Consider the following 223,055-nt stretch of genomic DNA (forward strand, 5'->3'; position numbering starts at 1 on the left):
CAATCCCGTGCATCTGCAAAACCTTAACAAAGGCCTCTTCCGTCGTCATTTTCATGTGAGTGTTTCCTTATCCTTTCAGGGCGCCGAAGCCCCTGTGAGTTACAGTATTTCGTCTTTGAGGTAGTAGCCGACATACGCCATGCGCTGTCCCAGTCGGCGGAAAGGCGTCAGAATGCCGTGGCTGGGCAGCGGGGACGTGAAGATCGGTAGTTCAAACGCCTTGTCTTTCTTACCCGCGATCAGCTGTGCCATACGACGCCCGGCCTGAGCCGAGTACATCACGCCGTTGCCACCGTATCCCATCGCGTAGAACACGCGCTGTTGCGGGTCCGGCTGGAAGATACGCGGCATCATATCATGGCTGACATCGACCCAGCCCCACCACGAGTAGTCGAGGTTGATATCCGTCAGCGCCGGGAACTTTCGGGCGAGACCCTTTTTCAGTAGCTCCAGATGTTTTTCGTTCTCGGCATCACGCCCTGTCACCGCGCTGCGGCTGCCGATCTGCATCCGATTGTCCGGCAGCAGGCGGTAATAGTGGCGCAGCGTACGCGTGTCGGTCAGGGGGGATTTGGTCTGAATGCCACACTCATCCAGTTCGGCCTGGGTAAGCGGCCGTGTCACCATCGAGTTGGACAGGATGGGCATAAGGCGGTGCTTTGTGCGCGTGTTCAGACCCGGCGGAGTATAGCCCGCGGTTGCCAAGGCCACCGTTTTGGCGCGGACGATGCCGCCCGGTGTGCGCAGGTGATGCACGCCGTTCTTCGTCTGCCATCCCATGACCGGGCTGCCGGTGTGAATTTTCACCCCCAGACGGCGCGCCATGTTGACGTAGCCGAAGGCCAGTTTACCCGCATGGATGCAGGTCCCGTCAGGTTCCCACATGGCACCTGCGGCCTCCATATCGCGCACGTGCTTTTCGTGAAGTTCTTCCCGAGAGAGAATCCGCGAACCATAGCCGAACACGTCGTTGAGCAGCTTGCTTTCTTTCTTGAGGGAGGGCATGACCTTGTCGCGATGCGCGATGTAGTAGTGGCCGCCTGGCTGCGGGTCGCAATCGATATCGTCCGACGCAATCAGATCGTTGAACAGCTGAAACGCTTCTGTGACCTCGGCATGCATGCGCTTGGCCACGTCCGTGCCCCAGCGCTGAATCCATTGCGACCGTTTCAGCCGTCCGGACGAGATCTGCGCCTGCCCGCCATTGCGGGTGGAGCAGCCCCAAGAGACTGTATTTGCTTCTAAAACAACGGCTTGAATGCCGTGTTCCTTGGCAAGATGAATGGCGGTGGACAGGCCGGTATACCCCGACCCGATCACCACCACATCCGCATCCATATCGCTGGACACAGGTCCATCATCGGCCGGAGGTGTTCCGGCCGTTCCAATCCAATATGTGGGCGCGTGGTCGCGATTGTGACCCGGACCCGCATCTATGATCGGGTCATATTTCGGGTCATAGCTGGCCTTGGGCCAGTGACGCGGGATGCTGTTATCCACCATTCTTGTTTTTCTCCGAGGCTGCGCGCAGGGCGGCGGATCAGGCTTTGAACATTGGACGCGTCTTTCGAAGCGCCTGTTTTACGACGATTTTACCGTCACGAACGGTGAACAGATCCGCACCTTCAGCTTCGATCCGCATACCGTTTGCGTCGGTTCCTGAGAAGGTCCACTCGGACACGGCACGATCACCGTGGACAAAATGGCTGTGATGGTCCCAATGGGCGTCTTTCATGCCTGCCCAGACGCCTGAAAACGCGGCGGCTATGGCTTCGGCACCTTCAACCTTGTTGCCGTATTTCTCGTCACCAGCCACGGTGTAGAACACGCAGTCGTCGGCGAAGTGGGTCATTACGCCGTCGATGTCATGGCGGTTGAACGCGTCAAACGTGTCCGCCAGGTCCTGCGCGGTCAGAGTTTTGCTCATTTTGTACTTCCTTGTCAGTGGGGTTGTTACGTTTCGTCCGGGTTCGGAACGATCAGTGTCGGTATCTTGGAGCGCCGCAAAACGCGTTTTGCGACGGTGCCCAGAAACGTATGCGAAAAGCCGTGATCATGCGCACCCAGCACGATCAGATCACAGCCCAGTTCGACCGAGCGGCGCAGGATCACTTCGGCCGGGTGACCATCGGTGACCTCGACCGAGGTGATCTGATCGCGAATTTTTCCATCGTCGCCGTCGAACTGCGCCCAGAATTTGGCTTGTCGTTCGGCCAGTACCTTGCGCACCATCTCGTGACGACGCTCGATCGCGGTCTTGCGGGTTTCTTCATTCAGGATGAAGATCTCCATCGTGATCTTGGCATCGTCCGACAGTGGCTCATTCACATGTAGCACGTGAATTTCGGCCCCCGTGGCCTGCGCGATGCTGGCGGCATGGCGCATGGCGTGACCCGAGTTTTCGGACAGGTCAGTGGCAAAGAGGATGTTTGTGACCATCTGTTTCATGTCGTCATCCTTTCAGATCAGTAGCCAAACAGCCGTGGGAGCCACAGCGACAGTTCAGGGAAGAAGGCGATGATGAAGATCGCAATCGTGTTGGCGGCCGCAAAAGGCAGCGCACGCAATGAGATCTGTTCGATCGTGATGTTCGAGATACCCGAGGCGATGAACAGGTTTTCGCCCAGTGGTGGAGTCTGGAAACCGATACCCAGCGTGCAGACCATCACCACGCCAAAGTGGATCGGATCGATACCCACCGAATAAGCCACCGGCAGCATCACCGGAACCAGGATCAGGATGGTGGCCAGCGTCTCCATGAACATGCCGACGAACAGCAGGAAAAAGATGATCAGCGTCCAGATGACATAGAGGTTGTCTGTGAAGCTGAGCATCGAATCCGCGATGATTGCCGGGATCTGGTTTTCCACCAGCAGTCGGCCAAACACGGTCGCGGTGAACAGGATCAGCAGAACACGCCCAGTCAGCCAGGTGGTGGCTTCAAGCGACTGGAACAGCGACTGCCAGGTCAGTTCGCGGTAGATAACCACGCCCACGAACAGGGTGTAGAAAATCGCCACGATTGCCGCCTCGGTCGGGGTGAAGAAGCCGGTATAAATACCGCCCAAGATCACCAGCGGCGCCATCAGCGACCAGAAACCGCGATACATTTCGCAGCCCACGTGACGGATCGACCAACCTTCGGAAACGCCCTTGTAGCCGCGCTTTTTCGACATGAAGAAGTTCAGGATCAGCAGGCTGGTGGCGATCAGGAAGGCCGGGACGAATCCGGCAATGAACAGTTTCGAGATCGAAACCGACTGAAAGGTTCCGAACTTTTCCACGGCTTCCGGCGGCGGCGCCATGCCGAGCGCGGCAATGCCGAAGATCACCATCGGGATGGAGGGAGGAATGATAATCCCGAGGCCGCCAGAGGACGCAGTGATCGCCGAGGCATAGCCGCGCTCATAGCCGCGGTCGATCATCGCAGGGATCATCAGCATCCCAACGGCCGCGGTTGTTGCCGGGCCCGAGCCCGAAATGGCGCCAAAGAACAGACAGGCCATAACCGTTGCAGCCGAAATACCGCCGGTGAATGGACCAGCCAGACTTTCAGCAACATTGATCAGGCGTTTCGAGATACCGGCGGCCTCCATCAGGGCCCCGGCAAGAATGAAGGCAGGCAACGCCATCAGGGGGAAAGCACCCACCGAGGTAAAGGCGATCTGCACGAATTTGATCGGGTTCTCGTCCAGGTAAAGGAATGAGACCAGCGATGCCACACCCAGCGCCACAGTGATCGGCGCGCCAATGAGCAGCAGAAACAGGAAAGACCCAAACAGGATTGTGACGATTTCGGATTCCATGGTTTATCCCCCTGCCCTTAGGATTTCTTTGCTGCTTCAGTCGCAGCTTTGATTTCGTCGAGGTCGATCTGATCGGGATCGTGAATATCCTCGCCCTTGATAAGGCGGCGGTAATTCACCTGAATGATGCGGACGGTCATCAGCGCAAACGCGATGGGCAGCACCATGTAGACGTACTTCATCTCGATACCCAGGGTCTGGGATTTCCAGAACTTGTTCATCTTGTTGAAGACAAAATCAGTCGCCAGATACAGGAAGTAGACATTGAAGAAGAGCCAGAAGAGATCGGCGAAGGCTTCGATGTATTTGATCGACCCATCGGGCAGGAACTTGAACTGGAATGTCACGCGGTTATGCGCACCTTTCAGAGCGGCGTAACTTGCGCCGAAATAGACGAACCAGACGAACATGTAGACCGAGAGTTCCTCGATCCAGCTGACCGAAAAGCCGAAGACCTCGCGCGCGATGATCTGCACGAACAAAAGGCAGACGAAGCCGGATAAGAGGATCCGGCAGATGACACTTTCTATGTTGTCCAGAAATTTCCAGAACATGTGGTTTCACTCCTCCCTGAAGTGAGAAGAGCGCCGCAGCGCTCTTCCCGGTATCGCCGTGCGACGATTATTGCTGGACCGGCTCGCGGCCGATGGCTTCAAGAACTGCATTCAGTTTCTCGACACCACCAATGGACTCGTAGAATTGCGGCCATACAGCTTCGGTCGCCAGTTGAATGAACTCGGCTTCGTCGTTCTCGGGGTCGATGATTTCCATCCCCTTGGCCGTCAGCTCTTCCTTGATGGCTGCTTCCGAGTCCCGCAGGAACTGGGCCGAGACCTGAGTGGCTTCCTGCCCTGCTTCCAGGATCATCTGCTGTTCCTCTTCGGACAGGTCCTGGAACACGGCTTCCGAGATGATCAGCGGTTCGATCGAGAAGATGTAACGCAGGTTGGTGACGTGGTTCTGAACCTCGTAGAACTTCATCGCATTGATCGTCAGGTAAGGGTTGTCCTGACCGTCAACCACTTTGGTCTGCAGGCCGGTGAAGGTTTCCGACCAGGCCATCGGGGTCGGGTTGATGCCCCATGCCTTGTAGGTTTCGATCATGATTTCGTTTTTGGGAACGCGAATGATCAGGTCCTGCAAATCCGCAACCGATTTGACCGGCTTCTTCGAGTTCGTCAGACGGCGGAAACCGGTATAGGTCCAGCCGATGATGCGCACACCGGCATCACGGATGGTGTTTTCGACCAGTTCCTGACCGATTGGACCCTGGGTCAGTTTTTCGGCATCTTCCAGGCTGAGGATCACGTAAGGCAGTGTGAAAACACCGACCGAAGGCGAGAACGGCGTGATGTTGTTGATCGCCAGCAGCGACATATCCAGCGTGCCGATCGCCGCCTCGTTCACAGTGTCCTGCTCGGAACCGAGCTGACCGTTGAGAAACAGTGTCGCGGTGTGCTCACCACCTGATTTTTCTTCGAGCGCTTTTACGAACGCGAGCCCCAGCGCCTCTTGTGCGCTGCCCGCGCTGTCGCCGACAGCGATCTTGAAGTTCTTCGCCTCGGCCGTGCCTGCAACCATCAGTGCGGCAACGGAAACGGCTGCGCTGAAAGTGCCAAGCTTTTTGATAAATGACATGGATTTCCTCCCATATGTCGTGTTTCGAGGTGCGCGCTGACCTGGGGAGAAGGTGGCCAGTCCGATTCTACCTCGGCGACACGAAGCTAACTTGCCAACTTGGTTTCGTCGTTGTTAATATTTGCGCGAAAGGTTTCATAAATTTCAAACATACGATATGAGACAGAACAAACTTGATACCCGGATCGGCGACACGGACATCCGTCTGCTGCGCGTGTTCAAAACCGTCGCGGAAAGTGGTGGCATCACGGCCGCCGAGATCGAGCTGAACATCGGCAAATCGACGATCTCGAAACACTTGTCTGACCTGGAACTGAGGCTTGGCCTAAAGCTGTGCAACCGGGGGCCGGCAGGGTTTTCACTGACGGAAGACGGCGAAAAGGTGCTGGCCGCGGCAGAAGACCTGCTTATTTCCGTGGCGCAGTTCAGAACCGAGGTCAACGAAGTCAAACAACAACTGGCCGGCAGCATTCGCGTGGCTCTGTTCGATCAATGTACGACCAACCCGGAAGCCCAACTTGCCCGCACCATTCACAAGTTCAATGAGGCCGCACCGGCGGTTCACATCGAACTGTCGCTGGAACCCCCCAACGTGATCGAAACAATGGTCATCAGCGGGCAAATGGATGTCGGTATCATCGCTTTGCACAGACCATCGGCAAGCCTGGAATACACGCCGCTCTACGGGGAAAACATGTATTTGTACTGTGGGCAGGAACACCCCCTGTTTGACCGCTCGGATCCAGAGTTGAAACTGAGTGTTCTTCGCAAGTTCAACTACGCCGGCCTGCACGTGAACTCTCCGAACCTCATCGTTGGTCAACAACTGGGGTTTCGACGTGCGGCCAAAGTGCAGAACGAACAAGCCCTTGTCATTCTGATACTTTCAGGTCGCTACCTTGGGTTTCTTCCCGATCATCTGGCGCAGGAATTTGTCGAACATGGGCTTATGAAAAAGGTTCTGCCCAAAGAGATCAAATACAGAACCCGTTTCGCGGCCGTGGCCAGAAAACAACCTGCGCCAACACGCGTGGCCAAGCTGTTTCTGGAAACTCTGGTAAAGGTACATTCTCAGGTACAGTAGGAACGCGGGCAGGACGTCTTGTTTCCCAGACCCAAACCCGCCCACGCCTGAAATCAGCACACGGCGCAAGGCCGGGCGGATCAATCGCAGGCTGCGGTAACGATCATCTCGACCTTCAGAACATCACGGGCCAGTTTCGCCTCGCCGCAGGCGCGGGCCGGGGCGTGGCCCTCTGGCACCCAGGCATCCCAGACCGCGTTCATTTCGGCAAAGTCGGCCATGTCCGACAGCCAGATCACGCATTGCAGGATACGCGTCTTGTCGCTGCCAGCCTTGGCCAGAAGGTCCTCGATCTTGGCAAGGATGTCACGGGTTTGATAGGCAACGGTTGCGGCATCGGAAACCTGACCGCACAGATAGGCGGTTCCGTTATGTTTGACGATGCGGCTCATGCGCTTGCCGGTCTCGATCCGAGCGATGGTCACGACTGCTGTCTCCTGTCACGAAAGGTATGTTCCAGTTGGGCGATAGAGCGAAACGACGCCAACCGCCAGCCCAGACCTTCAATCATCGAAAAATTGCCAGCCTGCCGCGCGGGAGTTTTCAGCCTAACAGCACGCTTATGTCCGGTGCGCGGCGACGGGATAAGCGGTTGCCAGCGCCTTGCGGACAGGTCGTTTTCACTGATGCCTTTTCCTTCCTGTCTTACCCACCTCGGCCAACGCATTCGGTAAAACATGACGGCCTTGGTTCACAAGGCGTTTGACGGAGGTTTCCCAGTCTGCTTTCAATCGGTCAAGAGCTTCTCCGCTCGCCCCAATATCGGAGCGCCATATGCCACCCGGCACTGCCGAAACACTGCTTTTTGCATGTCCGATGCAGGACAGCGAAGTTGGTCGACTGACGTCAATGGTTCCAACAAAGGACGGGTGGTCATGACCCGCGATGTGCTGCTGCAACCCTATCAGCTGAAGCATCTGACGCTGAAGAACAGGATCATGACGACCAGTCATGAACCCGCCTACCCCGAAGACGGTATGCCGAAAGAGCGTTACCGCGCCTATCATGAGATGCGCGCGAAAGCTGGGGTCGCGATGACCATGACGGCGGGTTCCGCCACCGTCAGTCGCGACAGCCCACCGGTGTTCAACAACATCCTTGCCTACAAGGACGAGGTGGTGCGCTGGATGGCTGAATTGACGGATGCCTGCCATGCTCATGGTTGCGCGGTCATGATCCAGTTGACCCATCTGGGGCGGCGCACGGGTTGGAACAAGGGCGATTGGCTGCCGTCGGTCTCTTCTTCGCATTATCGTGAACCGGCCCACCGGGCCTTTGCCAAGAAGATGGAAGACCATGATGTCGAACGGATCGTAAGCGACTACGCCGATGCAGCCGAGCGTATGAAGGCCGCGGGTCTCGACGGAATCGAATTGCAAGCCTATGGCCACCTGATCGATCAGTTCTGGTCACCACTCACCAATACGATGGACGCGCCCTATGGCGGCAGTTTCGACAATCGGTTGCGGTTCGGCTTCATGGTTCTGGATGCAATCCGCAACCGTGTCGGGCAGGATTTCATCGTTGGCGTCCGCTATACCGCGGATGAAGTCGAAAAAGGCGGCATCACCGAAGAAGACGGGCTGGAAATCGCCCGAAGGCTGCGCGACAGCGGTCAGGTCGATTTCCTGAACGTCATCCGCGGGCGCATTCATACGGATCCGGCCATGACGGATGTGATCCCGGTACAGGGCATGAAAAGTGCGCCTCATCTGGATTTTGCCGGGCGCGTACGAGCCGAAATCGGGATGCCGACCTTTCATGCATCGCGCATTCCCGATGTGGCAACCGCACGACATGCCGTGGCCTCGGGGTTGTTGGATATGGTCGGCATGACCCGCGCGCATATGGCCGACCCGATGATCGTGTCCAAGATCCGGGCCGGTCAGGAGGATGACATCCGCCCCTGCGTCGGTGCAACCTACTGCCTGGACCGAATTTATCAGGCGGGTGAAGCCCTTTGCATTCACAACCCCGCTACCGGGCGCGAATTGTCGATGCCGCATGTGATCCCCGCAGCCAAATCCCGCCGCCGGGCGGTCGTCGTCGGCGCAGGGCCCGGAGGGCTTGAAGCCGCGCGGGTCGCGGCAGAGCGCGGGCATGACGTTACCGTTCTGGAAGCGGCCCCTGAACCCGGAGGTCAGGTGCGTCTGGCCGCGCAATCCCGACGCCGGGCCGAGATGATCGGGATCATCGACTGGCGCATGGCGCAATGTGCTGCGCGCGACGTCAGGTTTCAGTTCAACACGTTTGCAGAGGCGGAGAACGTAACAACCTTTGCCCCGGATATGGTCGTGATTGCAACCGGAGGCTTGCCCGAGACGACAATATTGGAAACCGGCAACGATCTGGCGGTTTCGGCCTGGGACATCCTGTCGGCAGACGTGCAACCGGGCGAAAATGTCCTGATCTACGATGATGCGGGCGACCACCCGGCCCTGATGGCGGCCGAGGTCATCGCCGGGTCCGGTGCGCGGGTTGAGATCATGACCCGCGACCGCAGCTTTGCGCCCGAGATCATGGGCATGAATCTGGTGCCATATATGCGTGCGCTGCAAAAAACGGGGGCGGTGTTCACCGTTACCCGAACGCTGAAATCGCTGGTTCGCTCAGGCAATCAACTGGAAGCGGCGATTGGAACGGATTACTCGAAACTTGTTGAAAAGCGCGTGTATGATCAGGTCATTGTCAATCAGGGCACCTTGCCTCTGGATGATCTCTATTTCCAACTCAAGCCGCTTTCGCGAAATCGTGGCCGTGTGGATCACGACGCTCTTGTCGCCAATTCGGGTGACGTGTTTCCGCAGGTGAACCCGAATGCCGGTTTTGATCTTTACCGGATCGGAGACGCCGTTTCTTCGCGCAACATACACGCGGCAGTCTATGACGCGCTGCGCCTAGGCCTTCGGTGGTGACGCCATCTGAGAATGCGTTGAACACGTACAGCCGATTGCCCGCACGGCATGAAACCCCTTATGCGCCCGAACGAAAAGGACCGGACATGAGCAATATTGAGGTCATCGAGACTGTTTGGATACCGCTGCCTGACGGCACGAAACTTGCGGCGCGCCTGTGGCTGCCGGAAAGCGCGAAGAACGCCCCTGTGCCCTGTATCGTGGAATACATCCCCTATCGCCGCCGGGACAGGACACGCATGCGGGATGAAAGCATGCATCCGCAGTTTGCCGCCGCCGGTTACGCGTCGATCCGCGTTGATATCCGAGGCTATGGCGACAGTGATGGTGTTTCCGAAGATGAGTATTCGCATCAGGAGATTCAGGACGGTCACGACCTCATCCAGTGGATCGCCGATCAGGACTGGTGCGATGGAAATGTCGGAATGTTCGGCAAAAGCTGGGGCGCATATAACGCGTTCCAAGTGGCGGCGACGCGCCCTGCGGCGTTGAAGGCGATCGCACCGGTGATGGGCACAGACAACCGGTGGCGCGAGGACATCCACTTTTACGGCGGATGTCTGGCCAACGACAATTTCTGGTGGGGCTCGATCATGCAGCTGTACAACGCCATGCCACCAGACCCAGAGATTGTCGGCCCGGACCGCTGGCTTGACATGTGGCGCGAGCGGTTGGAAGGCGCCGCGTTCTGGCCGGCCATGTGGCTGGAACACCAGACCCATGACGAGATGTGGCGGCGCGGTTCGATCTGCGAGAACTATGCCGACGTGGATATACCGGTCTACTTTTTCGGCGGCTGGATGGATCTATACCGCGATACCCCATTCCGCATTGCCGAACACCTCAGCGGACCGGTCAAGATCCTGATGGGGCCCTGGGCGCATCTTTACCCGCATGAAGGGGTGCCCGGCCCCAAGGCTGATTTCGTCGGCGAGGTCATCCGGTTCTGGGATCACTGGCTGAAGGGAAAAGACACAGGGTTGATGGACGAACCACCCTTGCGTTTTTTCCTTCAAGACAGCGCAGCGCCGACCGGAACGCATCTGGAACGCACGGGGCGCTGGGTCGAAGAGCCGAGCTGGCCGTCACCGAATATCACCAACACGTCCCTGTGGCTGAATCATCTGACGCTTGAGGCAGACCCCGTTTCCGCGGCAGAGCTTGCGATTTGCTCGCCGCAAAGCTTTGGGGCGGCCGCAGGTGATATGTGCTCTTTCGCCATTCCCGGAGACATGGCGGCAGATTGCCGGATCGACGCCGCCGGCGCGTTGCAGTTCAAAGCGGCGCCACTTGAAGACGCACTTGATATCCTGGGGCAACCATTGGTCGATCTGAAGGTGTCAGCAGATCAGACTCAGGGCTTTGTCGTTGTATTGCTGGTGGACGAAGCCCCGAACGGTGCGCAGACGCTGATTGCCAGGGGATTCTGCAACCTCAACCACCGGATCAGCGATACAGAACCCACGCCGATCACACCCGGGGAAGAGATGGCTGTTACCGTCTCGATGTATGGAACAGGATATCGGGTTCCGTCAGGTCATCGCATCGTTTTGCAGATCGCTTCGGCTTACTGGCCGGTACTCTGGCCCGCCCCCGAACCTGTGACACTTACAATCCGCCCGGGTCAATCTCAGTTGCACTTGCCCATCCGCAACCCAGGCGTTGACACAACCGAACCCCGCCCGCTGCCGGAACCATCGGCGTCCGGTGAGGCCGCAAGAAAGACCAAGGTGCGCTCGGGCTCGATGGAACGCTCGGTCCACACGGACCTGACCAATGGCAAGGTGACACACAGGTTTTTTCTGGACGGGGGCGTCTTCGGGCCGGTGGGTGATTTCCGCCTGGACGATATTGGGACGGTGCTCAGCGACGTGTCGGATCGAAGATATTCAATCCATCCGGGTGACCCGCTTTCTGCTGTTGCCACGATGGAGCAGACCGCCGGTTTCGACCGTGAGGACTGGTCGGCCAGGATATGGACCTATTCCGAACAACGGGCAACGGCCACCGAGTTTCATTTGATCTCGCGCCTGAAGGCATGGTCAGGGGAGGAGCTGATCTTTGAGGAAGAGAAAGCGCATGTCATTCCGCGCAATGGAATGTAGTTGAAAACACGTTGGAAAAATTGCGTTGAGACCCGTGACGGGACTTGCCTTCGCAGTCCTGTCAACCCAACCGAATGGTCCAGACTTGCGCGGACATGTCTGGACGGTCCTGTCGTTGCACCATGTGCCGGTCAGAACCCCAAAGCACTGCCGGATTTGATGGTATCCATGGAAACGAAGGTTCTGAACTTTCTAATATTGCCGTTTTCAAAGAACATCCTGCGGGTGAAATCTTCGTAAACCGCCATGCTTTCGACGACCACGACAACCATGAAATCAACCTCTCCGGTCACGTAAAAGCATTGCTGGACTTCCGGAGCATTCAGCAGGGTTTTCTTGACGGCATCGATCTCGTCCGGGGTTTCACTGACCAGTTCAAGTTCAACGAAGATGGTAAGTTGAAGACCTACGGCCGCCGGGTCAACGACGGCCACATTGGCTCGTATCACGCCCTCGGCCTCCATCCGGCGGATACGGCGCTGCACCGAGGGTGCGGACAGATTTACGGCCTCGCCAATCTTGTGCTGCGTGGTTCTGTTGTCTTGTTGCAGAATCCGCAGGATCGCGCGGTCGAAGTCATCCAATTGCGTCATGTGAAAGAAACTTGCATGGCTTGCCAATAACTAGAGCCCTTTTTTCAGGTCACTTGCAATAAACTTGTTTCTCACATGTGAAGCAACACGTCGAAGGGGAAGTTTTGCCGTGACAGCATTGACAGAACGCCTGCGTGCGTTGCGCCATGAGTTTCATCGCAACCCCGAGCTTGGGTTTCAGGAAGTCTGGACCAAGAACCGGATTGCCGGGCATCTGCGCAACCTGGGCATCGAGGTGTTTGAAGGGGTCGGTGTCGTGGGCGTCTTGAAGGCGGGCAATGGCAATCGCGCCATTGGGCTGCGCGCGGATTTCGACGCGCTCCCGATTACTGAGGTCAATACGTTTGCGCACAAGTCGCAGAACGAAGGTGTCATGCATGCCTGTGGACATGATGGCCACACGGTGATGCTGCTTGGGGCCGCCGAATTGCTGGCCAAGGATCCGACGTTTGACGGCACGGTTGTCTTTCTGTTCCAGCCCAATGAAGAGCATGGGCTTGGGGCAAAAGCGATGATCGATGAGGGCGTTTTGCGGACCTTCCCGATTGATGAGGTTTACGGCGCGCACAATCTTCCGGGTGAGCCTGTCGGGCGGGTTTCCACCCGCGCCGGTGTCATCTGTTGCAGTGAAAGCCTGTTTGAAATCACGCTTTCCGGTCAAGGCGGTCATGCCTCGATGCCCCATGTCGGGCGCGAAACGATCACGCCTGCGGCGGAACTTGTATTGGCCCTGCAAACCATCGTTTCACGAAAGCTTGCACCTTCATCCGGCGCCGTGGTGTCGGTGACCGAGTTCACCACCGACGGGCAGCGCAATGTCCTTCCGGGGCGTACTGTTCTGAAAGGTGACGCGCGGGCCATGTCACCGGCAGACCGCAAGCTGATCAAACGCACCATGCGCCAGATCGCAGGCGGTGTGGCCGAAAGCCATGGCGTCGAGGTGAGTGTGGATTTCCGTACCGCATTCATCGAGGCAAACAATGATGCCGATGCCGCATCGCATGTCGTTGCAGCGGCTTCGGCCATGGGTCTTGAGGTGGACGGAGACCGCTCTGCCATGTCTTTCTCGGAAGATTTTGCTGAATTTGCCGCCGTTGTGCCCGGGTGTTTCCTGCTTATCGGCAACGGGACCGAAGGATCAAACGGCCGTCCGCTGCACTCGGCTGATTACGATTTCAACGACGCACTGCTCCCGCTGGGTGCAGAACTCTGGGCAGAGCTGGTACGGCAGCGCCTGCCGCTGACCCCCTGACAGGATACACGACCATGACAGAAATCATCGCCCATCAGGCAGGCAGGCCGAGCTTTGGCCCCGCTGCCGAAACCGTTTTGACACAACAGGATTTCGATCGCGCAGCAAGGGAAATCACCCAATGGGAGGGGTATGCCCCAACGCCTCTGCATTCTTTGCCATCGTTGGCAGCCGAGATCGGAGTCGCGGAAGTCCACTACAAGGATGAAGCTCCCCGGTTTGGTCTTGGAAGTTTCAAGGCCTTGGGGGGGGCCTTTGCCGCCTTGCGTGTTCTGCAACGCGAAATATCGCACCGGACCGGTCAGGACGTGTCATTGGAAGATATCCGTACTGGCCGCTGCGCCGACATGGTTGCCAGTATCACGCTTGTTTCGGCAACCGATGGCAACCACGGTCGGTCGCTCGCGTGGGGGTGCAAGCGGTTCGGCGCGCCGTGCCGGATCTACATTCACGCCGAAGTCAGTGAAGGCCGCGCGCAGGCCATGCGCGAACTCGGGGCCGACGTCGTGCGCATCTATGGAGACTATGACGCCTCGGTGGATCAGTGTCGGCGGGAAGCTGACAAGAACGGCTGGTTCGTGGTTTCGGACACATCCTGGCCAGGCTACACCGACCCGCCGCGCGACGTGATGTCGGGCTATGGTGTCATGGTCAAAGAAGTCGTGGATGTAATGGACGCGGCACCGACGCATGTCTTTCTGCAAGGTGGAGTTGGAGGGCTTGCCGCGGCAGTTGCGGCAGCATTGCGTCAGGCCTGGGGTGATGCCGCGCCGCGCGTCGTGGTCGTGGAACCGCATCTGGCGGCGTGTTTGTTCGAAAGCGCAAGGCAGGGGCAAGCCGCGTCCGTAGATATCGATGAAGAGACCATCATGGCGGGTTTGTCCTGCGGGGTGCCGTCACCGATGGCGTGGGAGGTTTTGCGCAGCGAAGCCTCGGACTTTCTGACAATCGACGATCAGCTGATACCGCCCACCGTCCGTCGCCTGGCGCGTCCGCATGGTAGTGATCCGGCGATCGAAGCCGGAGAGAGCGGCGTTGCCGGATTGGCCGCATTGATCGAAGCGGCCAATAACCCCGAGCTTTTCCAGAAGCTTGGATTGACGCCGCAGTCTCGGGTTTTGACGATCGGCTCTGAAGGCGTGACGGATCCCGATATCTATGCCCGGATCATGCAAGGCGACGTGTAACTCAGCCGCAATTCCTGCGGGCACAGAGGCCAATCCGTTTAGCCGAAAACCCAGTTGCAATGGGCCTTGGGACGGTTGAATCCGACATAGTGGCCCGCAACGGAGAAGTTCCATCAAACGACATCCCGATGTCGTAGGAGTTGTATACAGGCCCGCCCCGCATCAGTAGCGGTTCGCTATGATACGCGCGTTAAACGAAAACTGGGCACTGTTCCTTGGGATGTTCATGCTGATGGTTGCCAACGGTCTGTTGGCGACGTTGCTGACGATCCGGGGGGCCAGTCTGGGCTTTAGTGACTTCACGATTTCCGTCATGCAGGCAAGCTATCCCCTGGGTGCGCTTGCAGGGACGGCACTTGCCCCGAGGCTGGTCGAAAATGTCGGGCATATTCGGGCATTTTCGGCCCTCGCCTCGCTGGTTTCGATTGCGGCCATCGTGCATCTGCTGACCAGCGACGCGATCAGCTGGAGCGTGATGCGTCTGTTGGGCGGATTTTGTTACCCGGGGCTTTACGTCATCACCGAAAGCTGGCTGAACGCGAAGTCCGAGAACAACATGCGCGCTCAGGTCCTGTCGCTGTATTTCATTATCCAGCTTGCCGGCCCGGCGCTTGGCACCGCCATAGTAGGCTTTCCCGACCCCACTGGGAACCTGCTGTTCGGGCTTGTTTCCATCCTGATTTCGCTTTCGATCGTGCCGCTTCTTCTGTCGGGCAACAAGGCGCCGGAATATGCCGCTCCGGAACGCATGTCGGTTCCCGTGCTTTACAAGGTTTCGCCCATCGCAGTCATCGGTATCGTTCTGGTCAGCATCGGTGTCGCGGCGTCTTATATCTCGTTGCCGCTTTATGCGTTGCAAAACGGCTTTACGACGGCGCAGGCGTCAGGGGCGCTGGTGGCGGCGCTGATCGCCGGTGCGGTGGTGCAATACCCGATCGGCTGGCTGTCTGATCACACCGACAGACGCTATGTGGTAATCGGGCTGGGTGTCGTTACGACTCTGTCCAGTCTTTGGATGGCCATCGATACGTCGCCGTCTCATATCGTCTATGGTTTTGTTCTGATCGCAATCGGGCTGTATCCCGCGTATTCGATCCTGACGGCGCATGCCAATGATCAGCTCAAGCTGTCTCAGATCGTTCCCGCCAGTGGCACGATGGTGCTGCTGCTGAATGTCGGCCTGCTGGTGGGAACCATGCTGGGGCCGAACTCTATCTCATTGTTCGGCGGGCGCGGTCTTCCGTTTCTTCTGGCGGCTATCGGTATTGCGGTCGCCCTTTTCGCATTGATCCGGCGTGTTCAGGTGGCCGCTCCCACCGATACCGGCGATGTGCAGGTCGTGGGGATTATCGGCACCGGGCAACCCGGGGTCTTGCAGGCCGAAACCTGGGTTCAAGAGGAAGAAACCCGGACAAACCCGGACTCATCCCAAGGGTTCAAAGCATAGGCTGTTTCATTCGCGTCCGGCGCGACGGACGCCGTGCCGATGCGGCGGTCAAACCGAGATCGAAGCCGCCTTTGATGCACCGGACCATTCTGCACCGCAGGACCCCGTCAGAAATCCGTCGCTCAACCGAATATCAGGATCAGCGCCACGCAGGGCGCGCTCCACTTCTCCTTGGGGAAGATCACCGTCGATACGTTTTCGATACAGTTCGCACAGTTGACGGAATCCGCCAGATTGCGGCGACAGACGCAACGCCGAGATGCCAGCCTGTTTAAGCAGGTCGATCTGATGATCCGTACAGGCATGGCTGTCTGACAGGGTCTGCACACCGTTCATGGCCAAAAAAGGCTTGCCGTCGCCGGTCAGAACATCCAACCCGTCCGGATCGTCTTCGCAGGCAAACTGGCAATTGTCCTTGCTGCGCCCATGCAATCGCGCGTGGTAACAGCGCCCGGAAATGGCCAGCGGCAACCTGCCATGCCCCCATATTTCGATCGCGACGCCCAAGTCCGAGGCAGCTTGCGCCAGCGTTTTGACCGAAGCGATGGGCAATTCCGGCGGAAGACAAACCCGGCGCGCACCCCGAGCAGCCAACCATTTCAAAGTACCTTCGTTGTAGACATTTACCAGCGGGCCAACGGCAAACGTGCAGGTGCCGGGCAAATGTGCCAGCGCGGTCAGATCGTTGATCTCGACCATGACGCCCATTTCTGCAAGCTCAGCCGTGAGTTTGCGCTCGCGTTTCAGGGTCACAAGGGCCAGGCTTGTCAGCGCAACCTCTTTGCCCGCCTCCACCAGCCGGGAAATCGCCGCAGGGATACGATCCTGGTAAAACGGCAAGCGCTTGGAACAGACCAGTTCCCCAAGCACGACGCGGTCGACGGGCGATCGGGCCAGATCATCATAAAATGCAGCCCAGGTTTCGGAGGGCCAGAAGAACTGGTTCGGGCCTATTGTCAGTTCCATCGGATCACCTCCACGTCTTTTTGTAAGCGCCGGTCGTCATGGCCTGCCCTTCCGACAGTCGCGCAAGCATACCTTCGGGCATCGGCTGGCCTGACTCCAGCGCATCGACCGCGGCGCGAAAATTCCGAACGACCTGTGCGACATAAGATTTTGACCGCTGGCGCCCTTCGATCTTCAAGGCTGTCACACCTGCCTTTTGCAATTGCGGGATCAGCCGTTCTGCGTTCAAGCTAACGGGATCCTCGAACAGGTGCCCGGTTTTTTCACCTGCGGAAAAACACCCTTTGCACAAAGTCGGATACGGTGCGGGCTCATCCCGTTCGACCCGGTGGATCAGGTACCCGCCAAGGCGCGCGTTCAACGCGCCCTGTTCTTCTTGATACTGCACATGGCTGGCAGGGGAGCAGACACCATTCATGTTTGGAGACAACCCGGTGGCATAAGAGGACAGCGAGCATCGCCCCTCGGCCATGACGCAAAGACCGCCAAACACGAAGACTTCGGTTTCGACATCGGTTTCAGAGTTGATCGCGGCAATTTCCGGAACGGACAAAACGCGCGGCAAGACCACCCGCTTTACACCGAAAGTTTCGGCATAGAAATTGATCACGTCAGCATTGGCCGCCGCGGCCTGCACGGACAGATGTCTGCGCAGCTTGGGATGATGTCGCGCCGCGTAGTCCAGCAAGCCCAGATCGGCGAGAATGACAGCATCTGCACCGCAGGTTTCGGCATCCGCCACCGCTTGTTTCCAAATCCCTTCGTTGCCTGCCTGCGGGAAGGTATTGATTGCAATCAAGACCTTCGATCCGTGATCATGGGCAAAGGAAATTCCGGCCCGCATTTCAGCGCGGTCAAAGTTGAGCCCCGGAAAGTTCCGCGCATTGGTTTCGTCATTGAAGCCACAATAGACCGTGTGAGCCCCGGCCCTGACGGCTGCACGCAGGGCCGCGGGCGTTCCCGCCGGGCAAACGATTTCCATTACCATAGAATCGCGTCCTCGGGTCGGGTCAGGCACAGGCCGGTCCGACGCTCTGCAAAGGCGATGATCTGCTTCAGCTGGCGTTCAAGCGGGCCGGAAAGGGTTGCGGCCTCGTGCGCGAGGTCCAGCTCTGCGTCGTCAATTGCGTTGCGCAGCGCCAGTGCCGCGGCTGTGTCGCCCTCGATCACCAGATCGCGCGAAAAGAACAGGGCGTCACCGTCAAACGCTCCATGTACCAGCCCCAACAGCGCCGCCAGTGGGCCGGAAATTCGCGCGGCCCCGTCCACGCGCCCGCGGCTCAATCTTATACTCGGTGCGCCGTCATTCGGTTCGAGCAGAAGGACAACGGGCAGATCCGTTGGATCAAGCACAAAGGCTGCCCGGCTGTATTCCCCGAGCCGGTTGAGCAAATCGGGGTGTTTCTTGGTTATTTTGCGGGAAAACGCCGTCAGTGACAGCGACAAGGGTGCAAGCGGAACAAACCGCAGGGCTGCGGCCAAAGCGGTAGGGCATTGCGGTATCTGGTTTCGGGGATCGGACAAACAGACCTCCTGCTGTCTCAACAAAGTGAACCGGTGCGGCCTTCCTAAAGCCGCCCCGGCGCCCGGGACTTGACGGTTGTCAATTCGACCGGTCTCTTTCGCTGCTAGAGGGTGGGCACCATCGCCGGAGCAAACCCATTCGCACTCTGCCGCCATATCCCAGCCTTCGACATTTTCTGAAATGGTGTGAAGAAAAAGGGCAGTTCAGGCGCATCGCCGAACCGGTTTCCGTGCGCCATCAAATGACCGCTGTCCACCGCGCCGTGTTAGAGGCCAATGGGCCCGTGTTGCAATTCGACACGCCGACGGGCGTGCCCTCGGGGCAGTGCGACATGCCGGTTGTGGTCAACCTGTTCGGAACTTCGGAACGCGTCGCCGCCGGGCTGGGCGTTTCTTCCGATGGGCTGGATGATCTGGGCGCGTTTCTGGCCGCGCTTCGGGCCCCGACGCCGCCGGGCGGGTTGCGGGATGCGCTGTCCCGGTGGCCGATGCTGAAGGCCGCACTGTCCACACGACCGAAGCAGGTCAAAACCGCCGCTGTTCAGCAGGTTTGCCACAGCGGAGCCGATGTTGATCTTTCTGCGCTGCCGATCCAGACACACTGGCCCCGGGACGCGGGGCCCCTGATCACCTGGCCTGTGGTCATCACCCGCCCCCGTGGCAGCGAACCCGACGCGGTACAAACTTACAACGCCGGCGTTTATCGCGTTCAGGTGCTGGACCGGAACCGTCTGATTATGCGCTGGTTGCCACATCGCGGCGGGGCTGCCCATCATCGCAGTTGGGCGCAGCACGGCGAAAAGACGCCGGTCGCAATAGTTCTGGGCGCAAACCCCGCGACCTTGTTGTCGGCGGCTCTGCCCCTGCCCGAAATGGTGTCTGAGCTGACATTTGCTGGGGCTCTGAACCAGAACCGGCCACGATTGGTTCCGGCCAAATCCGTCCCTCTGCTTGTACCGGCAGATGCCGAGATCGTTCTGGAAGGCTGGGTGTCGCCAAGCGAGACAGCACCCGAAGGGCCGTTCGGGGATCATACCGGGTACTACAACCCCGCCGAGCCGTTTCCGGTGATGCATGTCACGGCCGTGACCCATCGCGAGGCACCACTGTATCTGTCAACCTATACCGGACGCCCGCCTGACGAACCTGCGATCATTGGCGAAGTGTTCAATCGATTGGCCTTGCCGACCATTCGCGCTCAGATCCCCGAAATACACGACCTTTGGCTGCCGCCTGCCGCCTGTTCCTATCGCATCGCCATTGTCGCTATCGACAAGCGATATCCGGGCCAGGCCCGGCGTGTGATGATGGCGCTTTGGGGGATGCTGCCGCAATTCAGCTATACAAAGATGATCGTTGCGGTAGATGCCGATATCGACCCCCGAAACTGGGACGATATCGCCTGGGCGCTTGCCACGCGAATGGACCCGGGCCGCGATGTGATGATCCTGGACAGGACACCCATGGATTATCTGGATTTCGCCTCGCCGGAACCCGGTCTGGCCGGAAAGCTGGGCATCGACGCCACGACAAAAACAGGCAGTGAAACACAGCGGGAATGGGGGACGGTCATGCGCACCGACAAGGTTGATCACGCATTTGCGGAAGACCTGATAGACAGATTGATGCCAGAGCTGAGAACATGACGAAAACCCGAGTAGTCTTAGGCGTGTCAGGCGCTTCCGGTGCGGTTTTGAGCCTTGCGGTCGCACGACATCTGACATCGGCGGATATCGAAATCGACCTGGTCGTCAGCCCCGCCGCCCGTCTGACGCTTGCGCAGGAATGCGGCCCGGATGCCCTGAAGGAACTGCGGCAGTCGGCAACCCGTCATCACGCGCCCGCCGATATCGGGGCCAGTATAGCGTCCGGTTCAGTGCCGGTATCCGGGATGATCGTCGCGCCCTGTTCCATGCGCTCATTGGGTGCGATCGCGCATGGACTGGACGACAACCTGCTGACACGAGCGGCGGGCGTTCAGCTCAAGGAACGACGCCCACTGGTACTGCTGACACGAGAAGCGCCGCTGACACTGGCGCATTTGCGCAATATGACGGCGGCCGCAGAAATGGGAGCCATCATCCTGCCCCCTGTGCCTGCCTTCTATTTAAACCCGGTCAACATAACCGAAATCGCGGATCAGATCGCAGCGCGCGCGGTTGATTGTCTGAAGGTTTGCGAACCAGCCGCGAAACAGTGGCATCCCGAAACCGAGGCGGACCCTGTCGAACGGTTCGAAAGCAAATTGCACATCCCATAGCCACAGATCGCGGATGAGATCTGTGGCTATGAGATGACCTTGATCCGGCGGGCCGGTTGTTTCAGTCGCGCAGCCTGCCGCCCAAAGGATCGAACGGCGCCTCTGCCAGCACCCGAGCCTTATGCGGTTTGCCAATCACCTGGATCACCACTTCATCCCCTGGCTGCGCCACCTCGGGGTTGCGGAAACCCAATGCCAGAGATTTCCCGACTGAATACCCGTACGCCCCCGATGTGACACGGCCGACAGGCGCACCATCAGGTGTAAAGATCGGCTCACTGCCGGTGGCGTCGGCATCCTCGGTCACGTCCAGTTCAAAGATGGACAGGACCTCGCGCGGAGCTCTATCCTTGATGGACAGATAGGCGTCTTTGTGCAGGAAATCCTTGTCCAGCTTGATCAGGCCCGTCAGCCCGACCTCTTGCGGCCAGTATTCCTGGGAATATTCCCGCCCCCAGGATCCATAACCCTTTTCGATGCGCAGCGACCCAAGCGCCCGTCCACCCACGGGGCCGCCACCGCAGTCTTTGGCGGCTTCGAGCAACGCAGAGTAAAGCGCGACCTGATCGGTTTCGGCGCAGTGCAGTTCCCAACCCAGATCGCCGGTAAAGCTGACCCGGATGGCCACGCAATCAACACCTGCTACGGTGATCTTTCGGGACCGCATGAAGCGGAACGCTTCGTTGGAAAGGTCTGCATTGGTCAGGCGCGCCAATGCCTCGCGTGATTTCGGGCCGGCGATGTTGAACCCGGCGATGCGGTCCGTTGCGACGTCAAGAGTTGTGCCCTGAGGCATTTCCACCATCTGAAAGAAGCGCTGATGATAGCGTTCAGCCATGCCGGAGCCAATCATCATATATTCGTCTTCCGCCAGCTTGGTGACGGTGAAATCCCCCGCCACGCCACCGCGGACCGAAATCAGCGGCGTCAGGCAGCTGCGCCCAATTTCGGTCGGCACGCGATTGGCCACCAGGCGGTCCAGCCAGTCGTAGGCACCAGGCCCCTTGATCACGTAATTGGCGAAGTTCGAGATATCGATCACGCCCACGCTGTCGCGCAGCATCTGAACCTCGCGCCCGACCGGATCAAACCAGTTCTGGCGGGTGAAACCAGTGGTCTCTTCGGTGCCGGGTACATCGGCAAACCACAAAGGGTGTTCCCAACCACAGTTGAGACCAAAGACACAGCCCATCTGTTTCTGCATCTCGTAGGCGGGGCGCACACGAGCCGGGCGGCCTGCACTGCGTTCTTCATTCGGGAAGTGAATTTTGAACCGATGGGTGTATGCGTCTTCGACCCGGGCCTTGGTGAACTTTTTGTCGGCCCAGTCGCCAAAGCGGGCAAGATCCCAGGCGAACATGTCATATTGCGGCTCACCCTCGATCATCCATTGCGCCGCCAGCAGCCCCAGCCCGCCGGATTGCGAGAAGCCGGGGATCAGACCGCCGCAGAGGAAATAGTTCTTCAGTTCGGGCACCGGCCCCCACAGCATGTTGGCATCGGGCGACCAGATCATCGGGCCGTTGATTACCCGTTTAACCCCGGCTGTGGCGGCAACGGGCACGCGTTCGGTGGCGCGGATCACGTTTTCCATGATCCGGTCCAGATCGTCGGGAAACAGATCATGCGCGAAGTCAAGCGGCGTACCGTCTTCGGCCCAGAACTTCATGTCTTTCTCATAGGCCCCGATCAGCAGGCCGTTGCCCTCTTGTCGGAAGTAATACTCGCCGTCCCGGTCGGCGATTGACGGCAGACGACGGCCTAGACTGGCCACTTCGTCGATACTTTCGGTCACGAAATACTGATGTTCGGTCGGTTGCAGCGGCAGGGTCAAGCCTGCCAGCGCCGCCACCTCGCGCCCCCAGAGGCCCGCCGCGTTGACCACCCATTGGGCATGAATGTCACCCTTGGGCGTACGAACGATCCAACTGCCATCGGGTTGCTGTTCCGTGGCGATCACCGGGCAGAACCGTTCGATGGTGGCCCCCATCGCACGGGCCCCGGCGGCATAGGCATGCGGTACGCCGGACGGGTCCACATTGCCGCCATCAGGTTCGTACATGATGCAGCGGATGTCATCAAACTGCGCCAGCGGGTGCAGCTCTTTGGCCTCTTCCCGGCTGACCTCGTGAAAATTCAGCCCATAAAACCGGGCCTTCGCCTCTTGCAGGCGCAACTGCTGTTCGCGCTCTTCGGTCTGGGCCAGATAGAGCGATCCGGGCTGGAACACACCACAGCTTTGGCCGGTTTCCTTCTCCAGCTCTTTGTACAGGTTCATCGTATAGTGCTGGATGCGGGTGATGTTGTTGTTGTCATGCAGACCGTGGATGTTGGCCGCCGCGTGCCAGGTCGATCCGCTGGTCAGCTCATCGCGTTCCAGCAGGATCGAGTCCGTCCAGCCGAGTTTGGCAAGGTGATACAGGATCGACGTACCGGCAAGGCCACCGCCGATGACAACAGCTTGTGCATGGGTTTTCATGAGGGAATGTCCTTGGATATGGCGCGGCTCAAGCGGCGATTTCTTTCATGACGGCAAGGAATTTGGCGACTTCGCCGATCGAGTTGTAGTGACACATCGAGACCCGTACACAGGCATCATAGCCAAGCGGTGTCAGGATATTGCCGGAATAGTGGTCCGCCTTGCGCAGATGCGTGCGGATACCGTGTTCGTTCAGCCGTTTGACGACCTCGGACGAGGCCACGCCTTCGACACGCAGCGATACCAGACCTTCTCGTGCCGGGTTGTCGGCCCCGCCCAGAATGGTGACTTTTTCCATCTCGGCCAGGCCGCTCAGGTTGCCGGTGCCGTGGATCATCGCATCGGTCAGTGCCTTTTCCTGCGCATGGATCGCATCACCCGCCGCCAGAAACTTGCCGCGCCGGTCTTCGGCATCGCTGACCTGACTGCCCAGCCATTCGAAATAGGATACGACGTCGGACATCGTGGCATAAGCTCCGGTGTCGCGCGTGCCCATTTCCCAATTGTCCGCGGGGCCATTCAGCAAGGCGTTGTGCTCCAGCGCGGTCAAGCGATCAGAGATCCAGGCCACGCCGTAGCCATGACGCGAAAACACCTTGTAGGGCGAAATCACATAACCATCGACGTCATAGGCGGTCAGATCGATCCGGCCATGCGCTGCGTGCTGGATGCCATCGACGATGATGAAACAATCCGGAGCCACGGTGCGGATGGCCTGAGAAACGGCAGCGACATCAACGCCCATTCCCGTCACCGGAGAGGTATGCAGGATCGTCGCCACTTTGGTATCCGGTGTCACGGCCGCGGCATAGGCTTCGGCCGAGACGGTGCCGGTGGCGTCATCATGGGGTACCAAAACGTGGGTTTGCCCGGAAATGCGGGCCCAACGATCACAGGCCGAACGCGTCGCCGGGTGTTCCAATGTGGATCCCAGCACAACGCCCGGACCCGTTCCCAGACATGCGTTCATGATCAGCCGGAACAACAGTTCTGTACCGCTTTCACCCACAAAGAACTGCCCGCCGGGTGCGTTCATGAAATCCCGCATATCCGCCTTGGCCGCGTTGATCGTGGCGACCAGCGCATGGGATCCCGGATTGTCGCGCCCCTGGTTGTCCGGGATGGCGGCGTAACGAACCGAGCTTTCCAAAACTGAATTCAATGTCAGTGCGCCTCCGGCATTCTCGAAAAAGATCCGCTCACCCTGTTCGGGGCAATGATCGATCTGGGCAAATCGGCTGCGGATTTGGTTCAGCAGGCTCTCTGATATTTGGCTCATGGTCAGTGGTTCTTGTTTCGTTGTGTGTGCAAAGCTGTGCTTTGCCGACCCTAGGACGGTTCTTGCCGCAAGACATGCAAAAAAAACTGTGGCAAAGCGGTTGAATATTCTGTGCAAGTCGCGCGGGTGCCAGTCCAAAGCTTGTCACGACAGATATTGCCCATCGCCAGGCCCGGGAGCCCGTGCCTGCGGCGGCGGATGGCATATCTTCTTGATTTCCGAACCGTCTGTGGCTGGTCGGCTACTCGGGCAAGTACTTTTCCGACCAGCTTTCGGCGGCAGATCCAGCAGAGATCATCGCGTCGATATCCTCATCTGCATAACCGACGTTTCGCAGAATGCTGCGTGTATCCGCGCCGTATTTCGGCATCGGTCCGGGAATGACGATCCGGGCGCGTTCGGGTCGCACGGCATTTGGGGCAACCAGATCGCACCACCGGCCCATGGGATGCATGTCATGCCGAATGACGTTGAACGTTCCCCGCGTCAGGTCGATATTCCCGGCGCTTTCCGGCTGCAACACGGCGTCGCGCGTGTCATGCAACGATCCAAGAGGCATGACAGTGCTGGCGGAACCGGAAAACGCCTTTTGCCAGTATTCAACAGGTTGCCTTGCAAAATGATCCGCAAGCGCATCCGGCAATTCCTTTTCCGGCATATCGGCCACGCTGGCGAGGTCCGAGACACGGCGCAGGGCTTTGCGTTGTTCGGTGGGTGCGGCAAAGAACATCCACCCGTCCGCCGCGCGGTAACAATGGTAGAATGGTCCCCAGCCCATAGCTGCGCTCCCGGCCGGTTCGTCAAAGGGCGCGCGGCCTTCGAAATCATACATCAATTGCGCCTGAATGAGGTTGCCGGCCGCCGCCAACGCAGCCCGCGCAATCCCGCCTTTGCCGGTTTTCTGCAATCTCAGCAGGGCCGCACCAAGCGCAACACATGCGCAATAGCCGGTCAGAACGTCAATGGTACCGAAATGCGCATGCTCTTCGGGCGTGGCCATGCCACCGCCAAAACGCACCATGACCCCTGTCGCCGCCTGCGCCAGGTCGTCATACCCCAGATGGTCCGATTTGGGTCCGCGCGCAGGACCGCCAAAGGCATCGAGTTGCACCAGTATGAGACGGGGGTTGATCGCCGCCAGCTCTTCCGCGCTCAACCCCAGGGCATCGCGCTGCTCATCCGTGCCGTTTATGGTGATGACATCCGAGGAGTCGATGAGCCGCCGTAACGCCCGCTTCCCGTCATCCGAGCTCAGGTTCAGCAAAACGCTTTGTTTTCCACGATGTGCGTGCAGGCCGAAAACCACGGTGTTCCACGGATCAACTGATGGCTCTGCCGGCTGAACGGAAGTCACCTGAGCGCCAAATCGTGCCAGCGTGGACCCGACCGTCGGACCGGCGATCACGTTGGTCAGGTCCAGCACCTTCAACCCCTCCAGCCAGCCCTGGCCGCTTGCGGCTGGTGGTCCGCTGCGCGGCGGTTCGGCAAGGATCGTTGAAACGGGTGCGTCATCGGAATCGGGGCCCGGTTTTTTGACCAGCGCAGCGCCATCATCCGCAAGCCACGCAACATTTCCCATCTGCTGCATCTTCCCATGACGCGGGTCCTCTACCTCCGACACCAGGCCCGAGGCCAAAGCGTGCGGATCGGCCAGCCATTCCTTGCTGAACCGTTGCGCCGTTCCGGGCGCCTTGGCAGACCCGAAAAGGGCTTCCCACTCATGAGAGGGCCTTGTCAGAAAGGCCTTTTTCATTGCGTCGGATACACGCGCGCGATCCCTTGCTCCGACAGGGTAGTTGCGCAGCGACCATTCATCCGGCCAGTCTGCGGTATCGAGATAGGCGTCGAAGTCCGGCAATTGATCGGCAAGGTGTTTGAGGCCAAGCGTCTCCAACACCCGCCGGGGATGTGTTTTCACACTGCCCGCCACCACATAGAACCCACGCCCGTCGGCGCAGGTATAAGTTCGATAGAAAGGGTCCAGGAACTCTTCCAGTTCCGCAAAGCTCAGATCCATTGGCAAGCCTTCGGCTGCGCGCCTGTCAAGTTCCACTTCGCGAGGGGACTTGTAACGTTCGGGATAGTCTTCAATCTGCTCACAGTTATACACCAACCCTTCCAGCAAGGCCGAAGCCAGAGGCACCTCGATGTGGTCGCCTCCGTTCCGGTCACGTGCAGCCAAGGCGAACTGCACGGCCATCGCGCCGAACGAAGCGCCATAGGCGGATGCCAGCGTCAAAGGTGAAAAGGATGGGTTGATGCCCATCAGGCGCCGGTTCAGCCCCATATCCGTGAATTGCCCAGTGCGGGCCGCGATCACGGCTTCCCACGCCGGAAGATCGGCCAGCGCGGGATCGGTTGAGGCAAACCCCGGCAATGACAATGACACGATGCGCGGATTTATTTCGCGCAGAGCTTTCGGACCCAGGCCCAGCCTCTCCATCACGCCGGGCCGGAAGTTCTCGATCACCACGTCAGCCCGCGCCACAAGTTCGCGCGCGACCTGCAAACCCCCTTCGGATTTGAGGTCGATCGTCACGGCGATTTTGCCACGTGACAGCATGTCTGTGGCCGGTTCTTTCAATCGCGGGCCACAGGGCGGGTCGATGCGGATCACCTCTGCCCCCAAATCAGCAAGCATCATGCCAACCAGTGGACCAGCCAGGTATTGGCCAAAATCGAGGACACGAATATGATCGAGTGGCCTTGCAGTCATTCGTTGTGACCCTCCCAGGGTGTTTGGTGAGTTTGTTGCGAATCGGCGTGCAGGCAAGAGGTCACAACGCCCTTCTCGGAACAGGCTGAGTTTTCGGGCTTGGGACATAACGCGATCAATGCAACACCTGCCCTTGTTCAACACGCGACAAGGCGGCCACGGCCGAGCTTCACAGCCTTCTCCGGCGACCGCTGGACGTACCATGCAGCCGAGCAATGCCAAGAAGTTGTTCGATTTGACCAAACCATGTCGCAAACGAGAAACACCGCTCAAAAATCCGCGTGTGACGCGAACTTGGAAGCGCTTCGAGGCTTGGATGGAAGCGGATCAGTCGGCTTGAAAGATCACCGGACCGTTGCGCCCGGCAGTCAGAAAACAAGTTATTGGAATCGCTCAAGAACGTGACGCTTCTCAAGTGTCAGGCAACACAAGACAAAAGGTCACGGCGCAATCGGGCCAAGGGCCACGTTGGCACGTGGCAGGACCTGTCGCGACACATGGCCGGCAATTGCGCTTCCGATAATTTATCCCTTTTTCCGACAATTTGACAACCATCTACATCAATTCGTCAAATTGGCACCTATGAATTGTCGTGGCCGCGCGTCACGCTTGCGACAGGATGGGAAACAGCGGAGATCTTTATGTCCTGGAATGTGTGCGTTGTCGGCGCTGGAAAGATCGGACAGATGATTGCAACCCTGTTGAAAGGGTCGCCGAATTACTCTGTGACGGTCGCTGATCATGATCTAAAAGCGCTTGGTGATATCTCGAAGATGGGCATTGGAACCAGACAGATCGATGCCAATGACGCGGACGGGCTGGCCCGGGAACTGACCGGTTTCGACGCAGTCATCTCGGCAGCGCCGTTCTTCTTGACCCCTTCCATCGCCAAAGCGTCCAAAGCGGCGGGGGCGCATTACTTCGACCTGACCGAAGATGTTGCGGCCACGAATGCGGTACGTGAACTGGCCGGGGACAGCGCAACTGCGTTTATGCCGCAATGCGGTCTGGCGCCAGGTTTTGTCGGCATCGCCGGAGCTTCGCTGGCGGCGGAGTTTGACCAGATTGACAGCCTGCACATGCGGGTGGGGGCATTGCCGCTTTATCCGACGAATGCGCTGAAATACAACCTGACCTGGTCCACCGACGGGTTGATCAACGAATATTGCAACCCATGCGATGCCATCGTGAACGGCAAGCTGGTCAAGACCGCGCCGTTGGAGAACTACGAGATTCTGGGCCATGACGGCGTGGAATACGAATGCTTCAATACCTCGGGCGGTCTGGGCACGTTGCCGGAAACGCTGGAAGGCAAGGCGCGGGATGTGTCCTATCGCTCGATCCGCTATCCGGGTCATTGCGATATCCTGAAGCTGCTTTTGAACGATCTGGGACTGGAACGCCGCCGCGACCTGCTGAAAGAGATATTCGAGGCCGCTCTGCCCCGCACCGATCAGGACGTGGTGCTGGTATATTGCACCGCAAAAGGCGTCATTGATGGCGTGCTGCGCGAAAAGTCCCTGATCAACAAATCCTTTGCCCGCACCATCAATGGACAGGTCTGGAGCGCTATTCAGGTCACGACCGCCGCAGGCGTGCTGGGGGTGGTCGATCTGATGCGGATCGGAGCTCTGCCCTCGAAAGGCTTTGTCCGGCAGGAACAGGTCAAGCTGGACGATTTCCTCAACACTGAATTTGGCCAGCTGTATCGCGCTGGCGACGTCACCGAACAGAACAAGGCGGCCTGAGATATGAAAGACATCGTAATGACAGCCCAAACCACGCTTGCAAACCTGGATCTGACCGAGGCCCAACTAAAAGGCGGCACGCTCAGGGTCACGTCGCCGATTGACGGAAGCCTGCTGGCCGAAGTGCACGAGACGCCGATCTCGGACATGGACGCCATCTTTTCCCGAGCCAAGGCTGCGTTCAGGGAATGGCGCGTTGTCCCCGCCCCGCGCCGGGGTGAACTGATCCGCCTGTTGGGTGAAGAGCTGCGCGCAGCCAAGGACGACCTGGGTGCTCTGGTCAGTTGGGAAGCGGGCAAGATCACCTCGGAAGGTCTGGGCGAAGTGCAGGAGATGATCGACATCTGTGACTTTGCCGTCGGCCTGTCGCGTCAGCTTTATGGCCTGACCATCGCGTCCGAACGTCCCGGCCACCGGATGATGGAAACCTGGCATCCTGCTGGCCCGGTTGGTGTGATTTCCGCGTTCAATTTCCCGGTTGCGGTTTGGTCGTGGAATGCTGCTCTGGCCATCGTATGCGGTGATCCGGTGATCTGGAAACCGTCCGAAAAAACCCCGCTGACGGCGCTGGCCTGTCAAAAGATTTTCGAACGCGCCCTGGCCCGATTTGGCGATGCGCCGGACGGTCTTCTGCAAACGCTTATCGGTGGCGCCGATCTGGGAAAAACACTGGTGGCCAGTGAAGATGTTCCGGTGATCTCGGCCACGGGATCGACCCGCATGGGCCGCGCTGTCGCCCCCATCGTCGCACAGCGCTTTGGCAAGTGCATTCTGGAACTAGGTGGCAACAACGCAATGATCATCGGCCCTTCGGCTGATTTGGAGATGGCCGTGCGCGCGATTGTCTTTTCGGCAGTTGGTACCGCCGGTCAACGCTGCACCACGTTGCGTCGCCTGATCGTGCACAACTCGATCCGCGAAGAACTGGTGAGCCGTCTGAAAAAAGCCTATTCGGGTCTGCCCATCGGCAATCCACTGACAGACGGCACGTTGGTTGGGCCGCTTGTGGACGAAGCCGCGGGCGCGGCGATGACCGCCGCTTTGAAAGCGGCCGAAGCGGAAGGCGGTTCGGTGTTCGGCGGCAACCGCGTTACCGAAGGTGTTCCGGCAGGTGTATACATGGAACCTGCGATCGTCGAAATGCCGGGTCAGACCGCGACCGTGAAAACCGAAACCTTTGCGCCGATCCTCTACGTCATGGGCTATGACGATTTCGACGACGCGGTAGAGCTTCAGAATGACGTACCACAAGGCCTTTCATCCTGCGTGTTTACCCTGAACATGCGCGAGGCCGAGCAGTTTCTGTCTGCGGCCGGATCCGATTGCGGAATTGCCAACGTCAATATCGGGCCCTCAGGGGCAGAGATCGGTGGCGCCTTTGGCGGAGAGAAGGAAACCGGCGGCGGGCGCGAAAGCGGTTCGGACGCGTGGAAAGCCTATATGCGCCGTCAGACCAACACCGTGAATTACTCGGCCGAACTTCCACTGGCCCAGGGCGTCAAATTCGACATCTGAGTATCACTGGATAGTCGTCGGGCAAAAACTTGAAAGGCCAGCAAAAAACACCACCCGGGACGCCCAGTCCCGGGTACTTTGTTCTGCATGTTGAGGCGGTCTTTTGGCCAAGGGTTCCGATGCCGGCGCGACGACGGCCATTCCGGTGCTGATGGATTGTCTTGTGTTTCGGCAAGAGGCCTTCCGAGGCTTTGCGGCATCCTCGATACAACTGCCACGAACGGCCGTCGGCCTGATTATTGCCGGTTATCCCGTTGCGCCATTTACTCGCCCAACAGCTGCGACAGTTTTTCCGCCCCCCGGCGCAAGGTGTCGAGAAATGACTTCAGACTGCCGACATCATGCCGTTGCGTCGGGGCATGAACTGAAAGCGTGGCAACCAGCCTGCCCTGCGCGTCCTGCACCGGCACGGCGATCGCCACCATGCCCGCCATGAATTCTTCGTCGTCGGTGGAAAATCCCCGCTCGGCCGTGATCTTGATTTCACTCAGCAGGGCCTTCGGCTCTGTCAATGAACGGGCAGTCTGCTCTTTTAGCTTTCCGGCTGACAGAAACCCGTTCAGAGTTTTGGGGCGCAAGGTGGAAAGGTACATCTTGCCACTGGCCGTGCAGTGGAACGGCACCTGGGTTCCGATCGGCAATTGAATTCGCAACGGCCATTTGGTTTCTACCCGGTCAAGATAGATCATGCCTTCGCGATCCGGGATGGCCAGATTGCATGTTTCGCCCACTTCGTCGGCCACGCCGCGCAGGATGGCGAGACGCGCGGTCCGCAGATGCTCGGCGGACATGGTATTCACGGACAACAGCCGCAGTCTTCTGCCCGGACCATAGGACCGTCCGTCAAGATCGCGTTGCAGGAACCCTTCTGCCTCTGCCGTTTGCAGCAAACGATGGATTGTGGGTTTGGCCAATCCCAATGCATCGATCAGATCCGAAGGTTTGACCGCAACGCCGCGCCGTGCCACCTCTTCAAGGATCAGCAACAGGCGCAGGTTGGTGGGAATCTGAGTTTCTCTGTCTTTAGTATCAGTCTCGGCCATCCTTCAACATTCTAGTTATTTGGCAGAAGGATCAAGGCCAGTTCGGGCACCAGCGACACCAATATCCAGACCGATAGCAGGGCCACCAAATAAGGCACCGTATAGCGCAGCAACCGGAAGTACGGCACGCCCGTCACGCCTGAAGCGACATACAGGTTAAGCCCGTATGGTGGTGTGATAAACCCGATGGATGCACCGACCAGGAAGATGACTGAGAAATGAATTGGATCAATTCCAACCGAGGCTGCGATTGGCGCAAGGATCGGGGCCAGGATGATGGTGACCGGAAGGCTTTCCAGCACCATACCTGAAAAGAAGACGATCACCATCGATGTAAACAGAACCGCATGGTACCCCCCCATGGAGGTCACGAAGTTTCCGATTGTTTCCTGTGCGCCAAGTAGGGACAGGATCTGCTGCATCACAACCGAAATTGCGATCAACGGGGCCAGGATACCCGTAATCTGGGCAGACCTGATAACGATTGAGGGGATCTCTGGGATCGTGAACCCCTCGACCACGAACATTTCAGCGAAGCTCTTTTCGGTTGGCGGTATATCGTTCCGGGCCCCCATGATGCGGTTGATCGGGTAGCTGACCAGCCCCGCAATGACACAAAAGCCCACGGTCACGCCAGCGGCCTCTGTCGGAGAGAACTTGCCGGTATATATGCCCCAAAGCACAAGCCCGATGGCGAAAAAGCCGAGCCAGGCCCCGAAGGCGGTTTTCAGCACCCGGTTCAATTGCAGTGGGATCAGATAGCCCCACCCGTTCATGCGGCAGATGATCCAGCACGCCAGCTGCATCCCGATGACCATCAGCGCACCGGGCAGAATACCGGCCACGAACAATTCGGAAATCGGCAGGTTCATCAGAAAGCCATAGACGATGAAGATGATCGAAGGGGGGATGATGATACCGACAGTACCGCCCGCAGCAGCGGTCGCGGCGCTGAACCGTTCGTCATAGCCGCCCTTTACCATCTCGGGGTGCAGCATCGACCCGATGGTCGCCGTCGTGGCCGAGTTCGACCCCGAAATCGCCGCAAACAGCCCGCAGGCCCCCAGCGACGCCATTGCAAGTCCGCCGCGTATCCAGCCCAGGCAGGCATAGGCAAAATCACTGAGTCGTCGCGCGATGCCGGATTTGTTGATCAGGTCACCGGTCAGGATGAACAACGGCATCGCCAACAGGGCGAAGCCCTTGTTGAAGACGTTCAGAAGTTCGGCCCCCATATTGTCCAGCGTCAGACCAAGGACAAAGGAACATCCAATGACCCAGTAACCGATGACCAGCAGCACCGGCACGCCCAGCATGAACAGAAAGGTGACCCCCAGCGAGATCAGTGTAACAAGTGTTCCGTCTGTCATCAGTCTGCCCCGATCACGGCCTGCTTGATCAGCGGCTCGCCTGTTTTCCAGTTGTGCAAATCATCGGCGAGGTTCTGAAACACGCGACCGACCATCAATAAGAATGACAATGGTGCAGCCAGCAGGAACCACCACTGCATGATATTGTCCGTGCCCAGTACGATCTGAAAGTTCGAGGCCGAAAGCGCCACCAGTCGCGAGGTGGTCACGATGACGATCACCGCGAAGATGAACCACAGCACCGCGTCAAGAAACAGGCAGGCCAATTGCCCGCCGCGGGGCATGGCGGTGCGGAATTCACTGAAACTCAGATGCGTGCGCAAGCGTACGTTGTAGGACGCACCAAACCAGGCCATCACCATGAAAAGAAGCGGAGGAATGGTTGTGGACCAGGGTTCCTGATCATTGAAGACAAACCGGTCGATCACGCCCCAGAAGATGATCAGTGCGATGGCAAGATAAGAATACACCATGACCGACCGTTCCAGATGACGTTCGATCAACGGCACCATGCGATAGATCAGCATGACCAGCAAACCCCCGATCGCGGCAACGATCGCACCAACGATCCAAGCCGCGTCGGATTCCAGAGCAAGTTGAATCTCGAAAGAATCCTGGCTGAGAAAAGCGCTGAATATTGCGCCAATGTCTGCCCAAAGTGACATGAAGCCCGTCCTCCCAGTGGGTATTGATTGAACCGGCCCGTTCGGGCCGGTTCTGGCAGTCTAATCAGGCCTCGCCCTTCCACCAGCGGCGCGGCTCGACATTTTCCGGCAGCGTGTCCGCTGGGATCTCGCGCGCGATGTCGTAGATCTCCTGGTAAGTATCGATGCCACCGGCCCATTTGTTCAGCCGCTCGCGCCACTGCGCCCACGGCTCGGGGTTGTAGTTCGGAGCACACATTTCTTCGGCCAGCTTGATCTGGTCCTCCGGCAGAAAGGCCGGGCGCACGCCGTTTTCCGCAAAAATGGTTTGCGGCAATTGCGGATCCGAGAATCCGACCGTGTTCAGCAGTGCCGCCTCATTCGCGCCTTGGATCAGGGCCTGGGTGAAATAGGACGATTCCATCACGGCATCCTGCAATTCACCGCCCAGGCCATCGAATACTTTGGCAGACATCGAAGTGTGTTCGGTACCGCAGAAGAACTTCAGGTTCACCGATTGCGAAACCACAGGCGCCATGTTCGCATATGCCACCGCCGAGGCCCAGGTTTCCGCACCATCGATCAGACCGGTCTTGAGCGCATCCAGCGTTTCTTCCCATGCCACCGGAACAGGGTTCAGGTTCAGCAGTTGCATCGCGATCCGACCCAGCTGCGTACCGGTCACGCGGTTCTTGGTGCCGAACAGCTCTTCCAGCTTGGTGACGGTCGGCTTGTCGGCAAAGGTCGAGCCCATTTGCAGACCGCGCAGTTCACAATGGGTGAACAGGAATTTCAGCCCGTGACGCTTTTCAAGCGGGTCGCGCAGGATGCGCTGGCTGGCGGGGCTGTAGAAGAAATGATACTGCGCCGCCCGGCTGGGGAACATGTAGGCATAGTCCAGGACGTTCAGATAAGGCGCACCGCCGGCCGAATTCTGGGTCGAAGCTGCGTAGATATCGACGATTCCCTGCTGGGTTTTTTCAACACAGCTGAGTTGTCCGCAGATCTGGTTGTCGCCGATGAACTCGATGCGAATCTCGCCATCGGTGCGTTCTTCGAGGTCGCGTGCAAATTCGATGGCGCCGGCGCGCTCGATCAGCAGGTTGCGGGTGTTGAAGCCCGACGCACCAAATTTCAACGTGTGCTTCGGTTCTTTCGAAAAGCGTTTTTCATACGTGGATTCCGCCGCCTGCGCCAGATTGGCCAGGCTCATCGCACCGCCAAACCCTCCTGCTGCAAGCAACGTCGAGCTCATGCCATAGCGCCCCGCTACCCGGAAGAAATCCCGCCGCGAAATACCACTCAGTTTCCGACCAATCTCCATTGCTTACCTCCCTGTTCGCAATTATTGAGACGTTTTGTATCAAAAAAGGCTAGTATATTTCTTGCATCTTGCATAGAGTTTTTTTCAACGACGTTGGAAGGAGGCGGTCATGGAAGTGGATTATGCGGTAGTTGGCGCGGGGTCTTCGGGCTGTGTCATCGCCAATCGGCTCAGCGCCGATCCCAACACGACCGTCGCGCTGTTAGAGGCCGGCGGCCGCGACACCAACCCCTGGATCCACATCCCGGTTGGCTATTTCAAAACCATGCACAACCCTTCGGTGGACTGGTGTTACAGGACCGAGCCCGATCCGGGCCTGAACGGGCGCTCGATCGACTGGCCACGCGGCAAAGTGCTGGGCGGCTCATCCTCTCTGAACGGTCTGCTCTATGTGCGCGGCCAAAAGGAAGATTATGACCGCTGGCGCCAGATGGGGAATGTCGGCTGGGGCTGGGACGACGTGCTGCCGCTGTTCATACGCAGCGAAGATCAAGAACGCGGCGAAGACCCGTATCACGGTGTCGGTGGGCCGCTGTCGGTGTCGAACATGCGCATTCAGCGACCGATCTGCGACGCTTGGGTCGCGGCAGCGCAAGCCGCCGGATACCCGTTCAATCCGGATTACAACGGCGCAGATCAGGAAGGCGTAGGGTATTTTCAGCTGACCACCCGCAATGGGCGCAGGTGCAGCTCGGCTGTGGCGTATCTGAAACCCATTCGAAACCGACAAAACCTGAACATCATCACCAACGCATTGGTGACACGCATAACGCTGGATGGGAAACAGGCGACCGGACTTGTCTATCGGGATCGCGCAGGCAATGAGAAAACCTTGAACGTTCGGCGCGAAATCATCCTGTCCGGCGGTGCAATCAACTCTCCTCAAATTCTGATGCTGTCGGGTATCGGCGACCCGGACCACCTGAAGAAAAACGGCATCGATCCGGTCCATGCCTTGCCCAATGTCGGCAAAAGACTACAGGATCACTTGCAGGCCCGTCTCGTTTTCAAATGCAATGAGCCCACATTGAATGACGAGGTGCGCAGCCTGATCAATCAGGCCCGTATCGCGCTCAAATACGCTTTGTTCCGCGCCGGTCCGATGACCATGGCGGCCAGCCTTGCGACCGGATTCATGAAAACGCGCCCGGACGTAGAAACACCCGACATTCAATTCCATGTACAGCCGTGGTCCGCCGACAGCCCCGGCGAAGGCGTACACCCGTTTTCCGCCTTTACCATGTCCGTGTGCCAGCTGCGGCCGGAAAGCAGGGGTGAACTGCATCTGAACGGCCCGGACCCATCACAGCATGTAAAGATCATTCCGAACTATCTGTCGACGGAAACGGATTGCCGAACCATCGTTGACGGCGTGAACATCGCCCGCAGAATCGCACAGCACAATCCGCTGGCATCGAAGATTTCCGAAGAGTTCCGCCCGACATCCCAACTCTCGACCGACGATTACGAGGGCACGCTGGACTGGGTCAGATCGAATTCCGTTTCGATCTATCACCCAACGGGGACCTGCGCGATGGGTACGAACGAAACCGCAGTCGTAGACCCCGCGCTAAAGGTGCACGGCATCGGAAACCTCCGGGTCGCGGATTGTTCGATCATGCCGGAAATCGTCAGCGGCAACACAAACGCCCCCGCGATCATGATCGGAGAAAAGGCGAGCGATTTGCTTGCCGTCGGAACATAGCATAGCGCGGCAGGCCGCGTATCCGAAAGCCAGGAAAACTGGGCAACTCGGCTTGCGTATCTTAGGGATATTCCGGTGATGCCATCCCTTCCCAGACCTAGCGCAGAGGCGGTGTCAGCCACTGCGCCGACATCCCATAGTTGGAATTCTTCAACTCCTGTTTGGCAATGGCCTGAAGATGCACCTCATCCGGTCCATCCGCATAGCGCAACGCCCTAGCCCAAGTGTAACTGTCGGCCAATGGCGTGTCGGGTGTCATGCCCATTGCGCCAAAGACCTGCATTGCACGATCCGTAACCTTTGCATGTACCTGGGGCGCCACGACCTTGATCAGGGATATTTCGCGGAAGGCCTTTTTCGCCCCCACCTGATCTATTTTCCAGGCCGCCTTCAGGGTCAACAGCCGCGCCTGTTCAATCTCCAACCGGGATTTGGCGATCCATTCACGGATCACGCCTTGTTCCGAGAGTTGCTTGCCAAAGGTCTTCCGTTCCTGAGCACGTTCCACCATCAGGTTCAGTGCCATTTCCGCCGCCCCGATCGAGCGCATGCAATGATGAATTCGCCCGGGCCCAAGCCGCGCCTGAGCCAGTGCAAAACCGCTGCCATCTTCGCCCAGCAGATTGCCGACCGGGACGCGCACGTCCTTGAACACCAGTTCAGCATGGCCTTCGGGATCGTGCATGTTCAGGATCGTCGGATTGCGCACGATCTCCAAACCGGGCGTATTCTTTGGAACGATGATCATGCTTTGCTGTTTATGGCGATCGGCGTTCGGGTCGGTTTTGCCCATGACGATGAAAAGTCTGGTGTTGGGGTGGCACGCATTGGTGATGAACCACTTGCGGCCATTGATGACGTATTTATCACCCTCGCGCCGGATGGATGTCGTTATGTTGGTCGCGTCCGAACTGGCCACGTCGGGTTCGGTCATGGCAAAGGCCGAACGGATCTTGCCGTTCAACAGCGGCACCAACCAGTCTTCGCGCTGCTCGGGTGTGGCGAACATGTGCAGCAATTCCATGTTCCCGGTATCCGGCGCGTTGCAGTTGAAGACTTCCGAAGACCAGCTCACCTGGCCCATCAGCTCGGCCAGGGGCGCGTAATCAAGATTGCTGAGCCGCGTTCCGGGCTCATCATCCCGCAAGGAGGGCAGGAACATGTTCCAAAGCCCTTCGGCGCGGGCCAGCGACTTGAGGTCTTCCATGAACGAAACGGGGAAATTGCCGGCTTCTATTTCCTCTTTGTGGTCGCGAATGCGCGGATAGATATGCGCCTGCATGAAGGCTTTCAGCCGGTCATGCATTTCCGTGGCGCGTGGCGATGGAGCAAAATCCATTGTGATCCTCTTCAGTGCGTTGCAGCAGCGATTTCGTCGAGCGCCATTTGCGCCAGAGGGGCCACCAGCCCCTTGAACGCCATTGCGTTCTCGTTCGATGCGTTTCCCGCCAGCGCACGGCTGTAAACACCCTGTGCAATCGCAGCCATCCGGAAAAAGGAAAACGCCAGATAGAAAGTCCAGTTTTCAATCTCTGGCAGGTCACGCAGCGAACAATACCGCTCGATCATCTCAGCTTCGGAAGGGATGTTCAAAGCAGCGCGATCCAGCCCTTGCAGCCCCCGGATCAGACCGGTGGGCGGCAATCTGAGACACACACAGAAATAGCCCAGATCAGCCATCGGGTGGCCCAGCGTCGACAGTTCCCAATCCAGAACCGCGGTGATCTGCGGGGCATCCGAAGCGAAGATAAAATTGTCTATGCGAAAGTCACCGTGGATCAGACTGACCGAACCGTCACCATCGGGCAGATTGCGGGACAGCCAGCCCATAAGCTGTTCCATCTCGGGAAGTTTACTTGTTTCTGCGGCGCGATACTGTTTGGTCCAGCGGCTGTATTGGCGTTGGAAGTAGTTTCCCGGCTTGCCGAAGTCGGACAGGCCGACGGCGCCTGTGTCAACCGAATGCAGCGCGGCCAGAACCCGGATCATTTCATCGAACACCGGATGATGGTCGGCCACGTCCAACTCGGGCAGCGCCGGGTTCCAGAAAATCCGGCCCTCCTGGAAGCTCATGACATAGAACATGGAACCGATGACATCCGTGTCCTCACACAGCACGTAAGGTTTGGCGACCGGAACCGCAGTGCCATGAAGTGCCCTGAGAACACGATATTCCCGATCCACGGCATGGGCCGAAGGCAGCAGGTCACCTGGCGGTTTGCGGCGCAGCACGTATTTCGAACCACCGGCCTTCAGCAGATAGGTTGGGTTCGACTGCCCGCCCGAAAACTTCCGATAGGACAATGGGCCGGCGAAACCTTGGATATGGCGCCCCAAATATGTCGAAAGCCGCTCGGTATCGAGTTCGAGGCCGGATGAGGTCATGCATGAAACTCCGTATTCCGCCGGGATACCATTCAGCTTACCGCCCTCAATGACATTTGTGAAATTTACTTGCATGATCATCAGCATAATTCTGGTGAATGACATGACGACCAAGCTCAACAAGATCGACCTGAACCTTTTTGTTATTTTTGACGCCATCTATACCGAACGAAATCTGACCCGCGTTGCCGAACGCCTGTCGATCACGCAACCGGCCGTCAGCAACGCCCTGACCCGGTTGCGCAAGACACTGAACGACCCGTTTTTCGTGAAGACCGGCACGGGGATGCAGCCCACGGCGCTGGCAGAGAGCATTTCGGACAGGGTCTCAGCCGCTCTTCACCAGTTGCAAGCCGCATCGGCGCAGGGTGAACGGTTCGACCCGTTTACCAGCAAACGGCTGTTCCGGGTCAGTTTGGTCGACCTTCACAGCCTCATCATCCTGCCCGGGCTTTTGTCCGGGTTTCAATGCACGGCACCCCAGGTCGAACTCAGCCTCGTGCGCATTCCCCGCCGGGATACGCGCAAGGCGTTACAGCAGGGCACGATCGACATCACGTCGGACATTCCGATGCCGGACAGTTCGGATCTGATCAGCCGGACCATCATGAAGGACCGCTATGTCTGTGCCATGCGACCCGGCCACCCGCTGGGTTCGGGCCCATTGACGCTGGAGCGTTATCTTCAGCTGACACATCTGCATGTTTCCTCACGGCCTCAGGGGGCGAGCCCGGTCGACATCGTCCTGCGCAAACTGGGCGCACGGCGCAAACTCGGGCTTCAGATGCAAAGTTATCTGAACATCCGGGATATTCTGCACAAGACAGATATGGTTGCCACGCTGACCGAATGCAGCGCGCGTGAAATGGGGCTGCGCATGTTGAGGCTGCCGGTTGATGTGCCTCCGATCGAACTTCGCCTTTATCGGCATATCCGGTCCGACGGCGACGAAGCCGTACAATGGATGTTCGACCAAATCGCAAGTCGCACCGTCAGAGCGAACGATACGGAACAGCATCATAGGGTCGATCAGAATTGATACGAAACCCCGGGCAACGTGTGACGTCCGGATATCAGAGGCGCCAACCGTCAGGTCCTCGAAACCTCAAGGTCGAAAACATCACGTATTGATCTGACTTTCAGACTTCTTGGGTAACGCGTCATAGGTCGCCTGAAGATAGGCAAAGCCATATCTTCGGTCAGGCTCCAGATGAGTCCCCTCTGCCCACTCGTTCCACGCGTTTATGAAAACGATTTTTTCGTCGGCACTGTATTTTTCCTGCGCAAGAACCTGGCGACACAAATGTTCCGTCCAGCGCTTGTATGCATCGATTGTGAACCGTCCCATAATCCGAGGGGCATCCTGATTGCGCGCGGTATTGTCCCACGAGAGCGTGGAGGACCGAAACAGCTTGTACCGGGGTTCCGGCTTTTGAAGCTCTGCCTCGACCACGGCCTGGTAATCCAGAACGGCACCCGTGAACTCTGGATTGTAGATCCCCATCTCATCCGTGATGTCGGTGCGCTTTACCTGATGCGGCGGGAACTCCATTGCAGCGTCAAAACCCAGTTTCTCAGGATCGCCGATATCAAAAGTCTGGGCAGCTATGAGATACAGGTCCGGCTCGCCCCAGCTTTGTGCCTCTTTTCGCCATGCTGCGGTTGTTTCCTCGATATTCGGTATGATGTTCGCTCGGTAAACGATGAAAACCGGTTTCCCATCTATCCGAATATAACGCGGATCATCAAAATATTTGCGTATGTGACGCAGAAGGTTCAGGGAATCCTCGATCGAATGGTTTTGCGCGATAAGAACGTCGTGCGCCCGCCCGTCCCAGCGGCGCGTCCAGTTTTCGTTTGCCCATGTCAGGCAAAAAGGCATGTCGACTTCCGGATTGCCCAACATTTGTTCGAGCGGGTGCTCCATCAAGGTCTTTCCGCCGAACCAGTAGTAGTAATAGGAGAACCCTCCTATCCCGTAAGACTTCGCGATCCGCGTCTGTTCGACCATGATTTCTGGCAACCGCAAGTCGTAGTAACCCAGATGAATCGGACAATGAGGTTGGTAATGGCCCGGATAATTCGGGACGGCCTTTCCGACATTGGACCATTCGGTAAAGCCTTTGCCCCACCATTCATCATTCTCTTTGAAGGGATGAAATTGCGGCAGGTAATGCGCAATTGCCCGTACTGCGGGTTCAGCTTTCGCAGGCGGGTCGAAGGGTTTGAACTCTTCAGCCTGACCGATGGCTTCAAAACCCTGCCTGTTGGATTGCCCCGGTTTGTCCCAACCCCGTTTGGGGTCTCTTTTCTTGGCTGAATTTCTGAACCGCCTTGCCGTACGTGGCGACAAAGGTGGGCTGAGTTTCGACGCAGCGGTCAGCAAATAGTAAAGCAGGGTATCTTTGATGGACATGCAGTTTCTCGTACTAAGGCGCGTCGTGCCGACTATGACAAAGAAAACCCTTTTTTTCACGCAAAGCACGAGACTGAGTTGCATGACAAGTACTTGGGACTTTCATGCAACTCAATCCGGCGTGGTTTTCTATTTTGTGCGGGCCGCGGACAGCCATTGTTTCAGCAACCGACCGCTGACCGTATCGCGCAAAAGACGGAAAGCCCGTTTGGCCAACGGCTTGTTGGCACCATATGGAACAGGATGCGCGATGCCTTCCGTGGTTTCGCCACGGCGCGAAATTTCCGGGACACCCACATGCGTCCAGTCGATCAGCTTTGAACCTTGGAGAGCGGCCTTGGTGGCGTGCAAAAACGCATGCCCGTACTCGCGATCCGGTTCCAGGTGACATCCTTCAGCCCATTCATTCCATGCATTCACAAAAACGAAACGTTCCTGGTCGGGGAAATCCTGAGCGGTTTGGTGCAAGGCCCGCGAAAGCCAGTATTCATAGTTTTCCGGCGTTCCGTTCAAAACGACCATGGCATTTTCCTTCCGCCGGGCCGTGTTGTCCCAGGACGGAAAAACCGATCGATGAACGTTGTTCTCAGGCCCATAGCTGTGACCCAGGTACTGTTCTGCGATCGCAGAAAAATCAACACAATGGCCTTGGAAATCGTCGAACAAGTCCACTTCTGGCGAGAGGTTGGGCACGTTGATGCCGTGGGGCGGGAATTCCACACCGGAATCAAACCCGTATGACGCATAGTCCCAGTTTCGGTGCGTAAGCGCACAGGCCAGATGGATTTTCGGAATTCCGACAGACGCGCAATAGTCACGCCAGACCTGCACGGTTTTGCGCGAGTTCTTCAAATGCTGCGGCCGATAAACAATCAGGATCGGAGCGCCATCTATTGTTATGTAACGGGGATCCCGGAAAAACGGCTCGATCGACTTGATGAACTCCAGATCATCCTCGGGCTTGTACTTCTGCTCAATGAGAATCTCGTGCTCGGCCGCATCCCAGCGGCGCGTCCAGTTCTCATTCGCCCAGCAAAGACAGAACGGCATATCGCTTTCGGGATCCGCAAGCATTTCGTCGACGGGCCGCTCAAGAAGTCTTTTCCCGGAAAACCAGTAATAGTGGTAGCAGAATCCATCAATTCCGCTGGCCTTGGCCATCTCGATCTGCTCAAGCCGCGTTTCGCGGACACGCAGGTCATAATACCCCAGATCCGTAGGAAGATGAGGCTGATAATGCCCGGTGAAAAGCGGCTTGGCTTTTGCGACATTTGTCCACTCGGTGAACCCTTTGCCCCACCATTCATCGTTTTCCGGGATCGGATGAAACTGAGGAAGGTAGAAGGCAATTGTCCTGATGTTGCCGAATTCACGATCCGTGGTGTTTGAGGACATTACTTCTTCAACCCCAACAGCCGCGCCAGCGATTTTTTTTTCTTCTTGGCCAGTGGGCCGGGCTCGACTCGGGAAGCCTTGCTCGTGTCCACCGGCCCGATAGTCGATTGCAAATCAATCTCTTCGGACAGGGGCAGGCCTGCCATCATGTTGGTCCAATGCTGCCGGGTCTTTTCATCGGGTTGTTCGACGGGCAAGCCCATGAGGTAGATGTCATTCTCTGCCCGTTCTTTGGGGACCGATCTGCTTACGACCTGGAAGACATGGGAATAGCGATTGCGCTGCAAGGCGGCCTGAACATCCTGTGGCAGACGGCTCCAGCGTTGACAAAACTCCGTCATTTCTGGCGAACGAACCACAAACTCGGCTTGTTCAATGCTCATGCCCTGCGAATTGAGCAGGTGCTGAACGTTTTTGATGCCGAAAAACCGCACATGGGTCCGATCCAGCAAGCCCCAGTCACGATATTCGAAATCTTCATCGACAAGACAACCGGCAATGGCTGCATGGCCAACATGCGGCAGCGAAAGAATAACCGATCCTGTGTCGTTCAAAAGCGACTTCATGCCTGAAAGAACGCTCCACGGGTCGTAAACATGTTCCAGAACGTCCGCTGCGATCACGTAGTCGAATACCCCGTCATTCTCGCGAACGATATCACTCCATGAAGCATCGTTGAGATCCATCGGGTACACCGAACGGGCAAACGGCTTTAGCTTTTCGATCGCCGAAGGGTCGATCTCAAGCGCCACAACATCACATTCCAACGTGCCGGAAAGATGGCGCGTGATCGAGCCAGGACCGGCCCCGATCTCAAGCACTTTGGACCCAGGCTTTACCATGCGCAACACACGTGCGGGTGCTACATCACTGTTCACATCAATGTCGTAATCGTAAGTATGTCTATCGCGCACTGCAATTCTTCCGTGATGCTTATTTCGTGCTTCAGTTCGGCTGCTATATAGTTTGGTCTGGTTCTGCAATCCCCAATACCAAACCGATACCTAAGGCTTTGGATGTTGTACCCAAATAACGTTCAACTCAGAGAATACTGTTGCACAAAACGCCCCCAGCAGCAATGACCACCCACCCGGGGATGATTCACACCAAGGGCGCCACGCAACCATCTTCAAAGAAGCATGTTTTGACAGGGTTCTGTTTCGTGGCCTTTTCTGCAAAAGAAGCGGCATCCGCGTGGGCGTCGGATTGAACCTCGTGGGCTCCTGCCGCATTTCAGTTGAGGTATGCTTGATACGCTTTTCAACAGCTTACCGATATCGCTGGAAACCACGGCTTTGGCACTGCGAGGTCATGTAAACGCGCGCAGGGTGTTGAGCGCACAGGCTTGCGTCCGCAACCATTTGCAGAACGTTCTGAGAACCGCCAACGCCTTCATTCCGGCAAGTGATTGGCGCTGGAATTTCGATATCACCTTCAGGGCATGTTGCGATTTACTGGTTTCAACCCGACGACTGGCAACAATCTGCTCATTCACCACGGCCACCTGAAATCGAAAAATACCAAAGAGGTAAATCTTACCGCTCCGATCAAACAGACATTGCATCCACTGATGCGGCTTTACCATCCGGCCGCGCTTGATGATCGGTTTCCCGCCTTCGCTTCATAGGGGCAGAACCATTTCAATCATTTCTCCGATTGTCGTCGCTGAGCGCACAAGATCACTGACCGCATTCAGCAGCCCGGATCGGTCGTACTGTAACCGGGGTTGACCCTAACTGTGTTTGCGAGGAAGTAACGATCAGGCCCATTCCACAGATACGGCAGGCAGGATTGTCACAGATTACGATCATAAGCGTTTGTTACAACAGCAGTGGCGTACTGCCTGAGATGCTGAATTCCATCCCAGAGGGCGTGCCGACAATTTTGGTCGACAATGGTTCGGATGATATTGAAGCCGTTCGGCAAATGGCCAGGGCACATAGCTCAACTCTGATCGAAAGCCCCGACAACATCGGGTTTGGCCGCGCATGCAACCTTGGTGCCGCCAAGGCAACAACGGACCTGCTTTTTTTTCTGAATCCGGATTCTCACTTGCTGCCCGGAGCATTGGATGCGTTGCAAGAGGGGGCCGACAATCATCCGGATGCGTCAGCCTTCAACCCTGCAATTCTGGACCGGAAGGGGGCACCTCGTTTCAGGCGATACAGTGTGATCATTCCCCGAAATGAAACCCTGCCCAGGAAAACAGCCGATTCCGACTTTGAATTGCCGGTCCTCGTCGGCGCCGCGTTCCTGGTCCGCCGCGAAGCATTCGAAGCGGTCGGCGGGTTTGATCCCGAAATCTTTCTGTATCATGAGGACGATGATCTGAGCCTGCGGCTCAAAGCCGTTTGCGGGCCACTGTACTATGTCCACAACGCTCAGATGCGCCACGCCAGAGGCAAATCCTCGCCGGGAAGCCCAGCCATCGCTGGCCTGAAGGGCTGGTATATGGGGCAATCACGCGTTTATGTCGCCCGCAAGCATGAAGTCCCGATGGCTTTTGGTCGAGCCCTGGCATCGGCGCTTCTGCAAATGCTGTCACCGGTTGTGTTGTTTTCTACGAGAAAACGCGCCAAACAATGGGCCTTCTTGCGTGGCGTTTGGCATGGCCGGAATGTCCGACCAACCCCGTTCAGACCTTGATCACAAAGCGTGAAGCAGCTTACCGCCCGTGCAAATTTCCGCTTGCACACGTACCCATGATACAGTTTGCGGCCTAGCTCAAAAGACCTTTCAGATAGGTGCCATACGTGGACTTGGCGAACAGTCGCGCACGCGCCTCAAGAGCCTCGTCGTCGATCCAGCCATTCGCCCAGGCGATTTCATCCAGGCTGCCGGTCTGCATACCCTGACGTTCCGTGATCGTTCGCACGAAGTTTCCCGCATCCAGCAAAGACCCGTGCGTGCCGGTATCCAGCCAGGCAAAACCGCGCCCCATAGTCTGCACATCCAGCAAACCTTCGTCCAGATACATTTCCAGCAGTGACGTGATTTCCAGCTCGCCGCGATCTGACGGTTTGACCTCATGCGCGCGGGCCGAAGCGTCGCCATCCAGAAAATAAAGACCTGTCACCGCGTAGTTCGACGGAGGCACCTTGGGTTTTTCGACGATCGCGCGGGCTTTGTTCCCTTCGAAATCCACAACTCCGTAGCGTTCTGGGTCAGCGACCCGGTACGCAAAAACCGTACCGCCGCGCTTCAGTTGATCCGCCTCGAGCAGCAGGTCCGGAAGGCCATGTCCGAAGAAGATGTTGTCACCCAGAATCAACGCAGACGGGGCACCGTCCAGAAAATCCTCGGCCAGTGTATAAGCCTGCGCCAGACCGTCAGGAGACGGTTGCACAATCCATGTCAAGGACAATCCGTATTGACTGCCATCCCCCAACAGGCGCTGAAACTGATCCTGATCCTGGGGGGTGGTGATGATCGCGATTTCGCGGATCTGCGACAGCATCAAAACACTCAGCGGGTAAAAGATCATCGGCTTGTCGTAGATCGGCAGCAATTGCTTCGATATCGCCATGGTGATCGGGTAAAGCCGGGTTCCGGACCCACCGGCAAGAATAATGCCTTTGCGCTGCATAATCTGTCCTTTCAAGGTTCAGCTGGTCGCTGACTTCAACTCGCTCAATATCTCGGCCAGTCCGGCTTTCCAGTCGGGTCTCTGGATTCCGAACACATTTTCCAGCCGCAAACAGTCCATACGTGAGTTCAGCGGCCTGGGCGCCGGCGTTGGGTAAGCCTCGGTTGGAATATCCTCGATTTCGACCGACAAGCCGGATTGAGAAACAATTTCACGGGCGAAATCCGCCCAGCTGGCATCGGGTGCGCCGGAATAGTGAAACACCCCCCCTTTGGCTTCGAGGCCGGCCTTGGCCATTTTCAGCAAGGTTTCGGCAATGTCGGCAGCAGGTGTTGGCCCGCCGATCTGATCAGCGACAATGGTCAGCTTGTCACGAGTCTCTGCCAGTCGGAGAATGGTCTTTGCAAAGTTCTTTCCGTGTGCCGAAAACACCCAGCTTGTGCGCAAAATGGCATAGTGACCGCCAGCCTCTGCGATCTGGTGTTCGCCGTCCAGCTTGGTTCGACCATAGGCCCCCAAGGGCCCGGTCGGGTCATCGGTGTTCCAGGGGGTCGGACCAGAGCCGTCAAAAACGTAATCCGTGGAAATATGCAGAAAAGGCAGGTTGCGGGCCGCGGCGGCACGCGCCATTGCTCCGGGTGAATCTCCGTTGATCCGTTGCGCCAGGTCGCTTTCTTCTTCGGCCTGGTCCACCGCCGTATAGGCGGCCGCATTGATGATCACGTCCGCATCCGTATGCCGGATGGCGTCTGCACATTGCGACGGGTCAGACAGGTCCGCCGCGGCGCGATCCAGAGCTTCAACCAAGACACCATGCGCCTGTCCGCGACGCCGCAACTCGGTCGCCACCTGCCCCCCGTGGCCGAACACCAGCGCCTTCATTTGGCAACACCCAGCCGCTCACCCACGCCACTGCGGGCCTGCAAGGCGTTCAGCCATGCACTGTTGTCCAGATACCACTGAACCGTCTGTTCCAGCCCGGTTTCGGGCGTGTAGGAGGGACGCCAGTTCAGTTCGGTGCGAATCCGGTTCGGATCGATGGCATAACGCTGATCGTGACCCGGGCGGTCAGCGACGAACGTGATCAAATCCGCATAGGGCGTTTCACCCGGCTTGAGGCGATCCAGGATCGAACACAGCATTCTGACAAGATCAAGATTGGTCATCTCATTCTCGCCACCGATATTGTAGCTGCGGCCCAGTTCACCCTTTTCGAGCACCAGCAACAGGGCTTCGGCATGGTCATCGACATGCAGCCAGTCGCGAATGTTGTCGCCTTTCCCGTATATCGGGATCGGTTTGCCCGCCAGCGCACTGAGGATGACAACGGGGATCAGCTTTTCCGGAAACTGGTAAGGGCCGTAGTTGTTAGAGCAATTGGTAAGAACCACTGGCAGGCCGTATGTTTCACGCCACGCCCGCACGAGATGATCCGATCCCGCTTTCGAGGCCGAATAGGGTGAGTTCGGCTGGTATGGGCTGTCTTCGGTGAAAAACCCGGTTTTACCCAAGGACCCAAAGACCTCGTCGGTTGATATATGGTGAAACCGGAAATGCTCGGGCCGGCCGGCACCCACCCAATAGGCGCGTGCGGCTTCCAACAATACATAGGTCCCGGTCAGGTTCGTGTCGATGAACGCGGCCGGGCCATCGATCGAACGGTCAACATGGCTTTCAGCGGCCAGATGCATGATCGCGTCTGGCTGGTGTCTGTCCAGTATCGCCGACATGGCGGCGGCATCCCGGATATCCGCATGTTCAAAAACGTATCCCGGCGCATCCGCGACAGAGGCAACATTGTCCAGACAGGCCGCGTAGGTCAGGGCATCGACATTGACGACCGAATGCCCATCGGCAATCGCACGACGGATAACGGCAGACCCGATAAAGCCCGCCCCGCCCGTAACCAGAATTTTCATTGTGTGTCCTCGAATACGAAAGGAGATTCAATTTCGCGCAGAAGTGGTGCGATCCGATCTTTCTCGGACAGCTGGGGTTCTGAATTGCTCTGTGGCCATTCAATGCCGATATCGGGATCGTCCCAACGAACCGCGCCTTCAGTTTCCGGCGCGTAGGTATCAGAACACTTGTAGACGATCTCGGTCTCCGGCTCCAACGTCACGAACCCATGCGCGAACCCCGCAGGAACCAACAGCATCCGCCCGTTCTCGAAACTCAGTTCTTCGCCGACCCAGTGACCATAGGTGGGCGAACCTTTGCGGATATCGACCGCGACATCAAACAGCCGTCCACGACCGCAGCGCACCAGCTTGGCCTGCGCTCTTGGCGGAGCCTGAAAATGCAATCCGCGCACCGTGTTCACCGTGCTCGAAAGGGAATGATTGTCCTGAACGAATTGCGTATGAATCCCTTGTGCCGCAAAGCTGTCGGCATTGTAGGTTTCCTCAAAGAACCCGCGATGATCGCCAAAACGCTTCGGGGTGATCAGTTTCACTTCCGGAATGGAAAGCGCCAATATTTCCATTGTTACTAATTTTCATCTCTGTGTTGAAGTCTCGGCCTGCTATGTCACATTTGCTCCACCGACGCCAAGACCTATGTTGTCCGACCAGCAATTTGAGCGGCTTATCGGTTTCAAAGGTCAGGCGATTATCGCAGGCAACTTGCGATTCTGGTAGAATTCATTGAAATTATTGGACCATCTGCAAATGAAAGCACAGGGATGGAACAGATAACGAAGCCGCCGGCGCGACAACACTTGGGCCGAAAGCTAAAGCACCGCGTCATGGGGCGGCATCCGAGCGCTGAGGCTGGGTCGTGTCGATTTGGCGGCAAAAGCCAATCCGCACCTTACCGCTAAAAAAGATACAACTTTGCTTTGGCCTAGATATCTTTCGGCACTCAGGCCGCTTCGAGATTTCCCAACAGGATGGAGGTCATGTCCACGTTGATGACCCCATCCACCGCCACAACATCGACACCCGTCTGATAGGTTACATTGTCCTTGGTTATTCCGGAAAGGTCCGCGTTCTCATCCAGAAATACCCATTCAGGGTCATGGGCCGTGGGCTGCCCGACGGCGACTTGCAAAATTGCAAGCGCATCCAGGGCGTTCACGGTGCCATCCCTGTTGACGTCTGCCGCTATCAGGTTTTCCGCGGTCGCTGGACCCCATGTCGGGTCAAGACCAACCGAGATACGCAACACTTGCAAAGCGTCCAGCGCGTCAATCTTCCCGCTTGCCGTGGAATAGTGTTTGGTGATGTCCAGCACTCCGGGAAAGGTGCCATCGGGCAATTCCAGATCAAACCGCCCCTGACTATCTGCGGTGGCGGATACCGTACCCCCGCCGTCCGGCGTGAACCGGATTTCCGCATCCGTCAGCCCCGGATTCGCAACCTGGCTGTCCACCGTAATCTGCCCGACCAATCCATCAGAGCTGCCCGGTGTCAGCCCGCCCAGGTCCCCGAAATCTACCGGGATGTGATCCGGTCCGGCGATGCCTGCGCCAAAGATATCCGTGCTTGTCAAAGCGCCGCCCGACGCGGATTGGACCTGCACGATCTCGCCGCGATATTCGATCTGAGCCCCGTTTGCTGTGCTGGTAAAGGTCAGTTGCTGAGGCGACCGCAACAGCAGGTAGTCGAACATATCCAGACGATCCAGGCCCGCCTGAAAATCGGTTATTGTGGTCAGACCGCTACCGGACTGCATCACGAAGATGTCGGCCCCTGCACCACCTGACATCGTCGTCGCACCCTTCCCCGCGATGAGAATGTCGTCTCCGGCGCCTCCTAAAAGGGTCGTGTCCAGAATACCGCCGCTGAGGATATCGTCCGACGCGCTCCCGTTCACGGTACCGAACCCCTTGCGCACCGCCCCCAGATCATCGACCGGGACCGTCAGGACGTTCACCCCGGCATCCTGTTGTGATGTCACGAGAATTTGCAGCTCGTCGCCCACATGTGCAACCGCCAGCGATTCGACATTCTGCAATCCACTGGCCAGCGTATCCGCGAAACTGTCCAAATGAACAAGTTGACCTTCGGGTGTCAGAGTGAACAGAGACAGGCCATCATCGCCGCCGCCTGCAACCACAAAGACCCGACCGTTCACGTCTATGACCGCCAGATCCTGAACGGATTCAAACCGCGTATGAAGCGTATCAAGCACATGGTCCGTCGCCTTTAAACTTCCATCGCTGCTCAATTGAAGAACACTGAGAGAGTTGCTGCCGGACCCTGCCACCACGACCCAGGATTTGCCGTATGCCTCTACGGTCTCGACATCTGTTGGGGTTGAAACACCTAGGGTTCCGAGAGCCGAGTCATTGTTGATCTCGGTTAACGTGCCGGTGCCGGAATCGATGCGATATGTCGAGACAGAGTTTGTTGCCGCGTCACTTGAGATCAGAAAATGTTCCGAACCCGACCGCAACGTCTGCATGGCATCCGCCGTGCCGGCAATCAAACCCGCAAGACTGAGCGTCCCGTTCGCGTTCACATGATAGGTTCCGATATTGCCAGTACCCTCATGCGCCATCGCAAGGACATCCGAAGACCCCAGTGAAAACTGTATGATGGCCGAGATATCTCCGCCTCCGTTGAGCACACCCGTTTCCTTCAGGTTACCGATCGTTCCGTCCGCGTTCACGTCATACCCGACCAGGCCCGTGGCAGTATTGATATCCAGCGCGATCTGCTCGGTTCCCGCCAGCGTTATCGGCGTGGCACTGCGCCCCACCTGGAAGGTGATCGAACCGCTGTAATACTCGGTATCAACCAGCTGCGGCAGGGCACCGTCGGCCAGCCGCCAGACCGCGACACCGCCACCCGGGCCGGTCACCGTGTAGAGATACGTATTCCCGTTAAGCGTTTTTAAAGCCGTATCGCCGATACCTGAATCGAGCGCCGTGCTCCCCGTTGCCACTACACTTTCGAACTGAAGCATCACAGCCATCACCTCCTGCGCCACCCCTGGCAGTTACGGCAAGATGACCAGATGAGCAGACCGAAACCGAAGCAGAATTGTGGTGAAAACGAGAAGTTCGGTTTCAGTTTAACTCAATTTTTTCAGGTCCGATCGCAACGGCAACAAATGGGAAAGACAGATGAGCAAAACGCCAAACAGCACATCCTTTCCTGTTGCGATGATCGCGGACTCCACATGCGAGGGCAAGATGACCAAAGCACCTGAGGCCAACAATCGTCCGGCGGCTGACTCAACGGACGGAGATCGCAAATCTCAAGTTCAACAATGGATCAAGGGAAAGCTTGGTCGTTGGGCGGGTCGCGGCGCGGCTGGCGGCCTCATGTCCACATTGATGGCCTTGCCTGCCTTGTCACAAGCAACCATCGAAGAGCTTTACGCCTTCCAGTTTGCAGAGACAATTCCGGGTGTGCGCTCCGCCAAGTTGCTGAAAAACGGCGATGTTCTTCTGAAAATGGCTGACGGTCGGACGATGATCGTGGCGGCGGAAAACGTGCAGGTCCTGGACAGCGGCGCAATCATGATCGCAGAAGAGGCGGTTGCTGAAATCGCCCAGTTCAGCGCAGCTGAAGCTGGCGCAGCAGCTGGCGGAATCAGCGGCGCCGGGGCTGCGCTGGGCGGCCTCGGGCTGGCTGGTGCAGCTGCCGCTGCGGGCGGAGGTGGCGGCGGCGGCGGCGATTCCCCGGAACCTGTCGCGCCAGAGCCTAAACCCCAACCCCAACCGGAACCGAGCTATACCAGCCTGAACCTGGCCGAACTTCAGGCAACGGCATTGAACAGCGCCCTTACCAATGCTGCCGCACCCGAAGGAACATCGACAGTCGAGGTCACGATAGGTTCGCTTGTCAAAACCGTAACGCCCAACGATGACGGCAGTTGGAGCGTTTCTCTCACGTCGGCCGAAGCCAATGCGCTTCCGCAAGGCGTCTCTACGGTGACAGTCAGGCACCTGGACGATTCAGGCACGGAACTGTCAACCGAATCCGTCAAGTTCGATATTGATACAATTCCTCCAACCCTGTCGATCAGCGGGTTTTCCGATGGCGCTGTTTTGAATTCGATCGAACAGGCAACGGATCTGACGGTCACCGGAACAACCGATGCAGAAGACGGGCAGACCGTTACCGTCTCAATGAACGGGCAAAACTATTCGGGCACGGTATCCAACGGACACTGGAGCGTCACTGTCCCAGCGGCACACCTCTCGACCCTTCCTGATGGCGCGACGATTGACGTTACCGCGGATGTTGCCGACGCGGCGGGAAATTCCGCACCACAGGCGAGCGGAAGCTTTGATACTGATTTCACTGCACCAACTGTTTCTCTGGATCCCGTGGCTGGCGGCTCGATAGAACTGATCGACGTAGCCGGCGACCTGGCCTTGACCGGTTCCACCACGGCAGAGGATGGTCAAACCATCATCGTCACGTTCAACGGACAAGTGCATACAGGCACCGCTTCTGGCGGAAGCTGGAGTGTAACGATCCCCAATTCCGATTTGAGCAGTCTTTCCACCGGAGTGCCGGCATCTGTTCTGGTAGCCGTCGAGGACGTGTCGGGCAATCCGGCAGTACCGCTTCTTGTATCGGTTCCCGTGGACCTGACCGGCCCTTCCATTTCTATATCACCGCTTCCTGTTGGGTCCGTACTGAACGCAGCCGAAGCCGGATCCGACTTGACCATCAGCGGGCTGACGTCAAACGTTGAGGATGGTCAGCAAGTTACTGTAACCCTCGATGGTCAAACATATTCCGGCACAGTATCTGGCGGGGCCTGGAACGTGACTGTGCCAGCTGGGGATCTGGCGTCCTTGTCGGATGGAGGCAACTTCTCTGTTACCGCAGATGTCGACGACGCCAGTGGCGTCACGGCACCGCAGGCCGCAGTGACATTTTCCAAGGATGTGACCGCGCCGACGCTTAGCATCGACAGTTTCTCGGACGGAGCTGTCATGAACGCATCCGAGCGGGCCACGGATCTTTCCATCTCGGGCAGTACGACAGCTGAAGACGGACAAATCGTAACCGTCAGTCTGAACGGGCAGTCCTATAGCGCAACGGTTTCTGGCGGCAATTGGAGCGTAACCGTACCTGCTTCGGATCTGGCAGGTCTTTCTGACGCGGCGACCGTCACCGTAACCGCGGATGTCTCGGACGCTGCCGGGAATCCGGCCTTGCAAGCGAACAACAGCTTTACCACCGATTTCACGCCACCGACGATCGGAATTTCAACCGTATCCGACGGGGCCGTCATGAACGTCGTTGAACAAGGAACCGACCTGACGGTGTCAGGAACGTCCGATGCGCCCGACGGAACAGTTGTTACCGTCGAAGTCACGCGCGCTGACGGCACTACGGACGTCACCGGAACGGCAACAGTAACCGGGGGTACTTGGACCTATACGGCAACCGTGACAGATTTGTCTGCCCTGCAAGACAACGAGACTTACAATATCAATGCGTCGATCTCGGACGCGACGGGAAACCACAATCAAACCACGACAAGCTTTGCCACTGACTTCACAGCACCTTCAATAACCATAAACAGTCTGCCTGTGGGTGCCGTGTTGGACGTGACCGAAAGGGGCGTGGATCTTGCAATCTCAGGCACGACCACGGCTGAAGATGGCCAGACCGTTTCGGTCACATTCGGCGGGCAAACCTATACTGGCGTCGCATCAAATGGCTCGTGGGCAGTTACCGTTCCAGCAAATGATCTTGGAATGCTCTCTGACGGAACTAGCTATTCCATTTCCGCCACTGTTGACGATCTGGCCGGAAACAGCTCGGCCGCGGCGAACAGCTCACTTTCCACAGATTTTCGCCCCTTGTTGACGTTGAACGATGTCGGGGTCAACAATTCGATTGGTCTTGCCGATGCCAAGGCCTCCGGGATTACTATCGGCGGGTCATCGACCGGATTGTCAGTCGGCCAGTCGGTGGATGTCACGTTAAACGGCAGTTCGGTCGGATCTGCAACGGTGGCCGCAGACGGATCCTGGTCGCTGGCTGTCGCAGCGTCCAACTTTTCGGCAGTAGAGGCAGGTGATGACCTTGTCTTTTCCGCGCTGGCGACAGTTGCGGGTAGACCAGATCCGCTGTCGGTTTCCGAGCAAGCCGTTGCGCACGAACCCGCCGCCTATGTGATTTCTGAAGTTGGGCGCTCGGGATCTACAGTGACGTTCGCAATCTATGCCGAAGCCGACCGCGATATCTCTGGTGGTCTGGCGTTGACGGCAGAGCTCGGATTTGACCCTTCGGTTGTCACCTTCAACTCTGCATCGGTTTCGGAAAACAACGCCTTCGATTTGTTTTTGGCCAGCCCAGGCGCCGGGGGCGCGATGAATTTTGCCGGGGCCGCGACAACCTTTACAGATCTTTCTCAGCCGCTTGTCACTTTCACGATGACGATCCAGGACTCCAGCCAGCCTATTGAACTGACGATCAAAACGTCTGATGGCGGACCAACGACAGTGCAGTTTGGCACCAATGGTGATGACACGCTCAACGCTGCGAATACGCACACTATCACGCGCGGCGGTGTCGGCGACGATACCATTGATGTTTCTGCAGCAGGGCGAGACATCGTCGTCTTCGAGGCGGACCCGGCCAGCAATGGTACAGATATTGTGACTGGCTTTACGATTGGCCCGGCTGCGGATGTAACTGACGCACTGATGTTCCACGGGCTGGACACCAATACGCTCCGCGGTGATGGCACCGGGTTCGAATTGCTTTCCACCGGGGACACGTTGGGCACAAACACTGGATTTGTCGGCCTCAGCACGGTACTCACAGACCTCAACCTCAGCACAATCGAAGCCGCTGTCGAGAGTCTTGCCGGAGCCATGGCGGGCGATGAACTTTACGTGATGGCAACCGACGGAACAAACAGTGTTTTGGTCAAGGTAGATTTCCAGGCGGCGAACGATGCCAGCGTTGAAACCGTGGCCACGTTCCAAGACCTGAGCGATCTGAGCGGCCTGACCGCAGATAACATCCTGCACACCGACCCGACCGGGGCAACGGCCTGATCCAGACCGGCGCACATACAGACGTAATTCAACATCATGAGGCAGTTATGGCACAGAATGGCTTAACTCCGGTCAGTCTTGGACGACATGGTCATCGGTTCTGGCGGCGGTTCACCTCGTTCGATTTCGCAGGGACTATGGCAGATTGCCCTGTGGTCGAAGCAGAAATTCTTCAGGCCGCCGCCACATTTCCAATCACTTTTCGGAAATCTGAACACGGCTTTTACCCAGTGGCTGTTTTGTCCATGCAACCAGACCAGCCTACGCCATTTGTATCAGCACATGGCAAATGGCTGGCGACTTATGTGCCATGCGTCTTGCGCTGTGCTCCGTTTCGGCCACGACTGATTGAATCGGATGGTGACGGCAGTGACGAATTGCTTGTCGACGAAACGGCGGGGCTTATCACTGACAATCCGGAGGACGAGGTATTCTTCGACAAATCTGGGCAATTTGCGCCGGAACTGAAAAAAGTCGCAGCCTTCTTTCGCGCCCTGCAAGAGTCGATGAAATACACAACTCATCTGTGTCGTGTTCTTACTGACATGGGATTGTTTGGTCCGCTTACCTCTTTTCAGGGGGTTGAGTTCCCGTGCGGGCATTTTGGCGTCACGCAGAAAGCCCTGGAGAAAATTCCCCGCGCGCACTTGTCACTGCTTACATCGAATGGGGGTTTGCGACTGATTCACGCTCATCAGATTTCGCTGACCCATAGTATCTGGCTGACACATGCACATGCTCGCGCACATCGGGAAGCTGATAGTTCTCTGACACAACAGACCACCGGTGTTTCAGGGTTCTTGGACGCGTTGGTTGCGGCGCAACAGAAAGAAGAAGCCATGGACCATTGCAGTCAGGAGGGTCATCATGCGTTCCTGTAAAGCAGTGTTGTCCTGGGTTGCGTTCGCTCTGCTTGCAATAGCGTTGTCCGCCTGCACGCCCCCTCCTGATTTGACTCCAGTGGCAGTGTCCTTTGCACCCGGGACCACCGGTGCAGGGGCAGCAAAGCCATCGGCAAAGCTCAGCAGTAGTGCATTCGGGCAACGCGTGCGCCAGGCGGTGGAGACAAGCCCGACACTGGCGCAAAGTAATACCAGGATGGATATCGCATCAGCCAATCAAGATGCAGCGGAAGGCGCCTTTCTTCCGCAGATCTCGTTGGGAATAAATGCACGGTCCGAACGGGTCGAATCTGATATTGCAGATGTTTCACCCTATCTGAGAATTTCACAATTGGTTTATGACGGTGGGGCTGCCTCGGGGCATCTGACGGCAGCCCGGGCACGTGTTCTGGAAACACGGGGCGATCAGATTCAGACGGCATCGGCCACGGCGCTGGCCGCCATCGAGACCTATGTGCTTGTCATTGATCAAAGAAAAATACTCCGCATCGTGGCCGACAATGTCTCGGTTCATGAAGAACTGGTGCGTCAAATTTCGGACCGCACAGCGGGCGGCGCCGGTTCAAATGCAGATGTTCTGGCCGCTCAGTCCAGAATGGCAGATGCACGCACAAGACTGGCTGACGCGCGATCACGAACTGATCGGGCCGAAGCGCGGTTTCGAGAAGTGTTCGGGACTTTTCCCGGATCATTGCCCCCTCCTGTACCAGCCCCACCGCTGAATAGAAGTGATGCCCAGATCGTGATGAACAGCCCTCAGATCCGTAGGGCGGATGCCAGCTTGCTGGCAGCCAAAGCCGAATGGTCGGCCGCTCAGGCACGTCGCAAACCGAACGTTCGGGTCGCCGCATTTGCCAACCAGGATGACACTCGGGATGCAAATTTTGGCGTGGATCTTTCTTTCAACTACGAGCTGGACAGCACCGGCCAACGCCGCGCCGCCATCGCCGCCGCAGAAGCAAAGGTGAAAGAAGCGGAGTTCGCGCGAGAGCAACTGGTTCGCGAAATCATGCGGGAGCTGGGCTTTATTCGATCCGATCAAAAAGCAGGCGCGGAACGGCTGCGCGCGGCCCGTATTGCGGCAAGTGCCAATGCCGACAGTGTTGCTGCATCCCGCGCACAGTTCTCGATCGGGCGTCGCAGCCTGATCGAAATCCTGGACGCTCAACGCGATTACGTAAATGCGCAAGAACGCCTGATTCTGGCCGAACAGAGTTATTTTCTGACCAACTACGCGGCTCTGAGCCTTACCGGAGACATTCTGGACCTGCTCGGAATTTCGCTTGGCAATTGGAACGAGGTAAAATGAGCACATTGAAATCAATGTCAGATCGCGCCCGTTTGACATGCTACGAAGCCTGCCTTCTGAATATTGCTGCGACGCTTGAACGCCCTCTGACCCTTGCAACGATCCAGGCGTCGCAGACCGGTTCGGACGGGGATCTGACTGTTCGTGACATCCTCTCGGTGGCGGAAAACACAGGTCTACAGGCGGGCTATGGCGAGCGGCGCATCGCGAGTTTTGACGAAGCATTGGCCCCGGCCTTGTTGCTGATGACCGAAAACAAGGCTGTTGTGTACCATGGCCGCGCAAAAAACGGTGCCTTGCTGATCTATGACCCGGAACTTGGTGAAGGAATCGGCGAAGTTTCAGAAGAACAGCTGGCCAATTCATACACCGGTTTCGCGGTCTTGTTTCGGCGAAATCATACAGATGAACTGGACGCCGGTCACACGGGTAACCGAGGTCATTGGTTTCGCGCGGCGTTGTCCGCCAATCGATGGACTTACATACAGGTTGCTCTCGCTGCGGCTCTGGCAAACCTTCTTGGCTTGTCGACCTCAGTTTTCATCATGGTTGTCTATGATCGCGTGTTGCCCAATGAGGCAACCGAATCGCTTATTGCCTTGACGGCGGGCGTAGCTCTGGCGCTGCTATTTGACTTCGTGCTGAAATTGCTGCGAGCGGCGTTTATCGACAAGGCCGGGCAAAAAGCCGACTTGTTCATGGGGCGGCGAATTTTCGACCACGTTCTGAACATCCAGATGAAGTCACGCGCGGGTTCCACCGGCGCCATGACCAGTACCATCCGTGACTTCGAGACCCTGCGTGAGTTCTTCACATCCGCAACGCTTGTTGCCGTCGTGGATCTGCCGTTCATCGGGTTGTTCGTATTTGTGATTTACCTGGTCGGCGGACAACTGGCATTGGTCCCGGCTCTGGCCGTGCCTGTGGTTCTGCTGACAGGTTTGGCCGTACAGCCGCTTCTGTCGCGCATGGCAGAAAAGAGCCTGTCCGACGGGCAATCCAAACAGTCGGTCCTCGTAGAAGCCGTCTCGGGCCTTGAAACGATAAAGACAACAGCAGCGGGCCGGCAAATGCGTTCCCGATGGGAGCAGGCGATAGAACGACAATCCTCGCACGGTGCTCAGAGCCGGGCCGTTACACAATTTGCTCTCAACCTGACCGGTTTTACGCAACAAGCGGCACAGGTGTTGATCGTATTTTATGGTGTTTTTCTGATCACAGACGGCCAGACCAGCATGGGCGCTTTGGTTGCCTCGGTAATGCTGACAGGGCGGGCCCTGGCACCCTTGGGCCAGTTAGCGCAAACGTTGACAAGGCTTAACCAAGCCCGAAGTGCATACCGAAATCTTAACGCGCTGATGATGGCGGAAAGCGAACGCCCACTAGGCCGAACATGGGTGAACCGGCCCCATTTCAAAGGAGCGATCGCCTTCAACAACGTGTATTTTTCCTACCCTGACCAAGGGGAAGATACTCTGCAAGGCGTTTCATTCACGATCAAACCGGGTGAAAAAGTGGCGATCCTTGGTCAGATTGGCTGCGGTAAAAGCACCATCGCACGTCTGATGCTGGGATTGTACGCGCCGCGTGTTGGATCTGTTACGTTCGACGGTCTTGATATCCGCCAGATCGATCCTGGCGATCTGCGCCGCAATATCGGATCCGTCTTACAGGACATATGGCTCTTTTCCGGATCAGTCCGGGACAATATCGCAAGCGGTGCAATCCGGCCAAAAGATCACGAACTGATCGAAGCAGGCCGCGCCGCCGGGGTTGAGGATTTCGTGGCCAACCATCCCGGGGGTTACGATCTTCAACTCGCGGAACGCGGCGAAGGCCTCTCTGGCGGACAGCGTCAAGCCATTGCCCTGGCAAGGGCACTCATAGGCCGTCCGCCGGTTCTCTTGCTGGATGAACCAACAAGCGCGATGGATGTCAAAACCGAAGCCCAGGTTATCCAACGTCTGAAAGAATGCACGGTAGAGTCCACCATGGTTGTCATTACACACAGAACCAGCCTGTTGGAGCTTGTTGACAGAGTCATCATCCTTGAACACGGGAAAATCGCGGCGGATGGCCCCAAAAGCATGCTGACGCAACATGTTCGCCGGACAGGGAGGCACCTGAATGTCGCAGCATCCTGATCTGGCCACCCTGGCGCGCGAGATGCAGGGACGCTCTCCTGTTCGGAGTTCCTTGCTGCTTTTGGTGATTTTGCTCTGCCTGATCGCCGCCCTATTGTGGGCGCACCTGACTGAACTGGACGATGTCACGCGCGTGGACGGCCGGATCGTGCCTTCCGGAGACATCCAGCTGATCGAAGCCACCGAGCCCGGCGTATTGCAGTCGTTGCATGTGCGCGAAGGCCAACTGGTCGAAAAAGGTTCTCTGCTTATGGAACTGGAAACAACCCAAATTGACAGTCAGCTCAGTCAGGAACAGCAACGCGCGTTCGGGCTGATGGCGCGCATCCAACGCCTTCGGTCCGAAATTGATGGGACACAACTGGATTTCGATGTTCAACTGATCAACGGCGCGCCTACCGTCGTGCAATCTGAAACTGCACTGTACCAAGGCCGGCGGGCCGAGTTGGAGGCAGAAATAGCCATCTTGGAGCGTCAGCGTCAGCAAAAACAGCGAGAATTTGAGGAAGGCCTGGTCGATCAAGTGACGGCAGAGGCAACCTTGCTGGTCCTGGCTGAAGAAAGGGCGATCATGGCGCCGCTGGTCGAGCGTCAAATGGAGCCTGCAACAACATTGCTTGCGTTGCGACGAAGTGAAGCCGAATGGCGCGGTCGCAAGGTGCGGGCAGAAGCCGTAACCAACAGATTGCAAACGGGCTTGGACGAAATCGACGATCGAATTCAAGCGGTGCGAAGCCGGTTTCGCAGCGCCGCGCTGACGGACCTGGCGCTTGCCACTGCCGAGCTGGCTGCCTTGCAACCCGCCCTGCCCGCTTTGCGCGACCGGGCCTCAAGGGCGCAGGTTCGGTCTCCGGTACGCGGCATTGTAAACCGGATTCATCGCTCTACCATTGGCGGTCTTGCCCGCAGTGGAGAGGACCTTGTTGAAATCGTGCCGCTGGACGACACATTGCTGGTTGAAGCCTATGTAAAGCCCGAGGACATTGCGTTTCTGCATTCTGGTCAGCCTGTGAAGGTCAAAATCACGGCTTATGATTTTGCACGATATGGAGCGTTGGATGGGGAAATCATCCGCATCGGAGCAGACACGGTCACTCGATCTGAGCGGAATGACGAAGAGGTCTTTGTGGTCGAGATTCGAACCAAAAGCACCATGCTTGATGGGAATGGCATAGCAGTCGAAATCATACCTGGAATGATCGCCGAAGTCGACATTCTGTCGGGTCGCAAAACAGTGCTGGACTATATTCTGCAACCGGTTGTGAAGATAAAGGATCAGGCATTGCGCGAATGAGCGATGGGGCAATTGGGGACAGACGTGTCACTTCCGATACGGAAATCTCGGTGTCAGCAGCTTCAGCACGGAAGGCTCGAAAGGGTCAAACAAACATGGAAAACAACTCATCTGACCAAGTCTCGGCCGGTTGGATCTGCGACTACTTCCAACCGACATCACCCAAGAATATATACCCCGCCCCATAGATCGTCTTGATCAACCGCGGGTTCTTGGGATCTTCTCCCAGCTTGGTGCGCAACCTGGAAATCCGAACGTCCATCGCCCTGTCAAAACTGTCTCCGGCTGCGCCACCCAGGGACTCCTGCATTTGCCCTCTGCTGATCAGCCGCTTGGGGCTTTCCAGAAACAGCCGCAGGACTTCCCCCTCTGCATGGCTGAAAGGCGTTTCGTCACCTGATTCACTTTCAAGGACGTATCGGTCAAAATGTGCGGTCCAGCCGTTGAATTCCGCCGTATCCGAATGAGAGGTCTGAGTGCGAGGTGTTCTTAATCTTGCCCTGATCCGCGCCACGACTTCCGCAGGGTCAAACGGTTTTGTAATATAATCGTCTGCCCCAAGTTCCAGCCCCGTAACACGGTCCTGCACCTGCGCGCGCCCCGAAATGATGATCACTGCCGCGCCTTGTTCCAACGCCAGACGATGAACCAACGCCAGCCCATCCGTATCCGGCAATGACAGGTCGACCAGACAGACATCGGGTGTCACACGGTTGAGCGCAGCCTCGAACTCTCGTGCGCGGGAAAAACTCTGCGTACGGAAACCGGCATCCTCCAGAGCGTCCGTCAGGATGCGCCGGATTTCGGGTTCGTCGTCGAGGATGGTAACCAGCGGTTGCGTCATCAGGCGGCCTCGGTTTGGATCAGGGCTGACAATTGAGCCTGCGAAAACGGTTTACGCAACACCGGGGCCAACGCAAGGGCGCGCTGGTACAACCGGTCCGAACTGGGCAGCGATGTCATAAGGATACATGGCAATCCTGGCTTCACCTGCCGCAAAATGTCCAGACCGGTACCACTTCCTTCGAGACGGATATCGGACAGGACAAGAGAAATGTCTTCAACGCTGTTAATCAACGCCAGCGCCTCATCTACCGAATTGGCCTCGATGACGGCGAAGCCCAGCTCTACCAGCATATCCCGAAACTGCCCCCGCAAATCTTCGCTGTCTTCGACCAGAAGTACCAGACCGTTTTGCACGGGCGGAGCTGGCCGATAGGGCAACCGCAAAACGACGGACGCGCCTGATACCGTGTTCTTGAGATTCAGATCGCCCCCGGCCAGCTTGACAGTGTCATACACCATGGGCAGACCAAGCCCCGACCCGTCGCTTCCCTTGGTGGTAAAGAACGGGTTCAGCGCCTTTTCCAGCGCCTCTGGAGTAAAGCCCGGGCCAGTGTCCGATACGGTGATTTCAACCCAGATTTCTCCGATGGTATGCGCGCTGATTGTAATCTGACCCGAACTGCCGCAGGCATCCCGCGCATTCAGCACTAGGTTCAGCAACGCATCCTGCACCATTCCCGGGTCCAGCATCAAAGCCCGGTCGGGCAAAGTGTTGACCACCGACAAACCGACGCCGCGCGGCAAGGAAGGCGAGGCCAATATTCTCAGGTCTTCCAACAGCGCCTTCATGTCCGTGGCCTGAGGATGTGGCGTTCGGTTCCCGGTCATATCCGCAATCCGGTTCAGCAATTGCCCACCCCGACGCGCCGTTTGCTGTGTCGCGGCAACCAGCTCATGTGCTTCATCCGACAGGTCCATTTTGTTCAGTTTGGACTGCATCCCAAGGATGATCGTCAGCAAGTTGGAGAAGTCATGGGCCAATCCACTGGTCATCTGGGCGGCCATAGCCCGCCGACGCGTTTGCTGCAAAACGACGCGCGCCTGCGTTTCTTCGGTGATATCAACCGACATTACATAGACGCCACCGGCGTCATCGGGCGTGAATGAAACGCGGATACGGCGGGAATCCTGATCCTCGGTGAACTCGAATACGGAGATTTCTCCGTCATATGCTTTTGCCAGATGCGCTTTGACCCGCCGATACGCGGCGGCACCAAGAGCTTCGGATATGTGAAGCCCAAGAACCTCCGACGGACGTCCGGGAAGGACCGCGCTCAAACGGCGGTTGGAGTAGTCATATCGACCAGTGCTATCCAAATGCGCGATATGAGCCGGCATCATTTCGGTCATCATGCGTGTGCGGGCTTCGATTTCGGTCAGCTCGCGTTTGGCCTCTTCCAATGCCTTGATCGTGGCCGCAAGCTTTCGGTTGGTTGCAGACAGTTCTTCGGCGTGGCCGAGTAACTGTTCCGACAATTCTTCCGATCGCGCCCGCAGCAGGTTTTCTGCACGCCGGGTGCCGGTAATGTCAGTGTAAACCGCAACCCATCCGCCCTGTGGCAACGGCGCGCCTTCTATCGAGATAACCTGCCCGTTGGGCCTTACGCGTTCCATGTAATGAGGCTCGAAAGCCAAAGCCTGCTCGACGCGCAGGTTCACCATTTTTTCCACACTTTCTTCGTCACCGTATTCGCCACGGCTGGCGAGAAAATGGATGGTATCCCGAAACAAGGCTCCGCGTTCGACCAGCTCGTCCGGCAGGTCGAACATTTCCTTGAACCGACGATTGCTCAGCACCAGTTTCAGGTTGCTGTCATAGATCGAAAGCGCCTGACCGATGAGATTCAGTCCGGCAGTCGTCATCGCCTTTATGCGCTGTTCGGTGATGTCCAGGTTCGTCTTCTCCACGCCCCATGGGTACCATCAGAATTGATGCGCCGGTAGTGGAATTGATGAACGACAAAACGTCTCATGCAACTTCCATGATCCAACTGAAAAGAGCGCGAAAGCGTGCAGTGATCCTAATACCTGGAACGGGACTTCGCGCCTTCGGAAGTGATGGAGTGCAACGACAAGGTATGATCCATGTTTCGCATCCGATGGCGCAGCATCTGTCTGCCCAACCGGGCAAGATCAGCCGCAAACGCGGGGTTTTCCGCAAGGTTTTCGAATTCTCCTTGTCCCTGGTGATCAAACAGGATCGGCGGCAGGTCGGCTGCAAATTCGATCAACGTGAATCGTTCGTCCCGCAATATTCCCAGACAGGAATCACTGTTGCCCGTTCCCAACCGCCGCTGCCAGAGGGTCGGTTCTTCGGGTTCCGAAAAATCCAGCTCGCTGAAGGAATAGCTGCGCCAATCACCGGGAACGTCGCCTTGCAACAAGGGCAACAAAGACCTGCCATCCATGGCGTTTGGAACAGTCTGCCCAATCCAATCAAGGATAGTCGGCGTGACATCAATCGACTCGGTAGGAACGGTCACTTTCGCGCCGGCCATGGCCTCGTTCCCCGGCAGACGTATCATCAACGGTGTGTGATAGGCCGCGTCGTACACAGTCATTTTGCCCCAGCTGTACCTGTCGCCCAGCATTTCGCCATGATCAGCCGTTATGACCAGCATGGTATCGTCGTATTGCCCACTGTCCTTGAGATACTGAACGACGCGCCCGATATGGTGATCGACCTCGGTCGCCAATCCCAGATAAACGGCGCGCAAAGTGCGGATGTTTTCATCCGTTGGCTCAACGTCAGCAAAGCCATGAACGAACTTTTCTGCCGTATAAGCGTCCAGCTTTGGTCCGAAAAACGGATGCAGTGCCTTTTCAGCGGCTTCGCTTGGCAGGCGTTTCGGCAGAGGGATTTCCGCCGGATCGTACATGTCGTTATACGGGGCAGGCGCAACCAAAGGCGGATGAGGACGGATGTAAGTCAGATGAGCAAACCATCCCTCGCCTTGATGAGGTGCAATCCCGTCCAGAAACGCATCGGTCAGGAAGGCTGTGTCGCTGTGTTCTGCCCGATACATGGCCGGGTCGTTCAGCTTGGGCGTTTGACCATCCGGTGAGACAGGCTTGTAAACATCCCAATATGTATCGAACGTATAGCCATTTTTCATTAAATATGATCGCCAGGGGTATGACTCTTCCAGGCGCATTTCGACAACTTCAAGGAACCCGTTCATCGATTGCTCGTAAGATTTGAGCACGGGATCGTTGGGATCATGGACTCGGGGATCGGCAGACGTATCGGTGTACCCGAACAGCATCGGCATATAACCCGCCTTTCGCATTTCCGTGGCGATGTTCGGCGTGTCATGACGCAGCGGAGTACCATTTCGCACGGAACGGTGGTTCATCGCGTATTGGCCGGTCAAAATCGATGCGCGGGATGGCCCACAGGGATTGGTGACAGAGAAGTGGCGCGTAAAACTTACCGCCTCGTCCATGAAAGCCCGAAGGTTCGGTAGCTGCACGTGCTCGGCCAGAGCGCCATTCAGGCAATCTGCCCTCAATTGATCGATGATGATGAACAGAACGTTCTTGGCGTGATGCATACCGACTTCTCCGAATTCCGCACCCAGGGTTCCGCAGCGGAATGTGTCCCGCTTCCGTTTTTCGCGCAACCGATTAGTCCAACAGCCCTGCGTTTTCTTTTCCGGCCTGACTTGAGTCGAGAAAAGTAACACCCCTGTTTACAGTTACGCTTGCTTCAACTCATGGTCCGGCGTGACGCCAAGGCCATCCTGTGCGGCAAAAACCACGTCAAAGGGCACAAAGTCATTGCAGGCATTGAATGTTTTACTTCACATGGCACCATGACGCAGCCAACGATCACATCAGAGCGCGACGCCAGCGGCAATCAAGTGCGCATTTCTGGTGAGTTGCTCACACAATCCCTGCAAACCGTGGAGCGTGATTTTGCTGCGGTCCAACCTTGCGGGGGCAAAGTCGTTATTGATCTGTCCGGTATAGAAGCATTGGATACGGGCGGAGCCTGGCTGGTTGCGGACCTGGGCCGGAGGTTCACGTCAAACGGTGCCACGCTGGAGTTTCAAGGTGTGAAACCCGCACATGCGACACTGATAGACACGGTGACACGCAGCATCCCGGACAAACCCGGCAAGCTTGAGGACCCTCGTGGATTTCTGGACTGGGTCGCACATGTGGGTCAGGGCACATTCGGAGCCTGGAAGGATACCCTGTCGATTCTCGAATTTCTGGGCCTCACCCTGCACCGCTTGTTTCGGACCCTGGTCATGCCGTGGCGTCTGCGCAAAGCGGCCCTTGTCACTCATATGGAGGAAACCGGGGTCAAAGCCCTTCCCATCGTGGCCCTGATGGGTTTTCTGATCGGTGTCGTGCTGGCCTTTCAGGGTGCGACACAACTGAAACAGTTCGGGGCCGAGATCTTCGTGGTCGAACTGATTTCAATCTCGATTCTGCGAGAGCTGGGAATTTTGCTGACCGCGATTATTGTTGCCGGCCGCTCGGGTTCGGCATTCACGGCCTCGATCGGTTCGATGAAAGTACAGGAAGAGATCGACGCCATGCGGACGCTGGGCCTTGACCCGATCGAGGTTCTTGTCATTCCACGTGTTTTGGCGTTGCTGATCATGCTGCCCATTCTTGGCTTTGTCGCAGATGTTGCCGGCCTCTTCGGCGGCGCGCTGATGAGCTGGATCGATCTGGGCGTAAGCCCTGGCATGTTTGTCACCCGTTTGAAAGAAAACACCGATGTCTGGCAACTTGCGGTTGGGTTGATCAAGGCACCATTCTTTGCGCTGGTCATCGGGGTCACAGCATGCTGGCAGGCCTTGCAGGTCAAAGGGTCGGCCCAGAGTGTGGGGCAGCGTACAACCGCCTCGGTTGTGCAATCCATTTTCATGGTGATTGCAATCGACGCATTGTTTTCGATTTTCTTTTCCGAAATCGGAATCTGACATGAACGATAGCACGCAACACGAAACGGAACAGAACGCAGCGCAGCGTGACGCCGTGATCCGCGTTCGCGGTCTCAGAAACCAATTCGGAACGCAGGTGGTTCATGACGATCTGAACCTTGATGTCTGGCGCGGCGAGGTTCTGGGCATTGTTGGCGGGTCCGGAACCGGAAAATCCGTCTTGCTACGTACAATTGTGGGTCTGAACAAACCTGCTGCTGGCAGTATAGAAGTGTTGGGAGTGGATGTCCTGAACGGTCCCGAAGAGGAACGCCGCAGGATCGAACGCCACTGGGGCGTGGCCTTTCAAGACGGTGCGCTGTTTTCATCGCTGACCGTATTGCAAAACGTGATGGCCCCACTGCGAGAACATACGGGCATCAGTGAAAAACTGATGGAATCTCTGGGTGCGTTGAAGATCAGCCTTGTGGGTCTGCCCCAGCTGAGTTGCGGCAAATTTCCATCGGAGCTGTCAGGCGGCATGCGAAAGCGCGCGGCGCTTGCACGGGCACTGGCGCTTGATCCCGAAATCGTTTTTCTGGATGAACCGACTGCCGGATTGGACCCGATTGGCGCGGCTGCGTATGATGAATTGATCGGCGAATTGCAGCAGGCACTTGGGTTGACTGTTTTCATGGTCACCCATGATCTGGACAGCCTTTACGCCATCTGTGACCGAATTGCAGTGCTTGCAGAAAAACGCGTGCTGGTTGAAGGTCCGATTGAGGATATGACCAAAGTGGATCATCCTTGGGTGCAGGAATATTTCACAGGCCCCCGCGCCCGCGCGGCGCAACAGAAGGGTCAGGACAGGTAAAGGCGATGGAAACCAGAGCAAATTACATCCTGATCGGCGCGTTCACCCTTGCGGGACTGTTGGGTGTATTCGGCTTTTTCCTGTGGTTGGCGAAATTCGAAGTGACCCGGCAATACGCTTACTACGATGTATTGTTCGATAACGTCTCGGGGCTTTCGGCGGCGGGCGGAGTGAATTTCAACGGCCTTCCTGTTGGGCAGGTGATCTCTCTGAACCTGGACGAGGACGATCCGTCCAAGGTTCGCGTGCGAATAGAAGTGGATGCAGATATTCCGATCACCGAAGAAACGATCGCCCAGCTTCAATCGCTGGGTGTTACCGGCGTCGGTTACGTTGAACTTACTGGCGGGTCGCCTACTGCCGAAAGATTGCCGCAGGACAGCGTGATCAAAAGCAAGCGCAGCACCATCCAGTCATTATTTGAAGGCGCACCAAAAGTGCTGGACGAGGCCGTTACACTTCTGGAAAGCCTGAACAAGGTCGTCGACGACAAGAACCGGCAAGCCGTGAGCAGCATTCTGGACAACCTTGCCTCTGCGACTGGCCGGCTGGACAAAACATTGACAAGCTTTGAATCCGTGGCCAGCGACATAGGCAGTGCAGCCAAGGATATTGGTGAATTTTCAAAACGTCTGGACCCTTTGATCGAAACGGCGGATACGACCCTCAAGACCGGCACGGACACGCTCAATTCGGTCAAGTCCGCGTCCGAGTCAGCCAGGGCTGCGCTGGACGAAGCGAAAACGACGATCGAAACGGCAGACCGCATCTTGCAGCAGGACGTTCGACCTTTCATCGAACGCGGGTCGCAACTGGCCGAACGGTTGACCCTCTTGTCGGACGAAGGCAGCGTCACGCTGGGGATCGTGAACGAGACCGTGTTGAACGCCAACACGACACTTGGTTCGATCACATCTGCAATGGACACGGCCAAAGGTGCGCTGTCTTCGGCGGAAACGGCCTTTGAATCGGCCAACCGCGTCATGGAAGAAGACGTGGCGCCCGTAGCGGAAGATATCCGGAAGGCGGCCAACCAGGTCACCGAAACAGTCTCGAACATCACCGGTAAGATCGATCAGATTTCAGACGATGTCCTGAGCGCTTCGAACTCTGCGTCAGAGCTGCTGGGGACAATTGACGGCATCGTTCAGACCAACCGCCGGCAGGTGTCAGACTTCTTGCGGGTGGGTCTGCCGCAATTTATTCGCTTCGTCGAAGAATCCCAACGCCTGGTAATCAGCCTCGACCGTCTGGTGGACAAGGTCGAACGTGATCCTGCGCGGTTTCTGCTGGGCACCCAAGCATCGGAGTTCCGTCAATGATCAAGCCTGCAATTGCAATTCTGACGTTTGCATTGGTCGGTGGATGTGCCGGTTTGGGCACTTTGAAACAAGCCGCGAAACCCAACGATCTGTATCTGTTGACACCCAAAAGCACATTTTCGTCGGCGTTGCCGCGAATACAAAAACAGATCGTAGTTGAAGAACCAACAGCAACCGCCGCTGTGAATACGGATCAGATCGCCATTCAGCCCACCCCGTTACAGGTTCAGTATTTGCCGCGGGCACGTTGGGTGGATCGCGCACCCCTGATCGTTCAGACGCTGTTGATCGAAAGCTTTGAGAATTCTGGCAAAGTCGCTGCCGTTGGCCGGTCAACGGTCGGTCTGCGTGCTGATTACGTGATCGCACCGGACCTGCGCGAGTTTCAGGGGATTGTTGTTGCGGACCCCGAGAACGGAGATAAAATCCGTATCGAAGTGCGCATGAACATCAAGGTCATCGATGAATACGACGACAAGATCATCGCTTCGAATTCGTTTCAGGAAAATGTCGTTGCCGCAAGCGACCAGACATCAGATCTGATCAAAGCGTTTGATTTGGCCTTGGGGCGCGCGATGCGAGATTCTGTTGAATGGAGCATTCGCAGGATCAGCACGCATGTGGCCAACAATCCCAGATCGAACCCCAGTTGAGTTAAGCCACATGTCAAAACAGTAAGTGCGGGCGCAGTTCGCCCACACCTGTTCTGGGTAAACGGTTGTTAACGGATCGGGTCTCAGAAACGAGATGCCGAAGCGCGTTCCCAATCCGCCGCGAATTCCTCGGGCACAACACCTGCCAGCAGCGCACCATCCTCCAGATAGGTGTAGAGGTCACCATAGGTTCGCTCATGCTCGTCCGCCGTGCGCCGCAAAATGTCGCGTGGATGCAGCTCGGACACTTTTTCCTTTCCCATCGCACCCAAGAGTTCGCGGAAACTTTCGAGTGTTGCGTCGTGATACCGGTGAACGCGCCGCCGCTTTTGCGGGATGTTCACAGCGCGCCCGCGCACGGGATCCTGAGTGGCGACCCCGGACGGGCAACGGTTGGTGTTGCAATGCAAGGCCTGAATGCAGCCCACCGCAAACATCATCGCCCGTGCCGCGTTGCACATATCCGCACCAAGCGCGAATTTCTCGACCATGTCGTATCCGGTCGCCACTTTGCCCGCGCAAATGATCCGGATCTTGTCGCGCAGCCCAACGCCACGCAGGCAATTGTTTGCGAAAATCAGCGCCTCGTTCAGGGGCATACCCAGACGGTTGGTGAACTCGACCGGGGCCGCGCCTGTACCCCCTTCTGATCCGTCAATGGTGATGAAGTCCGGCAAAATCCCTGTCTCGAGCATGGCCTTGCAGATCGACATGAACTCGGAAGGTTTGCCAATACACACTTTGAAGCCGACAGGTTTGCCGCCGGACATTTCGCGAAGATCTTGAACGAAGTGCATCAACCCCGAGGGCCCGTCAAAAGCGCTGTGAGTTGGGGGGGAAATCACATCCTGATGCTCGGGCACCCCGCGGATTTCGGCAATTTCGGCATCGACCTTGGCAGCGGGCAGAACGCCCCCATGCGCAGGCTTGGCACCTTGGGACAACTTGATCTCGATTGCCTTGACCACATCCTTTGTGGCCTTTTCGGCGAACTTGTCCTTGTCAAACCCGCCTTCCGGCGTTCGACATCCAAAATAGCCCGTCCCAATCTGCCAGATGATATCGCCGCCTTCGGCCAGATGGTGAGGAGACAACCCGCCTTCACCGGTATTGTGGGCGAAACCTCCATCCTTTGCCCCGCCGTTCAGCGCGCGGATGGCGTTGGCGCTCAGGGCGCCGAAGCTCATGGCCGAAACATTGAGACGCGAGGCGCTGTAAGGCTTTGTGCATTGTGGCCCGCCCAACATGACGCGATCTTCGCTTTTGTCCACGTGCTTGGGCGCAAGCGAATGATTTGCGCGGTGATATCCGACCTCGTTTATGTCGTATTGTGTTCCGAAGGCCTGCGTATCCATCTGGCCCTTGGCGCGGGAATAAACCAGGCCGCGTACGATCCGGTTATAAGGTCGGCCGCTTTCGTTGGTTTCAACGAAATACTGTCGAATTTCCGGGCTGACGAATTCAAGCATGTACCGGAAATGCCCCAGAACCGGATAGTTGTTCAGCACATTGTGCTTGGTAGTCAAAACATCATAAAGGCCGATGACCGCGTAGGGCACCAAGATGACCAAAAGCCAATGTACGGGTGGCCAGAAGAACCCCAACAGCAACACGAACGGCAGGCAGACATAGCTCAGAAAATAGTAGATCCTGCGTACAATCATGTTCCTGTCTCCTCATGTTTCCGACCGGTGGTTGCGCGTTCCAACAGCACTCAACGTGAAACAGATTGATTTTTAATTGCAAGCTTTCGCGGGAATTTATCCGCCCAAAGACGAAAACGTGAAAGTGCGTTACGGTGGCTCAACAGTTGAACAGGGTGTCGCCAGTGGATATGCCACGCATACCAGAAGGCGACAGGCATACACTTGACAAAGACGCATTCCCAACCCCGACGCGACCGAAAGAGCCTTATGTTTCTCGCCGTCTTTGCCGGAGGAGCGCTGGGATCGTTGTTGCGCGAAGTTTTCGCGCTGGAAATCCCCGGCCTCAGTTTCCTCACGTCGACCTTCGGCATTAACGTGGCGGCCTGTTTCGTCTTGGGGTGGCTGTATTCAATACGTCACAAGGTGCACGCGCATGTTTTGCATCTGGGCGCGGTCGGATTTTGTGGTGGGTTGTCCACCTTTTCATCTTTTGTAGCTGATCTGGAACGTATTGCCGAAAGTGATCTTTGGGCCGTGCCGCTTGCTGTCGGGTTGGAAGTCGCGTTAGGCATTGGCGCTGCCCTGGTCGGAGAGAAGCTGGGCAACCATTTTCATTCCGAGAGGTCACCGTCATGAATGACCTCTATCTTCATGCGATGTTCGGACTGGGCGGAGGCCTGGGGGCGGTCCTGCGTCATTGGCTGGCTTTGAAAGTGCGGCACGATTTGCCCTTTTCGACGTTGATCGTCAATGTATTGGGCAGCCTGCTGCTGGGGATCTGGATCGGCTATCTGGGTGGCCCTGTCGACATCCCCGAGGATCAAAGACGGCTGGTCTTTGGATTCTGCGGCGGGTTCACCACGTTTTCCAGCTTTGCCTATCAATCTCTTGAACTTCGGCGCGAGCGCACTCTGGTTCTGGCAGCTGGCAATATCCTGATCAGCCTGGTGCTGTGCTGGTTCGCCCTGTGGCTTGGGCTGACCTTGACGCGCTAATGCACATGAGCGGCAACATGTGACCCGGGCTTCGGAGCGCGACAAAAGAAAAGCAATGGAATTGTCGCCAAGGCAAGCAGACCCAGATTGTTGAATACGGTCAAATAGGAAATCATCTCGGCCTGCTTCATGATTTCCTGGCCCAGAATGGCAGCACCTTCAGCGCTGTCCGGCGCAAGGCCAAGCGGGCTCAGATACGCCTGGGCCGCGGGGTTGTAGGGCGTCACATTCTGGCTGAGCACCGCCGTATTGGTCTGCAACCCGCGTACAACCCAGGTGCCGACCAGCGAGATGCCAACCGACGACCCCAGTTGCCTTGTCACGTTGAACAGACCAGAAGCTTCGTCCTGCCGGCCTTTACTGATGCTCTCGAAAGCCAGTATCGACATGGGCACGAACACAAGACCCATCCCGAGGCCGCTGATGGCCCCCGGCCATGCGAGCTCCCAAAAACCGGCATTGAGGTTGATGGCCCCCATCATGAAATTCCCTATTGCTGTCAGCAACAGGCCGATGCCCGCCAGCAGGCGCGGATCGAAGCGGTTTACCAGAACTGCGCCGGTCAGAACCATGGACAGCCCTGCGGTCAGGCCACGCGGAATGAACAGATGGCCCGACGCGATGACTGGGAAATCCAGCAGACTTTGAACAAGCGTCGGCAAAATCGCGATGCCCCCGAACAGAGACACGGCAAAACCCGCGATGATCAGATTGCACAGGGCAAAGTTTCGGTCTGCGAACAGACGCAGGTCCACAACCGAATTGCGAGAGGTCAACGCGTGAAAAATGAAACCAAACGCCCCGATAACTGCTGCGATCACAGCCACCTGGATGACGCGGGACGACATCCAGTCCAGTGTCTCGCCTTGATCCAGAACGAATTGAAGGCACCCGATTCCAATAGCCAGCAGAGCAAGGCCTTTCCAATCGATCTGAACCTCCTCGGTTTTGTCTTCCGGCAATTCTCCGGCCAGCAGAAGCAGCGCAAGGGCCGCCACAGGAACATTGACAAAGAAGACCATCCGCCAGGAAAAATATTCGGTCAGGATTGCACCGACCGTTGGCCCCAGTACCGGCGCCACCACGACGCCCAGACCGAAGATGGCCATTGCCTGTCCGCGCTTTTCCCGCGGGAAGGCATCAAATAGAATGGACTGGGACAAAGGGATCAGGAAAGCGCCGAACATGCCCTGAGCCAGCCGAAAGGCAACGATGACCTCAAGGCTCCAGGACATGCCGCACATCATCGACATGACGGCAAAACCAGTCACCGCCGTCAGGATCAACCGTCGTCGGCCCACGCGTCGGGCGACGAACCCTGTCAACGGCATGATGACCACCGCGGAAACGATATAGCTGGTCAGAATCCATGTCGCCTGATCGGTCGTCGCCCCGAATGCGGCCTGGATATGCGGCAACGCCACATTGACAATCGTACTGTCCAGGACTTCCAGAATGGCGCTGAGAACAACGGCGATCACGATCACCATGTTCACATGGCCGGACGCCACAGGGGTCATTTGCCGTCCACCGGACCTGTTGTATCTACGACAACTTTGCTGCTGCCTCCGACACGCAAGGGCGCATCGGTCGGGTCAAGCGCGATCCGAACCGGAAATCGCCGGGTGACCTTGACCCAATTCCCGCTCGCGTTTTCCGAGGGCAACAAGGAAAACGTGTCCCCGGACCCTCGCCCGATTGACGCCACCTTACCTGTAAGCGTCGTTCCGGGGAGCATATCGACACGTATTGTGACCGGCTGCCCCGGACGAATGCGCGCCAATGCGGTCTCTTTGAAGTTCGCGTCCACCCACCAATCGGACGATTCGACAATCGAGAATTGCGGGGCATTGGCGGACACCGACGATCCTGGTCGAAGAGTCAGATTGGCAATCCATCCGTCGGCCGCAGCATGGATCTTGGTCCAGGCAAGGTTGGTTTGCGCAATTTCAAGTTGTGCCCGCGCAGACAGGATATCATCCTGTTTTGCCTGCAACCCGCTTTTCAGTGCCAAAAGGCTGGACTGGCTGGTCGTCAACCTTGCAGAGGCTTGGGCGAAATCCGATGCCGTCTGATCCAGCGATGCCTGCGCGACATCGCCTGATGCGAACAGGGCTTTTGCACGTTCAAAACTCTTCAATGCAGTATCGTAGGCCGATTGGGCGCTGTCGACCGAAGCCTCAGCTGCCGCAATCTGTGTGGAATAGGATTTGGCCTGTTGTATCGCACTATCCAGATTGGCTTTGGCTGCATCCACAGAAGCCTTGAATTGAGTGTCGTCGATCGTGAAAAGCAGATCGCCGTTTTTCACGGGCTGGTTTTCGATCACATGTACATCGGCCACCTGCCCAGTCACCTGCGCAGCGACGTAGATAATGTTCGCGCCCAGATATGCATCCTGAGTGGACGGGTAGCGCTCTTCGTGCCTCCAGAACAGAACAAGACCGACTGCAATTGCTGCAAGTATCAAAGCCACGACTGCGATTTTGAGTGGCTTCATTCTCATATCCCTTTCTGCACGCGCCCCATGCGCATCACATCACATGCATGTGCATTCGAATTGCCAGATTGCCCAGCACCCAGACCGTTCCAAAAATCATGATCAACAGAACCATCGTGGAAAACAGAACCAGATGCAGGTCTTCGCGGCTGCTGCGCCGGCGATCGATGTGCAGGAAATAAACAAGTTGCAGAACAAGTTGGGCCAGACCCAGCAATCCAATTGTCAGGTAAACACCGGGGGTTTCGATCCCAAACAGATGGGCCACGCCGAAGGTCGCAAAAGTCAACAGCAGCGAACCACCGTATCCGATCACATAGCGCCGACGCTCGCGACGGTGCATTTCAGAGCGCTTATCCATAGGTCAGGCCTCCGAAATAAACGATGGTGATGATCCCGATCCAGATCAGGTCCAGAAAATGCCAGAACAGGGCCAACCGTACCACGCGCGATATAATGACGTCCGTCATCCCTTTCACACGCAACTGGATACCCAGAACGATCAGCCACAAGCACCCAGCGGCGACGTGCAAGCCATGCAGCGGAACAAGTCCGAAGAAAGCCGACAAGAAACCGCTGCGCTGCGGAATGCCACCTTGTTCCGCCATGGCCATGAAATCACGCACCTCTAGCACCAGGAAGCTGATGCCCAGAAAAAGCGTGACGCCAAACCACAAGACAATACGAGCGCGCGGCAGATTGTATTTCAGCGCCAGCATGGCAAGGCCAACCGTCAGACTGCTTGTCAACAGGATGAGCGTCTGCGCAAAGACGCTTTTGAGATCAAACAGCTCGTGCGGACCGGGACCACCGGCCTGTGCATCGATCATCGTGATGTAAATCGCAAACATCAGGCCGAAATAGACCAGGTCGCTCATCAAAAAGATCCAGAACCCGAAGGTGACGACCTCGGTCGCCTTGTCAGCACTCGCGTGACGTTCCCCCAGGTTGATACCCGGATAGCTGTGGGTGGGCGCGCGCTTCATGTCACCGCCTCCAGATCGGGGCGGGCGAGGCCGCGATTTTCCGAAGACGTCTCGAAATCGCGATCCACCGCCTTTTCACCGTGAACCAATGCAAGCCAGGCTTCGTGATCCTTGCGCACTTCTTCCGCCGGTATGGTCAGCTCGGTACTGTCGTCGAACGTCCAGACGATCACCGCCAGGATCATCAGAACCGTCATCAATGCAGCCAACCACCAGATCCACCAGACCAGCGCGAACATCCAGATACCACTCATGACACACAGAACGAACCCAATGCCTGTATTGCGCGGCAAATCGATATCTTCATAGGCGTCGGGCGTTGGGTAGGCTGCCCCCTTTTCCTTTGCTGCCGCAAAATCATCCCGGTCCGTAACGGTTGGGATGATCGCAAAGTTGTACGGCGGCGGCGGCGACGGAACAGACCATTCCAACGTCCGTCCATCCCATGGATCTCCAACGGGAACACGGGTCTTTTCGCGGTCACGGATGCTGACCCAAAGTTGGATCAGAACCGAGAACAACGCGCAGGTAATCACCAGCGCCCCGACGATCGCCACCACCATGAAGGGATGGAAAGATGGGTCATCATAGCTGAAAGAACGGCGCGGCATCCCCATCAGCCCGACGAAGTAAAGCGGCATGAAGGTCAACAAAAATCCTATGGTCCAGAGGGCAACCGTGACGCGGCCCCAGAACTCGTTCAGGCGAAAGCCGAAAGCCTTGGGGAACCAGTAGTTATAGGCGGCCAAAAGTCCAAACAGCACACCCGGCAACAGTACGTTGTGGAAGTGGGCCACCAGGAACAGCGTATTGTGTACCTGATAATCCACGGTCGGATTGGCCAGGATCACCCCGCTCAGGCCACCAATCACGAACAACATCAAAAATGCCAAACCATACAGCATCGGCACCGAGAACCGGATGCGCCCCCGCCACAAAGTCGCCATCCAGTCATAGACTTTTACACCGGTGGGAATGGCGATCAGCATGGTTGCGATACCAAAAACGGCGTTGATCAGGGCGCTCTGCCCCATGGTGAAGAAGTGGTGCAGCCAGACGGTAAACGACAGAACCGCGATCGACATCGTGGCGATGACGAGCGAGTTGTAGCCGTAGAGCCTCTTGGCCGAAAAAGTCGCAAAAACTTCGGAGTAGATGCCGTAGGCAGGCAGAACCAGCAGGTAAACCTCGGGGTGGCCGAACAGCCAGAACAGATTGGCATAGTTCATCATGTTGCCGCCGAGGTCATTGGTGAAAAAGTGGAAGTCCAAATAGCGGTCCGCGGCCAGCAAAAGCGCCGCGACGCCCAGCGGCGGCATGGCAAAGACGATCAGGATCGAACTGCATATGATGGTCCAGCAATACATCGGCAGCCGCATGAAGGTCATGCCCGGCGCGCGCATCTTGTAGATCGTAACGGCAAAATTGATACCGGTAAGCGTCGTGCCGATACCCGATACAACGATCGCCCAGATCCAGTAGTCCGGCCCAACGCCCGGATTGAAGGCGGCCCCGGTATACGGTGGGTAGGCCGTCCAGCCACCGGTCGAGAACCGCCCCACGACCAGCGAAACCATAAGCATCATACCGGAAGACACCGTCAGGCCCAGACTGATCTGGTTCAAGCGAGGGAACGCCACATCCCGCGCCCCGATCATCAGCGGAACGACATAGTTCGCGATACCAAAGACAAAAGGCACCGCGACAAAGAAAATCATGATCGTGCCATGGGTGCTGAACAGCTCGGCGAAATGTTCGGCTTCCAGGAACCCGTCGCCCGGGCCCGCGGCTTGCTGCGCGCGCATGACAACGCCTTCCAACACGCCGCGCGCCAGCATGACGATGGCAAAGACGACATACATGATCCCTATCTTCTTGTGATCAACACTGGTCAGCCAATCGCGCCAGAGGGGCGTCCACAACCGAAACCAGCTGAGCAGGCTGACCACGACGACAACGCCAACCAAGACGATTGCGGCCGCGGCGTTGGCAACGATCTCATTCGCGTTCGGGTTCTGGATCAACCCTGTGATCGGAAGCGCATCCCAGTCGAGGCGGCCGAGGAATCCTGAATAGGACGGCGTCATTGCTGCACCACCTGCCCGTAGGATGCCGTTCCCGGCTGTTGATCAACCGGCAGCGCTTTGCCGCTGTGATAGCGGTGCAGGATCGTTTGAAACAAATCTTGTTCCATCGTGAAGTACAGCGCGTCCTTTGGCATTTTGTCGGTGCCCAGCGCCGCCTGCACCTCATCCCTGTCTGTCCGCATCGCGAGCATCTGATACGTTTCCGGGTCCAGTCGGATACCATTTTCGCGCACTTTCTGGGCCCAGCTTTCAAATTCATCACTGTTCATGGCAACGGTACGAAATTTCTGTTTGGTAAAACCCCGCCCGTTGTACTGCGTGTTCTCGCCTTGCATGACCTCGGGGACGTCCGCGACCAGATGCAGTTGGGTGGTCATTCCCGGCATCGCGTAAATCTGGCCCGCCAGCGCAGGGATCATGAAGGATTGCATGACGGTATCGGTGGTCAGCGTCATAGCCACTTGCTTTTTGGTGGGAATGCCGAACTCGCCCACACTGGCAATACCAAGATCGGGATAGATGAACAGCCACTTCCAATCCAGCCCGACAACCTGCACGCGCAAGGCCGGATCTTCACCAAACGCCGACGCGTATGGATCAAGCCGATGGGTGGCCTTCCAAAGGTAAAACGACAGGAGCGCCACAATCACAACGGGCACACCCCACATGAGGAATTCCAGTTTCGCGGAAAAATCCCAATCCGGTCGGTAAGCTGCGTGACTGTTCCTTCTGCGGCGATAACGAAACGCGATCAACGGTACCAGTATCAGCACAGGGATAACAGCCACCATGATCAAAGCGGTCGCCCGCAGCAGATGCGTTTTCTGGATGGCGGCAATGGGTCCTTGCGGATCCATGAAACTGTCGCTGGCGGAAACCATGTGCGGCATCGACACAAACAGGATCACCGCCATCGCAAGCAAAGGGATTGGATTGGGCGTTTTTACATGTGCCATGACTGACTGCCCCTTCCTCAAACAAAATATCATTCGACTATCGACAAGTGCGTGAATTTTCTCAAGAGTTTTTCAAACCACCAATTGCCCAAGTCTATCCCGATTCAACTTCGGGTAAATGGGCCCAAGCCATTGCGGCATCTTCCCGTTGACTTGCAATCCCAACCGGGACAGACAAAATGACGATGCGTATTCTGGTATTCTCTTTCGGGTTCATCCTGCTCTTTCAGCCCTTGTTGGCACAGGATCGTGCGGCGATCGAACGCCAGTTTCAGTCGTGGTTGCAAGAAACCATTTGGCCTCGGGCAAAGGCCAAAGGTGTGACACGCGAGACGATGCAAGCAGCCCTTTCCGGCGTGACCCTTGACTGGAAATTGCCTGATCTGGTGCCTCCGGGAAGCGCGCGCAAAACGCCCAAGGTCCAGAAGCAGGCCGAGTTTGGCTCACCCGGTCGCTATTTCAATCCGGGGTCGGTACAAGGCGCAACATCGGCAGGACGGAAAATGGCACGGCGCCATGCCGCAACTCTGGCGGCGGTCGAAGCTGAAACCGGCGTTCCTGCCCGCATTATTCTGGCGATCTGGGGAAGAGAGAGCGGATACGGACAGGTTCCGATCCGACATGATGCTTTCCGGGTACTGTCGACTAAGGCTTTCATGAGCACTCGGGCAGACTATTTCACAGCCGAGCTTGTTGCCGCGCCGCAAATCGCAGAAGCAGGACACCAGCCCGCCCGGCAAATGAAAAGCAGTTGGGCTGGCGCTTTGGGTCAGCCTCAGTTCATGCCGTCCAACTATTTGTCCTATGCTGTCGACGGCAACGGCGACGGAGCGGCTGATATTTGGGGGTCACCCGAAGATACGATTGCGTCAATCGGAAACTACCTCATGAAACACGGCTGGGTTCCTGCACGGGATTGGGGATTCGAGGTTGTCGTACCCCAAAATGTCTCTTGCGCTTTGGAAGGCCCCGATCAGGGGCGACCTATTCAGGACTGGGTTGAGATGGGGATACGTCGCGTCTCGGGCAAACCCTTTCCAGCCCATGAGCTGCGTGGTGACGGGTACTTGATGATGCCCGCAGGACGACATGGTCCGGCATTTCTGGTCACGCCAAACTTCTACGTTCTGAAGGAATACAACAAAAGCGACCTGTATGCCTTGTTTGTCGGCCATGTTGGCGACCGTATTCAATACGGTATCGGAGATTTCAATGGCGCTTGGGGAAAGGTCGGCGGGCTGTACAGATCTGATATCGCCAAGATGCAGCAGGCGTTGGAACAGAAAGGGCATGATGTCGGAGGGGTCGATGGACTGCCGGGGTTCAAAACGCGTCGTTCGATAGGTCGATGGCAAGAGACCCTGGGCATCGAACAGACCTGCTTTCCGGATGCGCTGATGAAAACAAGCCTGGCCCCGTGAGGCAAACCAAGTTGTTCAGCCGACTCTGACACCCGGCCGGCTCATCGATCCAATGTGCAACAATCAGGCGCTTCCAGAACCTATCAACGGAACCTCGTAACAATTGTTGCCCATTCGAAAACAAACTCTAAAAGGGAAAATCAAAAACTCGGATGCGTTGAACAAGGCGGTCAGCCGCCCTTGTGGAAGTAAGAAACTCTGTCCGTCTGCACCCTTTGACGCGGTATGTCCTTCAGACCCCGTGCTTCCGAAAATGAGGGTTGTGGGCTGCTTTGGGCGGGTTGCGGTCTTCCGGGTGGGAAAACCACGCAAAAATAACATGATACGCGGCGCGGCGGCACAGTCGGGTCGGTTCGGGGAGCCTCGTGATCTGCAAGATACGCCGCGAAGAACAAGCCTATGAATTTTTCGTGATCGACCAATGCGATATATCCCGCTCTTCACCGTGCAGTCAGCCAATGATCCAAGCTCATGGTACGCAAATTAAGTATGGATACCGCATCAGAGCGGACTTTTGACTCCTCCCTGGCAAGGTGGCACGATTTGACTGATAGCAGCCTGATCCATCAGGCATCATTGATTGACAGGGCATTGCGGCCTATGAGGACATTCCGGACATTTCCTGCTCTGCTGGCAAAACTTGATAATTGAGAGGCACCATGACACGCAAAGTTACCAAAGCGGTTTTTCCTGTAGCGGGCATGGGAACGCGTTTTTTGCCAGCGACAAAATCCGTTCCAAAAGAAATCATGACGCTGGTGGATCGTCCATTGGTGCAATACGCAATTGACGAAGCCCGTGCAGCCGGGATCAAGGAGTTCATTTTTGTAACGTCACGCGGGAAATCCGCGCTGGAAGACTATTTCGACCACAACCTGGTGCTGGAGCAGGAGCTGAAAGCCAAAGGCAAAAACAAACTTCTGGACGTGCTGAACAAAACGAATATGGAAAGCGGCGCGATCGCTTATATCCGCCAGCACAAAGCTCTGGGGCTTGGACACGCGGTCTGGTGCGCCCGGCGGCTGATCGGCGATGAACCATTTGCCGTCATGCTGCCTGACGACGTCATCGCCGCCGACAAACCCTGTCTGCAACAGATGATCGAGGCCTACGAAGACACCGGTGGCAACATGGTCGCGGCGATGGAAGTTCCGAAGGAAAAGACCAGCTCTTACGGCGTGCTCGATGTTGGCGACAATATCGGGTCCGTCGTCCCCACCCGAGGCATGGTTGAAAAGCCTGACCCATCAGAAGCGCCATCCAATTTGGCAGTCATCGGCCGGTACGTGCTTCGGCCGTCCGTTTTGAACAACCTCAACGCAAAAAAAACCGGAAGCGGCGGCGAAATCCAGCTGACCGACGCCATCGCCCAGGACATTGCCGCCGGAGTGCCGGCCTACGGCTATAAATTCGATGGTCAGCGTTTTGATTGCGGTTCAAAATCAGGCTTTTTGCAAGCCACCGTTGCTTTTGCTCTTGCCCGCGAAGACCTGCGCGATGATCTGAGCCAATATCTGAATGACATTGTCGCCACGGGGAAAGCTGCTCAGTAGTCACAGATTGTTTTACTTGACCAAAAACATGGCAATACTGTCAGTCACCCGCAATTCGAAGGCACGTGCATGACCAATACAGTCTACCCCGTCATTCTTTGCGGTGGTTCGGGAACACGTTTGTGGCCCCTGTCGCGCAAAAGCTATCCCAAGCAATTCGTTCCTCTGGTCGGTGAAACAAGCCTGTTGCAGAATTGCGCGGAACGGATGCTCGGCCCTTCTCAGGCCCCGTATGCAAAGCCACTTGTTCTGACCAACGAGGCTTTTCGCTTTATTGTCCCGGAACAATTGATGGCCGTCGGAATTGACCCCGGCCCAATTCTGATCGAGCCCGAAGGTCGAAACACCGCCCCCGCTGTTCTTGCTGCAGCCTTGTATCTGACGGCGCGAGATCCGGATGGCATCATGCTGGTGGCGCCGTCTGATCACGTGGTTCCGGACATGGACGCCTTTCATCAAGCCGTCGCCGAAGGCGTACGGGCAATAAGTGAACGGCGCGATCTGGTAACTTTCGGCATCACTCCAACGCACCCGGAAACCGGATACGGCTATCTCAAACTCCGCCATCCGCCGGATACGTCCCAAGAAGCTGTCCCATTGGATCGTTTTGTGGAAAAACCTGACCGGAAAACGGCCGAGGCTATGCTGTCGGATGGCAGCTATCTTTGGAACTCGGGGATCTTCCTGTTTGCAGTTCGCGATATCCTTGCAGCTTTTGAACAGCACGCGAGCGAACTGATCCCACCGGTTCAAAAGGCCGTAGCCGAGGCAAAAACGGATTTGGGATTTCTTCGACTGGACCCGGCGGCATGGGCAGGTGTGGAAGACATTTCGATAGACTATGCAGTGATGGAAAAGGCCCTGAACCTGAGCGTGGTGCCTTATTCCGCTGGCTGGTCCGATGTCGGAAGCTGGACCGCGGTCCAAGAGCTGTCGAACCCCGATGAAGACGGTGTGGCGACCAACGGAGAAGTAACAGCAATCGACTGCCGCAATGCACTGATACGGTCCGAGTCTCCGGCACAGGAAGTCGTGGCAATGGGTTTGGAAAACGTAATTGCCATTGCGATGCCCGATGCGGTTCTGGTCGCGAGCATGGACAAGGCCCAGGACGTGAAACAGGCCGTTGCAGCGCTGAAGGCCAAGGGGGCGAAGCAGGCAGAATCCCTGCCGGTGGATCATCGTCCGTGGGGCTGGTTCGAAAGCCTTGTGATCGGAGACAGGTTTCAGGTCAAACGCATCCATGTGCATCCCGGTGCGTCGCTCAGCCTGCAATCTCACCATCATCGTTCCGAGCATTGGATCGTGGTTGAAGGCACGGCCAAGGTCACTATCGATGATCAGGAGCGTTTGGTAACCGAAAACCAATCCGTCTATATCCCACTGGGAGCGACACACCGAATGGAAAACCCCGGGAAAGTTCCCATGGTTTTGATCGAAGTTCAGACTGGCACCTATCTGGGTGAAGACGACATCATCCGATACGACGACATCTACGCCCGAGATTGATTCCCGGGCATTGCTCTGCACGGGAACACCTATCGGCGGGTTCTCCGCAGACATCAGAATCTTACCAAAATCTTCCCTGGGCGGTCGGCCCGGTCAGACAGGATTGACGCGCTTTGCGGCAGGGTAGCGCGCAACCGAAGCTTCGGACCGACGCCACAGGAGGACCCCCCGTGTCACAAACATCCCCCCGATTGAACCTGCCTTTGCTGCAACCGGCTCAAGCGCAAAAACACGTTACCCACAACGAAGCCCTGAGACAGCTCGATCTGGTCGTGCAACTCTCGGTACGGTCCACAGATTCCGGGACACCTCCTGTTGTCCCCGAGCAGGGCGAAGTTCATGCCCTTGGAGCCAACCCGACCGGGGACTGGACAGGACATGCCGGTGAACTTGCCGCCTGGCTGGACAACGCCTGGCATTTTGTGGCCCCCGACATTGGCTGGCGCGCCTGGGATGAAGCGGCCGGAGATCTGAAATACTGGACAGGAACAGCCTGGGCCCCCCTGCCTGTCAGCACTCAGAACCTGGACGGAGTCGGGGTCGCGACTAATTCAGACAGTACGAACCGTTTATCCGTTCGCAGCCCGGCGACCTTGCTGAGCCACGAAGGCGGCGGGCATCAGCTGAAGATCAACAAAGCCAGCGCAGGTGATACCGCGTCGCTGTTGTTCCAATCGAACTGGACGGGTCACGCGGAAATGGGACTGTCTGGCACAACCGGATTTTCCATCAAAGTGTCTCCTGACGGCGGCAATTGGACTGAAGCGATGACCTTTGATCCCGTAGCCGGAACCGTGTCGGGGGCAGCTGTTCAGGCGGACGCCAGCGACACGACTTCGGGCCGACTGATGCGCGCCGACTACGGATACGGCCCTGGAAACCTTCTTGGAACAGTGGCGGAAAACGCAGGTGTTCCGACCGGCGCTGTCATTGAGCGCGGCAGCAATGCCAACGGAGATTATGTGCGGTTTGCCGACGGCACTCAGATCTGTACGGCCACTCTTGCGCCCGTGGCCTGCACGACTGCTGAGGGTGCTCTTTTCAAAAACGGCCCAATAACCTGGGATTTTCCGGCTGACTTTTCGACGCCCCCGAACCTGAACGGTACCGGAGGTATTGCAACCCGTTTTACCGGGTTTGATACACCTTCGTCGTCCCAATCGACATTCATTGTCTTCTCGGCGATCTCGGATGCGGCAGCCTTGGCGCCATCCGTCACGGCCATTGGTCGCTGGTTCTGACAAGCAGGGCCGCCTGGATACCGGAATCAGGCGGCCAATCCGACAGCAGATCGGTTGCGACCCGTTCCGCGTTTACCCGCGCCACCAGATTTGCAGCCCTTCATCACACCGGCAAAAGCAGGATGGTTGGTGGAGCGCCCGCTCACGGAACGCAGCAAACAACTTGTAAGAAAAAGTTTGCACCGACCAAACATGCACGCCTCTCCGACTGACGTCTCGTACCAAGTCAAAGCCGAAGACGATATTCGTTTACAATCAATCAGAATCGGTAGGACGCCCCGATCACCGGCCCGGACTGATGGAACTCGAAATCATTGCCGCCGATCTCATGGTCGAAGGCGATATAGCGATATCCGCCACGGATCACCCATCTGTCATTGATGGCATAATCTGCCGTCAAAAGAACCTGCCACGTTTCGCTGTCACTGCGGAAGCCGCCATAATCAACGAACCCGGTTCCCGTCCATTTGTCGGAAAAAACGTAACGTATTCTTGCGCCAATGACCGGGTCTACCCAATCGTCGTCCACAACGGTCGTGCGCCCAGGTGCCGAACCGGACGTTAGTGTGAAATTGGTTTCGGTGCTAAACCATCTGAAACCACCGGCAATGTCCAGTTGAACGGAAGGATCTTCATAGACCCGATAGGCCACGTACCCACTTAGGAACTGGGTGGTGAATGATGTATCGAGAGTGGATCCAGACGGACCGGCACCACTGTTGCTGAAGGATAAATTTGTATAATTGTAGTCAGCCAGCAGGCTCCAACGCCCATTGGATGCCGCAAACGCGCCCATAAAGGCGAAATCCAGGTTGCTCAGAGCGTCAGAAAAACTCAACGTGCCGTCCAATGTTCCTGACGGGGTTTCGATAGACGTTTCCGTTTCAGGCATGAAAAGGTAAATCGTCGCTTCATGGGACCAATCGCTTTGCTGCGCGGAAGCGGTTGTGCCAAACGCCGCAACCAAGGCCAAACCCGTGCCTTTTATTGCCAGTTCTGTTTTCATCTCGTCCCTCCAATGTTTCAGATGTAATTCAGCTTTTTGGTGATCCAGAACAGGATTTCCGCCAACACACCGATTGCGCCCGCCTTGTCCGTAACCACCAGCGCAGTGCCGGAAGTCCCGAATGGAAAATCTTCGATATTGATCTGGTCCGGAACTTCGATTAGCACCGGATAGCTGGACACGCCAGCCAGATCGCGCAGTGAAGGAAGGCCCGTGCGCGAGTCAACAACGCCCTCTGCCGTTCCTACGGGCAACGATATGACGGTCCCTGGTAATTCGCCGCCCGGCTGGATTCGCAGCGCAAGGCGGATCTGGTCGCCGACGGAAACGTTCGTGCGACTTGATTGGGGCAAACTTGCGATCAGATGGCGGTCATCGGGGACAACAAAAGAGATCGCCCCCTGTGCGATAGATACACGATTTCCGGGACGCAGAGAAACGGCGGTGACAAAGCCGTCTTCCGGCGCGCGCACGACTGTTTGTTCCAGCTTCCAAAGCGCCTGCGCCAAAGCCTGCTCAGCCTCGACCACGCCGGCATCAATACCGTCGATCTTGGCGGCAATCCGCCGCTCCAGACCGGCTTTGCGCGCCTCGGCCGCGCGCAGGCTTGCGGACAATTGATCGATGGCAGACACAGCTTCCTGCAACTGGAAGGTCGTCGATGCCCCCCGCTTCTCAAGATCGACAATGTCGTCACGGCGCTGGACGCCAAAGGTCAATTGCGCGGTGAGGGATTCAATGTCGGCTTCCGCCGCTGCCAGATCGGACTGTAACTGATCTGCCGCAGAACGCGCAGTTTCAAGACCGGCTGTCAGCCGGGCGACTTCGATCCGAAAGGGTGTATCGTCAATCCGGAACAGCGGATCCCCTTTCGCAACCCGCTCATTGGGGCGAACCGAAACGTCAACAACAGTACCTGACACATTGGGGGCAATGTTGGTGGCAACGCCTTGCACCGAAACAGGCCCTGTCGGTGTGGTGTGGTTGAGGGCACCGATTACAACCAGAGCAATGATTGCGGCACCCCCATAGACGACAGATTTCCAGAACCGGTTCCATGGAAGCAGCCCCAGCTTGGAAAACACCACCCAGATCACTCCGAAATAGAGACCTAAGACAATAAGCATATGTTTACTCCATTGCGCAGAGCTGCTGATACCAGCGGGGCGCAAGATTGGTTTCGGATGCGGCCAAGAAGTACGCCAACGCTTGCCCTATTTGCGTGTCGATTTCGCGGCCGCGCATTTCTGTTGACGCGCGCGGCCTTGTTTCATTGTTGCGCCGAAGATCGTTTGACCATGAAAGCCTCGACTGCCTGTTGCGTTTCCGGCCGCAGGTTTTCAATTCCTTCATACGGCATTCCTGTGGCCGGGCCTGTATCGGGGAACAGCTCTTTTCTCGCCATGTGGCGTCCCAGTATGCGGACGAACTCCTGCCCGCCCCAAGCACCAACTTCGGTCGAAACCGGGTACTTTTCGTGCGTGTCGCGCATCACATCAAAGAAATCTGCAATGATTGCGTTTTGACCCGGCCCGGGCAGGTTGAGCTTCAGCTTGTCCTTGACGACCGCCTTTGGGGTATTCACCGAATAGATGATCACGTGATCACGCCGACCTTTGCTTTCATCTTGAAACAGGATCGAGGCAGATTGATCCACGCCATCAATCAACCGGTCTCGAGGAATATGCTGAACCGCGCCGCCGAAACGAGCCAGCGTCGTATAAAGATCAGACACATGAATAATGTTGTTGATCATGCTGTCTGGTTCAATCAGAGCCGGCCACCTTATGAAAGCGTCCACGCGAACGCCGCCCTCGGTCGTATCGCCTTTGCCTCCGCGATAGACCATTGGCGTAAAACCAGATGCCGGTGAATACTTGGTGAAGTGGCCGTTATCGCCCATCAACACGACAATTGTATTATCCGCCACGCCAAGCTCGTCCATGCGCGTGAAGATTTCGCCCAAATACGTATCCAGCTCTTGCAGTTTGTCGGCGTACAGACCTCCATTGACGCTTTCCGGTCCGTCACGCCCGGCCCGCGTATTGTCCAGCGGGATCATCGGCCAATACTGTAGGAAGAAAGGCTCAGTACCGCCGGCCAAGCGTTCCAGTTCACTCAGGGTTTTGTCCTGAAAAGCTTGGTTCATCTCATCATATTTGGCTGCGTTCCAACGCTCCCCCGGCTCCATTCGGATCTCACGAACAGGTCCGCCGGCATTTCCTTCGATCACCGTGGCCATGGCCGATGCATCGGGGCGGAACCAGTCGTCGATCGTGTAATCGTCGACAAAATCTGCGATACCAACAGAAACCTGCTCGCGGATTGCATCGTCATTGAAAATCGTCAGCTGACCCTGTTGATGAACGGCGTGCTGCGCATAGTCGAACCCCTGGTTCATTGCCCAGCTCTCGGCAATGTCACCCATGTGCCACTTCCCGACATGCGAGGTTGCATATCCTTCGGCCTTCAGAACCTCGGCAAGCGTCACTTCCTCTCCGGGCAGACCGAAACCGGCGATGTCGACGGTCGTATCACCCATTCCGATCCGAACCGGCAGACGACCGGTCGTCTGGGCCACACGTGTCGGGGTGCAGGATGGCTCTGTATACATGCGCACCATGCGCATCGCTTCGTCAGAAAAATCGTTGATGTTTGGGGTACTGATGCCGCGTACCGCGTTCAATTCTGGGATACCCATATCCCCAAAACCGATGTCATCGACCAGAATACTGATGATGTTCGGGGGGTTGCCACCGTTCTCGTCTCGAAATGCCGCGAGAGCCTGATCAACGGCTGTATCGTCCTGTTCCCAGGCATCCTTGTTCTGGGCCTGAAGGATATAAAACTCGGAATCATGCGCAATGGGTGCATCCTGCGCGTAGGCAGGTGCGCTGATCGCCAGAGAACCCAGCAAAAACAACTTGAGATCCATTTCTTTAGGTTTCCTTTTTCCTTGGGTTTTCTTCTCGCTCCAGACCCTGTGCGATAAGATCGTGGGCGACACTGGAAAGTGTCTGACCGGTTAAATCCGCAAGACGCGTAAGCCTGTGACGCTGTGAAGGTGTAAGAAGGGTCACGATCCGTTCCGACCGCACTTCTGCTTTCGGAAGCGGAGGGCGACCACGTTTCGGCGCGGAAAGCGGATCGGGCAATTTCATTTGAACATATTCCTATGTTTCGACTAAGCTTTTCATGCAAACTACAGGGGAGATATTTTGCACCGCATCAAAAAATCGACAAAACTAGACTTGGCCCCGCCCGAAGCGCCCCGGTTTTTTGCGGCCACTTTCCGTGATCCGAACCAGATCGCCGCAATATCCAAATGGGATATGGATTTCCGTCAGGTCGAAGACGGCGAAATGCAGGCTGATTTCAAGGTTAGATCCGGCCCGCTTATTTCCGTTATGAAGTTTGGTTTCTCGCGGCGTGTGCACCAGATCGGCGCGTCTCCGAAGGGGCACATCACATTTGGCATCCCTACCCATTCAAGACTGACGGACTGGAACGGTACCAGCATCGAAACGCCACCGTTTCTGTCCTTCGGCAGCGGCGATGAGTTCGACTGTATCAGCGACAGCGGGTTCGGCGGATATACGATGACCGTTGAAACTGAGAATGCGATGAAAATAGGCGAGAAGCTGGGGATCGCAGTTTCTGATACGGAATTCCGGGCATTTTTGTTACCTGCAACGCCACCTGATCGCTCGGCTGCGCTTTTGAACGACATTCAGACTTTGTTGGCGAACCCAAATTCGTCAGAACAGGGCGAAACCCATTTGATCGAAGAGATACTGCGGATCGCTTTGGGGGGCGGGGCGGATCGCAGGGAACCGCGGATAAACCGAAAAGCTCTGGCACTTGCTGCGGCCATTGATCGGATGACGGCGACCCCGGACGAAAACGTCCCCATCAGCGAGATCTGCGGGGATATCAGTGTGTCATTGCGCACATTGGAACGCGCGTTCAACGAAAAATTCGGTATCGGCCCAAAGGCCTATTACACAAGGTTCCGCCTTAACAGGGTTCGCAGCCTGCTTGCAGAACAAGGCAAAGATCTGTCAATTTCTGACGCCGCAAACCGATATGGCTTTTGGCATATCGGGCAGTTCTCACAAGATTACAAAAAGTGTTTCGGCGAATTGCCATCGGCCACTGTCGATTGAAAACACTTGGCTTTGTGCTGTTTGTGACCATGGCCTTTCATGGAAGCAAAATCGAAACCGCGCAAAAGCTCAGCAGGTCAGGCTCGGGCCGCATTCCATTTCAGGCACATGCGCCGTCATGATCCACAAAATCTTGCTCAACTCTCGCGACTTCGCCACGGTTCAAAAACCGCTTATGCGTTCTATCAGCCAGTACATTGACACTGAGCCGATCCCATACGCGGTCAAGACCGTGGCATGTTTGCCAACCGGGAACGCGATCAGCCGCCAGGTCGCCATCAAAAGAGCCAAGGCAGCAATAAAACTCAGCTGCCCGGCTTCGACACCGAGGTTGAAGGCCAGCAATGCCGCGGGAATATCGTTAGGGGGCAACCCGATATCAGCCAATGCCCCTGCAAAACCTAGGCCGTGCAAAAGCCCGAACCCGAAGCATACGATCCAGGGTTTCTGTTTTGAAAGCCGGAACCGTCCTTCGCCACCTTTGACGATCTCCATCGCCAGAAAAACGATGGACAGTGCGATAACGGCCTCGACCGGTGGTCCGGGAACATTCAAAACGCCCATCGTTGCCAGCGCCAAGGTTATTGAATGCGCAAGTGTGAACGCTGTTACGGCTCCGACAAGTTTCCATGGATCGCGGACCAGAACAAACAACGCAAAGACAAACAGAAGGTGATCCCAACCTTCCAGTATGTGTTCAAATCCCAACTGGGAATATGCGGCAAACACTGACCATGTCGACTGTTCAGAAGGTATGATTTGAACATTGATATCCGGTGTAAAACGAAACGTAATAGGTTGCGCATCCTGGGGATGCACACGCGCCAGCACGTCGTTTCTCTGAGTCTCAAGGCCCTCAATGGCAATGGGTTGGCCCGCGATACCCGCCTGGCATTCGACGACCCAGGACGAAACCCACCCTCGACCGTCGGATATGGGATCCGGGCCACGCGCCGGAGTGCAGCCATCTGGCAAAACTGCGTCAATCGCCATCGGTTGGCCATTCACGTCGGGCTTTCGCCAATGAACGCTCCAGGTGTCAGAGGCAATCTGACGAATTTCCAGAAATCCCGGATCAAGCGCGTGCGCAGCAGCGAAATTTGCAGGCCACACAAACAGCAGCGCAAACAGGAAGCAGATCAAAGCTCTCATTTAGCCGGGCCTGAAAGATCGGGGGCCACAATCTCGTATTTTTCGGCCAGAGACTGATATTGCGCTTGCGCCAGATCTTCACTCATCGCGCGGCGCCAGTCCCGCAGCACCGTATTGTGAATTTCAGCAAGTGGCGGTGTTCGGCTGGGCTCGACCGCAACGACCTCGACAAGGTGGATACCGTAACCTGACCGGATCGGACCCGTCCACTGACCTGTTTCGACCTCTGTTATGCTTTGCGAAAACCCTCCTCCAAAGACCGACTCGACAACCCGCGTCGCGGACAAAGGCATTGATGCCGGCAGCAAGGTCGAACCGCCCAGATCGGAGATGTCTTGCTTGGCGCGCAGGGTGGCCAGGGCTTTCTCGATTTCGGCCTCTCCGGGCTCCTCTCCAAGAAAGGCCTGATTAAAAGCCACCATGACAGGCGTTGCATAGCGTTCCGCGTTTTCCTGAAGAAAAACCTCCAGATCTTCGTCATTCGGAACGATGGAAGTGGCAATGGCTTCGGTCAGATAATCCATTTTTTGGCTCAGCCGGGTCCTTATCAAGGGATCTCCGCGATCCAGACCAAGTTGTCTTGCCTCCCGGACCAGAACCTCTTCACGAATGGATGCGTCGACCAAAGCCTTCAGTTCCGCATCGCTTGGAGGGCGTTTCCACTGCGCTTCGAAACGAGCGGACAAAAGCGCAACGTCATCCTGGTCGAGTGTTATTTTCTCAATATCTTCAACGTTCTCGCTTTCCGGCGCTACAATATGGAACCAAACAAAAATTGCCGCTCCAATCAAAAAAAAATGGAGCAGAGGTTCTTTCAGTACTCGCATCAAGCCTCCTGCGTGAAACGTGGCCAGATTGTTTGTTCAGATGTTGGCGTCATCGGGTCGGGTTTTGCATGATGATGCCCTCCGCGTGTTACAGTAACGCGGAGGACGCACCGAGGTAAGGTCATTAACTCGGCTTGTGTTCCAATCGCAGAACGGATCACTCTGCCGGGGTGTACCAGATCGGGGACGAATAGGCGCGTTCCTGATGCGTAAGCACTGCATCCTCGGGCAATTCGATGCCATATCTCAACTTGTCATACAGGATCCAACGCGGCGTTGGAATTTCGATGGCGCGGACGTAGTAAAATGCGCGCGCATTCGGATCGAAATCCGGGTCTGACCATACGGTGACAAGTTCGGCCGTTCCGATTGTGTTGGTCCAGCTGGCAGTATCCACGTCCACAGTGTTTCCAACCGCAGGGACTTTGCCGTTTTGATCGACCTCGCGGTTATCCGACCATGCGACGTCGTAGACCTTTTCCTGCAAGGCACCTTCAGAATCGAGCCATCCCTTTATCACTTGAACACGGTCAAGATTGGCACCAACCGGGTCGCGCAGAGCGGCGATCAGGAAGCTTGGCGCAGCCTCACCCTCGCGCGGGCGCAGGTCCGAACCCATTGGCACCCCTTTGGTATAGCCAACATTGGCCAGAAAACGGGTTTCAACATCAGCTTCACTGAAATCCCATCCGCCAAAGAACCGCAGGCCGATCCTTGGCCCGGTCGTTGCATAGGTTTCGCGGCGCTTGAACGCGTCAAAGATCGCCGCGCGTGTATTCTCAGTAGCCCAGACAGCCGTGTATCCGGAGGCGACAAGCAGGTCGCCGGGAATTTCACCAAGGTCATTGGCTATGAACGGATGCTTGATACGCGAGGCTGAGGGCTCGACGCTGACGGATTTTCCAAAGAAGTTGTCTTCTTCGGCCGTGGCCAGAGAGGTATGGCTGTCCGTCGCACCCCCCATGCCGAATTTATAGGGGTTCACGCCAAACTTTTCTTCCAGCATCAATCCGCGTTTCAATGCCTCTCGGGCGTATTCTCCGGCCAGCATGTCATCGGTTTTCAACTCGGTTATGTCCAGATTGCCGACGTCCCAGTTCTCGTAATCGGCAAATTCATCATCCGGGCTCAGGAAAGGATGCGCTTCACCGTCACCCTTGATCTGGGTGACTTCGTAATGGGGCTCCCATTTTGCGCGGGCCGCGACATATTCCTCGTCAACCTTGCCGCCGTGATAGGTGTCTTCGGTTGGGAACATCCACCCATTCGACAGGTTCCCGTTATGGGCAAAGGCAACTGCACGCCCCCCCGTTTTTTCCTGATACTCTTCAAGCCAGGCATAAAGCGCCTTTGGATCCGTATCACCGTAAGGCGGCTGCGTGACCGGCGGCACCATTTGAAGCGCCCTGATTGGCCCATCGCGCAGCATGACATTACGGTGCAAGTTGAACCCTTTCGGTACCGAGGTCCATTCAAAGCCGATGAAAGCGGTAAAGGTGCCGGGGTCATTGTGCCGCTCTGCCGCCAGAACGATGCTTTCCCAGGTAAAGGCAAATGCATCGGCACCGGGGCTGTACGATTCCAACAGGATTTCCGGCAGTGTCATTTGAGAAAAATTGGTGATGATGTCGAAAGCCGCTTTACCGGCTTCTTCCCCGCCGGCCTTGTACCCCTTGTACCACTCCAGTCCTTTGGGATCAGAAAGAACGCCCGGCTTGCCAGCCTGCAAATCCGGCGCGAACCCCATCAGATCCGTGTGATCCGTGAGAACCATCCAATCCAATGGTCGTGACAGTCTTACAGGCTGACCCGTTGAAGAAATGACCTGCTCACCCTTGGCGAAACGCCACGCCTCATCCGGCAGCAAGGTGTTCCCGAAAGCACCCGCATCCAGCGAAAGCCCGGTGTGAAGGTGAGTGTCCCCCCATAATGGACGTTCAGGAAATGTGCGTTGGGCGTAAGGGGAATAGGGCTGATCAGAAAACAATCCCTCGGCGGCATCTTCGCTGGGTACGGCGTCGGCACCAACAACAGCAGGGACCAATATGAGTGAGATTATGCAAGCAGATTTCCGAAACAAAGTGACCTCCCAGTTCAGGAATACTTAGCTATGAGGGCGAATTTCATCGCGCCATTATTATATTCCCATTTTCTTATATCATATTCTATCGGCCAAAGGGTATTTTTAATCTCAGAGCTGCAAACCCGCGCAATCAGGGAATTCGGCGAAAGCCCTTAGGGTGATCGCTAATCGTGTTCACCTGACAAGACCCGTCGGATCATCTTATCTGATAGTAAAATGAAAGCTTCCGGCTGACGCCCCCAGGTGGGCGCGGGAAAGGTGCGGCGGTTCGAACCTGTTCTTTGGCTGCGCGCTCTATTTCCGGCGAGCCAGAGCTTTCGACGACATCAACCCAGGCCAATGAACCATCCGGGTCAATTTGAAAAAAAACACGCGCATAGCCACGACCGGCAACGTAAACGATTGGCGCCCTGTTCAGATGAACAAGAACCTGACCTGCATAGTTCGTGGTGTCTGAATTTCCCGGCCCCCGCCCGCCTGAACGTGTGCCGCCCCGGTTTTGTCGGAAGGCGTCGACACCCTCTCTTTGATACGTCGCCAGCGGTGATTCAATCGTCTGTTCCGGAAATCTCAGAGCGTCAAAGTTGCTTGACGGATCCAACGCACCCCGCAGGGTGGGTTGCGGGCGTCGGTCTGGAAGGCGAGGCCGCAATGACGTGGCTACGGCCTGTTCGGATCCGTCCACGCTTGCATCGGGTACGGTCAATTCGGCGTCTCTATCCAGAGGTTCTGACGCTTCTTCCGGTATCACATGTTCAAGTGGGGACGTGTTTTCCGGAACAACCGGAGCCACCTCGACTGGTAACGCGGCGATCTGTTGCTGTTCCTCGGACACCGGTTCTTCGGCAGAAGAAGGCTCAACCGGAGCAACCGCCTCTTCCTTAGGCACCTCGGGTGTTTCGGCCAACGCTTCAGGCCTTGCCGACGCTGCGCCTTCGGCTTCGGCGGCTTCGCCTTCGTCCTCCAGGTTCTGGTCTACAGGGTCCACAACAACCTCATCCGGCGCCCTCGGCTGGATAATCGTTGAATCCCCGGTATCGGGCGTGAACGTCTCTTGCGGATTCGGCGAGGCCACGCGGGCATCACTTGTCGGAACTTCTGCCTCCTGCGGCTGGGTTCGCGGTTCCACCGGAGGGGTTGGCGGTTCATCCGGCGCGGGCGGTACGGGTTCGATCCTGGTATCGGCCAACTCTTCGAACGCGTTGCTGAGTTCGATTGTGTCGGTACCGGGTTCCCCGGAACCCGGATCTGACAACTCTGGCACCGTGACAATCAGGCCGATCAGATGTACCAATACGGAAATCGAAATTGCAATGATTGCAACAGAAATGGACCGCCTGATCATTCTAGGGCCTGTTCGGTCACCAGAAAAACGGTTGGCGCACCCAACCGGCGCAAACTGCTGGTGATCTCCATCAATCGAGAGGCCGACGCATTCCTGTCCGGAACGATCCGCACAGGCCCCGAGTCATGCGCGGCCATGAAAGCTTCCGCCTCGATCGGATTGCCGCGAAAGCTCAATGTCCCGTCCCGATGAAGAACAAGCGCATCCGGCGGCTCGCGGCCGTCAAGGTCCGCTGTATTCACCAGATCCAGATCGGGATCCAATGGCGGTGCAATCGTACCCGTAATCAGAAAAAAGATCAGGATCAGAAAGACGACGTTGATCAGCGGAATGGTGGAATCACGATTTCGACCGGGTCGGATGTAACGGATCATTGCCTCACTCCAACACCCTGACCGTCAAACCTTCGCGCCCACGCAATGGGACAAGCAGGTCCACAAGACGTTGCGCAGTTGTCTCCGGATCAAGGCTCACCAACACCTGACCGGCTTGGACCTGATCGAACAATTCCTCAAGCGACAGGGGTTGACCGTTCAGGACAACACGTGTGGGGCCAAGTTGCACGAAAAGGCGTTCGGGCGGCGTTGCGTCGGCATTCCCGCCTGTGGCGGCGCTGCTCAACTCGATCTCGCTGAACCGCGAAAACGTTGAGGACAGCATGAAAAACAGCAACAGCAGAAAGATCACGTCGATAAGGGGTGTCATCGACATGCGCCGCCGCACAAAAGGCGCAGTGTTACGCATGTTCTGGGGCGACCGGGGCCTGTGCCGCTGCCTCTGTACTTTGGATGGAATGACCTGGAACCAGAACCGTACGCAAAGCCTTGTCCGCAAAAACACGCTCGCGTGCGGTTCGGCTTTCAAGCCAGGACAAAACCATCGACGTTGGCATCGCAACGGCCAGACCAACGGCCGTGGTGATCAGGGCCACCCAGATCCCGCCGGCCAAAAGAGACGGATCAACCGATGATCCAGCGGTTTGCAAGCTTTGGAAAGCACTGATCATACCCAGAACCGTACCAAAAAGACCCAGCAAAGGCGCCAGCTGCGCCACGGTGTCCAGCAAACGAAAACCACGTTCCAGCCCGGCAAGCGCCAAACCCGCTTCGGCATCCAGCCGGTCATCGGCCCCCGGAACACCAGATGCGTTCATCGCCGCGCCCACAATAGGGGCAAGATAGCTGCTGCTGTCCGCCAGCCTTGCGCGCGCGGCACTGTGATCTCCTGCGTCCCAGGCTGCCAGAGCTTCAGACAGCACCTTGTGCCGCCCGACACCGCAGGCTGCAAATTGCCAGAGTTTGTAGAGGGTGACGGCCAGCGTCAAAACCGACATGGCGATCAATATCGCCACCACCGGCCCGCCGAGGTCAAATATCTCACGTAGTGCGGCTACAGGACTCATCCCAACAACTCCATTTCCACCCTGCTGCTGAGCGTGAGGGTGCTGTCGCATATGTCACTTTCGGAACCATCCACGACGCAGGAGTTCGCGCCGTTGATCAAGGCTTGTCCAACTGTGTCACATGTTCTGTTGGGAAGGTCGAACTGGCGCACCCGGGGCCGGTCGGCGGGCAAGTCACGAAAGTCGAAAAGTGAAAGGTTCAAAACACCACCTTCGGTGTCGAAAATGACGGTTTCGAACACGGCACCGTCGATCGGCTGCCCGGTTTCATTCTTGACCAGAAACGTCAACCTGCACGCGTTGGCGACATTCTCGGCCGAGTTCAGCTCCACAAAGAGCCGTGCAGCTGAATCGGATTGTGCAGGCGCTGTGGACAGCAAACAGCCAGAAAACATAGCCGCGACCATAATGCGACGAAACAGCATGAACAGACTCCGTGTTGCAGCGCTGGAACAATCGGGCAGCGACCGTCAGCTTGCCCATCTGCGTTTCTACCCGAGGGACATGTCACATTAAAGAGCCGCGAAGGGTGGCAAAGTAAAAGGGTCGTCAGCGCGTGTTGATATACGTACGTTCACGGCAAGACATACGCTGCGCAATCAGAATTTCAACTGCACACAATGCTGCTCAGCGCATCTGGACAAACAGCAAGTTGATGTCGGATCTAATTTGAAAAGTCGCACTTTTTCCAAACAGGTGCTTAAGCCGCAACAAAAGGTTCGAAACTGCGCCCGATTAAGGCTGCACAGAAGCGCCCCCAAAGCGGATTTGGAACGTCGTTTTCACTTAATTCTTGCTAAAAGCGCGAAAAATAATGCATATTTGTCTACATTTTTAATGCATATGAATAATAACATGCTTTTCGAGAGGCAAGCGTCGAGCACAGCGCGGTTTCCGTGCTTGAAAGCCCATTGGGGGAAAGGGTTCGAGTTTGTCGTTGTTAAAGATTGTAATGGTTCTTTGCGTTGTTGCGGCCATACCGTCGCAGACCATCGCCAACATCGGAAAAATTATTAGCGTCAAACAAGGCGCCCAAGTTGTTCGCGCGGGAAAAGCACAACCCATTTATTCAGGAATGGAGGTTGCGTCCGGCGACGCGCTCAGCACTGATCAGACTGGCGTAATCCAAATCGTTTTTGTGGATGACACCAAGATTGCCATCGGCCCCAACGCACGCATGGTGCTGGATGTGTCCATGCTGCGAAGTAACCGCAAAGCCAAGAGCTTTGCCGTTCAGGCCTTGGGTGGCAGTTTTCGGTTTATTTCCGGAAAAAGCCGAAAGAAAGCATACTCGATCAGGACTCCGTCGGCGACAATGGCCGTGCGCGGCACCACCTTCGACATGTGGATCGTGTCGGAAAAGCAAAGCGCGATGCTTGTCCTGCAAGGTACGGTCCGCATGTGCGGCAGTCAGGGCGCGTGCAGGTCTTCGGGGCGTCAATGCAGCATGTTCGCAACAAGCGGAGACGGAGGAGTTGGACGGCCTGCCGATCAGGCGCAATACGAACAAGCGCTGAAAAGCGGGTTTCCATTCGTTCAGTCTCAGGAAGGGCTGCTGCCCCCTTTGCAGGTACGCGTTGAAGGGTGCTCAGGTGATGGAGCGCCCATACGGCGCATCGAGACAGACCGGTCGGAAGCCCGTAGAGACCCTCCTCAGCAACGTGAAGCGCAGAATACGGTCACTGGACCTTCGCCTTCCGCGAACAATGAACCGGCAAGAGAAGAACCGGACCCTGCGGAACCCGAACGCGAAGAACCTGAGCAGGAAGAGCCCGACAGAGAAGAACCGGAGCAGGAAGAACCTGAACATGAGGAACCCGAACGGGACGAACCGGAACCTGAGGAGCCCGAACGGGACGAACCAGAGCGGGAAGAAACTGATCCGTAATTGCTCGGGAATTGCTGTTTAACACGCAGTTCCAGTTCCATTTGTCTGGAGGATGGTGTGAGCGACAAGGTGCGGAAATCCAGGAACGGGCGATGGGCCTTCCGCCTCGTGGGGCTGGGGCTGATCCTTTTGGGTTGCTTCATCCGGGCGTGGGATCCGTACCCGGTTCGAATGACGCGCCTGATCTATTTCGACGTTTTGCAAAGATTATCCCCGCGGGAGTTCAATCCCGAACTCCCCGTGCGCGTCGTGGATATTGATGAAGCTTCGCTTGCCAGCTTTGGACAATGGCCCTGGCCCCGCACTTTGGTTGCGCAGTTGGTTCAAAATCTGGGTGACTACGGCGCCGCGACGATTGCGTTCGACATGCTGTTTGCCGAACCTGACCGGTATTCGCCGTCTCGCCTTCTGAATGATCCATCGCTGGCGGGCGTACTGACTGTGGAACGCCATGCCGAAAAGCTGGACAACGATGTCTTGCTTGGAATGGAAATGGCCTACTGGCCCGTGGTGCTGGGCGTGGCCGCGCGATTGTCAGCCAAAGGTGAACCCATTGCGGCCAAGGCCGGAATCATTGAATTCGGGGAAAGCCCCGCCGAGGGGCTGATCTCGGTTCCGCATTGGACGCCGATCGCGCCACCATTGGATCGGGCGGCGGCGGGTGTCGGCGGGGTCAATGTCTCGCCCATCGGTGGGACCGGCATCGTAAGACGTGCACCGGTTCTTTGGAACGGTCCGGACGGTCCGCTGCCAAGCCTTGCCGTCGAAGCACTCAGGGTCGCCCTGGGTGAGACCAGCATTTTTGTGGAAGGCGCGCCTGACGAGGCTGGCATCATGCTGGCCGTCGAAATCGCCGGATACCGTTTGCCGACAACCGAGAATGGCGAGCTTTGGCTGAAGTACCGGCGGGACAGCCCCGACCTTTACATTTCAGCCAAGGATGTTCTGGAAGGTACTGAAGACCCTGGGCTGCGATCTGAAATCGAAGGAAGAATTATCCTGATCGGAACTTCCGCTGCCGGTTTGTTCGATATTCACCAGACGGCACTTGGCGAAAGCGTCCCCGGTGTTTCGATTCACGCCCAGATGATCGAGCAGACTCTGACAGGGGAAATGCTCAGCCGGTCTGACATAACCGCAGCACAGGAACTGCTTGCCTTTGCGTTTCTGGGGCTTGTGGTGATTGCCGTCATGTCCAGCTTTGGTGCCATCGCATCCTTCATCGCCGGTGGCATAGCCGCCGCAGCCGTTCTTGCCATCAGTTGGCTGGTTTTTCAAAACCAATCCATCCTGTTCGATGCCACCTTCCCCCTGATTGGAGGCATCGCAAATTTCGGTCTGCTGGCGGGGTATCTTTTTGTTTCGACCGAGCGCGAAAAGCGCCAGATTCGAAAAGTCTTTTCGCATTACGTGGCCCCGGAAATCCTTGATGAAATGGAGAATTCGGGCCACCAGCTGCAATTGGGCGGAGAAAGTCAGGAAATCACCGTGATGTTTTCGGATATCCGGGGATTTACCGCTCTGTCCGAGTCCGCGTCGGCAACGGAACTTGTATCCTTGCTGAACGCGCTGTTTTCCAAGCTCGGAGATCAGATCCTGCATGAGCGTGGTACGATCGACAAGTTCATCGGTGACGCCATCATGGCGTTCTGGAACGCGCCTTTGCCTGTTGCGGACCACCCGTGCCGCGCAGGGCTTGCTGCGCTCAGGATGCGGCGTGCCTTGGCACAGTTCAATGCATCCGAGATCATGCGGAACCGAAAGCCGATAGCGCTGGCAACCGGAATCGCCACGGGGCAGGCCTGCGTCGGCAACATCGGATCGCAAAAACGGTTCAACTATACGGTTATCGGAGACGTCGTGAATGTTTCGGCACGGATCGAACAATGCTGTCGAACGGTCGAGTATGACATTGTCGTTTCAGACGCGGCGTATCAAGCCGGGCGAGATGACCTGGCATTTTTGCAGGCAGGCCAAGTTGACCTGAAAGGCAAAGCCAACCCAGAGCCCGTTTTTGTTCTGGTTGGAGATTCCGCTTTGCGGAAGACCGACGCGTTCCAGGAACTCGTTGCTCGGCACGGTAAGTTGATTGCAGCATTGAGAACCCGAAAACCTCAGGGCGACATCGTGCGCATGTGTCAGCATTGCGAACAACTTGCCGCAGATATCGAACCCGGATTGCGCCAGTTCTATCGCGCTTTGGCGGGTCGCGCCGCTGATTTCCGCGCGGCCTCATCATCCGGGCCGGTCATGTTCACCCGAAACACCAGAATAGCCGGTGGTGTTTAGGCGGCGCTGCATGGAAAAGTCGGCTGACTTCGGCCCCCAGAGCCCTGCGTCAGTGAGTGTCACGCGAGACGCGCACCCTGTGCGTCGAAGCGATAGACCCTGCCCGGAGAATATCCAAATCGGATGCTCTGACCGGCTTCAACCTGATGCTGCCCGAACAGGCGCGCGGTGATCTGGTGATCCTGCATCATAGCAATCACGTTGGTGTCACCGCCCAAATGCTCGACATGGGTGACGTTTGCGACCACCGGACCGTCGTCAGACAAAAACAGGTCTTCCGGCCGGATACCCGTTGTAATGTCTGCGCTTTCGCCGATCATGCTGGCAGGAAAGAAATTCATCGACGGCGCCCCAAGAAAACCGGCCACGAACTGGTTGGCGGGATTGTTGTAAAGCTCCATCGGGCTGCCGACCTGTTCCACACACCCGTCGCGCAGAACGACGATTTTATCGGCAAGAGTCATTGCCTCGGTCTGGTCGTGGGTCACATAGATCATCGAAGCGTCAAGCTGCCGGTGCAGGTTCGCAATTTCCAACCTTGTATTCATACGCAGAGCCGCATCGAGATTGGACAGAGGCTCGTCGAACAGGAACAGCTTTGGTTCCCGGACGATGGCACGACCGATGGCGACGCGCTGGCGCTGTCCACCGGACAGTTCGGAAGGATACCGGTCAAGGTAAGGTTCGAGGTTCAGCATCTTGCTTGCCCTTTCGACACGCTCGTCGATGACCTGCCTGCTCTGGCCCTCCTGTTTCAGCGCCAATGACATGTTCTTGCGCACGTTCAAGTGGGGGTAGAGAGCGTAACTCTGGAACACCATCGCGATACCGCGTTTCGAAGGCGGGGTGAGATTCATGAGCTCTCCGCCGATGCGCACTTCGCCCGACGTCACATCCTCGAGCCCCGCGATGACACGCAAAAGGGTGGACTTGCCACACCCCGAGGGGCCGACGAAGACGACGAATTCGCCGTCTTCCACCTCGATATTGATGTCTTTCAGAACCTCGACGGTGCCGAAGGATTTGTTCACGTTTTGCAGCGTCAGGGCGGTCATGTGCGTGCCTCTTTCAGCGAAATGGGTTGGCCAGTACGGATGCTTTCATCAGCGGCCAGGCAGATGGCCAGCGATTGCACGGCGTCGTTCATGTGGCGGGTCAGATCGAAATCTTCGGCGATGGCGCGCAGCATATAGGCCTGTTCAGCGTCGCAGAGTTCCTGATGGCCGGGCTCATCCGGCATTTCGATCGTCCGGTCGCCGTCAGGGCGGTGGACCAGAAGACCGCCAACCTTGGTGTGGCCGTCAATATCCGCGGATGCGCCCTTGTTGCCATCGGTGATTGATACCGATCCGTTGGGGGACACGATATCTTTCACGAAAAAGGCAGTCTCGGACATCATCGGGCCCCAGCCAGCCTCGTACCAGCCGACCGAGCCGTCTTCGAAGATCACCTGAAATTGGCCGTAGTTATACATGTCTTCGGCAATCTCATCGCTCAGCCGCAGGCCCATGCCATGCACGCGGACGGGATCGGAATCGGTGATCTGGCACATCACATCGACGTAATGCACGCCGCAATCGACGATAGGCGATGTCGTCTGCATCAAGGCCTTGTGGGTTTCCCATTCGACCCCGCTGCTTTGCTGGTTCAGGTTCAGACGAAAGACATACGGCCCGCCGAGATCGCGCGCCTCCGAGATCAGTCGCATCCATGACGGGTGGTGCCGCAGAATATATCCGATCACCAGTTTCCGGCCGGTTTCCACTGCTTTTGCGACCACGCGTCTGGCGTCCGCAACTGTCGTGGCCAGTGGTTTTTCAACAAAGACATGCGCACCTGCTTCCATTGCGGCGCAGGCGAAGTCTGCGTGGCTGTCGGAATAGGTTGCGACGACGACCAGATCTGGGTTTGTCTCGGCCAGTGCCGCCTGAAAATCCGAATAGGCCGGATAGCCTGACAGTTCGGGGTGATCTACATGACCTGTGCGGTTGACCAGCCCCACGATCCGTGCGTCGGGGTGGCGATGATGGGCCAAGGCATGGCTCAGGCCCATGTTGCCAAGACCAGCGATCAGAACCCGGGTCATTTGACAGCTCCTGAGGTGATACCACGGATCAGCTGGCGCGAGAAGATGACGTAGAGCACCAGAACTGGCAGGATCGCCATGCTGAGCGCGGACAGAACCGCGTTCCAGTCGGTCACAAACTGGCCGATGAAGACCTGGCTGCCCAACGTCAGGGTTTTGGTCTCTTCAGCGGGTGCCAGGATCAAGGGGAACCAGAGATCGTTCCAGATCGGGATCATGTTGAACACGGCGACGGTCGCCATGGCAGGCCGGACCAGAGGCAGCACCAACCGGAAAAAGATCGTGTATTCCGAAAGCCCATCGATGCGCCCTGCATTCTTCAGGTCATCACTGACCTGGCGCATGAACTCGGACAGGATGAACACCGCCAGCGGCAAACCCTGTGCCGTGTAGACGAAGATCAGGGCCCAGAGCGTGTTCACAAGCCCTGTGGCGACCATCATCTCCAGGATCGCCACGGTGCCGATGCGGATCGGGATCATGATCCCAAGCGCCAGATACAGGCCCATCAACATGTTGCCCTTGAACCGGTATTCGCTGAGGGCAAAGGCGGCCATGGCGCCGAACAGCAGGATAAAGGCCAGTGAAACAACGGTGACGATCAGCGAGTTCTGAAAGTAGAGAAAGAAATCCCCCTGCTTCATCACCGTCTGGTAGCCGATCAAGGAAAAGCTTTCGGCATCAGGCAAGGCAAGCGGCTCGCGAAAGATGGCCCGGCGCGTTTTGAAGCTGTTGATGATGATCACGAAAACCGGGAACAGCGCGATCAGAGTGTAAAGGATCAGCGCACCATGCATTGCGGCGGTGTTCAGTGGATTGGAGCGTGCCTTGTTCATTGCAGAGCCCTCACAGCTGATACCGGCGCATCCGGGTCTGGATGCCGAAAAGGTAAATGCAAACACCCACAAGGATGATGGCGAACATGGCGCCGGCAATGGCGGACCCCATATACGGATCACCCAGTTGCAGCTGGAAACCAAAGAACGTGCGGTACATGAAAGTGCCCAGGATGTCGGTCGAAAAATCCGGCCCCGCCAGCGCGCCCTGAGAGACATAGATCAGGTCAAACGCGTTAAAATTGCCCACGAATGTGAGGATCGAGATGATCCCGATCGAAGGCAGGATCAGCGGCAGTTTTATTTTCCAGAAAGCCGAAGCTCCGGTGATCCCGTCGATCTCTCCGGCTTCAAGAATTTCTTCGGGGATCGATAGAAGGGCCGCATAGATCAGCATCATCGGGATGCCGACAAATTGCCAGACCGAGACAAGCGCCAGAGTTGTCAGCGCGTATTCTTCCTTGCCCAGCCAAGGCGCGAACAGGGATTTCAAGCCAACCGCGTCCAGCATCGAGGGCGCAATCCCCCAAAGCGGAGACAGGATCAGTTTCCAGGCAAAACCCACGATCACGAAGCTCAGGATCGTGGGAATGAAAATGGCCGACCGGTACAGTGCGGCAAAGCGCAGCCTCGGGTGTGACAGGATCGCGGCCAAAGCGATGCCGATGGGGTTCTGCACCAGCATGTGGATCAGGAAGAACCAGAAGTTGTTGCCCAGCGCATTCCAGAATTGCTCGGACCAGAGCGGATCAAGGAACAAGGTTCGGAAATTCTCCAACCCCACATACACACGCGCCTGATCGACTTCGGTAAACAGCGCAAGGCGGAGCGTGTTGAACAAGGGCAGGATCATCACCGCCGTGTAAACCAGCACCGCAGGTGCAAGGAAAACGGCGATGTGCCAGCGTATGCGGCGGGTCTGCATGGGGATCTCCGGGGAAAAGGTGCCGGACGCGACGGGCCGCGTCCGGTGAGAGTGGTTCAGGTCTTACTGATGCGGTGCGTACCAGCTGGCCAGCCCGTCTTGCAGTTTCTTGCCCAAAGCCTCAGGGCTTTCGGTGCCCTTGATGGCTGCAACGGACGCACCCCAGGTCTCGTTTTCGAGGTTGGGCGTGCCACGTGACAGGATCTGATAGGTCGAACGGATGGTGCTCTCGCACTCATCCCGCCATCCGACGATTTCCTTGGCAAGGGGATCTTCCAGTTCAACCGGAGTATTGGACAGAGGGAAGAAACCGGGAACCGCATTGCCGAAAATGCTGGCGAATTCCGGGCTTGCGACCCAGGCCAGGAACGTGCGGGCAGCCTCCTGGTTTTCGCTGGCAGCGTTCAGACCGATGCCGATATCGGTATGGTCCGAGATATAGCAGGTGTCACCGGCATTTTGGACCGGCGGCTTGAAGGCGCCCATCTCAAAATCTGCCTGCGTGTTGAAACCTGCGATTTCCCAGCTGCCTGCCGGATAGATCGCAGCGCGGCCCAGCGTGAACAGGTTTTGGCTGTCGGGATAGGTCTGCGCCTCATATCCGTCGCCCAGATACGCGCCCCACTTGGCCAGTGTCGCAAAAGGTGCAACCCACTGTGGGTCGGTCAGCTTCTGTTCACCCTTGATCAAGGCCAGACGACCTTCTTCGCCCTTCCAGTAGTTCGGGCCGATGTTGTTATAGCCCATCGTTGCGGCTTCCCACTGGTCGTTGGTGCCCATTGCCATCGGAATATAGGTGCCGTCTTCCTTGATCTTGTCCAACACCTCAAAGAATTCTGCCTCGGTGGTCGGAACCTCCAGACCCAGTTCGTTGAACGCATCCTTGTTGTAGATAAATCCGTGGATCACCGATGCCATCGGAACACAAAAACTGGCCGACCCATCGTCTGTCTGCCACGCCGATTTGGCTACGTCTGAGAAATTATCCATCGCATCCAAATCGGACAGGTCGGTCAGATGGCCCGCTTCGTACAGCGCCAGAGAAGCATCGAACGGGCGGCAGGTGATCAGATCACCGGCGGATCCGGCTTCCAGTTTCGAATTCAGAACCGCATTGTACTCCGCCGGGGCTGAAGGCGAGAAAACAACTTTGATACCTGGATTGGCCGCCTCGAAAGCAGGGATGATCTTTTCCTGCCAGAGAGCGAGGTCGTCGTTGCGCCAGCTTTCGATTGTCAGCGTGGCGTCTTGCGCATAGGCGCTTGTGACCAGCGCCGTGCTCATCAGAGCTAGGCTCAGAACTTTGCGTTTCATTTGGTTTCTCCCAGGTTGCTATGTTCGTTATTTTCATTCAGCCGGTTCATCGCATGACGCAGATGGCCATTCGTTTCAGCCAGTCGCTTTTGTGCATCCTCTGCCGATGCGGCACCTGCGGCGACAAGTGCCGCGCATTTCAGGTTCCCATCCGCGGCCCTCAGGGCATCATCAGCACGTTCCGGTGATACGCCGGTAAGCTGGCACACGATTCCGTTGGCGCGTGCCCGCAATTTGTCATTGTCCGCCCGCAGATTGATCATCATGCCGTCCTGAATATGCCCAAGCTCGATGGCCATCAGCGTCGACAACGTGTTGAGAGCTATTTTCTGCGCAGTGCCGGCCCCCATCCGGGTTGATCCCGAGATCAATTCCGGAGGGGTCGCAAGCAGAACGGCATGGTCCGCCAGTTGTAACAATTGCGAACCCGCGTTGTTTGCAATCCCGATCACGGGCGTCCCCCGGTCGCGCGCCAATTTTGCGGCAGCGACGGTATAAGGCGTGGTGCCGCTGGCCGAGACCGCGATGAGCGTATCGTTGGCAACCATATCCGACACCTCTTGCGCCAGCCCATCAACAGCGTCCTCTACATCCCCTGGCATGTCTGCCGTGATCGGCATTCCACCCGCCATATGAATGCGGATCTGCTGCGACGGGATGGAAAAGGTTCCGCCAAGCTCAAGCGCGTCCGAGGCCGCCATGAGGCCGGAAGACCCCGCCGCAAGATATCGAAGCTTGCCGCCCGACCGGATCGTCTGGGCCATGGCCGTCGCCCCGCTGCAAATCGGGCCAAGCGCATCAAGCACTGCCGTTGCCGCTGACACCTGCGACCGCGCCAGCAGGCCGGCAACTTCGGCCAGCGGACGGGTATCAAGCCCATGCGCATCCTGATGCAATTGTTCTGTCGCCGGCGTAATCAAGTGATTCTCCCCCAAGAACTCTCGATATCATACCTTTTAAATACCATTAGTCTACCATTTATTTTTTTCCATATTTTTGGCCGATATAGCATGAAATTCGCCGCTTTGGTCGCAATTAGGACTTCAAAACACGTAAAAGGTATTATAAAGGTCTGTATATGGCAAAGTCATCAAAACCCATGTTCCTGGCCGCCGACGGGGGCGGAACGCGTTGCCGCGTCGCCGCTTTTGTTGATGGCAAAACACACAGAGTCGAAGTCGGCGCAGCAAACGTGTCCACGGATTTCGAGGCCGCCTGCATCGAGCTGCAGCGCGGTCTGGAAGCTCTGGCCGTTCAGGCGGGCCGTTCGCCCGAGGAGCTTGCGCAAGCGCCCGCCTATCTGGGCCTGGCCGGGATAACAGGTGACGCAATTGCCCGGAAACTTGCGACGGCATTGCCATTTCGGCACGTCCGGATCGAAGATGATCGCGCAGCAGCTTTGCGCGGCGCATTGGGGGCCATGGACGGGTTTGTCGCACATTGCGGTACCGGTTCTTTTGTCGCAATGCAAAGGGGTGGCACGATGAAGTTTGCCGGCGGGTGGGGCCCTGTTCTGGGCGATCAGGCTTCCGCGCAATGGGTTGGCAAACGGGCGCTGGCCAAGACGCTGGAGCACACGGACGGCACGACCGGCCCTTCAGCATTGGCGCAGGATCTGCTGTCTCGATTTGGCGATGCCGCAGGAATTGTACGGGCCGCCGCTGACATGACGCCATCGGACTTTGGCGCCCTCGCCCCGCTTGTGACCGAGATTTCCAATCGCGGGGACGACTTGGCCAGATCCATCCTGCAGGACGGTGCGGGCTATCTGATCGACGTGATGAAGAAAATGGGCTGGAACGTTGGCCTGCCCGTTTGTCTGACCGGCGGAATTGGCCCCCTTTACGCGCCCTACCTGCCTGCGAACATGCAATCTGCTCTGGTCCAGCCCGCAGGCGATCCACTGTCCGGCGCACTTGCATTGGCACAGGCGTATCAGGAGGAAATCGAACATGAACATAGCTGATTTCCTGCGGCCCGAAGGATGGTTGGGGCACAGCTCGGGCCCGCGCTATGTACAGCTCCGTCAACGCCTTGAACAAGGGATCAAGGACGGCATCCTGCCTCCCAACAGTTCGCTGCCCCCTGAAAGAGAAATCGCCGAGATCACCGACCTGTCCCGTGTGACCGTACGCAAGGCCATTCATGAGCTGGTGCGCAAAGGTGCAATCGAGCAAAGACAGGGGTCTGGGTCGTTTGTTCGCGAACCCGTAGCGAAGGTTGAACAATCGCTGTCCCATCTGACATCGTTCACCGAAGACATGGAGCGGCGCGGGCTCAAGACGACCTCTACATGGCTGGAGCGCGGGGTTTTCCTGCCATCCCCGGAAGAAATGATGGCATTGGGCTTGTCGGCAAATGAACAGGTCGCGCGTATCTACCGCCTGCGAGAGGCAGGAGGACGCCCGATGGCGTTGGAAAAAGCGGCCCTTCCGCTCGATATCCTGCCGAACCCCACCGACGTGACGGGGTCGCTTTACTCTGTTCTTGAACAATCTGGTCTGCGACCGGTGCGCGCGATCCAGAAAATCTCGGCCATCAACCTCGAACCGCCCGAGGCAGAGCTTCTGGATGTTGCGGAAGGTACGGCCGGGCTTCGGATTCAACGCACCTCATATCTGCAAAGCGGGCGGGTCGCTGAATTGACCCGCTCGATCTACCGCGGTGACGCCTATGACTTTGTGGCCGAACTGCGCCTGTCAAATTGAAAGCCTGGGAAAATGCCTGACACAACCACTCAGATGCGGCGCGAGATCGATGAGATTCCCGACGCCGTAGACCGCCTTCTGACCGAGGGCGCGGAATTGATCGCGCAAAGCGCCGACGAGATCCGGGCCCGCGACCCGCGGTTCCTGATCTCGGTGGCGCGCGGATCCTCGGATCATGCGTGCAGCTTTCTGAAATACGCCTCGGAACTGTTGCTTGGTTTGCCGATGGCTTCGGTCGGACCGTCGGTGAAATCCATCTACGGGGTCGACATGCGTTGCGAGGATGCAATCTGCATCTCAGTCTCACAATCCGGTCAGAGCCCGGATATCGTGCAGCTAACGCAGTCGCTCACATCCGGCGGGGCTTACTCGGTCGCGATCACGAACAACCCTGCCTCTGCCCTGGCCGAGGCGGCTGCGGCAACACTGCCCATTCACGCGGGCCCCGAACTGAGCGTGGCGGCGACAAAGACATTCGTGACGTCTCTGGTCGCCGGGCTGTGGCTGATTGCGCAGGTGAAGCGCGATGATCACCTGTTGCGCGCAATCCATGGGCTGCCGGACAGTTTGTCGACCGCAATCGCCTGCGACTGGAGCGCCGTGGCGGACGCGGTGGATGGGCGTTCTTTGTTTACCTTGGGCCGGGGCCTGTCTTTGGCAATCTCCAACGAAGCCGCGTTGAAATTCAAGGAAACCTGCCAGATCCACGCAGAAAGCTATTCGGCGGCCGAGGTTCTGCACGGCCCGGTTTCCATCGTGGATCAGGGCTTTCCCGTGCTTGCCCTGTCGTCCGGAGATGCAGCAGAGGACAATCTGGCCGAAGTTGCGGACGCACTGGCGTCCAAAGGCGCTGTGGTTTTCGCCACAACCGGCCGCGTGAAACACGCCACGGAACTGCCCCATGTCCGGACGTCGCATTGGATGACGGACCCGATACCGACAATCGCTGCTTTTTATGGAATGGTGGAAAAGGTGGCCACACAACGCGGGATCGACCCGGACACACCGCGCCATCTGAAAAAAGTGACGGAAACGGTATGACCAGCTCTACTGTAACCTTTGCAGGCGGCCCGATCTTCGATGGCACTGAATTGCGTGAAGGATACGCCGCACGGTTCAGAAACGGAGTGCTGGATGCGTTGTTACCTGCGGTCCAGATCGCACAGGATGACCAGATCGAGGATCTGCGCGGCGACATCCTCAGCCCCGGCTATGCGGACTTGCAGGTAAACGGCGGCGGGGGCGTGATGTTCAACGACGATCCATCGGTTCACACGCTGACCCAAATCGCCGGCGCTCATCGCGCGCTGGGTGCGACTCGCATCCTGCCAACCCTGATCACGGACACGGCCGAGAAAACCCGGGCCGCGATTGATGCCGCCATCAAGGCCGTTCAGACGGGTGTTCCCGGCATTGCGGGCCTGCATCTGGAAGGTCCGCACCTGTCTGTGCGACGCAAGGGCGCACATGATGCCGCCCTGATCCGCCCGATGCAGCAAACCGATCTGGAAATTCTGATCGACGCTGCAAAACACCTGCCTGCATTGATGGTCACGCTGGCACCTGAAAGCACAACCCCGCAACAGGTTGAAGAGTTGAAACGCGCGGGGGTCATCGTTTCTCTGGGGCATACGGACGCGCCTTTTGAAACCTGCCAGGCGTTTTCAAGGGCCGGGGCGCAGTGCGCAACGCATCTGTTCAATGCAATGAGCCAGCTCGGCAGTCGTGAACCGGGACTGGTCGGCGCGGCGCTATCCTGCGGATCGCTATCGGCGGGCTTGATCGCGGATGGCATCCACGTTCATCCCGATACGATGCGGATTGCCTGGGCCGCCAAACGCGGACCAGGGCGGATTTTCCTTGTCAGCGATGCGATGGCGGTCGCCGGAACGTCACTGACCGAGTTTCAGTTGGAAGGACGCCGCATCCGGCGGGAAAACGGCAGGCTGACTTTGGAGGACGGCACTCTGGCCGGGGCGGACTTGTGCCTGACAAAAGCGGTGCGGGTTCTGACGGGACAAGCAGAGATCCCCGTTCAGGATGCACTCGCCGCAGCGACAAGCGTTCCGTTTGGGATGATTTCCGGTAAAAGCACAGGACTGAAACCTGACCTGTCGCAGATGATACGGATTGCCCCGGATCTGTCCGGGGTCATACCGGTGCAACCCTGACCCAATCCTTGTTGGTCCGACCGGCTGCGCAGCGCACGCATGATGCCAATGCTGCGCGCGCTTAACGACGGCCAAATTCTGATTTTTCAAATCTTCACGAATAGAGCTGTCAACTTTTTGCGGGTGGTCCGCACCGATCCTTCGGCGCATATTTCAGGCATATGACATTTTTCAGGAGCATGCATGACCGCCAAGTATTATTCTCCACACGGTGGGCACCCTGGTCAGGAGCAATTGCTGACTGACCGCGCCGTATTTACTGACGCTTATGCAGTGATCCCAAAGGGAACGATGCGGGATATCGTGACCAGTTTTCTGCCGTTTTGGGACGACACCCGCTTATGGGTGATATCCCGCCCGCTAAGCGGCTTTGCCGAAACCTTTTCGCAATACATCATGGAGGTTCAGCCCGGCGGTGGCTCTGACCGGCCCGAGACCGATCCCGAAGCCGAAGGCGTTTTGTTCGTGGTCGAAGGCACAGCGACCTTGACGGCCGACGGCACGACCTACGAGCTGACACCCGGCGGCTATGCCTACCTGCCCGCTGAATGCAACTGGACCTTACGAAACCGAGGCGGTGAGACCCTGCGTTTCCATTGGATTCGAAAGGCTTATGAAGCGGTGGAAGGGCTTGACCGCCCGGACGTTCTGGTTCTCAACGAAAATGAGATCACGCCGACGCCGATGCCCGGAACCGACGGCAAATGGGCCACGACGCGCTTTGTCGATCCAAGTGACCTGCGGCACGATATGCACGTGACCGTGGTGACTTTCGAGCCCGGCGCCGTCATTCCTTTCCTTGAAACACATGTGATGGAACATGGTCTGTATGTTCTTGAGGGAAAGGCCGTCTACAGGCTGAACAATGATTGGGTAGAGGTCGAGGCCGGCGATTACATGTGGTTGCGCGCGTTCTGCCCGCAGGCCTGTTATGCGGGCGGACCGGGTAAGTTCCGTTACCTGCTGTACAAAGACGTGAACCGTCATATGGCCCTGCGGCCGGGACCAGCGGCTTATCCGCAGCACCGGAGCCTCAAGACAGCGGCGCAGAAATAGTCCCGCCGATGGCCAGAGTTAACTGACGCGCCGCCTCGATGACGGGGCGGCTTAGGCGCGCGATTTCGGCTTCGCTGACGCGGCTTGTCGGTCCGGATACCGAAATCCCGGCTACAGCCTCTCGGTTGATATCGAAAACCGGCGCAGCGATACATCGCATACCCGCGTTTTTTTCTTCGTTGTCTATCGAGAAGCCCTGTGCCCTGACCATGGCAAGATCTTCTTTCAGCGCGGCCGGGCTGGTAATCGACCGGTCCGTGAAGGCCCACAGTTCCGTCTTGGCCAACAGCCGGTCCAGCCGATCTTCATCCATATATGCCAACAAAGCTTTCCCGATGCCCGATGCGTGCATCGGAGACAGCGTGCCCGGTGGGAAAAACGCCCGGATGCTGGCATGGGTTTCAACCTGGCTCAGGAACAACACCATTCCTTCTTTTTCGACCCCCAGGTTTGCGGTCTCGCCGGTGGCCTCCATCAGCTTTCGCATCACGGGTCGGGCCCGGTCCACAAGGCTGGTGCGACGCAGGAAGCGCGAGCCGATTACGAACGCACGAGGACCGATGTGCCAGACCTGCTCGTCATGATCGAACTCGACAAGTCCCCTGCCCTCTAGTGTAACGAGAATTCGGTAAACTGTGGCGGGCGACTGGCCCATTTCGTCGGATAGCGCGGTTAACGCCTTGCCCTGCGCTTCACTCAAATACTCAAAAACTTCCATCGCACGGTCGAGAGATTTGATCGTGTTTTGCGCTGTCTTGTCGTCCCATCCTCGTGGTCTTCCACGGGCTTTTCTGCGGACTTCGCGAGTATTGTCTTGAGAATCCATAAAAACCCTTTGATCATTCGTGAAAGACTAATTCATGATATGAAAAATATAAGGCTCTGACAATTATAAATTAAATTCAAAACGTGGTGTTTTGAAAGGCTTTTTCAAAAATATATCGGGCAGAGCGGCTAGAACTTATTGTGTGGTCAACGACGGAAGGAGACCACCCATGAGCTTTCAAAATCCCGTTTTCATTCCGGGCCCGACCAATATCCCCGAAAGCCTGCGCAAGGCTTGCGACATGCCCACGATCGACCACCGCTCGCCGCTGTTCGGGCAGATTCTGCACCCAGCCCGCGCGGGTGTGCAAAAAATTCTGAAAAGCGACAGCGCCGAAATCTTCATTTTCCCGTCGACCGGAACCGGAGGCTGGGAGACCGCGCTGACCAACACCCTGTCGGCCGGTGACAAGGTTCTGGCGGCGCGCAACGGCATGTTCAGCCATCGCTGGATCGATATGTGCCAGCGCCACGGTCTGAATGTCGAGATTGTCGAAACCTCTTGGGGCGAAGGGCTGCCAGCCGATCGTTACGAAGAGATTCTGACCGCCGACACAAGCCACGAAATCAAGGCTGTTCTTGCCACGCATAACGAAACGGCAACCGGTGTGAAATCGGATATTGCCGCTGTACGCAAGGCTCTGAATGCTGCCGGGCACCCCGCAATGCTGTTCGTCGATGGTGTTTCATCGATCGGATCCATGGATTTCCGTTTTGACGAATGGGGCGTTGATGTGGCCGTCACGGGTTCGCAGAAAGGGTTCATGTTGCCTGCGGGCCTTGCCATCGTCGGGTTTAGCCAGCGGGCAATGGACGCGACCAGCACAGGGACCCTGCCCCGCACCTTCTTTGACGTGCACGACATGGCGAAAGGCTATGCCAACAGCGCATACCCTTACACACCTGCGGTTGGCTTGATGAATGGCCTCAATCAGGCCTGTAACATGCTGCTGGGTGAAGGTTTGGAAAACGTCTTTGCCCGGCATCACCGTATTGCCGAAGGCGTACGCGCCGCCGTGGGCGCCTGGGGGCTGGACCTGTGCGCGGCGAACCCTTCGGTTTATTCTGACACCGTCAGCGCGATCCGTACGCCAAACGGTTTCAACGCCACCGATATTGTCACGCACGCGGCCGAAAAATACGGCGTTGCCTTCGGTGTCGGTCTTGGCGAAGTTGCGGGCAAGGTATTCCGCATCGGGCATCTGGGAAGCCTGACGGATGTCATGGCCCTGTCCGGGATTGCCACCGCTGAAATGTGCATGGTCGACCTGGGCCTGAACATCCAGTTGGGCTCGGGCGTGGCGGCTGCGCAGGAATACTATCGCGGTCATTCGGGCGCCATTCAAAAGGACGCCGCGTGATGAAGGATTGCAACATGAATATCCCTACCTACGAGGACATGCTGGCGGCACATGATCGGATTGAACCTTTCATCCGCCGCACACCGGTCCGCACATCAGACTATCTGAACGAGCTATCCGGTGCACAGCTGTTCTTCAAATGTGAAAACTTTCAGGAACCGGGCGCCTTCAAGGTTCGCGGCGCTGCAAACGCCGTGTTTGGCCTTGACGACGAACAGGCCAGGAAAGGCGTCGCAACCCATTCTTCGGGCAACCACGCCTCGTGCCTGTCCTATGCGGCAATGAAGCGGGGCATACCGTGCAATGTCGTCATGCCGCGCACAGCGCCACAGGCAAAGAAAGACACGGTGCGGCGCTATGGTGGGAAGATCACGGAATGTGAGCCCTCCACCTCGTCGCGCGAAGCAACCTTTGCCGAGGTTCAGGCCGCAACGGGCGGGGATTTCGTCCATCCCTACAACGATCCGCGCGTGATTGCCGGGCAAGGCACCTGTTCGCGCGAGTTCATCGAGCAGACCGATGGTCTGGATGCGGTTGTCGCACCTATCGGCGGCGGCGGCATGGTGTCCGGCACCTGTCTGACACTTTCGACGCTCGCCCCGGAAACCGCGATCATCGCGGCGGAACCGGAACAGGCCGACGATGCCTATCGCAGCTTCAAGGCCGGCCACATCATCGCGGATGACGCACCCAAGACGATCGCCGACGGGCTGCTGGTGCCGCTGAAAGAGTTGACCTGGCATTTCGTGTCGAACCACGTATCCGAGATTTACACGGCATCAGAGCAAGAGATCATCGACGCGATGAAGCTGACGTGGAAACACCTTCGGATCGTGATGGAGCCATCTTCGGCCGTTCCGCTGGCCACGATCCTGAAGAACCCGGACGCATTCAAAGGCAAGCGTGTCGGCCTGATCATAACCGGGGGTAATGTCGATCTGGACAGGCTGCCCTGGCTGAACGCGTGACATCAATCCCGACATAGGAATACGGAAATGAAAGATATGACCAATCTCGACGAATTCGAAGTAGGCTTTGACATTCCGGCCAAGCCCGGAATGGATGAAGAAGATATCCAGACCCCCTCTCTTGTGCTGGATCTCGACGCGCTTGAACGCAACATCAAGAAGATGGGCGACTATGCCAAGGCGCACGGCATGCGCCACCGCGTGCATGGAAAAATGCACAAATCGGTAGACGTGGCCAGGTTGCAGGAGAAGATCGGAGGCGCCGTAGGCGTCTGCTGCCAGAAAGTTTCAGAGGCCGAAGTGTTCGTGCGCGGTGGCATCAAGGACGTTCTGGTGTCGAACCAGGTGCGTGACCCTGCCAAGATCGACCGTCTTGCCAGCCTGCCAAAGCTGGGCAGCCGCATTATCGTCTGTGTCGATGATCTGGACAATGTCGCGGATCTTTCAGGCGCGGCGGTGGATCACGGAACACAGTTGGAGGTCTTCGTCGAAATCGACTGCGGCGCTGGCCGGTGCGGTGTGACGACAACATCCGACGTGATCGAAATCGCCAAAGCGGTCGAAGCAGCCGAGAACCTGAAATTCACCGGCATTCAGGCCTATCAGGGGGCCATGCAGCACCTCGACAGCTATGAGGCGCGCAAGGAAAAGCTCGACACCGCAATTGCGATGGTAAGGGACGCGGTTGAAGGCCTCAAAGCCGAAGGCATCGAGTGCGAATTGGTCTCGGGCGGTGGCACCGGTTCATACTACTTCGAGTCCAACTCGGGCGTGTACAACGAACTGCAATGCGGGTCCTACGCCTTCATGGATGCCGATTACGGCCGTATCCTGGACAAGGACGGCAACCGGATCGATCAGGGCGAGTGGGAAAACGCCTTCTTCATCCTGACCAGCGTCATGAGCCACGCCAAGGCGGACAAGGCGATCGTCGATGCGGGCCTCAAGGCGCAATCGGTGGACAGCGGTCTACCCGTTATCTTCGGCCGAGATGATGTCGAGTACATCAAATGTTCGGACGAACACGGCGTCGTCATGGACCCGAACGGTGTGCTGAAGGTCAACGACAAGCTCAGGCTGGTTCCGGGGCACTGCGACCCAACCGCAAATGTACATGATTGGTATGTCGGCGTTCGCAACGGCAAGGTCGAGACCGTCTGGCCCGTATCCGCCCGCGGACGCGCTTATTGATCCGAACTTGCCGTGTTTGGGAGGGCTGGCTCGGAAGCAGCCAGACAGCCGCCCGCGTGTATGCTCTCCTTCCGGTGGTGGCACGCGGGCGCACGAATGTTTGATTGGAGAATGAAATGCTGATCGTACCCGAGCGTGAGATCGCTGACCTTATGACCCGACAAGCGGCTTTTGACGCGGTCGAACAGGTCTTTGCCGCAATGGCGTCCGGCGACGCCTACAACTTCGCTGTCGTGCGTGAAGCCATCGGGCACGAAGATGCACTGTACGGCTTCAAAGGGGGGTTTGACCGCGCCGGCCTGACGCTGGGACTGAAGGCGGGCGGCTATTGGCCGAACAATCTGGAAAAACGCGGGCTGATCAACCACCAGTCCACCGTTTTTCTTTTCGACCCCGACACCGGCAAGCCATCTGCGATGGTCGGCGGGAACCTTCTGACGGCCCTTCGAACGGCGGCAGCATCATCGGTATCGATCAAGCATCTCGCACGCAGGGACGCCAAGGTCATAGGCATGATAGGCGCTGGCCACCAGGCAGCCTTTCAGCTTCGCGCGGCTTTGGAGCAGCGCGCCTTTGAAAAGATCATTGGCTGGAACTACCACCCCGAAATGCTGCCGAATATCGAGAAGGTCGCCAATGAAGCCGGCGTTCCGTTCCAGGCGGTCGAGCTTGACGAAATGACTGAAGCGGATGTGATCATTTCGATCACTTCGGCCTTTGCGCCCTCGCTGATGGCGAACCATGTCAGCCCCGGAACTCATATCGCCTGCATGGGCACGGACACCAAAGGAAAACAGGAAGTCGAAGCCGCCCTTCTGGCCAGGGCCAGCGTGTTCACGGACGAAGTCGCGCAATCCGTCAGCATCGGCGAAGCGCAGCACGCGGTGGCCGAAGGCCTGATCCAGGAAAGCGACGTGGCGCAGCTTGGCGCGGTCATCAACGGCACCGATCCGGGCCGGATATCGGACAATCAGATCACGCTGTTCGATGGCACGGGTGTGGGCCTTCAAGATCTTGCGGTCGCCGCGTCCGTGGTTGACCTCGCCGTTCGGAAAGGGGTCGCGATCGAGGTCGATTCCTGAAGCCAGACGGCGTCACCTTCTTGGGCATTGTCTCGGCGGTCCTTTTGGGCGAAGAGCTTTTGACAGCAGATCTCAATTCAATGGTGACCAAACAATGAAACGCGGCGCGCCTAGGCGCGCCGCTTCATGTTTTTTCCAGAACGATCAGTGTATCACGCCGAACGCATCAGACGTGGTCGTCTTGCTCGATGGACCCAAGACCATGTCCGGCCATGCCGCCCGAGACCTCTTCCGTCGCTTCGTCGGAAAGTTCTTCGGGAAGCACCAGATTCAATACAATGGCGATGACGGCGGCGGGCAGGATTCCTGATGTCGCCAGAACCTTCAATGTGCCGGGCAAGTATTGCAACGCGTTGGGTTCCAGCTGCAAACCCAGTCCAAGGCTTAGGGCGATTGCAAAAATCACCATGTTGCGCCGGTTCCAGTTCACGTCCGACAGCATCGAAACCCCTGCGGCAACAACCATGCCGAACATCACGATCACGCCGCCGCCAAGAACCTCAATCGGAATGGACGAGATTATCGCCCCGATCTTTGGAATAAGCCCGCAAATGATCAGAAAAACCGCGCCGATGGTCATGACCATGCGGCTCATGACTCCGGTCATGGCAATCAACCCGACATTCTGGCTGAACGACGTGTTCGGCAGCGCCCCAAACAGACCAGAGATCGCAGTACCAAGACCATCAGCATAGGTCGCGCCCTGTATTTCCTTGTCGGTAGCTTCTCGGCCAGCGCCCCCCTTGGTGATACCGGATACGTCCCCAACGGTTTCAACGGCGGAAACAAAGGACATTGCACAGAAACCGATGATGGCCGCGACCGAAAATTCAAGGCCAAAATGCAAGGGGTTCGGCAGTGCAAAGGATGCCGCGTTGCCGACGTTGCCCAGATTCACCTGGCCAAGCAGGAAGGCCACGGCGTATCCGACCAGCAGTCCGATGAGAACCGCCGACACCGACAACATGCCCCGGGCAAAGAATTTCAGGCCAAGCGTGACCACGATTACGGTTCCGGCCATGAACCAGTTCAGACCCGAGCCATATTCCTCGGTGCCTATGGCGGGTACACCGCCGGCGGCATATTGAATGCCGACTTTGACAAGGGCCAGGCCGATCATGGTCACCACAAGGCCTGTAACCAGCGGCGGAAGAGCAAAGCGAATGCGCCCTATGAACAGCCCGAGGCAGGCGTGGAACAAGCCACCGACAACGACCCCGCCCATCAGGACGGCAATTGCGTCAACGCCCTTGCCCACCACCAGTGGAATCATGATCGGGATAAAGGCAAACGATGTTCCCTGTACGATCGGCAGCCGGGCACCGACCGGGCCTATGCCAACAGATTGAAACAACGTGGCGACGCCCGCGAAGAACATCGACATCTGGATCATGTAGATCATCTGCGGGAAATCGGGGCTGTTCGAGCCAAAGCCGAAACCGGCCGCGCCACAAACGATAATGGCTGGCGTGACGTTGGACACGAACATCGCCAGCACATGCTGAATTCCAAGCGGCACCGCCTTAAGCAGCGGCGGAGTATAATTCGGATCGCGGAGTTGTTCCGGCGATCCGATGGATGCATCTGACATTTGGTCTTTCCTCCCTTGAGGTTCGCAGCCGGCTCCTCTTCCGGCAACGCGCCTCATTCTGTGATTTCAAACGCCTCCTCGAACCAATGCTCTTCGAGGTTGGGCCCGGCTCCAATTCGGTCGACCACCGCAAAAAGTCCGGGCGCATGAAGCGGGGTCAGAACGCCATGCCAAGTGTTGCGATGATAATTCACTCCCTGTCCGGGCGCTGTTTTGAAGGCGATGGGCCGACCGGGTTTTCCGTTTTCATCCGGGGCCACAACCACGACAAATGGTTTCTCCGACAAAGGCAAAAAGGCTTGGCTGCCATCCGGATGGCGTTCAACCATTTCCAACTTGATCGGCAGGCTGAAGGCTTCGGACTGAAACACACTGATACCCGCGCGCCCATCCTGGAAATCCAACACGGCCCGGTCGTGATAGCGGGCGCATCTGCCCTGATTTATAAGCTTGTCCACCCGGCCAGCCGCCTCGATGACATCGCCAAATGGTGCAAATGCCTCTGACGTCAAGGGACGGAGTTTCAAGCCAGCCGTCATTGCGCGAACTTCTCGATCAGACGCAATTCGGCAATGCGCTCGACCTGACGGCAGGCTTCGGCAAATTCGCTGTCGCGGTCATTGTCGATGCGACGGCGAAAGGCTTCCAGAATGCTGGCCTTGGTGTTGTCTTTGACGGCAATGATGAAAGGAAAGCCGAACTTGGTCGTGTAGGCTTCGTTCAACGCCGTGAACGTTGCGCGTTCTTCATCGGTCAGCATGTCCAGACCCGCACCGGCCTGTTCCGCGGTGCTTTCCTTGGTCAGGCGGCCGGCGGCGGCCAGCTTGCCAGCCAGGTCCGGGTGGGCTGTCAGAACGCCAAGGCGCTGCTCGGGCGAGGCGGAACGGAACACACGCGCCAGCGCGTTGTGGACACCAGCGGCATTGTCATGCGTCGGGCCCATTTCCAGTTCATACGCACCTTCGGCAATCCACGGGCTGTGCTCGAACACGCCGCCGAATTCCGACACAAAGGTTGGTCGATCCATTTCGGACGGGGTCAGACATTGCACCGGCGGGTGTTCAATGGCCCAGTGTTCGGCAATCTGCTCGCGCGTTGCGAACCAGACACCTTCGTGTTTCCTGAAATAATCAAGTGCGCGTTTTAGCGCCATGGCGCGACCGGGGCGACCGATCAGACGGCAGTGCAACCCAATCGAGAGCATCTTGGCCGCGCCCGCCTCACCCTCGGAATAGAGCATGTCAAAGCTGTCTTTCAGATAGCTTTCAAACTGTTCCCCATTGGTGAACCCCGCCTGAATTGCAAAGCGCATATCGTTGCAGTCCAGTGTATAGGGCATGATCAGTAGATCCTTGCCCCCTGCCTTGATCCAGTATGGCAGATCGTCGGCGTAGCTGTCGGCGATATAGGCAAAGTCGCCTTCCTGAGCGGCCAATTCGACCGTATTCATCGAACAGCGGCCCGTATACCAACCACGGGGCGGCTGACCTGTAACCTCTGTGTGCAGGCGGATTGCTTCGCGGATCTGGGAACGTTCTTCTTCTGCGCCCATGTTCTTGTGTTCAATCCACTTCAAACCGTGGCTGGCGATCTCCCACCCGGCATGCTTCATCGCCGCAACCTGTGCAGGTGCACGTGCCAAAGCGGTTGCAACACCGTAGACGGTGACAGGCAGATCCTGCAAAAGGCGATGCACGCGCCAGAACCCCGCGCGGCTGCCGTATTCATAGATCGATTCCATGTTCCAATGCCGTTGCCCCGGCCAAGGGGCGGCGCCGGTGATCTCGGACAGAAACGCTTCGGATGCGGCATCGCCGTGCAGAACGTTGTTTTCACCGCCCTCTTCGTAATTCAGCACGATCTGAATGGCGATTTTGGCGTCGTTCGGCCAGTTTGCTTTGGGAACTTGCCCACCGTAACCGGTCATGTCTCGTGGATAAGGCTTCACATCGGTTTCCTTCTTCTTGAATTGATCAATACCCCAGATAATCAAAGATGTTTTTCAAAAAATGCAGAAAGCAGCTTCCCACAGACTGCCTTTGCTCCTGGATGCGAAAACAGACTAGTAACTGTATAACTTGAGGAGTAGCGCAAATGACCGGTTACCTTACAACACATGTTCTGGATACGGCCCGGGGGTGCCCCGCCGAAGGATTGAAAATCGAACTGTTCCGCATTGAAGGTGCAGACCACCAGTTGCTGAAAACTCTGTTCACCAATGACGACGGCAGGACCAACGAACAAATTCTGCCCGAAGCAGAGTTTTCAACAGGTGACTACGAACTTGTCTTCCATGCCGGGGATTACCTTGATGCCTGCGGCACACCACCTGAAAACCCGCGCTTTCTGAACGTCATCCCGATCCGGTTTGGAATGTCCGAACATTCGCATTACCACGTGCCTCTGCTGCTTTCGCCCTTCGGGTACTCGACCTATCGCGGCAGCTGAGCGACCTACCGGGCCGTATTTGCCGCCGCAATCGACGACCCGATGCGTTCGATTATGAATTCCATGAAAAGCCGCGTTTTGGGGTCCTGCATACGGCGGTGCGTAAACAGACATGCCATCTGAATCGGTTCTGGCGGCGTCTTTTCCGCCACCGGAACCAATGTCCCGGCCTTGAGATGTTGAGCGATCTCAAAAATCGGCTTCAACGCGATACCATGTCCGCCAAGGGCCCAGTCTGTCAGCACGTCGCCATCGTCTGACTCGTAGCGCCCGGAAACCCGGAACCGTTTTGGCCCCGTATCGGTCCTCAAAAGCCATTGAAACTCGGTCGCGCCCGGGAACCGCAAATTGAGACATTCGTGCTCATCAGCGATCAACGCGTCCCCGCTTTCGGGCATCCCGCGCCTTTTGATGTATTTCGGGGATGCACAAAGCACTCTTTCGACATCCGCGATCTTGCGAATACGCAGGTTGCTGTCCTCTGGCTGACCAAGAAAAAATGCCAGGTCCAGACCTTCGGTTGTCAGATCAACCTTTCGGTCAGTCAGCCTTAACCGGACGTTCACCTCGGGGTACTCGGCAAGAAACTTCGGGACCTGCGGCGCAATCAACCGACGCCCGACTCCCAACGGCGCCGCGACATAGAGTGACCCTTTCAGGTTTTCGGTCAGATTGACGATCTGGGCTTCGGCACTTTCGACCGCTTCAAGGATCTCTGCCGCGCCGCGATAGAAAGATTTTCCCTGCTCGGTGGGCGTCAGGCTGCGTGTCGTGCGTTGGAACAAACGCACGCCAAGATGCTCTTCCAGTTGCGATATACGCGCCGACGTGACGGCTGGCGAAACCCTCAGATCACGGCCCGCGGCGGACATGCTGCCCAATTCATAGACCCGGACAAAGGTTCTGATGTTATCAAGGTAGGACATTTTTTTGCATTTTTTGATACTGCTTGGTCTTTACCAGCAATACCAGAACAAAACACACTCGCATAGAGTAACCGGAAGCAAAGAATCTTAGGAGCAAAGCCATGTATGACTTGGCCGTAATGTGGGAGTGGATCGCCTTTTCCGTCCGCTGGCTGCATGTGATCACCGCGATGGCGTGGATTGGGGCGTCATTCTACTTTATCGCGCTGGACCTCATGCTAAAGCCGAACCCAGCCCTTCCGGACGGGGCCTACGGCGAAGAATGGGAAGTACATGGCGGCGGCTTCTACCACACTGTCAAATATCTGGTTGCGCCCTCGCGCATGCCCGAGCACCTGACCTGGCACAAATGGCAGAGTTACACGACGTGGCTGTCTGGTGCGGCGTTGCTCATGATCATATACTGGGTTGGTGGCGAGCTGTTCCTGCTTGATCCAACCAAAGTGGACCTTGCGCTGTGGCAGGGGATTCTGATTTCCGGCGGATCGCTGACCATTGGTTGGCTTCTCTACGATCAGATGTGCAAATCCAAGCTGAGCGATCACCCGACCGTTCTGATGCTGCTGTTGTTCGTGATCCTGGTGATCATGTCCTGGGGTTACAACCAGATCTTCACCGGTCGTGCCGCGCTTTTGCATCTTGGCGCCTTCACTGCAACGATCATGACGGCCAACGTGTTCTTTCAGATCATGCCGAACCAACGGATCGTGGTCGAAGACCTCAAGGCCGGTCGGACACCTGATGCCAAATACGGCAAGATCGCCAAGGTACGATCCACGCACAACAACTATCTGACTTTGCCGGTCGTGTTCCTGATGTTGTCGAACCACTATCCACTTGCTTTCGGCACCGAGTATTCCTGGATCATCGCCAGCCTGATCTTTCTGACGGGCGTCACCATCCGTCACTATTTCAACACGATGCACGCAACTGGGAAAGGCCCGCACTGGACCTGGGGCGTGACGGTTCTGCTAATGGTCGTGATCGCTTGGCTGTCTTCGGTGAGAAACACCGAGACATGGGAAGACGCCGAAGCGCGCGAGCTGACACTATACGAGCAGAAATATGCGTCCGCCGCGGGCTTCGAAGATGCCTATGACACGGTCTTGGGCAATTGCTCGATGTGCCACGCCCGCGAGCCGGTGTACGGCACCATGAAATGGGCCCCGAAGAAAGTTTACCTTGAGACACCCGGAGATGTGGCCCGACATGCTGACCAGATCTATCTGCAAGCCGGGATCAGCCACGCAATGCCGCCACCATCGGCAGTGCAAATGGATGAAGAGGCACGCCAAACCATCATCGCATGGGTGCGTGAAGTCAGAAACCAATAGGCGCCTGCGCGCGAAACCATGACAGCGAACCGGGCCGTGATGCCCGGTTTTTCTTTATGCGAAAAAGCGTTTGCTGTGCTGTGCGATATGTTCGACGAACAGGCGCACCTTGGGATCTTGCAGCTTTTTGTGCGGATAAAGACACCCGAAAATCGTTGGCAAGGGGGGCGTCTCGGGCAGGACCTCGACCAGCCGTCCATCCTCGAGAAACTCCCGCACGTCAAAGCGCGGCTTGTTGACGATCCCACGACCGGACAAGGCCCAGTCGGTCAGAACATCACCATCGTCTGCGTCGTATTTGCCGCCAACTTCAAGCTTTCGCGGCCCCATGTCAGTGCGAAGAGTCCAATAGTATTCCGGAGACCTAGGATAACGCAGCAACAGGCAGTTATGGGGCATGTGCAACAAATCATCCGGTGTTTTGGGCGTCCCAAACTGCGACAGGTAATCGGGCGAGGCGCACAGAACACGATCACAATCCGCGAACTTCCGCAGTTTCATGGTTGAATCGCCAGGCTCTCCGATGAAAAAGGCGATGTCCAGACCGTCAGCCAGAATGTCCACCTTGCGATCGGACAGGCGCATGCGAATCTCTGTTTCCGGGTAACGATCCGAGAATTCCGGCACCAGAGGCGCAACGATTCTGCGCCCGACACCCAAAGGCGCGGTGATGCGGATCGCCCCCCGCGGCGCGTCGGAAAAGCTGGCGACACGCGCTTCGGCGTGATCAAGCGCCAGCAGGACCGCCTTGGCTTCATCGTAGAAAACCGTCCCCACTTCGGTTGGGGTCATCGATCGGGTGGTTCGGTTGAACAGCCGCACACCCAGATGGTTTTCAAGCTCTTTCAACCGTTTGCTAGCCACCGCCGGGGTCAACCGAAGATCTCGCCCGCCAGAGGTGATGCTGCCCAGCTCCATCACGCGGACAAAAACACGCAGACTTTCGATGTAAGACATTGGATCCTCCCAGCAGCGAAAGAATGCGGTATAGCCCCATCTTTTTCAACGATCTGTTGAAAGTATTTGCCATTTGCAGCGATTTTCCATCTCAATCTTTGCTCCTATGGTTGCACTGACCACCCTCCGGAAGGCAGGGGCAGAGGGAGAATTCCATGACGCATCGCACCCACATCCAATTTGTCCTCAATGGCAAGGATGTCTCCGTCCCAGACGTGTCGGCAGGCCAGACACTTCTTGATTTCCTGCGCCTGGAACGCCGACTGACAGGAACGAAGGAAGGCTGCGCCGAAGGCGACTGCGGCGCGTGCACCGTGCTTGTCGGGCGGCTTGGGCGCTCGGGCCTGCGCTATGCTCCGGTCAATGCCTGTATCCGGTTTCTTGCCTCTGTAGACGGCTGTCATGTCGTGACGGTTGAACATCTGTCCGGGCCTCAAGGCCGGCTGCACCCGGTTCAACAAGCCATGGTCGATCACCATGGCAGCCAGTGCGGGTTCTGCACACCGGGCTTCGTCATGGCCCTCTATGCGCTTTGGATGCAAACTCCGGAACCGACCGAAGTACAGGTTGAAACCGCATTGCAGGGCAACCTGTGCCGCTGCACCGGGTATGAGCCGATCATCCGAGCGGCCATTGCCGTCAGCCGCTACGGCACCCCGTCATCTGATCATCTGAACACCGAACGCGAAACCATGACCGCGCGTCTGGCGGCCCTGAAGGACGGGCGGCGCGTGGTCTCCGGACCCGAAAACAACCTGAGCATTCTGCCATCCAGCGTCGATGATCTTGCCGAATGCCTGCAAGCTTATTCAAACGCCACGATCGTGGCCGGAGCCACCGATGTGGGCCTGTGGGTGACCAAGTTCCTGCGCGACATTGGCCCTGCCATTTTCACCGGTCATCTCGAAGACCTGAAAACAGTCGAAAGACAGGGGTCTCTCCTCCTGATCGGTGCCGGCGCCAGCTACACCGATTGCCAGGACCTTCTGTCTGTACACCTGCCACACCTGTCCTCCTACTGGGATCGCATCGCAGGGTGGCAGGTGCGGAATATGGGAACCGTAGGTGGGAATATCGCCAACGGCTCACCCATCGGGGACACGCCGCCGGTTCTCATCGCGCTCGGCGCGGAAATCACTCTGCGGCGCGGTTCCGAACGCCGAACCCTGCCTCTGGCTGACTTCTTCATCGACTACGGCAAGCAAGACCTCCAACCCGATGAATTTGTCGCAAGCATCCGCGTGCCTCTGCCCGGACCCAACGATCTGGACGCTGCATACAAGATTTCCAAGCGGCGTGACGAGGATATTTCTTCTGTGGCCGCCGGGCTGCACATGAGCGTCACAGACGGGATCATCAGCGATGTGCGCATTGCATTTGGGGGCATGGCCGCCACGCCTAAACGCGCATCGACAGCCGAGGCGGCGCTGAACGGCCAACCCTGGGCACGCGAAAGTTTCGAAGCCGCCGCTGAAGCGCTGGCCGAGGATTTCGCGCCTCTCACAGATTGGCGCGCATCGTCGAACTATCGGATGCTGACCGCCCAAAACCTTCTGCGCCGGTTCTTCCTTGAAAACGACCGTGAAACCGACACCCCCGTTCAACTGGCTTGTGCCTGATCAGGAGACGACAACATGAAAGACAACGTTTCCATCATTGGATCGGCTCACACCAATGTAAACCATGACAGTGCGGTCAAGCACGTCACGGGGCAGGCCGACTACACGGACGACATTGCGCTGCCACAAGGCGCGCTGCACGCGTATCTCGGCGTTTCAGACGTCGCGCACGCCAAGCTTCTGGGTATCGATTTCAGCGACGTTCTGGCAATGCCCGGCGTGGTCGGCGTACTGACCGCTGATGACGTGCCGGGGGCCAATGATATCAGCCCGACCCACCTGAACGACGAACCGGTTTTCCCGACCGACGCCATACAATTCCACGGCCAGCCGTTGTTTGCAGTGATTGCCGAGACCCGCGACATCGCGCGCCGCGCCGCTGAACGGGCAAAGATCGAATACGAAACCCTGCCCCACGCGCTGGACCCGATCACCGCGCAGAAAGCAGGATACCCGCATGTCACAGCGCCCCTCAAGCTGGAGCGGGGAGACGTGGCACCGGCTCAGGCGGCCGCGCCCAACCGGATCAAAGGCCGGATGAGCGTTGGCGGTCAGGATCACATGTACCTTGAAGGCCACATCGCCTTTGCGATTCCGGGCGAAGACGACGATGTGATGGTGCATTGCTCGACCCAGCACCCGTCAGAGGCGCAACATATGGTGGCGCATGTCCTTGGGGTGCCGTCCAATGCGGTCGTGGTCAACGTCCGTCGCATGGGTGGGGGGTTTGGCGGCAAGGAAAGCCAGATGAACCTGTTCTGCGCCGTGGCGGCCATGGCTGCCAAAAAGTGGAACCGCGCCGTCAAAATCCGCCCCGACCGGGATCAGGACATGACGGCAACCGGTAAGCGCCATGATTTTGTGATCGACTATGATGTCGCTTTTGACGATGAAGGCCGCATTCAGGCGGTCGAAGGCAGCTTTGCCGCGCGTTGCGGATTCTCGGCAGACCTGTCGGGACCTGTCACCGACCGGGCGCTGTTTCACGCGGACAACGCCTATTTCTATCCGAACGTCCGCCTGAACAGTCATCCAATGAAAACCAACACGGTGTCGAATACCGCGTTTCGAGGATTTGGCGGCCCGCAGGGTGTGATCGCGGCAGAGCGGATGATCGAAGAGATTGCCTATGCCACCGGGAAAGACCCCCTGGATGTACGTAAGGCGAATTTCTACGGCACCAAAGACCGTAACGTGACGCCGTATCACCAAGTGGTCGAAGACAGCATCCTCGACCGGCTGATCGGAGAGTTGGAAGAGACATCGGAATACCGCCAGCGCCGTCAGGACATAATTGAATTCAACAAGACATCGCCAATCCTGAAAAAAGGCATCGCGCTGACACCGGTCAAGTTTGGCATTTCGTTTACCGCGACCTGGTACAATCAGGCTGGCGCTCTGGTTCATGTTTACAATGACGGTTCGATCCATCTGAACCACGGTGGTACCGAAATGGGGCAAGGTCTCAACACCAAGGTTGCGCAGGTCGTGGCCGAGGCCTTTCAGGTTGACTTCAGCCGGATCAAGATTACCAAAACAACCACCGAGAAGGTTCCGAACACCTCGGCCACTGCAGCCTCCAGCGGGACCGATCTTAACGGCATGGCCGCGTTGAACGCGGTCGAGCAGATCAAAGCACGTCTGGTGAAATTCGCCGCCGAAACCTGGAATGTCGCCCCCGAAGAAGTGGCCTTCCACGCCAATCAGGTGCATATCGGCGACGAGGTTCTGCCCTTCGATGTGTTCATCAAACAGGCCTATCTGGCGCGCGTGCAGCTCTCGGCGGCCGGGTTCTACAAAACACCGAAAATCCACTGGGATCGGGCCAAGGGACAAGGCCGTCCGTTCTACTACTACTCCTACGGCGCGTCGTGTTCAGAAGTGACGATTGATACCCTTACAGGCGAATACCGCGTGGACCGAACAGATTTGTTGCACGACGTCGGACGCTCGCTGAACCCTGTGCTCGACAAGGGGCAGATCGAAGGCGCGTTTATTCAGGGCATGGGATGGCTAACCACCGAAGAGCTTTGGTGGGATGATGCCGGCCGTCTGCGTACCCATGCTCCGTCGACATACAAGATTCCGCTCGCGTCAGACCGCCCGCGTATCTTCAATGTGAAACTTGCCGATTGGTCGGAAAATCGCGAGTTGACCATCAAACGGTCCAAGGCCGTTGGCGAGCCGCCGTTCATGCTGGGCATTTCGGTGTTTGAGGCCTTGTCGATGGCCGTAGCCTCTGTAGCTGACTACCGCGAATGTCCGCGCCTTGACGCGCCAGCCACCCCCGAACGTGTGCTAATGGCAGTTGCGCGGCTGCAAGCGGGGCCCTGAGCCATGACTGCCCCCGGTTCCCTTAGCGAATTCCTGTCCACGCAGCACAGTGTGATCTGCATTGCGCTGACACGCGTGCGCGGGTCGTCGCCGCGCAACGAAGGGACCGAGATGTTCGTGGCACCCAGGGCACTGTGGGGAACCATCGGTGGTGGCCAATTGGAGTTCATGGCCATCAACGCCGCCCGCGACATGCTGCGCGACGGGGTGTTGCATCAGGATCTGGATGTGCCGCTTGGCCCCGAAATCGGCCAGTGCTGCGGTGGGCGGGTCGAGATGAAACTGACCCGCATGCGTGCGTCCGACAAATGGGCCGCCACAGAGCGCGCGACCCAGCGCGACGAGGCTTTGCCACACGTCTATGTCATGGGCGCGGGCCACGTGGGACGCGCTTTGGCCAATCAGTTTCAGCATCTGCCGGTGCGCTGCATCCTCGTCGACACCCGACCCGAAGAGGTCGAGCTTTGCACAGCCAATGTCGAAACCCGGGTCAGCGCGATTCCCGAAGCCGAAATCTGGCGCGCGCCCGCAGGCAGCGCCTTTGTCGTTCTGACCCATGATCACGGGCTGGATTTCCTGCTGACGACCGCCGCGCTGGAACGAAAGGATGCCGCTTATGTAGGGATGATCGGGTCCGCCACAAAGCGGATAAAGCTCAGGAACTGGGCGCAGAAACACTGTGACGGACAGTCCATCGAACATTTGAAATGCCCCATCGGGGCTAGCGGTAGCCGCGACAAGCGGCCCAGCGTCATCGCCGCCTTCGTGGCGGCCGAGGTGATGGCTGAATTGACCTCTGAAACTGCCGCGACCGCCCTGACCGGGGCAAACCAGGCACCCCTGCGGGGCCACCATCACGACCGGAAAGGGAGATCGGCCTGACACCTGTCGGGCCAAACCGGTCACATCAGAGGAGGAGACCGTCATGGACGGGAGGACCTATGAATACAAGCTGTTTACCCGCAGCGATTTCAGCGCTTTCTGGGCGCTGTTTACCGACAACCTTGTCAACCTGCTGATCCTGTCCGGGGTCTGCCAATTCGTGTTTCAAATGCCTGCGGACATCGTCTTTGGCCGCATCGTTCCCGGCGCTGCCATCGCGATTTTGGCCGGTGTCGCTGTCTACACTTACCTCGCCAAATGGGCGGCAAACGCGCAGGGCAAAGACGTAACCGCGTTGCCCTACGGCATCTCGACGCCGGTTATGTTCGTCTACCTGTTCGGGGTGATCGGACCCATCTATTGGGCGACAAATGATCCAATGCTAGCCTGGCAAGTAGGCATCGGCGCCGGGTTCATGGGCGGCATCGTCGCGGCTCTGGGCGCCGTGGTTGGACCGTATCTCAAGCGGATCACGCCACGTGCGGGGATGCTGGGGACGCTGTGCGGCATTGCCCTGGTCTTCATCGGCTCTGTGCCGCTGGCCGAAGTGTTCGAGAACCCCATCATCGGCTTTACGTCGCTGCTGTTCATCCTCTGGGGTTTGATCGGCCGTTTCCGCCTGCCGGGCAATGTTCCGGCCGGCCTTGTCGCGATTGCTGCCGGTACCGTGATCGCCCTTCTGCTTGGCGAGTCCAAAATTGATGTCAGCGGCATCGGGTTCTACCCGCCGATCCCGTATTTCGGTGACCTGATCGCCGGTGTGCAATACCTGTTCGCCAACCCTGAGCTGTTCCTGGTGCTGATCCCCGTGCAGATCTACAATTTCATCGAAACGATGAACAACGTGGAATCCGCCGAAGCGGCAGGCGACCATTACCCTGTCGGGCTCTGCCAGGTGACGGACGGCGCAGGCACGATGCTGGGTGCTCTGTTTGGTTCGCCATTCCCGACAACCGTCTACATCGGCCATCCGGCCTATAAACGGCTGGATGCCCATGCGGGGTATATTGTCGGTGTGGCCGTTGTAATTGCCGCCGCCGCCTTTCTGGGGTTCCTGTCCTTCCTCGCGGGGCTGATCCCGATCGCCGCAGCCGCACCGGTACTGGTCTTTGTATCAGTCAGCCTGATCACCAACACGGCCTGGGCTGTGAAACCGATGCACATGGCTGCGGTATCCTTCGCGATCCTGCCCCATATCTCGGCCTTCCTGATGGTCAAATGGGGATCGTTGATGAACGCGCTGCGCAGCAGCGGTGTCGAAGGGCTGCCATCCTTGGGAGATCCTGATCTGACCTCGGCCCTTCTGATGGAAGGGGCTCATTACGAGGGGCACCTTGCCCTGAGCCAGGGGGCGATCATCACCGGTCTGGTCTGGGGTGCCATCGTGGCCGATGTGATTGACGGGCGCTTCCGGATGGCCGGCGCGTTTGCTGTCGCAGGTGGGCTGATGTCTTCGATCGGCATCATCCATTCCTACACGCTACAGATACCTCAGTTCGACGGGATAACCATCGGCTATCTGATCATCGGTGCGTTTCTGTACGTCTACCCGGTGTTCGCCCCCAAAGAGGATCTTGAGCATCGCATCATCGTGCCGGACGAGCCCGACCTCATCGATGACGATTCACCCGCTCAGCAGGCCTGATCGGCAACGGGGCAGTCGCATGGCTGCCCCAGAAACCATCCCTTCCCGTTCAATTGTGGCCGTTCAAGAGGCAGAGTTTGCCCTGCGGTCGCTTGCAGATCTTTCTCCCGCCTATCTCAGAGTGACGGCATGTGGTTCGAATGGGTCTTGCAGAGGATCACCCTTGCGAACCACACATCTGCATCGGCTGGGTCACACAAAATAGACGACCACAGGTGATGTGCGAGGGGTCAAGACCCTCAACTGCAAGCCCCGCAATCGGCCAGGCGTGACGAATTTTGTCGTTTGCAGGCATTTTTGTCGCTTTCCGGCTTGTTGCGCTATGCTGGTGTGAACAAGAATACCTACGTATGAAGAGTTGTTTTCCAAATCCCATGGACCGCCGTGCCACCGGCTGTGACCTTGTGATCCCAGCCTGATCTCAGGGCCTCTGGCCCATATGCATCACGCTGTGATTACGGATTTTTCGGATAACCTCATGACAACTCAAGCGCTGCGCCTGGCCATCGATATTGGCGGCACGTTCACGGATACGGTTCTTGTCTCTGGCGAAGAGACGATACTTGCCTCGACCAAAACCCTGACCACGCATCACAACCCCGCCGACGGAGCCATGCAAGGCGCAACGCGCGTGATGCAACAGACAGGGCACCGTCTGAGCGAAGTCACCGGTTTCATTCACGGCACCACGCTGGCCACCAACGCGCTGATCGAAAAACGCGGCGCGGTCGTGGCAACCGTGACCACCGAAGGGTTCAGGGACATTCTGGAAATCGCCTACGAGCGGCGCTATTCGCAATATGACATCAATCTGGAGAAACCTGATCTGCTGGTGCCGCGTGAGCGCGCGCTGACGGTCCGCGAGCGCGTTTCGGCGGATGGCAAGGTGTTGATTTCGCTGGAAGACACAGCCATCGACGCGTTGTTGAAGGACATCGACGCCAGCGGAGCGGAAGCCATCGCCATCTGCCTGATGCACGCATATGCAAACCCCGAGCACGAGCGCAGGCTGCGCGATACGCTGGCGGACAGGCGCCCCGATCTGACCGTCTCGATTTCGTCGGACGTCAGCCCCGAAGCGCGCGAATTCGACCGGCTGTGCACGACCGTCGCCAACGCCTATATCCAGCCTCTGATGGCAACGTATCTGGCCCGGTTTGTCCGACAATTCGAGGCCCAGGGCGTCACCTGTCCGATCCTGATGATGACAGCGGGTGGTGGAATGTGCACCATGCGAACCGCCGCGCGGTTTCCGATCCGGCTGGTGGAATCCGGTCCTGCCGGTGGTGCCATTCTGGCTGCCCGCGTCGCCGCCCGCGCCGGTCTGGATCAGGTTCTGTCCTTTGACGTCGGCGGTACCACCGCCAAACTATGCCTGATCGACAACGCCCGTCCCCAGACCTCGCGCCAGTTCGAGATTGCCCGCGCCGCACGGTTTATCAAAGGGTCCGGAATGCCGGTACGTATACCGGTCATCGAAATGATCGAGATCGGCGCCGGAGGCGGTTCGATTGCCGGGGTTGACCGGCTAGGACGGTTGACCGTAGGGCCAAAATCAGCCGGATCCGAGCCCGGCCCCGTCGCCTTCATGCGCGGTGGAACCGAACCCACGGTGACGGACAGTGATATTGCATTGGGATATATCGTACCCGACACGTTTGCCGAGGGGCATATTCAGCTTGATCCCGAAGCTTCGAAACGGGCGCTGAGCCGGGTGATCGGGTCAAAACTGGATCTGGATGCCGTAGGCGCCGCCGATGGCGTCAGCCGTATCGTCGACGAAAGCATGGCCAGCGCGGGTCGGATGCATGCGGTGGAATCCGGCAAGGACCTTGGCCCACGAACAATGATAGCGTTTGGGGGCAACGGGCCATTGCACGCCAGCCGGGTCGCGCGATCCGCCGGGGTCAGCCGCATCGTGATCCCGCCCGATCCCGGTGTCGGATCGGCCGTCGGCTTCCTGTTCGCTCCGGTGTCTTTCGAGATCGTCCGCTCGCGCTATTCGTTGCTGGGCAGCATGGACCTGAACGGGATCAACACGCTGTTCGAAGCCATGATTTCCGAGGCTAGAGCGGTCGTCTTCCAAGGGGCCGGCGATGTCCCGACCCAGACGCTGCGCACTGCCTTCATGCGCTACAACGGACAAGGGCACGAGATCGAGATCACCCTTCCCGACCGCCCCCTGACCGCCGAAGATATCGTGCCGCTGACCGCTGCATTCGAACAGGAATACCGCAAGCAATTCTCGCGCCCGGTGCCGGGGATGCAGATCGAGATTCTCAATTGGGCGGTACGTGTCGCGACCTGTGACAGTGTCGTGCCGGCGGTTCCTGAAACGCCCCGGTTGAAGACAATCTCGGCGCCGGAAACCTGTCCGATCACCTGTGACGTGGACGGAGTGTCGAAACCAGCGGCCTTCGTAGCCCGAGCGGATCTGAAGCCCGGCGACCACCTTCACGGCCCCGCATTGATCACCGAGCCGCAGACAACCACGCTCGTGTCCGCCGACTTCTCGGCCCATGTGGATGCCATTGGAAACCTCGTCCTCGTTCGGGACCAGAAAGGAGGCGCATGATGTCGTCCGATCTTTCACACGATCTTTCGCCCGCCCGATTGCAGGTGATGTGGAATCGTCTGCTGGCCGTGGTCGAAGAACAGGGTCAAACCCTGATCCGCGCCGCCTTCAGCCCGATCGTACGCGAATGCGGCGACATCTCTGCCGGGATATTTGACGCCGATGGCCGGATGCTGGCGCAAGCCGTGACCGGCACGCCGGGGCACATCAACACCATGGCCGAGGCGGTGCAGCACCTGCGCCGGGCTTTCCCGGTTCAGTCCATGAAGCCGGGCGACATCTACATGACGAACGACCCATGGCTTGCCTCGGGGCACCTGAACGATTTTCTGCTGATGATGCCCGCATTCAAGGATGGCAAGGTGGTGGGCTTTACCTCCTGCACGTCGCATCTCGTTGATCTGGGTGGGTTGGGCATGGGCCCCGAAGGTTCCGACATCTATGACGAGGGCCTGCTGATCCCGCCCTGCAAGCTGGTTGAGCAGGGCACCCCCAACGATTTGCTGCTGGACATCATCCGCGCCAACAGCCGCGAACCCGTCGCCAACGATGGCGACATCTATGCACTGATCGCCTGCTGCGAAGCCGGGGTTGCAAGGCTGCTGTCGATGATGGAGGAATTTGGCCTCGACGATCTAGGGACGCTCGGCTCGTACATCATCGACACGTCGCGCCGCGGCACGCTGGAGGCCATCGCCGACGTACCCGAAGGTGTCTACAAGAATGTTCTGAAGATGGACGGCTATGAGAATGAGCTGGAACTGCACGCCACCCTGACCGTAAGGAAGGACGGCATGCATGTGGATTTCTCGGGCACTTCGGGCTGTTCGCGCAAGGGCATCAACGTGCCGCTGAACTATGCCACCGCCTATACGGTGTTTGCCTTGCGTTGCATTGTCGGCGCGGACATTCCCAACAATGCGGGATCGCTGGAGCCGTTTACCGTTGACGGGCCAAAGGGCTGCATCCTGAACGCGCAGCGCCCGGTGCCGGTTGCGATGCGGCATACCCTGGGTCAGGTCACGCCCGATCTGGTTCTGGGCTGCCTGCATCAGGCCCTGCCCGATGCGGTCCCGGCCGAAGGTGCAAGTTGCATGTTCGACCTGCCCATGCGCCACGCGCCCGAAGTGGCCCGTGACGGCGGTCGCGAATTCGCGGTGGAACCCGTGCACAATGGCGGAACCGGCGCGCGACCTCATGCCGATGGACTGTCGGCCACGGCCTATCCGTCCGGGGTGTTCGGCAGTCAGGTCGAGATCACCGAAAGCGTCGCACCCGTGACGATCTGGCGGCGCGAACTGCGCCCAGATTCCGGCGGCGCGGGCAAGTATCGCGGCGGGCTGGGGCAGCGGATCGAGATGACCTCGTCCAACGGTGCTCCCTTTATCGTTTTCCTTTCGGTCGAACGGCTGAAATACCCGGCGCTTGGCCGTATGGGCGGCAGACCCGGCGCGCCCGGTCGCATCCGTTTCAGGGACGGCGCAAACGATATTCCGGGCAAAGGAGAGTTGCGGGTGGAACACGGTGATTATCTGATCTTCGATACACCGGGCGGCGGTGGATTTGGCGACCCTGCCGAACGCGACCCGGATGCGCTGGCGCTGGACATCAAACGCGGGTTGGTAACTGCGCAAGGCGCCAGGATTTACGCGGGTGACGCATGATCCGACCGGTTCCTTACATTGGCGCCATGGCCGCTTATGCGCTGGCTGATCCGAACGGCGCAGACACGGTTTCACTGGCGCAGAACGAAAGCGCCTTTCCCGCAAGCCCCGCCGCCGTTGCGGCCGGGCAGACAGCGCTGGCGGATCTGGCCCTTTATCCCGATCCGGAATGGGCCGAAATGCGCTCGGCCATTGCCGAGGTGCACGGGCTCGTCCCCGCGCGCACTTTATGTGGGGCGGGCTCGATGGAACTGATTGGCTGTCTGATCCGCGCCTTTGCCGGGCCGGGCGATCAGGTGCTGGGCACACAATATGGCTATGCCTTTGTCGCCTCGGCGACAGCTCAGGCACAGGCCGAATATGTGGCAGCGCCCGAGGTCGATTTGACCGTATCAGTGGACGCGCTTCTGGCCGCTGTCACACCTGCCACCCGCATCGTGTTCGTCTGCAATCCGGGCAACCCCACCGGCACGCTGATCCCGAATGACGAAATTGTCCGGCTGCGATCGGGTCTGCCTGGCGATACACTGCTGGTGGTGGATCAAGCCTATGCGGAATTTGCCGATGCCACGAACGACCCTGCGCAGATCTTTGCGCTGGTGGATCGGGGCGACACCGTGATCACGCGCACATGTTCCAAGGCCTACGGGCTGGCGGGGGCACGAGCCGGCTGGGGCTATTTCCCAAGCGAAATCTCGGGTGAGGTCCGCAAGCTTTTGAATCCCAACAATATCTCGATTGCCTCGCAGGCAGCGGCCGCGGCGGCGATGCGCGATCAGGCCCATATGCGCAACGTGGTCGCACGGACAGCCGAAATTCGGGACCGGTTTGCGCAGGAATGCCGCGAACTGGGCCTGAGCGTGCCGGAAAGCCACACCAATTTCGTGCTGATCCGCTTTGCCTCGACCGCGCAGGCACAGCGCGCCGACACGGCACTGCGGGCGGAGGGCCTGATGATGCGCGGCATGGGCGGCTATGGTTTGTCGGACTGTTTGCGCGCCACGATCTGTGCGCCCCAGGTGATGGACAAGGCCCGCGACATCTTGAAAGGAGCGCTGACATGACCGAGACCCGCACAGCCGCCAAGATCGGTGTTCTAGTGCCCTTCACCAACACCAATCTGGAACCGGATATGGAGATGCTGCGACCGCCAAACACCACCATCCATTTCCAGCGCATGGGCGGCTATGACGTGGATGAAATTCCCGGCTCGGATCAAATGGCAGGTTTGGGTGCTTCGGATATCAGCCACGATCTGCGGATGATCTCGGGGGTGCGGCCCGATGTGGTGCTGTACGGCTGCACCTCGGCCACCCTGACCCATGGGCCGTCTTTCGACGCTGAGCTGGCGCAACAGATAAAATCGGAATCCGGTGCGCTGTCGCTGACCGCGGCCGGATCATTAATCGCCGCAATCAAGGCACTGGGGGCCACAAAGGTCGGCTTTTCCTCGCCCTATCTGGGCGAAATAAACGTTCAGGCGATGGATTTCATGGCCCAGAACGGAATCGAGACCGTTCGATGCACCGATGTCGGCCGAAAGCTGGGCAATTACGGTCAGGGAGAGCTGACCCCGGACGACGTCTATGAACTGGCCTGTCAGGCCGATCACCCGCAGGCACAGGCCATAATTCTCAGCTGCACCGACATGCGTTCGGTCGAGGCGATCGACCGGATTGAAGCAACGCTGGGCAAGCCGGTTGTCACCTCAAATCAGGCGATGATGTTCTGCCTTATGCGGGCTCTGAACCTACCGCGTCACGACGCGCTGCCGGGGCGATTGTTCGACCTGCTCTGACCGGATCAGGGCGCAAGGCGATAGTTTAACGGATCAAACTCACCTCGAACCGGTCTTGGATCACCCAGACTTGTTCCCAGCTCCAATTCAACCTGTGCAGCAGGCGGCAAGACCGTCGCCGCGCCGTCATCAGGATCAAGGGTGCGGATGTGCCGGTCGGAATGCGTATATACGGCAGCTTCGGCAGATTTTACGTCTGGTCGGCGGGGGCGTAGATCAACGCGCCAAGGTCTGAGAATTTCGAACCTGGCGCGCCCAGCCCCAGAACCGCGTCACGAATTGCGGCAGCACGGGATGCACCCAGTGATGGTGTCGCAAATTCCATGAATTTGTCGATCACTTCTGTCTCATCCATTGGTGCCTCGGGTCCGCCGCGTGCATGTACGTCGCCCGACTCGAGTATCCGCCCGTCGGTCAGGGTGATGCTGACATCGGCGAACCGGCTTTCGGGGAAACGGTCAGAATGGCGTGCGGCCTCTGCAACCGAGATACGCTCGACGATCGAGGCGACCAGCGGGTCGGCCAGGCCCGCGCCGGTGATGTTCTCGACCCCGATCCGGCCATGCGCAACCATTGTCGCGACGGCAAATGGCAGCGAATACTGCGCCTTGGACGTATCATCCGGCATGCCCCTGAAAAGGCAGGCGCTTTCCCGAAACGTGTTTACATGAATCGCGGCAACATCCCGGTGAGTCAGGTCGTTTTCACGCATGAGTGCACGGGTGGCATCAATTGCGGCGTGGGCCCAACGGCAGATCGGGTAGGGTTTGACATATTGATGCTCCATTTGCCAGAAATCGCCCAGATCTTGCCAATGGGGGGCAACGTCTGCCGCTTCGATGGTGATGGCCGGTGCCCCGGTAAAGCCTTTCTCGGCCAATACCGCTGAAGAAATGCCAACCAAAGCGCCCCAGCCCGAACCGTCATGCAGCATGGTGGGATTGGCGATCTCGCGCATCATCTGGCTGCGCGGGCCATGGTATTCGGCGATCCCCATGGCCTGCCGCATCTGTTCGGCCTTCAAACCGCGCAAACGCGCCGCGACGGCCACCACGCCAATCGCGTTCCAAGCTCCGGATGTGTGATAATCGCTGACGGTGTCATGCAAAGAAATGCCCGCGCGTCCCGCGACCTCGTATCCAACGATCACCGCCGCCAGCGCTTCGAGGCCTGAAAAATCTTGAACGGTTTCAGCCAGTGCCGCCAGTGCGGGAACGACGACAACCCCGATGTGGCCTTTGGTCGGATTGTATCCATCATGTCCGTCCAAATTGTCGGTCTGTGTGGCCGCTGCATAGGCCGCACCCGCGACGCTGACGCGACGACCGTCGAAAAGCATGCGCGCGCTCAGCCCCGGATCGCCCGCGCCAAACAGCGCTACCGCACTCTCGCGCGCAATCTGTCCGGCCTGCATCGGCCCCGATCCTATGGTGATCCCCAGCGTATCCAGCAGCATCAACGTCGCTGCCTTGCGTGCGGTGTCGGGAAAATCCTGCGCGGCACGCTTCAGCGCAAAATCTGCAACGGTCTGAAAGGTATCTGTCACGGTGTCCAGTCGAGGTTTTTCTTTCGGGTTCCGGATACAAGAAAAAGCCTATGTGAATTTGCGCATAGCGGCACGAAAACAATCATGGGGCAATGGCCCCGGATTATTTGTGACTAGGACCAGATCGCGTTTCGAGGCAGAACCATACGTGTGAGTCGCTCATGGGCAAGACAGCAAGCCCTGGGCTTATTAGTTCTTTGCAATATGCCTTGCCTGAGAAACATCCGTCATGATGAATCTTCCACACCTGACCTTTCTGCGTTCGTTCGAAGCGGCGGCACGGCACCTGAGCTTTACCGCTGCAGCCGAAGAGTTGAACTGCACCCAATCTGCCGTCAGCAATCATGTCCGCTCGTTGGAAGAGTTTTTGCAGCGCCCCCTATTCGTGCGCCATCCCCGGTCGCTGTCGCTGACGGATGTGGGTGAGGCCTATCTGCCGTCAGTGCGCCATGCCCTCCAGGAAATCAACGCTGCCACGCAATCGGTCATCGTGCGGTCGCATACCCGCAAAGTGGTGGTATCTTGCCCGGTCAGTCTGGCCGAGAACTGGTTGCCGGATGTGATCCGCGGTTTCAACGCGGTGCATCCCGATATTGATCTGACGGTTCACGGCACTGTCTGGGCTGATGTCGAACCAAATGTTTCGGACATCTCGCTGACGATCAATCATGTCGACGATGTGTTGCCCGACGCCCATCGTTTGTGGGTCGAAAAACTGGCCTTGGTCTGTGCGCCCGACTTTCTGGTCGATGGCGAGCCGCTGACCGACCCCAAGCAATTGCAGAATGCACCGCTGATCCATATCCTGGGCCGCCCCTCCTATTGGGAGCACGCGGCGCGGCAGTTCGGATTGTCCGATCTGAGCCAGAAGGGCGGGTTGCGGACAAATGTCTCGAATCTGGCGATGGAAATGGCCGCCAAGTCACTGGGATGCGTCGCCCTGCCCCGGTCGCTGGCCCGGTCCTATGTCGAGCGGGGGCTGCTGATCGAGCCTTTCCGGTTTGATCTGAACAGCCCCTGGACCTATTTCATGCGTCTCAAGGAAAAACCCGTTTCGCCACCGGTCCGGCTGTTTCAGAATTGGCTGTTGCAAGCCGCCGCTGAAATGGACAGCTGATCGACCTGTCATTTGCCGGGCCATGTCACGCGGCCCCTTTTATCCCTTACGCCGTCTTGTTGGTGGCGAGAACGCGCGATCACCCCCGCGCCTCATCAATACTTAAGGCAGGAGCTATTCCAGCCATCAACAACACCCTCTGTTCAACCGAATTTCAACACCAACCGGTCTTCCTGATCCCGGCTCCGCTAAACAAAACGGACATGGTCGCGGTTTCGAAGGGCTTTGCACCGTCTGCGTTCTTATTGCCTCAATATCCGCAAGAATCTATGGGATGCACCACACAACTGCTGACGGCCATTGAAACCGGCGTCAGTTTCTTTGATTGTGCCCACGCCGTCCGTGGTAATTGGTAAGAAGGATTTTTGGATGCGTATTGCAATGATCGGCACCGGTTATGTTGGCTTAGTGTCCGGTGTATGCTTTTCGGACTTTGGTCATGACGTGATTTGCGTCGACAAGGCTGAGCAAAAGATCGACATGCTCAAGACCGGAGAAGTGCCGATCTATGAACCGGGCCTGGATGTGCTGATGGCAAAAAACGTTGCTGCTGGTCGCCTGAGTTTTTCAACCGATCTGAAAACAGCAGTTGATGGCGCCGATGCGGTTTTCATCGCGGTCGGAACTCCGACCCGACGAGGAGACGGCCACGCGGATTTGACCTATGTGATGGCGGCGGCGGAAGAGATCGCCCAAGCGGTTACCGGTTACACGGTCATTGTCACCAAATCGACCGTGCCGGTGGGAACAAACAGAAAAGTTCAGGAGGTCGTTGCGGCCGCCAACCCCGCAGCCGAATTCGACGTGGCCTCGAACCCTGAGTTTCTGCGGGAAGGCGCTGCAATCGATGACTTCATGCGCCCCGATCGCGTCGTGGTGGGTGTGGAAAACGATCGCGCCGCCGAAGTGATGGCCGAGATTTACCGACCGCTTTATCTGCGTGACTTCCCGATCCTGACCACCGATCTGGAAAGCGCCGAAATGATCAAATACGCCGCCAACGCGTTTCTGGCGACCAAGATCACTTTCATCAATGAAATCGCAGGCCTGTGTGAAAAGGTCGGTGCGGATGTCAAGGAAGTTTCCCGCGGCATCGGTCTGGACGGACGAATTGGCAACAAATTCCTGCACGCGGGGCCGGGCTATGGTGGGTCTTGTTTTCCGAAGGACACCGCCGCGCTGGCGCGGATCGGGCAGGATCATGCATATCCGATGCAGATCACGGAAACCGTCATTCGGGTGAATGACGAGGTCAAGAAGCGGATGATCGAAAAAATCCGCGACGCCTGCGACGACCGCCTTAACGGCAAGACGGTGGCGGTTCTGGGTGTCACTTTCAAACCCAACACGGATGACATGCGCGACGCGCCATCACTGTCCATTATTCCCGCTTTGATCGGCGGAGGGGCCAAAGTGCGCGTCGTCGATCCGCAGGGCAAAGCGGAAGGCGATGCATTATTGCCCGGAGTCGAATGGTGCGACGATCCCTATGCAGCGGTTCAAGGGGCTGACGTTGTGGTGTTGCTGACAGAGTGGAACGAGTTCCGCGCGTTGAACCTGACCCAGCTGGCCGGTTCCATGAACTCTGCCCGAATGGTGGATCTGCGCAATATCTATTCAAAGTCACAGGCGCTGAAATCCGGCTTTGAAACCTATGTCGGCGTTGGACGCTGAACGCACACCGCCTGTTGGATCAAACGCGCCCACCGGACCCGCTTGGGTCCGGCAGGGATCTGCCTTCACGGGCTATTCGGTGGCCCAGATCTTGCGGCGGCGTTCCTTGACCATGTCATTGCCTTCATCGGTGCCGTCGTGGAATGTGTTGAACCATTCATCCCAAGGGGTTTCCCAGGTGCCGTAATTGCAGTCAAAAAACCGGTGATGCAGCTGGTGAAAGAAATCCCCGACCTGGAACTTGGCCTTGTTGCCGAACTTCACATGCTCGAACCCGGCATGAGAGGTCGGAGCGCCGATGCCGTGATGGAACAGCAGGAAAATGGCGTGGATCGGATGAGACGGCAGCAGGAAGAAGATCATCGTATCGAACATCAGAAAGAAACTTTCGACCGGATGCATCGAAAGCCCCGACCAAGGGCCGGTATTGATGTTGCGGTGATGCCAAGCGTGGACATTTGTATAAAGCACACCCACATGCAGCAGCCTGTGCAGCCAGTAGAAATGGAACCCGGCCCAGATCGGCACGAAGACGGTCATGGCGATGAACCAGATCGGGTTGCCGTCTAACGTGATCATCGTGATCCAGCCATTGGCATAGGAATACAGGATCAGACATTCCCAGAACGTCCAGAACGTCAATGCCGGGCCCAAGGTCCAGAACATGTTGTCCCAGACCTGATTTTTGAATGTGAACACCTTGGCGCCCTTCATCATCGGGCGCATGTCATAGCGGTATTCGTCCTGCTGCGTGCGGAACTTCCAAAGGGCCAGATGCAAACCGCCTGCGACCACCATCAGGATACAGAAATTGCGGAACCAGATTTCCGCAACCCAATCCCAGCCGAAGGTCTCGATCCTGCTCAAAGAAGGCGTCAGATAGGTCCAGCTGATGACCGCAAAGACCAGCAGCAGCGCCCGCAATGCAAGCGGATTCCAGCTTTGCAGCAGGTATTTCAACGCGGCCAGAGGTTTCATCGGCCAATCCCAATAGGGCGCGGTCTGAATCGGCAATTGAGGCGTGTAATTCCAGATCTTGCGCTTGGCTCGTGGCAGCAGGGCGGGGTCTGACATAGAAGGCTCATTTCATCTGTTCACTGATTACAAGCCTAAGGCGGGGGATCAAAAGCTCAGACCTAATTGTCTTGCCGGTGAGGCTAAGTTCTGCTTAGCCTGTCGGAATGAACGCCCGCGTCCCTTCCCTCAACTGGCTGCGCGTATTCGAGGCTGCGGCCCGAACCGAAAGCTTTGCCCGCGCCGCGACCCAGTTGAACATGACGCCTGCCGCCGTCAGCCAGCAGGTCAAGGCGCTGGAGACAAGACTGGGCACACCCTTGTTTCACCGTCACGCGCATGCGGTCACTTTGACCGAGACCGGGCGCGCCTATCTGCCGTCGGTACAGCAATCCTTGCTCATGTTGGAAACGGCAACCGCCGGTCTGTTCGGTGAAACCCGCGAGCAAAGGCTTTACGTGCAGTCGGTGCTGCTGTTTGCACATGGCATTCTGGCCGGGGGTGTTCCCGATTTTCAGGCGGCGCATCCTCAGATCAACCTTTCGCTTTCGACCGGCAATGTCATGTCGGATTTTGCCAATCGGTTCACTGACCTTCAGATCGTGTTCGGAAACCCCGCGCTGTTCGGCTCGGAAAGTGACGAGTTGATGCGCGAACATCTGTATCCCATCGCCCCGCCCGAGATTGCTGCCCGGATCGAGACGGCAAAGGACTTGTTCGACTTCACCTTGATCGAAGTTTCGACCCATCGGGCAAGCTGGCCGCATTGGTTCGAACACCAGCGGCTGCCAGCAGGCCAGGCACGGTATTTTTTTGCCGACAATTCGGTGATGGCGGCCGAGCTCTGCGCCAGCGGATGCGGCATTGCCTTGGCGCGCGCGCCCGCGTCAGATCGCATTATGAAACTGTCGGGCTTGGTCCCTTGTCTGCCGGACATCTCCTGCCCGGGGCAGGAAGCTTATCATCTGGTCTATCCCTCCCGCACGGCGCTGCGCCCGGCAGCGCGTACGTTTCGCGATTGGCTGATGGATTACAGCGCCGCCGTCCAGACGCGGTAACGCCCCTGCCCGGTGACCTCGCGAACCAGACCCCGCTGCGCGAACAGGTCGAAATTGCGCTGTACCGCCGCGCGGGAAGCCTTGGTCAGGTCTTCTGCCAAAGGCGCGGATACCATGGGCCAGGCCGTCAATGCAGTGATCAGGCGCGGTGGGGTGCGGCCGCTCAGATCCTGCGTGACCTCTTTGGCTTTCGCCTCCCACGCGCTGATCCGGTCCAGGTGCAATAACGCTGCAAGGGCAGCCTGACCTGCGCCGCCGATCCATGCGCTCAGTTTTTCCGCCGGATCCCCCGAGCCGCGCAGCGCGCTCGGCCCGGACAAGGCCAAGGGCATAAACTGCGCACCGCCACGCCCCATGGAGGCCGCATGCCGCGCGGCTATGACGGCTGCTTCCGTGTCTTGTCCGATGCCTTGTGACACCGCCCGCCACGCGTGAAACGCAATTGCCGACTGCGTCACAGGATGCAGCCCTTCGGCGTTTTGCATGACCTCGGCCAGATCAATGATGGATTCCGGGGTCGCGTCGGCCCCCTGAGCCAGTCGGTCAAGAAACGCGGTCAGCCCCCGTTCCCAACCGCCGGCAGCAGGCGGCGCGCCCGAACTCAGGCGTCGTACAGCCCATCCGGCCCGGAACAGGGCCTGCACGTCATCATGAGTCGCGCCGATCCGCAAACCGGTCCACAAGGCCAATCGATCCACGCTGATCCGGTCTCCGGTCCACCACCCCAGATCGGACGTCTCCATCAATGCCAAGCGATGCGTCCAGCCTTCGGGGCCCGCTCGCAACCGTTCATCCAGCGCTCCAAAAGTCAGGGCCAGATCTGCAAGTTCCGCAGAAAGGTCGGACTGCGCTGCCCGCCAATCACGCGGATCGAACAGCAGGCGCTGTTCGCGTCGCGGCCCGGGCAAAAAGAATCCCTCGTCTTCCTCGACTTCATCCGGCGGCAAGAACCACAGGTCGTCCTCTTCGGACGGATCGCCGTCATAGATGCTGGCGGGGCCAAGATCTTCGGCCTCGTCTTCTGGAAGGGGCAAGGGTTTCTTCGACGTCATACCCCGCATTCTTCGGGCATTCCCGTTGGTTCACAAGGGGTATTCCGTCAGCCCGCAAAGGTTCGGGTCAGAACATCCAGTTCGCTGCTCAAATCGGTCTGCGGAGAGCTGCCCAGCAGCATGTAACCATAGCCATCCTGCGCCCAGGTCGCTGTTGCCAAACCGCTCAGAATGGCCTGTTTGACCTCTGCCTTCGGGGCGTTCGGCCCCTGACGGATAACACAGAAGGCAAAAGGTTGACCCTGCTCATCAGCGAAAACGACCTGAACCAAGGGCTTTCCCTTGAACGAAAGAACCTGTGCTCGCTTCAACTCCAGCCCAGGCATGGAGTCCAGCGCTTCACGGTTCAGAGACCTGCCAAGTGCTGCCTCGGCCATCGCGAACTGCTTGTCCAGCGATGCCTCGGAACTGTCCAGCGAGACAATCGTCTCGGGCACATAAAGCGACTGATAGATCGCCGCTTGCTGCGCCCAGCCCGGTTCCGCCGGACGCGTCGCCCAGAATGTCAGGGCGACGGCTGCAACCCCGACGCCCGCGGCCACGACCAGAAGGCGCAGAAACCCAGCATTGGTGTTTTGCGCCACGGGTTCCGGCAAATCGACCTTCGGCGCCGCGGTGGGCAGTTTCTCAAAGACCTGCCCAACGACAGGCGCAAACGGATCCAGCGCCATCAAGCGGCGTTCAAGCTCGACATCATCCTCAACCGCGGCCTCGATGGCGCGGCTCTGAGCCTCATCCAGCGTGCCTTCCAGATACGCCAACAGCGTCTCGTCGGAAAACGTCATTTGCCACTCCGTCGCGCGGTGTCTGCCGCCTCAAACTGCATCACGGTTTTCAGTTTCCGCCGGGCATTCGATAGCCGGCTCATGATTGTGCCGATGGGAACGTCCAGCAATGCAGCGGTTTCGCGATAGCTGTACCCTTCGACGAACACAAGCATGACCGTTTCCCGCTGCGCTTCTGGCAGCTGCATCACTTGAGTAAACACTTCAGCCGCAAAAATATTCGTTTCTGAATCCGGCAAAGTTGCGACCAGTTCCGCTTCCGGGGTCACGGACAGCGCCTGTGCCCGCCGGACGGAACGAGACCGCACTTCGTTCAACCAGATTGACCGGCAGATCGTCATCAGCCAACTGTCCAGACGATCATGCGATGTTACCTGATGATGCCGCTCAAGCGCACGCAGGCATGTAGCCTGCACCAGATCGTCCGCCACATCTGATGCCCCCGACAACGCCAGAGCAAACCGCCAGACGCGTCTTGAGTGCATCTGTACGGCGTCACGAACGGCCTGTTCGGAAGTCATCTCGGCACTCATCGAATAAAACGCGACCTGTGTGTGTTTGTCAGAAACGGACCCGGCCCGCAGGGCCAAAACTGACATAAACCGCGGAGGAAAGAAATGAAACTTCTGTTGAAGGCAGTCACGTTTGCGTCGGCAATTGTTGCAACACCCATTTGGGCAGCAGATTGGACACTGGAGTCCGACCACTCGCATCTGGCCTATGGAACGATCAAGAAAAACGCGGTGGGCGAGGTCAACAGTTTCACCGGCCTGAGCGGACACGTGACACAGGAGGGCATAGCCGAAATCGAAATCGACCTGTCCTCGGTCGAGACCAACATAGATATTCGCAACGAACGAATGATCGAATTTGTATTCCGCCAAGCACCCACTGCGCGCCTGACGGCCGAATTCGACATGGCGAAGGTTTCAGGGCTGGCCGTGGGTGAAACCACCACTCTGGAAGCTGCTTCCGTGCTTTCGCTGGCCGGCACGGAGGTTGAATTTGACGCGGAAATGTTCGTCGCACGCTTGTCCGAGACGTCAGTGCTTGTTTCGACAAACGACATGGTATTTCTCAGCACGGAAGACGCCGGTGTCAACGCCGGCGTGGACAAGCTTATGGAATTGGCAAGCCTGCCCGGCATCACCCGAACGGTACCGATTACGGCCCGGCTGATCTTTCACACGGATGAAGAGCAGGCCGCGATGCCATCGGAAGCCACAGAGGTTGTCGCTGCCGCCGATGTTCAGGGGGACGCGACGGCGGGCAAAAAGGTGTTTCGCAAATGCAGTGCCTGCCACAAATTGAAAGAAGGCAGCCATGGTGTTGGCCCGTCCCTGCACGGTATTCTCGGCACAAAGGCCGGTCAGGCAGAGGGGTTCAAATACTCGACAGCGCTGGAAGGTTCCGACATCGTCTGGACGCATGAGACCCTGAGCGCGTTCTTGACGGACCCCAAAGGGTATCTTCAGGGCAATCGAATGCAGTTTCGCGGTCTGAAAAAGAACGAAGATATTGTTAACCTTCTTGCGTATTTGCAGGAAGAGGGGTGACGGCAACACCCGAGAGGCTTGGCCGCTGCGCTGAACTTCGATTTCAAACAACCGGGCTCGGACAGGATCGGATACGATACTTGTGTCCGTTCCCTGTCTGGTTTTCGGATCAACACGTGTTCAAAGTCAGGAAATACAGCCTTCTGTCAGCGGGTTCATGCCGGACATACGACTCGTTTGTGGCAAAACAGCCCGTGTTTTACGACGTTTTTTTGCGAATCCTGTCGCGCCACCAACCCTGCCTGCGGCCGTACAAAGGGGCAAATCGCAGTTGTCCTTGCGCCTTCCAACTCTTGTCCGATCGTCAACCAGCCATTATTTAGCGGGCGTACAGCTCAGACAGTCGGGATGGGCCGCTCTGCCGCAGCTTGGCATCTGTCCTTTAGGCCCGACAAAATATAGGTTAACTGAGCGTGCGCACAGTTTCACGATTTGGAGAACGCAATGATAAAGCGCGCCTGGAACAAATGGCGATCAGGCTATATGGGCCGCCTTGTAGGTGATAGCTTTTACGCGCAAGGCAAACTGTATGGTATTGCGGTTCTGGCAATGATTGCCGTGGCGGTCACCACGGCCGGCTCCGCATATATGATGGAATACATTGTCGATGCCATGACCAGCCCCGATTTGCAGGGTTGGGCACATGTCATTGCGCTGGGGGTTGTCCTTCTGTTTCTGGTCAAGGCGGTCGCATCCTATATTCAGGCTATCTACCTCGCCCGCGCAGGCAATCGGATCGTGGCGGAACAGCAGGACAAGGTTTACCGAAAACTGCTCAGACATGGGGTCGCGTTCTTTTCGACCAATGAATCGTCGGACCTTCTGATGCGTACAACCCATGGCGCGCAGGCGGCCAGAAGCCTGATCGATGTGCTGGTCACCGGGTTTGTCCGCGACGCCCTGACTCTGGTCGGGCTGGTTGCGGTCATGGTGTATCAGCAGCCCGTTCTGTCCGTCTTGTTCTTTGTCGTGGGTCCGATTGCCCTGTTGGGTGTTCGCTATCTGCTGAAGAGCGTACGCACGATCATGCAGGCCGAATTCAAGTCGCTGGCGGAAATCATTCGGGTGCTGCAAGAGACCTCGGCAGGGATCAAAGTCATCAAGGTTTTCTCCCTCGAAGACCGGATGATCAACCGCATGGACACCGCCATCCGGAAAGTTGAACAGCGGTCGAACGATATCGCCAAGTTGCAGTCCATTGCCAGTCCTCTCATGGAGTTTCTGGCCGGCCTCGCCGTGGCGGGTGTGCTTTTGGTCAGCACGATGGGAATCGCGGGTACGGAACAACCCAGTGCGGGCCAGCTGATGTCCTTTATCACAGCGTTGCTGATGGCCTATGAACCTGCCAAGCGGCTGTCGAAAATGCGCGTTCAGATCGAAACCAGCATGGTAGGTATCAGCATGTTGTTTGGCCTGCTGGATCAGGACGACACGATGGTGGAAAGCCCCGAAGCCCATGACCTGATCGAAGGCCCCGGCCAGATCACGTTGCGCGATGTGACTTTCGGCTATCAAGGTGCCGTACCTGTGATCGAAGACATGAACGTCACGTTCGAGGCCGGCAAGACCACCGCGCTCGTCGGTCAGTCCGGCGGTGGCAAATCTACGATATTCGGGCTGATCATGCGGTTCTACGATCCCGATGAGGGCAGCGTCGAGATTGATGGCCAAGATCTGCGCGAGGTCAGCTTTGCGTCCCTGCGAAAAAAAATCTCTTATGTCGGTCAGGATACGTTTCTGTTTTCGACGTCGATCATGGACAATCTGCGCTGCTCGGCCCCTGACGCAACCGAGGAAGAGGTCATTGCCGCGGCCAAAGCCGCACATGCGCACGAGTTCATCATGGACCTGCCGGAAGGGTACGAAACGCAAGTCGGCGAAAACGGAACCTTCCTGTCAGGTGGTCAGAAACAGCGAATTGCGATCGCACGCGCAATACTGAGAAATTCCGAGATCCTGCTTTTGGACGAGGCCACAAGCGCGCTGGACGCTGAATCGGAATCGCTTGTCAAAAAAGCTCTGGACACCCTGACAAAGGATGTGACCGTCGTCGTCATTGCGCACCGACTTTCAACTGTTCTGGAAGCGGATAAGATTATCGTTGTTCAGGATGGCTCGATCGTGGAACAGGGCAATCTGGACGAGTTGATGAAAAAGAACGGAGCCTTCCGCAACCTGTTCGATCAGCAATTCAAAAAACACGAACCCTCGGCGGAAGTGGCAGAGTAGCCCCTGCATTCAGTCTGGCACATGCCTCCCTTCTCCGGGCAAGACCCGTCCGGAAGAGGGGCGGAGTATTCTTATCACGCGCGTCCGTGCATCGAAGTCATCAGGCCCAAGCCGCCCAAGGGATATGGCCGCTCGGGCCGCACTTGGGGAAATAGACGGTCCTGTCTTACGTACGGGTTCGAAGATGGCGGTCTCGACGATAGCGACACAAACATGTGGCATGGTCGCCCACGTCGGCGCGCCGTTCCTGCCAGCGCCTGGGCACGGAGGTTCTCCGACAAGAAGTCAACGTCGCTTTTCTTGAGGCCGCCCTGTTTGCCACCGTCTCACACCAACGCAAAAACCTACTTGCATTACAAGGGGTACAGACACGCGACCTGATGCGTTTCTCCGGCCAGTTCAGGCAATGTTGCCCTGCACTGATCGGTTGCCAGCCAACATCTTTGCGCAAAGGCGCAACCTTTTGGAATATTCATTGGCGACGGCAGTTCGCCCTCAAGCTTGATCCGTTCTTTTTGGGCCATGGGGTCGGCTCGGGGCGTCGTGGACAGCAACGCCTTGGAATAGGGGTGGCGCGGCGCGGCGAACAGCTGTTCTTTGGGCGCCTTTTCAACAGCGCGCCCCAGATACATCACGATCACGTCGTCGGCAAAATGCCGAACCACGGAAAGATCATGCGAAATGAACAGATAGGCGAGGTCAAGCCGTTCCTGCAAATCCACAAGCAGGTTCAGGATCTGCGACTGGATCGAGACGTCGAGTGCCGAAACCGGCTCATCCAGAACCAGGACCCTGGGATTCAACATGAGCGCGCGTGCAATGGCGATACGCTGACGCTGCCCGCCAGAGAACATATGTGGATAGCGATCATAATGCTCGGGGCGTAATCCCACCATCTCGATCATGTCGCGCGCTTGTGTCTCGCGGTCTGCGGCGGACATGTCCGGACGATTGATGATCAGCGGTTCCTGCAAGATCTGGCCGATGCGTTGACGTGGATTCAGCGATCCATACGGATCCTGGAACACGATTTGCACCGTTTCCCGCATCTTGCTCCACCGCGACGGGGTAATGTCGACACCATCAATCGTCAGCCTGCCCGACGTCGGCTCTTCAATCATCGTGACCAATCGCGCCAATGTTGACTTGCCACAGCCGGACTCTCCGACGATGGCCAGAGTCTTTCCCGGTTTCAGTTCGAAATCCACCCCAGAAAGGGCCTTTACCGTCGCTGACTTGGACAGCAACCCGCCCTTCACCGTGTAAAACCGGGTCAGATCTTTCGCCTGAACGATGGGGTCGGTCATGCCAATTCTCCGGCCGCAATTTTTTCTACGTGGTGACAACGCGCCTTGCCGAAGGCGTCGGCATGGGGGGTCGGCGGTATTTCAGCGCAAGTTGCATCAGCAAACCGGCATCGGGGGCTGAACAAGCACCCTGCGGGGCGATCGAATTGACCCGGCACAACGCCGGGAATCGTCGGGAGGATCTTGGAGGTCGCGCGCTCGGGCAAGGCGCTCAGCAGGGCCGATGTATAGGGATGACGCGGCGTGCGGAACAAATCACGCACGGGCTGCTCTTCGACTTTTTGTCCGGCATATTGCACCTGAACCCGTTCGGCGGTTTCGGCCACCACCCCCATGTCATGAGTGATCAGCACAAGGCCCATATCGTGCTCGTCCCGCAACCGAACCAGCAGGTCGAGTATCTGTGCCTGAATGGTGACATCCAGCGCAGTGGTCGGTTCGTCCGCAATCAGCAGCTTGGGCTTGCAGGCGATGGCCATCGCGATCATGACGCGCTGGTTCATGCCCCCTGACATCTGATGTGGAAAGGTGGTCAGACGGCTTTCCGGGGCCGGGATGCCGACCTGGTCGAACAGCTCAATCGCGCGCTGGTGGCGGTCCTTGCGGTTCAAACCTAGATGGATACGCAGAGCCTCTTTGATCTGAAATCCCACCGTGAAACAGGGGTTCAGCGACGACATCGGCTCCTGAAAGATCATCGCCATGTCCTTGCCGATGATCTTGCGGCGATCGCGGGCCGAAAGACCGGCCAGATCCAGCCCCTCAAAACGCATCTCGTCAGCGGTGATCGTCGCGGTCCAGGGCAACAACCCCATCAGCGCCAGCATCGACACCGACTTGCCCGAGCCGCTTTCGCCGACGATGGCCATCAGCTCGCCCCTGTCGACCGACAGATCGACACCGTCCACGGCGCGGAACTTGCCCGAGGCCGTGGCGAATTCAACAGTCAGGTTGCGGATCTGCAAAAGGCTCATGCGATCAGCTCCGTTTCAGTTTCGGGTCAAGCGCATCACGTAGGCCATCACCCATCAGGTTGATGGCAAGAACGGTGACAAGAATCGCCAGACCGGGGAAGGTGACCACCCACCAGGCGCGCAGTATGAATTCGCGCGCTTCGGCCAGCATGGTACCCCATTCCGGGGTGGGCGGCTGAGCGCCCATGCCCAGAAAGCCCAAGGCAGCTGCATCCAGAATTGCTGTCGAAAAGGACAACGCCGCCTGGACGATGATCGGAGCCAGACAATTGGGCAGCACGGTGATGAACATCAACCGTGACCTGCCAGCGCCTGCCACGCGCGCCGACGTGACATAATCCTTCTGACGTTCCGCCAGAACCGACGCGCGGGTCAGGCGCACATAGTGGGGTTGGAAAACGATGGCGATGGCAATCATCGCGTTGGTCAGCGACGGGCCAAGGATGGCCACCAGCACCAGTGCCAACAGCAGCGACGGAAAGGCCAGAACGATATCCATCACCCGCATGATCAGCGTATCGACCCATTTGGGGGCAAAGCCCGACAGCAGGCCAATCATCACGCCACCCGATACGGCCACACAGACGACGACGATTCCGACAAAGAAGGAATAGCGCGAGCCCATGATCAGGCGCGACAGCATGTCCCGACCCAGCGGATCGGTACCCAACGGGAAAGCCCAGCTTCCGCCCTCCTGCCAAGCAGGCGGTTGCAGGATATGATCGCGGAACTGTTCGGTTGGGTCATAGGGGGCCAGAAGGGGCGCAAAAGCTGCACAAAACACAAAGGCTGCAAAAACCCAAAGCCCGATGACAGCGCCGCGGTTTTCGCTGAAGTAGTACCAGAACTCTCGCAGGGCGCTGGGGCGGTCTTCCGTTCTGGGCGGGGTTGAAGATAGTTCGGCCATCACCGCCTCCGAATTTTGGGGTTGATGATGCCATAAAGGACATCGACCAGCAGGTTCACCAGCATCACGATCACCGCGATCATCAGCAATCCGCCCTGAACAACCGGGTAGTCACGGCGAAAGATGCTGTCGACCATCCACTTTCCTATGCCCGGCCAACTGAAGATGGTTTCGGTCAGGATGGCCCCCGCCAGCAACGTGCCCACCGACAGGCCGATCACCGTAACAACCGGAATCAAAGCGTTTCGCAGCGCGTGCAATCCATTGATCCGCGAAGGTGACAAACCCTTGGCGCGCGCGGTGCGGATGTAATCTTCGCCCAGAACTTCCAGCATCGCCGACCGGGTCTGGCGTGCGATAACCGCCAGCGGAATCGTTCCCAGCACAATCGTCGGCAGGATCAGATGGCGCACGGCTGATCCGAATGCTCCTTCCTGACCCGACAAGAGGCTGTCGATCAGCATAAAGCCCGTGACGCTGGGAAAATAATACAACAGGTCGATGCGGCCCGAGACCGGCGTCCAGCCCAGATTGCCCGAGAATATGATGATCAACAGCAGCGCCCACCAGAAGATGGGCATCGAGTACCCGACCAGCGCCGAGGACATCAGCGCCCGGTCAAAGAACTTCCCTCGGTTCACCGCCGCGATCACACCTGCGGGCAGACCCAGCGCAACGGCAAAGATCATGGCGCACAGGGACAACTCCAGCGTTGCGGGGAACAGCGAAAAGAACTCATCCCATACGGGTTTCCTTGTGACAAAGCTTTCGCCCAGATCACCCTGAAGCACTCCGGTGAGGTAATCCCAATACTGCTGCAACACCGGCTTGTCGAAACCCAGCTTTTCGACCATTTCCTGATAACGTTCTTCCGTCATGCCGCGTTCCCCGGCCATCACGATGATCGGATCGCCGGGCAGCACCCGGATGAACATGAACGAAATCAACGTCACGCCCAGAAATGTCGGAACAAACAGGCCAAGACGGGTAAGGAAATAGCCAAGCATCAGCGACCTATGATTGTAAGTTCTTTGGGAAAGCGGGTCAGTGACCGACAGCCATCCCCGGTGACGAGAACGTCATCTTCTATGCGAACGCCGAACTTGTCCAATGCATACAGACCGGGTTCGTTGGTCCAGACCATGCCCGGCAGGATTTTCTGGCTGTTGCCGCGCATGATATACGGCGCCTCATGCACATCCCGGCCCAGACCGTGACCTGTCTTGGTCCGGATACGATCGGCAAAGGGCGAGGCCTCAAGCACGCCTGTGACGGCGTCGTCGATGTCATGCGCTGTCACGCCGGGGCGGCAGGCTTCGAACCCGGCTTTGTTGGCGCGCAAAACCGTGTCGTAGACATCCCGGCCTTCGTCCGGGACGTCCTGAACGAAAAAAGTTCGCGTGATGTCGGCCGCAAAACCATGTTTTCGAGCGCCAAAGTCGAACAGCAAGGTATCGCCTGCTTTGATCCGGTAGTCGGCGCGCGCCTTTCCGTGCGGTCGTGCCGAGTTGTCCCCCGCAGCCACGATGGGGGAAAAGGCCAACGACTCGGCGCCTTCCGCAAAAAGCGCCTGTATCAGCGCCTGCTCGATCTGTTTTTCGGTCTGACCTGCACGAACACCTGCAATCACACGCTCCAACGCGCGTTCCGAAATATCGATGGCCGCTTGCAGCGCGGCGATGTCTTCTTCGGTTTTGATGATGCGAAGGCCTGAGATTTCGCGCTCGCCGTCCACAATCAGCAGATCCGGAATTGCGCGGGTAAACGCGTCTGACACGAAAAACCGCATCACCTGACCTTCGACGGCCAACGATCTGATCGGACGATGCGCTGCCAGCGCGGAAAATGCGCGGTCATAGCCGGTCTGATCGCGCCAGTCGAATACGGCACCCTCAAATCCAACTAGATCCCATGAGGCGAGTTCCAGATTGGGCACGATCGCCGCCGGATCACCCAGGGCCGGAATCACCACGACAAAAGGGCGCTCGTGGCTCATGAAGGATTTGCCCAATGCGCGGGTGAAATTTGGACCCGGCACCAGGGCCACTGCGTCCACTGACATATCCATTGCCAATTGGCGGTATTCGGACAAATCCGGCATTCTGCCCGACCTCCTCAATAAGAAAGCCGGAGCCACCAATCAGGTGGCTCCGGTTTGTGAGTGGTGGTTTATTCGACGCTCACACCATAGAAGATGTGACCGCCCAGAGGGTGCACCTTATAGCCTTGCACCTTGTTGCTCATGGGCATGTAAACGACCGAATGCGCGATGGTTGCCCACGGAGCCTGCTCTTTGAACACAACCTGCGCTTCTTCATACAGTTTGGTCCGCTCGGCCTGATCCGTGCTTTGCTTGGCCTTCAGGATCAGGTCTTCGAATGGCTGATGGCACCATTGCGCCCGGTTGGATGCTTCGACCCCGTCACAGCCCAGCAAAACCGCCAGGAAGTTGTCCGGGTCGCCATTGTCCCCGGTCCAGCCCAGCAGAACGGCACCGTCCCGGTTCAGTTCTTTCGAGCGGGACAGGTATTCACCCCATTCGTACGAGACGATTTCGACGCCCACACCGATCTTGGCGAAATCCGCCTGGATCAATTCGGCCATGCGACGGGCATTGGGGTTGTAGGGGCGCTGGACGGGCATGGCCCAGATTTTCATCGACAGGTCCGAAACACCTTCGGCCTCAAGCATCGCCTTGGCCGCTTCGGGATCATAGGGATCGTCCACGATGGCGTCGTTGTAGCCCCACATGGTAGGCGGGATCGGGTTCTTGGCCACCTGGCCCGAGCCCTGGAAGACCACGTCGATGATCGCCTGCTTGTCGATCGCCATGTTCAGCGCTTTGCGCACCTTCGGATTGTCGAATGGCGCCATGGTGGTGTTGTAGGCCAGATAACCAACGTTCAGGCCCTCTTGTTCCAGCATGTTGATGTCCGGATCATCCTTCATTGCCTGAATGTCGGCAGGGTTCGGATAGGGCATCACATGACATTCGCCTGCTTTCAGCTTTTGATAGCGCACAGACGCATCCGGCGTGATGGCAAAGATCAGGTTTTCGACCTGCGCCGGGTCGTTCCAATACGCATCATTGGCCGCGTAACGGATCACCGCGTCTTTTTGATATGCCACGAACGAGAAAGGTCCGGTGCCGATGGGTGCCGTATTCAGTTTTTCCGGCGTACCGGCTTCCATCATTGCCGCAGCGTATTCCGCCGACACGATTGAGGCAAAGTCCATCGCCATATTGGCGACAAACGGTGCTTCGGGCTTGGACAGGGTAAATTTCACCGTGTAGTCGTCGATCTTTTCGATGGACTCGACCAGATCAGGCATCCCCATACCCTGGAAATATTCCCAGGTTCCGCCTGACACTTGATGATAAGGGTGGTTTTCGTCTTTCTGACGCATGAAGGAGAAAATCACGTCATCCGCGTTGAAATCGCGGGTCGGCGTGAACGCGTCATTCGAGTGGAACTTGACGCCCTGGCGCAGCTTGAAAGTGTATTCCAGACCATCATCGCTGGCCTCGACACTTTCGGCCAGGCCGGGGACCACATTGGTCGTGCCCGTTTCAAATTCAAGCAACCGATTGTAGATCGGATGTGAAGACGCATCAAAGGTCGTCCCCGCGGTGTACAGCGCAGGATCGAACCCTTCAGGCGATCCTTCGGAACAATATACAAGTGTATTTGCCTGCGCCACGGCGCCCGTCAGGGCGATCGCAGTGGTTGCGGCCAGAAGTTTGAGGTTCATGATTTTCTCCCAGAAAAGGACTTTGAAAGACAATCGCATGGCTCTTTGTCGCCAGAGCATTCAGTGACAGCACAGGTCGTCGCGATCCCTCTGCCTAATGTATCCAAAATACAATATCTAATGTCAACAGTGTCTTTCTGCCGAAATCTTTGAGGAGTCTTTCTACCGTTGCACCCTGATTTCCGGATCTCATTCTCATCTTCGCTGCGAAATCGATACGACGACCCGAAACCCTCTCCCGGGCACTCAGACCTTTCTGTTAATGGGTGCTGTTAGCATGCGCTCATTGCCTGCACTCTCACGTCTTGTTCGTATGCGTAACCGCGCGCCAATCCCCCGAGGGAGGGTTGGTCAAAAGCTTGTTTGCGCGCAGCTTCATGGCGACGGACACAGGGTCCCCGCCCCGCGTTTTGTCCGCGGCCTCAAACGCAGCTATCGCCTGCTCGAACCGGCCGGAACGATAATGCGCAAGACCTTGTTCGTAGGTCTCGATCCAATCAAGGGATCCTTCAAAACCGTCGGCCATCGCAATCAGCTCATAGACCACCAGCTCCTCGGTCCGGCCAAAGACCGCGAGCGTGTCCAGCTCTCGGACGACAATTGCATCGGCGGCTTCGTGCCGGGTCTCGGGACCGATCAGAATGCGCGTACCATACTCCTTGTTGGCCCCTTCCAATCGGCTGGCCACATTCACGACGTCACCGATCGCCGTGTAGTTCAACCGCTGCTCTGACCCAATGTTGCCAACCAGTGCTTCACCGCTGTTCAACCCGATCCTGACACGCAGGGAATTTCCGGCCTCGTCTTTGATGCCCGCATCTTCCACGGTCGCGACAAGATCCAGCGCCGCGCGGCAGGCATTTTCGGCACGGAGAGCATCCTTGCGCGGTGCCCCCCAGATCGCCATGACCGCGTCACCCATGAATTTGTCGATCGTCCCGTCATGGCGCGCGACGGCAGCTGCGGCCGCAGAGAAAAAGGGCTCCATCAACTGGATGATTTTGGGGCCGAGTTTTTCCGACAACCCGGTGAATCCGGTCACATCGCAAAACAATACGGATATCTGCTTCATGTCGCCACCGGGCTGCGTTTTGATGCCTTCAGCGACCAGCATTTTCACAAGATCGGTCGGCACGTATTTTCTGAACGCGGACAATCCTGCTGCCATGCTGGCCGTTGCCGCAGACAGATTGGCAAGCTCGGAAAGGTTTGAAGGCCGGCGTGGAATGCGTTCGACGTCGAAGCGTTCGATCTTGCTCAGATCCTCGGCAATGCGCGCCAAAGGATTGGCTACAATTCGACGGATCAACCAGATCGCCAGAGCGGTTGAGACGATCACAACCCCGATCAGGATATAGATCAGGTCTATCAAGGTTGCATTGATACCCGACAAAAACGCCGCCTCCGGAATGACCGTAGCGACGCGCCACCCGTAAAAACCCAAAGGTGTCAGGGCCACCGCATAGGGGACGCCGTCGATCACCACGCGCTTCGTCGAACTGCCCGCTGTCTTGCCATCCGGATCGCCCAACAGTTTTTCCCCCGAGATCTTGGCAACCTCGTACAGTTCACCCTCGCCCATGCGCGCCGGTGTAACTTCGTCCGCTTTTGCGTCGGGAACGGCAATTACTTTGCCATCAGCATCCAGAATAAAGGCAGCTCCAAATTCGCCGGGCTCAAGCGTCGCCAGAAAGCGTGACAAACGGTCGGTTTCTATTGCGACCGCAAGGACACCCTGCCGTGCCCGGTTGACATCGATCGGCCCCGCAAATGCGTATACAGTCTTGTCACTGCCCGGAAGATCGCGCGCTTCGATCCATCCCATCGTGTCCAGGGACATGAAATTGTTGAACCAGGCATGATCGCGAGGATCATAAGAGGTCGGAACAAAGGTCCTTTCTTCGAACTGAATATCCCCGGGAACAAAAATGTATCGATCGGTTCGCAGGTTCCGGTCGCGGATGGCCTTGTCGATCTCGATCATCTCAAGCCCGCTGTCGCCCAACCGATGCGACGCGAAAAAATTGCCGTCCGGCCAACCGAAGAAAATCCAGGAAATATTCGGCTGCGCCTGCAACTGAGACAGAAACACGAACTCTCGTTTATCGGCCTGCCGTGTTGCGATGACATTCTGTACAAAAATCGTGCGCACCGCCGACCATGCGGCTTCGGCGGATCTGAGGGTTGCCCCGACTTCGATACGGACCGCGTTTGCAATCTGGCTGTTGATCTCAGCGGCAAGCATACGGCTGTTGTCACGCGCGGTCGTCCACCACAGCGAATGAACAACAAAGGTCGACACGCCGATGGATACGGCGACCAGCATAGATACAGCAATGCCGACACTGAACCGCATGAAAACCCCGAAAAGAATGTCCTGTACCACAGTATTCGGTTGAGATGGCAAGAAGAGCAAAGCTTAGTTTGCTCCAACCCCTAAAAATCACGCAACTGTTAAGCACATGTGTATGCCAGGACCGAAATCAACAGCACCTGGTCACTTGCCAATGGCCAGAGGACAAACCTTGTCCGTGGCGGAAATCAACTGCCCTTGGGTCCGGGTTTGCGACGTTTTGGAACTGCGTTGCCACCCTTGGCGGATTTGACGGCCGCCGCGCGTGCACGATTCTTCTTGCTGTTTGGCTTGCCCTTCGGTGGCGGCGGACCTTTCGGCGCGTCTCCGGCTTGTTTGGAACGACCCCTCTTTTGCTCGACGCTGTCGGGCTTGCGCTTTTTAGGTTTTGCGCCCGAAGCCCTGAACTGGCTTTTTGCGTCGTCATCCGACGCTCGGCGGGTTTCGGTCGCGGGCACGGTCTGGGCAAGCTGAGCCTCGGGCTTGGATTGGCGGCGGTGGGCTTTTCGCTCAGCCGGAGAGTTTTCCTTTTTGTGTCCTGTAGGTCTGCCTTTGAACTTACTTTTGAGACCGGACCGACCGGTTGACGACAGGTCCGGTGCTTTATCCAACCGCACAAGGTCTTTGGTTTCTTCGATTTTCATCTCTGGACCAATGGCGGTCAGAAAGCGGTCGACACTGGCTTCACTGATTTCGAAATAAGTTACGTCCTCGGCAATCCGAATGGCACCGATGTCGTCTTTTGTCAGATCGCCCGCCTTGCAGATCATCGGCAGCATATGACGGGGGGACGCATTCTGATTGCGCCCTTCGGACAATGAAAACCAGACGCCGGGCCCAAAGGATGCCCGTGGTCTTGGGGTGGTCTGATCGACCGCCGACAGCTCTTCCGGGGCGGAATGGCGCAGTTTGTATTGCCTGAGGTAAGCGGCCGCGATTTGTTCGGGCGTGAAGCGAGCAATCAGTTTTTCAACAGACGGCCGTTCGCTTTCCGTAATCTCTACCTGCCAGTCCTCTGATGCCAGCATCCGAACCTGATCACGCTCGTTCACCTCGTCGGCAGACGGGGCCGATCCCCATTCTGCTGTCAGCTTGGCAAATTTCAGAATGCGCTCTGCCTTTTTTCGCGATGATGGCGCGACGATCAGGGCGCTGACGCCCTTGCGCCCGGCGCGACCTGTGCGGCCAGACCGGTGCAGCAGTGTTTCATGGCTGTTGGGCAGTTCGGCATGGACCACCAGATCAAGGTTGGGCAGATCGATGCCGCGGGCCGCAACATCGGTTGCGACACAGACCCGGGCCCGTCCATCACGCATGGCCTGCAACGCGTTGGATCGTTCGCTCTGGGTCAGCTCACCGGACAGGGCCACGACAGAAAACCCCCGGTTCGACAGGCGAGTGGTCAGGCGCGAAACCATTGCTCGGGTGTTGCAGAAAACGATGGCATTGGGGGCCTCGTAATATCGCAGCACATTGATTATCGCGTTTTCACCATCACGCGGCGCCACCGTCATGGCCCGATACTCGATATCCGCGTGCTGGGTCTGTTCGCCGACCGTGCTCACACGTACCGCCTCGCGCTGATACCGCTTGGCCAGATTGGCAATTGCGCGTGGCACAGTGGCAGAAAACAACAAGGTCTGACGATCTGCGGGTGTTTCATCAAGGATGAACTCAAGATCCTCGCGGAACCCCAGATCCAGCATTTCGTCCGCTTCGTCCAGGACAACCGCTCGGATAGCTGTCAGATCGATTGACCCTCGATTGATATGATCGCGAAGTCGTCCCGGAGTGGCCACAACGATATGGGCGCCTCGGGCCAACGCGCGACGTTCATCCCGAATGTCCATGCCCCCAACGCACGAGGCCAGAAACGCTCCCGCTCCGGAATACAACCAACCAAGTTCCCGTTTCACCTGAAGTGCCAGCTCGCGGGTCGGTGCGACAACCAGCGCCAACGGCGCTTCGGGTTTGCCGAGCGTTTCTTCATCGCCCAGCACCCTGTGTGCTATCGCCAGACCAAACCCAATGGTCTTCCCTGATCCGGTCTGGGCCGAAACCAACATGTCGCGCCCTTCCAGTTCGGGCTGGGTGACGGCTCGCTGAACTTGGGTCAATGTATCATAGCCCTTGCGCGCTAGCGCATCTGCAATGGTTTGTTTCACGGTGGTGGTTCTTTGTATCGGCCAGGTGATAGGCGCTGTGCGGAATTGCGATCAGCGGATCATCCAAGGGTAAAGACAGCCCCTTACCGGCTGCCATCCCGGTTGTATAGACGGGAAAACGGGCATATTCGCCGAAAAGCTTCCAATAAGGGAACACCCTGACAGGTCAGACCCTGACGCAACCGCCAGGGCCGGGCCGCGTCAAGCCTGGGTCAACGCGGGTACGCAATTCGACATCTTGCTGGCAGATGCCTGCCGTTGGGCGTCGGAGAAACGCACCGGACACACACAATCTTGCCGATCATTTCGATGACGTGACCGTCGTCGATGCGACATGGGTCAAACAAGAGCCCGAGCGGGTTCGTTCCTGATCTTGTTGGCCCGATCTCAAGCCCCTGTTGCCCTAAGAAGTACTCTGCCACGGGTCAAACCATTCACTTTTTCGATGATGGCATCGGCATCAATGCAGTGGTGGCGATAGAGATCACCGATCGTTCCTGTCTGGCCAAAATGTTCGACCCCCATCGGAATGGTCTGATGACCGCGCACAGCGCCCAGCCACGACAATGTTGCAGGATGCCCATCAATCACGGTGACCAGATTGCAATGCGCCGGCAGGCCAGACATCAGGGCCTCGATGTGGGAAAGTGCGGCGGGGTTGCCCCGCGACCGCACGCGTTGTGCAGCCGTCCAACCGGCATTCAGCCGATCCGCGGACGTCACGGCCAGAACGCCGATATCGCGACGGCCCTCGCCGATGATACCGGCGGCCCTGATTGCCTCGGGCGCGACGGCACCTTGATAGGCGATTACAACTTCGCAATTGGGCCCCGGTTTTCGCAACCAATAGGCCCCATCGATGGCACCTTGGCGGAACTCATCGTCGACACGCTTTCCAGGCTGTTCAATCGGGTTGGTCGTCAGACGCAGATAGACGGAACCGCCGGTTTCATCGCGCAGCCATGTGCGCTCGTCCGGTTGCCCTTCACCGTCGCGTTGCAGATAGTCGAAGGCCCATTCCATGATCACCGCCAGTTCATCAGCAAAGGCGGGTTCGAATGCGGCCAGCCCGTCTTGGCTCATCCCGATCAGCGGTGTTCCAACGGATTGGTGTGCTCCACCTTCGGGTGCGAGTGTGACACCCGATGGTGTGCCAACCAGCATGAAGCGCGCGTCCTGATAACAGGCGTAGTTTAGCGCATCGAGACCGCGGCTGACGAAGGGATCATAGACGGTGCCAATTGGGATCAGCCGCTTACCGAACAGGGAATGCGACAGACCCGCCGCTCCCAGAAGCAACATGAGGTTCATTTCGGCGATACCAAGTTCGATATGCTGCCCCTCCGGCTTGAATTCCCATTTCGCCGTCGAAGGGATCCGGTGTTCTATGAAGGCGTCGGCTTGCTCGGATCTGGCGAACAGTTTGCGCCGGTTAACCCAAGGCCCGAGGTTCGTCGTGCCGGTGACATCCGGAGAGGTTGTCACGATGCGTTCGGTCAACGGGCCATCACCTTTTGACAGATCGTCAAGGATCTTGCCAAACGCCATCTGGGTCGAGATTTCACGGCTGGTGTCGACCTCGATCCGTGGCACGTCCAGCTTGTCATCGAAATAGCGGCGCGGACCCTTGGTAAAGAACGGTGCCTTAGCCAGAAAATCCTTGAATGCGGCTGGGTCCTGCACTGTCGCAAGCGGCTCCCATTCCTCACCTTCTGGCACGCCCATATGCGACTGCCACGCGGCGAACTGGCTGTTGTTCATCAGCCCGCCGTGATTGTCCTTGTGACCTGCGATGGGGGTGCCCCACCCTTTGACGGTGTAGGCCAGGAAACAGGTCGGGCGATCATGATCGATGGCGGCAAATGTCCGGGCCATGGTCTCGACGCAATTGCCGCCAAGGTTTTCCATCAGGGCAGCCAGCTCTGCATCCGTCCGCCGTTCGATCAGGGCGGTCACATCCCCCTGATCCCCCAGATCGTCCATGAGACGCTGCCGCCAGACTGCGCCACCCATGAAGGTCAAAGCCGAATATTCCTGATTGGGGCACGCATCGATCCAGTCGCGCAGGCGATCGCCACCCGGTTCTTCAAAGGCCGCGCGTTGCAGAACCCCATATTTCACGCGCACGACATCCCAACCGAACGCATCGAAGATCTTTTCAATCCGTTCGAACAGCCCTTCGCGGACGATGCCATCCAGGGATTGCCGGTTGTAGTCAATGATCCACCACGTATTGCGCAGGTCGTTCTTCCAACCTTCCTGCAATGCCTCGTACACATTGCCTTCGTCCAGTTCGGCGTCGCCTACAAGGGCCACCATCCGCCCCATCGGAGCATCCGAGCCCCAGCTTTTGGCCTTGATGTAATCCTGAATGATTGAGGCAAACGAGGTGATCGCGACACCCAAACCCACAGACCCGGTAGAAAAATCGACGTCGTCGATATCCTTGGTCCGGCTGGGATAGCTTTGCACACCGCCAAAACCACGGAAGTTTTCCATCTTCTCGCGCGTTTGATTGCCCATGAGATACTGCATCGCATGGAAAACCGGCGAGGCATGGGGTTTGACCGCCACCCGGTCTTCAGCGCGCAGGGCCGAAAAATAGAGCGCGGTCATGATCGACACCATCGAAGCAGACGACGCCTGATGGCCACCAACCTTGATCCCATCCACCTTTGGTCGGATCTGGTTGGCATTGTGGATCATCCAATGCGACAACCATAGCAGACGTTGTTCAACGATCTTCAACTGAGTGGGATCAATGTGCATGGCGGTCTCCGGGTTCAGGCGGCGCTGCGGGCAAGATACGGCAAAGCTTGCTCCAGGTCTGCGAGGATATCTTCGACATCCTCAAGCCCGACGGACAAACGGATCAAACCATCGCTGATCCCATGCGCGGCCCGTTCTTCCGGGGTATAGGTCGAATGCGTCATGGATGCAGGGTGCTGGATCAGCGTTTCGGCATCGCCCAAGGACACCGCGCGCTGGATCATGTTCAGGCGGTTCATAAATTCGATCCCACCGGACAGGCCGGACTTGATCTCGAACGCGATCATGGCGCCGGGTTGGGACATTTGCCGCTGCGCGACATCATGCTGGGCAAAGCTTTTCAGCCCGGGAAAATAAACCTCACCGACGGCGGGGTGCGCCTCGAGGAAATCAGCGACGACCTTGGCTGACGCGCAATGACGATCCAGACGCAGGTTCAGTGTTTTTAGACCACGCAGGATCAGCATCGCGTTGAAAGGGGCCATGACCGCACCGGTCATATCCTTCATTCCGACCAGGCGGATTTCGGCGATCTGTTCGGCGGTGCCGACAACCAGACCAGCGACCACGTCGCCATGCCCACCGAGATATTTGGTGGCAGAATGCAGAACGATATCCGCCCCGTGCTCGATCGGGCGGGTCAGATAGGGGCTGGCATAAGTGTTGTCGACGACAACCGTTGCACCGACCGAATGCGCAATTTCGGCGCTGGTGGCGATGTCCACCAAGCGCATGTTCGGATTGGCCGGAGTTTCGAAATAGACAACGCGGGTTTTGTCAGAAACGGCAGCTTTCAGGTTCTCTGGGTCTGTCATGTCGACATGGGTGATCGTGACCCCCCATTTTGCCAGACCGTGGCGCATGAAGGCGAAGGTGCAGCCATAGAGCGTTTTGTCCACGATGACTTCGTCCCCCGGCGACAGCAGGGTCCAAAGCACTGCCGTGATCGCCCCCATGCCGCTGGAAAGTGCCAGTCCGGCCTCGGCCCCTTCAAGCACCGCAATGCGTTGTTCCAGAAGGTCACATGTGGGGTTCGAAATACGGCTGTAGATATGACCTGCGCGTTCACCGGTGAACATCTCTCCACCAGCCTCTGCGGTTTCAAAGGTAAACGTGGACGTCAAATGCAGCGGTGGGGTAAGGGCGCCGTCATTTTCCAGAGGGTTGTAAGCGTGGTGAATGGCGCGGGTGGCAAATCCGGTTGAACGAGTCATTGCAAGCTCCTGTTTCAAGCTGACGCCAGTTTGCACCTTTACTTTGGGCTTGTGCTTGCAAATAGTATCAAGACAGCGATCTATATTGGCAGATTCTGCCAATTTTAAGGTTGAAATGGACGATAAAGACAGACAGATCATTCGGGCGCTGCAAAAGGACGGGCGCATGACGAACCAGGACCTTGCCGACGAGGTGAACCTGTCTCCGTCGCCGTGTCTGCGCCGGGTCAAGAACCTCGAAGCGCGCGGGATCATAAAGGGTTACAGCGCAGATGTGGACGCCGCCGCATACGGCATAGGCATTACCGTTTTTGTGCGGGTCCGGTTGGAGCGACACAATGAAACGGACGTACAGAATTTCGAAAAACGCGTTCGGATGATCGACGAAGTTCTTGAATGCCACGTGCTGACCGGGGCGATGGACTACCAGCTGCGGGTGTTGGTATCGGATCTCGAGGCATATGAAGAATTCATACGAAACAGAATTCACCCGATCGGTGGGATTGCTTCGATCGACACCAGCTTTGTTTATGGAACGGTAAAGAAGACCGCCGTTTTTCCACCCTGATGGAACGCACCCGGCCAATCTGCGAACTCAGGTTGATGTGCATGTTTAACGCGCGCCGGGATAAGGTTTCACAGCCAACTCATGGCGGCGCGGGCGAGAGGACCTTTGAGCCTCGGTCGCAAAGGGTCGTGGCGCGCCGCCAGCCCTTGATTCTGTCGAACAATATCTTGACGCGATTGCGCCGCTTAGCGTGCTTTGCAGGCAACCCGCACTGTTTGCGCCCCCGGATTCTGGCACGCATCCCGAAGATCAGACATGTTCACCGCTCGTTTTTCGAACCGTGAACACGCTGACCTGCCGAATTCAATGGGTTCCCGGCCTAGTAGGCGACCATCGTCAAAAGCTCATATTCCGCAACCATTTCATCATCCTGTTGGGTCAGGGTGACATGCCAGCGGACTTCGCCGTATTCTTCGTTCCGTTTGGTCTTGGCCTTGACCGTCAACCGCACCTTGATGGTATCACCCGCCTGGACGGGCTTCATGAATCGCAACCCGTCAAGACCCGTGTTTGCCAGAACCGGGCCTTCGTTCGGTTCAACAAACAATCCGGCTGCAAATGACAGAAGCAGATACCCATGGGCCACACGGCCCGGGAAGAACGGGTTCCGTTCCGCCGCTGCCTGATCCATATGCGCGTAGAACGTATCGCCGGTGAAATTGGCAAAGTGTTCGATGTCTTCCATCGTGATTGTACGGGGCGCCGTGTGGAGGGTCTCGCCAATCGCCAGCTCGTGGAACCGGCGCGTGAACGGATGGGCTGGCCCTGCGACCTCGGTCGCGCCGGGAACCCATTTGTTCCCGATCGCGGTCAGCAAATCGGGTGACCCCTGAATGGCTGTCCTCTGCATGTAGTGCTTCACGCCACGCACACCGCCCATCTCCTCGCCGCCACCAGCGCGTCCGGGTCCGCCGTGAACCATATGCGGCAGAGGAGAGCCGTGGCCGGTGGATTCCTTCATCGAGTCACGATTGTTGAAATACAGCCGCCCGTGATAGACCCCGGCCCCAAGGGCAACTTGCCGCGCCACATCCGCGTCACGAGTTATGACCGATGCCACCAGCGACCCCTGCCCGCGGTTCGCCAGATCGATCGCATGGTCAAGATCGCGATACCCCATCACCGTGCTGACCGGGCCAAAAGCCTCGGTGTCATGGACGCGTCGGGCCGCATCCGGATTGGCACAGTGGTACAACATCGGCGGCAGGAACGCGCCTTTCTCGGCATCCGCCCCATCAACCTGAAAATCGTCAGGGTTGCCGAAAACGCGCTCGGCTTCCTGCCCGATGATTGCCGCCTTTTCCAGAACATCGCGTTTCTGACCGTTCGAGACCAGCGCGCCCATGCGTGTGGTTTCCAGCCGCGGGTCGCCGATGACCGTTTTTGCCAACCGCGCGGACAGGGCTTCGATCACCGCCTGCACCTGAGGCTCTGGGGCAATGATCCGGCGGATCGCCGTACATTTCTGCCCGGCCTTCGTGGTCATCTCGCGCTGGACTTCTTTGACGAAAAGGTCGAATTCCGGCGTTCCGGGCTCGGCATCAGGGCCCAGGATCGAGCAGTTCAGACTGTCCTGCTCGGCTACGAAACGAACAGAATTCTCCAGGATGACCGGGTTGGAACGCAGTTTCGACGCCGTTTCCGCGGATCCGGTGAAACTGACCACGTCCTGCATGGTCAGACGGTCCAGCATATCGCCCAGACCACCCGAAACCAGCTGCAACGCGCCCGCAGGCAAAATGCCGGAGTCCAGCATCAGCCGGACGCATAGTTCGGTGACGTAGCACGAGTTCGTCGCCGGTTTTACGATGGCCGGAACGCCTGCCAGAAGGGTTGGAGCCAGCTTTTCCAACATCCCCCAGACAGGAAAGTTGAACGCGTTGATGTGAACCGCCACCCCATGCAACGGGGTGCAGATGTGCTGCCCCAGAAAAGTGCCATTGCGCGACAACTGCTCGACCTCACCGTCCAGATAGACATATCCGTCCGGCATCTCGCGTCGACCTTTCGAAGCGAAGACGAACATCGTGCCGATACCACCGTCTATGTCGATCAAGTGGTCGGACTGGGTCGCACCTGTGCTGAAAGACAGGTCATACATTTCCTGTTTGTGCTGACCCAAATGAACGGACAGCGCCTTGAGCATCTTGGCCCGCTGGTGGAACGTCATCTGCCGCAGCGCCGGCCCGCCGACATTGCGCGCATAGTCCAGCATCCCCTGCACATCCAACGCGCTATTGCCGGCCGTGGCGATCACCTCGCCGGTGACTGCGCTTGTAATATTGCGGGCACCCGCACCGGGGGCAACCCATTCACCGGCCGCGAAGCTGGAAATCTGTTGGATTGTCATGAGCGTCTCCTCATTTGTTGTGTGAACTTCGCGCGGCCATATGCCCGTCTCACGAAATCATAATATAAACCGTACGGTCGGTCAATAAATTGGCGAATTGTCACCCAAACCGCACATCTCAGACTTGCGCTGGCAGTCGCGCGAAACCCCGAAACCGGATGCGCCCGCCCCGTTCGGCGCCGTCAGTGATGCGATAGGTCGGGAATCGCGCAAGAAACCGTCCGACGGCCACGCGCCCCTCCATACGGGCCAGGGTCAGGCCGACGCAGGTATGGGGACCTCCGGCAAACGCGTGATGCTTGTTGGGGCGCCGATCCAATACAACCTCATTAGGTTGTTCAAACTGCCGCGGATCGCGATTGGCCGCGCCGATACACAGGTGAATGTCCGTACCTGCCGGAATGGTCTGACCGTGGAACGTTACATCTTCGGTGGTCAGACGATTGCCAAACTGATTTGGGCTTTCCAGCCGCAGAAACTCGTCCACTGCCGTGTTGATCAGATCCGGATTGGCCAGAAGATCGGCCCGCTTGTCGCGGTGCCGTTCCAACAGTTCCAATGCGTTGCCGATCAGGTTGGTGGTGGTCTCGTGCCCTGCATTCAGAATGAAGATGCAGTTCTGGTACAGCTCTACCTCGGTCAAGCCACCTTCGGTGTCATCCTGCATCAACCGTGTCAGGACATCCGTCGCAGGATCTCCGGGGATGGCCCGGCGATCTTCTATGACATGCCGAAGATAGTCCTTGAAATCAGATACCGACCGGTTGCCCCACTCTTCCTGCTCGGGCGTCAATTGGGGTTCCAAAGCGCCCAGAATAGCCAAAGACCAATCCCGCAAAGGGCCACGTTCCGATCTGGGAATGCCAAGCAGGTTGCCGATGATCTCGATCGGGATGGCACCGGCGAAATCCTCGATCAACTCTACCGAGCCCTTGGCCTGCATCTCGTCCAGCAGCCCATCCACAAGTTCAATCAGGCCCGGTTCCATCTGCGCCAGCGCCCGTGGGTTCATAGCGCCGACCATGACCTTGCGGACGCGGGTATGCAGGGGCGGATCGTTGAACACAAGGCTGGTGGTATGGTGTTCGTACAGCGGGCTATCGATACCGTATTTGGGGCCGAAAACCGCCTTTTTATCCGAAATGAAACGCTCGGTATCCCGGTACACCAGATCCAGATCGTCATACCGCGACAGGACCACCGAACCATCGGGCTGCCAGCAGACGGGCGTGTCTTCGCGCAACGCGGCGTAGGTTGGATAGGGATCCGCATGAAACCCGTCCGAAAGCGCAGTCAGAGAGAACATCAGTGACCCATCGCTCCCATTTGTTCGGGAAGGACCAGAACCAGCCACGGCACCAGAACGATCAGAGCCAGACGGAAGATGTCTGCCACCCAGAACGGTGTGACCCCCTTGAAGATTGTTCCGGTCGATACGTCCCCGACCACGCCTTTCAGAATGAACACGTTCAGACCCACGGGCGGCGTGATCAAACTGATCTCGGTCACGACGACGACAACGATGCCGAACCAGATCGGATCGTATCCCAATGACGTGACCAGAGGGAAAAAGATCGGAACCGTCAGCAACAGCATCGACAGCGATTCAAAGACGCATCCCAGAATGATGTAGATCCCGAGGATCATCAGGATCACGACGAAGGGCTCCACCTCATATGCGGTGACCAAGGCGATCAACGCTTCGGGCAGACCGGCCAGGTTGATGAAATTCGAGAAGATCTGCGCGCCGATCAGAACCGAGAACAGCGCTGCGGCGGTGAAGCTGGTTTCCTTCAGCACTTCAAAGGTCGATCTAAGGGTCAGCCCGCCGCGCGACAATGCGATCAGGAACGCCCCCATCGCGCCCATACCAGCGGCTTCGGTCGGGCTGAAGGTCAGGTTCAAAGGATGGAAATCGAACACTCCGTACAAGCCGCCGATCACCAGGAAGAACAACAGCAACACCGCCCAGACCGAGCGCAGGGCCGACAGGCGTTCGCCCCAGCCGTGGCGTTCACCGGCGGGGCCGGCCTCGGGCCTGCGCCAAACGGTCCAGCGCACCGCGAACAGATAGAAGAGGATACCAAGTACACCGGGAATTATGCCCGCAACGAAGAGTTTGCCGATCGATGTTTCGGTCAACAGGCCGTAGATCACCAAAATGACCGACGGTGGGATCAGGATACCCAGCGTGCCACCGGCGGCAATCGACGCGGTCGACAACTCATCCGCGTAGCGGTACCGGCGCATCTCGGGCATCGCGACTTTGGACATGGTCGCAGCCGTTGCCAGCGAGGAACCGCAAATGGCCGAAAAGCCGCCGCATGCGGCAACCGTCGCCATGGCGATACCACCTCGGAAGTGGCCCAGGAAGGCGTTTGAAACCGCGTATAATTCGCGCGCGAGCCCGCCCTTGTTCACGAACAGACCCATGAGGATGAACAGTGGCACGACCGAAAGGCCATAGTCCTGTGCCGTATCGGTAATCTGGCGACCCACCATCGACATGGCGGCCTTCAGCCCGCGCTCGGACAGGATGCTGCCACCGCGTTCATATGCGAACCCAAGCGTCCCCACGAGGCCCATCGCAAACACAATGGGCAAGCGTACCAACACAAGAACCAGGACAAGGGCGAAACCGATCAGTGCGGCAGTCATCAGGCGTGCTCCGAAAAGGTTTGGGGGGCAAAAATGTGCAAAAGACCGGTGATGACCATCGCAACGGCCGTTATTGCAGTGAAGGCGGCGATGAACCAGCCGACATAGAAGACAGGGATCGACAGGTATTCGGTGACGTCCCCGTAATCCCGTGCACGTTCAGCCAGAACCCAAACGCGCTGAATCGGCCAGATCAGCATGATGCCAGACACCAGATAGACAATTGCATCGCGTGCCCTGCTCAGCCGCAGGCGGGAAAAAATTCCATCGGTCAGGTCAACGGCGATTTGCCCTTTCCCGGCCGAAATCATCGGCAGAACCGAGAACACAAGGATCGCCATCAGAATCCGCGTCAGTTCGGTTGCCGCCTCGATCGGAGCATTGAAGACTGAGCGTAGGATGACGTCAAAAAAGGTCATCACCATCAGGATGAACAGCGCCACACAGGCCAGCACCGTCGGAATGATACTGACGCGACGCGCGAAGGTCACGATAGATTGCATGATTGGCCCCCAACGGGTGAAGATGGCTGGCGGGTCAACCCCGCCAGCCGGGCTGTGTTACTGGGCAGCCATTTCGTTAACGATCATGTCATAAGCGGCTTGCGCATCAACACCGGTGCCATTGACCTCTTCGATGACCTTGGCGCGCACATCGGCAGCAATCGCGTTGAACTTTTCCAGATCTTCAGCAGAGGCTGCATTGATCGCGTTGCCCTCGGTCTGTTCGGTCGCCTCACGGCCGATCGCGTCGATCTCATCCCAGATTTTACCGATTTCGCGGCTCAGCGGTTCGCCGAAGACCTTTTCTTCCAAAGCGGCCTGCACATCGGCGGGAAGATCCGCAAAAGTGTCTTCGTTCATGATGAACGCAAATGAACCGCGATACAGGCCACCCGGAACTTCATATACGTTCTGCGCCACTTCAGTCAGCTTGAAACCCTTACGGGATTCAAATGGCATAACCACACCATCAGCAGCTTTCGACGCGAGTGTCTCGTATACTTTCGGCGCGGGAACCTGGATTCCGGTTGCGCCCAGCGCCGTGCCGACATCTCCGCCAACGCCGCCCGGGATACGCACCTTGAGGCCGGATACCTCGTCGAGGTTGGTCACGGAGCTGCTGGAATGAAGCTGTGCCGGGCCGTGTGTGTGCAGGGCGATCACTTTCACACCGCGATGTTCGTCCGCTGCCTTGAGATACTTGTCGTATGTACGCCAATACGCGACCGAGGCCGCTTCGGCCGAGCCCTCATATCCGGGCAGCTCAATCATCTTGGTGGTGACGAAACGACCGGGCTGGTAACCATGGAAGATGATCGACGCATCCGCCGCGCCATCCATGATCAGATCCATCTGCGCCGGCGGCGGGGCAATTCCCAGCTTCAGTTCAGCAGTGACTTTGCCGTCGGTGGCTTCTTCGACCATTTCCACGAATTTCGGCCACATCTTCGCGTTGATGCCGTGGGTTGGCGGTGCCCAGCTGGAAATCGTCAGCGTATAATCCGCCGCCAGCGCCACTGTGCCCGAAACAGCCAGCGCGGCCGAGGCCAAAAGAGTGCTCAACTTGGTGAACTTCATGGTTTTGTCTCCTCCCTGTGAAACATGACTCGAGAATGCGTTAATGGTCACTTTTGTAACCATCAACATGTTAATTGTTTTCCAATTGGCCCGCGAGGCGCCACGAACCTGGGCTTTCTTTCACTACGGTTAGCATATTTGCGGCGCACCGGCTGATGCCGATTTCGTTGCAATAGTTCATCGGTCCTCCTCTCCAGCGGGGAAAGCCATATCCATGGATTTGAACCATATCGACAGCTTCGGCGTTTTCCGCGATCCCCTCTTCAATGATCAAAGCGCCCTCGTTGGCCAAGACCGCCAGCAACCGCGAACAGATTTCCTCGTCCGAAAAATCCCTGCGGGTGATGCCCTGCTGGTCGGAATAAGCTTCGATCAATGCCTCAACTTCGGGATCACGAACCGGATCACGACTGCCCTCTTCGTAGCGGTACCACCCTTTGCCGACACGCTGGCCGAAACGCTCACGCTGACAAAGCTGGTCCGCGATGGTGACATAACGTTCGTTCGGGTCGCGGTTGGCGGCATTGCGTTTGCGGTTCGCCCAGGCAATTTGAAGACCGGTCAGATCCTGAAGCTCGTAAGGCCCCATGGGCATCCCGAACGCCCGCATTGCACGGTCCACCTGATAGGGAAGCGCCCCATCTGCCAGCAGATAATCGGCCGCGCGCCGATAGGCGGCCAACATGCGGTTGCCAATGAACCCATCGCAGATACCCGACAGCACCGAAACCTTGCGAAGCTTCTTCCCAAGCGCGACCGCAGTTGCGACCATTTCAGCAGAGGTTTGCGGAGCTACCACGACCTCGAGCAGTTTCATGACATGGGCCGGGCTGAAGAAATGCAGCCCGATGCATCGGGCCTGATTGCCGACGTCCGCGAAAATTTCGCGCGGGTCCAGATAGGACGTATTGGTGGCCAAAATCGCATCGCTGCTCATATGCCTTGCCAGCTCGTCAAATACCTGTTGCTTGACGGGCAAGTCTTCAAAGACGGCCTCGATCGCCAGTTCGGCATCCGCAGCGCCTGCATAACTGTTCACCGCACGAAACGCAGCAAAGCGATCCCGAAGCTGCGCCTCGGACATCTTGCCTCTCTTGACCGCGCCTTGCAGCAGACCCTCGACCCGATTGTGCGCTGCGGCCGCGGCGTCAGCGTCTCGCTCGATCAACGTCACGGACAGCCCGCCGCTCAGGGCCGCAGTTGCGATCCCTGCCCCCATCAACCCACCTCCGACAACGGCGATCCGTGTTATGTCACGGGCGGCCACGCCTTTGATCAACGAAGGTTTGGACACGGCACGTTCAGCAAAAAACGCGTAGCGCAAAGCGCGGCTTTCCGGGCTTTGGCGCAACTCCAGATGGCGCGCGCGCTCTTTCGGTTGTGCGGTGGCAAATGGCTCAACCGACCAACCAAGCGCCGTCAGGTTTTCCGACGGTGATTTCTGACCCTTAGCGCGTTTCTTCAAAGCCTCGCGGCTCGTCTCCAACAGATCCGGCGAAAATTCCGCCACAGCACGCTGGCTGACAGGTATTGGGCGTTCGGGCAGGTCGGCAATCAACTCCAGGACAGCAGCCCTGGGGTCTTCGGCGATGCGGTCGACGCCGCCAAGCTCGGCCAGTGTCTCTGCCTTGAAAATTTTGCCCGAACAAGCCATGTCAATTGCAGCCTGCATCCCGACAAGACGCGGCAATCGTTGTGTGCCCCCTGCCCCGGGGATCAAGCCCACATTGACTTCCGGCAGGCCAAAACCCGTTCCCGGCGCTGCGATCCGCCACGCACAGGCCATGGCGATTTCGAACCCACCACCCAGCACGTTGCCATGCATGCAGGCAATGAACGGAACCTCGCTGTCTTCGATTTTCTGAACCACGTCGGGCAAGTGCGGCTCGACCGGCGGCGCATCGAATTCGGACATGTCGCCGCCTGCGACAAAGGTTTTTCCAGCGCAACACAGCACCGCCACCCGCGCCCCCTTGACCGCATCAACGGCGTCAGACAGCCCTTGGCGAACTCCTGTCGACGTCGCGTTTACCGGCGGGTTGCCAATGGTGACCCACGCCACGTCGCCCTTAAATTCAACGCTCACCAGCGACGACTGCGACATTTGCAATCCCTTTGATCGGTTCAGATTCGGTTCGGGTTTATATATTGACCAACCGTTCGGTTAATGCAATGATTAAGTTGAAACGAGACCAGATGAGACAGTCATGAGCGATACGATTCTTGTACAAGACAACGGGAACTGGGCCGAAATCACCCTGAACCGCCCGGACAAGCTGAACTCGTTCAATGAAGAAATGCACCTGGCGCTTCAGGATGCGCTGAAAGCCGCGCGCGACGGCGGGGCCCGCGCGATATTGCTGACCGGTGCCGGACGAGGCTTTTGTGCCGGTCAGGACCTCGGCGATCGCGACCCGTCGATAATGGATGGCCCGCCGGATTTAAGCAAAACGGTACGCAGATTCTATGCCCCTCTTGTCCGGTTGATCCGGTCAGTGAATATCCCGGTGATCTGCGCCGTGAACGGAGTAGCCGCCGGGGCGGGTGCAAATCTGGCGCTGGCCTGTGATATGGTTCTGGCCGCGGAAAGTGCAAAATTCATTCAGAGCTTTTCCAAGGTGGGCCTGATTCCCGACACGGGCGGCAGTTGGCACTTGCCGCGCCTGTTGGGCGAGGCGCGCGCCAAGGGGCTGGCCCTGACAGCCCAACCCCTTCCGGCCAAGCAAGCCGAAGATTGGGGGCTGATCTGGAAGGCGGTGGCCGATGATCAATTGATGACCGAAGCGCGCGCACTTGCCGCGCAATTGGCAAACGGCCCAACCCTCGGGCTCGGGCTGACAAAACAGTGCATTCAAACCGCTGCCACCACGTCGCTCTCGGATCAGCTTGAGATCGAAGCAGACGCAATGAAGACCTGCGGGGAAAGCGCGGATTACGCCGAAGGCGTATCCAGTTTTCTTGAAAAGCGGACACCGAATTTCCAGGGACGCTGATGATGACACCCAAGGAACGTGCCACGAAATCCGCTGAAGCGATGTGGGCAAATGACCAAGCCAGCAAATGGTTCGGGATGGATCTGGTCGAAGTCGACGAAGGCCGTGCAGTTCTGACCCTGACAGTCGGGGACCATCACTGCAACGGGCACGGCATTTGCCACGGGGGCGTCACTCATGCCCTGGCCGACAGCGCCTTTGCCTTCGCCTGCAACAGCCGCAACGTGGCAACCGTCGGCCAGCATACAATGATGAGCTACCTCGCGCCCGGAAAAAAAGGGGACCATCTGACCGCAACCGCGACAGAGGTTGCCGTCACCGGCCGCAGTGGCATCTATGACGTGCACGTCACCAACCAAGACAACACCCTGATCGCCGAGTTTCGCGGAATGTCCCGCGCGGTCGGCGGGCAGAATTTTCAGGAATAGCTTCGCGACTGGAGGAGTGACGCGATGGAAGACCTTTCCCCAAACAAAGCGGATCTGGACCCGATCGAGATCGCCTCGATCGACGAAATCCGCGCGACGCAGCTTGAACGCCTCAAATGGTCCGTTCGCCACGCCTACGAGAACGTTCCGATGTACAAGCAACGGTTTGACGAATCCGGTGTGCATCCCGACGATCTTCAGCAGCTTTCGGATCTGGCGAAGTTTCCGTTCACGTACAAGAATGATCTGCGTGACAACTATCCGTTCGGTCTGTTCGCCGTTCCTCGCAGCCAGATCATTCGTCTGCACGCCTCGTCCGGTACGACGGGCAAGCCGACGGTGGTGGGCTACACGAAAAACGACATCGACAATTGGGCGGATCTGGGCGCAAGGTCCCTGCGCGCATCGGGGTTGCGCAAAGGTGACATGGTGCACAATGCCTATGGTTACGGGTTGTTCACCGGCGGTCTTGGCGCACATTACGGGATCGAGCGGCTTGGCGCGACCGTCGTCCCCATGTCCGGCGGGCAAACCGAAAAGCAAGTCAACCTGATCAACGATTTCCGGCCCGACGGGATCATGGTTACACCTTCCTATATGCTCAATATCCTTGAACAGTTCCACAAGGCCGGGCTCGACCCGCGTGAAAGCTCGCTGAAGGTTGGCGTGTTCGGTGCCGAGCCCTGGACGGACGCCATGCGCGCCGAAGTCGAGGATGCGTTTGATATGCATGCGGTCGACATCTATGGCCTGTCCGAAATCATGGGGCCCGGGGTGGCCAATGAATGCGTTGAAACCAAGGATGGCCCGGTGATCTGGGAAGATCACTTCCTGCCTGAAATCATTGATCCCACGACCGGAGAGGTCCTGCCCGATGGCGAAACCGGCGAGTTGGTGTTCACGACCCTGACCAAGGAAGGTTTGCCGATGATCCGCTATCGCACGCGCGATCTGACCTGCCTGCTGCCGGGGACAGCACGATCCATGCGCCGGATGGCCAAAATCACCGGTCGCAGCGACGACATGATGATCCTGCGCGGGGTCAACGTCTTTCCCAGCCAGATTGAAGAACAGGTCATGGCGACGGGGGGCCTTGCCCCTTATTATCAGATAGAGCTGTACAAATCTGGCCGCATGGACGCCATGCGGGTTTATGTTGAATCGTCCCCGGATTCCACCGACGAACTGTCCAAGACGGCCGCGGCACGGATGCTGACCAAGCGGATCAAGGACGTCGTTGGCGTCTCAACGGAAATTGTTGTAGGTGACCCCGGCGACGTCGAACGCTCTCAGGGCAAGGCGAAGCGCGTCGTCGACAATCGCGATAAGGAATAAGCCGTGGCCCGTACAATCGCCAAAGATCACGACCAGAAGCGGAAGCAAATCCTGAAAATGGCCGCCAAAGTGTTCGCCGACCAAGGGTTTGATCGCGCCTCGATGACCCTGTTGGCAAAAGAGTGCGGGATTTCCAAGGCAAACATCTACCACTATTACGACAGCAAGGATGCCATCTTGTATGACATCCTTGAAACCTACCTGCGCGAGCTTCGCGACCGTATCTGCAATGTGGATCTGAACGGTCTTACGTCTGAACAGAAGCTGCGGAAAGCGGTGCGCGAAATCCTGTTTGCCTATCAAGGCGCAGATGACGAACACCGGGTGCAGATCAGCGGCATGAGCGCCTTGACCGAGGAACAGCAGAAACTTCTGCGCGGGTATCAGCTGGAATTGGTAAATTTTGTGCGCGACATCCTGAAAGAGCTGGCCCCGACAGCCTTCAATGATGACAAGGACAAGCTGCGCGGCACCACGATGTCAGTTTTTGGGATGCTGAACTGGTATTACATGTGGAACACCGGCGCGGGCCCCAAAGCCCGCGAAGACTATGCCGATCTGGTCAGCACGCTGACCGTCCATGGTATCCACAAGCTCTAGTTGTGGCCTTTCGGGCAAAACCGTTTCAAATCCAACGCAGGTGTGCCTGCCTTTGTCCTGTTGCCACAGAGCCGGATTCAGGGCCGCAACGTGTTTTCCTCATCCTGACCAATCAATGCGGAACTCTTCCCGAAACGCAAAACGCGCCAGATGAGCCTCGATGACCTGTTGCCATCGGGCCAGATCACCGCGCGCCCGGGTGGCGGCGGTTACGGTCAGGCTGGTATCACCTGCCGAAAGCGTGACGCGGTTCCCGTCCGGAAAGCTCACGCTGCCTTGCGTTTCATCAAATGTTACCTGAGCCTTGCGCGACCAGTGTTTGCAAAGCTGTTGCAGGTATTTCGACGCCGCGCCTGTCTGTGCGCTTCCCGAAGCCACCTGATCGGGCAGCAGGCTGAGCCCATCAGTAGCAGCGGCCCGGATTGCCTTGGCGAACAAAGTCACATCGATGTCCGTGGCCACGAATGTTGCCCCCAGATCCAGGCATTTTCGCTGCATGACCGGGTCCAGTGACAATATCCCTGCCGGCTTGCCTGCCGCAACGATGCGCCGGATGGCATCAAGAACGGCCTCGATCACGTCCGGGTGCCCGGCATCGCCGATATGGCCCATATCTGCGGCCAGATCCGACGGGCCGACGAACACCCCATCGACGTCGGTCGCCAGTATGTCGTCCAGCGCCTCCAGCCCAAGCCTGTTTTCGACCTGCACCAAAAGACAGATCTGCTCGTCCGCCGTTTTCAGATAATCCGGGATAGCCGCAAAACGCGAAGCCCGCGCCAAAGCGGAACCTACGCCCCGAACGCCACGAGGTGGATACTGCACGGCCCGCACCAGTTCGCGCGCCTGATCGCCGCTTTCCACCATCGGCACCAGTATGTTCTGCACACCGGCATCGAGATATTGCTTGATCATCCAGGTTTCGCCAATCGGCAGGCGTGCGACGGGGGTACTGCCAGATCCTTCAATCACCCTCACCTGCTCGAGGATCGAGCGCAGATCGTTTGGTGCATGCTCTCCGTCAACCAGCAGCCAGTCAAACTGCGCCGTTGCGGCGATCTCGGCCGTATAGGCATTGGCCAGCCCAACCCAACACCCGATCAAAGGGGTTCCCGCCCTCAGCGCGGCCTTGAACGTATTGCTTGGCGCGGGCATTGGCGTTCCTTTCAGGCGAAACGGATATCGACTGAGCCGAACGGTCCGAAATCAGCTTGGATTTCCGTTCCCGAGGGGCATTCGACCGGGCGGATGAAGCTGCCGGACAGAACGACCTGGCCCGGCGCGATGCTCTGACCGTATTGCGCCATGCGACGCGCCAGCCACACGACGCTTTCGACCGGATCGTTCAGCACCCCCGCGCCCAGACCGGTTTCCTCGATCTCGCCATTGCGGAAGGTGAGTGCCCCGACCCAGCGCAGATCAAAGGCATCCACCCTGTGGCGGTCGTTGCCCAAAACGATACCGGCATTGGCGGCATTGTCACTGATCGTGTCAAAGACCGTGCGCGCCTTGCCGGTTTCGGGATCCACGCGTTCAATCCGGGTATCCAGAATCTCGATGGACGGCGCGACGCATTCCGTCGCCGCGATGATATCTTCGCGGGACACGTTGTCCCCGCCTATGGCAGACTTCATGACAAAGGCAATTTCGGCCTCGATCCGGGGCTGGATGAATCGCCCGGCCGGAACGGTGGCACCCTGTGCAAACACCATGTCGTCAAACAGAATTCCACTGTCAGGAATATCGATGTTCAACGCGTATTGCATGGCTTTCGAAGTCAGGCCGATCTTCCACCCGATCACCTTGCGCCCTTCGGACAGTTTCTGGCGACAGATGGCTTTCTGCACCTCGTAAGCGTCATCCATGCCTATCTCGGGGTGGCGCAGGCTGAGCAGGCCAATCTGTTCATGCGTTCGTTCCGCCTGCAACAGATCAGCGGCCGCGCGCGCATGGTCTTCGGGCGTCATACTATTTCATCCTCAACCGTGTTTCGCAGAGTACCGATACCGTCGACCGAGACCTCGACCACATCACCGGGTGCCAGGTATTTCGGCGGATCGAACCGCGCGCCCGCCCCGGTCGGTGTACCGGTCACAATGATATCGCCGGGCTGAAGCGTCATGAAAGTCGAGATGTATTCAATCTCGCGCCGGATCGGGAACATCATGCGGTTCAGCGTATCATCCTGCCGCAGCTCGCCATTCACATGTGTCTGAATACGAGCGTCATCCAACTGGGCCGCATCCGTGAAGGGAACCAGCCACGGGCCGATGGCCCCAGAGCGGTCCCAGTTCTTGCCTTGGGTGACATTGAACTTGGCGTGCCGAACCCAGTCGCGAATGGTTCCTTCATTGCACAGCGTCAGCGCGGCGATGTGATCATACGCGTCCTGCTGCGGAATGCGGCGGCCAGCCTTGCCAATCACGATGGCCACTTCGCCTTCGTAATCCAGCGTGTGGTTTTCCGGCGGGCGGATCAGAGGCCGCTCATGGCCGGTAAATCCACTGGCGAAACGCGGGAACAGAGACATGTATTTCGGCTGCGCGCTGCCATCTTTGTATTCTGCGTTCCGGTCAGGAAAGTTCACCCCGACGCAAAGGATACGTCGCGCGTCCGGCATCACCATGTCGTAGATGAAATCGGGATGGGTGACAGGTTTCCCCCCGGCCGCCTCTGCCAGTTGATCGAACGCCCCGGCCGCGATCACCTCATAAAGGCTGTCGTGTTCCGGGAATTCCTGGTTCAAGGCAATGGCACCACCGTCAGTGATTGCCCCGAAGAAACGTTCTTCGCCCGATACGAAAGTGGCAAACCTCATTTCATGGTCTCCCACACGTCCCGGATCACGTCCGCAGCCATCAACACGTCGTCGCGGGTGGTATCGAACTGCCCGACCTGAAAGCGGATGATCTTGCGGCCGTCGAACATGCCCTGCGTCAGGTAAATCCGGCCATCGTCATTCAGCGCGTCCACCAGACGCTGCTGCTGAGCATCGTCCCCTGGGCAGCGGAAGGAATACAGGCTGAGGATAGGGCCGGTTGTGATCTCGAACCCCTCGATCGCACCAATCTTTTCCGCCAGTTCGCCGGCCCATGCCACATGGTTGCGGATGCGTTCGCGCAATCCCTCCAACCCGTATGACCGCAACAGGAACCAGATTTTCAACGCCCGGAACCTGCGGCCCAGCGGGATGGTCCACTCCGAGTAATTCGTCACCTCGGCTCCGGTCGTCTTGAGGTATTCCGGCTCGATTTTCAGCGTATCGAGCTGCGGCGTGGCGTCCCTCAGGAACTGGATCGCACAATCGAATTGCGCACCCATCCACTTGTGCGGGTTGAAGACGATGCTGTCATAGCGGTCGGCGCCCTGCCACAAAGCCCTGCGGAATTCGGGGCAGATCATGGCCGAACCCGCCCAGGCGGCGTCAAGATGGGTGTAGAGGTCGTATTTTTGGGCGATATCAGCCACGGCCATCAGATCATCGCAGGCCCCCACACCTGTGCCACCGGTAATTGCAACAATCCCGGCCGGGATATGTCCGGCGGCGACGTCATTCATAATGGCGGCCTCAAGCGCCGAGGGAACAATCCCGAAATTCGGCCCCTGCGTGGGCAACTTGACCAGATTGTCCTGACCGATCCCGGCAACCCAGCATGCCCGGTCAATCGACGAATGCACCTGATCGGAACAATAGATCCGCAGCGCCCCCTTGGCGTTCAGGCCTTCCCGGTTGCCGGTAAAGCCGGTGGCCCGTTCCCGCATGGTCAGTACCGCCGACAAGGTGGCCGAAGAGGCGCTGTCCTGTATGACGCCGGTCATACCCTCGGGCAATCCGACGGCCTGCCGCAGCCAGTCGACCATGACGCCCTCGACCTCGGTCGCGGCAGGCGAGGTCTGCCACAACATGCATTGGGCCGCGATGGTCGTCACCAGCATCTCGGCCAACATGGACGGGGGTGCAGCGTTGGCCGGGAAATACGCAAAAAAGCGCGGATGCTGCCAATGGGTGATGCCCGGCATCACGATCCGTTCGAAATCGGCCATGATGGCGTCCATCGGCTCGCCTGTCTCGGGTGGAGTTGCAACAAGCTGGGCCGCGATTTCCCCCGGCGCGGTCTGCGCCCGCACGGGACGCTCAGCAAGTGTCTTGTGATAATCCGCCGCCCATTTCGAGATGTGCTGACCCCAATACGAAAACGCGTCCCAGTTCATCTACTGACTTTCCTTTGTGACGGGATCACCGCCAAACCCTTTTGTTCCGTTGCGTGCGTCACACCGAAAAGCTGACATTGGCCTGACCGGTGCCAGAGCTGCCGAAATACGGGGTGTAAATGTCGATCTCACCCTTGTAGCCTCCCCACCCCAACGCACCAAACAGCAAAGCAGTGTCATTCATGGCGCATTCACCGGTGCATTTTTTTGCATAGTCCGGCAGCATTTCCAGAAACTCTTCAAATCGGCCCTGCTGCCACAGCTCCAGAACGCGCATGTCCATCTGGCGGTTGAACTCGCCATTCACGGCATTCAGCCCGTCGACCGAGCGTTCATTCGGTGTAAAGTCGTGGCTGAGCGAGCCGGACGCCAGAATGGATACATTGCGGTCCGAACGTCGGATACCCTCGGCAATGGCTTCGCCCCAGGCCCGGTTTTCCGCAATCGACGAGAATTGATTGACCGCCACCGGCAAAACCCGGGCATTCACGCCATCATTGATGAAATGCATCGGCAGCAGGGTGCCGTATTCCATGCCCATGTCGGGGTGCGAATGGCCCAGCGCCCGCTCTCCCCGTTCGCGCAGAACGTCAAGGATGGTTTCCCCAAGTTCATGATCGCCGCGATAGTCGAACTCCATATCCGCCAACATATGCGGCAGTTCGTGACTTATGAACCGGCCCTTGTGATGTTCCTTCGTGTTCAGGTGAAACCCTTGATTGGTGATCCAATGGGTGTCGAACACGATGAACGTCTCGACCCCGCGGTCGATCGCGTCCTGACGCAGGCGTGCATATCCATCAATGGCGGATTGCCGGATGCCCTTGTACTTTTGCATCGTGTGGGACATCCAGATGCTGGGTACATGCGTGATCTTTGCGGCCTGTACTATCTTTCCCATGGCAATTCCTCCTCGTGTAATGGGCTTGCCCCGGCCGGGGTCGGCCCGCGTGATCTATTTACCCAACTGCATGATCTTGTGCTGACCGGTGGCAAAGCCGATATGTTTCTGTTCCATATAGAATTCAAAGCTCCAGTCGCCGCCATCCCGGCCAATGCCGGACGCCTTGACCCCACCGAACGGCGTGGGCAGGTGACGCACGTTCTCGGAATTCACCCAGATCATTCCAGCCTCCAGCCTGTCTGTAAACCGAAGCGCGCGGGTCAGATCATTGGTCCAGACATAGCCGGTCAGGCCATATGGCGTGTCGTTGGCGATCTCCAGCGCCTCATCCTCGGTCGAGAACGGGATCGAGGTCAGGACAGGGCCAAATATCTCTTCACGCGCAATGCGCATCTGGTTGGTGGCATTGGTGAACAGGGTCGGCCGGACGAAATAGCCCGCATCCCCCACCGTGACGCCGCCAGCGGCGACAGTTGCGCCATCTTCCTTGGCGATGTCGAAATAGCTCGTGACCTTGGTGTAGTGTTCTTCGGTCACCAACGGCCCGATCTCGGTCTCGGGGTCCAACGGGTGCCCCACCTTGATGTTGTTGACGCGCTCAATCAATCTGGCTTCGAAGTCTTCCTTGATCGTGTCCTGCACCAAAAGCCGCGAAGACGAGGTGCAGCGCTCGCCATTGATCGAATAGATCATGAAGATCACGGCATCCAAAGCACGGTCCAGATCCGCATCATCAAACACGACAACCGGGTTTTTTCCACCCAGTTCCAAATGGTTGCGCTTATGGGAATCTGCGCCTTGCTTGACGATCAGACTGCCGGTACGGCTTTCGCCCACAAAGGCAATGGCCTTGATCAGCGCATGCTCGCACAAAGCCTTGCCAGCGTCGGGGCCAAACCCGTTGACCGTATTCAGCACACCTTTGGGCAGCCCTGCCTGCTCGGCGATTTCCACCAGAAGACGGGCCGTCAGAGGGGAATCCTCGGCGGGTTTGTGAACCACCGTGCAACCCGCAGCCAGGGCCGGTGCTATCTTCCAGGTCGACAGCATGAACGGCGTGTTCCACGGGGTAATCACGCCAACCGGGCCAATCGGCACACGGGTCGTCACATTCATCAGCGTCGGAGACTTCAGGTGCTGCCCATCCCGCGCCTGAATCACCTGATCCGCGAAATACCGGAAGTTCTCTGCCCCGCGCAAAGCTGCCTTTGACATGAAACGCAGGGTCTGCCCCGTGTCCCAGCACTCGCACAGTGCAATTTCCTCGGCGCGCGCTTCAATGGCATCAGCCACATTCAACAAGATGCGACGGCGTTGGGTGGCGGGCATGTCTCGCCACTCTGCAAAGGCTGCGTGGGCGGCCTTGGCTGCCGCGTCGATGTCATCTGCCGTGCCATGGGCAACATCACAGATCACGGATTTGTCGACGGGTGAGACCGACTGAAACACTCCGGCGGATCCGTCCCGGTCTTCACCCGCTATACGGTTGTGGATGCCCGTTTCCCGGAACCGGTCCAGAAAGCCGTTCAGCTTTTCGATGTTTGTGTCCAGTGCGCTCATGCGTCAGGTCTCCTGCGTGGTCGCCGACAGGTGGTCGCGGATCGTACCGGCCGTGGGCGACAGCTTGGGGTCGATGTCACGCATCTCAAGCGAGAGCGCGATGGAATGCTGTGAAAAAACCGGCGCCAGATATGTTTTGACCGCCTCGAATATGCGCTGTGTCGCATCTTCCTTGACATCCGCGGATCGGCCTGCCCGCAGGCGGATCGAGATATCAATGAACCCATGCGCCGGGTTGCCGTCCGCTATGGCGTAATGATCGACCCGTGTCGCGCGCACACGAATGCCGGGCATGGGAAAGGTCTCGATCCCGGCCGCCGTTGACCGAATGCACTCGCACAGGCCATCCATGTCGATCCTGTCTTCAAGATTGCCGGAATATTCGGCGTGGAAGTGAGGCATGGTCTCTCCTTTATTAGTTAACATGTTTAGTTTTTAATGCACCCCCTGTCAAGAGATTGCTTTGTTAATCTTTGCAATTCCCAAAACGGCGTTCTAGAAGGCCGCATGAACACTCAAAGCCACTCCAAAAGCACTGCCCGGTCCCTTCCGATCGCGTTGCTGCGTGCCCGCGAAACCGTCATGGCTCCGATCCGGGATATGCTGCAAGGCATTCAACTGACCGAGCAGAAATGGCGCATCCTGCGTGTTCTGGACGAGTTGGGCGAAGTGGAGCAAAGCACCATCGCGCACGAGGCGTGCCTGTTGCTGCCCAGCGTGACCCGCATTTTGCGCACGATGGAGGCTGACGGCCAGATTACCCGCCGTCAGGATAGCGAAGACAAACGCCGCACCATGGTCAAGATCACCGAAGCAGGCCGCACCATCCTCAGGGAAAACCTGGCCACTTCACTTGCGATCTCCAGCAATATCGAAGCGCAGATGGGCAAGGAGAAACTGAATCAGTTGCTGGACCTGCTCGAGGATCTGCAAGCTATCAAAGTCTGACCCCGCCAGGTTCCGAAGGGGTCGTTCAACCGCCTACAAAGTGGCAAGACCGGTATCCAGCGCCGACAGAATTTTGGCCACATCTTCCGAAGTGACGATCAGCGGCGGCGATAGAATGATGTTGTTGCCAGACACACGCACCATCACGCCATCTTCATATGCGGCTTTCTGAACCTGAAGCGGCAGGTGTTTTGCGACAGGCGCCTTGGTCGCCCGGTCCGAAACCAGTTCCAATGCGCACATCAGTCCCTCGCCGCCCCGCACGTCCCCGATAGCGTCATGCTTGTCGGCCAGCTTTTGCAAGCCGTCAAACAACTCATCCCCACGCGCAGCAGCGTTTTCCCAGATCCTCAGCCGGTTGATCTCGGACAGGGCGGCCAAGGCCGCGGCCGCCCCGACCGGATGGCCAGAATAGGTGTACCCCTGATCCACGGATGCCAGGCCCGTGGTATCACTTTCAAAAACCTCTGCGACCGCGCCGGAAATCATGGCCGCGCCAAAAGGGAAATACCCGTTGGTGATCGCCTTGGCCGTCGTCATGATGTCGGGCTGAACACCCCAGTGCCGCGCACCGCTTTCGCTGCCGGTTCGACCAAAGGCGGTGATGATCTCGTCCGAGATCAGCAGAATGCCGTGTTTCGAACAGACCTCGCGCACCATGGGCATGAAGCTCTTGTGTGGCGGGATCACACCGCCCGCGCCCAGCACCGGCTCCATGATGAAGGCGGCAACAGTGTTTGCACCCTGAAAAGCGATCTCGGCCTCAAGCGCCTTGACGCAAAGCTGCGCCAGACGCTCGGGGTCGGTTTCGTCAAACGGGTTGCGATAGGTCCACGGCGCAGGCACGTGAAAACAGCCGGGCATCATCGGCTCATACACGGCGCGGAATTTCTGGTTGCCGTTGACGGAAGCGGCGGCAAAATGGGTGCCGTGATAACCCTGTTTCAGGCTGATGAACTTGGTGCGCCCTGCTTCACCCCGGACCTTGTGATATTGACGCGCAAGCTTCAGCGCAATTTCGACCGAATCCGACCCGCCCGACGTAAAGAATGAACGGGTCAGCCCGTCGACCTCGAAGAACTGGGCCAGCTCATAGGACAGCTCGATCGCCTTGTCATTGCTGGTGCCGCGAAAGGTCGAGTAATAGGGTAGCGCGTTCAGCTGATCCGCTATGGCCTGTTTCACCGGTTCACAGGAATAGCCCAGATTGACGTTCCACAGCCCCCCTACGGCGTCCAGCGCCGTGTGACCATCGACATCCGTGATGTTGACCCCTTCACCACCGCTGAGAATGGTCGGCGGGTTCTTCCGGCTGTCGGCGGGGTGCGCCATCGGGTGCCAGAAATACCGGGCGTTGTTTTCCTTCAGAAAGTTGGAGTCTTTCATGTCGCGGGTCTCCGAGTGTTGAATCCGCCCCGGGTCACGGGTGGAATCCGGTTGGAAAGGAGTCGGGCAACTGGCCGCCAAAACCAGCAGTCAGATCAGCCGAAAGTGAATGCAACGTGGACAGTATTGCCGGAAGGCGGTCGCTGGTTGCCCGGGCTTCCGGGACAGCTATCGCGATGGTACCCAATGCGACCTGATCAATGCCGAAGATCGGCGCGGCATATCCAAAGACACCTTCTTCGTAACTGCCACGGCTGTCGGCCCAGCCTGAAACTCTGATCTTTGCGACTCGTTCCCTGATAAGCTTCGGATCAGTAAGCGTGGCTTGCGTAAACCGTGCCTGCACGTGCTGATCCAACTGCTCCAAAAGGTGAGCCGGCCCGAAACTGAGCATGCAAAGACCTGATGCCGTCGCATTGAGCGGAAGCATCTCGCTGGGATCCAGACTGACACGGACACTGTGCAGCGTTGTTTCCACCACAAGCGCCGTCTGCAACCCCGTTTTCTCCAGCAAAGACAGATGCAGGGACTCACCGACCACCTGCATGGCGGCCTGCATCTTTTGGCGCGCGCCCTCAATGCCGGGCCTGGCGATCTCTCGCAGCGCGGCCAAACGCAAAGCCGCCGGCCCGATCGCATAGGATTTCGTCATCGGATTCTGTTCGATCAACCCGAACTCCTCAAGCGCGCGCAGGTGACGCAATGCCGTTGCTTTGTTCAGCCCGGACAACCGCGCAAGGTGACTCAACCCGATCTCTGGGCGGGCATTGGAAAAGTAGTCCAGCATTTTTAAGGCGTTAAGGGCTGTACCCATGTGCGTGTGGTCCTCTTGCTCAGGTATTACTTGACAGAACTAACTTAACAAAGCAACATTATTATTGTTAACGCGGTTCAATTAATGAACCAGTATCGGGAGGTGTCAATGAAGAAATTTCTAACAGCCGCCGCTTTTGCGGCTTCGGCCACTGCCGCACTGGCTGAATACCCTGAAAAGCCGGTAAGTTTTGTCGTCCCCTGGCCTCCGGGTGATCTGGAAGATGTCCTTACCCGGATGATCGCCGACGAATTCCAGGCCATGTACGGTGTGCCTGCCGCTGTCGTGAACAAACCCGGCGGCGGAGGCGGCCCATTCCCCGGCGCGGTCGAGGTGGCAACCGCTCCGGCGGATGGCTACACCATCGGCTCATTCGTCATCGGCGTACCTGTCATCGGCCCCGAAATCGGAATTCCCGAACTCAACCCGAATCCTTTTGATCCAATTGGTATCTTCCTGACCTATCCCTTCGTCATCGCGGCCAGCAAAGACGCGCCGTTTTCAAGCTGGGAAGAACTGGCCGAACACGGCAAGGAAAATGACGTGGCGCTTGGCCATTTCGGATCGGTTCTGCCCCCCACTCAGGTCACATTTGCAGCTGCGGTCAGCAGCGGGTTCGACTTTGCCAGCGAAGCGGCTTTCGACGCCCTGGATTGCAACACGCTGGCCTCAGGCGACGTGGATGTCATCAATACGACGCTACAGCTTATCCTTCCCTGCCTTGATCAGGTGAACGTCCTTGCCAGCATCGGCGGCGAGCGGATTTCACTGGTTCCGGATACGCCGACGATCGTGGAACTCAATCCGGATCTGCCATTGGCCCTTTGGAACGGGCTGTTCGTGCACAAGGACACGCCCGCCGACGCGCGTGAAAAGATCTCGGCTGCCGCGCAGAAAGCGTTGTCCTCGGACAAGGCCAAAAAGCTGGCTGAGGAAACGGGCGCCCTGATCTACTGGCAGGACCCGGACGCTTCGAATGCTCAGATCGAGCAGGACAAAGCCTCTTTCGCCAAGATCGAAGAGATTCTGGGCGAATAATCCGAAACAGGCCCGGCCAGATCGAACAACGCCGGGTCTGTTTGATTCAAACAGGAGGCCAAGATGATAGCAAAGACGCTGCAAGACATGTTCCGAAGGTATCGACGTCCTGGCGATATTGTCTTTGCCTTCCTTTTCTTCGGCTTCTCCCTGTTCCTTCTCAGCCAGATCGGCGCTGAGACTCAGGCCGTCAAACGAACCAAGTGGTTTGCCCAGCCCGCCCTTTGGCCCAAGATCGCGATCTGGGGCATGGTTTTGTTCAGCGGCCTCCACTTGCTGGGCTCCTTCCTGTCCCCACGCATTCCCGGACGGTTGCGAGAGGTGACGTTCTGGTTGATGTCCCTCGAATACGTTGCCTACTTCCTGATCTATGTCGTGGCGGTTCCGTGGCTTGGATACCTGCCATCGACCATGCTTTTTGCAGCCCTGCTGACGATACGATTGGGGTTTCGATTGCCCGGGGCTTTTTGCGTTGCACTTGGCTTCGGCGCGGTCGTGGCAGTCGTTTTCCGCGCGTTGCTTCAGGTGAACATTCCTGCGGGTCGGATATACGAATATCTGCCCGACGGGCTGCGCGCCTTTGCGCTGACCTACTTGTGAGGCCAAGATGGACAATCTGATTTCCGGCTTTGCAATTCTGGCACAGTGGCAGGTCGTCGTGGCACTGATCATCGGATCGGTGGGCGGGGTCATCATCGGCGCGTTGCCCGGCGTCGGCGCCGCTGTCGCAATTGCCATCCTGCTGCCCGCCACCTTCGCGTTCGAGCCCATCGTCGGCCTGACCCTTCTGTTGGGCATCTACGGGTCGTCCATGTATGGCGGCGCAATCCCCGCCATCCTGATCAACACGCCCGGTACGGCCGTCAACGCACTGACCACCTATGACGGCTATCCCATGACCAAGCGCGGGGAGGGCCACCGGGCCCTGTCGCTGGCCTATTCAGCGTCGTTTTTCGGCGGCATCTTCTCGATCCTCTGTCTGATCATCCTGTCGCCCGTATTGGCCTGGGTTGCCCCACATTTCGGCAGCCGCGAGATTTTTCTGGCCGCACTCATGGGCATCCTTCTGGTGATCCTGGCCCATCGCGGGCAAACCTTCTCGGCCGCGATGCTGGCGTTCTTCGGCATCTTCCTCAGCACCGTCGGTCTGGAACCCGTCAAATACACCAAACGTTTTACCTTTGACCAAACCTGGCTTTCGTCAGGTGTCGATCTGATCGTGGTCGTTCTTGGGCTGTTCGCCATCAGTCAGGCGCTGCTGTTGCTGGTCGACAAAGAACACGCGCCGGGCGAAGCCCATGTGCGCGGCAGCATCTTCGCGGGCCTCAAAGAGCTGCTGGGCCTGAAACGCATCGCGACGGTTTCGTCATCGCTGGGTGTGCTCATGGGCATGATACCGGGCACAGGCGAATTCACATCACAGTTCCTGTCATACACATACGCACAGAAAACCTCTGAGGACCCGGACAAATTCGGCGATGGATCACCCGAAGGTCTGGTGGCGTCCGAGGCGGCCAACAATGCCGTTCCCGGGGCCGCGATGATTCCACTGCTGGCGCTGGGTATTCCGGGCGAGGCGCTGACCGCGATGATGCTGTCCGTCTTCTACGTTCACAACGTGATCCCCGGACCGCAGCTTTTTGCCGATCAGATGGATTTTGTCATGGCGCTGTACATGTCGCTGATCCTGCTCAACGTGATTGTTCTGGTCTTTCTTTTGTTCTCGACCAACCTGCTGCTGAAGATCATTCAGATCCCGACGCGCTTTCTGGGGATCATGATCCTGACGCTGTCCTTTGTCGGGGTATTCAGCCTGCGCAACTCAGTCACGGACTGCGCTATTGCCGCCGGGTTCGGCGTGTTCGGGCTGATCCTGAAGCGCCTGAACCTGCCCATTGTTCCGATCATTCTGGGCATGGTTCTGGGCGGGATCATGGAAGTCAAACTGCGCAGCGCCATGGCGCGGGTGAAGTCGCCATTTGATTTCATCGACCGACCGATTGCCGCAATGCTTTTCATCATGATCCTCGGGATCCTTCTGCTGCACGTTCGCTCGCTGATCAAGGAACACAAGGAACGTATCAGACCGCAGCCGGTTCTCGACGAAGACTCAACTCAGCAAGGATAACCCCATGGACCAATCCTCGATTGATGCGCTGCGTGCGCAGGACATTGCTCCGCGCGGGCATTTCATAAACGGCCGCAGTCAGGATGGCGAAACCGGGGCCCGGCATCAGGTTCTGTCTCCGATCAACGGCCAACCTCTGGCGCTGATCGCCGAAGGCACACCGGCCGATGTCGACATGGCCGTGCGCGCGGCACGCAGTGCTTTCGAGGACGGGCGATGGTCGCGCATGGCCCCTGCCGGCCGCAAGAAAGTGCTTCTGAAGCTGGCCGACCTGATTGAAGCACGCGCGCTTGAACTGGCCGTGCTGGGCGTGCGCGACAACGGAACCGAAATCACCATGGCCTACAAGGCCGAGGCGCTCTCGGCGGCTGCCACTTTCCGGTATTATGCCGAGGCGATCGACAAGATCTACGGACAAATCGCCCCGACAAGCGGTGACGTTCTGGGTCTTGTGCATCACGCTCCGGTCGGGGTTGTCGGGGCCATCGTGCCCTGGAACTTTCCACTGATGATCGGCAGCTGGAAAATTGCACCGGCACTGGCCGCAGGCAATTCCGTCGTGCTGAAACCTGCCGAAAGCGCCTCACTCAGCCTGCTCAAGATTGCCGAGCTTGCCGCAGAAGCCGGAGTGCCCGATGGGGTGTTCAACGTCGTGACCGGGCGTGGCTCGGTCGTGGGTGAGGCGCTGGCCCTGTCGATGGATGTCGACATCATGGTGTTTACCGGGTCGGGTACAACCGGGCGGCGACTGCTGGAGTATTCGGCGCGGTCGAACCTGAAACGCTGCTATCTTGAACTGGGCGGAAAATCCCCGAACATCGTTTTTGCCGACGCCCCTGATCTGGCCGAAGCGGCCAAGGTTTCCGCGGCGGGCATCTTCCGCAACTCTGGTCAGGTCTGCGTCGCCGGATCGCGCCTGTTGGTCCAGCAAGAGATCTACGAGGACTTCGTCGCCGAGATCAGCCGCCACGCCGAAGGCTTTCGCGTCGGCGACCCGCTGGATCTCAACAACCAGATCGGTGCGGTCCACAGCCTGCCAGAGCTTCAGGCCAATCTGGATTTCGTCACCAAGGCCGAGGCCGAAGGCGCCGAGCGCCGGACCGGCGGAAACCGCATCCTGACAAAGACCGGAGGCTATTACATGGCGCCGACCGTGATGGCCAACGTGAAAGAGACCGACACCCTGTTCCAGAATGAGGTCTTTGGCCCTGTTCTGGCCGTCACGCCCTTTGCCGTCGAAGACGAAGCGCTGCGCCTTGCCAATGCCACCGTTTACGGGCTGGCCGGTGGTGTCTGGACCTCGAACCTCAGCCGCGCGCATCGCATGGTGGCAGGCATTCGCGCCGGCGTTGTGCATGTCAATACATATGGCGGTGCCGACCTGACCGTTCCGCTGGGCGGCGTTCGCCAATCCGGCAACGGGCACGACAAATCGCTGCACGCGATCGAGAAATACTTCGATCTGAAAACCGCTTGGATAAAACTCTGAAAAAAGGCCGCCCGCATGACCCTTTCAGCGAAATCTGCGGAACTCATTGAACGCAGGGCCCGGTTGCTGGGCCCCAATGTATCGACCTTCTATGACGAACCCGTTCATTTCGTGAAAGGGGAAGGCGTCTGGCTGTGGGATGCGGACGGGCGCAAGTATCTGGATTGCTACAACAACGTGCCTCATGTGGGGCATTGCAACCCGCGCGTGGTCGAGGCGATCTGTCGTCAGGCACGCACGCTCAACACGCACACCCGGTATCTGCATGACGGGATTCTGGACTATGTGGAAAAACTGACCGGAACGATGGACGACTCCCTGGAAACGGCCATCCTCGCCTGTACCGGCTCCGAGGCAAATGACATTGCTCTGCGAATGGCCGAGGCGATGACCGGAAAACGAGGGATCATTGCCACCGACGCCACCTATCACGGCAATACCGCGCTAGTCAGCCAGTTGAGCAGATCGAACATCCCGACGGTCGGCTTCGGTCTGGGCCGGTATTTCCGCTTTGTTAGCGCGCCCGACAGCTATCGCCATCCCGACCCGGACGGGTCAAAATTCGCCGATGCGGTGGCGGAACAGATTGCGGAACACGAAAAGGCCGGCATTGGTTTTGCCGCATTGATCCTCTGCCCTTACTTTCTGAACGAGGGGTTTCCCGACAACCCGGACGGTTGGCTGGCACCCACGGCCAAGGTCGTCCGCCAGGCCGGGGGCCTGTTGATCTGCGACGAGGTGCAATCAGGCTTTGGCCGAACCGGCACCCACATGTGGGCGCATCAGAAGTTGGGCGTTGTGCCGGATGTCATGACCTTGGGCAAACCCATGGCCAACGGCCATCCAGTGGGCGGCGTGGTCACGGGTTCCGAGATCATTTCGGCATTCCGCAAGGGATATAGGTACTTCAACACGTTTGGCGGAAACCCTGTTTCCTGTGCCGCTGCGATGGCGGTTTTGGAAGAGATCGAAGACCAGAGCCTGGTCGCACATGCCAGATCCGTTGGCGACCACGCGCGAAAACGGCTGAATATTTTGAAAGAAAAGTATGACGTCATCGGAGACATACGCGGCTCGGGGCTGATATTCGGGGCTGAAATGGTCCTTGATCACGACACCAAGGAACCCGCCGGTGAATTCACTGACCGTATCATCAACGCCATGCGCCAGCGCGGGATCATTCACTCCAAGCTTGGGCGTCACAAGAATACTCTGAAAATTCGCCCGCCCATGACATTCTCTGTCGAAAACGCGGATCTTCTTTTCGACACGCTGGACGACGTGTTGGCGGAAACGCCATGGGTCGCATGAAGCAGATCGTGGAACATGCGCTGTCCCTTTGGGGGCTGGCTGATGGCCAGGCGTCTCTCGTGGCGGCTCGGGAAAACCGTGTCTATCGCGTTCAGGCAAGCCAGACCGTCTATGCCCTCAGACTGCATCGCAAGGGCTTGCGAACGGATGCCGAACTCCGGTCAGAGCTACAGTGGATGGCCGTTCTCGGCAAAAACGGGGTCCGGGTTCCAACGCCCGTCGCGGCCGCGGATGGGCGCTATCTGCATCTGGTGGACGGCATTCAGGTCGACATGCTCGACTGGCTGCCGGGCCGCCCTCTGGGTGCGACCGAAAAGGCTTTGACGCATCAGGACCGGACAGGCGTCTTTTGTTCAATTGGCCGGGAAATGGCACGGCTGCACCACATCAGCGACCAATGGGCACCCCCTCAGGGCTTCGTGCGTTGGTCATGGGATCGCAGCGGGCTGCTTGGAGCCGCCCCTGTCTGGGGTCGTTTCTGGGAAAACCCAACGCTTGGAAAAACGGACCGGGCCCTTTTCCTGGCGTTTCGGGATATCGCAGATCGTGACCTTCGGCGCGTGGAAAATCAGTTGGATTACGGGCTGATCCACGCCGATCTTGTCCGCGAAAACGTCATGGTTGACGGTGACAAACTGTGGCTGATTGACTTCGACGATGCCGGGTTCGGTTTTCGCCTGTTTGATATCGCAACGACGCTTCTCAAGAACCTGCACGAACCTGATTTCAACCGGCTGCGCGGTGCTTTGCTGGCGGGGTATCGATCTGAACGAACGATCTGTACCCAACAACTCGACCTGTTCATGGCACTGCGCGCCGTAACCTATGTGGGATGGGTTGCATCCCGACTGAACGAAGATGGATCGGGCTTACGCAATGAGCGGTTCATTGAAACCGCCCGGGCGTTGATGTCCCAATACCTTCAACAGCACATCTAGACAGGAGGCACCGATGGCCGAAAAGACAATCCTGCTGATTGGTACGTATGATACGAAAGAGCCCGAAATGCGGTTCATCGAAAAGGCGGTCAGAGCGCAGGGCGCTGACGTGCTGACCATGGATGTATCGGTTCTGGGTGATCCGTCCGAACCGACGGATATCTCGAAACACGACGTTGCCGCTGCCGGTGGCATGACAATAGAACAGGTCATCGCGCAAGGAGACGAGAACAAAGCCTTTCGCGTGATGTCCGCAGGGGCCGCAAAAGTTGTTGCACAGGCCTATTCAGAAGGTCGATTTGACGGGTTGCTGGCCACGGGCGGGACCATGGGCACAGACCTTGCACTTGATTGTGCACAGGCTTTGCCGATGGGGGTTCCCAAATATATCGTGTCAACGGTCAGCTTCTCGCCTCTGATCCCTCCGCACCGGTTGGCGCCGGATGTTCAGATGATCCTGTGGGCCGGCGGCCTGTATGGCATGAATTCGATCTGCAAATCGTCGCTCAGCCAGGCTGCCGGGGCCGTCGTGGGCGCAGCCAAGGCGGCGACCGCCCCCGATCGCAGCAAACCTCTGATCGGGATGACCAGCCTTGGTTCGTCCTGCCTGCGCTACATGAAAATTCTGAAACCGGCACTGGAAGACCGCGGCTTTGAAGTGGCCGTGTTCCACTCTACCGGCATGGGCGGCATGGCCTATGAAAAACTGGCGGGCGAAGGCGCGTTTGCCTGCGTGATGGACTTCTGCATGCAGGAATTTGGCAACCTGATGGCGGGCTCTGTCGTATCCAGCGGCGATGACCGGGTCACCAATGCCGGGCGCGTAGGAACGCCCCAGATGGTGGCGCCCGGTGCGCTGGATCTATTGGATTTTGCGGGTTGGCAGGACATCCCCGAACAATATGCCGATCGCCCGTTCCACGAACACAACCGCCTGATCAAAAGCTCGGTTTTCAACGGCGCCGAACGGCGCGCCTGGATTCGGGAACTCGCCAACCGGCTGGAAGCCGCAACCGGGCCGGTGCATTTCTTTTTGCCTGTTCAGGGTGTCGAGGCCTGGGACAGGGAAGGCGAAGAGGCGCATGATCCAGAGGCTCTGGCCGAAATGGTGGACGAGGCGCGCAAGGTCATGCCCGGCCGGGTGCCGATGACCGAGCTGGATGTTCACATCAACGACGCGGCTTTCTGTCAAGCTGTTCTGTCGCGATTTGACACGTGGGTGGAAACCGGCGTCATCCGAACAGACTGAACGCCATTGGCAGCATCGGGAAACGGAAAATCTCCCTGCGCTTTGCCTGACAGCGAATTGTGGCACCTGTCCGGATTTGTGCAGGTCGGTTCCGTGAACCTCGGGCACCCAGTCTTCTGGCGGACGGTTCCAGAATGTGTTGGGGTTGTCTTCATCCATCCTGGCCCGGTGCAAGCTGCGCCACGCGGACCGGATCAGAATGACCGGTTCTTCATGCGGATGTTGCGTAAAAAGCGTCTCCACAACGTTTTGAACGATTGGATCATCGGCTTACCGCCACCCCCAAGACGATCAATCAGCCAAGGGCGTTTCTTGAACAATTGATCCATGCTTTAGCCGGGTACGGGCCCGTATCGGTTGCCGGTGGAATTTTTTTATGGATGTTGGATCCAATATCCTTTATTCGTGATCGCATCTTTGATTCAGGGAGGATCACATGCTCAAGAAACTCGTCGCTTTGGCGGCCTTCACCACTTTCACAACAGGTCCTGCGATGGCGGACACGCTCGACGATGTCGTGGATCGCGGTACTCTTCGCTGCGGCGTTGTTCTGGACTTTCCGCCGATCGGGTATCGCGACGCCAACAACGAACCGGCGGGTTTTGACGTGGATTACTGCAATGATCTGGCCGCGGCGCTTGAAGTCGAGGCGGAAATCCTGCCTTTGACCTGGGCCGAACGCCTGCCAGTCATCGTGACCGGGCGCGCCGACGTCGTGTTCGGCGCAACCTCGGACAGCCTTGAACGGGCGCGGACCGTGGGCTTCAGCATTCCCTATGCAATCTACTATGCGCAGGGCGTCGTGAACGCGGACAGCGGGATCGAAACCTTCGAAGACATCCGCGGCAAACGCGTCGCCGCCGCGATTGGCACCGTGCCGGAACAGGAATGGCTGAAGATTGCCGCCGAATGGGGTGAGGAAGGCAATTATCAGGGCTATCAGTCGGAAAACGAGGTGTTTCTGGCGGTCGCGCAGGGCAAGGCCGATATCGGCATCACCACCAACACCGCTGTTCTGCCGATCACCCAGCAGTATGAAACGGTGCTGGCCGGCCCCCGTATGCCCTGGACGACCGACTATACCTCGGTGGTGGGCAAACGACAGGACGTCACCTGGCTGAATTTCCTGAACCTGTTTGTCACCCATCAGGTGCGTTCGGGCCGGTATCAGAAACTGTGGGGCAAATATGTCGGTGGCGAAGCACCCGAGCTGCGCATCCCCGGCGTGATGTACTGATTTCACCCCCCAGTGCTCTTTCGTCGGGTTTCGGCCGGGCGAAAGAGCCGGTCAATTCGGAAAAAACCTGTGTTCGATTACAACTTCCACTGGCGGCCGGTCATGAAAAGCCTGCCGGACTTGCTTGAGGCATCGCTGCTGACTCTGCAAGTCGCGGTTCTGGCGATGATCCTGGGCATCCTCATCGGCCTGTGCCTTGCACTGACGCGGCTGCACCTGAAGGGGCCGCTGTGCTGGTTCGCCTCGGCCTGGGTCGAACTGGCCCGAAACACGCCCGCCTTGTTTCAGCTGTTCTTTTTCGGCTTCGGGCTTGGCGCATTCGGCCTGCACCTGTCGCCATATTTCATCGTGCTGGCGGGTTTGACCTTCAATTGCGCCGGCTATCTGGCCGAAAACTTTCGCGGCGGTTTTCAGGCCGTCCCCGAGACGCAGTTGCGGGCCTCTCGCTCTCTGGGCATGACTGCGTGGCAGGCTTACACACGCGTGGTGATCCCGCAGGTGTTTCGCATCGTCTATCACCCGATCACCAATCAGATGGTCTGGGCCGTGCTCATGTCCTCGCTGGGCATGCTGGTCGGTTTCCGCGAGCTGTCCGGCGAGACGCAGTTCTTTGCCTCGCGCACCTTCCGCATCTTTGAATATTTCGCCGTCACCGCGGTCATTTATTACGTGATCGTCAAAATCATCCTTCTTGCCTCGCGCCTGCTGGCGTCCCGGCTTTTCCGCTATTGAAGGAGGCACAGATGCAACCCACTGTCAGCTTTTTCAGCGGCTTCACCATCAATGATCTGTGGTTCCTGGGCGAAGCTGCCCTGCGGACACTCTGGATTTCGGTTCTGTCGATATCCATCGGAACGCTTCTTGGCGTGGTATGCGGGTGGATCCTGTACGAGGGCAAGCTGGCCGCAGCCCTGACAGTGGCCCCGTTTCTGGATGTTTTCCGTTCCGTCCCGCTGATCATCCAACTGGTGCTGTTCTACAACTTTGCGCCCATCGTCGGGCTCAATCTGGACCCCTTCGCCTCGGGCGTGGTGATCCTGTCGATCTACACGGCCGCTTTGGTTGCGAATGTCGCACGCGGAGGGATCGAGGCCGTCGGTGCGCCGATGCGCCGTGCCGCGCGCAGTCTGGGCATGACCTATTGGCAGGATCTGCGCTATGTCGTCTTCCCGATTGGCGGGCGCGCGGTGTTCCCGGCCTGGGTCGGTGTCGCACTGGGAGTGATGAAGGACAGCGCGTTGGTTTCGGTGCTGGGCTATGTCGAACTGCTCAAGGCCAGTCAGATCCTGATCACCCGGACGCAGGAACCTTTCCTGATCCTGACAATCGCGGGCGCGTTCTATTTCGCGCTCAGCTATCCGATTTCGCGCTATTCCGCGTCTCTTGAAAAAAGGTGGGCCCAATGATCGAAATTCGCGACCTGCACAAGTATTTCGGCGCGCTGCATGTGCTGAAGGGCATCGATCTGGATGTGCAGAAAGGAGAGGTCCTGTCGGTGATCGGCGCATCGGGCTCCGGCAAATCGACCCTGCTGTATTGCATCAACGGGCTGGAACCGATCCAGCAAGGCTCGGTCAGGGTCGATGGCACAGATGTTCATGCCAAAGGCACCGATATCAACAAGCTGCGCACAAAGCTGGGAATGGTGTTTCAGCAATGGAACAGCTTTCCTCACCTGACCGCATTGGAAAACGTCGCGCTGGCCCCCAAGATCGTCAAAGGACTGTCAAAATCAGAAGCCCGCGATATCGCCGCCCGCCAACTGACCCATGTTGGCCTGGGCGAAAAGCTGGGCGTCTACCCATCTGCCCTTTCGGGTGGCCAGCAACAGCGTCTGGCCATCGCCCGCGCGCTGGCGATGGAGCCGGAATACATGCTGTTTGATGAGGCGACGTCAGCGTTGGATCCCGAACTGGTGGGCGAGGTTCTCGACACGATGCGCCTTTTGGCCGAAGAAGGGATGACCATGATCTGTGTCACGCACGAGATGGGTTTCGCACGCGATGTGTCGGACCGGGTTGCTTTCTTCCATCAGGGCGTGATGGAAGAGATCGGCCCGCCCGGGCAGATATTCGGTGCTGCGCAATCCGAACACACCCGTAAATTCCTGGCCAACGTGCGCTGAGTGCACTGGCCCCCAGAAACAACGAGGAAGATCACCTTCATGTCCAAGAATATCTTCACCGGCACCATGCCAGCCCTGATGACCCCGTGCAAAGCCGACCGGACCCCGGACTTCGATGCCCTGGTGAAAAAGGGCAAGGAAATGATCGAGGCCGGCATGTCGGCCGTGGTGTATTGCGGTTCGATGGGCGACTGGCCGTTGCTGTCGGATGCCGAACGTATGCAAGGTGTCGAACGCCTGATCGACGCCGGCCTTCCTGTCGTCGTCGGCACTGGTGCGATAAACTCGAAATCTGCCGTAGCGCTGGCCGCACATGCGCAAAAGGTCGGCGCGGCAGGGCTTATGGTCATCCCACGTGTGCTGTCGCGCGGATCGTCCATCCCGGCACAGCGCAACCACTTCAAGGCAATCCTGTCAGCCGCGCCGGATATCCCGGCCATCATATACAACAGCCCCGTCTACGGCTTCGCCACCCGCGCTGATTTGTTCCTGGAATTGCGTGCAGATCATCCGAACCTTGTCGGGTTCAAGGAATTCGGAGGCAAAGGCGACCTGCGCTACGCCGCGGAACACATCACCTCGAAAGATGATCAGGTCACGCTGATGGTGGGCGTGGACACCGAGGTTTATCATGGCTTCGTCAACTGCGGCGCCACGGGCTCGATTACAGGTATCGGCACCGCCCTGCCCAAAGAAGCATTGCTGCTGGCCGCCCTGTGTCAGAAAGCGGCGGCGGGCCACGCCGAAGCGCGCCTGCGCGCGCGCGAGCTTGAAGAAGCCTTTGGCGTGCTGGCCAGCTTTGACGAAGGCACCGATCTGGTGCTGTACTACAAGCACCTGCTGGTCTTGAACGGTGAAGAGGAATACCGCTTGCACTTCAACGAAACCGACGAGCTGACGGATGCCCAGCGCAACTATTGCGAACAGCAATACAAACTGTTCCGCACCTGGTTTGCCGACTGGTCCAGCCAGGGCGGGGTCATCGCTGAATGCATGTGATCGACAGCCATACCGGAGGCATGCCCACGCGGGTCATCCTGAACGGCGGCCCCGATCTGGGGTCGGGCCCGCTGGCCGAGCGCGCGCAACGCCTGGCCACCGAGCACAAGGCTTTCTACAAATCGGTCCTTCTGGAACCACGCGGTCAACCCGGCATGGTCGGGGCGCTTCTGGTCGCCCCGGAAACGTCCGGCTGCGAAACCGGCGTGATCTATTTCGATGCCGACGCCGTTCTCGGCATGTGCGGTCATGGCACCATCGGCCTTGGGGTCACTCTGGCCCATCTGGGCCGGATCGGTCTTGGGACGCACAGGGTCGAAACGCCGGCCGGCGTCATCTCGGTTGACCTGTTGGACGCCAATACGGTGCGCGTCACCAATATCGAAAGCCGCCGGGTCAAGGCTTCGGTGTCGGTTGACGTCGAAGGCCATGGAAAAGTGACCGGCGATCTGGCCTATGGTGGCAACTGGTTCTTCATTGTCGATCCCAGCCCGATGGACGTGACGCCCGGCAACATCCGTGCCCTCACCGATCTGACCATTGCAATTCGCAAAGCCTGCATCGACCAGAACGTGCGTGGCGAGAACGGGGAACCGGTGGACCACGTGATCTTGCAGGACAAATCCCCGGACAAAGACGTTCACAGCAGGAATTTCGTCCTGTGCCCGGACGATCAATATGACCGATCGCCGTGCGGGACCGGCAGTTCGGCGCGTCTGGCCTGTCTGGCGGCGGATGGGGTTCTGGTTCCGGGGCAAGAGATCGTGCAGGAAAGCGTGATCGGCAGCTCTTACCGGCTGAGCTATCAGCCCGGTCCCAACGGCGGCGTCATTCCGACCCTGACCGGGCAGGCGCATATCATGGCCGAGGGCACATTGATTTTCGCGCAGAACGATCCGTTTCGCGGTGGGATCCTTCTTTGACAAAATTATCGGGGACTGGCGCAATCCAGCCCCCGGAACCGAGCCACAGTTTGAGAAGATCTGGCCATGCTGCAAGACAACCCGACGGATATCGTTGTGATCGGTGCCGGTATCATCGGCATCAGCACCGCACTTGAATTGCAAAAACGCGGCCGGCGCGTGCTGGTGCTGGATCGCGAAGGCGTTGCAGCCGGGGCGTCAAAGGGCAACGCCGGAGCCTTTGCCTTTACCGACATCGCGCCATTGGCCACCCCCGGGATCATGCGCAAGGCTCCGAAATGGCTGTTTGATCCGCTGGGTCCGCTTTCAATTCCACCCTCCTACGCTTTGAACATCGCGCCGTGGATGCTGCGGTTCTGGCGGGCCAGTTGGCAGGATCGCTATGCTGCGGCCTTGTCTGCGCAGGCTGCTTTGATGGATCACAGCCGCACGGCGCTGGAACGCCAGATCGCGGATGTCGACGGCCAAGCGCTGATGCAACGCGACGGCCAGTTGCAGGTGTTCGAGGGTGAAGGTGAATTCCGCGCCAGTCTGCCCACATGGGACAGGCGCAAGGATCACGGCATCCCCTTTGACCTGCTGGACAGCCCCGACGCGATTGCGGAAATCCAGCCCGGGCTTGACCGACGATTTACCCATGCGGGTTTTACGCCCACCTGGATGAACACGGTCGATCCGGCCAGCTGGACAAGACATTTGGCCACCCGGTTCACCGCCCGTGGCGGTCAGGTCGAAATCGCGACAATCAGCGCGCTCACGCCCATGGATGCGGGCGTTCGCCTGACGACTTCGATCGGTGAAATTGATGCAAGACAGGTGACCGTGGCTGCCGGGGCGTGGTCTCATCACTTGGCGAAAACCCTGGGCGATCGCATCCCTCTGGAAACCGAGCGCGGGTACAACACGACCCTGCCCCAAGGGGCCTTTGATCTGCGCACCCATCTAACATTCGGTGGCCACGGCTTTGTGGTGACGCGGATCAACGGCGGCGTGCGCATCGGTGGCGCGGTCGAGTTGGGCGGGCTGGAACTGCCACCCAATTACAAACGCGCCGACGCGCTTCTGGCAAAGGCCGGGCGCTTCATGCCTGGCCTGAACTTGGAAGGCGGCACGCAATGGATGGGCTTTCGGCCGTCACTGCCCGACAGTTTGCCGCTGATCGACCGCTCGGCGCGTGCGCCACAGGTATTTTACGCCTTCGGACATGGCCATCTGGGTCTGACGCAATCCGCAGGCACGGCGGAACTGGTCGCGGATCTGGTCACGGACACAAAGCCCGCGCTCGACATGAAGCCTTTCGCATCCACACGCTTCTGATCAGGAGAACACCTTATGAAAATCACTGCACTGAACGTATATCAGGTGGATCTGCCGCTGAAGGAAGGCCGCTACAGCTGGTCCAATGGCAACTATGTCGAGGTCTTCGACAGCACCGTTCTCGAGATCATCACGGATGAAGGTCTCAAGGGGTATGCCGAATGCTGCCCGCTGGGATCGGCTTATCTTCCGTCCTTTGCCCTGGGCGTCAGGGCCGGACTGGCGGAATTGTCGCCACATCTGATCGGGCAGGATCCGCTGAATATCGGCCAGATCAATCGCACCATGGATGCAGCCCTGCGTGGCCACCCTTATGCCAAGGCGCCTGTTGATATTGCCTGCTGGGATCTGCTGGGCAAGGCGACCGGGCAACCCCTTTACACCCTGTTGGGCGGCGACGCGCAACAGGACGTGGTGCTGTATCGCGCGATCAGCCAGGAAGCACCGGAAATCATGGCGCAAAAGATCGAAGGTTATGCGGCCGAAGGCTATACGAAGTTTCAACTGAAAGTGGGCGGCGACGCCAATGACGACATCGACCGCATTCACGCCACCCGCGCGGTTCTGAAAAAGACCGACCTGCTGGTGGCGGATGCCAACACTGGCTGGACCCGGCACGAGGCCGCGCGTGTCGTAGGCGCCATCGCGGGCATGGATGTCTATGTGGAACAACCCTGTTTGACCTATGAGGAATGCGTGTCGATCCGCCGGCGCACCGCGCTGCCCTTCGTGATGGATGAGGTCATCGACACGCCCAACACATTGGTCCGCGGCATAGCCGAAGACGCCATGGACGTGATCAACCTGAAAATCTCCAAGGTAGGAGGTTTGAGCAAAGCAAGGCTGATGCGCGATCTGTGCGTCGCGCATGGTATCCCGATGACCATCGAAGACACTTGGGGGGGCGATATCACCACCGCCGCCATCGCTCATCTGGCGCGGTCGACACCGTCCGAGTTCACGTTCTCGGCCACCGATTTCAATTCCTATGGTACCGTGGACATCGCCGAAGGCGCGCCAAAGCGTGTCAATGGCCAGATGACCGCAGCAGATCGTCCGGGTCTGGGCGTGACACCGATCTTCGACGCGCTGGGTGCCCCCGTCGCGCAATATAGCTGAGGTAAACATGCGCAGCAGAAAAACCGTACATGTGATCTCGGCCCATGCCGAAGGTGAGGTTGGAGATGTCATCGTTGGGGGTGTCGTCCCACCGCCAGGCGACACTCTCTGGGAACAGCGAAGCTTCATTGCGCGGGACCAGACCCTGCGCAACTTTGTTCTGAACGAACCACGCGGCGGTGTGTTCCGACATGTCAACCTTCTGGTTCCGCCAAAACACCCCGAGGCAGACGCCGCCTGGATCATCATGGAACCCGAAGACACGCCGCCCATGTCGGGGTCCAACTCGATCTGTGTCTCAACCGTGTTGCTGGATGGCGGGATCATTCCAATGCACGAGCCGGAAACCCACATGGTGCTCGAGGCACCGGGTGGGCTGGTCCGGGTACGTGCGGAATGCCGCGATGGCAAGGCACAACGCATCTTTGTCCAGAACCTGCCCAGCTTCGCCGACAAGCTGTCCGTCCCGCTTGAGGTATCCGGACTGGGCACGATCACGGTAGACACCGCCTATGGCGGCGACAGTTTCGTGGTCGTCGATGCGCAGGCGCTTGGGTTCACAATCGTCGACCACGAGGCCCGCGACATAGCCCGGCTGGGGGTAAAGATCACAAACGCCGCCAATGAGCAGCTTGGATTCTCGCATCCCGAGAACCCGGACTGGGATCATATATCGTTCTGCGCCTTTTGCGGCCCGTTGAATGAAACGGAAACCGGTCTGAGCGGCAAGTCCGCCGTGGCAATCCAGCCGGGTAAGGTCGACCGTTCGCCGACGGGCACCGCAGTGTCCGCGCGCATGGCGCTGATGGCGGCCAAGGGGGTGATGAAACCCGGCCAGACCTTCGAGGCTGTCTCGATCATCGGATCACGTTTCACCGGGCGGATCATTGACACTGCGCAGGTCGGTGGCCGCGCGGCGATCGTTCCTGAAATAAGCGGTCGCGGTTGGATCACCGGAATTCATCAGCACATGTTGGACCCCGCAGATCCATGGCCCGGTGGATATCGCCTGTCTGACACCTGGGGTGTTTGATGTCAGCAGGCACGTTTTTCAAAAACGGAGAAGTCTGAAGATACGCGTCCTCGTTACGGTTTCATCATCAGATTCAGGCTTTTTCCAAATCTCGGACAGGATTCGAACATGGGTCGAAATCCAAGTTCGGCTTGGAAAAGTTGGTGATTACGGGTAATTGTATCCAAAAAACCGTGGCGGGATATTGGAAATGGCAGGAAAACGCGCGATCACGAAACAAAGCCTACCGGACGTCATCGCAAATGATCTGCGTGAACGTATCCTGAGCGGCGAACTCGCCGAGGGTGAAACGATCCGGCAGGAAGCACTGGCCGAGGAATATGATGTCTCTCGCATGCCGATCCGCGAGGCGCTGAAACGCCTGAATGCCGAAGGTCTGGTGCAATGGGCCAACAATCGCGGCGGCTCGGTGACCAAGCATTCCCTCGACGAAATCGGTGAAATTTTCGATCTTCGCATCCTGATCGAAGTCGATCTGTTCCGCCGGGCCATCCCGAATATGGGCCCAAGGGAATTTGCGCGTTGCGACGAAATCCTCAAGCAGATGGAAGCGTCATATGATGAAAATGACGTCGGCAAGTGGGGGATATTGAACTATCAGTATCACTCGGCGCTTTATGCGGCATCACAGCGGAAGCTGACCAACGAATTGCTGGACCGCGTCAACCTGCAATCGGATCGCTATGTCAGGATGCACCTGAGCGTGATGAAACAGCGCGAACCCGCAAAAAAGGAACATCGTGATCTGTTGCGGCTAGCCCGGGAAGGCAATGTGGACAAAGCCTGCGAGGTCTTGGCGCAGCATATTCGCCGGACCAAGGAACAGCTTCTGGAAATGATCGCCTCGAAGCGCGGGACAGACGAACCCTAGGGCGGTCTTGCATGTCCTGTCATTTTGGATACATTATCCATAGTCTGGACATCCCGAAATACGAGGCCCAAATGACCTTTACTCCGCATGGCAAACATCTGATCGCCGGCAACTGGCTTGCCGGTGACGATTTCTTTGCATCACAACCCGCACATGGGCCATCGCATGACTTTTCGAAAGGTCGAATTTCAGACGTCGACGCCGCTGCGCAGGCCGCGGAAGAGGCGTTTTGGAGCTATGGCTATTCCACTCGGGAAGAACGCGCCGTCTTTCTGAACGCCATTGCCGACGAGATCGAAGCGCGCGCCGATGAAATCACCGAGATTGGCACTCAGGAAGCCGGCCTGCCCGAGGCTCGGCTGCAAGGTGAACGGGGCCGCACGTCGGGGCAGCTGAGGCTGTTCGCAACGCATATCCTCAGCGGCGATTATCTGGACCGGCGCCACGACAGCGCGTTGCCGAACCGTGCACCCCTGCCCCGGCCCGATCTGAAAATGATCCAGCGCCCGATCGGCCCGGTCGCTGTGTTCGGCGCATCAAATTTCCCGCTGGCATTTTCCACCGCCGGGGGGGACACGGCCGCCGCACTGGCTGCCGGCTGCCCGGTCGTCGTCAAAGGCCACGGCGCCCATCCGGGCACCGGCGAGATCATCGCCGAAGCCATCCTTGCGGCCATCCGCCGTTGCAACATTCATCCCGGCGTTTTCAGCTTGATCCAGGACGGAGGACCGGCTGTGGGTTCAGCCTTGGTGCAGCACCCTCTGATCAAGGCGGTCGGGTTCACCGGATCGCTTGCGGGCGGTCGCGCCCTGTTCGACCTGTGCGCCGCGCGCCCCGAACCGATTCCGTTTTTTGGTGAGCTTGGATCGGTAAACCCCATGTTCATTCTGGACGCGGCACTGGCAAACCGGGGTGAAGATATCGCCAAAGGCTGGGCCGGCTCGCTGACGATGGGCGCTGGTCAGTTCTGCACCAACCCGGGCGTCGTTGTGATGCCGGCAGGTGAAGCAACGGACCGTTTCGCCGAGATCACACAGACCGCATTGACCGAAGTTCCGGCGCAGACCATGCTGACCGACGGCATCGCCAAAGCCTATCGCAACGGTCAGACCCGTGTTGCTGAAACCGCTGGCGTTCACGAGGTTCTGGCTTCGAGATGCGATCAGCGCAATGCGACCCCTTTCCTTTACCGAACAAGCGCCGCAACCTGGCTGGCCAACACGTCCCTCGCGGAAGAGGTGTTCGGCCCGCTGGCCATCATCGTGACCGCCGAGACACCCGACGAAATGTACGACGTCGCGCGCGGATTGCACGGGCAGTTGACCTGCACCCTGCATATGGACGAGGCCGACATGGGCATGGCGCGGTCCCTGTTGCCGATCCTTGAACGCAAAGCCGGGCGCGTGTTGGCCAATGGCTTCCCCACAGGGGTCGAGGTATGTGACAGCATGGTCCATGGCGGCCCCTACCCGGCTTCGACCAATTTCGGAGCCACATCCGTGGGCACATTGTCGATCCGGCGTTTCTTGCGTCCTGTCTGCTATCAGAATCTGCCGGATGCATTGCTGCCAGAACACTTCTCATAGGGAAATCAGTCGACACGCGCCGATACTCTAAAAGCACGATGCGCAGCAGGGTGTCGGCGGGTGTAACTGCCGAGCCTCAGGGGAATGAGGCACACGCCTCTGGATTCAATTGCACAGTTTCATTTGGGTAACAGTGCTTTTGTTCATTCTGTTCAGGGCAACGCAATCACGGCCCCATCCGTTGGCACTTTGGTGAACTGCCTGTATGAAATGACCCGTGTTGCCCAGTTCCAAGACCAATTCGCCACGACCCATGAGATGATCGCCTCGTTCGAGATCAATTTCCTCGCTGCATCCACCTCTCTTTTCATATCTCAAGAAAGGTAAACCTGATGGCTAACCCTCTGTATGAAGGCCTGTTCGGCATCCACGCCGGCAAAGGCACACCTTTTTTGCAGTTGCTGGACGGGACAACGATCTCTCACCAGGATTTCCTCGGCAAAGCGGCGCAGATTGCGCATGTGGCCACGCATCTGGGCCTGAATCCCGGTGACCGCGTTGCGGCGCAGGTTGAAAAAACCCCCGAGGCGCTGGCGCTTTATGCTGCCTGCGCCCAGGCCGGTCTGGTGTTCCTGCCGCTGAATACCGCCTACACGGTCGATGAATTGACCTATTTCATCGAAAACAGCGGGGCCTCGCTGATTATCTGCGACACCGAAAGAGAAGGAAAACTCACCCCTGTCGGCGCGCAGCTGGGCGCCCGGGTTGAGACGCTGAACGCGGATGGCACCGGGTCTCTGACAGATTTGGCCGCGACCATGCCGACACGTTTCGAAACCGTCGCCCGCGATGGCGAGGATCTGGCAGCGTTCCTTTACACGTCGGGAACCACAGGCCGGTCCAAGGGCGCCATGCTGACCCAGAACAATCTGCTGTCGAACGCACGGACACTGGTCAAGGAATGGCGCTTCACCTCGCAGGATGTGCTGCTGCATGCCCTGCCGATCTTTCACACGCACGGGCTGTTCGTCGCGACCAATATCATGCTGGCCGCAGGTGGATGCATGATCTGGCTGCCGAAATTCGATCTGGACCAGATCATCGACAAATTGCCCAGTGCCACGTCGATGATGGGCGTCCCAACCTTCTATACGCGCCTGTTGGACGACCCGCGTTTTACCAGGGAACTGGCCACCCATATGCGCCTTTTCGTTTCCGGATCGGCACCGCTGCGGGCGGAAACCCATGTGCAGTTCGAAGAACGAACGGGTCATCGCATCCTTGAACGCTATGGCATGACTGAAACCAACATGAACACGTCAAACCCATATGACGGCGAGCGGCGCGCCGGAACGGTCGGGCACGCGCTGCCCGGGGTCGAACTGAAGATCTGTGATTCAGACGGCAATACCCTGCCTGCGGGCGAGATCGGCACAATTGAAGTGCGCGGGCCCAACGTCTTCAAAGGGTATTGGCAGATGCCTGAAAAAACCGCTGCCGAACTGCGCGACAACGGCTTTTTCATCACCGGCGATCTGGGCCGCATCGACGAGGATGGGTACGTCCATATCGTCGGTCGCAACAAGGATCTGATCATTTCGGGCGGCTACAACATTTACCCAAAAGAGATCGAGATGGTTCTCGATGATCAACCCGGTGTTCTGGAAAGCGCCGTGATCGGCGTGCCACATCCCGATTTCGGTGAAACGGTTGTTGGTGTCATCGTGGCAGAGCCCGGCCAGACCCCTGATCCGGAGGCGATAACGGGCGCGGTCCGCGAAGGTCTGGCCCGGTTCAAGCATCCGCGCAAGCTGATCGTTCTGGATGAACTGCCCCGCAACACGATGGGCAAGGTTCAAAAGAACATTCTGCGTGACCGATACAAAGATCTCTTCATGACCGTGTGAGCGAGCCTCGGCAAAGCGGGGATCAGCGGATGCAGCCCCCTGAAAAGAAAATCAGGCGAGGGTGTCCCCGCCTGATTTACTACATGATTCAGGCAACCAGATCGAACCGGTCGTTGTTCATGATCTTGGTCCATGCCGCCACAAAGTCGCGCACGAACTTCTCGGCGTTGTCGTCCTGGGCGTAGACCTCAGCATAGCTGCGCAGGATCGAGTTCGAACCGAAGACCAGATCTGCGCTGGTTGCGGTGAACTTGACCTCACCCGAGGCGCGGTCGCGCAGTTCAAAGGTGCCTCCGTCAACCGGATGCCAGCTCAGCGACATATCCGTCAGGTTGACGAAAAAGTCGTTTGTCAGTTGGCCCAACCGGTCGGTGAAGACGCCATTCGGCGATCCGCCATGGTTGGCACCCAGCACACGCAGACCACCGACCAGAACGGTCAACTCGGCCGCGGTCAGACCCAGCAGTTGCGCGCGATCCAGCATCATCGCCTCTGGCGAGACCGCGTATTCCTTCAGCTGCCAGTTGCGGAACCCGTCCGCCAGCGGCTCAAGTACCGAGAAGCTGTCCACATCGGTCTGCTCGATCGACGCGTCGCCGCGACCGGCCGAGAACGGAACCGCCACGTCAAAGCCTGCGGCCTTGATCGCCCGCTCAAGCCCGACATTGCCCGCCAGAACGATCACGTCGGCAACCGAGGCGCCGATTTCCGCCGCGATCGGCTCCAGCACACCCAGCACTTTCGCCAGACGTTCGGGTTCGTTGCCCGCCCAGTCCTTTTGCGGCGCCAGTCGGATGCGCGCCCCATTTGCGCCGCCACGCTTGTCCGAACCGCGGAAGGTTCGGGCACTGTCCCAGGCGGTGGTGATCATCTCGGCGATGGTCAGACCGCTGTCTGCGATCTTGGCCTTGACGGCATCTATGTCGTAATCTGTCGAACCAGCCGGGATCGGATCCTGCCAGATCAGATCTTCTGACGGCACGTCCGGGCCATAATAGTTGACGCGCGGACCCATGTCGCGGTGAGTCAACTTGAACCAGGCACGTGCAAATGTATCGGCAAAATAGTCCGGATCCGCCATGAATTTCTGACAGATCGCGTTGTAGGTCGGGTCGACCTTCATCGCCATATCCGCATCGGTCATCATCGGCATGCGACGAACAGTGGGGTCGGTCGGGTCGACCGGCTTTTCGTCTTCGGGCATGTCGACGGGCTGCCACTGATGGGCACCTGCGGGTGATTTTCCCAGTTCCCACTCGTAACCGAACAGGTAGTCGAAATAGCCCATGTCAAATTTCAACGGCTCTTTCGTCCACGCCCCTTCGATCCCCGAGGTAAAGGCGTTGGCCGCTTTACCGTTCTGATCAGGGTTTTCCCATCCCATACCCTGGCTGGACACGGGGCAGGCTTCGGGCTCGGCGCCGATATTGTCACCGGGTATCGCACCATGGGCTTTGCCGACGGTATGACCCCCGCAGGTCAATGCTGCGGTCTCTTCGTCATTCATCGCCATACGCGCAAAGGTTTCACGGATATGCAGCGCGGTTTTGGCCGGATCCGGATTGCCGTTCACGCCTTCGGGGTTCACATAGATCAGGCCCATATGCACCGCACCCAGAGGGTTTTCCAGCGTGCCGGGGGTTTCCAGATCGCCATAGCGTTTCTCGGACGGGGCCAGCCACTGGTTTTCCGACCCCCAGTAAACATCTTTCTCGGGGCCCCAGATGTCTTCGCGACCAAAACCGAAACCAAAGGTCTTCAATCCCATGGATTCATAGGCCACCGTGCCCGACAGAACGATCAGATCGGCCCAGGACAGCGCGTTGCCGTATTTCTTTTTCACCGGCCACAGCAGACGGCGGGCTTTGTCCAGGCTTGCATTGTCCGGCCATGAATTCAGCGGCGCGAACCGGATGTTGCCCGAACCGGCGCCACCTCGACCATCCCCCAGACGGTAAGACCCGGCCGAGTGCCACGCCAGACGGATCATCAGCCCGCCATAGTGACCCCAGTCAGCCGGCCACCAGTCCTGGCTGTCGGTCAGCAACGCCTCGACATCGGCACGAACTGCCTTGAAGTCCAGCCCCTTGACCGCTTCTCGGTGATTGTAATCCGCATCCATCGGGTTGGTGCGCGTGTCGTGCTGGCTCAGAATGTCCAGGTTCAGCGCATCCGGCCACCACTTGGTGACGGAATTGCCCGTTCCAGTATTGCCGCCATGCATGACGGGGCAGCCGCCGGATTGATGATTGTGGGGGGTACCGTCCATTGTAAATCTCCTGAGTATTTACCTAGGGGTTCAGATATCTTGACTCGTACCGCACAGCTTCGATAATTGGAAATTTGTAATTACTATCGTTGCGATTAGTTTTTCATATGAAAACACTGACCCTCAAACACCTGCGCTATTTCGAGGCGCTCGCCACGCATGGCCACTTTGGCAAAGCGGCTGCGGCCAGTGCGATATCGCAGCCCGCGCTTTCCATACAAATCAAAGAGCTGGAGGCAATCATGGGTGGGCCGCTGGTCGAACGCGCGGCCCGGCAAACCCGCCTGACAGCACTTGGCGAAGACGTGCTGAAACATGGCCGCGAAATCCTGACCCGGGTCGAGGATTTGGGGAAATTGGTGCAATCTCCCTCGGGCGCCCTGTCCGGCCGCATCAGAATCGGGGTCATTCCCACGGTCGCGCCCTATCTGCTGCCCTCGATCATCAAAGCTCTGTCGCAGCGTTTCCCACAACTGACCATCGAACCCAAGGAAACGATAACCAAGACGTTGATCGGCGAAATTCTGGATTCCAAACTGGATTTCGGTGTCGTTGCCCTGCCCGTCTCGGAACCCAAACTCCGAGAGTTCTCGCTGTTCAACGAAGATTTTCTGCTGGTTCGCCCGGCGCAGGATGCCAACCTGCCAATGCCAAGTTCCTCGCAGCTCAGAACCATGCGCCTGCTGTTGCTGGAAGAAGGGCATTGCTTCAGGGATCAGGCCCTGTCCTTCTGTTCGATCCGCAATATCGAACCGCAGCACATCATGGAGGGCAGTTCGCTTTCCACACTGGTTCAGATGGTCGGCGCCGGCATCGGTGTGACCCTGATACCGGAAATGGCGGTCGGGCTGGAAACCCGATCCGCGGATGTGTCCATTGCCCGGTTTCAGGACACGCCGCCGACGCGGACGATTGGTCTGATCTGGCGAAAGACCAACCCGCTCAGCGAAAACCTGTTGAAGATCGGCGCGATCATCCGCAAAACAGCCGAAGAAAACACGTGGGGCGTGAAACCGCCTCAGCCTGAAACAACAGGCTGACCCGCCCGAAACGATGTTCCTCGGCACGAAGGCCAGACCCGGCGCAACCCGTCAGTCGTCACCTTTGTAATAGCCGATCACATCATTCTCGGTCGTTGCACCCAACCCGTTCAGCAACCGGTTTGAATAATTAAAATAGGCGCAGACCTGATTGACCTCCAGGATCTCGCCATCCTCACAGCCTGCAATCTTGAGCGCTTCGAAGTCGGACTTGACCATTTTGCCAACATCCGTCGTCAGCTTGGCGGCATAGCGCAGCAGCGCCAGTTCCTTGCCCTCGAATTCATCCTCGGGCCGATGCGCCTTGAGCGCGACGAAAATCCGGTCGCTGCGCGGCTGGTCCTTCAGCAGGTTGCGCACGTTCATGAAGTGATGGGTCAGTGAATAGGTGCAATCGTTCAGGATCGAGGTATAGCTGGCGACAACCTCGAGAAACCAGAATGGCAACCGGTTGTCATCAGAATGCAGGACCGAACGGTACAGCGTCACATGCCCGTTCATCGTTTCGGGCCGCAATGAATGCACACGCATAACCGTGTCCACGGTGCCATGAGGGGTGCGGGCCTTGTCCAGCAGCTCTTTCAGGCGGCCGTTGGCCTTGTCGTCCGAGATCATCTCGATCCAAGCGCTCATTGCTGTGTCTCCTGTCCTGTTCGGGCTCAGCTTATGTACCAAGCCCACAGGCATGTCAGTTAATTTTTTTCTTAAGGTGAAATTTTTCTGGATCACAGAAACGTGAAAGATGTAAAATATCAGCGCGAGGGATTTGTTGAGGATCGACGCGAATGCACAGTCCAGAGCTTATGGCGGGTGCCGAAAATCTGTTGTTCAGATGCGGTGGCCTGACGGCGGGCGACCAGTTGCTTGTGGTCTGCGAAGATGCGGCCAACGGGTATTACGATGCCGAGATCACCGAGGCTATCGTGGACTGCGCCCGGGAAAACCGGATCAAGACCGCAGTTCGAACCCTTGCATTTGATCCCATGGGTTCATCGCTGCCAGCGGATCTGAAAACGGCGATGGAAGCGGCGGATCGCACCTTGTTTCTGTCCCGCACCGGCGATCAGATTCGTTTCGACGCAGGAATGAGGGACGTTCGACCCATCATGTCATATGCGCTGGACGCCGGAATGCTGGCCTCGGGTTTTGGGCGCGCCAACTACACCGGGTTCGTTGAACTGAAAAACGCGGTCAACCGGCTGCTGGCCAGTGCCGGGCACATCCACGTAACCTGCCCATTGGGCACCGACTTCGCTGGCCCCGGCGCCGCCTTCCCCCCAGCAGGTGCCGCGGATGTCAGCGTGGCGCGTTTTCCGATGTCGGTCTTTGCCCCGGTTCCCGTGCAGGGGTTTTCCGGAGTGCTGGTTCAGGACGGGTTTCTGGTCGGCACTGGTTCGAAATTCTACGAACCATACGGCTGTGATCTGCGCGAACCGCTGACCATACGGTTCGAAAACAACCGCCTGACCGGCTTTGAGGGCCATCCCATGGATGTGCATTGCGCGCAGATGCATTACGAAAAAGTCGGCAAGATGTTCGACCTTGACCCCCTGACCATGCATTCCTGGCACGCAGGCATCCACCCGGGCTGCGCCTACACGACCCCGGCCCGAAGCAATTTTGAACGTTGGAGCGGGTCGGCCTTTGGCAATCCGCGTCTGCTGCACTTTCACACATGCGGGCATTACGCGCCGGGTGAGATTTCGCTGAACGTTCTGGACCCGACGATCCGGGTGGATGGCGTTGCGATCTGGGATGCCGGTGTTCTCCGGGCCGATCTGTTGCCCGGTGGGGCTGAAATTCTCGACCGGTATCCCTGCATCAAAGCGGTGTTCGACGCCCCGGCCCGACACGTGGGCCAGGGCGCGAACGGGCGCTTGTCGGCCTGATGATCAGCCGGCCTGCTGCGCGATCAGCTTTGCAACCCGTGCGCGAAACCGCATCGCGCCTGCGTCCAGCCCGAGGTTGATATAGCCGGTCTTGCGCCGCGCCATGCCGGTTTGAACGTGTTCCAGAACCTCTTTGTCCTCGTTGAAAGCCATGACCGCGCCTTCGAACATGCGCTGCGACATGGCTGTGTCATCCGCGTGCATGTTGCGGTGCTGGAACCAGAAATACCGCGATGTTTCCGCATCGACCGGTGTGATGAAGTTGTACGAAATATTGACAAAGGCATTGGGCGACATCGGCCGGTCCGCCCCTCCTTCTCCGGCCGGAGTGTAAATGGACATGTTGATCGCAGTGGACGGCAGACGGCATTCGTAATGCTGCTTGCGGTCGCAACTTGGCCCGAACGGCAGTATCGGCGCATAGTAGGGCGGCGCGGGTTCATCCGCGATCCAGCGCGAAACAATGACGCCGCTTTCGGTTTCTTCAAGATCCAGCGGGCGGTTGTCGGTTCCCGCCCCGGCAAACGAGGTCAGATGCACCCAGGCCACATGGCTTGGATCCAGAAGGTTATCGATAATGTAAAGGTAGTGGCACGCCATCTCCATCGCACCGGTCCGGGTCTTGCCCCAAGACGGGCTGTCGAAATTAGGGATGTCGATGATATCGTCTGTGCTGGCTTTGTCCGAATCCCCCATCCAGAGCCAAAGAAATCCCCAGCGGTCTTCGGCCGGGTATGCATGCACGGCGGCGCGGCGCGGAGGATTGTCCAGCTGTGTCGGGGCGCTGACACATTCACCGCCGCAGCCGAATGTCAGACCGTGATAGCCGCAAACCACATGATCCCCTTCGATGGTGCCCCGAGACAGCGGCAGCTTTCTATGCGGGCAAGCATCCTCCAACGCGATCGCTTTGCCCGCTGTGTCACGATAGATTACGATCTCATCGCCCAGCATTCGCACGGCGCTCAGGCTGCGGCCAAAATCCTCGGACCGTCCGGCGACGTACCAGCTGTTGCGAATAAACCCCTCTGCTCCGGCCAGATCAGGACGCATGTTTCTTACTCCGAAAACTCATCAAAAGCCTTGAGCGCCTTGGCGCTGTAGGCATAGGACGGCCCCCCGCCCATATAGGTGGCCATGGCCAACGCCTCGCACATTTCTTCGCGGGTGGCGCCCAGCCGAACCAGCGAACGCACGTGGAATCCGATGCAGCTGTCGCAGCGGGTCGCGATCGCAATGCCGAGCGCCATGAACTCTTTGGTTTTCTCGCTCAGCGCCCCGTCAGTCTTGGCCGCCTTGCCCATGATGCCAAAGCCGCGCACGGTTTCCGGCACTTCTTTCGAGAAGGTTCCGATATTGGCCTCGGTCTCGGCCATGAAATCTTTCCAGTTCATTTCTTCACTCCTTATCCGCGCTCGTCCGCGCCCATGCGACGCTCCAGCCAGCGCACCCCGGCTGAGATGATCAAAACCAGGATCAGGTATTCAAAAATCAGCAGGGTATAGATTTCCAGCGGGCGGTATTCCGTCACCACCAGTTCATTCGCACGGCGGGTCAGTTCCTGCATCCCGATGACGCTGGCAAAGGCGCTCATCTTGACGATGTAGATGAACTGGTTTGCCAAAGGTGGCAGAATGCGCCGGATCGCCTGCGGCAGGATCACATAGCGCATGGTCTGCACATAGTTCAGCCCGATGGTCTGCGCCGCCTCGCGTTGTCCACGCGCAATGGATTGAATACCTGCGCGATAGATCTCGGCCGTAAAGGCGCTGTCTGAAATCGCCAGCGTTATGATTGCCCCCCAAAAGGGATCGATGGGGATGTTCAGACCCATCGACTGAAACACGATGGGCAAGCCGTAAAACACCCAGAACAGCATCGGCAACAGGGGAATGGCGCGGATGAACTCCACGTAAACCCGGTTCACAACCCGCCAGCCACGTTTTTCGGACAATCCCGGCAGGGCGACCAGCAATCCGATGACGATCGACAGAACGGCGGCGATCAGGGAAATCTGGATCGTCGCGCCCATCCCCGAGATCAGGAATTTCACATTGGTCCACCCCGAGGCCGTGGTCGGATCGATAACGTACCAGCCCCAGGTCTGTGACGACGAACAGCCTGCCAGCAGAAGCAGAGGCAATATGAGAAGAAGTTTTTTCATCGGCCGCTCTCAGTGTTGCAGGATCTGGGACAGGAATTTGCGACACCGATCGGACTGAGGATTGGTGAAGAAATGTTCGGGGTTGCCTTCTTCGACGATTTCACCGGCATCCATGAAGATCATCTTGTCGGCCACCTTTCGGGCAAACCCCATCTCATGCGTGACAACCACCATGGTCATCCCCTCATTGGCCAACTCGACCATCACGTCCAACACTTCCGAGATCATCTCGGGGTCCAGTGCCGAGGTCGGCTCGTCAAACAGCAGAACACGCGGCTCCATGCACAGCGACCGGGCGATGGCGACGCGTTGCTGCTGACCACCCGACAACTGAATGGGCTTTTTGTCGGCCTGATCGGGAATGTGCACCCGGTCCAGATAGTGACGTGCTTTTTCCTCTGCCTCTTTGCGGCCGAGACCGCGCGCCTTGATCGGGCCCAAAGTCAGGTTTTCCAAAACGGTCAGATGCGGGAACAGGTTGAACTGCTGGAACACCATTCCAACCTCGGACCGGATCCTGGCCACGGATTTCTCGTCATCCGTCAACTCGATCCCGTCTACGCGGATGGTTCCTTTCTGATGTTTTTCCAACTGGTTGATACATCGCACAACGGTGGATTTTCCTGACCCGGAAGGCCCGCAAATCACCACCTTTTCGCCGCTGTTGACCGTCAGATTGATGTCCTTGAGAACGTGAAACGTGTCGAACCACTTGTTCACGCCCACAAGTTCGATTGCGGCGTCTGGCATAAGATGAACTGCCCCTGTTTTTAGTCCCAGTATAATATTTTCTTGAGGTTATCTTTCCCTTTGGGCTTAAATCAATGAAGAATACGGCCACAAGGTAGAAATGCCACCAACGGGAGAAACCGATGAACACATTTTGGAAAGCTGCGGCAGCCGCTGCGCTTGGACTTGTCTTGTCAGGCGCTGCGCAGGCGCAATCTGCACTGAACGAGGTGCTGGATTCCGGCGTGCTCAAGGTGGGCACCACGGGCGATTGGAATCCCATGTCGCTCCGCGACCCTGCAACCAACAGCTACAAAGGGTACGACATCGACATCATGAACGAGTTGGCCGCCGATCTGGGGGTCGAGGTCGAATATGTCCCCACCGACTGGAAAACACTGGTCAACGGTGTGGTGGCAGGCAAGTATCACCTGACCGGATCGGCATCGATTTCGCCACCGCGCATGAAGGTCGCGGGCTTTTCCGACAGCTATATTTCGGTGGAACTCTTCCCCTATACGACCAAGGACAAGGCCGACCAATTCGACGGTTATGACTCGATCAACCAGCCCGGAGTAAAAGTCGCGACCACCCTGGGCACAACGTTCGAAAAGCGCGTCCGCGAATGGTTCCCGAACGCAGAAATCAAGGTGGTCGAGGCCCCGGCCCGCGGTTTTCAGGAAGTAATCGCAGGACGCGCGGATGTCTTCATTACGTCGAACATCGAAGGTTCGACCCTCGAGGCGAAATTTCCGGTGGTACGCGTGAAGAACGCAGGCCCGCGTTCGCCGTCACCCATCGCGATGATCCTGCCACAGGCCGATCAGGTGTGGATCAACTATGTAAACAACTGGATCGAAGTCAAAAAGGCGCAAGGGTTCTTCGAGGAAAACCGCAAGAAATGGGGTCTCTGACTCTTCTCGGATCACCTTGATTCCCAAACGCCCGGCCCGGTCGCCGGGCGTTTTTCAGTTGTCGCCCGACACGGCCTTGGCAACCACGGTGACAAAGCTGACCGTGTCAGTTTTCAACTCCAACGGCCCATGAGTGGCGTTTGAATCAAAACTCAGACTGTCGCCCGGCCGCATGTGATAAGCGGCTTCACCGCAGCCATAGACCATCTCGCCGGCGGTGACGTGGATGAATTCGACACCCTGATGTTGGTAAAGCGGGCGTTCGTCCAGCGGACCTTCCAATGTAACGCTGAAACTCTCGAAACTGACATGTTTCGCTTCCGCCCGACCGATCAGCTTATAACTGTGCCCGAAACCGGTGCCCAACCGTTGCACGGTTACACCTTCACCCGCAGCCACAAATGACACATCCGTGCGTTCGACCGTGCCGGCAAAGAAGTTGATCAGCGGAACGCCGATTCCGCCGGCCAGGGCCTCAAGTGTCGCCAGTGAGGCTGACACCTGACCGCGCTCGATCTTGGAAATCATCGCCGTGGACACGCCGGACCGCTGAGACAGTTCGGCCAGAGTCAATCCGGCCAGCGCGCGATGCGTTTTCACTGCGGCCCCGACCAGGTGATCCAGCGGCGGTTTTTCGGCGGAAAGCACAGGTGAATCTTCCATTTGCGAAGCCTATCGACACGTATGAAAAAGGCAAAAGAAATGTCACCGAACCACTCGCACCAGTTCGGCGGCAAACTCTCAGCGTCCGTTCAGGATGTCTCCTGTAAGATCATTCAACTTTGCCAACCCGTTGCGCAGATGATCTTCGGGCAGGGCCGAGCTGAACCGAAAATGGTTCTCGACCCCGAACCGTGACCCCGGAATGACCAGCACATCTTTTTCGCGCAACAGGCGCATGCTGAACGCCTCGGATGCGATCGGTAGATTGAACCGCACGAACGACATGGCCGACGCCTGAGGTGGTACAACGGAAAACACCCCCTGATGCCGCGCCAGTTCTTCCGTCAGAACGTCGAACCCCGTGCGGATCAGACAGCGCGCGCGGGCCTTCAACTTGGACCGTGCCGGTTCGGCAAGCGCCTTGTCCGCCAGCTCCATCGACAACATGGATGCCGCGATCGAGGCATATTCGTGCCGCCGCCAACAGTGCTGAATGATGTCTTCGGGCCCAACCAGCCATCCCAGCCTCAGCCCCGGAAGCCCATAGGCCTTGGACATGGAATTCACCACAAGAACCCTGTCCGTACTTCCCCAGAACGAAGGGGTTTCTGTGTCACCTTCCCGCTCGGTTCCGGCATAAACCTCGTCTGAAACGATCCAGGCGCCAACGCGCTCGGCAGCCGATACGATACGGGCGCGATCCGCTTCGGTCAGAATACGGCCCGTTGGATTGTTCGGGTTCACCACATGGATGATGCGGGTCCTGTCATCGACCGCCCGCTCAAGCGCCTCTGCGTCTATGGCCCACTCTTCGGATTCGATCAGATCTACCCAACGCACTTCGTTGCCTAGATTGGCGGCGTTTCCTGAAATCTGTTCATAGGTCGGTCGGAAACACACAACATTGTCGCCGGGCTCCAACAAGGTGTTGGCCACCAGAGTGTTCGCTTCGGTTGCGCCGACCGTGACCAATACCCCATCTGCCGAGGCCCCCGGATACAAGCCTGCGACGGTGTCGCGCAGGGATTGCTTTCCATTGACTTGCGGATAGTCGATCATCGTCTTCAGCAGAGCGCCGAGATCAATCCCGGCCAGTTCTACCAATCCCTGCAACGACATGGGATGAACGCCGCTTTCCGAGAAATTGAAGACCACCCCGTGTTCCGTCTCGGACAGGAACTGTTCGACCCGAAATGGTTGAAAATTTCGGTTGATCATGATGCATCCTTTGCTGGGCCGTGCTGCGCACCTGACAGCCTCAATCGGCTGCGTTTACATGAACCGTTCTGATACTGGGATCGACGCGGCTATAGGCGGCCAGCAAACGTGCCGTCCACTTCTGTGCAATGTAATCAGCCATGAACCGCGAGGGGGCAACCAAAATGACGCGCCCCCCTGCCCTTTCCGACTCGGACAGATGCTGGAACCAACTTGCCCACAACTCGGGATCGCGCCCGTGAAGGATTGACTGCACCTGCGACCAGACATCCTCGGGCTTGGCTTCGGGGGTGTCGATTTCTGGCCCCTGGGGTTTTGCCGCGAAAGGCACGACATTTGTAACGGGCTCAGAATCCTCGCTCATCCGGGCCTGGAAATCGGAACCTATGATCGGCCAGACCTCCTGTGTATCGATCATGATCTGTTTGAGGTCGATTTCATAGACCGCGACCCGACCCCGTGCAGCAGGCCGTTTGACCGTTACCCAACCTAATGCGCGAAATCTGGCCATTTCGCGCTTTACAGTCCTTTCATTCACTGACCAAAGGCGCGAAATTTCTTCGCGCCCAATCGATACTTCGTTGATTCGCCAGTTATATCGTGTCGTAATCAATGCGATGATACGAAGTACGCTGCGTTGCCGATGCTTGTCGCCTGACAACGCATATATGGTGAGCGCAGAAAGTATATCGTATTTTAAGGCCGCCGCGTTTCGCCCGACCGGTTTAGCCAGCTGCATACCCGTTCTCACCGCTTTGTCTGCCTCAGACGGGTGTGTCCCGCCGTTCTTGCGCTGTTTGCCAACGCTTTTCGTCATCTTGGCCTAATTAGCGTCCAAAGCTTCGATTCTGTCAAGAAGAGTCTGAAACAGGTCAGAAAATTGCGCCAATCGAGATCAAAAAATAAAAGAAATCTGGTGAAGTATTGGTGATGGGGGACATTCTATATGACCCCTTATTTGCCTGTTATGTCCCCCTATATGTCGCCGGTCCTGGAAGAATGCCCCCCTAAATACGGTTGAGGACGTGTTGCGAATCGTCACCCTTCTTCTTCTGCACTGCCGAATCGGCGATGGCCTTGCAGGGCCTTGTTTTCTTACCCGTGGGTAAGATTTGAGTTTCATCATATTTTCTTTTGCGTAAAGCGCAAATCGGGCGTAAATAAGAAACGAACATAAATTTACGTTCCAAACAAAGAGACATGAGGCATGTACACGCACGAAGACCTGAATGCATTGCGCAATCAATCTCTCAAACTCCAGGGGTGGATTCGTCAGCAGACCTTTAGCCCGGAGATGGAGAAGACACTCCGCCGGTTTTCGAGCTGGGAAGTGTCCGAGCTGATCTTCCGGGTCAACCAGTCAACCTTTCGCGGAAAGCTGGCCGCTGATCCGTCTCTGCCCGGAGGCGAGGTTGAGCCCGAGGGGCGGCAGCGCTGGTTCAGCCTGGAAGAGGTGAATGAGTTGCGGCGGCGGCTCAAGGTGAACCGCAAGTCCCTCATGCCGCCGCGTCCCGAGGGCAAGCGGGCTATTCGTGCAGCCGTGGCGAACTTCAAGGGCGGGGCGGGCAAGTCAACGGTGGCATTGCATCTTGCGCATGCCGCCGCGCTTGATGGGTACCGTGTTCTTGTCGTTGACTTCGACCCGCAGGCCACGCTGAGCCATTCAATGGGCCTGACCGATGTCGCCGAGGATTACACTGTCTGGGGGATCATGGCGCGTGACCTGATCCGCGAGACCGAGCGCATGAACAACCGGCCTGCCGCGGCCGAGTCCGGCACCGCCCTGCCCCGCCGGGAATTGCCCCCGGCGATCACCGATATGGGGCTTGGAGATCTGCGGATCAGCGATTTCATCAGACGGACGTCTTGGTCCACCATCGATGCGATCCCTTCCTGCGCGAACGCAGCCTTCGTCGAATTTGCCTCGGCACAGTATCGCCACTTGAACCCTGAATGGTCTTTCTTTGCCGCAGTGTCCCGGTATCTGGATCAAATTCCCGACGACGCCTATGACCTGATTCTGTTCGATTGCCCGCCGGCCATTGGGTATCAGTCCATGAACGCGGTGTTCGCGGCAGACATGTTGTACATCCCGTCCGGACCGGGATACTGGGAATACGACTCGACCACGTCCTTTATAGGTCAGCTGGCAGAAGCTTTGGAGGACCTGGCCTACGGGTTCGACAAAACCTTACCCACGGGTAAGATTGGTCTTCCTAAAACCTTCTGCGAGCTGCGGTTCCTGCTTACACGGTACGAGCCCGGAAACGCGTTGCATCTGGCGATGTTCGACGCGTTTCAGAAGGTTTTCGGAGACCACGTCGCCCAGCACCCTGTTGAAATGACCCGCGCGGTCGAACAATCCGGCCGTTTTTTGAGCTCGGTTTACGAGATGGATTACCGAGAGATGACCCGTGAAACCTGGCGTCGGGCCCGCTCGACATTCGACAATGTTTACGAAGAATTCCGGGGAGTGATGCTGTCTGCCTGGGACAAGCTGGAGGATGACGCATGAGCCGCAAGCGCAGAATGTTTGATATCGACCTGCCTGCAATGGATGACATTCCTGTCGGCAAGGTTCCGGACAAGGTTCTTGAAAAGCGGCGGGGCCCGATGGCTGCGGCCATTTCGGAAAATGCCGATGCGCTGCGCGACCAGCAATCGACGGAAGAAACCATTCGAGCAGAAAACGATCGTCTTGCGCATGAACTTGTGCGCCTGCGTTCCGAAGGTCTTGTGACCGAACGCGTAGCACTGGATGACATTCTGTTTGAAAAGCTGACGCGGGATCGCAAACCAGGGCCGGATCCGGAACTGGACGAGCTAAAAGCGTCAATTCAGGAAATTGGATTGTCCAACCCCATCCGACTTGAGCGACGCTCAGATGGACGATTTGAACTGATCCAGGGGATGCGGCGCCTGTCTGCCTATCGGGCGTTATATGAAGAAACGGGCGATGAGTCCTATGCCGGAATTCCAGCGGGAATTTCAGAGGCGGGCGATCTCGACAGCAGCTACCGGCGCATGGTGGATGAGAACCTGATCCGCAAGGATATCTCGTTTGCGGAAATGGGTGCTTTGGCACGCGCGTATGCCGAGGACCCGGCAAATGATTGCCCGGATGTAGACAAGGCGGTGTCCACGCTGTTCAAATCCGCCAGTTACACAAAGCGGAGTTACATTAGGTCATTTGCCAGTTTGCTGATGATGTTGGACAAGGTTCTGAAACATCCGAACGACATTCCGCGCAACGTAGGCGTAGAGCTGAAGCGCAAACTGGATGCAACGCCCGGTTTGGTGCGCCAGGTGAGTGCCGCGGTCATGAGCGAGCCGGACCGTGACGGAGCGCGTGAGGTTGCTATCCTCAGGTCATTTCTGGGCGCGCCGGAAACAAGCGTGGCGAAGAAGGCTCCGGTTGAAAGCGCCGATAAACCACGACGTGCAAAGACCACGTTTCAGGTATCAGGGCGGGCAGGGATCGCCAAGTGCTCGGCATCCAGTGGTCGAATTGAGTTGAGATATGATTTGGACTTTACGCGTGTTGATCGCAGCAAACTTGAGGCGGCAATAGCTGCTTTCATCGATGCTCTTCCCGAGGAAGACGATCTTACCCACGGGTAAGGTTTGGTTTGAAGGTCTGAGAAAAGGCGCCGGTCGAATCCGGCGCCGTTGTCTTGTCGCAAATGCCAGGGCGTTCTCAGCAGTGGATTCCTGCCATATGTCTTCTTGCCTTGAAGCTGTGACCTGAAACCGGCGGGGCAGGGGCTTGAGGTCGAGGCATGTGGAGTCAGCCATTAACGTTGGTTCTGGAACAGTCGGTTTCGCGGAGTGCTGTCGGGGCCTAACATCACGGCGTCTTGTCCGGGTTCGTACGTTCAGGTCACGGTAGGAGCCTCGATTCTGGCTCGAGATTGCAATTTGCAATATGTGACGCGAGAACACGGGTGACATGGCGGCCACTCTGCGCGCAAATCGGCGGGAAATCAATCACATTTGATAAGCGACACTTATCAAGTTTAATTGAAATTTGATGGCATGACGAAAGTAACGATCAAAATAGTCTGTTTTTGCGCGTAAAGCAGGTATGGGGATTGCGACACGATAATTTTTGGGAAACGGTTTCTTGGGTATTGCCAAGTTGTTGACCCGAGCATGGGTTCTGTCGCAAACTTTGTTCCCACCTGTCAGGTCAAGCTTAGTTTTGGTAGCG

The 223,055-nt window shown here is 57.8% G+C and carries 187 protein-coding genes; 85 read left to right on the forward strand and 102 right to left on the reverse strand.

The genetic code is table 11. The annotated features are described in order from the left end of the window. Positions 1-99: 99 nt before the first annotated feature. From I9184_RS14975 to I9184_RS15000, 6 genes are all read right to left on the reverse strand, one after another. On the reverse strand, positions 100-1,503 hold the full coding sequence (locus I9184_RS14975; RefSeq protein ID WP_171636284.1) for an FAD-binding oxidoreductase: 1,404 nt from the start codon (positions 1,501-1,503) through the stop codon (positions 100-102). Between the two features lie 37 nt (positions 1,504-1,540). Further along, a complete protein-coding gene (locus tag I9184_RS14980; protein WP_209835032.1) occupies positions 1,541-1,927 on the reverse strand; it encodes a nuclear transport factor 2 family protein in 387 nt (128 codons plus the stop codon). Positions 1,928-1,953: 26 nt separating this feature from the next. Continuing rightward, entirely contained in the window at positions 1,954-2,448 is a 495-nt protein-coding gene (locus tag I9184_RS14985) for a universal stress protein (protein ID WP_171636286.1), read from the reverse strand. A 17-nt stretch (positions 2,449-2,465) separates the two neighbouring features. Next, positions 2,466-3,806, reverse strand: a complete 1,341-nt coding sequence (locus I9184_RS14990; protein ID WP_171117920.1) for a TRAP transporter large permease — start codon at positions 3,804-3,806, stop codon at positions 2,466-2,468. A gap of 17 nt (positions 3,807-3,823) precedes the next feature. Further along, positions 3,824-4,360, reverse strand: coding sequence for a TRAP transporter small permease (locus tag I9184_RS14995; protein WP_171636288.1), 537 nt, complete (start codon positions 4,358-4,360; stop codon positions 3,824-3,826). Between the two features lie 67 nt (positions 4,361-4,427). Next, the gene (locus I9184_RS15000; RefSeq protein WP_171636290.1) at positions 4,428-5,444 is read right to left on the reverse strand and encodes a TRAP transporter substrate-binding protein; all 1,017 of its coding nucleotides are present in this window, start codon (positions 5,442-5,444) and stop codon (positions 4,428-4,430) included. A 157-nt stretch (positions 5,445-5,601) separates the two neighbouring features. Between I9184_RS15000 and I9184_RS15005 the strand changes: the two genes are divergently transcribed. Further along, entirely contained in the window at positions 5,602-6,528 is a 927-nt protein-coding gene (locus I9184_RS15005; RefSeq protein WP_209835033.1) for a LysR family transcriptional regulator, read from the forward strand. 80 nt (positions 6,529-6,608) lie between these two features. On the opposite strand, the gene I9184_RS15010 is transcribed toward I9184_RS15005, so the two are convergent. Beyond that, a complete protein-coding gene (locus I9184_RS15010; protein WP_209835034.1) occupies positions 6,609-6,953 on the reverse strand; it encodes a RidA family protein in 345 nt (114 codons plus the stop codon). Positions 6,954-7,403: 450 nt separating this feature from the next. On the opposite strand from I9184_RS15010, the gene I9184_RS15015 reads away from it, so the two are divergent. Continuing rightward, positions 7,404-9,443, forward strand: a complete 2,040-nt coding sequence (locus I9184_RS15015) for an NADH:flavin oxidoreductase (protein ID WP_171636295.1) — start codon at positions 7,404-7,406, stop codon at positions 9,441-9,443. Positions 9,444-9,529: 86 nt separating this feature from the next. Then, positions 9,530-11,548 carry a CocE/NonD family hydrolase gene (locus I9184_RS15020; RefSeq protein ID WP_209835035.1) on the forward strand — a complete coding sequence of 673 codons (2,019 nt, stop codon included), beginning with the start codon at positions 9,530-9,532 and terminating at the stop codon, positions 11,546-11,548. A 131-nt stretch (positions 11,549-11,679) separates the two neighbouring features. Here the strand turns inward: I9184_RS15020 and I9184_RS15025 are convergent, their stop codons facing one another. Beyond that, the gene (locus I9184_RS15025; RefSeq protein WP_171636299.1) at positions 11,680-12,141 is read right to left on the reverse strand and encodes an Lrp/AsnC family transcriptional regulator; all 462 of its coding nucleotides are present in this window, start codon (positions 12,139-12,141) and stop codon (positions 11,680-11,682) included. 109 nt (positions 12,142-12,250) lie between these two features. On the opposite strand from I9184_RS15025, the gene I9184_RS15030 reads away from it, so the two are divergent. The 3 genes from I9184_RS15030 to I9184_RS15040 all read left to right on the forward strand — a co-directional run bounded on the left by I9184_RS15030 (position 12,251) and on the right by I9184_RS15040 (position 16,027). Further along, complete coding sequence (locus I9184_RS15030; RefSeq protein WP_209835036.1) at positions 12,251-13,393, forward strand: amidohydrolase; 1,143 nt, start codon at positions 12,251-12,253, stop codon at positions 13,391-13,393. A gap of 14 nt (positions 13,394-13,407) precedes the next feature. Beyond that, complete coding sequence (locus I9184_RS15035) at positions 13,408-14,580, forward strand: diaminopropionate ammonia-lyase (RefSeq protein WP_209835037.1); 1,173 nt, start codon at positions 13,408-13,410, stop codon at positions 14,578-14,580. 178 nt (positions 14,581-14,758) lie between these two features. Next, positions 14,759-16,027 (forward strand): MFS transporter, encoded by a 1,269-nt coding sequence (locus tag I9184_RS15040; RefSeq protein ID WP_171636305.1) that lies wholly within the window; start codon positions 14,759-14,761, stop codon positions 16,025-16,027. A gap of 48 nt (positions 16,028-16,075) precedes the next feature. Here I9184_RS15040 and I9184_RS15045 read toward each other — a convergent pair whose 3' ends face one another. From I9184_RS15045 to I9184_RS15055, 3 genes are read right to left on the reverse strand one after another with little or no spacing between them, the layout of a single operon-like run. Then, complete coding sequence (locus I9184_RS15045) at positions 16,076-16,993, reverse strand: U32 family peptidase (RefSeq protein ID WP_209835038.1); 918 nt, start codon at positions 16,991-16,993, stop codon at positions 16,076-16,078. 4 nt (positions 16,994-16,997) lie between these two features. Continuing rightward, on the reverse strand, positions 16,998-17,975 hold the full coding sequence (locus I9184_RS15050; protein ID WP_171724648.1) for a peptidase U32 family protein: 978 nt from the start codon (positions 17,973-17,975) through the stop codon (positions 16,998-17,000). Further along, on the reverse strand, positions 17,975-18,517 hold the full coding sequence (locus I9184_RS15055) for an SCP2 sterol-binding domain-containing protein (RefSeq protein WP_348539538.1): 543 nt from the start codon (positions 18,515-18,517) through the stop codon (positions 17,975-17,977). Before I9184_RS15055 ends, I9184_RS15050 begins: the two co-directional genes overlap by 1 nt. A gap of 137 nt (positions 18,518-18,654) precedes the next feature. On the opposite strand from I9184_RS15055, the gene I9184_RS15060 reads away from it, so the two are divergent. Then, complete coding sequence (locus tag I9184_RS15060) at positions 18,655-20,163, forward strand: UbiD family decarboxylase (protein ID WP_209835120.1); 1,509 nt, start codon at positions 18,655-18,657, stop codon at positions 20,161-20,163. Further along, positions 20,160-20,777 (forward strand): UbiX family flavin prenyltransferase, encoded by a 618-nt coding sequence (locus I9184_RS15065; protein ID WP_171636313.1) that lies wholly within the window; start codon positions 20,160-20,162, stop codon positions 20,775-20,777. Before I9184_RS15060 ends, I9184_RS15065 begins: the two co-directional genes overlap by 4 nt. A 61-nt stretch (positions 20,778-20,838) precedes the next feature. On the opposite strand, the gene I9184_RS15070 is transcribed toward I9184_RS15065, so the two are convergent. The 3 genes from I9184_RS15070 to I9184_RS15080 all read right to left on the reverse strand — a co-directional run bounded on the left by I9184_RS15070 (position 20,839) and on the right by I9184_RS15080 (position 27,251). After that, entirely contained in the window at positions 20,839-23,256 is a 2,418-nt protein-coding gene (locus tag I9184_RS15070) for an FAD-dependent oxidoreductase (protein WP_209835040.1), read from the reverse strand. Positions 23,257-23,284: 28 nt separating this feature from the next. Next, positions 23,285-24,535, reverse strand: coding sequence for an aminotransferase class V-fold PLP-dependent enzyme (locus I9184_RS15075; protein WP_171724535.1), 1,251 nt, complete (start codon positions 24,533-24,535; stop codon positions 23,285-23,287). A gap of 241 nt (positions 24,536-24,776) precedes the next feature. Continuing rightward, positions 24,777-27,251, reverse strand: coding sequence for a CoA transferase (locus tag I9184_RS15080; protein WP_209835041.1), 2,475 nt, complete (start codon positions 27,249-27,251; stop codon positions 24,777-24,779). A gap of 641 nt (positions 27,252-27,892) precedes the next feature. Here I9184_RS15080 and I9184_RS15085 point away from each other — a divergent pair. Both I9184_RS15085 and I9184_RS15090 read left to right on the forward strand, forming a co-directional pair. Next, positions 27,893-28,999, forward strand: a complete 1,107-nt coding sequence (locus tag I9184_RS15085) for a saccharopine dehydrogenase NADP-binding domain-containing protein (protein WP_171233222.1) — start codon at positions 27,893-27,895, stop codon at positions 28,997-28,999. A gap of 18 nt (positions 29,000-29,017) precedes the next feature. Beyond that, entirely contained in the window at positions 29,018-30,514 is a 1,497-nt protein-coding gene (locus tag I9184_RS15090; RefSeq protein WP_209835121.1) for an aldehyde dehydrogenase family protein, read from the forward strand. 263 nt (positions 30,515-30,777) lie between these two features. Here I9184_RS15090 and I9184_RS15095 read toward each other — a convergent pair whose 3' ends face one another. The 4 genes from I9184_RS15095 to I9184_RS15110 all read right to left on the reverse strand — a co-directional run bounded on the left by I9184_RS15095 (position 30,778) and on the right by I9184_RS15110 (position 34,895). Then, entirely contained in the window at positions 30,778-31,557 is a 780-nt protein-coding gene (locus tag I9184_RS15095) for an IclR family transcriptional regulator (RefSeq protein ID WP_171636323.1), read from the reverse strand. 11 nt (positions 31,558-31,568) lie between these two features. Beyond that, on the reverse strand, positions 31,569-32,927 hold the full coding sequence (locus I9184_RS15100; RefSeq protein ID WP_171636325.1) for a TRAP transporter large permease: 1,359 nt from the start codon (positions 32,925-32,927) through the stop codon (positions 31,569-31,571). Continuing rightward, positions 32,927-33,592, reverse strand: a complete 666-nt coding sequence (locus tag I9184_RS15105; RefSeq protein WP_209835042.1) for a TRAP transporter small permease subunit — start codon at positions 33,590-33,592, stop codon at positions 32,927-32,929. The genes I9184_RS15100 and I9184_RS15105 overlap by 1 nt, the downstream gene beginning before the upstream one ends. Positions 33,593-33,656: 64 nt before the next feature. Continuing rightward, positions 33,657-34,895 (reverse strand): TRAP transporter substrate-binding protein, encoded by a 1,239-nt coding sequence (locus I9184_RS15110; protein ID WP_152460475.1) that lies wholly within the window; start codon positions 34,893-34,895, stop codon positions 33,657-33,659. 109 nt (positions 34,896-35,004) lie between these two features. Here I9184_RS15110 and I9184_RS15115 point away from each other — a divergent pair, with 109 nt between their 5' ends. After that, complete coding sequence (locus I9184_RS15115) at positions 35,005-36,600, forward strand: GMC family oxidoreductase N-terminal domain-containing protein (RefSeq protein WP_209835043.1); 1,596 nt, start codon at positions 35,005-35,007, stop codon at positions 36,598-36,600. Between the two features lie 97 nt (positions 36,601-36,697). Here the strand turns inward: I9184_RS15115 and I9184_RS15120 are convergent, their stop codons facing one another. After that, positions 36,698-37,939, reverse strand: coding sequence for an acyl-CoA dehydrogenase family protein (locus I9184_RS15120; RefSeq protein ID WP_171724541.1), 1,242 nt, complete (start codon positions 37,937-37,939; stop codon positions 36,698-36,700). Between the two features lie 11 nt (positions 37,940-37,950). Next, positions 37,951-39,066 carry a phosphotransferase family protein gene (locus I9184_RS15125; protein WP_245218149.1) on the reverse strand — a complete coding sequence of 372 codons (1,116 nt, stop codon included), beginning with the start codon at positions 39,064-39,066 and terminating at the stop codon, positions 37,951-37,953. Here I9184_RS15125 and I9184_RS15130 point away from each other — a divergent pair. Continuing rightward, positions 39,059-40,024, forward strand: a complete 966-nt coding sequence (locus I9184_RS15130) for a LysR family transcriptional regulator (RefSeq protein ID WP_209835044.1) — start codon at positions 39,059-39,061, stop codon at positions 40,022-40,024. The genes I9184_RS15125 and I9184_RS15130 overlap by 8 nt on opposite strands. An 81-nt stretch (positions 40,025-40,105) precedes the next feature. Here the strand turns inward: I9184_RS15130 and I9184_RS15135 are convergent, their stop codons facing one another. From I9184_RS15135 to I9184_RS15150, 4 genes are all read right to left on the reverse strand, one after another. Then, the gene (locus I9184_RS15135; RefSeq protein ID WP_209835045.1) at positions 40,106-41,401 is read right to left on the reverse strand and encodes a glycoside hydrolase family 99-like domain-containing protein; all 1,296 of its coding nucleotides are present in this window, start codon (positions 41,399-41,401) and stop codon (positions 40,106-40,108) included. 129 nt (positions 41,402-41,530) lie between these two features. After that, entirely contained in the window at positions 41,531-42,796 is a 1,266-nt protein-coding gene (locus I9184_RS15140; RefSeq protein WP_209835046.1) for a glycoside hydrolase family 99-like domain-containing protein, read from the reverse strand. Beyond that, positions 42,796-43,779, reverse strand: coding sequence for a class I SAM-dependent methyltransferase (locus tag I9184_RS15145; protein WP_209835047.1), 984 nt, complete (start codon positions 43,777-43,779; stop codon positions 42,796-42,798). Before I9184_RS15145 ends, I9184_RS15140 begins: the two co-directional genes overlap by 1 nt. Positions 43,780-44,105: 326 nt before the next feature. Beyond that, a complete protein-coding gene (locus I9184_RS15150) occupies positions 44,106-44,381 on the reverse strand; it encodes a hypothetical protein (protein WP_209835048.1) in 276 nt (91 codons plus the stop codon). 206 nt (positions 44,382-44,587) lie between these two features. Between I9184_RS15150 and I9184_RS15155 the strand changes: the two genes are divergently transcribed. Continuing rightward, positions 44,588-45,442, forward strand: a complete 855-nt coding sequence (locus tag I9184_RS15155) for a glycosyltransferase family 2 protein (RefSeq protein ID WP_209835049.1) — start codon at positions 44,588-44,590, stop codon at positions 45,440-45,442. A gap of 73 nt (positions 45,443-45,515) precedes the next feature. On the opposite strand, the gene rfbA is transcribed toward I9184_RS15155, so the two are convergent. The 5 genes from rfbA to I9184_RS15180 all read right to left on the reverse strand — a co-directional run bounded on the left by rfbA (position 45,516) and on the right by I9184_RS15180 (position 51,302). After that, entirely contained in the window at positions 45,516-46,382 is an 867-nt protein-coding gene (rfbA, locus tag I9184_RS15160; RefSeq protein ID WP_209835050.1) for a glucose-1-phosphate thymidylyltransferase RfbA, read from the reverse strand. Between the two features lie 18 nt (positions 46,383-46,400). Then, positions 46,401-47,264: a dTDP-4-dehydrorhamnose reductase gene (rfbD, locus tag I9184_RS15165; RefSeq protein ID WP_209835051.1), complete on the reverse strand. Its 864-nt coding sequence runs from the start codon at positions 47,262-47,264 to the stop codon at positions 46,401-46,403. Then, positions 47,261-48,301, reverse strand: a complete 1,041-nt coding sequence (gene rfbB, locus I9184_RS15170; protein WP_209835052.1) for a dTDP-glucose 4,6-dehydratase — start codon at positions 48,299-48,301, stop codon at positions 47,261-47,263. Before rfbB ends, rfbD begins: the two co-directional genes overlap by 4 nt. Continuing rightward, the gene (gene rfbC / locus I9184_RS15175) at positions 48,298-48,867 is read right to left on the reverse strand and encodes a dTDP-4-dehydrorhamnose 3,5-epimerase (protein ID WP_152460487.1); all 570 of its coding nucleotides are present in this window, start codon (positions 48,865-48,867) and stop codon (positions 48,298-48,300) included. Before rfbC ends, rfbB begins: the two co-directional genes overlap by 4 nt. 377 nt (positions 48,868-49,244) lie before the next feature. Continuing rightward, a complete protein-coding gene (locus I9184_RS15180; protein ID WP_245218150.1) occupies positions 49,245-51,302 on the reverse strand; it encodes a dockerin type I domain-containing protein in 2,058 nt (685 codons plus the stop codon). Between the two features lie 151 nt (positions 51,303-51,453). On the opposite strand from I9184_RS15180, the gene I9184_RS15185 reads away from it, so the two are divergent. Genes I9184_RS15185 through I9184_RS15205 form a run of 5 tightly spaced genes read left to right on the forward strand, consistent with a single transcriptional unit; the run spans position 51,454 to position 61,014 of the window. Beyond that, positions 51,454-55,365: an Ig-like domain-containing protein gene (locus I9184_RS15185; RefSeq protein ID WP_245218151.1), complete on the forward strand. Its 3,912-nt coding sequence runs from the start codon at positions 51,454-51,456 to the stop codon at positions 55,363-55,365. A 47-nt stretch (positions 55,366-55,412) separates the two neighbouring features. Continuing rightward, the gene (locus I9184_RS15190) at positions 55,413-56,246 is read left to right on the forward strand and encodes a SapC family protein (RefSeq protein WP_209835053.1); all 834 of its coding nucleotides are present in this window, start codon (positions 55,413-55,415) and stop codon (positions 56,244-56,246) included. After that, the gene (locus I9184_RS15195) at positions 56,233-57,576 is read left to right on the forward strand and encodes a TolC family protein (protein ID WP_209835054.1); all 1,344 of its coding nucleotides are present in this window, start codon (positions 56,233-56,235) and stop codon (positions 57,574-57,576) included. The genes I9184_RS15190 and I9184_RS15195 overlap by 14 nt, the downstream gene beginning before the upstream one ends. Then, the gene (locus I9184_RS15200; protein ID WP_209835055.1) at positions 57,573-59,720 is read left to right on the forward strand and encodes a type I secretion system permease/ATPase; all 2,148 of its coding nucleotides are present in this window, start codon (positions 57,573-57,575) and stop codon (positions 59,718-59,720) included. The genes I9184_RS15195 and I9184_RS15200 overlap by 4 nt, the downstream gene beginning before the upstream one ends. Continuing rightward, positions 59,704-61,014 carry an HlyD family type I secretion periplasmic adaptor subunit gene (locus tag I9184_RS15205; RefSeq protein WP_209835056.1) on the forward strand — a complete coding sequence of 437 codons (1,311 nt, stop codon included), beginning with the start codon at positions 59,704-59,706 and terminating at the stop codon, positions 61,012-61,014. The genes I9184_RS15200 and I9184_RS15205 overlap by 17 nt, the downstream gene beginning before the upstream one ends. A gap of 142 nt (positions 61,015-61,156) precedes the next feature. Here I9184_RS15205 and I9184_RS15210 read toward each other — a convergent pair whose 3' ends face one another. The 3 genes from I9184_RS15210 to I9184_RS15220 form a co-directional block, all read right to left on the reverse strand. After that, the gene (locus I9184_RS15210; RefSeq protein WP_152460491.1) at positions 61,157-61,858 is read right to left on the reverse strand and encodes a response regulator transcription factor; all 702 of its coding nucleotides are present in this window, start codon (positions 61,856-61,858) and stop codon (positions 61,157-61,159) included. After that, positions 61,858-63,753, reverse strand: coding sequence for a PAS-domain containing protein (locus I9184_RS15215; RefSeq protein ID WP_209835125.1), 1,896 nt, complete (start codon positions 63,751-63,753; stop codon positions 61,858-61,860). Before I9184_RS15215 ends, I9184_RS15210 begins: the two co-directional genes overlap by 1 nt. A 128-nt stretch (positions 63,754-63,881) precedes the next feature. Further along, a complete protein-coding gene (locus I9184_RS15220; protein WP_209835057.1) occupies positions 63,882-65,414 on the reverse strand; it encodes an alkaline phosphatase family protein in 1,533 nt (510 codons plus the stop codon). A 261-nt stretch (positions 65,415-65,675) separates the two neighbouring features. On the opposite strand from I9184_RS15220, the gene I9184_RS15225 reads away from it, so the two are divergent. Genes I9184_RS15225 through I9184_RS15240 form a run of 4 tightly spaced genes read left to right on the forward strand, consistent with a single transcriptional unit; the run spans position 65,676 to position 69,592 of the window. Continuing rightward, a complete protein-coding gene (locus I9184_RS15225) occupies positions 65,676-66,800 on the forward strand; it encodes an MlaE family lipid ABC transporter permease subunit (protein ID WP_209835126.1) in 1,125 nt (374 codons plus the stop codon). A gap of 1 nt (position 66,801) precedes the next feature. Continuing rightward, entirely contained in the window at positions 66,802-67,617 is an 816-nt protein-coding gene (locus tag I9184_RS15230; RefSeq protein ID WP_171636362.1) for an ATP-binding cassette domain-containing protein, read from the forward strand. Between the two features lie 5 nt (positions 67,618-67,622). Beyond that, complete coding sequence (locus I9184_RS15235; RefSeq protein ID WP_171636364.1) at positions 67,623-68,939, forward strand: MlaD family protein; 1,317 nt, start codon at positions 67,623-67,625, stop codon at positions 68,937-68,939. Then, a complete protein-coding gene (locus I9184_RS15240) occupies positions 68,936-69,592 on the forward strand; it encodes an ABC-type transport auxiliary lipoprotein family protein (protein WP_171636366.1) in 657 nt (218 codons plus the stop codon). The genes I9184_RS15235 and I9184_RS15240 overlap by 4 nt, the downstream gene beginning before the upstream one ends. 83 nt (positions 69,593-69,675) lie before the next feature. On the opposite strand, the gene I9184_RS15245 is transcribed toward I9184_RS15240, so the two are convergent. After that, positions 69,676-71,256, reverse strand: coding sequence for an FMN-binding glutamate synthase family protein (locus I9184_RS15245; RefSeq protein ID WP_209835058.1), 1,581 nt, complete (start codon positions 71,254-71,256; stop codon positions 69,676-69,678). A gap of 249 nt (positions 71,257-71,505) precedes the next feature. On the opposite strand from I9184_RS15245, the gene I9184_RS15250 reads away from it, so the two are divergent. Further along, on the forward strand, positions 71,506-71,874 hold the full coding sequence (locus I9184_RS15250; protein WP_171724558.1) for a CrcB family protein: 369 nt from the start codon (positions 71,506-71,508) through the stop codon (positions 71,872-71,874). Continuing rightward, a complete protein-coding gene (gene crcB, locus I9184_RS15255; RefSeq protein ID WP_171724559.1) occupies positions 71,871-72,233 on the forward strand; it encodes a fluoride efflux transporter CrcB in 363 nt (120 codons plus the stop codon). The genes I9184_RS15250 and crcB overlap by 4 nt, the downstream gene beginning before the upstream one ends. Here crcB and I9184_RS15260 read toward each other — a convergent pair. The 6 genes from I9184_RS15260 to I9184_RS15285 are packed head-to-tail and all read right to left on the reverse strand — an operon-like array spanning position 72,230 to position 78,762. After that, complete coding sequence (locus I9184_RS15260) at positions 72,230-73,753, reverse strand: DHA2 family efflux MFS transporter permease subunit (protein ID WP_209835059.1); 1,524 nt, start codon at positions 73,751-73,753, stop codon at positions 72,230-72,232. The two genes, crcB and I9184_RS15260, sit on opposite strands and share 4 nt — an antisense overlap. Continuing rightward, positions 73,750-74,733: an HlyD family secretion protein gene (locus tag I9184_RS15265; RefSeq protein ID WP_209835060.1), complete on the reverse strand. Its 984-nt coding sequence runs from the start codon at positions 74,731-74,733 to the stop codon at positions 73,750-73,752. Before I9184_RS15265 ends, I9184_RS15260 begins: the two co-directional genes overlap by 4 nt. A 34-nt stretch (positions 74,734-74,767) precedes the next feature. Continuing rightward, positions 74,768-75,094, reverse strand: a complete 327-nt coding sequence (locus tag I9184_RS15270; RefSeq protein ID WP_224856200.1) for a cytochrome C oxidase subunit IV family protein — start codon at positions 75,092-75,094, stop codon at positions 74,768-74,770. Beyond that, positions 75,087-75,719: a cytochrome c oxidase subunit 3 gene (locus I9184_RS15275; protein WP_209835061.1), complete on the reverse strand. Its 633-nt coding sequence runs from the start codon at positions 75,717-75,719 to the stop codon at positions 75,087-75,089. Before I9184_RS15275 ends, I9184_RS15270 begins: the two co-directional genes overlap by 8 nt. Beyond that, complete coding sequence (locus I9184_RS15280; protein WP_171724563.1) at positions 75,716-77,806, reverse strand: cbb3-type cytochrome c oxidase subunit I; 2,091 nt, start codon at positions 77,804-77,806, stop codon at positions 75,716-75,718. Before I9184_RS15280 ends, I9184_RS15275 begins: the two co-directional genes overlap by 4 nt. Then, positions 77,803-78,762, reverse strand: coding sequence for a cytochrome ubiquinol oxidase subunit II (locus I9184_RS15285; RefSeq protein ID WP_245218153.1), 960 nt, complete (start codon positions 78,760-78,762; stop codon positions 77,803-77,805). The genes I9184_RS15280 and I9184_RS15285 overlap by 4 nt, the downstream gene beginning before the upstream one ends. A 185-nt stretch (positions 78,763-78,947) precedes the next feature. On the opposite strand from I9184_RS15285, the gene I9184_RS15290 reads away from it, so the two are divergent. The 4 genes from I9184_RS15290 (at position 78,948) to I9184_RS15305 (ending at position 84,486) form a co-directional block, all read left to right on the forward strand. Then, the gene (locus I9184_RS15290; RefSeq protein ID WP_245218166.1) at positions 78,948-80,183 is read left to right on the forward strand and encodes a lytic murein transglycosylase; all 1,236 of its coding nucleotides are present in this window, start codon (positions 78,948-78,950) and stop codon (positions 80,181-80,183) included. Between the two features lie 659 nt (positions 80,184-80,842). Then, a complete protein-coding gene (gene galU / locus I9184_RS15295; protein WP_171229432.1) occupies positions 80,843-81,736 on the forward strand; it encodes a UTP--glucose-1-phosphate uridylyltransferase GalU in 894 nt (297 codons plus the stop codon). A gap of 69 nt (positions 81,737-81,805) precedes the next feature. Beyond that, on the forward strand, positions 81,806-83,245 hold the full coding sequence (locus I9184_RS15300) for a mannose-1-phosphate guanylyltransferase/mannose-6-phosphate isomerase (RefSeq protein ID WP_171636384.1): 1,440 nt from the start codon (positions 81,806-81,808) through the stop codon (positions 83,243-83,245). Between the two features lie 170 nt (positions 83,246-83,415). Beyond that, positions 83,416-84,486 (forward strand): DUF2793 domain-containing protein, encoded by a 1,071-nt coding sequence (locus tag I9184_RS15305; protein WP_209835063.1) that lies wholly within the window; start codon positions 83,416-83,418, stop codon positions 84,484-84,486. Between the two features lie 259 nt (positions 84,487-84,745). On the opposite strand, the gene I9184_RS15310 is transcribed toward I9184_RS15305, so the two are convergent. From I9184_RS15310 to I9184_RS15320, 3 genes are all read right to left on the reverse strand, one after another. Continuing rightward, on the reverse strand, positions 84,746-85,492 hold the full coding sequence (locus I9184_RS15310) for a porin family protein (RefSeq protein WP_245218154.1): 747 nt from the start codon (positions 85,490-85,492) through the stop codon (positions 84,746-84,748). A gap of 17 nt (positions 85,493-85,509) precedes the next feature. Continuing rightward, positions 85,510-86,619, reverse strand: a complete 1,110-nt coding sequence (locus I9184_RS15315; RefSeq protein WP_209835064.1) for a biotin/lipoyl-binding protein — start codon at positions 86,617-86,619, stop codon at positions 85,510-85,512. 143 nt (positions 86,620-86,762) lie between these two features. After that, positions 86,763-88,427 carry a sulfatase-like hydrolase/transferase gene (locus tag I9184_RS15320; RefSeq protein WP_209835065.1) on the reverse strand — a complete coding sequence of 555 codons (1,665 nt, stop codon included), beginning with the start codon at positions 88,425-88,427 and terminating at the stop codon, positions 86,763-86,765. Positions 88,428-88,710: 283 nt separating this feature from the next. Here I9184_RS15320 and I9184_RS15325 point away from each other — a divergent pair, with 283 nt between their 5' ends. Continuing rightward, the gene (locus tag I9184_RS15325) at positions 88,711-89,658 is read left to right on the forward strand and encodes a helix-turn-helix domain-containing protein (RefSeq protein WP_209835066.1); all 948 of its coding nucleotides are present in this window, start codon (positions 88,711-88,713) and stop codon (positions 89,656-89,658) included. Between the two features lie 162 nt (positions 89,659-89,820). Here the strand turns inward: I9184_RS15325 and I9184_RS15330 are convergent, their stop codons facing one another. From I9184_RS15330 to I9184_RS15365, 8 genes are all read right to left on the reverse strand, one after another. Then, positions 89,821-90,810, reverse strand: a complete 990-nt coding sequence (locus I9184_RS15330; RefSeq protein WP_209835067.1) for a HupE/UreJ family protein — start codon at positions 90,808-90,810, stop codon at positions 89,821-89,823. Then, positions 90,807-91,637 carry a peptidylprolyl isomerase gene (locus I9184_RS15335; protein ID WP_171724570.1) on the reverse strand — a complete coding sequence of 277 codons (831 nt, stop codon included), beginning with the start codon at positions 91,635-91,637 and terminating at the stop codon, positions 90,807-90,809. Before I9184_RS15335 ends, I9184_RS15330 begins: the two co-directional genes overlap by 4 nt. A gap of 157 nt (positions 91,638-91,794) precedes the next feature. Next, on the reverse strand, positions 91,795-93,717 hold the full coding sequence (locus tag I9184_RS15340; RefSeq protein WP_209835068.1) for a DUF3604 domain-containing protein: 1,923 nt from the start codon (positions 93,715-93,717) through the stop codon (positions 91,795-91,797). Positions 93,718-93,916: 199 nt separating this feature from the next. Then, on the reverse strand, positions 93,917-95,065 hold the full coding sequence (locus tag I9184_RS15345) for an energy transducer TonB (protein WP_209835069.1): 1,149 nt from the start codon (positions 95,063-95,065) through the stop codon (positions 93,917-93,919). Then, positions 95,062-95,439 (reverse strand): biopolymer transporter ExbD, encoded by a 378-nt coding sequence (locus I9184_RS15350; RefSeq protein WP_152460515.1) that lies wholly within the window; start codon positions 95,437-95,439, stop codon positions 95,062-95,064. The genes I9184_RS15345 and I9184_RS15350 overlap by 4 nt, the downstream gene beginning before the upstream one ends. Before the next feature lie 4 nt (positions 95,440-95,443). Then, positions 95,444-95,770: a biopolymer transporter ExbD gene (locus tag I9184_RS15355; protein WP_171636402.1), complete on the reverse strand. Its 327-nt coding sequence runs from the start codon at positions 95,768-95,770 to the stop codon at positions 95,444-95,446. Positions 95,771-95,801: 31 nt separating this feature from the next. Further along, the gene (locus tag I9184_RS15360; protein WP_171636404.1) at positions 95,802-96,467 is read right to left on the reverse strand and encodes a MotA/TolQ/ExbB proton channel family protein; all 666 of its coding nucleotides are present in this window, start codon (positions 96,465-96,467) and stop codon (positions 95,802-95,804) included. Further along, entirely contained in the window at positions 96,464-96,892 is a 429-nt protein-coding gene (locus tag I9184_RS15365) for a hypothetical protein (protein ID WP_171636406.1), read from the reverse strand. The genes I9184_RS15360 and I9184_RS15365 overlap by 4 nt, the downstream gene beginning before the upstream one ends. Before the next feature lie 650 nt (positions 96,893-97,542). Here I9184_RS15365 and I9184_RS15370 point away from each other — a divergent pair. Then, entirely contained in the window at positions 97,543-98,355 is an 813-nt protein-coding gene (locus I9184_RS15370) for a FecR domain-containing protein (RefSeq protein WP_245218155.1), read from the forward strand. A 57-nt stretch (positions 98,356-98,412) separates the two neighbouring features. Then, positions 98,413-100,644 carry an adenylate/guanylate cyclase domain-containing protein gene (locus I9184_RS15375; protein WP_348539539.1) on the forward strand — a complete coding sequence of 744 codons (2,232 nt, stop codon included), beginning with the start codon at positions 98,413-98,415 and terminating at the stop codon, positions 100,642-100,644. Positions 100,645-100,703: 59 nt separating this feature from the next. Here the strand turns inward: I9184_RS15375 and I9184_RS15380 are convergent, their stop codons facing one another. The 6 genes from I9184_RS15380 to I9184_RS15405 all read right to left on the reverse strand — a co-directional run bounded on the left by I9184_RS15380 (position 100,704) and on the right by I9184_RS15405 (position 106,725). Further along, positions 100,704-101,699, reverse strand: coding sequence for an ABC transporter ATP-binding protein (locus I9184_RS15380; RefSeq protein ID WP_171636408.1), 996 nt, complete (start codon positions 101,697-101,699; stop codon positions 100,704-100,706). Beyond that, positions 101,696-102,730 carry a Gfo/Idh/MocA family oxidoreductase gene (locus I9184_RS15385; RefSeq protein ID WP_171724574.1) on the reverse strand — a complete coding sequence of 345 codons (1,035 nt, stop codon included), beginning with the start codon at positions 102,728-102,730 and terminating at the stop codon, positions 101,696-101,698. The genes I9184_RS15380 and I9184_RS15385 overlap by 4 nt, the downstream gene beginning before the upstream one ends. After that, positions 102,727-103,566, reverse strand: coding sequence for a carbohydrate ABC transporter permease (locus I9184_RS15390; RefSeq protein ID WP_171229417.1), 840 nt, complete (start codon positions 103,564-103,566; stop codon positions 102,727-102,729). The genes I9184_RS15385 and I9184_RS15390 overlap by 4 nt, the downstream gene beginning before the upstream one ends. Positions 103,567-103,576: 10 nt before the next feature. After that, positions 103,577-104,491 (reverse strand): sugar ABC transporter permease, encoded by a 915-nt coding sequence (locus I9184_RS15395; RefSeq protein WP_171118044.1) that lies wholly within the window; start codon positions 104,489-104,491, stop codon positions 103,577-103,579. 63 nt (positions 104,492-104,554) lie between these two features. Next, a complete protein-coding gene (locus I9184_RS15400; protein WP_209835070.1) occupies positions 104,555-105,805 on the reverse strand; it encodes an ABC transporter substrate-binding protein in 1,251 nt (416 codons plus the stop codon). Further along, a complete protein-coding gene (locus tag I9184_RS15405; protein ID WP_171636414.1) occupies positions 105,802-106,725 on the reverse strand; it encodes an N-acetylmuramic acid 6-phosphate etherase in 924 nt (307 codons plus the stop codon). Before I9184_RS15405 ends, I9184_RS15400 begins: the two co-directional genes overlap by 4 nt. A 158-nt stretch (positions 106,726-106,883) precedes the next feature. Between I9184_RS15405 and I9184_RS15410 the strand changes: the two genes are divergently transcribed. From I9184_RS15410 to I9184_RS15430, 5 genes are all read left to right on the forward strand, one after another. Continuing rightward, the gene (locus I9184_RS15410; protein WP_209835071.1) at positions 106,884-107,771 is read left to right on the forward strand and encodes a BadF/BadG/BcrA/BcrD ATPase family protein; all 888 of its coding nucleotides are present in this window, start codon (positions 106,884-106,886) and stop codon (positions 107,769-107,771) included. Next, the gene (locus I9184_RS15415) at positions 107,758-108,513 is read left to right on the forward strand and encodes a GntR family transcriptional regulator (RefSeq protein WP_171636418.1); all 756 of its coding nucleotides are present in this window, start codon (positions 107,758-107,760) and stop codon (positions 108,511-108,513) included. Before I9184_RS15410 ends, I9184_RS15415 begins: the two co-directional genes overlap by 14 nt. 12 nt (positions 108,514-108,525) lie before the next feature. Continuing rightward, complete coding sequence (locus tag I9184_RS15420; RefSeq protein ID WP_171636420.1) at positions 108,526-109,554, forward strand: SIS domain-containing protein; 1,029 nt, start codon at positions 108,526-108,528, stop codon at positions 109,552-109,554. Then, positions 109,551-110,684: an N-acetylglucosamine-6-phosphate deacetylase gene (nagA, locus tag I9184_RS15425; protein WP_209835072.1), complete on the forward strand. Its 1,134-nt coding sequence runs from the start codon at positions 109,551-109,553 to the stop codon at positions 110,682-110,684. Before I9184_RS15420 ends, nagA begins: the two co-directional genes overlap by 4 nt. Before the next feature lie 183 nt (positions 110,685-110,867). Continuing rightward, complete coding sequence (locus tag I9184_RS15430; RefSeq protein WP_209835073.1) at positions 110,868-111,740, forward strand: bifunctional allantoicase/(S)-ureidoglycine aminohydrolase; 873 nt, start codon at positions 110,868-110,870, stop codon at positions 111,738-111,740. On the opposite strand, the gene bhcR is transcribed toward I9184_RS15430, so the two are convergent. Then, a complete protein-coding gene (bhcR, locus tag I9184_RS15435; RefSeq protein WP_209835074.1) occupies positions 111,718-112,566 on the reverse strand; it encodes an HTH-type transcriptional regulator BhcR in 849 nt (282 codons plus the stop codon). The two genes, I9184_RS15430 and bhcR, sit on opposite strands and share 23 nt — an antisense overlap. Before the next feature lie 169 nt (positions 112,567-112,735). Between bhcR and bhcA the strand changes: the two genes are divergently transcribed. The 4 genes from bhcA (at position 112,736) to bhcD (ending at position 117,167) form a co-directional block, all read left to right on the forward strand. Next, on the forward strand, positions 112,736-113,926 hold the full coding sequence (gene bhcA / locus I9184_RS15440) for an L-aspartate--glyoxylate aminotransferase BhcA (protein ID WP_171233267.1): 1,191 nt from the start codon (positions 112,736-112,738) through the stop codon (positions 113,924-113,926). After that, positions 113,926-114,894: a beta-hydroxyaspartate dehydratase BhcB gene (bhcB, locus tag I9184_RS15445; protein ID WP_209835075.1), complete on the forward strand. Its 969-nt coding sequence runs from the start codon at positions 113,926-113,928 to the stop codon at positions 114,892-114,894. Before bhcA ends, bhcB begins: the two co-directional genes overlap by 1 nt. A gap of 27 nt (positions 114,895-114,921) precedes the next feature. Beyond that, positions 114,922-116,085: a 3-hydroxy-D-aspartate aldolase BhcC gene (gene bhcC, locus I9184_RS15450; RefSeq protein ID WP_209835076.1), complete on the forward strand. Its 1,164-nt coding sequence runs from the start codon at positions 114,922-114,924 to the stop codon at positions 116,083-116,085. A gap of 116 nt (positions 116,086-116,201) precedes the next feature. Beyond that, positions 116,202-117,167, forward strand: coding sequence for an iminosuccinate reductase BhcD (bhcD, locus tag I9184_RS15455; protein ID WP_209835077.1), 966 nt, complete (start codon positions 116,202-116,204; stop codon positions 117,165-117,167). A gap of 166 nt (positions 117,168-117,333) precedes the next feature. Here bhcD and I9184_RS15460 read toward each other — a convergent pair whose 3' ends face one another. Genes I9184_RS15460 through puuE form a run of 3 tightly spaced genes read right to left on the reverse strand, consistent with a single transcriptional unit; the run spans position 117,334 to position 120,706 of the window. Continuing rightward, positions 117,334-118,758, reverse strand: coding sequence for a nucleobase:cation symporter-2 family protein (locus I9184_RS15460; protein WP_209835078.1), 1,425 nt, complete (start codon positions 118,756-118,758; stop codon positions 117,334-117,336). Between the two features lie 53 nt (positions 118,759-118,811). Continuing rightward, the gene (locus I9184_RS15465) at positions 118,812-119,297 is read right to left on the reverse strand and encodes an ureidoglycolate lyase (protein ID WP_171724585.1); all 486 of its coding nucleotides are present in this window, start codon (positions 119,295-119,297) and stop codon (positions 118,812-118,814) included. Beyond that, positions 119,294-120,706, reverse strand: coding sequence for an allantoinase PuuE (puuE, locus tag I9184_RS15470; protein ID WP_209835079.1), 1,413 nt, complete (start codon positions 120,704-120,706; stop codon positions 119,294-119,296). The genes I9184_RS15465 and puuE overlap by 4 nt, the downstream gene beginning before the upstream one ends. Before the next feature lie 146 nt (positions 120,707-120,852). Here puuE and uraH point away from each other — a divergent pair, with 146 nt between their 5' ends. Further along, complete coding sequence (gene uraH, locus I9184_RS15475; RefSeq protein ID WP_171724586.1) at positions 120,853-121,206, forward strand: hydroxyisourate hydrolase; 354 nt, start codon at positions 120,853-120,855, stop codon at positions 121,204-121,206. 5 nt (positions 121,207-121,211) lie between these two features. On the opposite strand, the gene I9184_RS15480 is transcribed toward uraH, so the two are convergent. Continuing rightward, positions 121,212-122,132 carry a LysR family transcriptional regulator gene (locus I9184_RS15480; protein WP_171724587.1) on the reverse strand — a complete coding sequence of 307 codons (921 nt, stop codon included), beginning with the start codon at positions 122,130-122,132 and terminating at the stop codon, positions 121,212-121,214. Between the two features lie 101 nt (positions 122,133-122,233). Between I9184_RS15480 and I9184_RS15485 the strand changes: the two genes are divergently transcribed. After that, complete coding sequence (locus I9184_RS15485) at positions 122,234-123,466, forward strand: urate hydroxylase PuuD (RefSeq protein ID WP_171636444.1); 1,233 nt, start codon at positions 122,234-122,236, stop codon at positions 123,464-123,466. A 54-nt stretch (positions 123,467-123,520) separates the two neighbouring features. On the opposite strand, the gene I9184_RS15490 is transcribed toward I9184_RS15485, so the two are convergent. After that, positions 123,521-124,423 (reverse strand): LysR family transcriptional regulator, encoded by a 903-nt coding sequence (locus I9184_RS15490; protein WP_171636446.1) that lies wholly within the window; start codon positions 124,421-124,423, stop codon positions 123,521-123,523. A gap of 155 nt (positions 124,424-124,578) precedes the next feature. Between I9184_RS15490 and xdhA the strand changes: the two genes are divergently transcribed. The 8 genes from xdhA (at position 124,579) to I9184_RS15530 (ending at position 136,940) form a co-directional block, all read left to right on the forward strand. Beyond that, entirely contained in the window at positions 124,579-126,042 is a 1,464-nt protein-coding gene (gene xdhA / locus I9184_RS15495) for a xanthine dehydrogenase small subunit (protein WP_209835080.1), read from the forward strand. Positions 126,043-126,057: 15 nt separating this feature from the next. Then, complete coding sequence (xdhB, locus tag I9184_RS15500) at positions 126,058-128,376, forward strand: xanthine dehydrogenase molybdopterin binding subunit (protein WP_209835081.1); 2,319 nt, start codon at positions 126,058-126,060, stop codon at positions 128,374-128,376. Positions 128,377-128,379: 3 nt separating this feature from the next. Beyond that, positions 128,380-129,258 carry a xanthine dehydrogenase accessory protein XdhC gene (gene xdhC / locus I9184_RS15505; RefSeq protein WP_171724592.1) on the forward strand — a complete coding sequence of 293 codons (879 nt, stop codon included), beginning with the start codon at positions 128,380-128,382 and terminating at the stop codon, positions 129,256-129,258. 43 nt (positions 129,259-129,301) lie between these two features. Next, positions 129,302-130,903: a xanthine/uracil/vitamin C permease gene (locus tag I9184_RS15510; RefSeq protein WP_171724593.1), complete on the forward strand. Its 1,602-nt coding sequence runs from the start codon at positions 129,302-129,304 to the stop codon at positions 130,901-130,903. A gap of 478 nt (positions 130,904-131,381) precedes the next feature. Continuing rightward, on the forward strand, positions 131,382-133,478 hold the full coding sequence (locus I9184_RS15515) for a hydantoinase/oxoprolinase family protein (protein WP_209835082.1): 2,097 nt from the start codon (positions 131,382-131,384) through the stop codon (positions 133,476-133,478). Next, a complete protein-coding gene (locus tag I9184_RS15520; RefSeq protein ID WP_209835083.1) occupies positions 133,478-135,142 on the forward strand; it encodes a hydantoinase B/oxoprolinase family protein in 1,665 nt (554 codons plus the stop codon). Before I9184_RS15515 ends, I9184_RS15520 begins: the two co-directional genes overlap by 1 nt. Then, positions 135,139-136,206, forward strand: a complete 1,068-nt coding sequence (locus I9184_RS15525) for a histidinol-phosphate transaminase (protein WP_209835084.1) — start codon at positions 135,139-135,141, stop codon at positions 136,204-136,206. The genes I9184_RS15520 and I9184_RS15525 overlap by 4 nt, the downstream gene beginning before the upstream one ends. Next, positions 136,203-136,940, forward strand: a complete 738-nt coding sequence (locus I9184_RS15530) for an Asp/Glu racemase (RefSeq protein ID WP_209835085.1) — start codon at positions 136,203-136,205, stop codon at positions 136,938-136,940. Before I9184_RS15525 ends, I9184_RS15530 begins: the two co-directional genes overlap by 4 nt. A gap of 190 nt (positions 136,941-137,130) precedes the next feature. Here I9184_RS15530 and I9184_RS15535 read toward each other — a convergent pair whose 3' ends face one another. After that, the gene (locus I9184_RS15535; RefSeq protein WP_209835086.1) at positions 137,131-138,486 is read right to left on the reverse strand and encodes an MmgE/PrpD family protein; all 1,356 of its coding nucleotides are present in this window, start codon (positions 138,484-138,486) and stop codon (positions 137,131-137,133) included. A 229-nt stretch (positions 138,487-138,715) separates the two neighbouring features. Here I9184_RS15535 and I9184_RS15540 point away from each other — a divergent pair, with 229 nt between their 5' ends. After that, a complete protein-coding gene (locus tag I9184_RS15540) occupies positions 138,716-139,603 on the forward strand; it encodes a LysR substrate-binding domain-containing protein (RefSeq protein WP_171636465.1) in 888 nt (295 codons plus the stop codon). Between the two features lie 369 nt (positions 139,604-139,972). Next, positions 139,973-141,277 carry a UDP-glucose/GDP-mannose dehydrogenase family protein gene (locus I9184_RS15545; RefSeq protein ID WP_209835087.1) on the forward strand — a complete coding sequence of 435 codons (1,305 nt, stop codon included), beginning with the start codon at positions 139,973-139,975 and terminating at the stop codon, positions 141,275-141,277. Positions 141,278-141,349: 72 nt separating this feature from the next. Here I9184_RS15545 and I9184_RS15550 read toward each other — a convergent pair whose 3' ends face one another. Further along, the gene (locus I9184_RS15550) at positions 141,350-142,351 is read right to left on the reverse strand and encodes a sterol desaturase family protein (RefSeq protein ID WP_209835088.1); all 1,002 of its coding nucleotides are present in this window, start codon (positions 142,349-142,351) and stop codon (positions 141,350-141,352) included. A gap of 107 nt (positions 142,352-142,458) precedes the next feature. Between I9184_RS15550 and I9184_RS15555 the strand changes: the two genes are divergently transcribed. Then, the gene (locus I9184_RS15555; RefSeq protein ID WP_209835089.1) at positions 142,459-143,349 is read left to right on the forward strand and encodes a LysR substrate-binding domain-containing protein; all 891 of its coding nucleotides are present in this window, start codon (positions 142,459-142,461) and stop codon (positions 143,347-143,349) included. On the opposite strand, the gene I9184_RS15560 is transcribed toward I9184_RS15555, so the two are convergent. Genes I9184_RS15560 through I9184_RS15570 form a run of 3 tightly spaced genes read right to left on the reverse strand, consistent with a single transcriptional unit; the run spans position 143,322 to position 145,707 of the window. Beyond that, the gene (locus I9184_RS15560) at positions 143,322-144,401 is read right to left on the reverse strand and encodes a helix-turn-helix domain-containing protein (RefSeq protein WP_171636472.1); all 1,080 of its coding nucleotides are present in this window, start codon (positions 144,399-144,401) and stop codon (positions 143,322-143,324) included. The genes I9184_RS15555 and I9184_RS15560 overlap by 28 nt on opposite strands. A gap of 47 nt (positions 144,402-144,448) precedes the next feature. Beyond that, positions 144,449-145,186, reverse strand: a complete 738-nt coding sequence (locus tag I9184_RS15565; RefSeq protein ID WP_171636474.1) for a hypothetical protein — start codon at positions 145,184-145,186, stop codon at positions 144,449-144,451. Next, on the reverse strand, positions 145,183-145,707 hold the full coding sequence (locus I9184_RS15570) for an RNA polymerase sigma factor (protein ID WP_245218156.1): 525 nt from the start codon (positions 145,705-145,707) through the stop codon (positions 145,183-145,185). Before I9184_RS15570 ends, I9184_RS15565 begins: the two co-directional genes overlap by 4 nt. Positions 145,708-145,803: 96 nt before the next feature. Between I9184_RS15570 and I9184_RS20960 the strand changes: the two genes are divergently transcribed. After that, positions 145,804-146,742: a cytochrome c family protein gene (locus I9184_RS20960; protein ID WP_245218157.1), complete on the forward strand. Its 939-nt coding sequence runs from the start codon at positions 145,804-145,806 to the stop codon at positions 146,740-146,742. Positions 146,743-147,186: 444 nt separating this feature from the next. Then, positions 147,187-148,971 carry an ABC transporter ATP-binding protein gene (locus I9184_RS15580; protein WP_209835091.1) on the forward strand — a complete coding sequence of 595 codons (1,785 nt, stop codon included), beginning with the start codon at positions 147,187-147,189 and terminating at the stop codon, positions 148,969-148,971. 353 nt (positions 148,972-149,324) lie between these two features. Here I9184_RS15580 and I9184_RS15585 read toward each other — a convergent pair whose 3' ends face one another. The 10 genes from I9184_RS15585 to I9184_RS15630 all read right to left on the reverse strand — a co-directional run bounded on the left by I9184_RS15585 (position 149,325) and on the right by I9184_RS15630 (position 164,413). Continuing rightward, a complete protein-coding gene (locus tag I9184_RS15585; protein ID WP_209835092.1) occupies positions 149,325-150,278 on the reverse strand; it encodes a dipeptide ABC transporter ATP-binding protein in 954 nt (317 codons plus the stop codon). After that, the gene (locus I9184_RS15590; RefSeq protein ID WP_171636484.1) at positions 150,275-151,252 is read right to left on the reverse strand and encodes an ABC transporter ATP-binding protein; all 978 of its coding nucleotides are present in this window, start codon (positions 151,250-151,252) and stop codon (positions 150,275-150,277) included. Before I9184_RS15590 ends, I9184_RS15585 begins: the two co-directional genes overlap by 4 nt. 4 nt (positions 151,253-151,256) lie before the next feature. Continuing rightward, the gene (locus I9184_RS15595) at positions 151,257-152,159 is read right to left on the reverse strand and encodes an ABC transporter permease subunit (protein WP_152460560.1); all 903 of its coding nucleotides are present in this window, start codon (positions 152,157-152,159) and stop codon (positions 151,257-151,259) included. Then, on the reverse strand, positions 152,159-153,166 hold the full coding sequence (locus I9184_RS15600) for an ABC transporter permease subunit (RefSeq protein ID WP_171724607.1): 1,008 nt from the start codon (positions 153,164-153,166) through the stop codon (positions 152,159-152,161). The genes I9184_RS15595 and I9184_RS15600 overlap by 1 nt, the downstream gene beginning before the upstream one ends. Beyond that, entirely contained in the window at positions 153,166-154,260 is a 1,095-nt protein-coding gene (locus tag I9184_RS15605) for a Xaa-Pro peptidase family protein (RefSeq protein WP_209835093.1), read from the reverse strand. Before I9184_RS15605 ends, I9184_RS15600 begins: the two co-directional genes overlap by 1 nt. A 68-nt stretch (positions 154,261-154,328) precedes the next feature. Further along, positions 154,329-155,912, reverse strand: coding sequence for an ABC transporter substrate-binding protein (locus tag I9184_RS15610; RefSeq protein WP_171724609.1), 1,584 nt, complete (start codon positions 155,910-155,912; stop codon positions 154,329-154,331). Between the two features lie 298 nt (positions 155,913-156,210). Next, positions 156,211-158,268, reverse strand: a complete 2,058-nt coding sequence (locus I9184_RS15615; RefSeq protein WP_245218158.1) for an adenylate/guanylate cyclase domain-containing protein — start codon at positions 158,266-158,268, stop codon at positions 156,211-156,213. Between the two features lie 185 nt (positions 158,269-158,453). After that, entirely contained in the window at positions 158,454-160,430 is a 1,977-nt protein-coding gene (locus tag I9184_RS15620) for a DEAD/DEAH box helicase (protein ID WP_209835094.1), read from the reverse strand. 387 nt (positions 160,431-160,817) lie between these two features. Further along, complete coding sequence (locus I9184_RS15625; RefSeq protein WP_209835095.1) at positions 160,818-163,199, reverse strand: 1-deoxy-D-xylulose-5-phosphate synthase N-terminal domain-containing protein; 2,382 nt, start codon at positions 163,197-163,199, stop codon at positions 160,818-160,820. A gap of 14 nt (positions 163,200-163,213) precedes the next feature. Continuing rightward, complete coding sequence (locus I9184_RS15630) at positions 163,214-164,413, reverse strand: methionine gamma-lyase (protein WP_209835096.1); 1,200 nt, start codon at positions 164,411-164,413, stop codon at positions 163,214-163,216. 115 nt (positions 164,414-164,528) lie between these two features. Between I9184_RS15630 and I9184_RS15635 the strand changes: the two genes are divergently transcribed. Beyond that, a complete protein-coding gene (locus I9184_RS15635) occupies positions 164,529-164,981 on the forward strand; it encodes an Lrp/AsnC family transcriptional regulator (RefSeq protein ID WP_171636498.1) in 453 nt (150 codons plus the stop codon). A 319-nt stretch (positions 164,982-165,300) separates the two neighbouring features. On the opposite strand, the gene paaZ is transcribed toward I9184_RS15635, so the two are convergent. The 6 genes from paaZ to I9184_RS15665 form a co-directional block, all read right to left on the reverse strand. Continuing rightward, positions 165,301-167,331 (reverse strand): phenylacetic acid degradation bifunctional protein PaaZ, encoded by a 2,031-nt coding sequence (paaZ, locus tag I9184_RS15640; RefSeq protein WP_171636500.1) that lies wholly within the window; start codon positions 167,329-167,331, stop codon positions 165,301-165,303. Between the two features lie 118 nt (positions 167,332-167,449). Continuing rightward, positions 167,450-168,637 carry a cytochrome P450 gene (locus tag I9184_RS15645; RefSeq protein ID WP_209835097.1) on the reverse strand — a complete coding sequence of 396 codons (1,188 nt, stop codon included), beginning with the start codon at positions 168,635-168,637 and terminating at the stop codon, positions 167,450-167,452. Continuing rightward, positions 168,637-169,989, reverse strand: a complete 1,353-nt coding sequence (locus I9184_RS15650) for a TRAP transporter large permease (protein ID WP_171636504.1) — start codon at positions 169,987-169,989, stop codon at positions 168,637-168,639. The genes I9184_RS15645 and I9184_RS15650 overlap by 1 nt, the downstream gene beginning before the upstream one ends. Further along, positions 169,989-170,492: a TRAP transporter small permease subunit gene (locus tag I9184_RS15655; RefSeq protein ID WP_209835098.1), complete on the reverse strand. Its 504-nt coding sequence runs from the start codon at positions 170,490-170,492 to the stop codon at positions 169,989-169,991. Before I9184_RS15655 ends, I9184_RS15650 begins: the two co-directional genes overlap by 1 nt. Before the next feature lie 57 nt (positions 170,493-170,549). Next, positions 170,550-171,569, reverse strand: coding sequence for a TRAP transporter substrate-binding protein (locus I9184_RS15660; RefSeq protein WP_171636506.1), 1,020 nt, complete (start codon positions 171,567-171,569; stop codon positions 170,550-170,552). A gap of 70 nt (positions 171,570-171,639) precedes the next feature. Next, positions 171,640-173,673, reverse strand: coding sequence for an FAD-dependent oxidoreductase (locus I9184_RS15665; RefSeq protein WP_209835099.1), 2,034 nt, complete (start codon positions 173,671-173,673; stop codon positions 171,640-171,642). Between the two features lie 103 nt (positions 173,674-173,776). On the opposite strand from I9184_RS15665, the gene paaG reads away from it, so the two are divergent. The 4 genes from paaG to I9184_RS15685 are packed head-to-tail and all read left to right on the forward strand — an operon-like array spanning position 173,777 to position 176,925. Next, on the forward strand, positions 173,777-174,562 hold the full coding sequence (gene paaG, locus I9184_RS15670) for a 2-(1,2-epoxy-1,2-dihydrophenyl)acetyl-CoA isomerase PaaG (protein WP_209835100.1): 786 nt from the start codon (positions 173,777-173,779) through the stop codon (positions 174,560-174,562). A 2-nt stretch (positions 174,563-174,564) separates the two neighbouring features. Continuing rightward, positions 174,565-174,990 (forward strand): hydroxyphenylacetyl-CoA thioesterase PaaI, encoded by a 426-nt coding sequence (paaI, locus tag I9184_RS15675; RefSeq protein WP_171636641.1) that lies wholly within the window; start codon positions 174,565-174,567, stop codon positions 174,988-174,990. A gap of 24 nt (positions 174,991-175,014) precedes the next feature. Continuing rightward, positions 175,015-176,325 (forward strand): phenylacetate--CoA ligase PaaK, encoded by a 1,311-nt coding sequence (paaK, locus tag I9184_RS15680; RefSeq protein ID WP_171636512.1) that lies wholly within the window; start codon positions 175,015-175,017, stop codon positions 176,323-176,325. Positions 176,326-176,328: 3 nt separating this feature from the next. Continuing rightward, on the forward strand, positions 176,329-176,925 hold the full coding sequence (locus I9184_RS15685) for a TetR/AcrR family transcriptional regulator (protein ID WP_171636514.1): 597 nt from the start codon (positions 176,329-176,331) through the stop codon (positions 176,923-176,925). Positions 176,926-177,024: 99 nt separating this feature from the next. Here I9184_RS15685 and I9184_RS15690 read toward each other — a convergent pair whose 3' ends face one another. From I9184_RS15690 to I9184_RS15720, 7 genes are read right to left on the reverse strand one after another with little or no spacing between them, the layout of a single operon-like run. Then, positions 177,025-178,080 carry an aldolase/citrate lyase family protein gene (locus I9184_RS15690; RefSeq protein ID WP_209835101.1) on the reverse strand — a complete coding sequence of 352 codons (1,056 nt, stop codon included), beginning with the start codon at positions 178,078-178,080 and terminating at the stop codon, positions 177,025-177,027. An 11-nt stretch (positions 178,081-178,091) separates the two neighbouring features. Continuing rightward, on the reverse strand, positions 178,092-178,892 hold the full coding sequence (hpaH, locus tag I9184_RS15695; RefSeq protein ID WP_171724618.1) for a 2-oxo-hept-4-ene-1,7-dioate hydratase: 801 nt from the start codon (positions 178,890-178,892) through the stop codon (positions 178,092-178,094). Continuing rightward, a complete protein-coding gene (locus tag I9184_RS15700; RefSeq protein ID WP_209835102.1) occupies positions 178,889-179,743 on the reverse strand; it encodes a fumarylacetoacetate hydrolase family protein in 855 nt (284 codons plus the stop codon). The genes hpaH and I9184_RS15700 overlap by 4 nt, the downstream gene beginning before the upstream one ends. Continuing rightward, positions 179,740-181,137, reverse strand: coding sequence for a pyridoxal-dependent decarboxylase (locus tag I9184_RS15705; protein WP_209835103.1), 1,398 nt, complete (start codon positions 181,135-181,137; stop codon positions 179,740-179,742). The genes I9184_RS15700 and I9184_RS15705 overlap by 4 nt, the downstream gene beginning before the upstream one ends. Before the next feature lie 58 nt (positions 181,138-181,195). After that, positions 181,196-182,038, reverse strand: coding sequence for a 3,4-dihydroxyphenylacetate 2,3-dioxygenase (gene hpaD / locus I9184_RS15710; RefSeq protein WP_209835104.1), 843 nt, complete (start codon positions 182,036-182,038; stop codon positions 181,196-181,198). Between the two features lie 54 nt (positions 182,039-182,092). Beyond that, complete coding sequence (gene hpaE / locus I9184_RS15715; protein WP_171636526.1) at positions 182,093-183,601, reverse strand: 5-carboxymethyl-2-hydroxymuconate semialdehyde dehydrogenase; 1,509 nt, start codon at positions 183,599-183,601, stop codon at positions 182,093-182,095. A gap of 3 nt (positions 183,602-183,604) precedes the next feature. Next, on the reverse strand, positions 183,605-184,003 hold the full coding sequence (locus tag I9184_RS15720; RefSeq protein WP_209835105.1) for a 5-carboxymethyl-2-hydroxymuconate Delta-isomerase: 399 nt from the start codon (positions 184,001-184,003) through the stop codon (positions 183,605-183,607). Positions 184,004-184,108: 105 nt separating this feature from the next. Here I9184_RS15720 and hpaR point away from each other — a divergent pair, with 105 nt between their 5' ends. Further along, a complete protein-coding gene (hpaR, locus tag I9184_RS15725) occupies positions 184,109-184,549 on the forward strand; it encodes a homoprotocatechuate degradation operon regulator HpaR (RefSeq protein ID WP_171636528.1) in 441 nt (146 codons plus the stop codon). A gap of 33 nt (positions 184,550-184,582) precedes the next feature. Here hpaR and I9184_RS15730 read toward each other — a convergent pair whose 3' ends face one another. Both I9184_RS15730 and I9184_RS15735 read right to left on the reverse strand, forming a co-directional pair. Next, entirely contained in the window at positions 184,583-185,935 is a 1,353-nt protein-coding gene (locus I9184_RS15730) for an aminotransferase class III-fold pyridoxal phosphate-dependent enzyme (RefSeq protein ID WP_209835106.1), read from the reverse strand. Between the two features lie 34 nt (positions 185,936-185,969). Further along, the gene (locus tag I9184_RS15735; RefSeq protein ID WP_171640795.1) at positions 185,970-186,749 is read right to left on the reverse strand and encodes an IclR family transcriptional regulator; all 780 of its coding nucleotides are present in this window, start codon (positions 186,747-186,749) and stop codon (positions 185,970-185,972) included. A 108-nt stretch (positions 186,750-186,857) separates the two neighbouring features. Here I9184_RS15735 and I9184_RS15740 point away from each other — a divergent pair, with 108 nt between their 5' ends. The 19 genes from I9184_RS15740 to I9184_RS15830 all read left to right on the forward strand — a co-directional run bounded on the left by I9184_RS15740 (position 186,858) and on the right by I9184_RS15830 (position 207,959). After that, positions 186,858-187,787 (forward strand): tripartite tricarboxylate transporter substrate binding protein, encoded by a 930-nt coding sequence (locus I9184_RS15740; RefSeq protein WP_171724625.1) that lies wholly within the window; start codon positions 186,858-186,860, stop codon positions 187,785-187,787. A 63-nt stretch (positions 187,788-187,850) separates the two neighbouring features. Further along, positions 187,851-188,387 carry a tripartite tricarboxylate transporter TctB family protein gene (locus tag I9184_RS15745; protein ID WP_152460588.1) on the forward strand — a complete coding sequence of 179 codons (537 nt, stop codon included), beginning with the start codon at positions 187,851-187,853 and terminating at the stop codon, positions 188,385-188,387. A 7-nt stretch (positions 188,388-188,394) separates the two neighbouring features. Further along, entirely contained in the window at positions 188,395-189,915 is a 1,521-nt protein-coding gene (locus tag I9184_RS15750) for a tripartite tricarboxylate transporter permease (RefSeq protein WP_209835107.1), read from the forward strand. A 4-nt stretch (positions 189,916-189,919) separates the two neighbouring features. After that, positions 189,920-191,404: an aldehyde dehydrogenase gene (locus I9184_RS15755; protein WP_209835108.1), complete on the forward strand. Its 1,485-nt coding sequence runs from the start codon at positions 189,920-189,922 to the stop codon at positions 191,402-191,404. Between the two features lie 15 nt (positions 191,405-191,419). Beyond that, positions 191,420-192,715, forward strand: a complete 1,296-nt coding sequence (locus I9184_RS15760) for an aminotransferase class III-fold pyridoxal phosphate-dependent enzyme (RefSeq protein ID WP_209835109.1) — start codon at positions 191,420-191,422, stop codon at positions 192,713-192,715. Continuing rightward, the gene (locus tag I9184_RS15765) at positions 192,703-193,653 is read left to right on the forward strand and encodes a homoserine kinase (protein WP_245218159.1); all 951 of its coding nucleotides are present in this window, start codon (positions 192,703-192,705) and stop codon (positions 193,651-193,653) included. The genes I9184_RS15760 and I9184_RS15765 overlap by 13 nt, the downstream gene beginning before the upstream one ends. 13 nt (positions 193,654-193,666) lie before the next feature. Continuing rightward, positions 193,667-194,902, forward strand: a complete 1,236-nt coding sequence (locus I9184_RS15770; protein ID WP_171636546.1) for a Tm-1-like ATP-binding domain-containing protein — start codon at positions 193,667-193,669, stop codon at positions 194,900-194,902. 436 nt (positions 194,903-195,338) lie between these two features. Further along, positions 195,339-196,139, forward strand: a complete 801-nt coding sequence (locus I9184_RS15775; RefSeq protein WP_209835110.1) for a transporter substrate-binding domain-containing protein — start codon at positions 195,339-195,341, stop codon at positions 196,137-196,139. 69 nt (positions 196,140-196,208) lie between these two features. Then, positions 196,209-196,871, forward strand: coding sequence for an amino acid ABC transporter permease (locus I9184_RS15780; RefSeq protein ID WP_171724631.1), 663 nt, complete (start codon positions 196,209-196,211; stop codon positions 196,869-196,871). An 11-nt stretch (positions 196,872-196,882) separates the two neighbouring features. Next, positions 196,883-197,545, forward strand: coding sequence for an amino acid ABC transporter permease (locus I9184_RS15785; protein ID WP_171636552.1), 663 nt, complete (start codon positions 196,883-196,885; stop codon positions 197,543-197,545). Further along, complete coding sequence (locus tag I9184_RS15790; protein WP_209835111.1) at positions 197,542-198,264, forward strand: amino acid ABC transporter ATP-binding protein; 723 nt, start codon at positions 197,542-197,544, stop codon at positions 198,262-198,264. The genes I9184_RS15785 and I9184_RS15790 overlap by 4 nt, the downstream gene beginning before the upstream one ends. A gap of 39 nt (positions 198,265-198,303) precedes the next feature. Then, positions 198,304-199,263, forward strand: a complete 960-nt coding sequence (locus I9184_RS15795) for a dihydrodipicolinate synthase family protein (RefSeq protein ID WP_171118193.1) — start codon at positions 198,304-198,306, stop codon at positions 199,261-199,263. Continuing rightward, complete coding sequence (locus tag I9184_RS15800; protein ID WP_171724633.1) at positions 199,254-200,186, forward strand: proline racemase family protein; 933 nt, start codon at positions 199,254-199,256, stop codon at positions 200,184-200,186. Before I9184_RS15795 ends, I9184_RS15800 begins: the two co-directional genes overlap by 10 nt. 66 nt (positions 200,187-200,252) lie before the next feature. Beyond that, the gene (locus tag I9184_RS15805; protein WP_209835112.1) at positions 200,253-201,503 is read left to right on the forward strand and encodes an FAD-binding oxidoreductase; all 1,251 of its coding nucleotides are present in this window, start codon (positions 200,253-200,255) and stop codon (positions 201,501-201,503) included. 15 nt (positions 201,504-201,518) lie between these two features. Beyond that, the gene (locus I9184_RS15810) at positions 201,519-202,622 is read left to right on the forward strand and encodes a cis-3-hydroxy-L-proline dehydratase (RefSeq protein WP_171724635.1); all 1,104 of its coding nucleotides are present in this window, start codon (positions 201,519-201,521) and stop codon (positions 202,620-202,622) included. Positions 202,623-202,629: 7 nt separating this feature from the next. After that, entirely contained in the window at positions 202,630-203,655 is a 1,026-nt protein-coding gene (locus I9184_RS15815; protein WP_209835113.1) for a proline racemase family protein, read from the forward strand. Between the two features lie 190 nt (positions 203,656-203,845). Continuing rightward, complete coding sequence (locus tag I9184_RS15820; RefSeq protein WP_171636564.1) at positions 203,846-204,526, forward strand: GntR family transcriptional regulator; 681 nt, start codon at positions 203,846-203,848, stop codon at positions 204,524-204,526. Positions 204,527-204,597: 71 nt separating this feature from the next. Further along, positions 204,598-206,112 carry an aldehyde dehydrogenase (NADP(+)) gene (locus tag I9184_RS15825; RefSeq protein WP_209835133.1) on the forward strand — a complete coding sequence of 505 codons (1,515 nt, stop codon included), beginning with the start codon at positions 204,598-204,600 and terminating at the stop codon, positions 206,110-206,112. Between the two features lie 332 nt (positions 206,113-206,444). Then, a complete protein-coding gene (locus I9184_RS15830; RefSeq protein WP_209835114.1) occupies positions 206,445-207,959 on the forward strand; it encodes a malonyl-CoA synthase in 1,515 nt (504 codons plus the stop codon). A gap of 88 nt (positions 207,960-208,047) precedes the next feature. Here the strand turns inward: I9184_RS15830 and katG are convergent, their stop codons facing one another. Further along, positions 208,048-210,228, reverse strand: coding sequence for a catalase/peroxidase HPI (katG, locus tag I9184_RS15835; RefSeq protein ID WP_209835115.1), 2,181 nt, complete (start codon positions 210,226-210,228; stop codon positions 208,048-208,050). A 107-nt stretch (positions 210,229-210,335) separates the two neighbouring features. On the opposite strand from katG, the gene I9184_RS15840 reads away from it, so the two are divergent. Further along, positions 210,336-211,268, forward strand: a complete 933-nt coding sequence (locus I9184_RS15840; protein WP_209835116.1) for a hydrogen peroxide-inducible genes activator — start codon at positions 210,336-210,338, stop codon at positions 211,266-211,268. 51 nt (positions 211,269-211,319) lie between these two features. On the opposite strand, the gene I9184_RS15845 is transcribed toward I9184_RS15840, so the two are convergent. Continuing rightward, positions 211,320-211,901, reverse strand: coding sequence for a peroxidase-related enzyme (locus tag I9184_RS15845; RefSeq protein WP_171636574.1), 582 nt, complete (start codon positions 211,899-211,901; stop codon positions 211,320-211,322). 152 nt (positions 211,902-212,053) lie between these two features. Here I9184_RS15845 and I9184_RS15850 point away from each other — a divergent pair, with 152 nt between their 5' ends. Further along, the gene (locus I9184_RS15850) at positions 212,054-213,157 is read left to right on the forward strand and encodes a hypothetical protein (RefSeq protein ID WP_209835117.1); all 1,104 of its coding nucleotides are present in this window, start codon (positions 212,054-212,056) and stop codon (positions 213,155-213,157) included. Positions 213,158-213,160: 3 nt separating this feature from the next. Here the strand turns inward: I9184_RS15850 and I9184_RS15855 are convergent, their stop codons facing one another. Genes I9184_RS15855 through I9184_RS15870 form a run of 4 tightly spaced genes read right to left on the reverse strand, consistent with a single transcriptional unit; the run spans position 213,161 to position 216,071 of the window. After that, positions 213,161-214,210, reverse strand: a complete 1,050-nt coding sequence (locus I9184_RS15855) for an aromatic ring-hydroxylating dioxygenase subunit alpha (protein WP_171636578.1) — start codon at positions 214,208-214,210, stop codon at positions 213,161-213,163. 5 nt (positions 214,211-214,215) lie between these two features. Then, positions 214,216-214,551 (reverse strand): carboxymuconolactone decarboxylase family protein, encoded by a 336-nt coding sequence (locus I9184_RS15860; RefSeq protein ID WP_171636580.1) that lies wholly within the window; start codon positions 214,549-214,551, stop codon positions 214,216-214,218. Positions 214,552-214,562: 11 nt separating this feature from the next. Continuing rightward, on the reverse strand, positions 214,563-215,321 hold the full coding sequence (locus I9184_RS15865) for an amino acid ABC transporter permease (RefSeq protein ID WP_171118222.1): 759 nt from the start codon (positions 215,319-215,321) through the stop codon (positions 214,563-214,565). Between the two features lie 9 nt (positions 215,322-215,330). Then, entirely contained in the window at positions 215,331-216,071 is a 741-nt protein-coding gene (locus I9184_RS15870; protein ID WP_171614720.1) for an amino acid ABC transporter ATP-binding protein, read from the reverse strand. A gap of 122 nt (positions 216,072-216,193) precedes the next feature. On the opposite strand from I9184_RS15870, the gene I9184_RS15875 reads away from it, so the two are divergent. Continuing rightward, positions 216,194-216,964 carry a transporter substrate-binding domain-containing protein gene (locus tag I9184_RS15875; protein ID WP_171636582.1) on the forward strand — a complete coding sequence of 257 codons (771 nt, stop codon included), beginning with the start codon at positions 216,194-216,196 and terminating at the stop codon, positions 216,962-216,964. 54 nt (positions 216,965-217,018) lie between these two features. On the opposite strand, the gene I9184_RS15880 is transcribed toward I9184_RS15875, so the two are convergent. The 3 genes from I9184_RS15880 to I9184_RS15890 form a co-directional block, all read right to left on the reverse strand. Further along, positions 217,019-217,627, reverse strand: coding sequence for an XRE family transcriptional regulator (locus I9184_RS15880; RefSeq protein ID WP_171636584.1), 609 nt, complete (start codon positions 217,625-217,627; stop codon positions 217,019-217,021). A 78-nt stretch (positions 217,628-217,705) separates the two neighbouring features. Further along, on the reverse strand, positions 217,706-218,845 hold the full coding sequence (locus I9184_RS15885) for an aminotransferase class I/II-fold pyridoxal phosphate-dependent enzyme (RefSeq protein ID WP_171636586.1): 1,140 nt from the start codon (positions 218,843-218,845) through the stop codon (positions 217,706-217,708). A 40-nt stretch (positions 218,846-218,885) separates the two neighbouring features. Beyond that, positions 218,886-219,356, reverse strand: coding sequence for a DnaA N-terminal domain-containing protein (locus tag I9184_RS15890; protein WP_245218160.1), 471 nt, complete (start codon positions 219,354-219,356; stop codon positions 218,886-218,888). Between the two features lie 696 nt (positions 219,357-220,052). Here I9184_RS15890 and I9184_RS15895 point away from each other — a divergent pair. Beyond that, positions 220,053-221,360 (forward strand): AAA family ATPase, encoded by a 1,308-nt coding sequence (locus tag I9184_RS15895; protein WP_171118234.1) that lies wholly within the window; start codon positions 220,053-220,055, stop codon positions 221,358-221,360. Beyond that, positions 221,357-222,466: a ParB N-terminal domain-containing protein gene (locus I9184_RS15900; RefSeq protein ID WP_171636590.1), complete on the forward strand. Its 1,110-nt coding sequence runs from the start codon at positions 221,357-221,359 to the stop codon at positions 222,464-222,466. The genes I9184_RS15895 and I9184_RS15900 overlap by 4 nt, the downstream gene beginning before the upstream one ends. Positions 222,467-222,832: 366 nt before the next feature. Here the strand turns inward: I9184_RS15900 and I9184_RS15905 are convergent. Then, positions 222,833-223,055 (reverse strand): hypothetical protein (locus I9184_RS15905; RefSeq protein ID WP_209835119.1); only part of this gene is annotated, 223 nt, incomplete at its 5' end.

The organism is Ruegeria sp. HKCCE3926 (assembly GCF_017872515.1).
In the GTDB taxonomy this organism is placed as follows: domain Bacteria; phylum Pseudomonadota; class Alphaproteobacteria; order Rhodobacterales; family Rhodobacteraceae; genus Ruegeria.

Excerpts from the sequence above, each read along its gene's own strand:
- I9184_RS15610 (WP_171724609.1), bottom strand. The coding sequence starts at position 155,912 with ATGAACCTCAAACTTCTGGCCGCAACCACTGCGATCGCCCTGACGGGC.
- I9184_RS15805 (WP_209835112.1), top strand. The coding sequence starts at position 200,253 with ATGCTGCAAGACAACCCGACGGATATCGTTGTGATCGGTGCCGGTATC.
- hpaR (WP_171636528.1), top strand. The coding sequence starts at position 184,109 with ATGAACACTCAAAGCCACTCCAAAAGCACTGCCCGGTCCCTTCCGATC.
- I9184_RS15370 (WP_245218155.1), top strand. The coding sequence starts at position 97,543 with ATGGAGGTTGCGTCCGGCGACGCGCTCAGCACTGATCAGACTGGCGTA.
- I9184_RS15490 (WP_171636446.1), bottom strand. The coding sequence starts at position 124,423 with ATGTCTTACATCGAAAGTCTGCGTGTTTTTGTCCGCGTGATGGAGCTG.
- I9184_RS15565 (WP_171636474.1), bottom strand. The coding sequence starts at position 145,186 with ATGACGTTTTCCGACGAGACGCTGTTGGCGTATCTGGAAGGCACGCTG.
- I9184_RS14995 (WP_171636288.1), bottom strand. The coding sequence starts at position 4,360 with ATGTTCTGGAAATTTCTGGACAACATAGAAAGTGTCATCTGCCGGATC.
- I9184_RS15540 (WP_171636465.1), top strand. The coding sequence starts at position 138,716 with ATGATGAATCTTCCACACCTGACCTTTCTGCGTTCGTTCGAAGCGGCG.
- I9184_RS15315 (WP_209835064.1), bottom strand. The coding sequence starts at position 86,619 with ATGCTTATTGTCTTAGGTCTCTATTTCGGAGTGATCTGGGTGGTGTTT.
- I9184_RS15595 (WP_152460560.1), bottom strand. The coding sequence starts at position 152,159 with ATGGCCGAACTATCTTCAACCCCGCCCAGAACGGAAGACCGCCCCAGC.
- I9184_RS15345 (WP_209835069.1), bottom strand. The coding sequence starts at position 95,065 with ATGATCAGGCGGTCCATTTCTGTTGCAATCATTGCAATTTCGATTTCC.
- I9184_RS15280 (WP_171724563.1), bottom strand. The coding sequence starts at position 77,806 with ATGACGCCGTCCTATTCAGGATTCCTCGGCCGCCTCGACTGGGATGCG.
- I9184_RS15285 (WP_245218153.1), bottom strand. The coding sequence starts at position 78,762 with ATGGCACATGTAAAAACGCCCAATCCAATCCCTTTGCTTGCGATGGCG.
- I9184_RS15290 (WP_245218166.1), top strand. The coding sequence starts at position 78,948 with ATGCGTATTCTGGTATTCTCTTTCGGGTTCATCCTGCTCTTTCAGCCC.
- I9184_RS15240 (WP_171636366.1), top strand. The coding sequence starts at position 68,936 with ATGATCAAGCCTGCAATTGCAATTCTGACGTTTGCATTGGTCGGTGGA.
- I9184_RS15630 (WP_209835096.1), bottom strand. The coding sequence starts at position 164,413 with ATGACTCGTTCAACCGGATTTGCCACCCGCGCCATTCACCACGCTTAC.
- I9184_RS15005 (WP_209835033.1), top strand. The coding sequence starts at position 5,602 with ATGAGACAGAACAAACTTGATACCCGGATCGGCGACACGGACATCCGT.
- I9184_RS15245 (WP_209835058.1), bottom strand. The coding sequence starts at position 71,256 with ATGATTGTACGCAGGATCTACTATTTTCTGAGCTATGTCTGCCTGCCG.
- I9184_RS15180 (WP_245218150.1), bottom strand. The coding sequence starts at position 51,302 with ATGGCTGTGATGCTTCAGTTCGAAAGTGTAGTGGCAACGGGGAGCACG.
- I9184_RS15025 (WP_171636299.1), bottom strand. The coding sequence starts at position 12,141 with ATGACGCAATTGGATGACTTCGACCGCGCGATCCTGCGGATTCTGCAA.
- I9184_RS15310 (WP_245218154.1), bottom strand. The coding sequence starts at position 85,492 with ATGAAAACAGAACTGGCAATAAAAGGCACGGGTTTGGCCTTGGTTGCG.
- I9184_RS15885 (WP_171636586.1), bottom strand. The coding sequence starts at position 218,845 with ATGATCAACCGAAATTTTCAACCATTTCGGGTCGAACAGTTCCTGTCC.
- I9184_RS15115 (WP_209835043.1), top strand. The coding sequence starts at position 35,005 with ATGGAAGTGGATTATGCGGTAGTTGGCGCGGGGTCTTCGGGCTGTGTC.
- I9184_RS15070 (WP_209835040.1), bottom strand. The coding sequence starts at position 23,256 with ATGAAAACCCATGCACAAGCTGTTGTCATCGGCGGTGGCCTTGCCGGT.
- I9184_RS15800 (WP_171724633.1), top strand. The coding sequence starts at position 199,254 with ATGCATGTGATCGACAGCCATACCGGAGGCATGCCCACGCGGGTCATC.
- I9184_RS15480 (WP_171724587.1), bottom strand. The coding sequence starts at position 122,132 with ATGTCCTACCTTGATAACATCAGAACCTTTGTCCGGGTCTATGAATTG.
- I9184_RS15420 (WP_171636420.1), top strand. The coding sequence starts at position 108,526 with ATGCCTGACACAACCACTCAGATGCGGCGCGAGATCGATGAGATTCCC.
- crcB (WP_171724559.1), top strand. The coding sequence starts at position 71,871 with ATGAATGACCTCTATCTTCATGCGATGTTCGGACTGGGCGGAGGCCTG.
- I9184_RS15655 (WP_209835098.1), bottom strand. The coding sequence starts at position 170,492 with ATGCAATCTATCGTGACCTTCGCGCGTCGCGTCAGTATCATTCCGACG.
- xdhC (WP_171724592.1), top strand. The coding sequence starts at position 128,380 with ATGACTGCCCCCGGTTCCCTTAGCGAATTCCTGTCCACGCAGCACAGT.
- I9184_RS15250 (WP_171724558.1), top strand. The coding sequence starts at position 71,506 with ATGTTTCTCGCCGTCTTTGCCGGAGGAGCGCTGGGATCGTTGTTGCGC.
- I9184_RS15775 (WP_209835110.1), top strand. The coding sequence starts at position 195,339 with ATGCTCAAGAAACTCGTCGCTTTGGCGGCCTTCACCACTTTCACAACA.
- I9184_RS15075 (WP_171724535.1), bottom strand. The coding sequence starts at position 24,535 with ATGAGCCAAATATCAGAGAGCCTGCTGAACCAAATCCGCAGCCGATTT.
- I9184_RS15510 (WP_171724593.1), top strand. The coding sequence starts at position 129,302 with ATGGACGGGAGGACCTATGAATACAAGCTGTTTACCCGCAGCGATTTC.
- I9184_RS15850 (WP_209835117.1), top strand. The coding sequence starts at position 212,054 with ATGCACAGTCCAGAGCTTATGGCGGGTGCCGAAAATCTGTTGTTCAGA.
- I9184_RS15555 (WP_209835089.1), top strand. The coding sequence starts at position 142,459 with ATGAACGCCCGCGTCCCTTCCCTCAACTGGCTGCGCGTATTCGAGGCT.
- I9184_RS15570 (WP_245218156.1), bottom strand. The coding sequence starts at position 145,707 with ATGACTTCCGAACAGGCCGTTCGTGACGCCGTACAGATGCACTCAAGA.
- I9184_RS15465 (WP_171724585.1), bottom strand. The coding sequence starts at position 119,297 with ATGACGGCTGGCTTGAAACTCCGTCCCTTGACGTCAGAGGCATTTGCA.
- I9184_RS15430 (WP_209835073.1), top strand. The coding sequence starts at position 110,868 with ATGACCGCCAAGTATTATTCTCCACACGGTGGGCACCCTGGTCAGGAG.
- I9184_RS15090 (WP_209835121.1), top strand. The coding sequence starts at position 29,018 with ATGACAGCCCAAACCACGCTTGCAAACCTGGATCTGACCGAGGCCCAA.
- paaK (WP_171636512.1), top strand. The coding sequence starts at position 175,015 with ATGGAAGACCTTTCCCCAAACAAAGCGGATCTGGACCCGATCGAGATC.
- I9184_RS15760 (WP_209835109.1), top strand. The coding sequence starts at position 191,420 with ATGACCCTTTCAGCGAAATCTGCGGAACTCATTGAACGCAGGGCCCGG.
- I9184_RS15210 (WP_152460491.1), bottom strand. The coding sequence starts at position 61,858 with ATGACGCAACCGCTGGTTACCATCCTCGACGACGAACCCGAAATCCGG.
- I9184_RS15825 (WP_209835133.1), top strand. The coding sequence starts at position 204,598 with ATGACCTTTACTCCGCATGGCAAACATCTGATCGCCGGCAACTGGCTT.
- I9184_RS15845 (WP_171636574.1), bottom strand. The coding sequence starts at position 211,901 with ATGAGCGCTTGGATCGAGATGATCTCGGACGACAAGGCCAACGGCCGC.
- I9184_RS15000 (WP_171636290.1), bottom strand. The coding sequence starts at position 5,444 with ATGTCATTTATCAAAAAGCTTGGCACTTTCAGCGCAGCCGTTTCCGTT.
- I9184_RS15810 (WP_171724635.1), top strand. The coding sequence starts at position 201,519 with ATGAAAATCACTGCACTGAACGTATATCAGGTGGATCTGCCGCTGAAG.
- I9184_RS15035 (WP_209835037.1), top strand. The coding sequence starts at position 13,408 with ATGACAGAAATCATCGCCCATCAGGCAGGCAGGCCGAGCTTTGGCCCC.
- I9184_RS15360 (WP_171636404.1), bottom strand. The coding sequence starts at position 96,467 with ATGAGTCCTGTAGCCGCACTACGTGAGATATTTGACCTCGGCGGGCCG.
- I9184_RS15200 (WP_209835055.1), top strand. The coding sequence starts at position 57,573 with ATGAGCACATTGAAATCAATGTCAGATCGCGCCCGTTTGACATGCTAC.
- I9184_RS15065 (WP_171636313.1), top strand. The coding sequence starts at position 20,160 with ATGACGAAAACCCGAGTAGTCTTAGGCGTGTCAGGCGCTTCCGGTGCG.
- I9184_RS15335 (WP_171724570.1), bottom strand. The coding sequence starts at position 91,637 with ATGCGAGTACTGAAAGAACCTCTGCTCCATTTTTTTTTGATTGGAGCG.
- I9184_RS15750 (WP_209835107.1), top strand. The coding sequence starts at position 188,395 with ATGGACAATCTGATTTCCGGCTTTGCAATTCTGGCACAGTGGCAGGTC.
- I9184_RS15275 (WP_209835061.1), bottom strand. The coding sequence starts at position 75,719 with ATGAAGCGCGCGCCCACCCACAGCTATCCGGGTATCAACCTGGGGGAA.
- rfbB (WP_209835052.1), bottom strand. The coding sequence starts at position 48,301 with ATGAAAATTCTGGTTACGGGCGGGGCGGGCTTTATCGGGTCTGCCGTT.
- xdhA (WP_209835080.1), top strand. The coding sequence starts at position 124,579 with ATGACGCATCGCACCCACATCCAATTTGTCCTCAATGGCAAGGATGTC.
- paaI (WP_171636641.1), top strand. The coding sequence starts at position 174,565 with ATGACACCCAAGGAACGTGCCACGAAATCCGCTGAAGCGATGTGGGCA.
- I9184_RS15665 (WP_209835099.1), bottom strand. The coding sequence starts at position 173,673 with ATGTCGCAGTCGTCGCTGGTGAGCGTTGAATTTAAGGGCGACGTGGCG.
- nagA (WP_209835072.1), top strand. The coding sequence starts at position 109,551 with ATGACCAGCTCTACTGTAACCTTTGCAGGCGGCCCGATCTTCGATGGC.
- I9184_RS15235 (WP_171636364.1), top strand. The coding sequence starts at position 67,623 with ATGGAAACCAGAGCAAATTACATCCTGATCGGCGCGTTCACCCTTGCG.
- paaZ (WP_171636500.1), bottom strand. The coding sequence starts at position 167,331 with ATGACAATCCAACAGATTTCCAGCTTCGCGGCCGGTGAATGGGTTGCC.
- katG (WP_209835115.1), bottom strand. The coding sequence starts at position 210,228 with ATGGACGGTACCCCCCACAATCATCAATCCGGCGGCTGCCCCGTCATG.
- I9184_RS15260 (WP_209835059.1), bottom strand. The coding sequence starts at position 73,753 with ATGACCCCTGTGGCGTCCGGCCATGTGAACATGGTGATCGTGATCGCC.
- I9184_RS15590 (WP_171636484.1), bottom strand. The coding sequence starts at position 151,252 with ATGAGCCTTTTGCAGATCCGCAACCTGACTGTTGAATTCGCCACGGCC.
- I9184_RS15390 (WP_171229417.1), bottom strand. The coding sequence starts at position 103,566 with ATGAACAAGGCACGCTCCAATCCACTGAACACCGCCGCAATGCATGGT.
- I9184_RS15735 (WP_171640795.1), bottom strand. The coding sequence starts at position 186,749 with ATGGGTACAGCCCTTAACGCCTTAAAAATGCTGGACTACTTTTCCAAT.
- I9184_RS15515 (WP_209835082.1), top strand. The coding sequence starts at position 131,382 with ATGACAACTCAAGCGCTGCGCCTGGCCATCGATATTGGCGGCACGTTC.
- I9184_RS15820 (WP_171636564.1), top strand. The coding sequence starts at position 203,846 with ATGGCAGGAAAACGCGCGATCACGAAACAAAGCCTACCGGACGTCATC.
- I9184_RS15350 (WP_152460515.1), bottom strand. The coding sequence starts at position 95,439 with ATGATCCGTTACATCCGACCCGGTCGAAATCGTGATTCCACCATTCCG.
- I9184_RS15045 (WP_209835038.1), bottom strand. The coding sequence starts at position 16,993 with ATGGAACTGACAATAGGCCCGAACCAGTTCTTCTGGCCCTCCGAAACC.
- I9184_RS15195 (WP_209835054.1), top strand. The coding sequence starts at position 56,233 with ATGCGTTCCTGTAAAGCAGTGTTGTCCTGGGTTGCGTTCGCTCTGCTT.
- I9184_RS15135 (WP_209835045.1), bottom strand. The coding sequence starts at position 41,401 with ATGTCCATCAAAGATACCCTGCTTTACTATTTGCTGACCGCTGCGTCG.
- I9184_RS15400 (WP_209835070.1), bottom strand. The coding sequence starts at position 105,805 with ATGAAACGCAAAGTTCTGAGCCTAGCTCTGATGAGCACGGCGCTGGTC.
- bhcB (WP_209835075.1), top strand. The coding sequence starts at position 113,926 with ATGAAGGATTGCAACATGAATATCCCTACCTACGAGGACATGCTGGCG.
- uraH (WP_171724586.1), top strand. The coding sequence starts at position 120,853 with ATGACCGGTTACCTTACAACACATGTTCTGGATACGGCCCGGGGGTGC.
- xdhB (WP_209835081.1), top strand. The coding sequence starts at position 126,058 with ATGAAAGACAACGTTTCCATCATTGGATCGGCTCACACCAATGTAAAC.
- I9184_RS15550 (WP_209835088.1), bottom strand. The coding sequence starts at position 142,351 with ATGTCAGACCCCGCCCTGCTGCCACGAGCCAAGCGCAAGATCTGGAAT.
- I9184_RS15870 (WP_171614720.1), bottom strand. The coding sequence starts at position 216,071 with ATGCCAGACGCCGCAATCGAACTTGTGGGCGTGAACAAGTGGTTCGAC.
- I9184_RS14980 (WP_209835032.1), bottom strand. The coding sequence starts at position 1,927 with ATGAGCAAAACTCTGACCGCGCAGGACCTGGCGGACACGTTTGACGCG.
- bhcR (WP_209835074.1), bottom strand. The coding sequence starts at position 112,566 with ATGGATTCTCAAGACAATACTCGCGAAGTCCGCAGAAAAGCCCGTGGA.
- hpaE (WP_171636526.1), bottom strand. The coding sequence starts at position 183,601 with ATGAGCGCACTGGACACAAACATCGAAAAGCTGAACGGCTTTCTGGAC.
- I9184_RS15190 (WP_209835053.1), top strand. The coding sequence starts at position 55,413 with ATGGCACAGAATGGCTTAACTCCGGTCAGTCTTGGACGACATGGTCAT.
- I9184_RS15395 (WP_171118044.1), bottom strand. The coding sequence starts at position 104,491 with ATGCAGACCCGCCGCATACGCTGGCACATCGCCGTTTTCCTTGCACCT.
- hpaD (WP_209835104.1), bottom strand. The coding sequence starts at position 182,038 with ATGGGAAAGATAGTACAGGCCGCAAAGATCACGCATGTACCCAGCATC.
- hpaH (WP_171724618.1), bottom strand. The coding sequence starts at position 178,892 with ATGACGCCCGAAGACCATGCGCGCGCGGCCGCTGATCTGTTGCAGGCG.
- I9184_RS15625 (WP_209835095.1), bottom strand. The coding sequence starts at position 163,199 with ATGCACATTGATCCCACTCAGTTGAAGATCGTTGAACAACGTCTGCTA.
- I9184_RS15855 (WP_171636578.1), bottom strand. The coding sequence starts at position 214,210 with ATGCGTCCTGATCTGGCCGGAGCAGAGGGGTTTATTCGCAACAGCTGG.
- I9184_RS15385 (WP_171724574.1), bottom strand. The coding sequence starts at position 102,730 with ATGACCCGGGTTCTGATCGCTGGTCTTGGCAACATGGGCCTGAGCCAT.
- I9184_RS15185 (WP_245218151.1), top strand. The coding sequence starts at position 51,454 with ATGAGCAAAACGCCAAACAGCACATCCTTTCCTGTTGCGATGATCGCG.
- I9184_RS15460 (WP_209835078.1), bottom strand. The coding sequence starts at position 118,758 with ATGTCAGATGCATCCATCGGATCGCCGGAACAACTCCGCGATCCGAAT.
- I9184_RS15020 (WP_209835035.1), top strand. The coding sequence starts at position 9,530 with ATGAGCAATATTGAGGTCATCGAGACTGTTTGGATACCGCTGCCTGAC.
- I9184_RS15110 (WP_152460475.1), bottom strand. The coding sequence starts at position 34,895 with ATGGAGATTGGTCGGAAACTGAGTGGTATTTCGCGGCGGGATTTCTTC.
- I9184_RS14985 (WP_171636286.1), bottom strand. The coding sequence starts at position 2,448 with ATGAAACAGATGGTCACAAACATCCTCTTTGCCACTGACCTGTCCGAA.
- I9184_RS15720 (WP_209835105.1), bottom strand. The coding sequence starts at position 184,003 with ATGCCTCACTTCCACGCCGAATATTCCGGCAATCTTGAAGACAGGATC.
- I9184_RS15580 (WP_209835091.1), top strand. The coding sequence starts at position 147,187 with ATGATAAAGCGCGCCTGGAACAAATGGCGATCAGGCTATATGGGCCGC.
- I9184_RS15865 (WP_171118222.1), bottom strand. The coding sequence starts at position 215,321 with ATGAAAAAACTTCTTCTCATATTGCCTCTGCTTCTGCTGGCAGGCTGT.
- I9184_RS15585 (WP_209835092.1), bottom strand. The coding sequence starts at position 150,278 with ATGACCGACCCCATCGTTCAGGCGAAAGATCTGACCCGGTTTTACACG.
- I9184_RS15205 (WP_209835056.1), top strand. The coding sequence starts at position 59,704 with ATGTCGCAGCATCCTGATCTGGCCACCCTGGCGCGCGAGATGCAGGGA.
- I9184_RS15645 (WP_209835097.1), bottom strand. The coding sequence starts at position 168,637 with ATGTTCTCTCTGACTGCGCTTTCGGACGGGTTTCATGCGGATCCCTAT.
- I9184_RS15015 (WP_171636295.1), top strand. The coding sequence starts at position 7,404 with ATGACCCGCGATGTGCTGCTGCAACCCTATCAGCTGAAGCATCTGACG.
- I9184_RS15120 (WP_171724541.1), bottom strand. The coding sequence starts at position 37,939 with ATGGATTTTGCTCCATCGCCACGCGCCACGGAAATGCATGACCGGCTG.
- I9184_RS15830 (WP_209835114.1), top strand. The coding sequence starts at position 206,445 with ATGGCTAACCCTCTGTATGAAGGCCTGTTCGGCATCCACGCCGGCAAA.
- I9184_RS15560 (WP_171636472.1), bottom strand. The coding sequence starts at position 144,401 with ATGACGTCGAAGAAACCCTTGCCCCTTCCAGAAGACGAGGCCGAAGAT.
- I9184_RS15545 (WP_209835087.1), top strand. The coding sequence starts at position 139,973 with ATGCGTATTGCAATGATCGGCACCGGTTATGTTGGCTTAGTGTCCGGT.
- paaG (WP_209835100.1), top strand. The coding sequence starts at position 173,777 with ATGAGCGATACGATTCTTGTACAAGACAACGGGAACTGGGCCGAAATC.
- I9184_RS15485 (WP_171636444.1), top strand. The coding sequence starts at position 122,234 with ATGTATGACTTGGCCGTAATGTGGGAGTGGATCGCCTTTTCCGTCCGC.
- I9184_RS15770 (WP_171636546.1), top strand. The coding sequence starts at position 193,667 with ATGGCCGAAAAGACAATCCTGCTGATTGGTACGTATGATACGAAAGAG.
- I9184_RS15730 (WP_209835106.1), bottom strand. The coding sequence starts at position 185,935 with ATGAAAGACTCCAACTTTCTGAAGGAAAACAACGCCCGGTATTTCTGG.
- I9184_RS15100 (WP_171636325.1), bottom strand. The coding sequence starts at position 32,927 with ATGACAGACGGAACACTTGTTACACTGATCTCGCTGGGGGTCACCTTT.
- bhcA (WP_171233267.1), top strand. The coding sequence starts at position 112,736 with ATGAGCTTTCAAAATCCCGTTTTCATTCCGGGCCCGACCAATATCCCC.
- I9184_RS15700 (WP_209835102.1), bottom strand. The coding sequence starts at position 179,743 with ATGAGGTTTGCCACTTTCGTATCGGGCGAAGAACGTTTCTTCGGGGCA.
- I9184_RS15095 (WP_171636323.1), bottom strand. The coding sequence starts at position 31,557 with ATGGCCGAGACTGATACTAAAGACAGAGAAACTCAGATTCCCACCAAC.
- I9184_RS15895 (WP_171118234.1), top strand. The coding sequence starts at position 220,053 with ATGTACACGCACGAAGACCTGAATGCATTGCGCAATCAATCTCTCAAA.
- I9184_RS15860 (WP_171636580.1), bottom strand. The coding sequence starts at position 214,551 with ATGAACTGGAAAGATTTCATGGCCGAGACCGAGGCCAATATCGGAACC.
- I9184_RS15320 (WP_209835065.1), bottom strand. The coding sequence starts at position 88,427 with ATGGATCTCAAGTTGTTTTTGCTGGGTTCTCTGGCGATCAGCGCACCT.
- I9184_RS15740 (WP_171724625.1), top strand. The coding sequence starts at position 186,858 with ATGAAGAAATTTCTAACAGCCGCCGCTTTTGCGGCTTCGGCCACTGCC.
- I9184_RS15795 (WP_171118193.1), top strand. The coding sequence starts at position 198,304 with ATGTCCAAGAATATCTTCACCGGCACCATGCCAGCCCTGATGACCCCG.
- I9184_RS15300 (WP_171636384.1), top strand. The coding sequence starts at position 81,806 with ATGACCAATACAGTCTACCCCGTCATTCTTTGCGGTGGTTCGGGAACA.
- I9184_RS15265 (WP_209835060.1), bottom strand. The coding sequence starts at position 74,733 with ATGAAGCCACTCAAAATCGCAGTCGTGGCTTTGATACTTGCAGCAATT.
- galU (WP_171229432.1), top strand. The coding sequence starts at position 80,843 with ATGACACGCAAAGTTACCAAAGCGGTTTTTCCTGTAGCGGGCATGGGA.
- I9184_RS15365 (WP_171636406.1), bottom strand. The coding sequence starts at position 96,892 with ATGCTGTTTCGTCGCATTATGGTCGCGGCTATGTTTTCTGGCTGTTTG.
- I9184_RS15600 (WP_171724607.1), bottom strand. The coding sequence starts at position 153,166 with ATGCTTGGCTATTTCCTTACCCGTCTTGGCCTGTTTGTTCCGACATTT.
- I9184_RS15615 (WP_245218158.1), bottom strand. The coding sequence starts at position 158,268 with ATGCGGTTCAGTGTCGGCATTGCTGTATCTATGCTGGTCGCCGTATCC.
- I9184_RS15080 (WP_209835041.1), bottom strand. The coding sequence starts at position 27,251 with ATGACTGCAAGGCCACTCGATCATATTCGTGTCCTCGATTTTGGCCAA.
- I9184_RS15355 (WP_171636402.1), bottom strand. The coding sequence starts at position 95,770 with ATGACACCCCTTATCGACGTGATCTTTCTGCTGTTGCTGTTTTTCATG.
- bhcC (WP_209835076.1), top strand. The coding sequence starts at position 114,922 with ATGAAAGATATGACCAATCTCGACGAATTCGAAGTAGGCTTTGACATT.
- I9184_RS15530 (WP_209835085.1), top strand. The coding sequence starts at position 136,203 with ATGACCGAGACCCGCACAGCCGCCAAGATCGGTGTTCTAGTGCCCTTC.
- I9184_RS15085 (WP_171233222.1), top strand. The coding sequence starts at position 27,893 with ATGTCCTGGAATGTGTGCGTTGTCGGCGCTGGAAAGATCGGACAGATG.
- I9184_RS15105 (WP_209835042.1), bottom strand. The coding sequence starts at position 33,592 with ATGTCACTTTGGGCAGACATTGGCGCAATATTCAGCGCTTTTCTCAGC.
- I9184_RS14990 (WP_171117920.1), bottom strand. The coding sequence starts at position 3,806 with ATGGAATCCGAAATCGTCACAATCCTGTTTGGGTCTTTCCTGTTTCTG.
- I9184_RS15520 (WP_209835083.1), top strand. The coding sequence starts at position 133,478 with ATGTCGTCCGATCTTTCACACGATCTTTCGCCCGCCCGATTGCAGGTG.
- rfbC (WP_152460487.1), bottom strand. The coding sequence starts at position 48,867 with ATGGAAATATTGGCGCTTTCCATTCCGGAAGTGAAACTGATCACCCCG.
- I9184_RS15330 (WP_209835067.1), bottom strand. The coding sequence starts at position 90,810 with ATGAGAGCTTTGATCTGCTTCCTGTTTGCGCTGCTGTTTGTGTGGCCT.
- I9184_RS15660 (WP_171636506.1), bottom strand. The coding sequence starts at position 171,569 with ATGAAGTTCACCAAGTTGAGCACTCTTTTGGCCTCGGCCGCGCTGGCT.
- rfbA (WP_209835050.1), bottom strand. The coding sequence starts at position 46,382 with ATGCAGCGCAAAGGCATTATTCTTGCCGGTGGGTCCGGAACCCGGCTT.
- I9184_RS15790 (WP_209835111.1), top strand. The coding sequence starts at position 197,542 with ATGATCGAAATTCGCGACCTGCACAAGTATTTCGGCGCGCTGCATGTG.
- bhcD (WP_209835077.1), top strand. The coding sequence starts at position 116,202 with ATGCTGATCGTACCCGAGCGTGAGATCGCTGACCTTATGACCCGACAA.
- I9184_RS15705 (WP_209835103.1), bottom strand. The coding sequence starts at position 181,137 with ATGAACTGGGACGCGTTTTCGTATTGGGGTCAGCACATCTCGAAATGG.
- I9184_RS15220 (WP_209835057.1), bottom strand. The coding sequence starts at position 65,414 with ATGCATCACGCCAAGAACGTTCTGTTCATCATCATCGATCAATTGAGG.
- I9184_RS15840 (WP_209835116.1), top strand. The coding sequence starts at position 210,336 with ATGAAAACACTGACCCTCAAACACCTGCGCTATTTCGAGGCGCTCGCC.
- I9184_RS15875 (WP_171636582.1), top strand. The coding sequence starts at position 216,194 with ATGAACACATTTTGGAAAGCTGCGGCAGCCGCTGCGCTTGGACTTGTC.
- I9184_RS15650 (WP_171636504.1), bottom strand. The coding sequence starts at position 169,989 with ATGACTGCCGCACTGATCGGTTTCGCCCTTGTCCTGGTTCTTGTGTTG.
- I9184_RS20960 (WP_245218157.1), top strand. The coding sequence starts at position 145,804 with ATGAAACTTCTGTTGAAGGCAGTCACGTTTGCGTCGGCAATTGTTGCA.
- I9184_RS15900 (WP_171636590.1), top strand. The coding sequence starts at position 221,357 with ATGAGCCGCAAGCGCAGAATGTTTGATATCGACCTGCCTGCAATGGAT.
- I9184_RS15525 (WP_209835084.1), top strand. The coding sequence starts at position 135,139 with ATGATCCGACCGGTTCCTTACATTGGCGCCATGGCCGCTTATGCGCTG.
- I9184_RS15815 (WP_209835113.1), top strand. The coding sequence starts at position 202,630 with ATGCGCAGCAGAAAAACCGTACATGTGATCTCGGCCCATGCCGAAGGT.
- I9184_RS15130 (WP_209835044.1), top strand. The coding sequence starts at position 39,059 with ATGATCATCAGCATAATTCTGGTGAATGACATGACGACCAAGCTCAAC.
- I9184_RS15890 (WP_245218160.1), bottom strand. The coding sequence starts at position 219,356 with ATGGCCAGATTTCGCGCATTAGGTTGGGTAACGGTCAAACGGCCTGCT.
- I9184_RS15140 (WP_209835046.1), bottom strand. The coding sequence starts at position 42,796 with ATGTCCTCAAACACCACGGATCGTGAATTCGGCAACATCAGGACAATT.
- I9184_RS15785 (WP_171636552.1), top strand. The coding sequence starts at position 196,883 with ATGCAACCCACTGTCAGCTTTTTCAGCGGCTTCACCATCAATGATCTG.
- I9184_RS15380 (WP_171636408.1), bottom strand. The coding sequence starts at position 101,699 with ATGACCGCCCTGACGCTGCAAAACGTGAACAAATCCTTCGGCACCGTC.
- rfbD (WP_209835051.1), bottom strand. The coding sequence starts at position 47,264 with ATGAAGGCGCTGGTGTTCGGCCACGGGGGGCAGGTGGCGACCGAGTTG.
- I9184_RS15605 (WP_209835093.1), bottom strand. The coding sequence starts at position 154,260 with ATGCCGGATTTGTCCGAATACCGCCAATTGGCAATGGATATGTCAGTG.
- I9184_RS14975 (WP_171636284.1), bottom strand. The coding sequence starts at position 1,503 with ATGGTGGATAACAGCATCCCGCGTCACTGGCCCAAGGCCAGCTATGAC.
- I9184_RS15125 (WP_245218149.1), bottom strand. The coding sequence starts at position 39,066 with ATGATCATGCAAGTAAATTTCACAAATGTCATTGAGGGCGGTAAGCTG.
- I9184_RS15230 (WP_171636362.1), top strand. The coding sequence starts at position 66,802 with ATGAACGATAGCACGCAACACGAAACGGAACAGAACGCAGCGCAGCGT.
- I9184_RS15880 (WP_171636584.1), bottom strand. The coding sequence starts at position 217,627 with ATGGAAGATTCACCTGTGCTTTCCGCCGAAAAACCGCCGCTGGATCAC.
- I9184_RS15755 (WP_209835108.1), top strand. The coding sequence starts at position 189,920 with ATGGACCAATCCTCGATTGATGCGCTGCGTGCGCAGGACATTGCTCCG.
- I9184_RS15765 (WP_245218159.1), top strand. The coding sequence starts at position 192,703 with ATGGGTCGCATGAAGCAGATCGTGGAACATGCGCTGTCCCTTTGGGGG.
- I9184_RS15415 (WP_171636418.1), top strand. The coding sequence starts at position 107,758 with ATGAACATAGCTGATTTCCTGCGGCCCGAAGGATGGTTGGGGCACAGC.
- I9184_RS15225 (WP_209835126.1), top strand. The coding sequence starts at position 65,676 with ATGACGCAGCCAACGATCACATCAGAGCGCGACGCCAGCGGCAATCAA.
- I9184_RS15690 (WP_209835101.1), bottom strand. The coding sequence starts at position 178,080 with ATGCCCGCGCCAAGCAATACGTTCAAGGCCGCGCTGAGGGCGGGAACC.
- I9184_RS15150 (WP_209835048.1), bottom strand. The coding sequence starts at position 44,381 with ATGGTAAAGCCGCATCAGTGGATGCAATGTCTGTTTGATCGGAGCGGT.
- I9184_RS15270 (WP_224856200.1), bottom strand. The coding sequence starts at position 75,094 with ATGGATAAGCGCTCTGAAATGCACCGTCGCGAGCGTCGGCGCTATGTG.
- I9184_RS15050 (WP_171724648.1), bottom strand. The coding sequence starts at position 17,975 with ATGGAAATCGTTTGCCCGGCGGGAACGCCCGCGGCCCTGCGTGCAGCC.
- I9184_RS15040 (WP_171636305.1), top strand. The coding sequence starts at position 14,759 with ATGATACGCGCGTTAAACGAAAACTGGGCACTGTTCCTTGGGATGTTC.
- I9184_RS15745 (WP_152460588.1), top strand. The coding sequence starts at position 187,851 with ATGATAGCAAAGACGCTGCAAGACATGTTCCGAAGGTATCGACGTCCT.
- I9184_RS15410 (WP_209835071.1), top strand. The coding sequence starts at position 106,884 with ATGGCAAAGTCATCAAAACCCATGTTCCTGGCCGCCGACGGGGGCGGA.
- I9184_RS15635 (WP_171636498.1), top strand. The coding sequence starts at position 164,529 with ATGGACGATAAAGACAGACAGATCATTCGGGCGCTGCAAAAGGACGGG.